Source organism: Kitasatospora sp. YST-16 (assembly GCF_026802215.1).
In the GTDB taxonomy this organism is placed as follows: Bacteria; Actinomycetota; Actinomycetes; order Streptomycetales; family Streptomycetaceae; genus Kitasatospora; species Kitasatospora cineracea.
In genome coordinates this window covers 3,460,447-3,691,132 of record NZ_CP113837.1, presented here as the reverse complement: position 1 = coordinate 3,691,132, position 230,686 = coordinate 3,460,447, and the positions used below count along the sequence as shown (strand labels likewise).

Genomic DNA, 230,686 nt, shown 5'->3' with positions numbered 1-230,686 from the left:
GGCATCCCCCCGCCGGTGGCGGGCATCCTCCCACCCTCCGTCAGCGGCGGACGCCCACCGTCAGCGGCGAGCGCCCCCGTCAGTGACGCGCGTCCCCGTCAGTGGTGCGCGCGCCGCCGGCGGTGCGTGCCCCGGCGGCGGTGGAGGGCCACCAGGGTCAGCAGGCCGCCGGACACCAGGGCGAGGCCGCCGCCCAGCGTCGGGGTCAGGTCGTCCGCGCCGGTGCTGGCCAGCGTGCCGTCGTCACCGCCACCGGGGCGGAGTGCGGCCGGGGCGGCCGTCGTCGCGGACGGGGAGCCGGCCGGGGCCGGGGTGGCAGTGACGGTCACGGTCGCGGCGGCGGTGGTCGGGGCCGGGGGCTCCGGGACGGTGGGCGTCGGGGTGGCCGTCGGGTCCGGGGTGGTCCCCGGGTCGGTGGGCGTCGCCGTCGGGGAGGCGGTCGGCGCGGGGGTCGTGCCCAGGAAGGCGAACGTCCCGTGCGCCTCCGGGTTGCCGGCGCCCCAGGTGAGGACCTGGTACTCGGCCCGGACGTCCACCTTCCAGCTCACCAGCTCCGGCTGGGCGGCCAGGGTGTAGGAGACGGTGCTGTCCCCGGCGGGGAGGTCGCACCAGATGATCGTGGTCGGCGAGTTGAGCTCGCTCGTCACGTGCCGGCAGGAGCCCGCGGGGGCCGCCGTCGCATCGGCCACCTTCACTCCGACCGACGTCGGGAAGGAGGGCCAACTCGGCTGCCCCGCGGCGCTTTCGAAGAAGAGCTGGAGCTTGCCCGGGTCCACCGCGTGGACCTGCACCTGCTGGGTGACGGTCCCGCCGGCCGGCAGGTCCGGGGTGGTCAGCCGGAGCGTGTTCCGGGCCACGTGGTCGGGCGTCTCCACGGTGATCCTCGCGGCCTGCACGCTCGCGGGCCCGTCGGCCGGCCTGCTGCCCGACGTCTTCACCCCGGCCACCGCGTCCGCGACGCTCCCGCCCCGCGGCACGAAGACCGCGCCGTAGTAGGCGACCGTCCCGTCCTTCGCCGCGTCGGACGCGCCGATCAGCGGCGAGGAGTAGACGTTCGGCGGAGTGGAGTCGCAGCTGTACACGCCGGCCGCACCCGCCACCGCCGCGCAGGCCGAACTCCCGGACCCGGCACCCACCTTGACGCTCAACCCCGCCGGGAGCTCCAGCGCGGCACCGGCATCGGTCAGCGGCTTCGCACTCACCGCGAACACCCACGTGCCGTCCGCGATCCCGTACACGCCCCCGCCGGGAGCCAGCGGCCGCTCCGACTCCCCCGGCTGGATCACCAGGTCCCTCAACTGGAACGTCACCGGCTGCACCTCCGCCCGGGCCCCCGCGGCGAAGGCGAACGCCCCGGCCCCGACGGCCGCGACCGCGACCCCGGCACTCAGAACGCGACGTGGAGCACCCGTGGCAGTGCGCATCTGTGTCTTCCTCGAAGTCGAATGGCCGCGGCTCGACCGCGACGACGGCGCGAGGTCCCCCCTACGCGCGGCTGTAGCGTAGTCCAAAGCCCGAACCAATCGTGAACGGAATTCCCTTCCGCCCCAAGGCCACTGACCTGCCCGCCCCTACCTGCCGCCCCCACCTGCCGCCAGCACCGGGTCGGCGGAGCTTCGGGGGAGCCGCGGTTCGTATCGGTGGCGGCGCGATGGGCCGCCACCGACGGCTTCGCGCCGGAGCTGCCGCCCACTTGTCAATCGCGGCCTCGCCACGACCTCCCCGTCCCGGGTGTGCCGGGGCGCTGCACGACCGGCTGCACGCTGCAGACGGCTCGGCCCTGGCATCCGGTCGATCTGTCCCGGTCCGCCGGCTCGGCCATCCGTTGAAGGTCCAGTCGGTCCTTCGGCCGGTCGAGCCGCTGCTTCCACACGACCGTGTCGGCGACGGTGAGGAACCGGAAACCACCGATCCTCTCCGCCCGGTCGAACAGGTCCTCCACCTCGCCGAACATGCCGACGAACCAACTGTCGGTGATCTCCAGGCGCCCGCCCATCAACCGGATGGAGACGGCGCCGTCGAACGGAGCCGGCTCGGGCCGGCCCAGCACGAGAGCCCGTCGCAGGGCCTCACCCCGCGCCACCACGTCAAGATCGCCGATCCGGTCCCGCAGCCCCCGCACGTACAGAGGAGCACTGCCGGCGATCAGCAGATCCTCGGCCGGGAGGCCCAACTCCCGCAACAGGCGGAACGGTTCGGCCCGCAGCCGCCCCGGGAGCAGGGGCGCCGCCACCGGGGTGCGGCAGACATCGTGGAAAAGCACCGGATGCTTCCGGTGCTCCCGCTCGCTGCCGGCCCTGGAGGGCGGACGCCCCTGCCCGGCCACCTTCAGGCCCGGAAGGAGGCGAATGCCGCGATGAGCCGCGGAATCACGGCGATGAAACCGGTCAGGGCGGTGATCACGACCGCCACCTTGAACGGAGCGCTCCTGCTCATCCGAGCGACGGCGAAGGCCGCCAGGCCGAGAGCGGTGAGCGCGACTGCCGCACCGATCGCTGCGATCCACATGTCGGTGTTCAAACTGCCTCCCGGGAGGGTTGGTTGCCGAGCCCTGTGCCGGCGGGTACCCAGCGCCTTGGTAGGAGGCGCCGCCTCGTACGGGCGGCCGGCGAAGACAACGCTACGAGTCGGAAGCACCCGGTTCCAGGCCTTCCGGCATTCCGGAACGGACAGCGGAAAGCCCGTCAAACCCTCTACTTTGAGCAGGTCTTGGCCCGACATTCGCATCTACCCTGATCAGGCTGCCGCCGGGCCCTCTTGCCGAGCCCACCGCAGTGAAGGTGTAGGTGGAGCCGCGGGGGTGGTAGCCCGTAGCTCCCACCTACCCATGTCCACGGGGCCGTCATCAATCCTGCGTATCGCGGGAAGTCCCTTGCGAAAGCCCGGTGGACGCGTCCTCCGCCAAGTGGGGCAGGACCGCCAGGTCACTGAGCGCGTCCAGGTCGAGTACGGTCAGACGCCGGTAACTGGTGTCGATGAGACCGTTCCTTCTGAGTTGCTGCAACGACCGCGTCACTCCGGCCATGGACGAGGAGATGATCGCGGCCAGGTCCTCCTGACTCAGCGGGACCGTGATGGCGACCCCGTTTCCCGCCGGTTCCCCGTACGTCTCCGCGAGTTCCACGAGCACTCTCGCCAGACGGACCTGGAGCGGGTAGCCGCCGGTGTCCACCCGTGCCCTCGTGGCCGCCCTCAACTTGCCTGCTACGGCCGCCACCAGGGCAAGTGCGATCTGCGGCTGCTCGCGGAAGAGCCGCACGAACTCGCTGTGCCGAACCGCTCGCGCCCGCACCGTTCCGACGGCGGTCACGGTGGCGGAACGGGGCGCACCGTCGATTGCGGCGAGTTCCCCGACCACGTCGCCTGCGGCCCGGATCGCAAGCAGGCTGACGTGCCCCTCCCGCGTCGTCGACGTCACTTTGACGAGCCCCTGCTCGATCAGGAAGAGGTGAGAAGTGCGCTCCCCCTCCCTGACGATGGTCTCGCCGGCAGCATGGACCGACACTCTTCCGGCCCGCATCAGGGCCTGTCGTGAAGGTTCGGACAGAAGCCCCAGATAGGAACCGGCCGGCCAATCGACACCGAGCGGCCGTCGCTCCTCGGACCCCGGCGGCCGGGCAGCACCGCCGGTGGGCGGTGGATCGGCGCTCATGCACACCTCCGCGGTCCGGGTCGGACTTCCCATGCTGCCAAAGGCGCGGCCCGCTGTGAACACGCTCACCCGAACCGTCGACCGTCCGACGGCAACCGGCCGCACCGTCGATCAGCCGGCGAGTTGGGCGAGGCCCTCGGTGGCGATCTCCTCGAACACGGCGAGGTCGGCGGCGAAGACCGAGTCCGGGACGGGCCAGTGGACGACCAACTCGGTGATGCCCAGTTCCTGGTACCGGCCGGCCCAGTCGACGAAGGCGTCCACCGACTCCAGCGGCTTCTCCGCCGTCGAACCCTGCAGCAGCACCTTCTCCAACTCGCCGGCGTCCCGGCCGACCGCCGCGCAGGCCGCCGTCAGCTTCTCGAGCTGCCGGGCAATCACCTCGGGCGCCTGCTCGACCGGCACGTCCGCCGGCCCGCGCGGGTCGCCGTACGTCACCCAGCCCTGCCCGTGCTCCGCCGCCAGCTTCAGCCCGCGCGGGCCGGTCGCCGCCACGTAGAACGGCACCCGGGGCACTTGCACGCACCCCGGCACGTTCCGCGCCTCCACCGCCGAGTAGTACTCCCCCTCCCGGGTCACCGCACCGTTGCGCAGCAACTCGTCCAACAGCCCCACGAACTCCCCGAACCGCGCCGCCCGCTCCCGCCCCGACCACGCCTCCTGCCCCAGCGCCGTCGCATCGAACCCGGCCCCGCCGGCCCCGATCCCCAACGTCAACCGCCCGCCCGACACGTCGTCCAGCGTGATCAGCTCCTTCGCCAACGTCACCGGATGCCGGAAGTTCGGCGAGGTCACCAGCGTCCCCAGCCTGATCCGCTCGGTCGCGCAGGCCGCCGCCGTCAGGGTCGGCACCGACCCGAACCACGGCTCGTCCCGGAAGCTCCGCCAGCTCAGGTGGTCGTACGTGTACGCGGCGTGGAAGCCGAGTTCCTCGGCCCGCCGCCACACCTTCTGCCCCTCGCTCCACCGGTGGATGGGGAGGATCACCGTGCTCAGTCGCATGGCCTGACACTATGCCGCCGAAGACCGGCCGGAGTGTGCATACCGGCAGTATGCTTGCTTCATGGCGGCTACCACGCGCATCACGGTCACCCTGCCCACGGAGCAGGTGGCCGAGCTGAAGAAGCTCACGGACAACGTCTCCGGCTACGTCGCTGAAGCGGTGGCCCGGCAGATCAGGCACCAACTGCTCGCGGAAGAACTCCGCCAGTACGAGGAGCAACACGGCGCGTTCACGGAAGAGGAGCTCGCCGCCGCGCACGCGAGGATTCTGGGGTCGTCCGAGCCTGGCAGTGGAGCGGCTGCCGCGTGAGTGTGCGGATCGAGACCGTCGTGCTGGACTCCCAGGGAATATCCGCCTGGATCTCGCAGGACCGGGGCGTGCTCGCGATGATCAAGGCTTTCCACTCGATGGGGGCCGGCCTGGTCATCGGCGCCAACACCATCGTGGAGATCTCGCACGCCAGGGCGAACACCGCCCGACTGAACTGGGTGCTCTCGCAGGTCAGGATCGAGCCCGTGACCGAGCACGCGGCCAGAGCCTCGGCAGCACTCCTCAAGCAGGCCGGTCTGCACGGCTACAAGTACGCCATCGACGCCACCGTCGCCGAGATGGCACTCCGTCAGCCAGGTCCGGTGGCCATGCTGACCTCGGACATCGACGACATGGCCAAGCTCTGCGGTGACCTGATCCGGCTCATCGCCATCTGATTCGAGGGTGGGTCAGAGCATTCATGATCCGCGTTTCCACAGGTCAGACCGTGATGGGTGAACGAGGCTTGACCGAGGTCACCAGCGTCCCCAGCCGGATCCGCTCGGTCGCCGTCGCCACTGCCGTGAGGGTCGGCACCGACCCGAACCAGGGCTCGTCCCGGAAGCTCCGCCAGCTCAGGTGGTCGTACGTGTACGCCGCGTGGAAGCCGAGTTCCTCGGCCCGCCGCCACACCTTCTGCCCCTCGCTCCACCGGTGGATGGGGAGGATCACCGTGCTCAGTCGCATACCGGCGACCCTACGCGTCCGCCGCATCGGCGATCCGATCTGCAGCGGGTCGCTGAGTCGGGTGAAATCGTGGCAGTCAGGCCGACCCTACGAGAGCATGAAGTACGGTTCGGTCGACTGCCGAACGGAGCCAGGGAGGTGCCGCAGTTGTCGTACGAGCCGAAGCTTGCTGCCGCGCTGTCTGGTGCCACCCTGCGCCAGTTGTCGCACTGGCGCAGGACCACAGCCGCACGCGGAGCCGTGCTGGTTCCGGAACTTTCAGCCTCTCGGCCGATCCTCTACTCCTTCCGGGACGTCGTGGCCCTCCGCGCGTGCGTCCATCTGCGCCAGGACACCTCGCTCCAGAAGATCCGGCGTGCGCTGGACACCTTGCGCGACGATCTCAACGAGCACGAACACCTTTCGCGCTACCGGCTGGTGGCCAGCACCGACACCATCTACCTGGCTGCGCCGGATCACGCCGTGGACCTGGTGCAGAAGCGCGGCAACCTGGTCATCCACGAGATGGTCGACGTACTCGCCCCGTTCTACCGCAATGGCCGCCAGATCCCGAGCCTTCTGCAGCCCAGAGAGCATCTGTCTGTGGATCCGCTGGTCCGTGGCGGCGAACCCGTGATCGAGGGAACGCGTGTCCCGGCTTCGGAAGTCGCTGCCCTGCTGAAGGACGGTGTCCCACCGGAGTCGGTCAGGGACTTCTATCCCGGTGTCACCGCGGCAGCTGCCCGCGACGCCGCAGACTTCACCGCCTACGTGGACAGTTACTCGGATGAAGGATTCCGGCAGGCTGCCTCTTGAAAATCCTGCTCGACGAGAACGTCCCCCTGCCTTTGGCGCGCATGGCCCAGCTGCTGCTGAAGCAACACGAACTTCAGCACGTGGCAGAGATCGTCGGCTGGGCGGGCACCAAGGACATCGAGCTCTACGCGCGGGCAGCCTCAGCAGGCTTCCAGGTCGTGATCACCAACGACACCAAGCAGATGGCTCGCCCGCTGGAGGTCGTGGCGATCGCCGAATCGGGGCTGCACAGGATCGAGTACCGCCACAATCACAAGCACGGGGGCCTCGTCGGCTTGGGCGCGGCTGTCGCCACCGTCTGCGCCGGCCTGCCACACGCGCTGGCCGAACTCGAGCGCTCAACAGGCCAACTTCTGCTGTCTCTTACTTCGATCGACCCGTCGCATCAGAGCCGCCTGCGAATCGTGAATCCCGCCGCAACCCCTCCGAAGCACTGGCCTGCTTCCGGGGGCGCGTGAGGAGCGGGTCGTTCGAACGAGCTCCGCGCCGAACGGGCGCAACCGCGGGTCTCCCCAGCTCAGGCCGTGATGGGTGAACGAGGCTTGACCGAGGTCACCAGCGTCCCGAGCCGGATCCGCTCGGTTGCCGTGGCCGCCGCGGTGAGGGTCGGCACCGACCCGAACCAGGGCTCGTCCCGGAAGCTCCGCCAGCTCAGGTGGTCGTACGTGTACGCCGCGTGGAAGCCGAGTTCCTCGGCCCGCCGCCACACCTACTGCCCTTCGCTCCACCGGTGGACAGGGAGGATCACCGTGCGCAGTTCGCCGGTATCCGCGGGGCGGGAGGGACCGGCGGGTCGAAGGGCGCGGCCAACCACTCGTGGATGTAAGCCTGTTGGCTCCTCCTGGCGCGGTGGCCTTCGGGTCTATGCCCAGTGTCGATATCGGCACGACCGACCGTGCACGCATCGATACCATACGCGCGTCCGAGCCGCTCATCCCGAAGGACGAGCGGCTGCTGTGTCGTCCGAGGGGGAAACATGAGCAGACGTCTGCTCAAGTCGTCGGTCTTCCTGATAGCGTCCGCGCTCTTCGCCGGTCTCGCTCAAGTACCGGCCTTCGCGGCCACTCCGTCCGTCTGGATCCAGAGCGCCTCCGACCACATCTTCTCGTCCTCCGGGCGGCCGTCGGCGCCGGTCACCGGCATCGCGTTGTACGCGGCCCGCAACGAGATCCAGGCCGCGCAGATCGCGGTCCGTTCGACCTCGGACGCGACCGGGGTCTCGGTGGTGGCCGGTGACCTCACAGGTCCCGGCGGAGCGAGCATTCCGGCCGCCGACATCACGGTGTCATCGGAGTACAACCACCCGAACGTCAACAAGCCGGGCGCGCAGACCCAGAACCCGCCCGACGGAAGCAGCAACTACTACGACGCCCTGATCGAGAACACCCCGAGCGCACTGGCCGCCAACTACACGCAGCCGTACTACTACAGCGTCGCCGTCCCGACCGGGCAGGCACCCGGCACCTACTCCGGCACAGCCACCGTGCAGAGTTCGCTCGGCAACGTGTCCGTCCCGGTGACCGTCACCGTGTACGACGTCACGGTGCCGCCGGCGAACCGGTCGACCTTCCGGATGAACAACTGGTTCACCTCGGCCGGTTGGGACTACGCGGGCACCGAGCTGGCCATCCCGCTCCAGTACGGCGTCACGATGTACGACGCCAACTGGTGGAAGGTCATCGGCAACATCGCGGCCGATCACGCCAAGCACCGCAACAACGTGATCTGGGCGGACTTCCAGGCGCTGCTGATCCCGAACTCCAGCGAGGACGCGAACGGCAACTACACCTTCGGATGGGCGACTTACGACCGGTTCATCCAGACCTTCATCGACGCGGGCGCGCTCCAGTACATCTACCAGACGCCCCTGATCGGCGGAACCTACGGCTCGCCCCAACTGCACGAACTGCAGAACGTCAACGGTGTGCTCAGCCATGTCCGGGCCCCTGCCAACACCGCCGCCGCCACGACCTACCTCAACACGGTGTTCTCCGCTCTCAAGGCCCACTTGGACAGCAAGTGCCTCGACAGCACTCCCGTCTGCGCACCGGGGCGACGCTGGAGCGACGTCCTCTACATGAGTTCCGTCGACGAGCCGACCAATATCGACACCGCACAGATGGCCGCGTCCAACTGGCTGTACGACCGCTACCACGCCTACTTCCCGGGCGGGATGACCAACGAGGCCCAGTACAACATCGCGCCGAGCGACCACCAGCGGCTCTCCACGTTGACGCCGGTCGGCAACGACACCGACTTCGACGCCAACTACGGCTACTACCAGAGCCAGCGCCTGGCCGGAAAGGACCTGTGGCTCTACGACGCCGATCACCCGCTCGACAACCACCTGAACCGCTTCATCAGCTACCCGCTGGCGGAGTCGCGGCTCATCCCGCTGATGGAGTCGAGCGTCGGCGCGATCGGCTACCTGCACTGGGGCTGGAACTACTGGGTGGACCCGCTCGACTGGAACGACTACAGCAAGGGCTTCGTCACCCTCGACACCTTCAACTACTCCAACCAGGTCACCGCGAGCGCCAGTAGTGGCAACTACATGCTGGTGCGCCCCAACAAGGCGACCTACGGCATCTACGACAGCGTGCGCAGCGAGGCCCAGCTCTACGGCCTGCAGGACTACGAGCTGCTGCACCAGCTCTCCGCGGTCAAGCCGGTGACCGCTCGGGCCCTGCTCAACACGCTGATCACCAACACCACGACCTACGACACCTCGGGCGCCGACATCGACCAGCGGCACAAGCAGATCCTCGACGCCCTGGTCGCGCCGGGCGGCGACGCGAGCTTCCCGTTCACGGACGACTTCAGCTCGGGCAACGACGCCAACTGGCGTCACCTCAACGGCTCCTGGTCGGTGACCCCCGGGCCCGCGTACGTCCAGAGCAGCACCGACACCGCCTCCTGGAACGTGGTCTCGGCCGTCGCCGGCCGCGCCTACCAGGACGCGGCGGCCTCAGTCGACCTGCAGATCACCGGGGTCAACACCGCGGACGGCGGCAACAGCAACTGGGCCGGTCTGACGGTGCACAGCCTGAACCCGACCGACACGGACTCGGGGTACCTGGTCGCCGTGCGCGACAACGGCGGACTGTTCGTCTACCGCAGCGGCACCCAGCTCGCCTCGACCACCGTCCCCGGTTACACGGCCGGCCAGTTGGTGCACCTGCGCGTGGTCACGCGCGGCAGCACCATCCAGGTGTACGCCAACGGGACCACCCCGCTGCTCACCGTCACGGACGGCAGCTTCCCGGTCGGCAGCATCGGGCTGGCCACCGGTGGGGCGAGCGCCAAGTTCGCGAACGTGCGGATCAATCCGCTGGTGAATCCGGTGGAGGCCGCCGCAGTCACCGTCTCCAGCTCGTACGAGGCCGACGGCTGGAGCGCGGGCGCGGCTGTGGACGGCGGCACGGGGTCGAGCTCGACCTCCGTGGGCTGGAGCAGCGCGCTCAACAGCACCGCCGCCCACACCGAATGGATCACCGCCGACCTGGGCGCCGCCAAGCCGCTCAGCCGGATCGACCTGTTCCCGCGCAGCGACGGCGCCAACACGGGCATGGGCTTCCCCGTGGACTTCACCGTCCAGGTCTCCGCGGACGGCACCAACTGGACCACCGTGGCCTCGGTGACGGGTGCTCCCCGGCCGGGGGCCGGGGCCCAGTCCTTCCCGTTCGCCACGGCCGACGTCCGCTACATCAAGGTGACCGGCACCAAGCTGAGTACCGACCAGCTCGGCCACTACTACATGCAGCTCGCCGAGATCCAGGCCGCAGGGGGCGACCTCGCGCTCGGCCGTCCGGTCAGCGCCTCCAGCTCCGTCGACGACTACGGCGCGGGCTGGGTCCGCCCGGCACTGACGGACGGCTCGGTCGCCTCGGACCTCGGGTACTCGATGGGGTGGAGCAGCAGGGCGAGCACCGCGACCGGACCGGAGTGGGCGACGGTCGACCTCGGCGGTGTCAGCCCGGTCAGCAGGGTCGACCTCACGGCCCGGACCGACGGCGCCAACACCGGACTGGGCTTCCCGGTCGACTTCACCGTCCAGGTGTCACCGGACAACGTGAACTGGACCACGGTGGTCACCCGGACCGGGTACCCGCGGCCGACCACAGCCGTCCAGAGCTTCACCTTCCCCCCGGTCACGGCCCGGTACGTGAAGGTCAGCGGGACGAAGCTCAGCGCCGACCAGTTCGGCACGTACTACCTGCAACTCGGTGAGATGTCCGTGAGGAGCTGAGCCGGGCCTTCCGGCCGGCCCGCGGGCCGGCCGGAAGCGTTCCCGCAGGTCAGGATGCGACGGGTGAACGAGGCTTGACCGAGGTCACCGGCGTCCCCGGCCTGATCCGCTCCGTGGCAGCAGCCGCCGCCGTCAACGTCGGCACCGACCCGAACCACGGCTCCTCCCGGAAACTCCCGCCAGCTCAGGGGACACTGGGGCGCGGCCCTGGCTTGCCAGCGCGCTGTCGGACAACCCTGGCGGGTGGGCCGTGCGGCTGCAAACCCGCTCGCGAATCTCAGCCTTCACGCATCCCGGTGACACAGCGAACGACCACCCGCGGGTCCCGCCGGGCAGCCACAACTCGAGACCTCGCGGCGGTCATTCTGGATCTCGCCCCGACGACGCCGGACGACGGTGCCCCCTCACGACCGACGGCATCCGCCACATCACCTGCCCCTGTGTTCTGTCCCCCTCTGAGCTTCCCTCGCTGCGTGAGGTTCGCCCGACGAAGTCCTCGGGAACAGGCCACTCCCCCGCTCGGGAGGGCGCAAGAGACCGGAGAGCCCCTGTCCCCGAGCCTCTGGCCCCTAGGATGGCTCGCATGGCTATGGACGGCACGCAGACGACTCCGGACGTGGTGGAGGACGTGTTCGACGGGCACGCCACGGGTATCGAGGTCGAGGACCTCGGCGATGACAGCACCCGAATCCAACGGCCGTGGAACCCGGACCAGATTCGGGTCAACACCAGCCAGTTCTCGCTGCGGAACATCCTCGATCAAATCGACGAGGGCTCCATCGAGATCGCCCCTGACTTCCAACGGCTGCAGGTCTGGCGAACCGATCAGAAGTCCCTGCTGGTCGAGTCCCTGCTGCTGCAGATTCCATTGCCCGCGTTCTACTTCGCCGAGGACGCCGACGGTTCGTTCAGGGTCGTCGACGGCCTTCAGCGGCTGTCCACCCTGCACTCGTTCGTCCGTGGGGGAGAGGGTGGTTTCGCCCTCGGGAAGCTGGAGCATCTGGACGATCTGAAGAACATGCGCTTCAGTGACCTTCCCGTGCCGTTCCAACGTCGGATCAACAACACCCAGTTGATCGTCAATGTGATCGACCCGGCCACCCCGCGTGGAGTGACGTACGAGATCTTCAAGCGGATCAACACTGGCGGGACTCCGCTCAACGCGCAGGAGATCCGGCACTGCATGAGCAGCCCGCGCAGTCGGGGCATCCTGCACCGGATGACCCACACGAACGCTTTCGCCACGGCCACCGGAGGCCGCCTCACCGACCACATCCGGATGAACGACCGAGAGATGGCCCTGCGTTTCGCCGCATTCTGGCTGAAAGGCGTCGAGGCCTACCAGGAGCGCCCCATGATGGAGCTGTTCCTGATGGACGCCACCGAAATGCTGGATGATCCGAAGCAGGTGTCGGACGAGCAGGTGGCCGCGCTGGAAGCAGCCTTCGAGCGGGCGATGATCCACGCGCACCTCGTCTTCGGTGACCACGCCTTCCGCAAGTGGCAGAAGCACGACGACCACTACCGCAGCCCGATCAACCGTGCCCTGTTCGAGAGTTGGTCCATGGCACTGGCCGATCCCGAGTACACGTCGGCGGACCTGACCGAGCGCCGCGCATCGATCGTGCAGGCCGCCCGCGAGCGGATGACCACGGACTTCACTTATCTCAACGCCATCACCTCCTCCACCGCCGACCGAGTCCGAGTTTCCTACCGCTTCGAGGCCGCCGAGATGGACGCGGCGGCCGGCCTGTGATCACTTCGCTGGAGATCCGAGGCTTCAAGCGCTTCGAGTCGGAGTCGTTCGCGCTCCGTCCGCTCACCGTCCTGACCGGAGTCAACGGTGGCGGCAAGAGCACAGTGATCCAGTCCTTGCTGCTGGCGAGGCTGGCCGCCACGTCGAGCACTGCAACAGGCGGCGCGGTGCGGCTGAACGGCCCCTTCGGCTTGGCGCTGGGCGAGGCCCGAGACGTACTCAACTGGACGACCGACACGCGGGAGATCACGGTACGGCTGGGCGGCCGGAACGGTGAGTCCTGGGTGTACGGATTCAGGCTGCCCGACGCCGAGCAGGCGCTACACCTCGACGTGCAGCGACTGCCGGTTGCACACGTACCTGGCATCGGGACACACGTCGCGGATCCCGGCTTCACCTACCTGTGCGCCGAGCGTCTTGGACCCCGCGACACACTGTCGGTGTCCGCGGAGGAACCCGATCGGATCGGAGTCGGGGAGCGGGGTGAGTACACCGCACAAGTGCTGGCGCTTCGGGAGTCGCGCGCGGTCAGTACCCGCAAAGTGGTCCGGCAGCAGTTGCACCATCCGGAGGCCGCCGGACCGCAGATGAGGGTCCAGGCCGAGGCATGGGCCTCGGAGATCATCCGTCCGCTGCGGATCACCGCGCGGGTGGCTGTGGGAATCATGGCAAGCACGATCCGGTTCGGGGAACCAGGACTGAGCGGCGAGGAAATCCGCCCCGTCAACACCGGGTTCGGTATCTCCTACGCCCTGCCAGTCATCGTTGCGGGCCTACTCACCGAACCCGCCGACCTGCTGATCGTGGAGAACCCCGAGGCACACCTGCACCCAGCGGGTCAGTCCCGGTTGGGTCAGTTTCTCGCGCGGGTCGCGGGCAGCGGGGTGCAGGTCCTGATGGAGACACACAGCGATCACGTTCTCAACGGAGTCCGGCTGGCCGTCGCGCGTGACCGCTCCCTCCGGGCGGGGGACATGATCACACACTACTTCGACCACGATCGAACTCTGCCCATCGACATCAATGACAAGGGCGAACTCAGTCACTGGCCCAGCGGCTTCTTCGATCAGATCGAGACCGACCTCGGGAGACTGGCTCGTGCCCGACACGGCAGATAAAGGCGAAAACGGAAACGGGGAGAACCTGTCGAGCGCTGCCGCCGCCGATGACGCCGAGGACTATCGCGTCGTAGTCGCGGAAGAGTGCTTCGACTGGCGGGAGATGACGGACTCGAGCTTGCGGGAAGCCCTCGACACGCTCGCGGCGGTACTTCAGCCGTTGGCCGACGGACGTAAGGCCGCGTTCATGGGACCTGCCTATGACGTCGAGTGTCGGCCATCGGTCTCGCTCATCGACGCCCTGTATTCCCCGGACGGCGGACTGCCCCGTGACAAGCGGGCCCTTCTGCAGCAACTGTTGGGCAAGTGCCGGCGCGTCGAACCGGACGAGGCGGATTTGCCCCAGCCGGTCCGTGTGGCCGACGCCCCCTGGAGAGAACCGTCCTGGGGCGCGGCCCACGCGTTGTCCCGGGCAGCTACGGGCCGGGGCATGTCGTGCCTCCTGGTGTCGTACGCCACGGAACCTGATTGGCCCTCCGGATGGCTCACCGTCACGCGGACTACCGAGACGGGCCAGGACGAGGTGAAGATGCATGTCCTACGACACCCCGATGACACGCCCGGTTTCTGGCGCGGCCTCCTCACCCACGAGAGCATCCCCGCCGAACGCTTCTTCAGCCTCGTCGATGAGGCATTCCCCCGCCTGCTCTTCGCCGATTCCCTTCGCCTGCATCACTTCAAGGGCGCGTACGCCGATGTCCTGCCCTGGCTGGTGAAACTGCTCGGCGCACTCGACGACCACTTCACCATGACACTGGCCGAATGCGGTGGTGACCAGACGCAGGTCGTCCGCAGATTCAGTGCGCTGGGTCTGGACATTTCACCGGAGAGCCCTAATACGAAGAAAAACGCGAAGGCGTGGGAACAGCGAAACGTTGACTACGGCGGCGGGACCTTCCGCTGCGAGTGGCACGGCAAGCGGCTGTGGGACCGTGACAGGGTGCACTTCTCCCTGCCGATCGCCGAGTACGGCGACCGGATCCTCATTGGGATCTTCGTGGAGCATCTGGCGACCTGAACCGACAGCGCCGGGTGGCCTCACTGTCGACGCCTCGCCGTATGGGAAAGACCTGGTCGGCGTGTGCTATCGGCCCGAAACGGTAAGGATTCGGGCTCGCTGGTCCGGGCGTGACGGATCCGGTGGGTGACGCGCGGCGGCTGTCGCCGGAGGCTCGGGAAGCTCTGCGGATGCGGGCGGTTACGGTGCTTCGGGCAGGCCGGGACCGGCGCGAGGTGGCCGAACCGCTCGGCGTCACCGTGGAGTCGGTGACCGGCTGGTGGGCCGTCTGGCAGGCCCTGATCGACCACCGCCTCGAAGACCTGGGCCTGGGCGGGCAGTTGTGGACCCGCGCGATCGCCGGCGACCTCATCGCCCTGCTGTACCGGGTGCGACTGACCGAGCAGGTCGTGGGCAAGTACCTCAAGCGCTGGGGGCTGCCGTTCCAGCGCCCGGACAAGCGCGCGATCGAGCAGGACCCGGAAGCCGTCCGCGCCCGGCGCGAAGAGAGGTGGCCCACGATCCGTGCGAAGGCCCGGGAAGAAGGCGCCGAAGTGCTGTTCGCCGACCAGAGCGGCGTCCGCTCCGACCAGGTCTCCGGCCGAACCCGGGCACCGCGCGGCCGGCCCGGACCGCCAGGCGGCGGGTGCGGTTTCGACGGCGAGCGGCCCTCGTCCTCGTCCGTCGCCCCGCGTCGTCCGCCGGGATCTTGGGCAGTTCACGGGCCGCGCCGGGTGTCACCCCGCGCAGCCGATCAACTGCCCGGTCCTTCTTCGGGGACGGGGGCGGAGCGCACCAGCCAGATGTCGTACTCCTCGGTCGTCACGCCGCAGGAGGTACGACCGTCGCGCGCCATGGTGACGAACTCGGGCTGTTGCGGGCCGTCGGTGAGGTGCGCTGCCAAGTGTGCGTCGCCCTCCCAGCGGACCAGGGCCCATCCGAGGCGGCCCATGCCGCGGCCGCCGACGTGGATGAGGAAGGTCCCGTCGGGGGCGAACAGTCCGGACTCCCGCGAGAGCCGGAGCCAGTGCTCGTCGACCCGTGCGGCCCAGTCGGGGGTGCTGAGCGCGACGGTGGCGTCGGGTTCGACGAGGAAACCGGAGACCGACAGCCAGACCTCGCCCGGGGACGGCAGGTCGGTGGCGTCCGGTGTGCCGAGGACGGTGAGGCCGGCGGCTTCAAGGAGCAGCCTTCTCGAATCCTCCGGAGAGGCTGACATCATTTCCTCCGGTAGAAGAAGTGGTGGTCTCCGCCAGGTTTGTTCATCTTACCGTAGCGCTCCATCTTCGTGTAACCCTCGGGTGAATTATCCCATCCGAAATTGACCAGTTCCCGGGTGTCGTCGTGCTTGGGTTTTCCGGCGTGGAAGTGCAGGCCAGCGGGGTCGTCGGTGTGTTCCACGACCACGCGGGAACCGTTTTCGGTCTCGAATTGACGGAAATTCCCCCAGTGGGTGGGATCGTTGGAGTAGACGTGTCCCGGCATGTTCTTGTACCGCTTGTCCCCGACCACCTTCCATTCCGCGATCGGTTCTTCCCCGTACGGGACGCCCGCCAGGTCGAAGGCGGCCCGCTCGGCCTCCTCACGGGAGTCGAAGGGGTTGCTGTGCTCTCCCCGAGGCGGGCCCTGGTGGTTTTGGTGGGGGGACAGGCCGAGCGGGTCGCACCAGGTGTGCGGGTTGGCGACGTAGGCGTCCGGGTTCGGGCCCGGGATCAGGCCCAGCGGGTCCGGCGTCAGGTACCGGGCGGTCTCCGGGTTGTAGTAGCGGTGGAGGTTGTAGTGGAGGCGGGTCTCGGGGTCGAAGTACTGGCCGGGGAAGCGCAGCGGTGTGTAGGTGGTGCTGTCGGAGGGCCAGGTGGTGTGTCCCCAGAGGCTGGAGGTGGCGCGCCAGGCGATCGATTCGGCGGCCGGGTCGATCAGTTCGGTAGGCGTGCCGATCAGGTCGGTGACGATGGCGAAGAAGCGGCGGTCCACCCGCTCCGCCGTGCTGATGGCCTCGGTCTGTGTGAGCGGACGGATCCCGTGGTGCTCCCAGCTCAGGGTGTGCGGGCCCGGGAGGTACGGCGCGGAGGTGGTCTGCTCGGCGAGCACCGGGCCGTCCCAGGTGAAGTCCGTGCGTTCCCCGGCACTGTCCGGGGCTGCGGTCCGCTCCTTGGCGATGCGGCGGCCGAACGGGTCGTAGCGGTACTGCCGGCGGCTACCGTCCGGGGTGGTGACCTCGGTCAGCCGGTCCTCGGCGTCCCAGGCGTAGTGCCAGACGTCGGGGTTGCGGGAGGACCGGGCGACCCGGCGCACCGTGGTGCGGCCTGCGGCGTCGTACTCGAAGGCCGTCCGGCCCGAGGTGGAGATCCGGGTGCCGGAGTAGGTGCGCTCGCCGGCCGCCGACCGGGTGGTGGCGGTCGCGGGCCACGAGGCGCGGGTGATGTTGCCGGCCGTGTCGTAGGCGTAGCTCTCCTCCCACTCCGCTCCCCGGACGGCGGTGACCCTCCCGACCGGGTCGAGGTCGAAGGTGCGGGGGCCGCCCAGCAGGTCGTCGACCGCCGCGAGGGAGCTGTCGGTGCGGTAGGCGTAGGTGCGTTGCTGCAGCGTACGGTCGGCCGTGCGGGCCGACTGTCCGGTCATCCGGTGCCGGGAGTCCCACTCGCTGGTCAGCACGAGCCGCCGGTAGAAGGTCCGGTGGGTCTCCCGGCCCGCCTGGTCGTAGTCGAACGCGATGCTCCCGTCCGGGGTGTTCAGCGCCGTCGCACGGCCCGCGCCGTCGTACGTCCAGATCCCGAAGTGGCCGGTGGGGGTGGTGCGACTCGTCCGGCGGCCGAGGACGTCACGGGTGATGCGCAGGGTGCGCCCGTTGACCGTCTCCTCCAGGAGGTTGCCGAGGGCGTCGACCGTGCGGGTGACCGTCGCGTCGGCGTTCTCCGCCCGCACCAGGTGGCCCGATCCGTCGTACGCGTACGTCGTCTCCCGGCCGCCGGCGTTCTTCCGGACCAGGTGGCCGATCAGGTCGTAAAAGTACTCGGTGACCGTACCGAGCGGATCGGTCACCGCCGTGACCTGCCCCGCCGCGTCCAGGCGGTACGTCAGGGTGCGTCCCTGGTAGTCGCGTTCGCCGATTACCCGCCCTGCGGCGTCGTAGTCGTAGTGCCAGGTCCGGCCGAGCCCGTCGGTGACCGTGGTCAGCCGCATGTCGGCGTCGTGGGTGAAGGTGACGCGGGCACCGTCGGGAGTGGTGCGGGCGGCGAGTGTCTCGAAGTGGGTGTACTCGAACGCGGTGGTCAGGCCGAGTTGGTCGGTGTGGGCCACCACGTTGCCCTCGCCGTCGTACGTCCACCGCTCGACGCTGCCGTCCGGGCGGGCCCGCTCGGCCAGGTTGCCCTCGACCGTCCAGTGCGACCGGACGGTGCCGCCGAGCGGGTCGGTGATCGCCACGACCCGGCCGAAGGCATCCCGGTCGTAGCGGATCGTCGCACCGGTGGGGTCGGTGACTTCGACGGGGAGTCCGGCGGGGTTGCAGCGCACTCGTGTGGTGTTGTCGAGGGCGTCGGTGGACGAGGCGAGGTGGCCGTGCTCGTCGTAGGTGTACGTGGTGGTGGCGCCGAGCGGGCCGGTCCGGGCGGTGCGCAGACCGTTCTCGTCGTACGTCTGGTGCCAGGTGGCGCCGCCGGGTTCGGTGATCGTGACGGGCAGGCCGGGTATGTCGGCGTACCGCGCGGTGGAACGCCCGCCGTCGGGGCGGGTGATGGCGATCAGGTCGCCGGCGCCGTCGTACGCGTAGCGGGTGGTGCGGCCGAGGGGGTCGGTCTCGGCGAGGAGGCGGTCGTGGTCGTCGCGTTCGTAGCGGGTGGTGTGGCCGAGGGGGTCGGTGACGGCGGTGATCTGGGCGTGGTCGTTGACGGTGTAGGTGGTGGTGTGGCCCAGCGCGTTGGTCTCGGTGTGGGTGCGCAGGCCGGTGTCGGAGTCGGGGTCGCCGTAGGTGAAGGTGAAGCGGAGGGCGCCGGTGGTGCCGCCTTCGTCGGTGACGCGGTCGTGGGCGTCGTAGGTGTAGCGGTACTGGGAGTCGTTGCGGTCGGTCCAGGAGGTGAGGCGGCCGGTGGCGTCGTTGGTGAAGCGCATCGGCTTGCCGCTGGAGTTGTAGGCGGCGGACAGGTGGCCGTCGGTGTAGGAGTAGCGCATCAGCAGCGCGTCGCCGCCGGGGTCGGCGACCATGCACCGGTGGGCGGGGCCCGGCCGGGGAATGCCGCAGATCCAGCCCGGGTCCGGATATGGCCGTTTCGCGGAATTAGGACTGTTTGCACACAATCCCGCTCATTGAACTGGACACATCACACCCTGTTTGCACACCATCCGAATGTAACGAATGGAAGAACCTTTCCCCCCTGTTTCACATTCATTGAATCTTCATGCAAGAATCACACCCGCTCCGAGCAGTGAGATCGGGAGTGCGCGAGACCGACCTTCGCAGGACGCGATCATCGTTCGGCAGCCCCCCCTGCACCTGGCCCCACGGCCGACCGCGCCCCGTCACGCTGCCCGCCCATTCCATCACCCAGGGAAGTTGAAGCGGCATGGCATCGACCGTGGCGAATACTGCCACTCCCGGGCACTCGCGCCACACCGAGAAGTTGGCGAAGCGCACCGCTGCATGGAAGCCCGGCATCCTGCCGTTCGTCATCCCGCTGGTCGGCCTGACCTGCTTCAGCCTCTGGTCCTACAGCCCGAGCCACTCGCCGCTCGCCTGGCTGATCACCATCACCTGGGCCCTGCCCGTGCCCGGGGTCCTCGTCTCGCTCCAGGGCTTCCTGCTGATCCGCCGCCGGCTCCGCAAGGCCCACCTGATGACGCCGCCCGCCCTGGTGGAGCAGGACTTCCTGATCACGCTCGTCCCCACCATCGGCCGTCACGACACCTACCCGGCCCTGGAACGCTCCGTCCTGTCGTATGTGGAGCACCTGCCCACCTGGTTCCCCTACATGCGGGTGGACGTCCTCACCGAGGAGGGCTGCGAGGCCGCCGAGCGGATCGACGAGCTGGCGGCGAGCCACCCGCTGATCCGCGTGGTCACCGTCCCGAAGGCGTACACGACCCCCAACGGCACCCGCTTCAAGGCCCGCGCCAACAACTACGCCCACGAGCTGCGCATCGCCGAGGGCGAGGCCCTCGAGGACGTCTGGGTGCTGCACATGGACGACGACACCGGCGTCGGCCCCGACACCTCGGCCTCCCTCGCCCAGTTCATCAACCGCCAGCGACGTGCCACGCCCGAAGAGGTCAAGCACATGGCGCAGGGCATCCTCACGTACCCGCGCGAGAACGCGGTCTCCCTGCTGACCTGGTTCGCCGACGCCATCCGGCCGGCCGACGACATCGCCCGCTTCCGTGCCTTCACCGGCCTGGGCACCCCCGCCGCGGGCGTGCACGGTGAGCTGCTGGTGATCCGCGCCTCCATCGAGGCCGAGATCGGCTGGGACTTCGGCCCCAAGGAGATCGTCGAGGACGCCCGCCTCGCGCTGACGTTCTGCCGGCTCTACCCGGGCCGCAGCGACTGGTTCAACGGCCGCTGCTACGGCGCGTCCCCCGCGAACGTCAAGGACTTCATCAAGCAGCGCGAACGCTGGGCCTGGGGCCTGGTCGCTCTGTGCGCCAACCGCCGGGTGCCGCTGCGCTACCGCTGGTTCATGTCCATCTGCGTGGTCAGCTGGATCCTCGGCCCGATCCAGCACGTCGGCACCATCCTCTTCGCCGCCTGGATCATCGGCGACATGAACACCTCACCCGTGACCCAGTCGGTCGTCCTGCTGTGGTCCACCAGCTTCGCGTACGTGATCTGGGCCTACTGGGAGGGCCTGCGGCTCAACGCGATCGCCTCGGCGAACGGCAAGCGCAAGTGGTGGGAGCCGTTGGCGGTTCTGGCCATGCTGCCCTTCTTCTCCTTCATCGAGGGCGTCGGCGGCATCAAGGGACTGCTGAAGTTCCTCCGCCGCGAGGAGAACCAGTTCGTCGTCATCGCCAAGCCCGCCTGACCCGGAAGTGAGTGGCACCACCTCATGAAGCGCGCCCGCCTGCCCCTGCTCGCCGTGCTACCCGTCGCCTTCATCTCCTTCGTGGTCGCGGTCCCCTTCGTCCTCGGCGACCACCCGCTGCGCTGGGAGTCGGGCTCCGCCGTCCCGAAGTTCGTGCGGCAGGGACAGGACGCCGAGACGCCGGCCGCCGACGAGAGCCCGGAACCGACCGCCGCCGCCCCCACCGGCCCGGCCACCGCGCAGGTGCCCAAGGTCGACGCGGAGTGGAAGCCGGGCATGCCGCAGTGGGGCGTCCAGATCTACTGGGAGGACAACGCGGCCTCCCCGGAGTACCTCGACAAGCAGGCCCGGAAGCAGGCGAACTACCTGGTCGGCCTGCACGCCAACTCCGTCAGCCTGAGCTTCCCCTTCGCCGTCGGCGGCAAGACCTCGGAGAAGGTCTCCCCGAGCAACAAGACACCCAGCCCGGAACGGTTGGCCCGGGTCCTCGGGATCTTCCACGACGCCGGCCTCCGCACCACCGTGCGGCCCCTGCTGGACGAGAAGGCCTCGCTCGACGTCAAGGCGGGCCAGTGGCGCGGGAACATCGAACCCGCCAACCGCGCGGCCTGGTTCAGTTCCTACCAAGCCTTCCTGGCGCCCTACTTCAAGACCGCCCAGGACACGAAGGTGACCACGTTCGTCGTCGCCACCGAGCTCAACTCCCTCGAGGGGGACACGCACTGGAAGGCCCTCGTGGACGCCGGTGCGAAGGACTTCAGCGGTGAGATCGCCTACGACGCGAACTGGGACAGCTACGTCGCCAAGCGGATCTCCATGCCGGTGGACCACCTCGGCATCGACGCCTACTTCCCGGTCAAGGTCGCCGACGACGCCTCGGTGAAGACCCTGGTCAACGGCTGGAACACCTGGCTGAACAAGAAGACCGCCGGCAGCCTGCCCGACATCACCATCTCCGAGGCCGGCATCGGCGCGATGGACGGCGCCTACCGCGCCCCCGGCGACTTCACCACCAAGCGCGCCGTCAACACCAAGGTCCAGGCGACCTGGTACACGGCCGTCTGCCAGGTCGTGCAGGAGCGGAAGATGAGCGGCGTGTACTGGTGGTCGATCTACTTCGACAGCGACCCGAACACCGCCCCGGACGACAACGTCGCCTCCCGGCTCGACTTCGCCGGCCGGCCCGAGACCGAGCAGGCCGTCAAGGACTGCTTCACCTCGGGCTACGCGGGCCCCGGCACCGCCGCCACCAGGTGACCGGACGGCGCCCCGGCCCGCCCCCTCCGCACCCCACGTCCCTGGCGCCCCCGTGCGCCCCCTCCAGCATCCAGCATCCGGTTCTCAGGCGGTCACCCCATGACTGAAGCAATCCTCCTCGTCGGCGGCCAGGGCACACGCCTGCGCCCGCTCACGAACCACACCCCCAAGCCCCTGCTCCAGGTGGCCGGTTCGTCCTTCATCCGGCACCAGATCGCCAAACTGATGGAGGCCGGCGTCGAGCACGTGGTGTTCGCCACCTCCTACCTCGCCCAGCTCTTCGAGGAGGAGTTCAAGGACTTCTCCCACGAGCTGGCGATCTCCTACGCCGTCGAGGAGGCCCCGCTCGGCACCGGCGGCGCGATCCGCAACGCCGGCCGCCACCTCCGGGGCTCGGCCGACGACGCGGTACTGGTCCTCAACGGCGACATCCTGTCCGGCCTCGACCTGCGCGCAGTCCTCGACCGGCACCGCGAGCGGCAGGCCGACGTCACCCTGCACCTCACCCGCGTCGACGACCCCAGCGCGTTCGGCCTGGTCCCCACCGACGGCGACGACCGGGTGCTGGCCTTCCTCGAGAAGCCCAGGACCGCGGAGGAGATCGTCACCGACCAGATCAACGCGGGCTGCTACGTCTTCCGCCGCTCCGTCCTCGACGAGATCCCGGCCGACCGCGAGGTCTCCGTGGAGCGCGAGACCTTCCCCGGGCTGGTCGCCGACGGCCGGCGCGTGTTCGGCCACACGACCGACGACTACTGGCGCGACCTCGGCACTCCGCTCGCCTTCGTGCACGGCTCCGCCGACCTCGTCACCGGCCTGGCCCGCTCCCCCCTCGCCCCCCGACCGGGCGAGGCCCTCGTCCACGCCACCGCCGTGGTCGACCCCACCGCCCGGATCACCGGCGGCTCCACCATCGGGCCGCACGCCGTCATCGGGGCCCGCGCCGAGATCCACCGGTCCATCGTCGGACGGGGCGTAGAGATCGCCGAGGCGGCCGTCGTCCACGAGTCGGTCGTGGACCACGACTCCTCGGTGGGAGCCGGGTCCGTGCTGCGGGAGGCCGTCGTCGGCTGCCACACGCACATCGGCGCCCACAACGAACTGCCCGCGCAGCTGCGCCTTTCCTGCGGCATGCGGGTGCCCGCGGGCGGTCTGCGCTTGAACGCCACCGCCGCCGCCTGTTCCGCGGTCCACTGACCGCGCCGTCAGGAGAACCATGACCGTCCATCCTGCCCCGGCCCCGACGTCCCACCGGGCCGAGGCCACGAAATCCCGCAGGTCCGCACCGACCGACGAGACGCCGAACCGCCTGCGCAAGTACAGGCCGGACATCCAGGGCCTGCGTGCCGTGGCGATCGCCATGGTGGTCGTCATGCACTGCGGCATCCTCGGCGTCCACGGCGGTGTCGACATCAGCTTCGTGCTCAGCGGCTTCCTGATCGGCGGTCAGGTCCTCGCCGAGATCGAGAAGACCGGCAAGGTCTCGCTGAGCAAGTTCTGGGCCCGCCGGTTCCGCCGCCTCGCACCCGGCATGTCCGTGGTCGTCATCGCCGCCGCGGTCCTGGCCTGGGTGTACGGCAGCCCGCTGCGGTTCCGCGAGATCGCCCAGGACGGCCTCGCCTCCACCCTCAGCTTCATGAACTGGCGGCTCGTCGAAACGGGCACCGACTACTTCGCCAACAACGGCACCCAGTCCCCGTACCAGCACTTCTGGTCGCTGGGCATCGAGGAGCAGTTCTACCTGGCGGCGCCGATCGTCCTGGTCGTCACCGCCTGGACCAGCCGGGCCCTGTTCCGCAACCGCTTCCTGGTCGGGCTGTTCCTGGTCGCCGTCATCGGCGGCTCGCTGTACCTGAGCATCACCCAGACCGGGTCGAACCAGCCGCTCGCCTACTTCGGCACCCAGGCCCGCATCTGGGAGCTCGCCTTCGGCATCCTGCTCGCCCTGAGCGCCAGGCAGCTCTCCCGGATGAACCAGGTCTTCGCGGCCCTCGTCTCCTGGGCCGGACTGGCACTCGCCCTCGGCACCGCAGTGATGATCACGGAGTCCACCCCGTTGCCCGGCTACGCGGTCGGCGGCCCGGTGCTGGGCGCGGGCATGATCATCGCCGGCGGCTGCGCCGCCCCCCGCCTCGGCGTGGAACGCCTGATCGCCAACCCGGTCTTCAACTCCGTCGCCAACGTCAGCTACGGCTGGTACCTGTGGCACTGGCCCCTGCTCATCCTGTGGCCCAACATCACCGGCCACGACATGACCTACTCGGACCGCTTCCGGGTGGCCTCGCTGTCCCTGGTGCTCGCGTACGGGTCCTTCTACGTGGTCGAGCGCCGCTTCCGCACCAACCCCGAACTGGTCGCCCGCCCCTGGAAGGGCATCCTCACGGGCATCACCGCGCTGGCCGCGACCGCCGCCGCCACGGCCGTGGCGATGACGGTCCTGCCGCTCAACATCGCGACGTCCACCGCCGTCGCCGGGTCGGGCAGCACCGGCTACAGCAACGCCGGGTCGGTGAGCAGCGCCGCCCTCCAGAAGCAGCTGTCCGCGGCCACGCTGGCCGCCCTGCCCAAGGCACCCGACGACCACACCCACTACGGCTGCATCGACGACACCGAGGTCAGCACCTTCGTCATGCGCGACAACTGCGTCATCGGCGACACCAAGGGGAAGCGCACGGTCGTCGTCATCGGCGACTCCCACTCCTGGCAGTGGGGCGACGCGTTCAACCAGATCGGCCAGAAGCTCGGTGCCCGGTTCGTGACCATGGCCAAGGGCGGCTGCTCCCCCGAGGCCTACGCCATCAAGAACCCCCAGCTGAACCGCGAGTACACCGAGTGCGACAAGTGGCGGGACTCCGCGTTCGAGCAGATCAAGGGGCTCAAGCCCGACCTCGTCATCGTCACCAGCCGCATCCGCCAGGAGACCACCGAGGCCGGGGCCGAGAAGACCTTCAAGACCCTCGAGGCGACCGGGAGCAAGCTGCTGTACCTCACGGACACCCCGCAGCCCGGCCAGAACATCCCGGACTGCCTGGCCACCCGCACGAAGGACGTCTCGAGCTGCAACCCCGGCCGCGACAAGGCCATCGAGTTCCGTGACTTCCGCGCGCTGGAACAGCGGGTCGCGGAACGGCACGGCGCCAAGGTCCTCGACGTGCTGCCCGCCTTCTGCACGGACAAGGTGTGCCCGACCGTGATCTCCGACCAGATCGTCTACTTCGACTCCAGCCACATCACCGCCGGCTACGCGATCTCGGTGGTGCCCTTCCTCGAACCCTCGATCAAGGGGATGCTCGGCAGCTGACAGCGCGAAGGGCCGCGGTACGACCGCGGCCCTTCCGCGTACCGGCGCCCGGACCGGCCGGGGGCGGGCGGATCGTCCGGGCGCGTTCTCCGGGAGTCCACGCCGCCGATCCCGGGTGTTGGCCGGCCGCTGGCACGCTCGCGGACCACAACAAGCCGTTCGCAGGGAGTGTCATGCGATTCCGAGTCCCGTCCGCCGCGCCGCTGCTGGCGGTCGGCGCGGCCCTGGCCACCGTTGCCGCCACCGCCCCGACCGCGTTCGCCGCGCCCGGTGCGCCGGGTGAGCGGCCGTCGTTCTGCGGCCACGACAACCGCAGGACGCCGTTCGCCCCGTACCTGTGCGCCCAGCCGGGCCAGCTGCTGGACGTCCGGATCGGCGACGTGCACCCGACCCAGCCGTCGCTCGGCTACGACGAGGTGTACTACAAGCTCGGCCGGTACACGCTGGGCAAGGACGCGGTCAACAAGAAGTTCAGCGACTGGTGCGAGGCCGACGGCCGGATCGAGGCGGTCGCGGTGCAGCCGAACGCCCGCCTGGACGACCCGTCCTCGTTCACCTGCACGCTGCCGGTGGGCGGCGAGACCGCGGACAGCACCGCCGCGATGAAGACCGTGGTGATCGGCCCCGGCGGCGAGCCGTTCCTGACGGACGGCCACCACACCCTGACCTCGTTCTACGAGACTCCGGACGGCGGCGCTGACCTGCACGTGCGGCTGCGGGTGCTGGCCAACCTGAGCACCCTGACCCAGAAGGACTTCTGGGCGCGGATGCAGGCCAACAAGTGGGTGTACCTGAGCGACCCCGAGGGCCGCCCGGTCAAGACCAACAAGCTGCCGACCTCGGTCGGACTGGCGAACTTCCAGGACGACAAGTACCGCAGCCTGCTCTACTTCGGCCGCGACATCGGCTACACCCAGAACTCGGTGCCGTTCCAGGAGTTCTACTGGGGCAGCTGGATCCGCGACGCCGCCCCGGTCGACCTGACCGCCTGGAACCGGAACGACCTGGCCGGTTACCTGGCCGCGGTCAAGGGCACCACCGAGGCGATGGTCGCGCTGCCGAAGACCGCCCCCGTGAACAACGGCTTCACCGCCGCGGACCTGGGCGCGCTGGACCAGTGGAACGCCGGGAAGGCCGCTACCAAGGGCGAGTTCGACAAGCTGAGCAAGCCGTACACGGACGCCAAGCCGGGCAAGCTGGCCTACGCGCTGGAGTACAAGAAGGTCAACGGCCTCGGCTGAGACGGCAGTTGACGGCCCGGCGGACCCCCGTCCCGAGCGGGGGCCACCGGGCCGTCGGCTTTCGGCCGGGGTGCCGACCGCCGCCCGTGGCCACGCCTGTTCGATACCGGGCGGGGGTATGCTGAGCGGGATGACGGAACGGACGGGACGGGCTACGGGCCCGGCAGCGGCCGGGCGGACGGCCGCCCGGTGGGCGGTGCTGTGCGCACTGCTGCTCGGGCTGTTCCTGATGCACGGCAGCCCGGCGAGCGCCACCGGCTGCCACCCGGCGTCCGCGTCCTCGTCGCCGCCCGCTCCCGTGTCCCCGTTGCCGTCGCCGTCCGCGCCTGCGTCACACGCGGCGACCGGGCACACCCGGCCCGGGGAGGACCGGCCGAGCGCCAACCCGGCGATGGGGCACGGGAGTTCGGTGGCCGCATGCGTCTCCACCCAGGCCCGTGACCGGGTGCCGGTGCCCGCGCCGGGCGCGGCCCTGCCGCCGCACCCGCCGCTGCTGCCGCTCACCGGACCCGGTCCGGCCGGGGTGGAGCGGGGCGGGCGGGCGCCGCCGGACGGCGGGCGGGAGTTGCTGATCCGGGTCTGCGTCGCCCGCAGGTGAGGGCGCCACCCGGCCGGTTCCGCGCAGGCGGACGGCCGGGCGCCGCGTCCTGTCCGCGACCGCGCATCCGCGCGCGCCCCCATGGAGCGAACCCCCGATGACCCGTACCACCCCCACCCGCCGCATCCTGCTCGCCGCCGCCGCGGCCACCGTCCTCGCGCTGGGCCTGACCGCCTGCGGCAGCGACGGCACGGGCGGCATGGGAGGCATGGACCACGCCGCCTCCCCGTCCGCCACCGCCCCCGCCACCGGCTCCGCGGCCGGGCACGACATGGCCGGGATGAACCACGGCCCGGACGGCGGCACGAGCGGCATGGACGGCATGAGCGGCATGCCCGGCACCGGCGGAGCGGCCGCCGACGGCCTGGCCGCCGAGCAGGGCGGCTACCGGCTGGATGGCGCGCTGTCCGGCGGCGAGTACCGGTTCACCGTGACCGGCCCGGACGGCAAGGCGCTGACCTCGTACCGGCCGGAGCAGACCAAGGAGATGCACTTCTACGCGATCCGCTCCGACCTGTCCGGCTTCCGGCACCTGCACCCGGTGATGTCCCCGGACGGCACCTGGACCGCCCCGCTGGCCGACCTGCAGCCCGGCGACTGGCGGATGTACGCCTCGTTCGTGCCGGGCGCGGGCAGCGGCGCCGGCACCGGCCTGGTGCTCAGCCGCACCGCGGCGGTGCCCGGGCAGGCCGCGCCGGTGCCGCTGCCGGCCGCCGCCGCGAGCACCACCGCGGACGGCTACACGGTGACCGTGGCGGGCGCCCCGAAGGCCGGGGCGGCCGGGGAGCTGACCGTGACCGTCAGCAAGGACGGGCAGCCGGTCACCGACCTGCAGCCGTACCTGGAGACGTACGCGCACCTGACCGCCTTCCACGCCGGCGACCAGGCGTTCGCGCACCTGCACCCGGAGGCGAAGGCCGCCGAGGGCACGGGCGGCGGGCCGACCCTGGCGTTCCACGCCGAGCTGCCGAAGGCCGGCGACTGGCGGCTGTTCCTGCAGTTCCAGACCGGCGGCACGCTGCACACCGCGGCGCTCACCCTGAACGTCGCGGCCTGACCCGCCCGCCGAACCGCACCCGCGTCCGGACCCGCCCACACCGGGCGGGTCCGGCTGCACCCCCGGCCTCCCCTCGGCCTCCCCCCCGGCCTCCCCCGGCCTCCCCGCGCGCTCGCCCGGCACTCGCCCCGCGCTCCGGTGCTTCCCCGCCGACGGGCGGGTCCGGTTGCCGGACGAGTGCGCGAAGATGGACGGATGACCGCCTCCCCGCGCCCCCGCCTGATCGCCACCGACCTCGACGGCACCCTGCTGTGCTCCGGCGGCACGGTGACCGCCCGGACGGCCGCCGCGCTGGCCGCCGCCGAGGCCGCCGGGGTGCAGGTGGTGTTCGTCACCGGGCGGCCGCCGCGCTGGATGCAGCACCTCGGCCCGCACATCGGCGGCCACGGCGTGGCGATCTGCTCCAACGGCGGCGCGGTGGTCGACGTCCGGCGCGGCGAGCTGCTGGAGACCCACCCGCTCGACCCGGCCGGGACGCTCACCGTGGTGGACCTGCTGCGGGCCGAACTGCCCGGCACCGCCTTCGCGTTCGAGTTCCCCGGCGGCTTCGCCCGGGAGCCGGAGTACAACGTGGCGATGTGGGAGTCCGACAAGGAGCACCCGGTCGGCACCGCCGCCGAGCTGTTCGCCGACGGGCGGGTCGACGGCCTGTTCAAGCTGCTCGGCAAGCACCCCGACCTCGGCCCGGACGCGTTCCTGGACCGGGCCCGGGCGGCGGTCGGCCCGCTCGCCGAGGTCACCCGCTCCAGCCCGATACCGCTGATCGAGATCAGCGCCCCCGGCGTCACCAAGGCCAGCAGCCTGGCCCGCTGGTGCGCCCAGCAGGGCATCGGCGCCGACGAGGTGGTCGCCTTCGGCGACATGCCCAACGACCTGGAGATGCTCGCCTGGGCCGGCCGCTCCTACGCCGTCGCCAACGCCCACCCGCTGGTGCTGGCCGCAGTCGCCCACCACACCGTCAGCAACGAGCAGGACGGCGTCGCCGCGGTCATCGAGACCCTGCTCTGACCAGCCCCGGGACGGGCTCCAGCAGGCCGGTCATCGTCTCGGCGGCCCGGACCGCGGCGTCGCCGCAGCAGTTGTTGAACAGGACGTGGACCTCCCGGGCCCGGTCGGCCATCGCCTGGATCCGCTCCACCCAGGGGGCGAGTTCCGCGGGGGTGTAGTCGTGGCGGAAGCGGTCCTCCTTCGAGCCGGTGCCCCAGGCGGGGTTGCGGCCGTGGAGGCGGACCACCGCGAGGCGCGGGGAGGTGACCGGGGCGACCGGCGGCATCGAGGTGGGCAGGCCCTGCGCGGTGTCCACGGCCACCGCGGCCGCGTCCAGCTCGGCCAACAGGGCGCGGGTGTCGGCGGCGAGGTCGTCCCGCCACCAGTCGGGGTGGCGGAACTCCACCGCCAGCGGCCAGCCCGCGGTGCGCTCCCGGCAGGCCCGCAGCACCGCCCGGGCGGGGGCGCCCGGGGCCAGTCGCGGCGGGAACTGGAAGAGCAGGGTGCCGAGGCGGCCGGCCGCGCGCAGGGGTTCGAGGGCGCCGCTGAACCGGGCCCACGCCTCGTCCAGCAGCCCGGGGTCGTCCCGGCGGGCCGTCCGCAGGTCGGCGGGGAGCGCGGCGGTCCGGGTGGGGTGGCCGGTGAGCAGCGAGAACGCCTTCACGTCGAAGCGGAACCCGGCGGGCGTGCGCTCGGCCCACCGGGTGCTGTTGCGGGTGCTGGGCAGCGCGTAGTACGTGGCGTCGACCTCGACGACCGGGAACCTCGACGCGTAGTGGCGCAGCCGGCCCTCGGCGTCCCGGTGGCCGGCCGGGTACCAGCCGCCGGCCAGCAGTTCCTTGTCCGTCCACGAGCACGCGCCGACCCTGATCTCTCCCATGCGAGCGCGCCTTCCCCGCCCGGGCCCGGCGTAACGGCCGGGCGCCGTCGTCAGAGCCGGGCGGTCCAGCGGACCCGGGTGCCCTTGCCGTGCGGGCCGGCCTCGTGCCAGGCGTCGCCGCCGAGGGCCTCGGCGCGCCGGGTGAGGTTGCGCAGGCCGGAGCGGCGGCCGCCGTCGGGGATGCCGACGCCGTCGTCGGTGACGGTGAGCAGGACGCCGGGCGGGCCGGTGCGGGTGGGGGACGGGGAGAGCGGGCGGCCGTCCTCGCCGAGGTGGACGGTGGCGTCGATTTCGACGGCGACCCGGGAGGCGCGGGCGTGCCGGGCCGTATTGGAGAGCATCTCGCGCAGCGCGGCCAGCAGTTGGCGGGAGGTCTTCTCGCCGACCAGGCTCTCCACCGGGCCGGTGAAGGTGACGGCGGGCTTGAAGCCGAGCGCCGCCGCGGCCTGGCTGCCCTCGCGCAGCACCCGGGTGCGCAGGGTGTCCGGCCGGTCGTCGGTGTCGCCGTGCTGGAGGGCGTAGATGGTGGTGCGGACCTCCTGGATGGTGGCGTCCAGTTCGTCGACGGCCTGGCCGATCCGCTCCTGCACCTCGGGGACGACGGCCCGGCGGGCGGCGGACTCCAGCATCATGCCGGTGGCGAACAGCCGCTGGATGACCAGGTCGTGCAGGTCGCGGGCGATCCGGTCGCGGTCCTGGAAGACCGCCAGCCGCTGCTGGTTGCGCTGGTACTCGGCCAGCCGCAGGGCGAGCGCGGCCTGCGAGGCGAAGGTCTGGGAGAGCTGGCGTTCGGTGTCGGTGAACGGCACCGTCCCGGCCTCGCGCCACACGCACAGCGCGCCCAGCACCCGGCCCGCGGAGACCATCGGCACCGCCATCGACGGCCCGAACTCCCGTGCCAGCCGGTCGAACTGGGCGTCGGAGGCGGTCTCGGGCGCGGTCGCCAGGTCGTCCAGGTAGACCGCCTCGCCGACCAACAGGCGGGGTGCGAAGCCGTGCTCGGGCAGCAGTTCGCCGGTCAGGTGGTCGGCCCGTTCGCCGGAGGCGTGCGCCACCCGCATCCGGTCCTCGCCGGCCGGCAGCAGGATCATCCCCAGCGCGCCCCCGGCGAGTTCGCGGACCTGCTCGGCGGCCACCGTCAGCGCGATCTGCGCCTCGTCGGTGGACAGCAGCGAGGTGGTGACCGCGGCGGCGCCGGTGATCCAGCGCTCGCGGCGGCGGCCCTGCTCGTACAGCCGGGAGTTCTCGATCGCCACGCCGGCCGCCGCGCCCAGCGCCAGCACCACCTGCTCGTCCTCGGGCGTGAACGAGCCGCCGCCCTTCTTCCCGGTCAGGTACAGGTTGCCGAACACCTCGCCGCGGACCCGGATCGGCACCCCCAGGAAGGACACCATCGGCGGGTGGTGCGGCGGGAAGCCGACCGAGCGCGGGTCGGTGGACAGGTCGGTCAGCCGCAGCGGCCGCGGGTCGTCGATCAGCGCGCCGAGGATGCCCCGGCCGGTCGGCAGGTGGCCGATCTCGGCGGCGGTCGCGTCGTCGATGCCGATGTGGATGAAGTCCGACAGGCCGCTGCCGTTCGGGTTCACCACGCCCATCGCCGCGTAGTCGGCGTCCACCAGTTCGGCGGCGCCGGCCGCGATCCGCTGCAGCGTGGCGTGCGGGTCCAGGCCTGCGCCGACCGACACCACCGCCTCCAGCAGTCGCTGCATCCGGTCGGTCACCGCGGCGGCCGACTGGAGTCGCTCGGAGACCTCGGTGACCAGGGTGTCCAGCCCGAGCGAGGAGATCTCGGGGATGCGCGGCCGGCCGCCCGTGGCGGTCGGCTCCTCCGGCGTCTGCATGCCACCAGTGTGCCTGTCTGTCACGGTTTGCCCGCTTTCTCCGGACGGCGACACTCGACGCGGGGCACCGCGTTCCGGCCCGGCCCCGGCTCGGAGCACCGCGTTCCGGCCCGGGGCAGCGCGCTCCGGCCCGGGGCACCGCGTTCCGGCCCGGCCCCGGCTCGGAGCACCGCGTTCCGGCCCGGGGCAGCGCGCTCCGGCCCGGGGCACCGCGCTCCGGTTCGGGCTCAGGCGCGGGCCGGGGCCCGCTCCCCCGCGCGCTCCCGTTCCAGCAGCGCGGCCAGCCGTCCGTCCGGCCGGTCGGCCAGCTCGGACCAGCGGCCGCGTTCGACCACCCGGCCGGCGTCCAGCACCAGCACCTCGTCCACGCTGTCGTCGTCCAGGCCCGCCAGCCGGTGGGTGATCAGCAGGGTGGCGCGGTCCGCGGTGGCGGCCAGCAGGTCGGCGGTCAGGGCGTCCGCGGTGGCCGTGTCCAGGTGTTCGGCGGGCTCGTCCAGGATCAGCACCGGGAAGTCCGCGAGCAGCGCCCGGGCCAGCGCCAGGCGCTGGCGCTGGCCGCCCGACAGCCGGGCGCCGTGCTCGCCGACCATGGTGTCCAGGCCCTCCGGCAGGCCGTCCGCCCACTCCAGCAGCCGGGCCCGGTCCAGCGCCGCCCGCAGTGCGGCCTCGTCGGCGTCCGGCCGGGCCAGCCGCAGGTTCTCCCGCACCGAGCTGTCGAAGACGTGCGCGTCCTGCGCGCACAGCCCGACCACCCGGCGGACGTCCTCGCCCGCCAGCTCCCGGGTGTCGGTGCGGCCCGCCAGCAGCACCGCCCCGGCCGAGGGCTCGACGAAGCGCAGCAGGGCCTGCGCCAGCGTGGTCTTGCCCGAACCGGACGCCCCGACCACCGCGATCCGCCGCCCGGCCGCCAGCTCCAGGCCGACGCCGTGCAGCGCGTCGCGCTCCGCGCCCGGCCAGCGCACCGTCAGGTCGCGCACCAGCACCGGCAGCCGGACCTCCGGCAGCGGCCGCGGCGCGTCCGGTTCGCGGACCGGGAGCGGCGCCGCCAGCACCTGGTCCAGCCGCTCCCGGGAGGCCCGGGCCCGCTCCCGGTGGCGCACCGCGGTCGGCATCCCCGCCACCGCCTCGAACGCGGCCAGCGGCGTCAGCACCACCACCGCCAGGCACACCCCGGGCAGCGACCCCGACGCCACCGCGCGCACCCCGACCGCCGCGGCGGCGACCACCGTCAGCCCCGAGACCAGCGCCACCAGCCCCGCCGAGAGGCCGCTCGCTGCGGCCGAACGGGCCGCCAGCCGGGTCAGCGCCCGGTCCGCGTCCCGGGCGGCGCCCAGGCGGCGCGGCAGCGCGCCCGCGACGGTCAGTTCGGCGGTGCCGGTCAGGGTGTCCAGCACGGCGCTCGCCAGGTCGCCGCGGGCGGGCGCGTGCCGGCGCTCGGTCCGGCCGGAGATCCACCGCTCCAGCGCCGGGACGGCGGCGCCCGCCAGCAGCAGCCCGAGCGCCAGCACCAGGCCGGCCAGTGGCAGGAACGCGGCCAGCGCCGCCGAGGCCCCCAGCGAGACCAGCACGGCGACGGCGGCGGGCAGCCGCCAGCGCAGGTGGAAGTCCTGCACCGCGTCCACGTCCGCGACCAGCCGGGACAGCAGGTCGCCGCGCCGGAACTGCGGCAGCCCGGCCGGGGCCAGCCGCTCCAGCCGCCGGTACACGGCCGTCCGCACCCCGCCCAGCGCCCTCAGCACCGCGTCGTGCGCCACCAGCCGCTCCGCGTACCGGAACACGCTCCGCCCGATCCCGAACGCCCGCACCGAGGTCACCGCGACCATCAGGTACAGCACCGGCGGCATCTGCGAGGCCCGCGAGATCAGCCACCCGGACGTCCCCATCAGCGCGACGGCGCAGCCCAGCGCGAGGGCGCCGAGCAGGACGGCGAGCCAGAACCGGGGGACCCGGGTGGCGGCGGTCAGGGGCGCGGGGAACTGCGCGGGGCGGGAGGCGGCGGCCGCCGGGTCGGGCTCCGACGCAGCCTCCGTCCCACGGTCCGCGCCCTGCCGGGCGGCCCCTTCGAGCGGCAGGTCACTCCCGTGCCGGGTCCGGAGGACTTCGCCTCCCGCTTCGCGCAGTTCCCCGCGCCCCTGGTTCTCCGCACCCGGCAGGTGGACGTGGTGGTCGGCGAGGGCGGTGAGGGCGGGGCGGTGGGTGATGAGCAGGACGGTGCGGTCGAGGGTGCGGAGGGTGTCGAGGAGGGCGGCCTCGGTGACGGGGTCGAGGTGGGCGGTGGGTTCGTCGAGGATCAGGACGGGGCGGTCGGCGAGCAGGGCGCGGGCCAGGGCGAGGCGCTGGCGCTGGCCGGCGGAGAGACCGTGGCCGTTCTCGGCGAGGAGGGTGTCGGGGGTGGTGAAGTCGACGTGGGCGGCGGCGAGGGCGGCGGCGAGCCGGTCCTCGCTCGCGTCGGGGCGGGCGAGCCGGACGTTCTCGGCGACGGTGCCAGCGAACAGTTGGGGGTGCTGCGGGACCCAGGCGACCTGGGCGTGCCAGCTCGCCGGGTCGGTGTCGGCGAGGTCCTGCCCGCCGAGCAGGACGCGTCCGCCGTCGGGGCGGGTGAAGCCGAGCAGGACGCTGACCAGGGTGGTCTTGCCGGCGCCGCTGGGACCGGTGAGGACGGTGGTGCGGCCGGCCGGGACGGTCATCGAGAACCCGGACAGCGTGTCGCCGGCCCGGCCGGGGTGGCGCACCGTCAGGTCCTCGACCCGCAGGTCGGTGCCGGTGGGGGCGGGCCGGGTGCCGCCGGCGGGCAGCGGGGTCTCCAGGACTTCGAAGATCTTCCCGGCGGCGGCCAGGCCCTCGGCGCTGGAGTGGTAGAGGGCGCCGACCTGGCGGATCGGCAGGTAGACCTCGGGGGCGAGGACGAGGACGAGGAGGCCGGTCTCCAGGTCGAGGGTGCCGTTCACCAGCCGGAAGCCGATCGAGACGGCGACCAGGGCGACCGAGAGGGTGGAGAGCAGTTCCAGGGCGAAGGAGGAGACGAAGGCGAGGCGCAGGGTGCGCAGGGTGGCGCGCCGGTAGTCCTCGGTGATCCGGCCGATCGCGGCGGCCTGGGCGCGGGCCCGGCCGAAGACCTTGAGGGTGGGCAGTCCGGCGACCACGTCGAGGAAGTGGTGGGAGAGCCGGGCGAGTCCGGCGAACTGGCGGTCGGTGCGGGCCTGGGTGGCGTAGCCGATCAGGACCATGAAGAGCGGGATCAGCGGCAGGGTGACGCAGACGATCGCGGCGGACTCCCAGTCGGCGCCGAGGATCCGGGCCAGCACGACCAGCGGGACGACCACGGCGAGGGCCAGTTGCGGGAGGTAGCGGGCGAAGTAGTCGTCGAGGGCGTCGACGCCGCGGGTGGCGAGGGTGGCGAGGTCGCCGGTGCGGCGGCCGGTGAGGTGGGCGGGGCCGAGGGCGGTGGCGTGGTCGAGCAGGCGGCGGCGCAGGGTGGACTTGACGGCGGCGACCGAGCGGTGGGCGGTGAGTTCGGTGAGCCAGGCGACCAGGGCCCGGCCGAGGGTGACGGCGGCCAGGCCGAGCAGTTGCCCCCACAGCCCGGACCGGCCGTCCTGGAAGGCGCCGACCACCAGCGAGGCGATCAGTCCGGCCTGGGCCACCAGCAGGGCCGCGCCCGCCCCGCCGAGGAGGACGGATCCGGCGAGGAAGGCGCGGGTGGTGCGGGCGTGCGCCAGCAGCCGGGGGTCGATCGGGCGCATCCGCTGCTGGCGGTCCATCAGGTGTGCTCCTGGGTCAGTGGTGCGCGGCGGGGATGTGCTGGACGCCGATCCGGCGGCGGAACACCCAGTACGTCCAGCCCTGGTAGAGCAGCACGAGCGGGGTGAAGACGAGGGCGACGACCGTCATCACCTTGAGCGTGTAGGGCGAGGACGAGGCGTTGGTGACGGTCAGCGACCAGTCCGGGTTCAGCGTGGAGGGCATCACGTCGGGGAACAGCGACAGGAAGAGCATCCCGACGGCGGCGACGATGGTCAGGCCGCTGAGCGCGAACGCCCAGCCCTCGCGGGCCAGCCGGTTGGCGCCGAGCGCGCCGAGCAGGGCGAGGACGGCGACGACCAGCGCGGCCAGGCTCCAGCCGTTGCCGGAGTGGGCCTGCGTCCAGACCAGGAAGACCAGGGCGAGCACCGCGGTGGCCAGGCCGAGCGCGGTGGCCTGGGCACGGGCCCGGACCCGGATCTCGCCGCTGGTCTTGAGTGAGGCGAACACCGCGCCGTGGAAGGTGAACAGCACCAGGGTGGTGAGTCCGCCGAGCAGCGCGTACGGGTTGAGCAGGTCCCAGAGGGTGCCGACGTAGTTCTTGTCCCGGTCGATGTCGACGCCGTGCACGATGTTGGCGAAGGCGACGCCCCACAGGAAGGCGGGCAGCAGCGAGGTCCAGAAGATCGCCAGTTCCCAGTTGCGCTGCCAGCGTTCGCCGCTGCGCTGGTGCCGGTACTCGAAGGAGACGCCGCGGACGATCAGGCAGACCAGGATCAGCAGCAGCGGGACGAAGAAGCCGCTGAACAGGGTGGCGTACCAGTCGGGGAAGGCCGCGAAGGTGGCGCCGCCCGCGGTCAGCAGCCAGACCTCGTTGCCGTCCCAGACCGGGCCGATGGTGTTGATCAGGACGCGGCGTTCGGCGGTGTTCCGGGCCAGCAGCCGGGTGAGGACGCCGATGCCGAAGTCGAAGCCCTCCAGGAAGAAGTAGCCGATCCACAGGACGGCGATCAGGACGAACCAGAGGTCGTGCAGGTGCATGTGATCCGTCCTCAGTACGCGAAGGCGAGGGGCTGGTCGGCGTCCTCGTCGTCGGAGGGTCCGCGCAGGGTCGGGTCCTTGGCGGGCGGCTTCTCGGAGGTGTCGGGCCCGGCGGCGGCGTACTTGGCGAGCAGCCTGACCTCGATGACGGCGAGGATCGCGTAGAGCACGGTCAGCGTGGTCAGGCCGACCACCTGGGTGCCGACGGTGACGTTGGGGGAGACCGCGTCGCGGGTGCGCATCAGGCCGAACACCACCCAGGGCTGGCGGCCCATCTCGGTGAAGATCCAGCCGAAGCTGTTGGCGAGCAGCGGGAAGCCCATGGTGAGGATGCCGATCCGCCAGCTCCACCGGGTGAAGAAGACGTTCATCTCGCGGTTCCTGGTGAGCATCAGCTTCGGCGGCTCGTCCTCGGCGGTGCGGTGCTCGGGAGCGAGCCAGAACCTGCGGCGGGTGGTCCACAGGCCGATCAGCGCGGCGACGAAGGACGTCATGCCGAAGCCGATCATCAGCCGGAATCCCCAGTAGGTGACGAAGATGTTGGGGATGTAGTCGTCCGGCTGCCCGCCGTACTTGGCGGCCTCGGCGGCGGCGGTGTCGTTGATGCCTGGCACCGAGGACGAGAAGTCGTTGTGGGCGAGGAAGGACAGTATCCCGGGGATCTCCAGCTCGACCGAGTTGTGGCCCTTGGACACGTCGCCGACCGCGAAGACCGAGAACGGGGCGGGCGCCTGGGTGTCCCACAGGGCCTCGGCGGCGGCCATCTTCATCGGCTGCTGCTCGAACATCACCTTGCCGAGGGTGTCGCCGCTGATCGCCACCCCGAGGCCGGCGACCACGGCGATGGTCAGGCCGACCCGCAGCGAGGTGCGCATCGCGGCGGTCTTCCGGCCGTCGGTCTGCTTGCCGCGCTTGGCCCGCCACAGGTGGTAGCTGGCGATGCCGACCACGAAGGCGGCGCCGGTGAGGAAGGCGGCGGTGAGGGTGTGGAAGACCTGCACCACGGTGGTGTTCTGGGTCAGCACCCGGACGATGTCGGTGAGCTGGGCCTTGCCGGTGGCCGGGTCGATCTTGTAGCCGACCGGGTGCTGCATCCAGGAGTTGGCGGCCAGGATGAAGTAGGCGGAGAGGGCGGTGCCGATCGCCACCAGCCAGATGCAGGCCAGGTGGATCTTCTTCGGGAGCCGGTCCCAGCCGAAGATCCACAGGCCGATGAAGGTGGACTCGAAGAAGAAGGCGATCAGCGCCTCCATCGCCAGCGGGGCGCCGAACACGTCGCCGACGAAGCGGGAGTAGTCGGACCAGTTCATGCCGAACTGGAACTCCTGGACGATGCCGGTGACCACGCCCATGGCGATGTTGATCAGGAAGAGCTTCCCCCAGAACTTGGTGGCGTGGAAGTACTTCTCCTTGCCCGTGCGCACCCAGGCGGTCTGCAGTCCGGCCACGATCGAGGCCAGGCTGATGGTGAGGGGCACGAAGAGGAAGTGGTAGACGGTGGTGATGCCGAACTGCCATCGCGAGATGGTCTCGTGAGCGACTGCTAGGTCCACTGCGCCCTCTCTCACAGGTTTCGCACATAACGGACGGAACGCATATGTAGCACTCAGGTGCGCCATACCCACCCAAGCTTGTCCGCTTGTGAACGTGAACACGTTCACAAGGGAAGTATCCATGATGCTTATCGGTGCGGATGCACGGGGGTGGGGTGTTCTCGGACACGCCGATGATCCGACGTCCGGCCGACCCCCCACAAGCGGCACCGGGGCAGCCCGGCTGTACCGAACGGCGCTTGACACCGCCCGCCCTGACCCGGCGTCAGACCGGTGCGGGCCTCAGCGCTGCAGCGGCAGCGAGAGCCGGAACACCGCGCCCTCGCCCGGCGCGGTGCGCAGCGACAGCTCCCCGTCGTGCGCCGAGACCAGGGCGCTGGCGATGGCCAGGCCCAGGCCCGACCCCCCGGCCTGGCCGGGCAGCCGGGTGCGCGCGGCGTCCGCCCGGTAGAAGCGCTCGAAGACCAGGGCGGCCTGCTCCTCCGTCAGCCCCGGCCCCTGGTCGGCGACCTCCAGCAGGCAGCCGCCGGACGCCCGGCCCACGCCGATCCGCACCGCGGTGCCGGACGGGGTGTGCTTGACCGCGTTGCCCACCAGGTTGGTCACCACCTGGCGCAGCCGGGCCTCGTCGCCCAGCACCGGCGCGGCCTGCGGGGAGCCCAGGCCGTTCGGGCCGGTCAGCGCGACCGGGCGGCCCGGGTCCAGCGCGGTCAGGTCGTGCAGGGCGTCGGCGGCCAGCGTGCGCAGGTCCATCGGGGCCAGGTTGAGCGGGCGCTCCTCGTCGAGCCGGGCCAGCATCAGCAGGTCCTCGACCAGCGCGCCCAGGCGCACCGCCTCCGACTCGATCCGGTCCATCGCCCGGTCCACGTCCTGCAGCGCGCCCATCCGGTGCAGCTCGGCGAAGCCCCGGATGCCCGCCAGCGGGGTGCGCAGCTCGTGCGAGGCGTCCGCGACGAAGCGGCGCATCCGCTGCTCGGAGGCGGCCCGGGCGGCGAACGCCGTCTCGATGTGGGTGAGCATCCCGTTCAGCGCGGCGGACAGCCGGCCCGCCTCGGTGCGCACCGGCAGCTCCGGCATCCGGTACGACAGGTCGCCGTCGGCGATCCGCTGGGCGCCCGCCTCCAGCTGGCGCAGCGGCCGCAGCCCGGCCCGCACCGCGAGCGCGCCGAGGCCCGCGATGCCGACCAGCACCGCGCCGCCGATGGTCAGGAAGGTGGTGCGCAGGTGCGAGATGGTGGACTCGACGTCCGCCAGCGGCACCGCGACCTGCACGTACCGGGGCACCGTGAGGTCGCCGCCCGCGGTGGCGCGCTGCAGCGGCAGCACCATCGAGCGCCACTCGCCGGCCTTCGGCCCCGAGGCGGTGAACGGGTCGTCCAGCCGCTCGGTCAGGCCCTTGCGGTCCAGCGCGGGCAGCTGCGGGGCCGGGTCGGAGTCGCTCAGCGGCTGCCGGATCACCGACAGCACCGAGCCGTCCTCGGCCAGGTAGCGCACCACGTACTCGCTGGGCAGGCTCTGCCCGGAGCGGCGGCCGACGTTCTGCGCGCTGAACACCGAGCTGGTGGTCTGCCGGGTCGGCGGGCGGCGGGAGAGCGGTTCGGCGAACCGGTCGAGCTGCTCGTCGGCCCGGTCCACCAGCTGGCCGCGGACGGTGCCCAGCACCAGGGTGTCGCTCACCACCAGCCCGGTGGTGACCAGCAGCAGCGCGAGCACCAGCAGGCGCACCCGCAGCGAGAAGCGGGCCATCTCAGCTGTTCGGCGGGCGGCGCAGCGCGTAGCCGATGCCGCGCACCGTGTGGATCAGCTTGGGGCCGTGCACGGGGCCGGAGTCGAGCTTGCGGCGCAGGTAGGAGATGTACGACTCGACGATGGAGAGGTCGCCGCCGAAGTCGTACGCCCACACGTGGTCGAGGATCTGCGCCTTGGAGACCACCCGGCCGACGTTGGCCATCAGGTAGTGCAGCAGCTTGAACTCGGTGGGGGAGAGCGAGACCGGGAGGCCGCCGCGGGTGACCTCGTGCGCGGTCGGGTCCAGGGTGAGGTCGGCCACCACCAGGCGGCCGTCGTCGGCCGGGCCGCCGGCCCGGCGCAGGATCGCCCGGATCCGGGCGATCAGCTCCTCCAGGCTGAACGGCTTGGTGACGTAGTCGTCGGCGCCGACCGCCAGGCCCTGCACCTTGTCGCCGGTGCCGTCCTTGGCGGTCAGGAACAGCACCGGGACGTGCTCGGGGCTCTGCGGCCACTGGGTCTGGTCGCGCAGCCGCTGCACCACGGTGAAGCCGTCCAGGTCGGGCAGCATGACGTCCAGCACGACCAGGTCGGGCCGCTCGGCGGCGACCGCGTCCAGCGCCTCCTGGCCGGTGGCGGCGGAGGCCACCCGGAAGCCGGAGAACCGCAGGCTGGCCGAGAGCAGCTCGCGGATGTTCGGTTCGTCGTCCACCACCAGCAGGAACGGCTCGCCGCCGACCTGGGTGGTCGCGGCCGGGTTCGACTGCACTGCGCCTGACACGATTGCTCCGCCTCCCGGCCGGACGAATGGGCCACCCCGGACACCACGGGGCCTGTCCGCGATGCCCGCCGGGCTGACCCGACCGGACACCGTCAGACAGACCCTAGCCCGACCAGACTACGCAAAGTGAATGAAGATTGGATTATTGACGTCCACCGGGCCCCGGAGGACCTGGATTCCTGCCACGGCCGTCCGGCCGTCTCGGTGGGTTCCTGCTTCACCGCACTGTGCGGGCACGGATGCCCGTCTTACCCGTGCTCCACAGGCGTTCGGCCTGTCCGCCCGTCCGGCGGCCAGGATGTTGCGGGCTGCGTTGATGTCGCGGTCGTGGACGCTCCCGCAGTTTCCGCAGGTCCACCCCCGGACCGACAGGGGCTTGGGACCGTCCTTGACGCCGCAGGCCGAGCAGACCTGGGAGGTGGGTTCGAAGCGTCCGATCCGGCCGAAGGTGCGGCCGTGCCTGCGGGCCTTGTACTCCAGCATCGAGACGAACTGCGACCACCCGGCGTCGTGCACGGACTTGGCGAGCCGGGTCCGTCCGAGGCCGGACACCGCGAGGTCCTCCACGTACACCGCTTGGTTCTCGCGGATAATCTTCGTGGATTCCTTGTGGTGCCAGTCCCGGCGGCGGTCCGCCACCCTGGCGTGCTGACGCGCCGCCTTCCTACGGGCCTTCGCCCGGTTCTTCGATCCCTCCTCGCAGCGGGCGAGGGACTTCTGCAGGCGCTTGAGCTTCTTCTCCGCCCGGCGCAGGAACCTCGGCGAGTCGACCTTGCGGCCGTCGGAGAGCACCGCGAAGTGGGCGAGTCCGAGGTCGATGCCGGTCTCGGTGTCCAGCTCGGACAGGATCTTCGGATCGGTGTCCACGACGAAGGAGGCCCAGTACCGGTCGGCGGCGTCCTTGGTGACGGTGACTGACGTCGGGACGGTCGGGAGCGGCCTGGACCAGCGCACATCCAGGTCACCGACCTTGGCCACGTACAGGCGTCCGGACTCGCGCAGGCAGAAGCCGTTGGCGGTGAGCCGAATCGACTGCCGGCTGTCCCGCTTGGACTTGAAGCACGGCGGCGCGACCTTCGGGCCCTTGCGCTTGCCGGTGACGGAGGAGAAGAAGTTCCGGTACGCGGTGTGCAGGTCCCGGAGGGACTGCACCAGCACCACCGAGGACACCTCGCCGAGCCAGGCGCGTTCGTCGGTGCGCTTGGCGGCGGTGATGACCCGCTTCTGAAGATCGGTGTCCTTGATGTACGGCAGATCCGCCTCGTGCGCCTCCCGGCGGGCGCGGAGGCCGTCGTTGAAGACCACGCGGGCACACCCGAACGCCCGGGCCAGCGCACGGCGCTGAGGGGCATCCGGGTGGACCCGGTAGTTGTAGCGGAGCCGCACGCGGGGCAACCTATCGCTCGGCTACGGCTCCTGACGGCGAACACCGGCCTGGCCGGCATGCGGTTTCGGCAATGCACGTTCGCTTGGACCTCATGACGGAATACCGGCGCGGTGTGTTCGACGACGAGATCGTGACTTCACCGACCGCGTGAACCGGCCACCGCGCCCGGCCGCTTCTGGCCCCCCGTCGTACGTCGCCGCATCCTGCGGGCCGGGCTCATCCGGTCATCCGCTCGTACCCGAACCGGTACCGGCGCCGCCCCCGGTGCCGCCGCCGTTGCCGCCGCGGCCGCCGAAGCCGCCTGCGGCGTTGCCCTCGGTGAGCTGGGTGGCGTTGTAGGAGCCGTCCTCGGCCTTGCTGCCCAGCACGGTGACGGTCTGGCCGGGCTGGAGGTCGCCGACCTTGCCCTCCTTGGTGGTGGTGACCTTGGTGGAGTCGCCGGTGGTGATCTTGACGGTGGTGCCGTTGGCCTCGGTCAGGTAGACGGTGCTGCCGTCCACCGACTTCACGGTGCCGCGGGTGAAGCCGCCCGCCGCGCCGCCGGGGGCCTGGCCGTTGCCGGTGCCGCCGTTCTGGCCGCCGCCGAAGCCGCCGTAGCCGCCGCGGCCGGTGCCGCCGGTGCCGCCGGGGAACCGCCCGTTCGTGGCGCTCGCCCGGTTGCCGGTGCCGGTGCTGGTGCCGTTGTCCTTCTGGTACCAGACGCCGCCCGCGAACGAGAGCACCGCGACGACGCAGCCGGCCAGTACCAGGGTCGGCCAGGGGAGCTTGCGGCGCGGTGGCGCGGCCAGCTCGGCGGTGATGTCGCGGGCGTCCGGCGCGGTGGCCAGCAGCTCCTGGTCGTCAGACACGGGGGTCTCCTTCTACTCGTGCCGGAGGGCGTCGATCGGGCGCAGCGAGGCGGCCCGGTTGGCGGGGTAGCTGCCGAAGAACAGGCCGATGGCGACGGCGATGGCGAACGCGCCGAGCACCGACTCGGGGATGACCACCGGCTTGATGCCGACCACCGAGAAGTGCGAGCCGACGATGCCGGCCAGCACGCCGAGCCCGGCGCCGACCACCGACAGCAGGGTGGACTCGGCGAGGAACTGGCCGAGGATGACGGCGCGGGGCGCGCCGAGCGCCTTGCGGATGCCGATCTCCCTGGTCCGCTCGGTGACGGTGACCAGCATGATGTTGGTGATGCCGATGCCGCCGACCAGCAGCGAGATCGCGGCGACCGCGCCGAGTAGGACGGTGAAGGTCTTGGTGGTGGACTCGCGGGCGGTCAGCAGCGAGGTCTGGTTGCTGATCCGGAAGTCGACCTTGGTGGCGTCCTTGAGGGCGTGGGTGCCCATCAGGATCCGGGTGATGTCGGCCTGCGCCTCGGTGGTGGCCTCGGCGGAGGACGCCTGCACCAGGATCTGGTTGACCGAGCCGAAGCCGGTGAACGCGTTCTGCACGGTCGGCAGCGGGGCGATCACCACGTCGTCGGGGTCGTTGAAGCCGGTGGAGCCCTTGGTCTTCAGCACGCCGGTCACGGTGAACGGGGTGCCGCCGATGGTGATCCTCTTGCCGACCGGGTCCTCGGCGGCGAACAGTTCCTTGGCGGTGGTCGCGCCGAGCACCGCGACCTTGCGGGAGTTCAGCACGTCGTCGGCGGAGAAGTAGTCGCCCTTGTCGACCTTCAGGTTGGCGGTCTCGAAGTAGGCGGGGTAGGTGCCGACGATCTGCCCGGGCTGGTACGAGATGTTCCCGTACAGCGCGGTGCCGCTGGTGGTGACCACCGGGGCGACCGACTTGACGGCCGGGGCGTCGGTGGCCGAGGCGAGCGCCTTGGCGTCCTCGACGGTGAGTTTCTTGGCGGCGGTGGCCGAGCCGCGCGAGGCGGAGGAGGAGACGGTCAGCGAGTTGGTGCCGAGCGAGGTGATCGACTCCTTGACCGCCACCGAGGAGCCGTTGCCGACCGCGAGCAGCAGGATCACCGAGGCCACGCCGATCAGCACGCCGAGCATGGTCAGCGCGGAGCGGACCTTGTTGGCGGCTAGGCCGCCGACCGCGAAGCGGAGCATCTGCCAGGCGATCACGCGACCACCCCCGCGGCGGCGGCCAGGGCGGGCGGCGGCCCGTCGGCCGGGGCCTGCCGGACGTCGGAGACGACCGCGCCGTCGACCAGCCGGACGACCCGCTTGGCGTGCAGCGCGACCTCGTCCTCGTGGGTGATCACCACCACGGTGCGGCCGCGCGCGTTGAGTCCGTCGATGATGCCCAGCACCTCCTCGGTGGAGCGGCTGTCGAGGTTGCCGGTGGGCTCGTCGGCGAGCAGCATCGCGGGCGCGGTGACCAGCGCCCGGGCCACCGCGACGCGCTGCTGCTGGCCGCCGGAGAGCTGGTTGGGCTTGTGCCCGGCCCGGTCGGCCAGGCCGACCAGGCTGAGCGCGGCCAGCGCCCGGCGGCGCCGCTCGGCGGCCCGCACGCCCGCGTAGGCGAGCGGCAGTTCGACCTGGGCCAGCGCGGTGGTGCGGGGCACCAGGTTGAAGGACTGGAACACGAAGCCGATCTTGCGGTTGCGGACCAGCGCGAGCTGGCCCTCGTCCAGGTGGCCGACGTCGGTGCCGTCCAGCAGGTAGCGGCCGGAGCTGGGCACGTCCAGGCAGCCCAGGATGTTCATCAGGGTCGACTTGCCGGAGCCGGAGGAGCCCATCACCGCGACGTAGTCGCCCTCCGCGATGTCCAGGTCGACGCCGAGCGGCTCGCCGCCGCCGGTCACCGGCCCGCGCAGGGCGTGCACGACGGCGTCGCCGTGGCCGTACGACTTGGTGACCTTGCGGATCTGGATCACCGGGGGCTTGGCGGTGCGCATCAGCGGGTGCCTCCGCCGCCGCCGCTGCGGGAGCCGCCGGTCCCGCCGCCGAAGCCGCCCGTGCCGCCGCCGAAGCCGCCGGCGCCGCCGTTCAGGCCGGGGAACTGGCCGGACGGGAAGCCGTTGCCGGTGCCCGCGGTGGTGGAGGTCAGCTCGACCTTCTCGCCCTCGGTCAGGCCGTCGGTGACCTGCACGGTGCTGTCGCCCTCGATGCCGACGGCGACCTGCACCCGTTCGGTGGAGCCGTCGTCGTGCACCACGGTGGCGGTGCGGGTGCTGCCGGTGCCCTGGAGGGCCGCGGTGGGCACCGACAGGGCGTTCTCGGCGGAGCCGGTGGTCACCGAGATGGTGGCGCTCAGGCCGGTGCGCAGGGCGGAGGTGTCGCCGCCGATCTGCAGCGTCGCGCCGTACTGCACGGCGCCGTTGGTGGAGCTGGAGGGCAGCGAGGAGACCGACAGCACGGTGGCGTCCAACTTGGTGTCGGACTGCGCGTTCAGCGTGACGGTGGCCGCCTGGCCCTTCTTCAGCTTGAGCGAGTCCAGCTCGGAGAAGTTCGCGGTGACCTCCATCCCGGCCGGGTTGGTCAGCACGATGAAGCCGGTCGGGGTGCTGCTCGAACTTCCGCTGCTGGTACCGGACTTGGCGCCGGACGAGCCGGAGGAGCCGCCGGCGGAGGAGGACGAGCCGGCGGAGCCGGTGCCGGAGACGCTCTCGCCGACCTTGCCGGTGATCGAGGCGACGGTGCCGTCGGTGGTGGCGGTGAGCGTGGTGCCGGCCAGCGCGTCCTTGGCGTTGGCGAGCGTCGCCTCGGCGTTGTCGACCTGCTGCTGGGCGGAGGCCACCTGCGCCTGGTCGATCTTGACGGTGGTCGTGGTGGTCGGCTGCGGGGTGCTCTGGGCGCCCGCGCCGCTGCCGCTGCCGCTGCCGCTGCGGCCGGAGTTCGAGGAGCCGGAGCCGGCCGTGCCGGGCACCGTGGTGGTGACCGTCTCGCCCGCCTCGGCCTTGGTCAGGTTGGCCTCGGCCGTGTTGAGCGCGGACTGCGCCTGGTCGACCTGCTGCTGGGCGGCGGCGGTGTCGACGGTGGCGAGCACCTGGCCCTTCTTCACCGCGTCGCCGACCGCGACCTTCACCGCGGTGAGCCGGCCGCCGGTGGTGAAGTCCTGCGCGGCGTCGGACGGCGAGAACAGCGTGCCCGATCCGGACACGGTGGCCTGGACCGTCCCCTTGGCGACCGTGGCGGTCCTGACCTTGGAACCGGTGGCGGCCTTGCTGGTGCCGCTGTCCAGGGTGGTGTACGCCAGCGCGGCCCCGCCGAGCAGGGCCACGCCGAGCGCGGAGTTGACGAGGACGGCCCCACGCCGTCGCGGAAGCACCTTCATGGCGCAGAAGCATCGCCGGGCGCTCTTGCTCCGCTCTGTGCGGATCCTGAACGCCCACTGGGACCAGCGATCCGGACAAATCCCCGCGCACCGACCGCCCCCGGACCGACCCCCTACCGGCCGACCACCAGCCCTTGACCCTGCTCCCAGAAACCTCCCAGCAAAGTCCCGTCACGGCTTCACGCGGGCCCGCGACCGGCACCGCGCGCCGTGGGCGACTTGCCCTCGTACTTGTATTGACCCCCACCCGGGGTGGTCGAACCTCCCCGGGTTCCCTGCCGCGGTCGGGCGACCGCCTCGGTGGGTTCCTGCTTCGCCGCACCATGCGGGCCGAACGCCCGTCTCGTCGGTGCTCCACAGGCCGACACGGCCAGCCCGGCCGCCGTCGCGATGTTCCGGGCCGCATTCACGTCCCGGTCGTGGTGGACCCCGCAGGCCGGGCACGTCCAGGCACGGACCCGGAGCGGTTTGCGGCCGTCCCGCACCCCGCACGCCGAACAGACCTGGGATGTCGGCGCGAAGCGGTCGATCCGCACCAGGGTCCGACCGAACTTGCGGGCCTTGTACTCCAGCATCCGCACGAACGCCGACCAGCCCGCGTCATACACCGACTTCGCGAGCCACGTCCGGGCCAGCGCTCCCACCGCGAGGTCCTCGACCGCGACCGTTTGGTTCTCACGGATCAGCGCGGTCGACACCTGATGGTGGAAGTCCCGTCGCCTGTCCGCGACGCGCACGTGCTCACGGGCCACGCGTCCGCGGGCCTTCTCCCGGTTCCTCGACCCGGGCTGCTTCCTGGCCAGCGCCCGCTGGGCCCGGCGCAGTCGTTTCTCCGCACGCCGAAGGAAGCGCGGAGCACTGATCGCGGTTCCGTCGGACAGCACCGCGAAGTGGTGCAGGCCGAGATCGACCCCCACCGCCGAGTCCGTCCGTTCCGACCGTCCCGGCTCCACCTCCACCACGAAGGAGGCGAAGCAGCGTCCGGCCGCGTCCTGGACGACCGTCACGGAGGAAGGAGCAGAGGGGAGCCGACGGGACCACTTCACCTTCAGATCGCCGACCTTCGGCAGCCGCAACCGCCCGCCGTCCGTGATCGCCCATCCCGCGTTGTTGGTGAACCGGATGGACTGCCGGCTGTCGCGGCGGCGCCTCAGGCGCGGGGCCCCGAAGCGCGGCCCGCCCGCGGCGAGCCCGGCGAAAAACGCCCGGTAGGCAGCGTCCAGGTCTCGTAGCGCCTGCTGGAGGACCACTGCGGAGACCTCCCGGAGCCAGGCGCGTTCGGGCGTCCGCTTGGCTTCCGTGAGCCGCCTGGACAACTCCGCCGCGCTCGGCACCGGCGCTCCGGCGGCACGTGCGTCCTCCCGGGCCCGGAGCCCGTCGTTGAACACCACCCGAGCACAACCGAAGGCCCTTGCCAGCGCGGCCCGTTGCGCCCCCGTCGGATACAGGCGGAACGCATACCTGAGCTGCACGTCCCGGAGGATAACCGGAGCCGAGCGGGTAAGGGACGAAACCGGGGGCGCACAACCGTGTTGCGCGCCCCCGGAGTTGGTACCCGGTACCGGCTCAGAGCTCCTTGCGGAACGCCTCGGCCGCCGCCAGGAACAGGTCGTTGCCCTTGACCTCGCCGATCGAGACCCGGACGCCCTCGCCGGCGAACGGGCGGACCACCACGCCGGCCTCGGCGCAGGCGGCGGCGAAGTCCAGGGTGCGCTCGCCCAGGCGCAGCCAGACGAAGTTGGCCTCGGAGTCGACGACCGTCCAGCCCTGGGCGCGCAGGGCGGCGGTGACCCGGGTGCGTTCGGCGACCAGGGCCTCGACCCGCTCCAGCAGGGCCGTCTCGGCGCGCAGCGAGGCGACCGCGGCGTCCTGGGCGAGCTGGCTGACGCCGAACGGGACGGCGGTCTTGCGCAGCGCGTCGGCGACCGGCTCGTGGGCGATCGCGAAGCCGACCCGCAGGCCGGCCAGGCCGTACGCCTTGGAGAAGGTGCGCAGCACGCAGACGTTGGGGCGGTCGCGGTAGAGCTCGATGCCGTCGGGGACGTCGGCGTCGCGGATGAACTCGCGGTAGGCCTCGTCCAGCACGACCAGGACGTGCGCGGGGACGGCGTCCAGGAAGCGGACCAGTTCCTCGCGGTGGAGGGCCGCGCCGGTCGGGTTGTTGGGGTTGCAGACGAAGATCAGCCGGGTGCGGTCGGTGATCGCGGCGAGCATCGCGTCGAGGTCGTGGGCCTCGTCGGCGGTCAGCGGGACGGGCACGGGGGTGGCGCCGGCGACCTGGGTGATGATCGGGTACGCCTCGAAGGAGCGCCAGGCGAAGATCACCTCCTCGCCGGGGCTGGCCGCGGAGAGCACCAGGGACTGGGCGACGCCGACCGAGCCGGTGCCGGTGGCGACGTGCTCGGCGGGGACGCCGAAGCGGGCGGCGAGTTCGGCGGTCAGGCCGCTGACCGCCATGTCGGGGTAGCGGTTGAAGGCGCCCGCGGCGGCGATCGCGGCTTCCAGCACGCCGGGCAGCGGCGGGTAGGGGTTCTCGTTGGAGGAGAGCTTGAAGGCGTCGGCTCCGGCGGGCTTGCCCGGCTTGTAGCTGGGGATGCCGTCCAGGCTGGGCCGCAGGCGGGGGCCGTGTTCGCGCTGAACCACGGGGTTCTCCGTTTCTCGTTACTCGGCGGTGGCGCCGTTCCGCCCCCGGTCGGGTGCCGTGAACGATACCGACCGCCCTCACCCGTGCGGGTGAGATGCTCGTCCGGGTTACGGGTGCAGTTCGGCCATTCTGCCGGGTTCCTTTGGCACATGTCAGAGGTATCGGGGCCGGAAAACCGCGGGGTTCGAAGGGGGGCCGCCGGAGCCGTTCATGGAGAAACGTATCTCCGACGTCCTGTAGCGAACCGGTCACGGACCGCCGCCGTGCGCCATACGATCGGTCCGCCATGACAGCAGCAGCCAACCAGAACGGTCGACGGGCCACCGCGTCCCGGCGCCTGGAGCGGGCCGGCATCCGGGACGTCGCGGCGGCCGCCGGCGTGTCCATCACCACCGTCTCGGACGCCCTGAACGGCAAGGGCCGACTCCCCGACGAGACCCGCAGCCGGGTCCGCGAGGTCGCCGAGCGCCTCGGCTACCGGCCGTCCGCGGCCGCCCGCACCCTGCGCACCGGGCGGTCCGGCCTGATCGGACTGACCGTCACCACGTACGGCGAAGAGCCGTTCACCTTCACCGAGTTCGCCTACTTCGCCGAGATGGCCCGGGCCGCCACCAGTGCCGCGCTGGGCCGCGGCTACGCCCTGGTGGTCCTGCCCGCCTCCTCCCGGCACGACGTGTGGAGCAACATCGCGCTCGACGGCACGGTGGTGATCGACCCGCCCGACCAGGACCCGCTGGTCACCGAGCTGTACCGGTCCGGGGTGCCGGTGGTCTCCGATGGGAAACCGGGCAACTGCCCGGTCACCGCCTGGGTCGACAACGACCACGAGGCCGCCGTGCTGGGCATCCTGGAGCACCTGAGCGAGGCCGGCGCCCGCCGGATCGGCCTGCTCACCGGCACCTCCACCGACACCTACACCCGGCTCTCCACCGAGGCGTACCTGGCCTGGTGCGACCGGGTCGGCCAGGAGCCGGTCTACGAGGCGTACCCGGCGCACGACCCGGCCGCCGGGGCGGTGGCCGCCGACCGGCTGCTGGCCCGCCCGGACCGCCCGGACGCGGTCTACGGCCTGTTCGACCCGAACGGCACCGACCTGCTGGCCGCCGCCCGCCGGTACGGGCTGCGGGTACCGGACGACCTGCTGCTGGTGTGCTGCAGCGAGTCCGACGTGTACGCCAACACCGAACCCCCCATCACCACGCTGTCGCTGAAGCCCCGTCGGATCGGCACCACCGTGGTCAACCTGCTGATCGACGCGATCGAGGGGGTCGACGCCGGCACCGGCACCGCCCCCGGCCGGCTCTTCCCGCCGCGCTACCGCACGGCCGGCACCGGCCCGCCGCCCGGCACCCTGATGCCCACCGAGCTGATCGTCCGGGCCTCCTCGCAGCGCCGCAGCCCGCGCACCACCGTCAGCCCGCCCCGGCCGCCCGGCGAGGTGTAGCCGCACCGCCCGGCCGGCCCGTCGCCGACCCGCCCCGCCCGCCACTGGTCGAGACCACCGCGAAACGGTGCAGACCGGGCGGTGCGGCGGCCCGCGCGGGGCGGGCCGGGCGGTGCGGCGGAAATCGGATACCGACCAGGTGAGGACGACGGGAGACTGCGCTTCCTATGATGGGCGAATGACACCCGAGGACCTCTTCCGCGAACCCGAGCACCCGCACTCGGGCCCCCGCCCCCGCCAGGACCTCGACGTGCTCCCGCAAGGCTCCTACTTCGAACCGGCCGCACCCGTCGGCTACCCGTACGAGGAGACCCACAGCACCTTCGGCGGCGCCCGCTACCTGGAGCAGCACTGGGCCCCCGCAGGCCAGTTCGGCACCGAGGCGGCCCCCGCCCCCGGGCACTACGCGCCCACCGGGCAGGCCCCGCACGAGGACCCGCCGACCATCGAGCTCGGCCCGCCGATCGAGACCCAGCCGGTCGAGGTGCACTTCCCGTACCCGCAGCCCGAGCCCGGCGAGGGCCCCGGCCCGCTGTTCGTCATCGGCGACGTGCACGGCTACCTCGACGAACTGCTCGCCGCCCTCCACCAGCAGGGCCTGATCGACACCGAAGGCCACTGGTCGGCCGGCCGCTCCCGGGTCTGGTTCCTCGGCGACTTCACCGACCGCGGCCCCGACGGCATCGGCGTGATCGACCTGGTCATGCAGCTCGCCGCCGAGGCCGCCGCGGCCGGCGGCTACTGCCGCGCCCTGATGGGCAACCACGAACTGCTCTTCCTCGGCGCCTCCCGCTACGGCGACGAGGCCGTCCAGTCCACCGCCGGCACCGCCTCCTTCCTCGCCGCCTGGCGCCTCAACGGCGGCCAGCAGCACGACCTGGAGCGCCTGCAGCCGCACCACATCAGCTGGCTGTCCCGGCTGCCCGCGATGGCCCTGGAGGACGGCCACCTGCTGCTGCACTCCGACACCACCGCGTACCTCGAGTACGGCGAGACCATCGCCGACGTCAACGACGCCGTGCACGCCCTGCTCGCCGACGAGGGCATCGACGAGTGGTGGGACGCCTTCCGCAAGTTCACCAAGCGCTTCGCCTTCCGCGGCCAGGCCGGCACCATGGCCGCCCAGGAACTGCTCGCCGTGTACGGCGGCTACCGGGTCGTCCACGGCCACAGCCCGATCCCGTACCTCACCGGCGACCAGCCCGAGGACGGCACCCCGCCGCACGTCCCCGGCCCGTACATCTACGCCGACGAGCTGGCCATCGCCATGGACGGCGGCGTGACCATGGACGGCCGCCTGCTGGTCGCCCGGCTGCCACTGAACTGACCCCCGCCGGAACACCCCCGCACTGAACGGCAACTGCACCGCAGCGCAAGGGAACTGAGCGTCCGGAAGTTCCGGAAAGAGACTGTCGGCCCGCTCCCGGCCGCCCCTACCATCGAGGCCACAGACCCTCCGTCGACCTCGCGGAACGGGGCACCCATGAGCAACCCCCCGCGCCTGCTCGCCGAGGACCGCGCCGACTTCGCACGCCTGCTCGACGAAGCACTGCGCGACACCGGCGTCCGACAGGCCCTCGCCGAACCCGGCGCCCACCTCACCGCCGAACAGCTCCACACCAAGGCGCTCGCCGACGCCGACACCGTGGCCGCACCGGCCGCCCCCGAGTACGCGCACTACCTGGCGCTGCGCACCGCGCTCGCCGAGCACCCGGGCAGCACCCCGCCCGCCGGGGCCGGGCTGTTCCCCGTCCTCACCGTGCTCACCCCCGTCCTGGCCGGCGCCGCCGGACTCGTCCTGCTGCTGCTCGGCTGGCTGCTGCGGGCCGCCGCGCCCGACCTCGCGCTCGGCCGCTCCACCGTCACCGCCGGCGTGCTGGCGCTGGCCGTCGCCGCCGGCGCCCTGCTGGTCGGCGGCGCCGGACTCGTCCTCACCGCGCTGCGCGACGCCGCCACCACCCCCGGCCACGCCGACCCGCAGCAGCACGCCGACCTCGCCGAGGCCCGCACCGCCTGGCGCACCGCGCTGCGCGAACGCGCCCTGCTGCCCTGGCTGCACGCCAACCTGGCCGCCGCCCCCGCGATCGCCCCGCTGCCGGCCGCCCGCACCGCCCCGCCCGACCTGCACAGCCCCGGCTACAGCCGCGCCGCGTACTCCTCCCCCGGCTTCAGCAGCCCCGGCGCCGAGGGCCTGACCGACAGCCAGGGCCACCCCCGCCCGGCCGAGTTCACCGGCCCCGGCTACTCCTCCCCCGACTTCACCAGCCCCGGCCCCGAGGGCCTCACCGACGACCACGGCCACCCCCGCCCCGAGGGCCCGGGCTTCACCGGCCCCAACGAGGTCTGACCCCCGGGGCCGACACACGTTCCGCCCCGGAGGCAGCGACGGCCGCCAGGGCGGAGCGGGCCGGCGCCGGAGCGGCCGGCCGCGGGCCCCGCCAGGGGGCGGCACGGGAACCACGCCGGGCGGACCTCCCGCACCCGCGCCCGGTCCGTCACCGCCGCGCCGCAGCCGACCGCACAGCGTCCACCCGTTACCGCCGGGGCAGTTGACGTACCGCCGAGGCCCGCCGGCAGCAGGACGGTCCGGGCCGCTCAGCGGCGCGGCCGCAGGGCCAGCGCCACCGGCACGCCCAGCGCGCACAGCACCGCGCAGCCCGTCCAGACCAGGGTGTACGCGGTGGCGGAGGGGACGTCGGGCCGCAGCAGCAGGTGGTCCAGCACGGCGGCCGCGACCACGCCCGCCGCCGCGCCCGCCAGCGACTTCAGGGTGTTGTAGACGCCCGTCCCGATGCCGGTCTGGTCGGCGGGCAGCCGCCGCATCAGCAGGGCCGGCAGCAGGCTCAGCCCCAGCCCGGCCCCGTACCCGGCCAGCGCGCCGCCCAGGGCGAACTGCCAGGCCGCCGCGTGCCCGAGCGCGATCGTCCCGTAGCCCGCCGCGCACAGCGCGAACCCGGCCCCGAGCACCGCCGGGACGTCGTGGCGCCGGGTCAGCCGGTGCGCCGTCACCGCGCCCAGCGTCGCCGCCGCTGTCTGCGGCAGCACCAGCAGCCCCAGCACCAGCGGCACCGCGCCCAGCCCGTAGCCGGTCTCCGCGGGCTTCGCCGCCTCGAACGCCAGCGTCGGCCCCTGCGCCCCGTACAGCGCGCAGCCCAGCAGGAAGCTCAGCCCGAACACCGGCGCGGTGGCCCGGCGGGCCAGCAGCCGGACGTCCACCATCGGCTCGGCCGCCCGCAGTTCCTGCCGGACGAACAGCGCCAGCAGCAGCGCCCCCGCCGCCAGCAGCGGCAGCGTCACCGCGCCCGGCAGCACCCCGCTCGCGCCCAGGCCGGACAGCAGCAGGGTCAGGCCCAGCGAGAGCAGGACCGCGCCCGCCCAGTCGGTCCGACCCGCCGCCCGGGTCTCCGACTCCGGGACCAGCCACCACACCACCGGCAGCGCCAGCACCGGCAGGACGGCCAGCGCCCACAGCAGCGGGCGGGTGGCCGCCGGGTCCGCGCCCAGGCCGCCGACCGCGAGCGCGCCCAGCGTGGAGCCCACCGTCAGCGCGCCGACCAGCAGCCCGACCGCCCGGCCGCCGCGCTCCTCGCCGAGGCGGTCGCGCAGCACGGCGAACTCCAGCGGCAGCCAGCACGCCAGGAACCCGGACAGCGCCCGCCCGGCCAGCAGCACCGGCAGGTCCGGGGCCAGCGCGGTGACCGCGAAGCCCAGCAGGGTCAGCAGCACGGTGGCCCGCAGCAGCCGGCGGTGCCCGTACAGGTCGCCCAGCCGGGAGGTCAGCGGCACCGCGACGCCCGACACCAGGAACTCGACGCCCAGCGCCAGGCTCAGGTCGGAGGCCCGCAGGTCCAGGTGCTCGCCGAGCCGGGGCAGCAGGATCGGGAACCCGCCCTGCAGCACCCCGCTGGCGAACTCCACCAGCGCCAGCAGCGGGACGGCGGACAGCGCGGGACGGGTGGGCGAGGGGACGGCGGCGACGGTCATCGGCGGTTCCGTGGGGGTGCGGAGGGCGGTGGGGGTGGCGGCAAGGATGGCTAACCTGGAGGCCACCGCACCGCCCACGCACGAATCCGTTCCTGCGGCCGACCCCGCGCAAGGATCAGCCATGATCGACGAACTCGACCTGGCGCTCGTCGACGCCCTCCGGGTCGACCCGCGCGCCCCCTGGTCCCGGCTGGCCGCCCCGCTGGGCGTCGACCCGGCCACCCTGTCCCGCCGCTGGGCCCGGCTCACCGCGAACGGCGACGCCTGGGTCACCTGCTACCCCTCCGCCGACCGGATCGGCCGCGGCCTCACCGCGCTGGTCCAGGTCGACTGCCCCGCCGACCGGGTCACCGGCGTCGCCGCGGCCTTGGCCCGGCACCCGCAGGCCGCCAGCATCGAACTCGTCACCGGCGACGCCGACCTGCTGCTCACCGTCGCCGCCTACGACCACGCCGCCCTCACCGCCTACCTGCTGGACCGGCTCGGCACCGTCCCCGGCGTGCTGCGCACCCGCACCACGCTGGTCGAGCGCACCGTGGCCGAGGGCAGCCGGTTCAGCAACGGGGCGCTGGACGCCGAGCAGCGCCGCGCGATCGCCGCGCCCCCGCCCGGCACGGCCCGCCCGGTCGCCGACCGCCGGGTCGAGGAGGACCTCGCGCTGATCCGGGCGCTCGGCGCGGACGGCCGGATGCCCTACGCCGCACTCGCCGCCCGCACCGGCCTGCCCGCCACCACCGTCCGCCGCCGCCTCGCCGAACTGCGCGACTCCGGCCGGGCGGTGCTGCGCTGCGACGCCTCCCCCCGGGTCACCGGGCACCCGGTCGGCGCGATGCTCTGGCTCGACGTCCCGCCCGCCGCGCTGCCCGACACCGCCCGCCGCCTCACCGCCCTCCCGCAGACCCGGATGTGCGCGGTCACCGTCGGCCCGGCGAACCTCGCCCTCTACCTGGTCGCCCCGCAACTGCCCGACCTGCGCCGGATCGAGCAGGACCTCGCCCAGCACCACCCGGCGATCCGGGTGCACGACCGCCACGTCACGCTGCGCACCCTCAAACTGGTCGGCCACCTGCTCACCCCGGACGGCCGCCGGACGGACTACGTCCCGATCGAGCCCTGACCGCGCCCCGCCCGGGGCCTCGGCCCAGCCGGCCGAGCGCCTCAGCCCAGCCTGCCGAGCGCCTCAGCCCAGCCTGCCGAGGGCCAGCGCCGCCAGCAGGGCCGCCGCGTCGCCGAGGACGCCGTCGTCGAAGCGGGCCCCGGCGGAGTGGTTGTACGGGGCGGTGAACGGGTCGGTGTCCGGCGGGCAGGCGCCGACCATGACGTACGCGGCGGGGACGTGCTCGGCCAGCACGCCGAAGTCCTCGGAGCCGGCCAGCGGGCGCGGCATCTCGATGTAGCGGTCCTCGCCCAGCAGTTGACGGACCGTCCGCTCCGCGTGGGCGGCCTCGGCGGGGTCGTTGACCGTCACCGGGTAGCCGTGCTCGACCACCGCGTCGACCCGGCAGCCGTGCGCCTCGCCGACGCCGCGGACCACCCGGACCGCCTCGGCGAGCACCCGTTCCCGGGCGGCGGGGGAGAAGGAGCGGACGGTCGCCTCGAAGACCGCCTCGTCGGGGATGACGTTCGCCGCGGTGCCCGCGTGGAAGGTGCCGACGGTCAGCACCACCGGGTCGAAGGCGTCGAAGCGGCGGGTGACCATGGTCTGCAGGGCGAGGACGGCCTCGCAGGCGGCGGGCACCGGATCGGTGGCCAGGTGCGGGCTGGAGCCGTGGCCGCCGCGGCCGCGGACCACCACCCGCAGGGTGTCGGAGGCCGCCATGATCGGCCCGGGCCGCCCGGCCACGTAGCCGGCCGGCAGCAGCGCGGCGCCGACGTGCAGGGCGTACGCGGCGGAGACCCGTTCGCCGGCCGCGTCCAGGACGCCGTCCTCGACCATCAGGGCCGCGCCGCCGCCGCCCTCCTCGCCGGGCTGGAACATGAACACCACGCTGCCCGCCAACTGCTCGCGGCGGGCGGCGAGCAGCCGGGCCGCGCCGACCAGCGCGGCGGTGTGCAGGTCGTGGCCGCAGGCGTGCATCGTGCCGGGGTTCTCGGAGGCGTACGGCAGGCCGGTGTCCTCCTGCACGGGCAGGCCGTCGAGGTCGGCGCGGAGCAGCACGGCCGGGCCGGGGAGGGCGCCGCGCAGCACGGCGGTGACCGAGGAGAGCCGCTCGCCGAGGGTGACCTCCAGCGGGAGGCCGTCCAGGGCGGCGAGGATCCGGGCCCGGGTGCGGGGGAGGTGGAGCCCGAGCTCGGGGTCGCGGTGCAGGGCGCGCCGCAGTTCGACGAGTCCGGGCTGCAGCGCGGCGGCGGCGCGGCGGAGTTCGTCGAGCGGGGGGTGAACGTCGGCCGACATGGGTGCGCCTCCTGGGTGGACGGGGAGCGGACGGTTCCCCGGCATCCTCACCCCGCGGCGGCCCGGCCCGGCCCCGGTGCACGGATCAGGCGGGACGGGCGGGTGCCGCGCACGGATCTTCCGGCGGCGGCCCGGGCGGCGCGGCGGCCAGCAGGGCGGCGGCGATCGCCCGGGCCTCGGCGGCGGGCGCGGGGGTGCCCTCGCGCAGCGCGGTGACGGTCGCACCGTCCATCAGCAGGTGCAGCTGAACTTCACCCCCGCCGGGACGACCGCCTTCGCCGACCTCACCGGCCGGATCGCCGTCCTCGACTCCCCCGCCAACCAACTCGCCGTCGTCCTGGACGGCGCGGTCCTCTCCCACCCCGCCGTCCAGCAGGCCATCACCGGCGGCGGGGCCGTCATCACCGGCTCCTTCGACGCCGACGAGGCCAAGCGGCTCGCCGCCCAACTCGCCACCCCCGCCCTGCCCGCCGACCTCCACCCCGTCACCCCGTCACCCTGACCCCGGCCGCCGCCCGCTCGTACGCGGTCCGGACCGGGAAGCCGGGGTGCCGCCGACCGTGACCGGGCCGCGCTCCCGCAGCACGGGGGCGGGCCCGCGACCGGAGGAGGTCGCGGGCCCGCCCCCGTGCTCGCTGCTCGGCCGGCAGCCCGGCGGTCAGTAGAGCTGGTTGATGTAGTCCTGCTTGCCCACGTAGGCGTTGGTCAGCCAGAACGTGGCGTTGCTGGGAACGTACACGCCGTGGGTCGCGCGGCCCGCGTTCATCCAGTCACCGACGATCGGGAGCAGGCCGTTCACGCCGTAGGAGGCGGTGGAGATGCTGCCGTCGTCGTGGCGCAGCGCGAAGACACCGAAGTTCTGGCGGAAGACGCCCATCTGGGTGTGGCCGACGCCGTCCCAGTCGCCGACCACCGGGATGTCGCCCGAGTCGCCGAGCGACACGGTCGACACACTGCCGTCGTCGTGGCGCACCGCGAACGTGTGGGTGCTCGGGCGGTAGATCGCCAGCTGCGCGTGCCCGTTGTGGTCCCAGTACCCCGGCACCGGAACGTCACCCGCAGCGCCGAACGACACCGCGGTCGCGTTCCCGCTCTCGTGCCGCAGCGCGAACACCCCCTGCCGGTAGATCCCCAGCTGGTCGTGCCCCACCCCGTCCCAGTCCGCGACCGCCGGCAGGTCACCGGCCTGGCCGAACCCGACCTTGCTGACGTCGGCCACCCCGCCCATGCCGGTGCTGCGGAGTGCCCAGGATCCCTTGTTGAACATGCCGTTGGCCGCGGCCCGCCCGCTCACCCACCTGCCCGCGATCGGCACGTCGCCGGGGACGGCGAAGTTGATCTGGACCCTGGAGTCCGCGGTCGCCGTGCGGCCGTGGTCGTCGGTCAGGGTCAGGGTGGCGGGGTACTGGCCGGGGGCCGCGTAGTCGTGCGGGACCGAGCCCGGGGCGTTCGGGCCAGAGCTCACGACGGCGGGGGTGCCGTCGCCGAAGTCGAAGCGGTAGGTCGCCGGCCACGGGCTCGACGAGTTGCCCGTCGTGGCGCTCACGTGGGCCGGAGAACCGGGGGTCTGGTAGACCCACAGGTCGGCCTTGAGCGGGCCGACCGGCTGGATGGTCACCGTCGTGGTGGCCTGCCTGGTGGTGCCACCGCTGTCGACCGCGGTCAGCGTGAGGGTGTAGGTGCCGGGCCCGCCGTAGGCGTGCGCGAGCGGGAACGAGGACGTGCTCACCGGAACGCTGCTGCCGTCGCCGAACTCCAGGGTCGCGGTGGCGGGAGCCCAGGGCGCCGAGATGCTACCGCTGATGCTCGCGTCCAGCGGGTGTCCCGCCTGGGTGCCGGGGCTCGCCGAGAGCGAGACCTTCAGGGGGCTCTGGTACTCGATCGCGCCGCGGTCGACGTATCCGGACCCGGTGCCGGTGTTGGGCTCGTTCGGGTTGTCGACGCGCGGGTTCCCGTAGAGGTCGGTGTCCAGCCGACCGGGCGCGTCCGCGTCCGCCGAGTCCATCGCGGTCGTGTCGGCGGTGGGGGTGAGGTTCTCCCCGGCCGATCCGAGCAGGTCGAACTTCGGGTCGACCGCCAGGTCGTGGGCCCCTTGGCCGGTGGCCGCGCGGAACGCCGTCGGGGAGGCGTACCCGGTGCCGCCCCACGAGTAGGCCGTGCCGCCCTCCGCGGGGCGGACCACGTTGTAGTCGGCCTTGGTGCCGGACGTCGACCCGGCCGAGACCGAGAGGTCCACCTCGTGGTCCGAGTCGGCGCAGTACGCCAGCGTGTTCGAGACGATGATGTTGTTCTCGACCGTTGAGCCGGAGGAGTTCCCGGCCAGCGTGATGCCGCCCCCGCAGTTCTCCGCGATCGAGTTGCCGGTCACCACCGTTCCCGGGGCGTCGGTGACGGTGACCGCTCCGGCCATGTTCGCGGTGAACACGTTGGTGGTGATGACGGTGCCCGCCACGCCGGCGTCCACGGCGACACCGGCGGTGCCGCTGCCCCCGAAGTCGTTGCGGCTGATCGTCGTACCGGTGGTCCGGCCGGTGAGGCGTACCGCCGGGGTGGCGGTCGAGGTGGGCGTCGGCTTCGCCCCCGCCCAGAGGAAGACGTTGCCGTCGAGCGCGATGCGGTCGGAGTCCGTGGCGAGCACGGCCTCCTGGGCTGTCATGAAGTGCAGGTCCTGGATGGCGATGTCGTGGACGCCGGACGCCACGAAAGCGTGCGGGGTGTCCTGGGAGCCGGTCGCGTCGCCGTTGACCCCCACGCTGGTGAGCCGGTTGGTGCCCCTCAGGGCGCCGACGAAGGTGATCGGCTGGCCCGGGGCACCCGAGTGCTTCAGGGTGACCTGCTCGGGGTAGTAGCCAGCCGTGATCCGGACGGTCTGGCCCGGCTGCGCCACGTCGGCTGCGGCCTGGACGGTGCAGAAGGGCTGGGCCTGGGTGCCCGGCCCGGAGTCCGAGCAGTGCGCGGACGAGTTCTGGTTGACGTAGAGCGTGCTCGGGTCGGCGTGCGCGGCCACTGCCGGAACGACGCCACCGACGACGACTGAGCTCACGACGGCGGCTGCGAGGCCCGCGTGACGACGGATGGGCAAGGTTCTGATCCCCCCACGGTGAAGTCCGAGCGCGGCGGCCACCCCAAGGGCGGAGGGCCTGGTGAATCGATCACCCGCTCGGTGCGTCGAACAGTATCCACGAGGCCCCACCCGCCCGCCTCGGGGTTTCCCGAACCGTGCGACGGGGCCTCCGGAGGGCGGGCACCGCCCGCCCTCCGGAGGTGTCAGTAGAGCTTCGTGACGGAGTCCGGCTGACCCGCGTAGGCGTTGCGGAGTGCGTACGTGGTCATGCCCCGGCGGAAGATGCCGTAGCTGCTCCGGCCCTTGCCGAGCCAGTCGCCGACGACCGGCTGGTCCCCGATCGCGCCGTAGGAGGAGGCGGAGAGGCTGCCGTTGTCGTGGCGCAGCGCGAAGGTGTTGTCGCCGGGCCGGTAGATGCCCATCTGGGTGTGGCCGACGCCGTCCCAGTCACCGACCAGCGGGACGTCCCAGGGGTTGCCGAGTGCTGCGGTCGACACGCTGCCGTCGTCGTGCCGGACGACGAAGGTGCTGATGCTCGGACGGTAGATCGCCAGCTGCGCGTGCCCGTTATGGTCCCAGTACCCCGGCACCGGAACGTCACCGGGGGCACCGAACGGCACCGAGGTCACGCTCCCGCTCTCGTGCCGCAGCGCGAACACCCCCTGCCGGTAGATCCCCAGCTGGTCGTGCCCCGCCCCGTCCCAGTCCGCGACTGTCGGCAGGTCACCGGCCTGCCCCAGCCAGACCGTCGTCATCGTGGCCGGGCCAGCGGTGTTGCTGTCCCGCAGCACCCACTGGCCGCTGTTGAACATGCCTACCGTCGACGGCCGGCCCTTGGCCCACTTGCCCGCGACCGGCAGGTCGCCCGGCAGGTCCCCGTTGAGCTGCACCTGCGTGGTGCCGGTCGCCGTGCGGCCCCGGCTGTCGGTGGCCTGCAACGAGACGGTGTACAGGCCGCGCCCCGGGTAGTCGTGCAGGAGCTGGCGCGGGTTCTGGGGTCCGACCGACACCGGCGTGCCGTCCCCCAGGTCCAGTCGGTACGAGGTGACCGGCCACAGGCTGGAGGCACTCCCGCCGACCATCATCTGGTACGGGTGGCCCGGAGCGACGTAGGGGATCGTCCCGACGCTCGCGGTCATCGGCGGGACCTTGACGTCGAGGCCGTAGGTGGACTTCTTGGTGAGGCCCAGGCTGTCGGTCGCGGTGAGGGTGACGATGTAGTTGCCGGGGGCGTCGTAGACGTGCCTGAGCGGGAACCTGAAGCCGTCCAGCGGTCCCGACATGCTCTTGCCGTCACCGAAGTCCAGGGTTCCGGTCGGCGAGGGCGCCCAGGGCGAGCTGGACGTCATGCCGATGCCGATCTCCAGCGGCTGGTTCGGATTGCCCGTCAGGTAGGCGTCGACCTGCACGGTGAACGGGTCCTGGACCTCCACCGCACCGATGTCGTCGTGGCCGTCGCCGGTGCCCTTGTCGGGGACGGTCGGGTCGTCGACCCGGGGCCGGCCGTAGACGTCGGTGGACAGCCGGCCGGGTGCCAGGGCGTCGGCCGCGTCGGCCACGGCCCAGTCACAGGTCGGGGCGAACGGGACGAAGACGGAGTCGAAGCACGGCTCGGTGCCGCCGTCGTGGGCCCCCTGCCCGGTCGCGGCGGTGAACGTGCTGCCGTAGGCCGTACCGCCCCACAGGTAGGGCGGGTACCCGGCCGTGACGACCACGTTGTAGTCGGCCTTGGTACCGGCGGTCGAACCCGCCGAGACCGCGATGGCCACCGGGTGGACGCCGGCCTCGCAGCTCATGGTGGCCGGGTCCGCCGTGACGAGGTTGTTCTCGACGGTCGCACCGGAGGAGGCGCCGTCGAGCTCGATGCCGTTGCGGCAGTGGTCCGCGACGGTGTTGCCGGTGACGACGGTGCCGGGCGCGTCGGTGACCGAGATCCCGCCCGCGTGGCTGCCGTTGACGATGTTCGTGGTGACGACGGTGCCGGCCACCCCGGCGTCGACCGCCACCCCGAAGGTGCCGGCCCCGTCGAAGCGGTTGCGGCTGACCGTCGCGGCGGTGGTGCCGGCGGCCAGTCGGACCGCCGGTGAGACGGGGAGGCCGGCCCCGCCGCCCACCCCGGTGAAGAGGTTCCCGTCGATGGTGACGCGGTCGGAACCGGAGACCAGGACCGCTTCCTGCGCCGTGTTGAAGTCGAGGTTCCTGATGGTGATGTCGTGCACGCCGTTGACCACGAACGCGTGCGGCCGGATCCGGCCGGACGCCCCGGACAGCGACGCCCCGACCCGGACGCTCCGGCCGGCGCTCGCGGGCGACCCCGCGAACACGATCGGGTTCCCGGGGGTCCCCGAGCGGGTCAGGACGACCTGCTCGTCGTAGGCCGTCCCGCCGAGCAGCACGGTCTGGCCGGGCTGCACGACATCGGCGGCGGCCTGCACGGTGCAGAACGGCAGGGCCTGCGTCCCCGCACCGGCGTCCGAACAGCGGACGCCGGACGCGTTGTCGACGTACAGCGCGCCGACCTCGGCGTGCGCGACCGAGACCGGCAGGGCGGCCCCGACGACGGCCGCGCCCGCGAGTGCGGCGGCCAGGACGGTACTGCGACGAACAGGCATCTCCACGGCCCCCAGGCTCGGAATGTGGCGCCGCTCCGTGAATCGGATGATCACCCCCGCGGCGCGGCGATCAGTATTCAGCACTCCTCCGACGCCCACGACAGGGGGATGCCCGCCACCCGCCGCCCGACCACCCGGCTCAGGGCGCGGGCGGGTCGGGGGTGAGCAGGCGGCGCAGCGCGGCCGGGGTGTGGCCCACGTGTTCGCGGACGGTGCGGCGGGTCAGGTGGGCCTGGTCCGCGAAGCCGAGTCGGGCGGCCAGGTCGGCGGGGCCGGGTGCACCCGTGGCGATCCGGTCCATGGCCCGGGTGACGCGCACCCGGTTGCGGTAGCGGGTCGGCGAGACGCCCGGCTGCCGGGAGAACACCCGGCTCAGCCGGTAGGACGACACCTCCAGCAGCGCGGCCGGCGCACAGGGCTGCCCGGCCGCCGGGTCCGTCGAGCACGGCCCGGCAGTGATCCGCCGCGCGCCGGAAGGCGCGTCCGCCGACAACCGGTAGGGCCTGCGGACCGGTCGGGGACCGACGGTCGCCTCAACGGAACACCCGGATCATGGAGAGCCGCTCTGCCCGGTCGATCACGTCCGCCAGGCTCGGGTCACCGCCGGCCGCAGCCTCGTGGGCGAGTCCGGGAACATCCACCGGAGCCGTCTGCCGGCCCATCGGGTGAACGAAGTCCGTGACGACCCAGCGGCCGCCCAAGGGTGACGATGCGTCGACCGTCCAGTCCCACCGGGCCCCGTGCACGCTGATCAGGAACTCGGCGGTGAACCCCATGATCACCTGGGAGTCGGACATTCGGTCCTGCTCGGTCCGCAGAGCGGGATCGGCCGCCCGCTCGTCGAGCTGTTCCCCGACGAGGCGCACCGCCCTGCCCGGATCGGTCTGCACGAGGTCCCGGGGCAGCTGCCGCCCGGGCCGGGAGCAGGACGGTGCTCCCGGCCCGGGCGGCGCTGCGGTCGCGTGCGTCAGTCGGCCATCGGCAGGTAGACCTTGTTGCCGCGGGCGGCGAACTCGGCGGACTTCTCGGCCATTCCGGCGATCGCGGCCTGTTCGGCCTCGCCGCCGTGCTCGTCGCGGATCTGGTGGGAGATCTTCATCGACGACCGCTTCAGCCTGAAAGCAGGACAACAAGTCTCTCTGGCATGGCACGTCCCCCACTTATCGCCCAAGGTCAGGTGCTGATCAACGGAACACCCGGATCATGGAGAGCCGTTCTGCCCGATTGATCACGTCCACAAGGCTCGGGTCCCCGCTGGCCGCAGCCTCGTGGGCGAGTCCGGGAACATCCACCGGAGCCGTCTCCTGGCCCATCGGGTGAACGAAGTCCGTGACGACCCAGCGGCCGCCCAAGGGTGACGATGCATCGATCATCCAGTCCCACCGGGCCCCGTGCACGCTGATCAGGAACTCGGCGGTGAACCCCATGATCACCTGGGAGTTGAAGATCCGGTCCTGCTCGGTCTGCAACTGGGGATCGGCCGCGCGCTCGGCGAGTTGTTCCCCGACGAGGCGCACCGCCCTGCCCGGTTCGGTCTGCACGAGGTCCTGGGGCAGGCCGAGGGCCGCCAGCACGTCGTGGGTGATGGTGCGGCTGGTGGTCGCCCATCCGGCGACGTCCGGGGCTGCCTGGTTCTGCTGGGTCATGACGGCATGCATATCAGTAAGCCCGTGCTTGCTCTGGGAACCCCCCTCCTGCTTCCCAGAGCAGCCCTGCACACGCCGACGGGGCCGGGAGCAGGACGGTGCTCCCGGCCCTAGTGCTCGGCGGGTGCGGTCAGTCCGCCATCGGCAGGTAGACCTTGTTGCCCTGGGCCTTGAACTCCTCGGACATGGCCTTCATGCCCTCGACAGCGGCCTCGTCGTACTCGGGCGAGGCGGCGCCGTTGCCGAACTTCTCATTGATGCTTTTGCTGATCTTCATCGAACAGAACTTGGGACCGCACATGGAGCAGAAGTGCGCGGTCTTGGCCGGTTCGGCGGGGAGGGTCTCGTCGTGGAAGGCGCGGGCGGTCTCCGGGTCGAGGGCCAGGTTGAACTGGTCCTCCCAGCGGAACTCGAAGCGGGCGTCGGAGAGGGCGTCGTCCCAGGCCTGGGCGCCGGGGTGGCCCTTGGCGAGGTCGGCGGCGTGGGCGGCGATCTTGTAGGTGATGACGCCGGTCTTGACGTCGTCGCGGTCGGGCAGGCCGAGGTGTTCCTTGGGGGTGACGTAGCAGAGCATCGCGGTGCCCCACCAGGCGATCATCGCGGCGCCGATGCCGGAGGTGATGTGGTCGTAGCCGGGTGCGACGTCGGTGGTCAACGGGCCGAGGGTGTAAAACGGGGCCTCGTCGCAGATCTCCTTCTGCAGGTCCATGTTCTCGCGGATCTTGTGCATCGGGACGTGCCCGGGGCCCTCGATCATGACCTGGACGTCCTTGGCGCGGGCGATCCGGCCGAGTTCGCCCAGCGTGGTGAGTTCGGCGAACTGGGCCTCGTCGTTGGCGTCGGCGATCGAGCCGGGGCGCAGGCCGTCGCCGAGCGAGAAGGTGACGTCGTAGGCGCGCAGCAGGTCGCAGAGTTCCTCGAAGTGCGTGTAGAGGAAGTTCTCCTGGTGGTGCGCCAGGCACCAGGCAGCCATGATCGAGCCGCCGCGCGAGACGATGCCGGTCTTGCGGCGGGCGGTCAGCGGGACGTACCGCAGCAGGACGCCGGCGTGCACGGTCATGTAGTCGACGCCCTGCTCGCACTGTTCGAGCACGGTGTCGCGGTAGACCTCCCAGCTGAGTTCCTCGGCCCGGCCGTCGACCTTCTCCAGCGCCTGGTAGAGCGGGACGGTGCCGATCGGGACGGGGGAGTTGCGCAGGATCCACTCGCGGGTGGTGTGGATGTTGCGGCCGGTGGAGAGGTCCATGACGGTGTCGGCGCCCCAGCGGGTGGCCCAGGTCATCTTCTCCACCTCCTCCTCGATCGAGGAGGTGACGGCGGAGTTGCCGATGTTGGCGTTGATCTTCACCAGGAAGTCGGTGCCGATGATGGACGGTTCGCTCTCGGGGTGGTTCACGTTGACCGGGATGACGGCCCGTCCGCGGGCCACCTGCTCGCGGACGAACTCCGGTTCCAGGCCCTCCCGGAGCGCGACGAACTCCATCTCGGGAGTGATCAACCCGCGCTTGGCGTAAGCGAGTTGGGTGACGGCGACGCCGTCGCGGGCGCGCAGCGGGCGGCGCGGGCGGCCGGGGAAGACGGCGTCCAGGGTGCGCAGGTCGCCGCCGCGCGGGGCGGTGTGCCGGATGCCGTCGTCCTCGGGCCGGGCCGCGCGGCCCTCGTACTCCTCGACGTCGCCGCGCTGGCGGATCCAGGGGTCGCGCAGCGGGGCCAGGCCGCGCCGGACGTCGGTGGGCTGGGCGGGATCGGTGTACGGGCCGGAGGTGTCGTACAGCGGGACGGTCTTCCCGTCGGTGAGGTGGACCTCGCGGTAGGGGACCCGCAGGTCGGGGCGGCTGCCCTGGCGGTGGGCCTTGCGCCAGGCCGGGGTCGGGTACCCGGTGGCGGTCGGCTGCTGGGCAGACGTGTCTTCGGCGAACGTGGTCATGCGACCTTCAACTCCCTACGCCGGCATTACCCGGTCAGGTTCCTGCGGTCGGCGCAGCAGGTGGTACGCGGGCCCGCGTACCGTCAGCGCCCTCTCAGCCCGGTGCTCCGAGCTCCCGTTCCGCGCAGGCGTTTGCGCCTGCGTCCGCTGCTCACCGTAGGGCACCGGGCGCGGACGGTCCAGGGCGCACCCCGGGTGCGGGGCGTGCGCCCGGCCTGTGCGGGCGGCGTGCGGGGTGGAAGAATCGCCGGGGTGATCGGACTGGTGGGGCGGGTGACGGGGCGGATCGGCGCGGGCCTGGTCGGCGAGGTGATGGTGAGCGTTCCCGAACGCCTGGGCAGCGAGGCGTTCCTGGCGTACCGGGCCGTCCCGGGTGATCCGCTGGAGCCGGGCAGCATGGTGGTGGTGGTCGATTACCAGCCACCGCGCACGGTGTACGTCGAGCCCTTCTGACTACACCTCAGCGGGGCTTTGCAAACCCTTTGCAATTGTTTCGAGACAGTGACAGTTCCCACGGGTGCGGGGCCTTCCACCCCGCCGCCGGGCGGCGGAGAATGCCGCTGCCACCGGATTCCGCGCCCACAACTGCACCACCCTGCGCAGCCACGGACCGGTGTGCCACGAAGGGGGAGTTCCCGATGCTCATCGGCATCGCCGGGGGAGTCGTCGCCGGCATCGTTCTGCTGATCCTGCTGTTCAAGTTGATGTGGCGGGTGGCGGAACCGAACGAGGCGCTGGTCATCTCGGGTTCCAAGCACGGCGAGGGCCTCGGCTTCCGCGTGGTCACCGGACGGGGGACCTTCGTGGTGCCCGGTGTCCAGGCGGTGCGCCGGCTGTCGCTGGACCTCAACGAGGCCGCGCTGGACGTCGAGTGCGTGACCTCGCAGGGCATTCCGGTCCACGTCAAGGGCGTGGTCATCTTCAAGGTCGGCGACGACCCGTCGTCCATCGCCAACGCCGCCCGCCGCTTCCTGGACCAGCAGAAGATGATGGGCCAGCGGGTGCACAACGTGTTCGCCGGCCACCTGCGCTCCATCGTCGGCGGGCTGACCGTCGAGGACATGATCCGCGACCGCGAGCGGCTCACCGGGGAGACCCGCTCCGCCTCGGGGATCGAGATGGAGAAGCTCGGCCTGATCATCGACTCGCTGCAGATCCAGGAGATCCTGGACCCGACCGGCTACATCACCAACCTGGCCGCCCCGCACGCCGCCGCCGTCCAGCGCGACGCCCGGATCGCGGCCGCCGAGGCCGACCGCCGGGCCACCGAGGCCGAGCAGGAGGCGTTCGCCCGCAAGGCCGAGGCGACCCGCAACTCCGGTATCCAGCAGGCCGGTTACCAGGCCGAGATGGACACCGCCGCGGCCCGCGCGCTGCAGGCCGGCCCGCTCGCCCAGGCCGCCGCCCGGCAGGAGGTCGTGGTCCAGGAGACCAAGGTCGCCGAACTGGAGGCGCACCGCAAGGAGCAGCAGCTCCAGGCCGACGTCCGCAAGCCCGCCGACGCCCGCGCGTACGAGACCCGCACCAAGGCCGAGGCCGACCGCGACGCCCGGATCTCCGCCGCCGAGGCGCTCTCCCGGGAGACCGAGCTGAAGACCGCCGCCGAGGCCAACCGGGTCAAGGTCGCCGCGGCCGCCGAGGCCGAGGCCACCAAGGCCCGCGGCCTGGCCGCCGCCGAGGCCACCCGCGCCACCGGTGAGGCCCAGGCCGCCGCCGAGGCCGCCAAGGGCCTGGCCGAGGCCGAGGCCGCCCGCGCCAAGGGCCTCGCCGAGGCCGAGGCCACCCGGGCCCAGGGCCTGGCCGAGGCCGAGGGCATCAAGGCCCGCGCCGCGGCCCTCGCCGAGAACCAGGAAGCCGTCGTCGCCCAGCAGTTGGCCGAGAACTGGCCCGCCATCGTCCGGGCCGGCGCGGACGCCTTCGGCAACGTCGAGCACATGGTGCTGCTGAACGGCGCCGAGGGCATGTCCGAGATGTTCGCCAAGGCGCTCACCATGGGCGGCACCGGCCTCGGCCTGGCCCGCCAGCTGCTCACCTCGATGAACACCAGTGCCCCCGCCGAGGCCCCGGCGGAGCCCGCCCCGGCCGCCCCGGCCACCCAGGTCATCCCGGTGCAGGCCGACAGCGGCAACTGACGCACCGCCGGGACACCGGCAGCACCCGGCCCGTACGGCAGCACCACCGCCGTACGGGCCGCGCCGTTCCCGCCCGGCGCCCCCGCCCGGTGCCCCTGCGTACCGACGCATCGTCTCCGCAATCCCGGGCAGCAGCTGAGTACCCGTACTCACGCCCCCTCCACCGCCCCCGCGCCAGCATCGGAGCATGGACCTGCTGCCCCGCGTCGGAATCACCGCCGTCGGCTCCCACCTCCCGCAACGGACCGTCACCTCACGGCAGTTGCAGGACGAGGTGGCGGCCGGCGCCCGCCTGCCGCTGCCCGACGGCATGTTCGAGAAGGCCACCGGCATCCGCACCCGCCGCTTCGCCGGACCCGACGAGCACCCCTCCACGCTCGCCCTCGGCGCCGCCCGCCGGGCCCTGGCCGCCCGCGGACTGGAACCCGCCGACCTCGACCTGCTGCTGTTCGCCTCCGCCTCCCGGGACGTCTGCGAACCCGCCACCGCCCACCTCGTCCAGGCCGAACTCGGCTCCCGCGCCCACGCGTTGGACGTGTCCAACGCCTGCAACAGCTTCCTCAACGGCATCGACACCGCCCGCGCGATGATCCTGGCCGGCCGCGCCACCCGCGCCCTGGTGGTCACCGGCGAGACCCCCAGCCGGGCCATGCGCCGCGACCCGTCCGGGCTCGCCGAGTTCCGCGCGGGCTTCGCCGGCTACACCTTCGGCGACGGCGCCGCCGCCGTCTTGGTCGAACGGGTCGACCGCGGCGGCATCCTCGACGTCGAGACCCAGACCGCCTCCGAGCACTGGGAGGTCGGCGGCATCCCCGGCGGCGGCTCCCGCCACCCGCGCGGCGACGAGTGGAGCTACTTCCGCGGCGGCGGCAAGGAGCTGCGCGGCGTCTTCGAGCAGATCGGCGCCGACATCCTCACCCGGGTCGCCGCCCGCACCGGCCTCGGCTGGGACGCCTACGCCCGGATCCTGGTCCACCAGGTCACGCTGCCGTACCTGGAGCGCTTCGTGGAGCTCACCGGCGTCCCCGCCGGCAAGCTGGTCGTCACCGTCCCCGAACTCGGCAACCTGGCCTCCGCCACCATCGGCGTCCAACTCGACCGCGTCATGCCGGAGCTGGAGACCGGCGACCGCGTCCTGATGGTCGGCCTCGGCGGCGGCGTCAGCCTGATGACGATGGTCTGGGAGAAGTCGTGACCGAGCTGTGGGTGATCGTCCCCGCCTACCAGGAGGCCGCCCGGATCGACGCCACCCTGCGCGCCCTCGCCGCCCAGCACGACCGCGACTTCACCCTGCTGGTCGTCGACAACGGCTCCACCGACACCACCCCCGACCAGGTGCTCGCCTTCGCCCGCACCGCCCCCTTCCCGGTCCACCTGCTGGTCGAACCCGAGAAGGGCGTCGGCTGCGCCGTCGACACCGGCTTCCGCTACGCCATCGACCACGGCGCCACCCTGCTCGCCCGCACCGACGCCGACTGCCTCCCCGAACCCGGCTGGGCCGGCGCCGCCCGCACCGCCCTGCGGGCCTCCGGCGGCCTGGTCTGCGGCCGCGTCACCGCCCGCCGCGACGAGCACGGCCCGCTCGGCCGCGCCGCCTTCCGCACCCTGGTCGCCCTCGGCGCCCTCTTCGGCCGGATCCGCCCCGCCCACCGCCGCCGCCACGGCTACCTCACCCCCTACCGCATGCACGCCGGCAACAACATGGCCATCACCGCCGACCTCTACCTCGCCACCGACGGCATGCCCCGCCGCCCCTCCCCCACCGACCGCGCCTTCATCAACCGGATCCGCCGCCACACCACCGCGATCGTCCACCGCCCCGACATGGTCGTCCAGAACTCCACCCGCCGCATCCGCGCCTACGGCCTGCGCGGCACCGCCCGCTGGTACCTCGAACGCGGCCCCGGCCACCGCAACGCCGACGTCAGATGACCAGCGGCCCCGCCGGACAGCCCCGCCGGACAGCGCCCCACCGGACAGCGCCCCACCGGGGGCCCGGGGAACGGCGGGTCGATGCTGCTGGAGGCCGGAGCCCACCGAAGAGCCCATGCTGCTGAGGGCCTGTCAGAACAGCACCCCGAAAGGACCCCGCCGTGCTCGACCAGCTCGCCCGCACCCTGCGCGAAGGCGCCTCGCGTCCGGCCCTGCTCGGCACCACCCGCGGCGGCAGCCCCCGCGTCCTCGCCCGCTGCGGCGAACTCGCCGCCCTCGCCGAGCAGTACGCCGCCGCCCTGCACCACGTCCACGGCCTGCGCCCGGGCGACACCCTGGGCGTCGCGGTGCGTCCCGGCCCGCGGGCCCTCGCGGTGCTGCTGGCCGCGCACCGGCTGGGCCTGCGCAGCGCGGTGCTCGACCCGGGCGCCGGCCCGGAGGTGCTGCGGGCCCGGCTCGCGCTGGCCCCGCCCGCGCTGGTCCTGGCCGACGCCGCCGCGCAGGCCGTCGCGGGGTGGGCCCGTCCGCTGGCCCGCCGGGCCCACCTGGAGCTGCCGCCGCTGGAGGCGCTGGCACCGGTGGCGACCGTCGGCCCCCGGCACCCGTGGTGCGCCCGGTCGCTGGCCGCGCACCCGGCGCCCGCCCCGGCCCCGTACGAGGGGGACGGCGACGCGGTGATCGTGTTCACCTCCGGCACCACCTCCGCGCCGCGCGCGGTGGTGCACTCGCGGGCCTCGCTGGCCGCCGGGATGCGGGCCGTCGACGCGCTGGTGCGCCCCCGCCCGGGGCGGACGGTGCTGGGCGGGACGACGTTCGTGCTGGTCCCGGCGCTGGCCGCGGGCGCGATCGCCGCCCTGCCGGCCCGCCGCGCCGCCGTCCTGCAGCGCCAGCTCGACCGGCTCGCCCCGGACGAGACCTACCTGACGCCTCCTCAGCTCCGACCGCTGCGCCGGCTCACCGGCCGGGTCTGGACCGGCTCCGCACCCGCCGACGCCGCGCTGCTGCGCCGGGCGAAGCAGGCGGGGGCGAGCGAGGCGTGGGGGGTGTACGCGCTGACCGAACTGTTCCCGGCCGCGGCCGTCGAGGAGCGCGACAAGAGCGCCCACGACGGCCCGGGCGACCTGCTCGGCCACCCGCTGCCGGGCGTCCGCACCCGGCTCGGCGCGGACGGCGAACTCCTGCTCGCCGCCCCGTCCGCCCGCGACCGCTACCTCGGCGAGGACCCGGACCCGTGGGTGCGCACCGGCGACCGGGCCCGCCTCGACCCGGACGGGCGGATCGTGCTGGCGGGCCGGCTCAAGGACATGGTGCTGCGCCGCGCCGAGAACATCTACCCGGGCCTGTACGAGCCGTCCCTGCACCTGCCGGACGTCGAACTCGCCGTCCTGGTCGGCGTCCCCGGCCCGGACGGCGACGAGCAGCTGGTCGCCCTGGTCCAGCCCCGCCCCGGCGCCGACCGCCACCGGCTGCGCGCCGCCCTGCGCGCCCCGCTCGACCGGATGGGCACCGCCCGCCCCGACGCCCTGCTGCTCGGCCCCGTCCCGCTGACCGGCCGCTCCCGCAAACCCGACCGCACCGCCGCCGCCCACTACTGCGCCACCCACCTCGCCAAGTCCCCCACCCGGAGCACCCGTTGACCCCGCCCCCGGAGCGCCCGTCGCCCCCTGCCCACCGCCACCTCGCCAAGCCCACCGCCCGGAGCGCCCGTTGACTCGCATCCCCACCAAGTCCCGCCCCCGGAGCGCCCGTTGACCCCCGCCCGCCGCGCCGACCGCGCGGTGTACCTGCGCAGCCACCCGCTGCTGTTCGCCCTGCTCGCCGCGACCCGGCACCGGCCGGTGCTCCGGCTCGGCCGCACCGTGCTGGTGCACCACCCGGACGCCTACCGCGAGGTGCTCACCCGGGTGCCGCTCGACCGGACGGCCGAGCACACCACCGGCGGCACCGCCGCCCGGCTCACCGGCGGCAGCCTGCTCTTCGACCAGCAGGGAGCCGAACACCGCGCCGCCCGACGGGAGTTGGCCGCCCTGCTGGGCCCGGCGGGGGCGGCCGCGCTGGAGCCGGACTGGCGGCGGATCCTGGACCGGCACCTGGCCGGCCTCACCGCGCCGGTCGACCTGGTCCCCGCCGTCCGCGAACTGGCCGGGGCGACGGCCGCCGCGCTCACCGGCAGCGACGCCGACCCGGTCCGTCTCGCCCGCGCCGCCGAACGCGCCGCGGCCGCCACCGCCCGCGCGCACCTGCCCGCCCTGCTGCCCCGTCCGGGCGGCGCCCGCCGGGCCCGGGCGGCCGCCGAGCGGCTCCGGCTGCTGCTGCCCGACCCGCGCGACGCGATGCTCGCCGTCGCCGCCGTCAACACCACCCTCGCCGCGCTGCCCCGGGCCGCCGCCTGGTGCGCCCGCGAGCAGCTCTGGGACCGCGCCCGCGAGGACGCCCCGGCGCTGGCCGCCGAGTTGCTCCGCCGCACCGCCGCCTCCCCGGTCCTGCCCCGGGCCGCGGCCGCCGACGCCACCGTCCTCGGCCACCGGATCCGCCGCGGCGACCGCCTCCTGCTGGTCGCCCGGCACGCCGCCGAGGCCCACCGCGACGCCCCCGCCCACCCGCACGCCGCCCGGGCCCCGTTCGGCTTCGGCCCGCACACCTGCCCGGGCGCCGGCCTGGCCCGCGCCCAACTCGCCCTGCTGCTCGGCACCCTGGCCCCGCACGCCCCCCGCGTCCTGCGCACCGCCCCGCACCCCGGCAGCGCCCTGCCCTCCTACCGCAGCTGTGTCCTCGCGGCGCCCGCAGCGAAACCCCCGGTACCCACCCGCCCGGCCCCCGTCCGCCCGGCCCTCGTCCGCCCGGCCACCACCCGCCCGGTACCCGCCCGCCCGGAGGAGCCCCCGTGCCCCCGCTGACCCTCGCCCTGACCGGCGCCACCGGCTTCTGCGGCGGACACCTCGCCGCCCTCGCCACCGCCCGCGGCCACCGGGTGCTCGCGCTCGGCCGCCGCCCCGCCCGGCACGGCGTGCACGTGCCGTGGGACGCCGCCGCCGACGCCCCCGCCCCGCCCGAACTGCGCGCGGCGGACCTCGTGGTGCACTGCGCCGCGGCCGTCGGCGACCACCCGCCGGGCTCCCCCGCCGAACGGCACCAGCACACCGTCAACGTGCGGGCCACCGAACGCCTGCTGGCGGCCGCCGCCGGCACGCCCTTCGTGTTCGTGAGCAGCGCCAGCGTCTACGACCCCCGCCCGGACCGGTCCCTGGTCGGCGAGCAGCACCCCACCGCCGCAGGGCACTTGAACGCCTACGGCCGGACGAAGTCCCGCGCGGACGCCCTCGCGCTCGCCGCCGGCGCCGTCGTGCTGCGCCCGCGCGCGGTGTACGGACCGGGGGACCCGCACCTGGTGCCGCGGCTGCTGGCGTCGGTGCGGTACGGGGTGCTGGCGCTGCCGGGCGGGGACGTCGAGTTGAGCCTGACCGCGGTGGAGAACCTGGCCGAGGCGTGCCTGGCGGCGGCGGGCTGGCCGCCGGGCGCGTACAACGTCGCCGACCGGGCCCCGTACCGGCGGGACGCGGCGCTGCGCCGGGTGCTGGCGGCGCACGGCCGCCGGGCCCGGCTGCTGCACGTGCCGCCCGGGCTGGCGGCGCTCGCGGTCGGCCGGCGCCCGCAGCCGACCCGGTACGCGCTGGACCAGCTCGCGCACCGGGTGGTGCTGGACACGCGGAAGTCCCGGTCCCGGGGCTTCACCCCGGGCCGGGACCTCGACGACTACCTCGCTGCCCTCGGCAGCCGGGCCGGCTACCGGGCCGGCTAGTTCTTGGCGGCCTTCTTGATCAGGATCACCACGGCGGCGGCGATGCCGACCAGGACCAGCACGTTGATGGCGAAGCCCACGATGCCGGCGACCACGCCGACGATGGTCCAGAAGATCTTCCAGGCGATCACCAGCAGCAGGATCGGGACCACGATGTTGCGCACCCACGAGGGCAGCGACTTCCAGAGCTCGGCCATGTCCGTACCTTCTCCCCTCGGGGTCGGTGCCGGTGGTTCCGGCTGCGTTCCCGCTCCCTCGATCTCGACACTTCGATCGTAGGCGGCGCCGGGAGCCGAAATCGAGGGGGACCGGCCCGGAGAGAACCCGGAGATCCTTCCCTGAGTCCCGGCCGGGCGCGGCCCCGGGAGAACCCTCAGACCGGCCAGGTCTCGCCGCGCCAGGCGGCGTCCCAGAACATCCACTCGTAGCGCGAGGTGGTGGTGAAGTGCTCGACCACGCGCCGCCGTTCGGCCGCGGACAGCTCCGCGCCGATCCGGTCGGTGAGGTCCAGGACGCGGCGCACCACGCTCTGGAAGCCCTCGTCGCCGTAGGCGGCGATCCACTTGGCGTAGAGCGGCTCGGGGGAGGAGCGGCGGGCCAGCTCCTCGCCGACCCGGGCGTAGATCCAGTAGCAGGGCAGGACGGCGCCGAGCGCCTCGGCGAAGGAGCCGCCGTACGCGGTGGCCAGCAGGTAGGAGGTGTAGGCCCGGGTGGTGGGCCGCACCACCTCGTCGCCCTCGGCGCCGCCGCCGAGCGCGGACATGAACTCGCCGTGCATCTCCTGCTCGGCGGCGATAGCGCCGACCGCGTCGTTGCAGAAGGCCAGCACCTCGTCCTCGCCGGGGGCCTTGGCGGCGCAGACGGCCAGCGCCCGGGCGTAGTCGCGCAGGTAGTGGGAGTCCTGGACGACGAAGTGCCGGAACGCAGCGCGCGGGAGGGTGCCGTCGGCGAGGCCGAGCAGGAAGGGGTGGTCGAGGATCCGGCGGTAGGTCGGCTCGGCGGCCGCCCACAGTTCGTCGGTGAGCTTCACGGGTTCGTCCTCCTGCGCGGGTGCGGCCTCGGCACGGGTCAGTCCTCCGGCGGGGAGAAGACCACCAGCACCCGCAGTTCCTCGGTGATGTGGTGGAAGCGGTGCTCCGTCCCGGCGGGGACGAACACCACGCTGCCGCGCCCGACCGTGGCGGTCTCCCGGCCGACGGTGAGCTCGGCCCGGCCGCTGACCACCAGGTAGATCTCGTCCTGGGCGTGCGGGGTCTGCGGGTCGGTGTCGCCGGGGGAGAGCGCGTACAGGCCGGCGGACATCGTCGGCTGCTTCAGGAAGCGCAGGTACGCGCCGTCGTTCCCGGCGCGCTCGGCGTCGAGTTCGTCCAGCCGGAACAGTTTCATCGGGGGCTCGGCTCCTCTCCCGGGTCGGGCCCCATTCAACAACACCGTCCCGGAGAGCTTCCGCGCGGCCGTCCGGGCCTGCCACCATCCGCAGCATGAAGAATTTCGTGATCAAAACGCTCGTCAACGCGGCGGCCATCTGGGTCGCCGCCTGGATCGTCACCGGGATCACGCTCTCGGGGGACGACTGGCAGCACAAGGCGCTCACCGTGATCGGGGTCGCCCTGGTCTTCGGGGTGATCAACTTCCTGATCAAGCCGCTGGTGAAGCTGTTCTCGCTGCCGCTGTTCTTCCTCACGCTGGGGCTGATCACCTTCGTGATCAACGCCCTGATGCTCTGGCTGACCTCCTGGGCCTCGGACAAGCTGAGCCTGGACTTCCACGTCGAGGGCTTCTGGTCGGCGCTGCTCGGCGCGCTGATCATCAGCCTGGTGTCCTGGGGCCTCAACCTGGCGCTCAAGGAGGACTGACCGCCCGCGGGCGGCCCGCCGACGCCGGGCCGCCCGCGGAACGCACCCGGGGTCAGCCCGCGTTCTCGTGTCCGGTGCCGGAGAGGATCGAGGCCAGTTCCTCGTCCAGCTCCCCGCCGGACAGCTCCTGGCCCATCGGCACCAGCCGGTCGGTGCGGGCCAGAAAGGCCAGCAGCGGCGCGGTGGCCGCCCGCAGCAGGGCGTCGCCGGCGGGGGAGCGCAGCACGACGCAGGTCGCGCCGAGGTCCTCGTCGGCCGGGTGGACGTGCACGTCGCCCTCGCCGGTGGGCCGGCCGGTCCCGTCCACCAGCAGCTCCCGGGCGAAGACCCAGGTGACCGGCTCGTCGCCGGGCAGGTGGAAGGTGAGGCGGACGGCGAACGGGTCGTCGCCGTCGTAGTCCAGGTCGACCGCGATGCGGAAGGAGAGCTCGCTCGACACCACGAGGTGCATCGCCATCCGGGCTCGGACCGTGTTGTGCATGCGCCAGTACCTCTCGTTCTGCCCGCACGGTGCGCCGAGGGCCGTGCGGGTCCCTGCGGACGGGTGGCTGCGTCTGTGGTTCTTTGTCCCCTGATTCCCTGTTCGACGCCCATCGTCCACGTTTGCGGCCGATGCGGACAAGGTCCGCTTTTTCAAATGGTGAACGAACCGCACACGGAATCACCCCACCGCACCGCCCCCGCCGCCCCGGACGAACGCCGGGAACATCGCGCCGACCAGGCAGCGCAGCCGGGCCGCGGCGGGGCCTAGCCGGTCGCCCTGCTCCAGCGGGAGCGAGATGGCCATGGTGGCGACCACCGAGCCGACGGTGATCGGCACGGCCGCGCAGACCGTGCCGAGCGCGTACTCCTGGCGCTCCAGCACCGGCATGGTCGGCCGGACCCGCTCCAGCCGGCGCAGCACGGTGCGGACGTCGCCGGAGGTCGAGGGGGTGAGGGCGGCGGGGCGGTACCGGGAGAGGTGGTCGAGCCGTTCCTCGGAGCCGAGTTGGGAGAGCAGGCAGAGCCCGATGGCGTGCGCGTGCGCGGTGGCGCGGAAGTCCGCCCACTCCTCGACCTGCGGCTGCCCGGCGCCGGAGACCACGTCGACCAGCCGCACCTCGCCGTCCTGGTAGACCGCGTAGTAGACGGCGGCGCCGAGTTCGTCGCGCAGCTCCTCCATCCGCCCGTGCAGGCGGACGCGTTCGGACTGCCGGGTGTCGGCGCGGCTGATCCCGCCGACCGAGTCGCCGTAGTAGAACCGGCCGTCCTCGCGCCGCAGGTAGCCCTCGTGGGTGAGGGTGCGCAGCAGGTGGTAGGTGGTGCCGAGGGGCAGTCCGGCGGAGCGGGCGAGCTGCTTGGCGGTGGCGCCGTGGACGTGCGAGCCGACCGCCTCCAGCAGGCGCAGGGCGCGCTGCACCGAGGTGATCAGGGTGGGCGCCCGCGGCGCGCGTATCGCGCCGTCGGCCGCGGGGGCCGTGGTCCGCCCTGCCGGTCGCCCGGTCCGGTGCATGCTCATCCCCATCCCCCGGGCGTCGAATGGCGCTCGGAGGAGGGTGCTCCGAGTCCGCCCGGCAGGCGGACATTTGAGCACAGGGCGGGCACCGCTGCAATGACAATGCCCCACACATCAGGCAATTCACCTTCCATTCGAAGGCATGCGACCGACCGAATCGACACCTTGCGAGGCGCTGGCCCGCCCGACCGGTCGAATCGAAGATCCACAGCGGCCGCACCCCTCGCCACCTCCTGACACTCCCGGACCCGCCGTTCCACCCGTCCGGCGGAACAGGTACCTCCGATTCGTCCCCCTGTGCGAGTTTCGCGCCCGCCGCCGCGCGGGAGACTCCCGCACAACGCTCGCGCCCCGGAGGTGGCAGCCATGTCGGGCCCGGTCCGTCCTGTCGTCAAACGCACCGCCCGCGCGATCCTGCTGGAGGTCGACCCGGACGACCCGCACGCGCCCGCCTCGCTGGTGCTGATCCGCCGGGTCCGCCCCGGCTCCCCGCACCCGTACTGGATCACCCCCGGCGGCGGCGTCGAGCCCACCGACCCGACGGTGGTCGCCGCCCTGCACCGCGAGGTGGACGAGGAGTTGGGCGGCAAGGTCACCGACGTGGTGCCCGCCTTCGTCGACACCGTCGCGCACTCCCACCACGAGGACGGCACCCCCGCGCACCCGCACGGCGTCAAGGTGCAGCACTTCTTCGTCTGCCGGCTCGCCGCGCTGGACGCGTCCCGCCGGCACGGCCCCGAGGTCGAGCAGCCCAACGGCGAGTACGCGATCGTCCGGGTCCCCTTCACCCGCGAGGGCGTCACCTCGGTCAACGTCGTCCCTCCCAGCCTGCGCGCCTACCTCGCCGCCAACATCGAGGGCGTCCGCGCCCTGCTCGCCCCCGACCTGGGCTGACCGCCCTCAGTCCGCCCGCGCCGCCAGGTCGTGCCGGACGCTCCCCTCCGGCACCCCGCAGCGCCGCAGCACCGCCGCCCCGGCCCGCACCATCGCCGCCGGGCCGCTCAGGTACGCCGCGAAGCCGTGCCAGGGCGCGTACCGGGCCACCACCTCCGGCAGGTCCCCGACCAGCGCCCCGGCCGGTGCGCCCGCCGGCTCCGACACCACCGGACGCACCGTCAGCCAGGAGTGCCGGGAGGCCAGTTCGCGCAGCTCCTCCAGCCGGTACAGCTCGGCGGCCCGCCGCGCCCCGTAGAACACCTCCACCCGCCGCCCGGCCGCCCCCCGCTCGGCGACCTCCTCGACCAGCGCCGCGACCGGCCCGATCCCGGTGCCGCCGCCCAGGCAGAGCAGGTCCTCCCCCGCCGCGTGGTCCACCGTCATCGCGCCCTCCGCCGCCCCCAGCCGCAGCACGTCGCCCGGCCGCGCCCGGTGCACCAGCGCGTTGCTCACCCAGCCCGCCTGCACCGCCTTCACGTGCAGCGTCAGCAGCCCGTCCGCCCGCGGCGCCGAACCGAACGAGTACGGCCGCCACACCCGCGGCCACCACGGCGTCTCCACCGCCGCCCACTGCCCGGCCCGGAACGGGTACGCCTGGTCCGGACGGAGCGTCAGCACCGCGACGTCCCGGGTGGCCCGGCGGTGCTCCACCACCTCGGCCTGCCACCACGGCGGGGCCGAACGGGCCTCCTCGTCCGCGCCCTCCGCCATCAGCCGGGCCACCAGCGCCAGCAGCCGCCGCCAGGCCGCCTCGGTCCGCCCGTCCCAGCCGCTGCCGCCGTACCGGGCCAGCGCCGCCACCAGGCAGTCCGCCGCCGAGGCGTAGTACCGGGGCAGCGCCCCGTACTTGCGGTGCCGCCGCCCCAGCGGGCCCAGGTACTCCCGCAGCGCCACCGGGTCGCCCGCCCGGGACGCGCACAGCCGCAGTGCCCGGAACAGCCGGGTGCGCTGCTCGTCCATCGCCGCCGGGAACATCGCCCGCAGCTCCGGGTGGCGGAGGAACACCAGCGCGTGGAAGTGCGCCATCGCCCGGTCCGCGTCCGCCGCCACCGCGGCCAGGGCGGCCCGCACCAGCACCAGGTCCTCGGCCCCCGGCGGCTCCGGCACCGGCCCGGCCGCCCCGGCCGGCTCCAGCGCGGGCGGCGGCTCGACGGCCGCCGGCACCCCCAGGCCCGGCTCCACCGGTCGTCCGGGCCGACCCGGTTCAGCGCCGGCGCCGGGGCCTGCCGCAACAGCGGCGCGGACGGTGCCGGAGCAGCCGTCGCGGGCACCGTCGGCGCCCAGGTCGGCTTCGCCGGGACGGCCGGCACCGGCACCAGCCCCGCCGCGCCCACCGGCACCACCGGTGCCACCGGCCCCACCGGGAACGGGAGCGCGGACGGCGAGACGGCCGGGAACACCGCCGCGGCCGGGGGCTGCTCCGCCGGGCCCGACGGCTCCCGCTGCTCCGGGGCCGTCGGGGCCGTCGGGTCCCCGTCCTTCGACGACCGGCTCCCCAGGACGAGCTGACGAGTGCTCAAGAGAATCGTTTCGCTTCCGATCGGCCTGTGTACTGACGCACCAGCACAGTGACACCGACCGGACAGATCGTCCGAAGAATCCGGCGAACCCCGGACACCCGGGCCGTCCACCCGCTACCCTCGCCCGCCGCGTCCTACCGCGCTCCCACAGCGCTCCTACAGCGCCCGCAGCAGCGTCCCCGGGCGCTCCACGCAGTCCGCGACGAACCGCAGGAAGCCGCCGGCCGTGCCGCCGTCGCAGACCCGGTGGTCGAAGGTGAAGGACAGCTGGGTGACCTGGCGGACCGCCAACTCCCCCTCGTGCACCCACGGTTTGGGGGTGATCCGGCCCACCCCGAGCATCGCCGCCTCCGGGTGGTTGAGCAGCGGCGTCGAGCCGTCCACCCCGAACACGCCGTAGTTGTTCAGCGTGAACGTCCCGCCGGTCAGCTCCGCCGGGCCCAGGCTGCCCGACCGGGCCCCCTCGGTCAGCCGGGCCAGCTCCGCCGAGAGCCGCTCGGTGCCGAACTGCCGGGCGTCCCGGACCACCGGCACCAGCAGGCCGCGCGGGCCCTGCGCCGCGAAGCCCAGGTGCACGGCGCGGTGCCGGCGCACCGCCTCGCCCTCGACGCTCGCGTTCAGCTCGGGGAAGCGCTCCAGCCCGGCCAGGCAGATCCGGGCCAGCAGCGCCAGCACGCTCACCTTCGGTCCCGGCACCTGGTTCAACTGGGCCCGCAGCGCCATCAGTTCGGTGGCGTCCGCGTCCACCCAGCAGGTCGCGGCGGGGATCTCCCGGTGACTGCGGGTGAGCTTCTCGGCCACCGCCCGGCGCAGCCCGCGCAGCGGCACCAGCTCCTCGTCCGGTCCGGTTCCACGTGGAACAACGACCGGCTCGGGGGCCGCAGTTGCCTCGATCGCCCGCTCCACGTCCCGCCGGGTGACCAGCCCGTCCGGGCCGCTGCCGGCCACCGCGGCCAGGTCCAGCCCGTGCTCCCGGGCGATCCGGCGCACCAGCGGCGAGATCACCGCCACCAAGGCCGGAGCCGCCGCCACCGGAGCCGCCGCCACCGGGGCGACCGGAGCCGGAGCCGCAGCCGCAGCGGGTACGGCCGGGGCGGCCGGAGCGCCCCGGGCAGCACCCGCCGCCGTCCGGCCCGCCGGGCCTCGGCGACGCCGTAGCCGACCAGCGGCCGCTCCACCGCGGGCTCGCCGCCGCCCCCGGAGTCCCCGGGCCCGGGCGCCACCGCGACGGTCACCAGCGGGGCGCCGACCGGCACCTCCTGCCCGACCTCGCCGTACCGCGCGGTCACCACCCCGCCGTACGGGCAGGGCACCTCGACCACCGCCTTGGCGGTCTCCACCTCCACCACCGGCTGGTCGACGGCGATCACCTCGCCGACCTCGACCATCCAGCGCACCACTTCCGCCCCGGTGAGTCCCTCACCGAGGTCGGGCAGCGTGAACTCGCGGACCACCGCCACCGCCATCACTCCTCCCACTGCAGCCGTGCGACCGCGTCCAGGATCCGGTCCACCCCGGGCAGGTGGTGGTGCTCCAGCATCGGCGGCGGGTACGGGATGTCGAAGCCGGTGACCCGCAGCACCGGCGCGGCCAGGTGGTGGAAGCACTTCTCGGTCAGCCGGGCGGCGATCTCCGCCCCGGCCCCGCCGAAGCCGGCCGCCTCGTGCACCACCACGGCCCGGCCCAGCGAGCGGACCACCTCGCAGGCGGTGGCCTCGTCGAACGGCACCAGCGAGCGCAGGTCGAGCACCGCCAGGTCCCAGCCCTCGGCCTTCGCGGCCTCGGCGGCCTCCAGGCAGACCGGCAGCGAGGGCCCGTAGGTGACCAGCACCGCCGAGGTCCCGGGGCGGCGCAGCACGGCCTTCCCGATCGGCGCGACGGCCGTGGCCGGGTCCCACTCGGCCTTGCCCCAGTAGAGCCGCTTGGGCTCCAGGAACACCACCGGGTCGTCCGAGGCGATCGCCTCCCGCAGCAGCCCGTACGCGTCGGCGACGGTGCCGGGGGTGACCACGTGCAGGCCGGGGGTGTGCGCGTAGTACGCCTCGGAGGCGTCGCTGTGGTGCTCGACGCCGCCGATGCCGCCGCCGTACGGGATCCGGACGGTGATCGGCAGCGGGAGCTTCCCGGCGGTGCGGTTGCGCATCTTGGCGACGTGCGAGAACAGCTGCTCCATGGCCGGGTAGGCGAAGGCGTCGAACTGCATCTCGACCACCGGTCGCAGCCCGTACATGGCCATGCCGACGGCGGTGCCGAGGATGCCGGCCTCGGCCAGCGGGGTGTCCAGGCAGCGGTCGGAGCCGAACTCGGCGGTCAGGCCGTCGGTGATCCGGAAGACGCCGCCGAGCGCGCCGACGTCCTCGCCGAGCACGTGCACGGTCTTGTCGGCGTGCATGGCGTCGCGCAGCGCGAGGTTCAGGGCCTGCGCCATGGTGCCGGTGCGCAGACCGTGCTGGTCGCGGCCGGACTGCTCGCGGGTGGCGGTGGTCATCGGCCCTGCACCTCGGCCTCCGCGGCGAGCTCGGCGGCCAGCTGCGCGGCCTGCTCGCGCAACTGCTGGGTGGGTTCGGCGTAGACGTGCGCGAACAGCGACATCGGGTCCAGTTCGGGGTCGGCGTGGAACTCGGCGCGCATCCGGGCGGCCAGCTGCTCGGCCTGCTCGGCGGCGTCGGCGACCAGCTGCTCGTCGAGCAGGCCGCGCCCGCGCAGGGCGTCCTCCAGCAGCCGGACCGGGTCGTGCTGCTGCCAGGCCTCGACCTCCTCGGCGTGCCGGTAGCGGGTGGCGTCGTCGGCGTTGGTGTGCGCCTCGATGCGGTAGGTGAGCGCCTCGACCAGGGTGGGGCCGCCGCCGGAGCGGGCCCGCTCGACGGCCTCGGTGAGCACCTGGTGCACGGCGAGCGCGTCGTTGCCGTCGACCAGTCGGCCGGGCATGCCGTAGCCGACCGCCTTGTGGGCCAGGGTCGGCGCGGCGGACTGCCGGGTCAGCGGGACGGAGATCGCGTAGCCGTTGTTCTGCACCAGGAACACCACGGGGACGTGCAGCACGGCGGCGAAGTTCAGGCCCTCGTGGAAGTCGCCCTCGCTGGTGCCGCCGTCGCCGAGCAGGGCCAGCGCGACCGTGTCGTCGCCGGCCAGCCGGGCGGCGTGCGCCAGGCCGACGGCGTGCGGGACCTGGGTGGCCAGCGGGGTGCACAGCGGGGCGGTGCGGGTGGCGCGCGGGTCGTAGCCGGTGTGCGCGTCGCCGCGCAGCAGGGTGAGCGCCTGCAGCGGGTCGACGCCGCGGGCGACCACGGCGAGGGTGTCCCGGTAGGACGGGAACAGCCAGTCCTGGGGGCGCAGCGCGAGCGCGGCGGCCACCTGGCAGCCCTCCTGGCCGGTGGACGCCGGGTAGACGGCGAGCCGGCCCTGCTTGGTGAGGGTGGTGGCCTGCTGGTTGTAGCGGCGGCCGGCGACCAGCCGCCGGTACAGCTCGCGCAGCAGCTCGGGGTCGGCCGCGTCGGCGGCGGGGGTGCCCAGGACCCGGTGCGGCTCGGTGTCGGGCAGCAGCGGGGCGGGGTCGGTGCGGGGCGCGGTGGCGCCGGGGCGCCAGCCGGGGACGGTGTCGGCCTCGGCGGGCTGGTTCCTGTGGTCCAGGACGGTCATCTCGGGCACCTCCGGGGTGGTGGGGGCTCCCTACCGATTGTTCGGTCGTCTGTTCATCTTGACCATATCCCCGTCAAGACGGTGGACAGTCGGCCGAAAGGGAGGTCTGCTGGGGCCAGCACGTCCAATCACGAGGGATGGGGGGCCATGTCGGCTGAACAGGTGTCCAGACTCGACCGCGTCGACCGGTCGATCCTGCGGCTGCTGCGGCAGGACGGCCGCGCCTCGATCCGCTCGGTGGCCGAGCGGGTGCACGTGTCCCGGGCGAACGCGTACGCCCGGATCTCCAGGATGGTCGAGGACGGGGTGATCCGCGGCTTCACCGCCCGGGTCGACCACGAGAAGGCCGGCCAGGCCGCCTCCGCGTACGTCACGCTGCGGATCGTGCAGAACTCCTGGCGCACCGTGCGCGAGCAGCTGCTGCGGCTGCCCGGGGTGGCGCACATCGCGCTGGTCGGCGGCGACTACGACGTGCTGATGCTGGTCCACACCGACGACAACCGGGCGCTGCGCGAGCTGGTGCTGGGCAGCATCCAGTCCATCCCGGAGGTGCTGGGCACCCGCACCATGCTGGTGTTCGAGGAGACCGACCAGATCCCGGCCGACGGGCTGTAGGACCGCCGTCCCGGATCCGGCCGCTCAGTCCTGGCCGGCCGCGTCGACCGCTCAGTCCTCGCCGGCCGCTCAGTCCTCGCCGACCGCGACCACCACCACGGCGTACCCGCCGCCGATGCCGACCAGCGCCGCGTCGAAGGTGCACTCGGTGACGGACCGCCAGCCGCGGTGGGCCCCGCCGGGCGCGGGGTGCGCGGCGTGGCCGTTGGCCCGCCAGTCGGCGTCCGGGCCGAGCAGCGCGACCAGCGCCCCGGCGTCCGCCACCGCCCTCGGGTCCGGTCCGGCGTCGGAGCGGAACACCAGGTCCTGCCAGAGCGTGGCGGCCATCCAGTCCGCCGCCCGCGCCGCCGGGACGCGCACCTCCAGCCGCTCGTGCAGCTCCCGGTCGGTGCGCGGGCCGCCGTGGTCGCGGCAGTGCCCGCAGTGCGGGTGCAGCAGCCCGGTCGGCTCCAGCGCGTCCCAGCACAGCCGTCCGTGGTCGAGCCCGCGGTCCGGGCCGAGCACGGCCACCCGGTCGTTCTCCCGGGCCCACCAGGCCAGCCGCCGGCGCAGCTCCTTCGCTTCCTTCGGCCCGCTCACCGGGCGCGCAGCCCCTCGAAGGCGAACCGGGCGACCGCGTCGGGCAGGTGCTCGGCGCCGCGCTGGCCGGGCCGGTACCACTCGACCAGCGAGTTGACCGTGCCGAACAGCAGCCGGGTGGCCAGCCGGGGTTCGACGTCGGCGCGCAACTGCCCGGCGGTGACAGCGTCCTGGACCAGTTCGGCGACCCGGTGGTCGAAGTCGCGCCGCCGCTCCAGCGCCCACTGCTCGGTGGCGGTGTTGCCGCGCACCCGCAGCAGCAGCGTCACGTACGGCAGTTCGGCCAGCAGCACCTCGGCGGTGCGGCGCACCACGTGCTCCAGCCGGTCCACCGGGCGGCCCGCGGTGGCTTCCGGCTCCTCCAGGATCGTGAACAGCGCGTCCAGGGCCCGGCCGACGGCGAGGCGCAGCAGTTCCTCCTTGCCGCGCACGTGGTGGTAGATCGAGGACTTGGAGATCCCGGCGGCCCTGGACAGGTCCTCCATCGAAGTGCCGTCGTAGCCGCGTTCGTTGAAGACCCGCACGGTGACGGCGAGCAGCGATTCGACGGTGTAGGCGGCGCGCGCGGGGTGATCGGCCATGCGTCGAGTATCCCCGGCGCCCGCCCGTCCCGCCCCGGCGGGTGCCCTCAGGCCCCGGGCCGCCCGGCGGGGTCGCGGTCGGCCGCGGCCCGGGCGGCGGGGGCCGCGGCGGGGGTGGCCCGGGCGGCGGGGGCGGCCGGTCCCGCGGTGTCCTCGGCGACGAAGTAGGCGGGCCGGCGCTGCACCGAGGTGTAGATCCGGGCCACGTACTCGCCGAGCAGGCCGACGCAGATCAGCTGCACCCCGCCGATGAACAGCAGGCCGACGAAGAGCGAGGTCCAGCCGGGCACGGTGGCGCCGAACAGGTAGACGGTCAGGCAGAAGGCCAGCAGCAGCAGGCAGGTGAAGAAGGCGACGGTGCCGAGCCAGGTGGCCAGCCGCAGCGGGGCGGCGGAGAAGCCGGTGACGCTGTCCAGGGCGAGCCGGACCATCTTGGTCAGCGGGTACTTGGTGCTCCCGGCGACCCGCTCCTCGCGCACGTAGCGCACCTCGCCGCTGGGGAAGCCCAGCCAGGGCACCAGCAGCCGGTAGACCCGCTGCTGCTGGTCCGGCAGTTCCTTGAGCGCCTCGACGGCCTCCCGGCTGAGCAGCCGGAAGTCCCCCGCGTTGGACGGCACCTGCTGCCCCACCAGGCGGCGGATCAGCCAGTAGTAGCCGCCGGCCGTCCAGCGCTTGAAGCCGGTGTCGGTGGAGCGGTCCTCGCGCACCCCGTAGACGATGTCCAGGCCCTCGGCGCGGGCCAGTTCCAGCATCTCGGGGATCTTCTCCGGCGGGTCCTGCAGGTCGGCGTCGATGCTGGCCACGTAGGCGCCGACGGCGTGGTCCAGCCCGGCGGTCAGCGCGGCCTGGTGGCCGCCGTTGCGGCGCAGCCGGACCATCCGCAGCTCGGGCCAGTCGGCGGCCAGGTCGCGCAGCAGGGCGGCGGTCTTGTCGGCGCTGCCGTCGTCGACGGCGAGCACCTCGTAGCGGGCGCCGAGGCCGTCCAGCACCGGGCGCATCCGGGCGGCGAAGGCGGGGAGGGCGTCCTCCTCGTTGTACATCGGGACGACCACCGACAGCAGGGTGCCCTCCGGTGCAGGTGCACTCATGTGTCTCTCCCGCCGCTGGGTGTCGTCCGTCCGATGGTGGGGAGTGTAGTCAGGTGGCCGTCCCGTCAGGTACAGACCAGCGGTACGTACCGTAGGCTCGCCCGAGCACCCGGGCGGCCCGGCGGGGCCCGAGACCCAGACAGGACCTGATGGAGATGGCAGCGAGCCCCGACACCGAAGTGGTCGAGCGACCCGATCCGCCCGTGGACGGCGACGCGCCCGCCGCCGGCCCCCGCGCCTGGCTGCGGCACGTCCTGGCCGAGTACGGGCCGGCCCTGGCGGCGTTCGCGGCGGTCCGGCTGATCGCCTTCACCTCTTTCATGTGGCTGCTGTCCTGGTCCGGGGAGTACCTGACGAAGGACCCGCGGTTCGGCGGCGGCAAGAACGTCTGGGACGTGCTCGGCGGCTGGGACGGCTGGTGGTACCAGCAGGTCGCGCAGAACGGCTACGACCCGAAGCTGCTGCCGTCCACCTCCGGCCCGTGGACGCTGGAGCAGAACTCGGTCGCGTTCTTCCCGCTCTACCCCGGCATGATCAAGATGGTCTCCGCGGTGACCGGCCTGAACTCGCTGGGCGCGGGCATCGTGGTCTCGGTGCTGTCCTCGTTCGTCGCGGCGGCCGGCATCTACGCGGTGGCCAAGCTGATCGCGGGCCACCGGGCCGCGGTGATCGCCGCCGCCGTCTGGGGCGTGTTCCCCGGCTCCGGCGTCGAGTGGGCGGTCTACTCGGACTCGCTGTTCGTCGCGCTGGCCGCCTGGGCCTGCTACTTCGTGATGACCCGCAACTGGCTGGCCGCGGGCGTCACCTCCTTCGTCGCCGGGCTGAACCGGCCGACCTCGGCCGCGCTCGCCGCGGGCGTCGGGGTGGCCGCGCTGATCGCGCTGTGGAAGCGCCGCGACGGCGTGCTCGGCCCGCTGGCCGCCCTGGTGATCGCCCCGCTCGGGTTCGCCGGCTACATCGCCTGGGCCAGCTGGCGGATGGGCAGCATGACCGCCTACTTCGACCTCCAGCGCGGTGCCTGGCTGCACTTCTTCGACTGGGGCAAGCACACCGGCAACGTGATCACGAACCTGCTGTTCGGGCACCACGACTACATCTTCGGCTACCCCACCGAGGACCTGATCGCGCTGTTCCTGGTGTTCTCGCTGCCGATCCTGATCTTCCTGCTGGTCCGGATGCGCCCGCCGGTCTTCCTGCTCGTCTACACCGGCATCACCCTGGTGCTGGTCCTCGGCAGCCAGCAGATCTTCGGCAACACCTCCCGCTACCTGCTGCCCTGCTTCCCGCTCTTCCTGCCGATCGCGGTCGCCCTCAAGCGGCTCTCCCGGGCCTCCCTCGCGTTCACCCTGGGCACCGTCGCGGTGGCCTCCGGCTGGTACGCCGGCTACGTCCTGTTCGAACTGGGCATCCCGTAAGGATCCCTAAAGGACGGTCAAGAACACCTGAAGGGGGCGGCTCCGGTGCGCGGAGCCGCCCCCTTCCTGCCACACTCGCGCGTTCCGGGCTCTTCGTCCTCCCCCACGCCCCCCGAGGAACCACGCGATGCGCACCCGCCGGCCGCTGGCCGCCACCGCCCTGTCCGCCCTCGCCCTGTGCGCGCTGACGGCCTGCGGGCCGGACCACGAGAAGGGCGCCGCCGCCCCGTCCGCCCCCGCCGCGCCCTCCGCCGCCGCCCCGGCCCCGACCGGCACCCCGCTGGCCGACCTGCCGGTGGCGGACGTCGTGGCCGGGTCGCGGGCCGCGGGCGCCGCGCTGACCGGCCTGACCCTGACCGTCAGCGTCCCCGGCCACCGGGACGGCCCGTTCAACGGCACCTTCGCCGAGGACGGCGCGGGCGCCTGCACCGGCCGGTTCACCGTGCGGGACAAGGGCTCGGCGGAACTGCTGCGCAGCGGCGGCCGGGCCTGGATCCGGCCGGACAAGGACTACCTGGCGGTCGCCCTGCCGGACGCCCCCGCGGCGGCCGCCGGCAAGTGGCTGCCGGTGGAGGGCGGCGTCCCGGACTACACCTCCTTCTGCGACCTGGGCGTCCGGATGGCCCGGCAGGTCGGCCTGGACACCGACGGCAGCCCGGGCAGGGACCTCGCCAAGGCGGGCACCGAGCAGATCAACGGGGCCGCGGCGGTGGTCGTCACGATGACCGACCGGGACGGCACCCCGGTCCGCTACGCCGTCGCCGCCCAGGGCGAGCCCCGGCTGCTGGCCGCCGAGAGCGGCTCCGGCGCGACGACCGTGCGGCTCGGCGACTTCGACCGGCCGGTGCAGGCCGCCCCGCCCGCCGAGGACCAGGTCTTCCGGCGCTGAACCGGCATCCCCGCGCACGGGACGGGGCCGGGGGCCTTGCACCGACCGATCGTTCGGTTACGCTGAGGAGCGTCCCGCCCCGCCCCCGTGAGGAGCGCACCATGGCCGCTGCGACCCCTGCCCTGCCGGTCGCCGAACTGCTCGCCCGCCACCAGGACACCCTCGACCGTGCCCTGGCCGCGATCGCCACCCGCGACTACTGGTCGCCGTACGCGGAGTTCCCCAAGGCCTACGGGGAGAGCGCCCCCGCCGACGGCAAGGCCGCCTTCGAGGCCCTGCTGGGGCGGGAGTTCGACCTCCCCGGCCACCCCGCCGGCAGCGCGCCGGTCGGCTCCGAGACCTCCCCGTACGGCCTCGAACTGGGCATCGGCTACCCGCACGCCGAGCCGGACGCGCTGCTCGGCGCGCTGGAGGCGGCCCGGCCCGGCTGGGCCCGGGCCACCCCCGCCGAGCGGGCCGCGGTCTGCCTGGAGGTGCTGGCCCGGATCAACGCCCGCTCGCACGAGTTCGCGCAGGCCGTGATGCACACCACCGGCCAGGCGTACGGCATGGCCTTCCAGGCCGGCGGCCCGCACGCCCAGGACCGCGGCCTGGAGGCGGTGGCGTACGCGTACGCCGAGCAGACCCGGCTGCCCCGTTCGGCGAGCTGGACCAAGCCCCAGGGCAAGCGCGAACCCCTGGTGATGACCAAGGAGTTCACCGCCGTGCCGCGCGGCACCGCGCTGCTGGTCGGCTGCAACACCTTCCCGACCTGGAACGGCTACCCGGGCCTGTTCGCCTCGCTGGCCACCGGCAACGGCGTGCTGGTCAAGCCGCACCCGCGCGCGGTGCTGCCGCTGGCGCTGACCGTGCGGATCGCCCGCGAGGTGCTCGCCGAGACCGGCTTCGACCCGAACCTGGTCTGCCTGGCCGCCGAGCCGGAGGGCGCCGCCACCGCCAAGGTGCTGGCGCTGCGCCCGGAGGTGAAGCTGATCGACTACACCGGCTCCACCGGCTTCGGCGACTGGCTGGAGGACAACGCCCGGCAGGCGCTGGTGTACACCGAGAAGGCCGGCGTGAACACCGTCGTCCTCGACTCCACCGACGACTACCGCGGCATGCTGAACAACCTGGCGTTCTCGCTCAGCCTGTACAGCGGCCAGATGTGCACCACCCCGCAGAACCTGCTGATCCCGCGCACCGGCATCCGCACCGAGGACGGCGAGCGCAGCTACGAGCAGGTGGTGGCCGACCTGGCCGCCGCCGTCGAGGGCCTGCTCGGCGACGACGCCCGGGCCGCCGCCGTCCTGGGCGCCGTGGTCAACCCGGGCGTGCTGGCCCGCAGCGCCGCCGCGGCCGGCGGCGAGTACGGCGAACTCGCGCTCGCCCCGCGGGTGGTGGCCTCCGCCGAGTTCCCGGGCGCGACCATCCGCACCCCGGCCCTGGTGAAGGCCGACGCCGACAAGCCGGACGACCGCGCCCGCTTCCTGGCCGAGTGCTTCGGCCCGGTGGCCTTCGCGGTCGCCGTGGAGTCCACCGCCGCCGCCGTCGAGCTGCTGCGCCGCACCACCGTCGAGCACGGCGCGATGACGGCCGGTGCCTACACCACCGACCCGGCCGTCGAGACCGCCCTGGTCGAGGCCTGCCTGGACGCCGGCGTCTCGCTCTCGCTCAACCTGACCGGCGGCGTCTACGTCAACCAGACCGCCGGCTTCTCCGACCTGCACGGCACCGGCGCCAACCCGGCCGCCAACTCGGCGTACTGCGACGCCGCGTTCGTGGCCAACCGCTTCCGCACCGTCGAGGTCCGCAAGTAACCCGGTCCCGCTCCGCTGGGCCTACCCGGTGAAGGTGGCGGGCAGGCCCAGCGGCAGGGCGGCCTTCGCCGCCCGCATCGCCTCCCGCACCCGGGCCATTCCCGCCCGGGTGGTCGCGTTGTTGCCCGCCGCGGGTGTTCGGGGTGCCAGGCCCGCGCAGGAGAGGCAGATCCCCGGGCGGGGGACGGGGTCGTGGCAGCTGCCGCACTCGCTGTACCGGGCCGCCGCGGCCCGGGGTGCGGGCACCGGCGGCATCTTGCGGCGCAGCCGGTCGCGGAGCACGGCCACCGGGGAGTGCAGCGGCACCGGCAGGCCGGGCAGCAGCGCGGTGGCGAGGTCGGCGGGGGTGGCGCCGCGCTCCTGCCACAGCACGACCAGCGGCGCCAGCCCCTCGGCCTCCGCCTGCCCGATCCGCAGGCGCGGCTCCGACCGGACCACCTGCAGCAGCAGGGCCGCCGCCGCCCGGGCCCGCTCGTCCAGCACCCTCGGTGCCACCGGCTGCACCGGTTCCGGTGCGGGGAGGGAGGGTTCTTTGCCCGGGTCCTTTGTCAAGGCTTCGGCGACGGGGGCGGCCGGTGCGCCGGGTCCCGCAATGGGGACACCCGGGAGCTGCGGGGTGTCGAAGACGTGGTTCTCGCTGATGATCGTGCCGTCGTCCAGCTTGATCTTCTCGACCCGGTAGTACCCGGCCCGCACCAGTTCCTTCAGTGCCTTGTAGATCGCCCGCCGGCCCTGCGGACTGCTGTCCGCCATCTTCCGGCCGTCCTCCCGCCGGCCGTCCGGCCGGGAGAGCAGATCCGCGAGCAGACCGCGGGCGGTGTAGGAAAGCTGCCGGTCCTGCAACATCACGTTGGGCAGCACGGTGAAATTGCGCGCGTGGGCGCTACGATGAACGTGCATGGGGAGCTGTCGACTCCTGGTGCCAGGCCCCGGGGTGTTAGAGCACCGCCGGGGTCCACTATTTTCCCTTGTGACGGGGAACGTAGCACACGCACCACCCGGGAACAGACCTGCTCAGCGGGCGATCGTTCCCGCCCATTTCCGATCCTGACCAGTCGTCAAACAGCAGTCACGACAAGCAGGTTGCGACATCAACCGGCTGGTGGCGGGGAAGCTGCCCCGGGCAACGGAAGCGGGCCCGGACGCCGTCCCACAACGGCGTCCGGGCCCGCGGCCCTGTCCCGGAGGGGGGAGGGGACAGGGAGCTTTCGTGAACTTCCCTACGCGCGCCGGGGGTTGAACACCCACACCCGCAGCAGCACGAACCGCACCACCGTGGCGGCCGCGTTCGCCGCCACCAGCACCGCCAGCTCCACCCCGTGCCCGGCGTCCGGCGAGGCCGCGTGCAGCACCGCGACGGCGCCGCTGGTGAGCACCAGGCCGACCAGGAAGGCCAGTCCGCCCTCCAGTTGGTGCTTGAGGGCGTCCCGACGGCCCGTCACCCCGAAGGTGAAGCGCCGGTTCGCGGCGGTGTTGAACACCGCGGTGACGGCCAGCGCCAGCGCGTTGGCCACCAGCGCGGGCAGCGGCTGCCGCAGCCCCAGGTAGAGCAGCAGGTACGCCAGCGTGCACAGGCCGCCGATCACCGCGAAGCTGACGGACTGCCAGCCCAGCCCGGGCGGCACCTGCGCCTGCCGCACCCGGTCCGGCAGGTCGACGCTGCCCTTGCCGGCCAGCGTGCGCCGGGCCACCCGGGCCATGCCCTTGAGGTCGTCGACGACCGTGCGGACGATGTCGACCCGGCTGTCCGGGTCGTCCACCCAGTCCACCGGCACCTCGTGGATCCGCAGCCCGGAGGCCTCGGCGAGCAGCAGCAGCTCGGTGTCGAAGAACCAGGCGTTGTCCTCGACCTGCTCCAGCAGCCGCTTGACCACCTCGGTGCGGCCCGCCTTGAACCCGCACTGGGCGTCGGAGAACTTGGCCGCCATGGTGGCCCGCAGCAGCAGGTTGTAGGTGCGCGAGATGAACTCCCGCTTGGGCCCGCGCACCACCGCCGAGCCCCGGTGCAGCCGGCTGCCGATGGCCAGGTCGCTGTGCCCGGACAGCAGCGGCGCGACCAGCGGCAGGAAGGCCTCCAGCCCGGTCGACAGGTCGACGTCCATGTACGCCACCACGTCGGCCGCGCTGTCGCCCCACACCTGCCGCAGCGCCCGCCCGCGCCCTTTCAGGTCGAGGTGCACGGCGCGCACCGGCCCGAGCTCGGCGGCGAGCGCGGTGGCCACCTCCCAGGTGCCGTCGATCGAGGCGTTGTCCGCCACCGTGATCAGGTAGTCGTACGGGAACGTCTCCGACAGGTAGGCGTGCAGCTCACGGACGCACCGCTCCAACGAGTGCTGCTCGTTGTACACGGGTACGACGATCTCCACGAGCCTGGTCCTCACCACGGTGTCGGCCCGGTCCCGGCCGCCGGCCACCGGGACGGGGCGCGTGGTCCGGCGCATCGCTGGCTGTGTCATGGGAAGGAGGTTCACAGCCCCTGATGGGCCCGCGATGATGGCAGTCTGAGAGCGCGCTGAGAACCCGGGCGACGTGGACTCCGGTCCGGTGACCACCGGCCTCTGCGGCATGACGAACGGGAGAGACGGATGTCCGAGACGGAGTTCACCGCGGACGTACTGGTGGTCGGCGCCGGCCCGACCGGCCTGCTGCTGGCGGGCGACCTGGCCGCGGCCGGCCTGCGGGTCACGGTGCTGGAGAAGCGGGCCGAGGAGTCCGGCCTGACCAGGGCCTTCGCCGTGCACGCCCGGACGCTGGAACTGCTGGACGCCCGCGGCCTGGCCGACGAGCTGATCGCCACCGGCCGGGCGATGCCCTCGCTGCAGGTGTTCGGCCGGCTCCGGGTCGACCTGGCGGGCCTGCCCACCCGTTTCCCGTTCGTACTGGTCACCCCGCAGTACAACACCGAGCGGGTGCTGCGCGAACGGGCCGTCAAGGCCGGTGCCGAGCTGCTCCGCGACGCCGAGGTGACGGGCCTCCGGCAGGACGGCCGGGGCGTGACGCTGACCGCCCGGACCGCCGGCGGCGAGCGCTCCTTCCGCTCCCGCTACGCGGTCGGCGCGGACGGCGTCCGCTCCTCGGTGCGCGACCTGCTGGGCATCCCGTTCCCCGGCGAGGCCGCGGTGCGCTCGGTGATGCTGGCCGACGTCCGCCTGGAGCGGGAGCCGGACGAGCCGCTGACGGCCGGCGCGGGCGAGGCCGGGTTCGCCTTCCTGGCCCCGTTCGGCGACGGCTGGTACCGGGTGATCGGCTGGAGCCGCGAGCACCAGGTGCCGGACACCGAACCGGTCGCGCTGCCCGAACTCGCCGACCTGCTGCGCGAGGTGACGGGCCGTGACCACGGCGTGCTGGAGGCCCGCTGGACCTCCCGCTTCCACAGCGACGAGCGCCAGGCCCCCAGCTACCGCTCCGGCCGGGTGTTCCTGGCGGGGGACGCCGCGCACTGCCACTCCCCGGCCGGCGGCCAGGGCATGAACACCGGCCTGCAGGACGCCGCCAACCTGAGCTGGAAGCTGGTCGCCACGGTCCGCGGCTGGGCCCCCGACGCCCTGCTGGACACCTACCAGACCGAGCGCCACCCGGTCGGCCGGGCCGTGCTGCGCTCCTCCGGCGCCCTGGTCCGGCTCGCCCAGGGCCGGCACGCCCCGACCCGGGCGCTGCGCTCGGCGCTCGGCGCGGCCGCCGGCCACCTGGGCCCGCTGGCCGAGCTGGGCGCCAAGCAGGTCTCCGGCATCGGGCACGCCTACCCGGCCGAGAAGGGCGCCCACCCGCTGGTCGGCCGCCGCGTCCCGGACCTGCGGCTCGCGGTGGACGTGCCCGGCGGCCCGGCCCGGCTGCACGAGGCGCTGCGCTCCGGCAGGGCGGTGCTGGTCAGCAACGACGAGCTGTCGGTGGCCGACTCCTGGGCGGACCGGGTGGTCACCGCGGCCCCCGCGGACCCGCACGGCAAGCTGCGCGACACCGTGCTGCTGGTCCGCCCGGACGGGTACGCGGCCTGGGCCTGCGCCGACCCGACCAGGGGCGAGCTGCGGGCGGCGCTGAGCCAGTGGCTGGGCCGCCCCTGATGTCCGGTTCTCTTCACTGATCCCCGGAAAGGGAATTCGGTTCATACACTGAATTCCCTTTCCGTTTCACAGTTGACTGTTTTTTAATAAGCAATTGCTCAGGCATGGGCCTTTTCCTGCGAGTTCTCTGAGAGATTCTGGCGAGCGTTTTCGAAACCCGGAACGCCCCCATATTTCCGGAGGAGCCCGTGCGACCCCGCTCGCTCGCCCTTGCCGCCGCCCTCGCGGTCCTTCCCCTCACCGCCGTCACCCTGGGCAGCTCCACCGCCCAGGCGGCACCGACCCCGAACGCCAGCGCCCGGGTGGCGCTGCCCCAGACCGTCACCCCGGCCGTCGCCCGCTCCCAGAAGCAGGGCGACGTCCCCGCCGACCGCCGGATATCCGTGGCGGTCTCGCTGAAGCTGCGCAACACGGCCGAACTGGACCGTTTCCTGGCCGCGGTCGCCACTCCGGGCACCGCCGAGTACGGCCACTACCTGACCCCCGCGCAATTCACCGAGCGGTTCGGTCCGACCGCCGCCGACGTCGAGCAGGTCCGGGCGTTCCTCACCGCCCAGGGCCTGAAGGTCGACTCGGTCAGCACCAACCGCCAGGTGGTGAACGCCACCGGCACCAGCGCGCAGGTCGCCGCCGCGTTCGGCACCCACGAGTCGACGTACACCGACCCGCAGCAGAGCGGCCGGGCGTTCTTCGCCAACGACGCCGCCGCCTCGGTGCCGGCCGCGCTGGCCGGCGTGGTCGAGGGCGTCAGCGGCCTGAACGACCACACCGTGCGCACCACCCGGATCGCCAAGCCGAACGCCGCGACCCCGCACGCCACCCCCTCCGGCTTCGGCCCGGCCACCTACGACGGCGCCTACCGGCTGAACCAGCTGGGCGCGGACGGCACCGGCTCCACCGTCGCGCTCTGGGAGTTCGACGGCTACAAGTCCTCCAACCTGACCACCTACGACAGCCAGTTCGGCCTGTCCGGCCCGGCGGTCAGCACCGTCTCGGTGGACGGCGCGAACTACGACTCGGCGCCCGGCCAGGGCCAGGGCGAGGTGGAGCTGGACTCCGAGATCGTCCGCGGCGTCGCCCCGAAGGCCACCCAGCTGGTGTACGAGGCGCCCAACAGCGACCAGGGCGAGATCGACATGGCCGCCAAGATCGTCGCGGACAACCGGGTCTCGGTCATCTCCATCTCCTGGGGCTCCTGCGAGCCGGACACCACCGCCTCCTCGATGACCGCGGTGAACAACTCCTTCAAGCAGGCCGCCGCCCAGGGCATCTCGATCTTCTCGGCCTCCGGCGACGACGGCTCCCGGGACTGCACCCGCTCCACCTCCGGCTCCACCGTGAAGGCCGTGGACTTCCCCGCCTCCAGCCCGTACAACACCGGCGTCGGCGGCACCAACCTGAAGGTCTCCGGCACCACCTACAGCTCGGAGAGCGCCTGGTCGACGGCCGGCGGCGGCGTCTCCACCCAGTTCGCCAAGCCGACCTGGCAGACCGGCACCAACGTCACCGGCACCATGCGGACCGTCCCGGACGTCTCCTCCAACGCCGACCCGAACAGCGGCTTCGCCATCTACACCCAGGGCTCCAGCAGCCCCGGCTGGCAGGTCTACGGCGGCACCTCGGCGGCCGCCCCGCTGTGGTCCGGCTTCGCCGCGCTGTACAACCAGAAGGCGCTGGGCGCCGCCAAGCCGGTGCTCGGCGAGGCCAACCCGAAGATCTACGCGGTCACCAACTCGTCCTCGTACGGCAGCGCCTTCCACGACGTCACCAGCGGCGCCAACCAGGACTTCTCCACCAAGACCGGCTACGACCAGGTCACCGGCTGGGGCACCCCGATCGCCGACGGCCTGGCGAACGCCCTGCTCGGCTCCGGCGGCACCACCCCGCCGCCCACCGGCTCCTGCACCGCCGCCCAGCTGCTCGGCAACCCCGGCTTCGAGACCGGCACCGCCAGCCCCTGGACCGGCACCTCCGGCACCATCGACAACTCCACCTCCGAGCCCGCCCACAGCGGCTCCTGGAAGGCCTGGCTGGACGGCTACGGCTCCAGCCACACCGACACCCTCTCCCAGTCGGTGGCGGTCCCGTCCGGCTGCAGCGCCAAGCTGAGCTTCTGGCTGCACGTCGACACCGCCGAGACCACGACCACCACGGCGTACGACAAGCTGACCGTCTCGGTCAACGGCACCACCGTCGCCACGTACTCGAACCTCGACAAGAACACCGGCTACGCGCAGAAGACGGTGGACCTGTCCTCCTACGCCGGGCAGACCGTCACGGTGAAGTTCAACGGCGTGGAGGACTCCTCGCTGCAGACCTCCTTCGTGATCGACGACACCGCGCTCAACGTGTCCTGACCCCGCGTCCGCCCCGGCGCCGGGAGACCCTCCGCGGGTCTCCCGGCGCCGGTGTGTCAGGAGTGTTTCCTGTTCGCTCCGCCCGCGAAATACTTGTCGTGACCACTGTCATATGTCCTGATTGATGACGTAGCCTCTCAACCCTCAATAGGGTTCCCACACGCTCGGCGGCGCACCTCCGATGCCCGTCGACACACCGTGGAGCCGGGGGCGAACCCGCCGAACCCGCCGGGTGGGGAAGGTGTCGCATGGGCTCACAACAACCGCAGCACTCCGGCCGGCTCCGACTGGTCGGCCAGCGCGAGCACAGCGGCGAACGGTCTTCCGGTCCGGGCGGCCAGGGCGGCGAGCAGTCGCCGCCCGGCATATCCGTCCCGCCGGCCTTGCCGAGCGGCTTCGCCGACGTGCTCAACGCCGCCATCGAGACCAGCGGGCTCAGCCTCGACCGGATCCGCGCCGCCCTGGCCAAACAGGGCGTCAGGATCAGCGTCACGACCCTCAGTTACTGGCGGCGCGGCCGCAGCCAGCCCGAGCGCGCCACCTCGCTGCGCGCCGTCCACCTGCTCGAGGAACTCCTCGGCCTGCGGCACACCGCCCTCACCTCGCTGCTCGGCCCGCCCCGCCCGCGCGGCCGCTGGGTCACCCAGGGCCCGGCCCCCGACGGCCTGCGGGTCGAGCAGGTCTGGCCCGGCGAGGCCGAGATCGCCGAGGTCTTCACCGAACTCGACGCCCCGCCGGCCGGCCAGCTGGAGCGCCAGTCCATCCACGACTCCTACTACGTCGACGCCTCCCGCCGCGGCCACCTGCTGCGGATGCGCCAGGTGGTCCGGGCCACCGTGGACGGCGTCACCCGGCACGTGGTGGTCCACAAGGCCGACGAGGGCGTCGACACCTGCCCCGAGATCACCTCCGTCCGGCACGCCCGCCTCGGCCGGGTCCGCCGCCGCCCGCTCAACGGCCTGCTGGTCGCCGAACTGCTGCTGGACCGGCCGCTGGCCCTCGGCGACTCCACCGTCCTGGAGTACGAGGTGCACATCCCCGACTCCGGACCGACCATCGACTACGGACGTTTCTTCCCCACCCCGGTCCGGGAGTACGTCCTCCAGGTCCACTTCGACCCCGCGTCCGTCCCCGTCCAGTGTGAACGCTTCGACCGCGCGCCCGGCACCGAGGTCGACCGCCACCGCGAGCCGCTGTGGATCGGCGCCTCGGCCAGCGCCCACGTCCTCACCGCCGACCAGCAGCCCGGCCAGGTGGGCATCCGCTGGCAGTGGGAGTAGCCCTCGCCTCCCCCCTCCCTCTCCCTCCGCTTCCTTCCCTATCCTTCCCTTTCCTTCCCGTTTGCTCCCTTTCGTTCCGCTTCCTTCCACTTCCTCCGCTTTCCTCCCTTTTGCCCCTTTCCTCCCGCTCTCGTCGGCCGCCCGCCACGCCCGACCCCGCGGTGCGGGCGTTCACCCGAACCGCCCTGCCGGACCGCCCATCGGGTGGTCCGCACCGCTCCCCCCGGGGAACGTGAGTCCCACTCAGCGCCCCATCGAGGAGAGGCAGGACCCCCGTGCTGATGGAGTTCAGCGACGTCGAACCGGACGCCGCCTGCGGCTGCCCGGCCTGCGCCGACCGCCGCCTGGCCCGCTCGCTCGCCGCCCGGTCCGGCCGGTGCTCCGCCCGCGGAGCCCGCCGCGCGGCGGTCCTGCTGGCCGCCGCCGGCAGCATGCTGGGCACCGCGACGGCCGCCGTCGCCGCCGCCCCCCGCACCGACAGCAGCCCGTCGATACCCGACGCCCCCCAGGGCGAAGTCGCCGGACCGTACGGCGCGGACACCGCCGCCCGCCGCTCGATAGCCGCCCAGCCCGCCACCACCCGGGCCGAGATCCTGCAGCGGGCCCGGACCTGGGTGGCCCAGAAGGTGCCGTACAGCATGAGCAGGTACTGGTCGGACGGCTACCGCCAGGACTGCTCCGGCTTCGTCTCGATGGCCTGGGGCCTGGGCACCAGTCAGACCACCTGGACCCTCCCCGACTTCGCGGACCGGATCTCCAAGGACGACCTGCAACCGGGCGACGCCCTGATCTACAACAACCCCGACAACCCCCAGGGCGGCTCGCACACCGTCCTGTTCGGCGGCTGGCTGGACACCGCGCACACCAGGTACACCGCCCTGGAGCAGACCCGCCCGGGCACCACCGAACGCAGCACCCCGTACGCGTACTGGAGCAACGCGAGCGGCTACCTCCCCTACCGCTACCGGGGGTTGAGCCAGCCGATGCCCGCCCCGGACGCCGACGCCTTCCCCGGTGCGGACAAGTTCGGGCCGGGGAAGGTCAACCCGTACGTGACCAGGCTCGGGAAGATGCTGGTGGACCGCGGCGGCGGCCGGTTCTACCACGAGGGGCCGAGCCCGGACTGGGGCGAGGCCGACCGGAAGGCCACCGAGGCGTTCCAGCTGGCCCAGGGCTGGCGCGGCGCCGAGGCCGACGGCTACCCCGGCAAGGACACCTGGGACCTCCTGGTGCACCACAAGGGCAAGGACGTCCCGCCCGCCGACCCCGCCACCCCCGCCCCGCCCCCGCCGACCGTCCCCACCGCCCCGGCCGCCCCGCCGCCCTTCCCCGGCGCCGACCGCTTCGGCCCCGGCCGGGTCAACGACGACGTCCTGCTGCTCGGGCGGCAACTCGTCCGCAAGGGCTTCGCCGCCGCCTACCGGGAGGGCCCCAGCCGGGACTGGGGCGAGGCCGACCGCCTCAACGTCCAGGCCTTCCAGCGCGCCCAGGGCTGGACCGGCTCCGAAGCCGACGGCTACCCGGGCCCCCACACCTGGCGCCTGCTCTTCACCTGACCCCCGCCCGGGAGCACGCCCCGGACCCTCCTCACCCCGCAGCGTGCTCCCGCACCCACGCGTGCATGGCGATCGCCGCCGCCGCCCCCGCGTTGATCGACCGGGTCGACCCGAACTGCGCGATCGAGCAGACCGCCGCCGCGTGCTCCCACGCCTCGGGCGTCAGCCCCGGCCCCTCCTGCCCGAACAGCAGCACGCAGCGCTCCGGCAGCCGGAAGGTCTCCAGCGGCACCGCGCCCGGCAGGTTGTCGATGCCGATCACCGGCAGCCCACGCTCGGCGGCGTACGCGGCCAGCGAGGCCACCGACCCGTGGTGGCGCACGTGCTGGTACCGGTCGGTGACCATCGCGCCGCGCCGGTTCCAGCGCCGCCGGCCGACGATGTGCACCTCGCCGGCCAGGAAGGCGTTCGCGGTGCGCACCACCGAGCCGATGTTGAAGTCGTGCTGCCAGTTCTCCACCGCGACGTGGAAGCCGTGCCGCCGGGTGTCCAGGTCGGCGACGATCGCCTCGTGCCGCCAGTAGCGGTAGGCGTCGACCACGTTGCGGCGGTCCCCCGCGGCCAGCAGTTCCGGGTCCAGCCGGGGGTCGTCCGGCCACGGCCCGGGGTGCGGGCCGACGCCGATCTCGCGGTCGTCGCCCAGGTCGTCGTACTGCTCGCCCAGCTGGGGCGCCGAGGTGTCGCTCACACCCCCAACGGTACGGGCTCCGGACGGGCCGGCTGCGGCCGCGTCCGCACCGCGCGCTCCAGCTCGGTGAGGGCCTGCATGACCAGCCGGGCACCGGCCCGGGTGACGTCGATCCGGTCGTCCCGGGGCAGCGCGGCGAGCTGGTGGTCCCAGGTCCGGTGGGCGTCGCGGAGCAGCGCGAAGTCGACGTCCTGGCCGAGCAGGACCGCGGCCGCGGCCAGCGCGGTGGCGTCCCGCAGCTCCTCGCCGAACGCGGCCGCGCCGGGCACCGGCGGGGCGTCCTCGGGCGGCAGGTGGGCCTCCAGCAGGACGGTGCAGCGGTCCAGCATGCCGACCGCCGAGCGGGCCTTGTCGAACTGCTTGCGGGTCAGCTCCCGCACCTGCTCGTCGTGCCGCACCGGCTCCACCTCGGCCCGGTCCAGCGCCGCCAGCATCTCGCTGCGCGCCTCCCGGACGTCCAGCAGCGCCGGCCGGACGTCCTTCTCGGCGTGCCCGCCCGCCGGGTCCCCGTACGCGCCGAACACCGCCGCCGCGTACCGCCCCGCCGAGGCCAGCCACTCGGCGAGGCGCTCCGGCAGCCGGGCGGTCTGCCAGGTCGGGAACAGCGCGTACGCGGCGAGCGCGACGAAGCCGCCCAGCAGCGTCATCGACACCCGGTCCACGGCCAGCCGCACCGGGTCGCCGGGCTGCAGGCCGAGCAGGAACACCACGTACGAGGAGATCGCCACCGTCATCACCGCGTACCCGGTGCGCATGGTCAGGTAGGCCAGGCCCATGCAGCTCACCGCCAGGACGGCCAGCACCCAGTCCCCGGGGTCGAACAGCTGCACCACCGCGGTGGACACCAGCACCCCGGCCGCGGTGCCCGCCACCCGGGCCACGCCCCGGCTGAAGGTCTGCGCGAAGTCGGGGCGCATCACCATCGCCGAGGTCATCGGCGCCCAGTAGCCGTGCTCGATCCGCAGCAGCCGGGACGCCAGGTAGGCGGAGGTGACCACCAGGGCCATCCGCGCCGCGTGGTGGAAGATCGCCGAGTGCCGGTGCAGCTGCCGCCCGACGGTGGCCAGCGCGGCGGGCACCAGCTTGACCAGCGGCGGGCGGCGCAGGCCGGTGGTGGGCGCGGTGCGGGACTGCACGGTGGTGCGGTCCTGCCGGTCGAGGCGGTCGGCGGCCCGGCCCAGCAGGCCGGAGAGCCGGCGGGCGGAGCGGCGGGCCGCGCCGCGCAGCCGGTCCTCGCCGCTGCCGCTGCCCGGGCGGGCCAGCGCCAGGCCGGGGTGTCCTTGGGCAGCCGGACGGGGTCGCCGCTGCGGATCGCCCGGGCCAGCGCGTCCAGCACCTCGGCGGCGGCGGACAGCACCTCGCGGGCCCGGTCCCGTTCGGCGCCCTCCTCGGCGGCGCCCACCCGCGGGTCGGCCAGCGCGGCCAGCGCGGGGCGGATCCGCTCGGCGATGGTGCGCAGGCCGCGCAGCTCGGGCGGGCGGCGCTTGGCCTGCCAGGCGGTCAGCGCGGCGGCCTGCCGGCCGACGATGAACGGCTCCGGGTCGACCTGCGCCACCGGGTCGTGCCGCAGCCGGCGGGCGTAGTCGCCGAGCCCGGCGTAGATGTCGGCCAGCGCGTCGCGCTGGGCCCGCCAGCTGTCGATCGGCCAGACGGTGACCACCAGGGCCTGGACGGCGCCGCCGACCGAGCAGAGCAGCCCGTGCTCGACCGCGGTGGGCACCGACACCGGCAGCTGCACCACCACCATCATCACGGCCAGGGTGTTGGCGGCGACCACGCCCGCGGTCGGCCCGATCGCCCAGGCCAGCCCGGCGCCGAACGCCCACAGCGCGAGCAGCACCGGGAACGCGCCGGGAATGCCGACCGCGACGTAGCCCAGGAAGGTCGACAGGCCGAGCCCGGCCGCGGCCACCAGGGCCAGCGAGGCGCGCGGGCGGAACGAGCGCTGGAAGGTCGCGGTGCCCGCGATGAACGCGCCCATCGCGGCCGAGGTGGCCTGCGCGGGCCCGTACAGGAACAGCGCGGGGAAGACCACCAGCGCCGCGGCGACCGCCCCGCGCAGCGCGCGCCGGGGGTTGGTCAGCGAGCGGTCCACGGTCAGCCCGGCCCGCGCGGTGTCGCGCAGGGCCGTGAACCAGGACATACCGCGAGCTTATCGACTTTTCGCCCGGCGGCCCGGTCAGTCGTCCGGACCGCCCGCCGACCCGCCCACCGGCTCGCCGACCGGCTCCCGCTCCCGCCGCTCCCGCCGGCCGGCCGTGCTCCGCGCCCACCGCTCGGCCAGCCGCTCCTGCGCCCCCACCAGGAACGCGGTCGGCAGGAACACCGCGTCCGCGGAGACCATCGCCAGCGAGAAGAACGGCAGCCCGAGCAGCACCGCGATCGCCAGGTGCTCGCACACCATCACCGCCAGCAGCACGTTCTTCAGCCGCCGCGCGGCCAGCGAGAACGGGAAGCCGACCTGCATGACCACGGTGCCGTAGGTCAGCACGAAGGTGACCAGCAGGCTGCCGCCGAGCAGCCCGGACAGCTCCGGCCAGGGCGTGAAGTACTCCAGCTTCAGCGGGTAGAAGACGGCGGTGCCGTCCTGCCAGCGGGCGCCCTGCACCTTGTACCAGCCGGCCGTGGCGTACACCAGCACCACCTGGACCGCGATCACCAGCATCGCGCAGTTGTGCAGCATCGCGGCCAGCGCGTCGGCCAGCGCCCGCGGCTCGCCCCACTCCGACGGGTGCCGGCCCGGCCGGCGGGCCCGGCGGCGGGCGTCCAGCGACCAGACCGTCCCGCAGCGGGTGAACACCAGGTAGATCGCCATCAGGTGGACCAGGTTGTCGCCGCCGTCGCCGAGGAACACGTTGCGGTTCTGCAGCGACAGCACGGTCAGCGCGAACAGCACCGCGGACGCCCGGGTCCGCCAGCCCAGCGCCATGGCGCCCGCCGACAGCAGCGCCAGCAGGTACACCGCCTCGAACCACCAGCGGCCGTCGCTCCAGGACAGCGCGGTGAAGGCGTGGGTCTCGGACAGCAGCCGGCCGTTCAGCTCCGCCGACCAGGCCGACCGGTCCCCGTACAGCACCCGCCGGTTCGGCCACTCGCGCAGCAGGTAGGCGCCCCAGGTGCCGGCGGTGCCGATCCGCACCACGGCGGCCTGGTAGGGGACGAGGGTGGTCAGCAGGCGCGGCAGCGCGGCCCGGACGGCGGAGGCGGCGGACCTCACGACAGGCCCCGCCGGTCCTCGGGCTGCACCGGCCACCAGGGCAGCTCCCGGACGTGCGGCGCGGTGTCGACCTGCTCGCCGCTCCAGCGCGGCGGGGCCACCGCGGTGACGGTGGCCCGCAGCTGGACCTGGATCACCCGGTCGCCGCCGGGGCCGATCCGCTGCAGGGCGATCCGCTCCAGGTACTGCTCGGCCAGCTGCCCGCGGCTGCCGGCCGCCGCCCGCCCGTCGCCGTCGCCGTGGGTGGACTCGTAGAAGTCCCAGGCCCGGCGCAGCAGGTTCTGGTCCAGGTGGCTGGGCGCCGGGTCGTGCCGGATCGCCGCCCAGTCCTCGGCGGTCAGAGCGCGCCACTCGCCGGTGGCCACCCGTCCGTCGGCGCCGATGGTCTGCACCCGGGCGTCCACCGCGACGTTGCGCTGCAGCGGGTCCGGCGCGAACAGCTTCCAGTTCTGCTCGAACTCCGGGTAGACCACCGCGTCCACCTGGGAGCGGTACTCCTTGGACACCGAGTTCGCGGGCGCCACCGCCAGGAAGAGCGCGCCGAGGAACGCCAGGACGCAGGCTCCCAGCCCCACCCCGGCGACCACCAGCACCACCCGGGCGGGCTTGGACCAGACGCGCACGGCCGACATCCTGCCGCACCGCCCACGCGTTCGAACAGGGGCCGGGGCCCTTGCGCCCGCCCTACAGGACGAACGGCTCCTGCCCGCCGCCGCTCACCATCGGGCGGCCCGCGGCCTCCCAGGCGAACATCCCGCCGTCCACGTTGACCGCGTCCCGGCCGCCCGCGACCAGGTACTGCACCACCTGCGCGGAGCGCCCGCCGACCCGGCACAGCACGTACAGCCGGCCCTCGGGCAGCTCGTCGAGCCGGGCCACCACCTGGCCGATCGGGATGTGCAGCGCGCCCTCCACGTGCCCGGCGTCCCATTCGTCCTGCTCGCGGACGTCGAGCAGGGCGGCGTCGGCGGGCACCGAGGCGGCGTCGGCGGTGGGCAGCTGAGCGAACATCGGGGGAGTCTCCTGGGGTGCGTGGGACGGTTCGTTCCCGCCATTGTCCGGCAGCAGCGCGGCCAGCCGCGCCTGCCGGTCCGCGGCGGTGGCCAGCAGCTGCTCGGCGAGGTCCTCCAGCAGCCGCTCCGGCTCCTCGGGGCGCAGCAGCAGCAGCTCGCCCATCGGGGTGCGCTCCAGCCGGACCCGCTCCACGGCCAGCGCGGTGATCCGGCCGGTCAGCCACTCCAGGCGCTGGCGCAGCCAGCCCAGCCGGTCGGGGGAGTCGGCGGCGGGCGCCGAGTCCGGCGAGGAGGACCACTCCTCGGCCAGCCGCTCCAGGCCCTCGGTGTCGGCCAGCGCGTACGCCTCGTTGACCCGGGCGATGAACGCCGAGCGGCGCTCCTGCTCGGCCGGGTCGGTGGTCAGGTCGGGGTGGGCGCGGCGGGCCAGCTCGCGGTAGACCCGCTGGGCGTCCCGGTCCGGCCGCACCCGGCGGGCCTCCGGCTCGCCCTCGCGCGGGCCGCGCTCCTGCGGCGGCTCGACCCGCTCGCGGGCCTCCCGGGCCCGCCGCAGGTCCTCCGGGTCGCCGCTGAGCGCCGCCACCGACTCGGCGATCAGCGCGTCCAGCTCGTCCAGTTCGGCGTACAGCGGGCCGAGCAGCTGGTGGTGGGCCAGCGCGAAGTTGTCGATCTCCACCCGCAGGGTGGCCACGTCGACGTCCAGGGTCAGCCAGGCCAGCTCGGCCGCCGCGACCCGCTCCTCCAGGTCCTGCCGCTCCGGGTCCGCCCACACCTCGACGCTCGGTACGCTCACCCTGGCCACCCTACCGGGGCCCGGCACACCGCCGTCCGGGTGACGGCGGGGCACGCCGGGGGCGCCCGGCGGGCGACACGCAACTGATACGGACGAATCTGCCCGATTGGCTACCTGCCCCCGGTGTCCCCGTGCTTCATTGGAGGGCGCACGCAAGGACGCGCGCACCGGCCAGGAGGAGCAGCAAGCACAACAAAGGGGCAGACCGATACCCATGGTGGACCAGCCCGATCCCACACCCCCGGCCGGAGTGGCCGCCCTGCTCCGGGTCGCCGCCGTGCTGGTCGACCCCGACGGCCGGATCGCGCTGTGGAACCGCACCGCGGAAGAGCTGTTCGGCCACCGCGCCGAGGCCGTCCTCGGCCGCACCGCGCACGGCCTGCTGCCCGCCGTCGAGCCCCGCCCGGACGGCTCCGGCCCGGCCCACCGCTGCGACGCCTTCGACACCCTCGACGACCTCACCCTGGACGGCCCGTGGGCCGGCCCGATGGCCGCGCACGACCGCGAGGAGCGGCTGCGCGACGTCCTGTGGTGGGCCTACCCGCTGGTCGAGCCGGTCGGCCGCTCGCTGCTGGTGCTGGCCGCCGACGCCCGCCCGCTGCGCGCCGCCGGCCCGCGGATCGCCCTCGGCGCACGCCTGCTCCCGTACGCCGCCGCCCCCGCCGCGGCCCGCCCGCAGCAGGTCGACGCCGTCCTCGCCCCGCCCGGGCCGGGCAGCGCCGAGGCGCTCGCCGGGCTGCTCCCGCCCGGCTCCGCGGAGCGCCGCCGCCGGCTGCTGGACGCCCTCGCCCTGGCCGGCCCGCCCGCGCTCCGGGTGGACGGCGCGGCCGGACTGCCGGTGGTGCCCCACCAGCCCTCCCCCGAGGGCGCCGGCACCGCCCGGGCCGCCGCCGGGATCGGCCGCCGCTACCCCACCGCGCAGCAGCGCGCCGCCCGCCGCGCCGCCGAGCGGCCCCGGGCACGGGTGCGGCGGACGCCACCGGGGTACGGATACCGGCTGCCGGGCCCGCGACGCCGCGGCCCGGCCGCCCCGTCCCTGGACCCCGCGACGCCGCCGCCCACGGCCCGACCCCGGGAGGCCCCGCCATCGACCCCGCCGCCCCCGACCCGATCACCGCCCCCTCTCCCCCGTCTCCCCCGTCCTGCCCGCCGCCGTCCCGCCCAGCCGGACGGCCTCCTCCGGCACCGGCGTGGAGGTGGTCCGCGGGCTGCCCGACGACGGCGACCTCGCCCTGCTCGCCTCGGTCGGCAGCCAGGTCGGCACCACCCTCGACCTGGACACCACCGCCCGCGAGCTGTGCGAGGTGCTGGTCCCCCGGGTCGCCGACTTCGCCTGCGTCGACCTGCTCGACGGCCTGATCTCCGACTCCGAACTGCCCGTCGCCCTGCCCGACGACGCCACCATGCTGCGCCGGGTCGCCCGCACCTTCAACGCCTCCTCGCAGCGCTGGAACCACGTCCTGGACGAGGGCGCGCTGATGGCCATGCCCCGCTCCACCCCGCCCGGCCTGGCCCTGCAGGAGAACCAGCCGGTGCTGGTCCCGCTGATCTCGGCGGACGTCGCGGTCGACTACGCGGCCGCGCTCGGCGGCCCCGAGCTGGAGCCCGCCGTGGTCGGCCGCTCGATGCTGGTGCTGCCGCTGTCCGCCCGCGGCACCGTGCTGGGCATCCTCAAGCTGCTGCGGCTGACCGACCGGGCGCCGTTCACCCGCTCCGACGCCGACACCCTCAAGGAGATCGCCGCCCGCGCCGCGCTCTCCCTGGACAACGCCCGGCTGCACCGCGCCGAGTCCAAGGTCGCCACCACCCTGCAGCGCTCGATGATCCCGACCCGCCCGCCGCGGATCCCCGGCGTGCAGATCGCCCACCGCTACATGCCGGGCGACCGCAAGGCCGAGGTCGGCGGCGACTGGTTCGACGCCATCCAGCTCCCCGGCAGCCGGGTCGCCCTGGTGGTCGGCGACGTGATGGGCCACGGCCTGCACTCGGCCGCCGCGATGGGCCGCTTCCGCACCGCCATGCAGACCCTGGCCGCCCTCGACCTGCCGCCCGCCCAGCTGCTGCGCCACCTCGACAACCTGGCCCACAAGCTCGGCGACGACCACCTGGCGACCTGCCTGTACGCCGTCTACGACCCGATCAACCGCACCTGCGAACTCGCCTCGGCCGGCCACGTCCCGCCCGTCCTGGTCCACCCCGACGGCCGCGGCGAACTGCTGGAACTGCCCTCCGGCGCACCGATCGGCGTCGGCGGGGTGCCGTTCCAGACCAAGAAGATCGACGTCTCGGACGGCTCGATGCTGGTGCTCTGCACCGACGGCCTGGTCGAGGTCCGCGGCGGCGACATAGGAGCCGGCCTGGCGGCGCTCTGCGGCAACCTGATCGACCCCAAGCAGACCCCGGACGAGGCCTGCGACACCGTGCTGAACACCCTGCACTCCGACGACCGGCAGGACGACATCGCCCTACTGGTGGCCCGCTTCGACGGCGTCCCGCCGACCGAGGTCGCCACCTGGCAGCTCGGCGTCACCGAACTGGAAGTCGGCCGGGCCCGCCGGCTGGTGCGCGACCAGCTCGCCGCCTGGCAGCTGACCGCGCTCGCCGAGACCGTCGAACTGCTGGTCTCCGAACTGGTCACCAACGCCGTCCGGGTGGCCCGCTCCGAGGTGCAGCTGCAGCTGATCCGGGTCGACAAGCTGCTGGTCGAGGTCAGCGACGACAACCACAACCTGCCGTCGCTGGAACCCGCCGACTCCTTCTCCGAACACGGCCGCGGCCTGAACCTGGTCAGCAAACTGGCCGAGAAGTGGGGCACCGCCCGCAAGGCGGTCGGCAAGGTCGTCTACTTCGAGATGCCGCTGCCCCGCGGCTGACCGCCCGCCCGCCGGGTCAGGGCGTGACCGCCCTGGTCCGGCCCTGGGCGGCCACCGACGCGGCCGCGCCGACCCCGGTCAGCACCCGCGGCCAGTAGTCGCCGAACACCTCGACCCAGATGGCGATCAGGACGGCGGTGCTGATCGCCACCAGGTGCTCCAGCCCCGCCAGGTTCGGCAGCAGCAGCGCCTCCACCAGCATCGACAGCGCCACCGCCCCGCCCGTCCACCACGCCCGGCAGCGCAGCGCCACCACCACGGCCAGCGCCACCACCGCCGCCGAAGGACCGGTGTCCCGCACGTGCGCCACCCAGCGCGGGAAGCCCAGCGCGTGGTGCGGGCCCAGCGCCACCCCGACCCGGGCGAACAGCGTGCCCGCCAGGGTGCAGACGTACGCCACCACCAGGGTCAGCCGCCGCCCCAGCACGATCTCCGCCACCCCGAACACCAGGAACACCTGGGCCAGCGCCCCCCACACCGGCAGGTCCAGGGCCGGCACGTACAGCGACAGCGGGGTGCGCAGCAGCGACACGTCCAGCGGCAGCGCCGCCTTCACCACCCCGATGTCGGCCACGAACCGGTCCCCGCCCGGCAGGTGCTGGACCACCGAGAACAGCATCACCAGCGCGGTCGCCGCGGTCGCCAGCGGCACGGCGGCGAATTTCCGCCGCACCACCTGCTCCTTCACGGAAGCGAAAAGCTCCCCCCACTCCGCGACCGCGGCCCGGCGGAATACCGCCCACCACTCCGGTCGCACGCCCCCCGCGTGGGTGATCTTCTCCACGACCCGGTTCTCCCGTCCGATTCCGTCCCGACTCGCGCCGTCGATTCTTCTACGCCTCGCCACCGACGATACGCATCGGATTAACCCGCGGCATCAGCTTCGAAGACCATTCGCGGCGTCATCCTGGGGTCTGACATCCGGCCCGCTCCGCCCCCCGGCGGAGGGGCCCCGCCCCCGTCCCGCGCCGTACCCGGCCGGGAAGACTTCCTCACTTGTGCCGGCGGCGGAACAGGGCCGGCATGGTGGGCGCCGTGATGAAACCCTCCGCGCGGGCCGAGGCGATGCCGATCCGGGGAATCTCGCCGCTCTTCTCGAAGAGCAGATAACGCGGTTCCCAGATCGGCCGGTATTTCGCGTTCGCCCGGTAGAGCGACTCGATCTGCCACCAGCGGGAGAAGAAACCGAGCACCGAACGCCACAGTCGCAACACCGGGCCTGCACCCAGCTTCGAGCCGCGCTCGAAAACCGAGCGGAACATGGCGAAGTTCAGCGAGACCCGTTCCAGTTCGACCTCCTTCGCCCGCTGCAGGAGTTCGATCACCATGAACTCCATCAGGCCGTTCTCGCTGTCCCGGTCGCGCCGCATCAGGTCCAGCGACAGACCGTGCGCGCCCCACGGCACGAAGCTCAGCAGCGCCCGCAGCTCGCCGTCCCCGTCGAAGCACTCCAGCATCACGCAGCGCCCGTCGCCCGCGTCGCCGAGCCGGCCCAGCGCCATCGAGAAACCGCGCTCGGTCGCCCCGTCCCGCCAGTGGTCGGCCTTGGCCACCAGCTCGGCCATCTCGCACTCGGGGATGTCCCCGTGCCGGCGGATCCGCACCGTGTACCCGGCCCGCTTGACCCGGTTGTACGCCTGCCGGACCACCCGCATCGCCCGGCCGTCCAACGAGAACTCGTCCAGCTCGACGATCGCCTCGTCGCCCAGCTCCAGCGCGTCCAGGCCGTGCCGGGCGTAGATCACCCCGGCCTCCTCGGAGGCGCCCATCACGGCCGGCACCCAGGCGTGCTCGCGGGCCTCCGACAGCCAGGCGTCGATCGCCCCCGGCCAGGCCTCCGGGTCGCCGATCGGGTCGCCGGAGGCCAGCGTGACGCCGCCGACCACCCGGTAGGCGATCGCCGCCTTCCCGGACGGCGAGAACACCACCGCCTTGTCCCGGCGCAGCGCGAAGTACCCCAGCGAGTCCCGCTCGCCCTGCTTCTCCAGCAGCTCGCGCAGCCGGCTCTGGTCCTCGTCGCTCTGCAGCTCCTCGCCGCGCGGCGAGCGGAACGCCACGTACAGCACGAACAGGAACAGCACCGCGCTCATCGCGTTGATCGCCGCGTTCACCCAGGTCGGGACCGAGACCACGTCGAGGACCCGCTCCGAGGGGTTCAGCGTGATCATCCGGTGCACCGCGTAGCTGAACCGGGTGCCGAAGCCCGCGCCGGCGACCTCGTTGGTCAGCTGCACCAGCACCGAGCCGATCAGCCCGCCCAGCAGCAGCCCGCCGACCGCGGCGGCGGCCGCGGTCTTCGGGTTGGAGCGGTCGCCCTTGGAGGTGAACTCCTTGCGGGAGACCAGCAGCGCCACCAGGAACAGCCCGGTCAGCACGATCGAGAAGTAGTTCCAGGGGTGGTCCCGGTAGCGGTCGCCCCAGGCCATCCAGGCCAGGTAGCCGAGGAACGTCAGCCCGGCCAGGCCGGTGTTGAAGATCCACGCCGCCCGTTTGCGGCGGCGCATCGCCACCGCCAGGAACAGCGCCAGCACCACCGTGGTCAGGCCCGCGGTCATCAGGTAGGGGGTGAAGAACTCCCCCTCGTTGTGCCGTTGGACCTGGTCCCGGAACGGCACCGACAGCACCGCCGCCAGGTTGAGCAGGGCCATCAGCCGCAGGTACCAGACGGTCGACGCGGCGGCTCGCGGGCGCCACCGTGCCAGCGGACCCGGGCCCTCGCCGCTCGTGGGGGACACGGCTGAGGAAGCCGTCTTCACAGTGGACACAGCAACCATTCCAGACGATCGATCACGGGGGCGCATCCGCTCGCGGTTCGGCGCACTCCACCCCGATTTCCATGGTTGCCCAGCCAGGATGAGAATTGCGTGAATCCGGTAGCGGATTCCCACCCCCGCCGATCGGCGGGGGTCGTGGACCGCCCGGCACCGAACCGCCACCAGCGGGAGAGACAGGGAGAGACATGCCGCCGACCCGGGTCCTGATCGTGGACGACGAGGTGCTGGTCCGCTCCGGGCTCGGCCTGATCGTCGGCACCGCACCCGACCTGGAAGTGGTCGGCGGCTGCTCCGGCGGCCAGGCCGAACAGCTCGCCCGCGAACTCGCCCCCCGGGTCGTCCTGCTCGACGTCCGGATGCCCGACCTGGACGGCATCAGCGTGCTGCGCCGGCTGCGCGCGCTGCCCGACCCGCCCGCCGTCGCCATGCTCACCACCTTCGACACCGACGAGCACATCGGCACCGCGCTGCGGGCCGGCGCCGCCGGGTTCCTGCTCAAGGACACCGCCCCCGAGCAGCTGGTGCACGCCGTCCGGGTGCTCGCGGCCGGCGGCAGCGTGCTCTCCCCGACCGTCGCCCGCACCGTGATCAGCGGCTACGTCGAGGGCGGCGGCCCCGACACCGCCGCCGCCGGCCTCACCGGCCGGCTCACCGGCCGCGAGCTCGACGTCCTGGCGCTGCTCGGCGAGGGCCTGTCCAACGCCGAGATAGCCGACCGGCTGTTCCTCGGCACCGGCACCGTCAAGGACCACATCAGCGCGATCCTGGCCAAGCTCGGCGCCGCCAACCGCGTCCAGGCCGCCGTCATCGCCCACCGCGCCGGGCTGGTCCGCGACCGGCAGGACGGCGAGTGACCCCCGAGGCCGCCGAGGCCCCCGCGCGTACCGGAGCCCCCGCCGCGCCCCCGGGCCGCCCGCCGCCCCGGGCTCCCGGCTCCGGGCCCTGCTGCGCTCCCCGCGCACCACCCTGCTGGTCCCGGTGCTGCTGGCCGCGATGGACTCCGCCCTGGTCGCCAAGGGCTCCGCGCCCTGGCAGCTGGCCCTCTCCGCGCTGTCCGTCGCCGCCCTGCTGCTCCGCCGCCGCCTCCCGCTCACGGTGGCCCTGCTCACCCTGCCCGGCGCGTTCTTCAACGAGATCTGGCTGGCCCCCGTCACCGCCGTCTACTCGGTCGCCGCCGCCCGCCCCCGGCCCCCCGTCCCGGTCGCCTGCGCCACCGCCTTCGCCCTGGTCGAGTTCTTCCACTGGCCGTTCGACCCCGGCCTGTTCGAACTCAGCCGGGACAACGCGCTGTACGCCATCCAGTCGGTGATGCTCGGCGCCGGACCGGCCGCCCTCGGCATGCTGGTCCGCACCCGCGGCGAACTCGCCGAACGGGTCACCGAACTCACCGCCGGCCGCCAGCGCGAGAGCCGGCTGCTGGCCGAGAAGGTGCTGGCCGCCGAACGCGCCCGGCTCGCCCGCGAGATGCACGACGTGGTCTCCCACCAGGTCAGCCTGATCTCGATCCAGGCCGGGGCGCTGCAGGTCGCCAGCACCGACCCGGCCGCCCGGGACGGCGCCCGCACCATCCGCGAGCTCTCCGTCCGCACCCTCGACGAGCTCCGCCAGATGGTCGGCGTGCTGCGCGCCGCGGGCGTCCCCGGCACCCCGCTCGCCCCGCAGCCCACCCTCGCCGACCTGCCCCGGCTGATCGACGGCAGCGGCCTGGCCGTCACCCGTCGCCTCGACCCGGGCCGCCGGAACTGGCCCGAGGCCGTCGAACGGGCCGCCTACCGCACCGTCCAGGAGGGCCTCACCAACATCAGCAAGCACGCCCCCGGCGCCCCGGTCACCGTCCGGGTCACCGCCCGCGGCGGCCGGCTGCACGTCGAGGTCCGCAACGGCCCGCCGCCGCTCCGCCCGACCGGCGCCGGCCAGGACACCGCCCCGCTGCCCGGCGGCGGCCACGGCCTGATCGGCCTGCGCGAACGCGCCGCCCTGCTCGGCGGCACCTTCACCGCCGACCCCACCCCCGACGGCGGCTTCGCCCTGCACGCCGTGCTGCCCGCCCCCTGAGCCGCCCCGGACCGTTCCGGGGCACCGGCACCTGCACCTGCAACCTGATCCGGAGAACGAGAAAGCCCCGCAGATCCTGAGGATCTGCGGGGCTTCGCTGTGCGCGAGGGGGGAGTTGAACCCCCACGCCCTTTCGGGCACTGGAACCTGAATCCAGCGCGTCTGCCTATTCCGCCACCCGCGCATGGGTGTTGTCTTCAGTTGCTTACCGCTTCTTCCGACCTGTCGAGAAGCTTACCGCATCTCTCGGGGTCTTCCGTTCGGCTCCCTCTCGGGCGCCCCTTCCGACATGGAAAACATTAGCACGCCCCACGCCGTACCTGCGAATCCATTCCGACCGGCCCCCCGGCACGGGTCCGCCCGGCCCGCAACCGGAGGCCGGGCGAACGAGTGAGCGGGCCGCCCGGCGGGTACCCCTCCGGGCGCGACCTAGGCGGGGAACCGTACGGAAGGGCCGGGCGTGGATACGATCAGTACGGAAGTACCGCTTTCCAGCCGACGAGCCGGCCCGTCCGACGCCCTGAGAGGGGGTGCCCCGTGGGAGTCCTGAAGAAGTTCGAGCAGCGACTCGAAGGTCTCGTGAACGGCACCTTCGCCAAGGTGTTCAAGTCCGAGGTCCAACCGGTGGAGATCGCCGGCGCCCTGCAGCGCGAGTGCGACAACAACGCCACCATCTGGAACCGGGACCGCACGGTCGTCCCGAACGACTTCATCGTCGAGCTCAGCCCGCACGACCACGAGCGGCTCAGCCCCTACGCCACCCAGCTCGGCACCGAGCTCGCCGGGATGGTCCGCGAGTACGCGGAGGCCCAGCGGTACAGCTTCATGGGGCCGCTCCAGGTCGCCCTGGAGAAGGCCGACGACCTGGACACCGGCCTGTACCGGGTGCGCAGCCGCACGCTGGCCGCCGAGGAGCCCCAGCGGGCCCCGGCCGCGCCGCCCGCCGCCCAGCCCGGGTACGGCCGCCCGCCGACCCCGCCCGCGCCCGGCGCCCCCTGGCACCAGGGCGCGGCCCCCGCCGCCCCCTACGGCGCACCGCCGCCGCCCGCCGCCCCGCCCGCGATGCCGTCCGCCCCCCCGGCGGCCGGGAACGTGCGGCCCTTCCCCGGCGCGGGCCACGGCGGCGCCGGCACCCGGCGCTGGATCGAGGTGAACGGCGCCCGGCACCAGATCAGCCAGAATGCGGTGGTACTGGGCCGCTCCACCGAGGCGGACATCCGGATCGACGACCCCGGGGTGTCCCGCAAGCACGCGGAGATCCGTCCCGGTACGCCCGCGATGGTCCTGGACCTGGGGTCCACCAACGGCATCGTGGTGGACGGGCAGCACACCCAGCGCGCTACGCTCCGCGACGGCTCCCGGATCGTCCTGGGGTCGACCACCATCGTCTACCGACAGGTCGAAGGGTAGAAGCGGGCCGGTATGTCTGATCTGACCCTGACGGTCATGCGGCTGGGCTTCCTCGCCGTCCTCTGGCTGTTCGTCATCGTCGCGGTGCAGGTGATCCGCAGCGACCTGTTCAACACCAAGGGCGCGGCGCGCACCGCCCAGCGCTCCAGTGCCCCCGCGCCCGCCCAGGCCGGCCCGGGCCGCGCCCCCCAGGGGCAGCCCACCGCCGCCGCGCAGCAGGCGCAGGCCCGGCAGCGCCGCGGCCAGCCCACCCACCTGGTGGTGACCCAGGGATCGCTGGCCGGGACGACCGTCGCGCTGCAGGGCCAGACCATCACGCTGGGCCGGGCGCACGACTCCACGATCGTGCTGGACGACGACTACGCGTCCTCCCGCCATGCCAGGATCTACCCGGATCAGGCTGGGCAGTGGACGGTGGAGGATCTAGGCTCCACCAACGGCACCTATCTGGACCGGCAGCGGCTCACCACGCCGACGCCGCTCCAGATCGGCGTGCCGATCCGAATCGGCAGGACCGTCATCGAGCTGCGGAAGTAGTCAGCGCATGAGGACCAGCTCCACCCGAAGGAGGGCCCGGACAGCATGAGTCTCGTGCTGCGCTTCGCCGCCGGCTCGCACAAGGGCCTGATCCGTGAAGGGAACGAGGACTCCGGCTACGCCGGGCCCCGGCTGCTCGCGGTGGCCGACGGCATGGGCGGGGCGGCGGCCGGCGAGGTCGCCTCCTCGGAGGTCCTCGGCTCGATCGTCCGGCTCGACGAGCCGCACCCCGGCGCCGACCTGCTGACCCTGCTCAACGAGGCGGTGCAGACCGCCAACGACCGGCTGCGGCAGATGGTCGAGCAGGACCCGCAGCTCGAGGGCATGGGCTGCACGCTCACCGCGCTGCTCTGGGACGGCCAGCGGATGGGCCAGGTGCACATCGGCGACTCCCGGGCCTACCTGCTGCGCGACGGCCGGCTCGACCAGATCACCCAGGACCACACCTGGGTGCAGCGGCTGGTCGACGAGGGCCGGATCACCGCCGAGGAGGCCGAGACCCACCCGCAGCGCTCGCTGCTGATGCGCGCCCTGGACGGCCGCGGCCAGGTCGAGCCCGACCTGTCGATCCGCGAGGTCCGGGCCGGCGACCGCTACCTGATCTGCTCCGACGGCCTGTCCGGCCCGGTCAGCCACCAGACCCTGGAGGAGACGCTCGGCAGCTACTACGCGCCCGAGCAGACCGTCCAGGAGCTGATCCAGCTGGCGCTGCGCGGCGGCGGCCCGGACAACATCACCTGCATCGTCGCCGACGTGATCGACGTCGGTGCCACCGACCCGCTCAGCGGCCAGGCCGCCGAGGCCCCGATGGTGGTCGGCGCGGTCGCCGACACCCAGCCGCACCACTTCAACGACCCGCAGCTGCTGGACACCCCGGCCGGCCGCGCCGCCGGCCTCGGCCGCGGCCAGGCCCCGCAGGGCGCCTTCGGGCCCGCCCAGGGCTACGAGGGCGGCTACGAGCAGCAGCCCGGCTACGGCGCCCCCGCGGGCGACTTCGGCCCGCCGGAGGGCTACGGCGCCCCGGCGGACGACTTCACCCAGGCCGGCTTCCCGGCCGGCGAGGGCGGCTACGGCGCGCCCGGCGAGGAGTTCGACCAGGACGCCCCGGTCGAGCGCCGGAAGAAGAAGCGCGGCCTGAAGCTCACCCTGATCGGGGTGCTGGTGCTCGCGGTGCTCGGCGCCGGCGGGTTCTTCGCCTGGCAGTGGAGCCAGGACCAGTACTACGTCGGCGTCCAGGACGGCCACGTCGCGGTCTACCGCGGCCTCGACCAGAACCTGGCCGGCCTCGAACTCAGCTCGGTCTACCAGCCGTACGCCGACGTCGAACTCAAGTACCTGCCCGCCTACCAGGCGGACCAGGTCGCCAAGAAGATCCAGGCCGACGGCCTGGCCGACGCCCGGAAGCAGGTCGAGGTGCTGCGCACGCAGGCCGCCGTCTGCAAGAAGGTCGCCGAGTCCAAGACCGCCCCGGCCGCCGGGGAGGGCACCGCGCCGTCCGCACCCCCGCTGACCGAGCAGGAGCAGCAGCTCGCCGCGTCCTGCCCGGCCCAGTAGGGCCGCGGGCGAACCCGGGGGGTTTCACACAGGCATGAGCACCTTCGACGTGAGCGGCGGCCGCACGCCCGCCGCCGGGCGGCGGCGGGCCACCGCCCGGACCGCCCCGGACGCCGTGCCGAACCGGCGCAACACCGAGCTGCTGATGCTGGCCTTCGCGGTGGCCATCCCGATGTTCGGGTACGCCAACGTGGGGCTGGCGATGGACGGCACGCTGCCCGCCAACATCCTGGCCTACGGCCTGGGCCTGGGCGTGCTGGCCGGCGCCGCGCACCTGGCGGTGCGCCGGTTCGCCCCGTACGCCGACCCGCTGCTGCTGCCGCTGGCGACGCTGCTGAACGGGCTCGGCCTGGTGATGCTCTGGCGGCTCGACAAGGCCGGCAAGCTGCTGCGCAACAACTTCCCGGCGACCACCAACCAGCTGATGTGGTCGGGCCTGGGCATCGGGCTGTTCGTCGGCGTGATGCTGCTGCTCAAGGACCACCGGATCCTGCAGCGCTACACCTACATCTCGATGGTGCTGGCGCTGGTGCTGCTGGCCGCGCCGGCCTTCTTCCCGTCCCGGGCCGAGGACTTCGGCGCGAAGATCTGGATCCGCTTCGGCTCCTTCTCGATCCAGCCCGGCGAGTTCGCCAAGATCATCCTGACCATCTTCTTCGCCGGCTTCCTGATGGTGAAGAAGGACGCCCTGGCGCTGGCCAGCCGCAAGTTCATGGGCCTGTACCTGCCGCGCGGCCGCGACCTCGGGCCGATCGTGGTGGTCTGGCTGCTGTCGATCCTGATCCTGGTGTTCGAGACCGACCTCGGCACCTCCTTCCTGTTCTTCGGCCTGTTCGTGGTGATGCTGTACGTGGCCACCGAGCGGACCAGCTGGATCGTCTTCGGCCTGCTGATGTCCTTCGGCGGCGCCGCGGTGGTCGCCACCAGCGAGCGGCACGTGAAGACCCGCATCAACGCCTGGCTGGACCCGATGGCGGCGTTCGGGCCGCACCCGCCCAAGGAGTCCTCGGAGCAGATCGGTCAGACCCTGATGTCGCTGGGCTCCGGCGGCACCGTCGGCACCGGCCTGGGGCAGGGCCGCAGCTGGCTGATCCAGTTCGCGGCGAAGAGCGACTTCATCCTCGGCTCGTTCGGCGAGGAACTGGGCCTGACCGGCCTGATGGCGGTCTTCCTGGTCTACGGCCTGGTGGTGCAGCGCGGCCTGCGCACCGCGCTGGCCGCCCGCGACCCGTTCGGCAAGCTGCTCGCGGTCGGCCTGAGCTCGGCGTTCGCGCTCCAGGTGTTCGTGGTCGCGGGCGGGGTCACCGGCCTGATCCCGCTGACCGGCATGACCATGCCGTTCCTGGCCCAGGGCGGTTCCTCGGTGGTGGCGAACTGGGCGCTGATCGCCGTCCTGATGAAGATCAGCGACACCGCCCGCCGCCCGGCCGTCGAACCGACCCCCGAGCCGGTCCCGGCCATCCCGGAGCCGGCCGGTCCCGACCGGTACGGGCCGCCCGGGTACGGAACGCCGGACCAGAGCAGGGGAGCGTCCTCGTGAACAAGCCGATCCGCCGGGTGTCGATCTTCTGCCTGGTCCTGGTGCTGGCGCTGATGGTCCGGGTGAACTGGGTGCAGGGCGTGCAGGCCTCGGCCTGGGCGGGCAACCCGCACAACGACCGGGTGAAGTACGACCGGTACGCCTACCCGCGCGGCAACATCATCGTCGGCGGGCAGCCCGTCACCAAGTCCGACTTCGTCAACGGCCTGCGCTACAAGTACAAGCGCTCCTGGGTGGACGGGCCGATGTACGCGCCGGTCACCGGCTACTCCTCGCAGATCTACGACGCCAGCCAGCTGGAGAAGCTGGAGGACCCGGTGCTGTCCGGCACCGACTCCCGGCTGTTCTTCCGCAACACCCTGGACATGCTGACCGGCAAGCCCAAGCAGGGCGGCGACGTGGTCACCACCATCGACCCGAAGGTGCAGAAGGCCGGCTTCGAGGGCCTGGGCAACCGGAAGGGCGCCGCGGTGGCGATCGACCCGCGCACCGGGGCGATCCTGGCGCTGGTCTCCACCCCGTCCTACGACCCGAGCACCTTCGCGGGCGGCGGCGACAGCGACTCCGCGGCCTGGACGGCGCTGCAGAACGACCCGAACCAGCCGATGCTGAACCGGGCGCTGCGCCAGACCTACCCGCCCGGTTCGACGTTCAAGCTGGTCACCGCGGCGACCGCGTTCGAGACCGGCAAGTTCAAGAACCCCACGGACACCACCGACACCCCGGAGACGTACATCCTGCCGGGCACCAGCACCCCGCTGGTCAACGACAGCCCCGACGAGCCCTGCACGAACGCCACCCTGGCGGCGGCGATGGCCATCTCGTGCAACACGGTGTTCGGCAAGATCGGCGCCGAGCTCGGCAAGGACGCGCTGCGCTCGCAGGCCGAGAAGTTCGGCTTCAACAACGACAAGGTGGACGTCCCGATCCGGGCCGCCGCCAGCTACTACCCCAGCGGCTCCTCCCCCGACGGCACCGCGATGGACGCCATCGGCCAGCACGACACCCGGGCCACCCCGCTGCAGATGGCCATGGTGGCGGCGGCGATCGCCAACAACGGCTCGCTGATGCAGCCGTACCTGGTCTCCCAGGAGGGCTCGGCGGGCAACGCCATCTCCACCCACTCCGAGCACCAGCTGAGCCAGGCCGTCTCGCCGGACACCGCGCAGAAGCTCCAGCAGCTGATGGAGGCCGTGGTGAAGGACGGCACCGGCAAGCGGGCGGCCATCCCGGGCGTGACGGTCGGCGGCAAGACCGGCACCGCGCAGCACGGCCAGGACAACGCGGGCAAGCCGTTCGCCTGGTTCGTCTCCTACGCGAAGGACTCCGGCGGCAAGCAGGTCGCGGTCGCGGTGGTGGTCGAGGACGGCGCGGCGCAGAGCTCGGAGATCTCCGGCGGCTCGATCGCGGCGCCGATCGCCAAGTCGATGATGCAGGCGGCGCTGGGCAAGTAGGTCCGGTCAGCTCCGTCACATTCCGGCCGCCGATCCTCGATCGGTGGCCGGAATTGTCACAATGGGACGGTCCTGATCGGTACCGGTCTGGTCTCAGCTGACGATCCGCACCGGTCCGCTCAGGTTCGCCCGGTAGCGTATCCGCCAGCAGCGGGTGTACCCGCAGCCGGAAGACCGGGGCCGGGGCCGTGGAACCGCGGCGGCGGCCGGCGCGTCCGAAGAGAGCGTGCGGGGACACCTACGTCACATCCTCACCGACCGGTGGGGGAGAGGGTCGGAGATATGGAAGAGCCTCGTCGCCTAGGCGGCAGGTACGAGCTCGGCGGCGTCCTCGGGCGCGGTGGCATGGCCGAGGTGTACCTCGGCCACGACACCAGGCTCGGCCGTACCGTGGCCGTGAAGACCCTCCGCACCGACATGGCCCGCGACCCCTCCTTCCAGGCCCGCTTCCGCCGCGAGGCGCAGTCCGCGGCCTCGCTCAACCACCCGGCCATCGTCGCGGTCTACGACACCGGCGAGGACTACATCGACGGGATCTCCATCCCGTACATCGTCATGGAGTACGTCGAGGGCTCCACCCTGCGCGAACTGCTGCACACCGGGCGGCGGCTGCTGCCCGAGCGGGCGCTGGAGATGACCATCGGCATCCTGCAGGCCCTGGAGTACTCGCACCGGGCCGGCATCGTGCACCGCGACATCAAGCCCGCCAACGTGATGCTGACCCGGCAGGGCAACGTCAAGGTGATGGACTTCGGCATCGCCCGTGCGATGGGTGACGCCGGCATGACGATGACCCAGACCTCCGCGGTCATCGGCACCGCCCAGTACCTCTCCCCCGAGCAGGCCAAGGGCGAGACCGTCGACGCCCGCTCCGACCTGTACTCCACCGGCTGCCTGCTGTACGAACTGCTGACCGTACGGCCGCCGTTCGTCGGCGACTCGCCGGTCGCGGTGGCCTACCAGCACGTCCGCGAGGAGGCCGCCCCGCCGTCCTCGTACGACCCCGAGGTCCGCCCCGAGATCGACGCGATCGTGCTCAAGGCGCTGGCCAAGGAGCGCGACTACCGCTACCAGTCCGCCGACGAGATGCGCGACGACATCGAGCGCTTCCTCGACGGCCTGCCGGTCGCCGCCGCCCAGCAGGCGGCCTACGGCATGGGCGCGGCCGGCTACGGCTACGACCAGGGCGGCGGGCAGTACGACCCGTACGGCCAGACCAACGTGCTGCCCCAGCAGGGCGGCGGCCCGACCACCGTGCTGCCGCCGGTCGGCAACCAGCAGCCCGCCCCCTACGGCGGCGGCTACCAGAACAACGGCTACGGCGGCGGGGACGACGGCGGCTACGAGGGCCGCGGCAGCCGGCGGCGCGAGGACCCGCCGAAGAAGAACAACACCTCCTGGATCGTGCTCGCCGTCGCGGCGGTGCTGGTCCTGGTCGGTGCGTTCTTCGTGGTGCAGTCCATGGTGAAGACCGGCGGCTCGAACGCCGGGAAGACCAGCGTCCCGACCCTGACCGGCATGAGCCTGGACGACGCGACGGCCGCCGCCAAGGCGCAGAGCGCCAAGCTCAAGGTGACCGCCGGAGACCCGGCCGCCAGCTGCCCGGACCCGAAGGTCCAGAAGGACCAGGTCTGCACCCAGAGCCCGGCCGCGGGCGGCCAGATGGCCGCCGACGGCACGATCACGGTGCACCTGGCCGCCGCCGCGGCCCAGGTCGACGTCCCGGACGTCACCGGCCAGGCCAAGGACGCCGCGAGCAAGTCGCTCAAGGACAAGGGCTTCGACGTCAAGTACACCTACGCCACCGACGACAAGGTCGATCAGGACAAGGTCATCTCGCAGGACGTCAAGGGCAAGGCCGCCCCGGGCGCCACGGTCACCCTGACGGTCTCCTCCGGCCAGCAGAAGGTCCCCGTGCCGAACGTGATCGGCAAGGCTGTGGACGACGCCACCCAGATCCTCGCCACCGCCGGCTTCACCGTCACGCCGACCAACAAGATCGTCACCGACCCCACCCAGGCCGGCCAGGTCCTCGACCAGAGCGTGAAGAACACCCAGGCCAAGCAGGGCACCGCGATCACCATCACGGTCGGCCAGCTCGCCGACAAGGTCCCGATGCCGATCACCGAGGGCCACACCTACAAGCAGGTCATCGCCGACCTGCAGAAGAGCCACCTCCAGTCGGTGGTGGTGAACGGCGGCCCGCAGGACGACAACGCGATCGTGATCAGGAGCGACCCGCCGGCCAACACCCTCATCCCGCCGAACAGCACGGTCCAGCTGTGGACCAAGGCCGGCGACAGGACGCCGTCCGACCCCACCACGAAGCCGTAGCGCCACGGCCGCAGCGACGCCGAGGGGCCGCCCCGTTCTTCCCGAACGGTGCGGCCCCTCGGCCGTCCTGGTGCCCCGTCAGCGCAGCTCGGGCGGCGGGGTGCGCTGCGCGTCCACCGGGTCGACCCGGACCAGCTGGGCCCAGACCGCCATCCGGTAGCGGGAGGTGTACACCGGCGTGCAGGTGGTCAGCGTCAGGTAGCGGCCCGGGCCGGTGAACGGCGAGCCCTCGGGGACGGGCGCCACCACGCCCACGTCGTACTTGGAGGTCTGCGGCAGCGTCCCGGCGACCCGGTAGACGTACCAGGCGTCCCTGGTCTCCACCACCACCGGGTCGCCCGCGGCCAGCTTGTCCAGGTCGTGGAACCTGGCGCCGTGCCCGTCCCGGTGCGCCGCCAACGTGAAGTTGCCCTCGGCGTCCCACGGCATCGCCGAGCGGTACGGCTCCTCGTAGACCCCGGCCACGCCCTCGTCGAGCACCTCCGCGGTGGTGCCCATCCGGATCAGCGTCTGGTTGCCCCGGCCGAAGGCCGGCACGTGCAGGAAGCCGACGCCGTCCCCCGCCCCGTACTGCGGCACCGGCGCGGCGGCGGCACCGGCGGCCGGGGGCGCCGCCGGGACGCTCCAGGTCTGCCGCAGGCGGCCCGCCGCCTGCCCGGCGGCCCGGTCGGCCACCACGTCCGTCCACCACAGCGAGTACCCGACGAACAGCGCCAGCACCAGCCCCAGGGTGACCAGCAGCTCCCCCAGCAGCCCCAGGACCCCCGCCGTCCGTCCGCGCCGCCCGCGCCCGCCCCGCATGGCTGTGCCCATGGTGCCGTGCCTCGCTGCTCAGTGTTGCCCGGTCAGCGCCTCCGGCTGGCCCTGGCTCCTCGGCCGTTCCTCGACCATCTTGCCAAACACGATCAGCCTTCCCCGGGCACTGAACTCCGGCGTGCATGTCGTCATGGTGAGGTAGCGCCCCGGCGCGGTGAACGGCGAGCCCTTCGGGACGGGTTGGAGCACCGTCACGTTGCTCGGCGGGGTCTCCGGGATGCCGCCGGCCACCTCGTACGTGTAGTACGCCGTCGCGGTCTCCACCACGATCCTGTCGCCCGGCACCAGCTGGCCGATCTTCCGGAACGGCTGTCCGTGCGTGGTGCGGTGCGCGGCGACGGCGAAGTTGCCCGCCTGGTCGGCCGGCATCGCGGTGCCCGCGTAGTGGCCCACCAGGCCGTGGTCGAGCACCTTCTGCTTGTCGGTGCCCTCGGCGATCGGGTAGTCCAGCCCGAGCTTCGGGATGTGGATGATGGCGAAGCCCTGCCCGGGCTCGAACGCGGTGGGCTGCGGGGCGGGCGCGGTGCCCCCGCCGGCCGGCGGGGCCGGCTGCTGGGCCCACTGCTGCTCCAGCTTGCTGCTGGCGGCCCCGGCGTCCCGGTCGGCCAGCACGTTGGTCCACCACAGCTGGTACGAGACGAACAGCAGCATCACCGCGCCCAGCGTGATGAACAGCTCCCCCACCAGCCGGGCCAGCACCACCCGCCGGCGCTCCTTCGGGCGCGGCGGCCGCGGCCCGGCGGGCCGCCCGGTGGCCCGGCGGCGCCCGGTGCCCGGGGCGCGCAGACCGGACGGCCCTCCCCGGCCCGGCCGCGGGCCGTCCGGCCGCCGTCCGGCCGGGCCACCGGCTCGGCCGGGCGGGCGGCCGGGAGCCGCAGCTTCAGGGTCTGCTCGGCCGGGGCCTCGTAGACGCTCCAGTCCTCCGGATCCCCGAGCTCCTCGGGGACGCCCCCCTCCGGGCGCACCGCGGCCACCGGCGTCAGCTCCGGCCGATGACCGGGGCGAGGCCGGCCGAGCGGCCCACCGCCTCCGGGAAGCCGCACTCGGCGAGCCAGTTGGCGAGCATCCGGTGGCCGCCCTCGGTGAGCACCGACTCCGGGTGGAACTGGACGCCCTCGATCGGGAGTTCGCGGTGCCGCAGGCCCATGATCACGCCGCTGTCGGTGCGCGAGGTGACCACCAGCTCGGCGGGCACGGTGGCCGGGTCGACCGCCAGCGAGTGGTAGCGGGTGGCGATCAGCGGCGAGGGCAGGCCCTCGAACACGCCGCCGTCCTCGTGCAGCACCGGCGAGGTCTTGCCGTGCAGCAGCTCGGGCGCCCGCCCGACCACCGCGCCGTGCGCCACCGCGATCGACTGCAGGCCCAGGCACACCCCGAACAGCGGCAGCCCGGCCGCCGCGCAGTGGTGCACCATCTCCACGCACACCCCGGCCTCCTCGGGCGTGCCGGGCCCGGGGGAGAGCAGCACCCCGTCGTAGCCCTCCTCCCCCGCCCGCGGCCGGGCGTCGGCCACGGTCAGCTCGTCGTTGCGGACCACCTCGCAGACCGCGCCCAGCTGGTACAGGTACTGGACGATGTTGAAGACGAAGCTGTCGTAGTTGTCGACCACGAGGATCCGGGGCGCTCGGCCGGCGGAGGTCATCGCTACTCCTGGGGTACGGGTGCGTCGGGGGACGGACGGAGGCGGAACGGCGCCGTTCTCAGCCGCCGGCGCCCTGGTCCACCGTCACGTTCCCGAAGGGGAGCAGCGGCTCGGCCCACGGGAAGACGTACTGGAACAGGACGTAGACCACCCCGAGGACGAGCAGCAGGGCGATCAGCGCACGAACCGGCGCGGGGCCCGGGAGATGCCGCCAGATCCAGCCGTACATGGTGCTCCTCGGTGATTCGGGTCTGCACAAGCGTAGACGCCCGTCCGCCCGGCCCAGGAGGGTATCGGCGCAACAGGCCGGTCCCGGTCCGGTCCTGGGCGGGTTCCGGCCGGTTCCTGTCCGGGTCGCGGACCGCTCCTGGCCGGCAGCGGTCCGGAACCGGCCGGGATCAGGGGGTGGTCGCGGAGCGCAGGTCGGCGGAGCCGGTGTACCCCGGCAGGGTCAGCTCGCCGCTCTCCTGGACCTTCCAGCCCAGCCCGTAGGCGGTCACGTAGCCCAGGTAGTTGCGGATGGTCGGGTCGGCGTCCACCGCGGAGCGCAGCGCGTCGGTCTTCCCCACCGCGCGGATCACGTACGGCGGCGAGTAGACCCGGCCCTGCAGCAGCAGGGTGTTGCCGACGCAGCGCACCGCGCTGGTGGAGATCAGCCGCTGGTCCATCACCTGGATGCCCTCGGCGCCGCCCCGCCACAGGGCGTTCACCACGGCCTGGATGTCCTGCTGGTGGATCACCAGGTCGTTGACGCCGGGCTCGGGGACGCCAGGGATCCGCGCGGTGGCGTTCGGCGGGGCGTCGTCCAGGGTGACGGTCAGTCCGGGGCCGCGCAGCGGGTCCAGCCCGGCGGCCCGCTGCAGTTCGGCCAGCCTGGCCGCGTCGTCCGGGCTCTGCCCCTGCTGCCGGGCCAGCCGGTCGGCCCGGTCCCGGTCCGCCGAGACCTGCTCCGACAGCTGCTGGTTCTGGGTGGAGCGCTGCTGTATGACGTCGCTGAGCTTCAGCAGCGAGTTGTCGGTGCGCAGGTCGGTGCCGTGCGCGGTCTGCGCGCTGACGTAGAACAGCAGCCCGGCGAGCGCGAAGACGGTGCAGGTCAGGGCACGTCCGACAATTCGCCCACGAGGGGGCCGCGAGGACCGGGACGGCGAAGAAATCGTGGAATCAGGCACCGTACCCTTATCTCCTTACGACCCGGCGAGCCACTACGCTAACGGACGCCGGTGGCATGTGCGGAGGACCAGCCGTACGGACCGGCCCGACCATTCGCCGCCCGCCCACGCTGACCCACCCGCGCGGTCACAGCGCATCGACAGGAGAGCCCCTCGTGCCGAAGTCTCGACTCCGCAAGAAGGCCGACTACACGCCGCCTCCGAGCACCGCGACGGCCGTGAAGATCAGTTCCGGCAGCCGGAGCTGGGTGGCACCGCTGATGCTGGCGTTCTTCCTGATCGGCCTGATCTGGATCGTCACCTACTACGTGACCAACAGCTCGTGGCCGGTCCACAGCTGGGGCAACTGGAACATCCTGGCCGGCTTCACCTTCATCGCGGCGGGTTTCGCGGTCTCCACGCAGTGGAAGTGACGCCGGCGCCGCCCGCCCGCCGGGCCCCGGCCTGATCCACCCGCACCGCCCAGCACCGCTCCGGCCCACCCGCCGGGGCGGTGTCCGTGCTGCCCGGGCCCGGCCCGTGACGGAGCGTCCGAACGTTTATCCACAGGGTTGTCCACACTGGGGAAAACTCCGCCCAGCCTGTGGATAACTCGCAACGCAGCAGCATAACGCGCGTAGAGCCGGGAAATCCAATCGGCGGGCGCGCCCCGGCGCCCGCCGACTGTGCACAACCTCACCCGGGCAGCCGGGCCGTCCCGATCAGCAGCATCAGCAGGATCGCCGCCACCGCCCCGCCCAGCGCCAGCCCCTGCACCAGGCTCCGGCGCCCCGGCGGGGCGTACATCATCCCGGCCCCGATGGCGACGCCGGCCACCAGCCCGCCGAGGTGCGCGCGCCAGTCGATGTTGTTCAGCGTGAAGGTGAGCACCAGGTTGACCACCAGCAGCGCGATCACCGGCTGCATCGGCACCCGGTTGACCCGGAACAGCACCGCGGTGGCGCCCAGCAGGCCGAAGATCGCCCCGGAGGCGCCGACCGAGAACATGTCCGCCCCGTCCAGCAGGTAGCCGAACGCGTTGCCCGCCACCCCCGACAGCAGGTAGAGGGCCAGGAAGCGCCACCGACCCAGCACCCGCTCCAGCTGGGGGCCGAGCACCCAGAGCGAGAACATGTTCATCAGGATGTGCATCACCCCGGCGTGCACGAACATCCCGCTGACCAGCCGGTACCACTCGGCCGGGCCGGCCGCCACACCGATCCGGGTGCCGAAGGCGTCCGCCCCGCTGCCCATCCCCAGCCGGATCTGCCAGACCTGGTCGACGTACTCGGTGAGCAGGAACACCAGCAGGTTGATCCCGATCAGCACCTTGGTGACCAGCGCCCCGTCGCCGAGCGCCACCAGCGCGCCGGCCGTGGTCCGGGGCCGCTGCCGGGCCTGCTGCGCGGCCTCACCGCGCACGCAGTCCGGGCACTGGAAGCCCACCGAGGCGGGCACCATGCACTCCGGGCAGATCGGGCGACCGCACCGGGTGCAGCCCACCCCGGTCTCCCGCTCGGGGTGCCGGTGGCACCCGGGCAACCCGCTCCCCTGGCCGTCCGCCGGCGTCGGCCGCACGGGCTCCTCCGGATGCATCGACGCTGTCCCTCCTCGACGAAAACGGTCCCGGCGCCGCCTCCGTCGAGAGAACGGGGCACCGCCGGGACCGCCCAGGCTACTGCGCGCGGGATCGCGCGGGCACCGCCCCGCGGGGCGGCGGGGTGCGGATCAGCCGCGCGAGATGACGACCTGCTGGATCACCACGTCCTGGACCGGCCGGTCGTACGGCTTGGTGGTGGCGGTGGTGGCGATCGCGTCCACGACCTTCTGGCCGGCCGGGTCGACGACCTCGCCGAAGATGCTGTGCTTGCGGTTCAGCCAGCTGGTCGGGGCGACCGTGATGAAGAACTGCGAGCCGTTGGTGCCCGGGCCGGCGTTGGCCATGGCCAGCAGGTACGGGCGGTCGAACGAGAGGTCCGGGTGGAACTCGTCGGCGAACTTGTAGCCCGGGCCGCCGGTGCCGTTGCCCAGCGGGTCGCCGCCCTGGATCATGAAGCCCTCGATGACCCGGTGGAAGACCGTGCCGTCGTACAGGGGCTTGGCGGCCAGCTCGCCGGTCTCCGGGTTCTTCCACTCGCGGGTGCCCTCGGCCAGCTCGACGAAGTTGGCGACGGTCTTCGGCGCGTGGTTCGGGAAGAGCTTGACCACGATGTCACCGTGGTTGGTCTTCAGAGTGGCGGTGAGTTCCTCGGCCACGGCAGTACCTTCCTAACTTTTACCTGACTATCCGAGGAATCATCCCACGCGGCCCGCAGACGGCTCAGCCGAAGGTGCCCGGCGGCCGAGCGCGATGCATGATCTCCTATCAGGTGGAAAGGTGCATACCGGACAACGCCGGACACCCGCCGAGAAGGAGAAGCCCGTGAGCCGTACGGACACCGCGCGCGAGACCGCCGGACGGGCGAAGGACGCCGTCGCGCCCTACGCCGTCTCCGCCAAGGAGACCGCCCTGCACTACGCGGAGGGGGCCAGGCAGGCCCTCGGCCCGAAGCTGGAGGCACTCGGCCCGAAGGCCGCGACCGCCGGTGCACAGGCCAGGGCCGGAGCGGGCCAGGCCGCGCAGGCCGCCCGGGTGCAGTACGCCAAGCACGTCGCCCCGCACCTGGAGCACGCCTTCTCCAGCCTCCCGCCGGAGACCCAGAAGGCCGCCCTCCGGGCCGCCCACCGGGCCCAGGAGGCCGCGCTGGCCGCCAAGCTGTCGGCCGGCCAGGCCGCCGGGCAGGCCAGGGCCACCGTGCTCCCCAAGGTGGCCGAGACCTTCCAGGCCGCCAAGGACAGCGTCACCCCGATCGCCCAGGAGGCGCAGACCCGCGGCGCCGCGGCGGTCACCGCCCTGCACGGCAACGTCAGCGCCGCCGAGATCGGCGCGCTGGCCGCGAAGAACGCCAAGAAGCAGCACCGCAACGGCTGGGCCACCGGCCTCGCGGTGGCCGGCACCCTGGCCGTCGGCACCGGCGTGCTGGCCTGGCAGTGGTACCGCAAGCAGAACAACCCGGAGTGGCTCACCGAACCCCCGGCCCCGGCCGCCCCGGAACCCGTCACCCCCGCAGCCCCCTCCAGCACCCCGCCCACCCCCGGCAGCGCCATCGGCGGCCCGGTCGGCGGGGCCACGGTCAACGGCTCCGTCCCGCGCGAGGAGCCCACCACCGCCCCGCGGCCGGAGGCCAAGCCCGCCGACGACGACCGCCCGAAGCCGCACGACCCGCGCAAGCCGCACTGAGCCTGCCGCCCGGCACACGGACCGTGGTGGAATCCGTGGTGGAAGCTCCAGACATGCGAACGGCCCCCGACCTGGTTTCCCCAGGTCGGGGGCCGTTCGGCGACTGTGGAGCCTAGGGGAGTCGAACCCCTGACATCTGCCATGCAAAGACAGCGCTCTACCAACTGAGCTAAGGCCCCGAGCAACGGGGGATAGCCTACCCGCTCCCGGGCAGCCGCCCACGCGGGTTTCGGACCGGCCGCGGCCCGTGCTCCGCGGGCCGGTCCGAGAAGACTCGACAGTCGGCGCTCAGCGGCCGGCGGGGACCGGGTCGGTCGCCTCGGTCCACAGGTCCTGCTCGGCACGGTCCGCCTGGACCTGACGGTAGACAAAGAAGCCGCCGAGGGCGACCAGGGCGACCAGGAGAAGCTTCTTCACCGCGGGACCTCGTCCTTCTTGCTTGCTTGGATGTAGGAGCACGAACCAGCGGTCAGGGTGCAGACCGCCCTGGGGCCGATGATACACACCGGTAACCCGTTCAAGAGCGGCCCCCGCCACCGCCAACCGACCGATCCGCCACCGGCTTTGACGCCCCGGCATCCGTAGGATCGTCCGACCGCGGATCCCCGGTGCGGATCACCGCCACCCCGCCCTCCAGGTCCACCGTCGAGCGCGGCGGAGCGCCCTCGCCCTCCTCGTCCCGGAGCATCAGCGTGGTCCTCCGCTGCTCCAGCTCGGCCTGCTTCCCGGCCGCGAACTGGGCGTGCAACTGCTCGAACCCGGTCGCCGAGACCTGCCCCTCCCGCCCCGTCCCCCGCCAGGGCACCCAGCGGCTCCGGCGCGCCCGCAGCGCGAGCTGGTCCACGAACGCCAGCACCACCAGCGCGCAGACCAGGCCCGGCAGGCTCATCGCCCAGAACAACCCCATGCCCCGCCAACGCGCCCGGACGCGCCGCCGTTCCCTCCGGCGACGCGCCCGGGCCCTCCCGCTACCGGCTACTTCCGGCGCCGCCGCAACTGCCGGACCACCCGCACCTCCTCGCCCAGGACTTCCATCCGGGCGTCCAGACCGTCCAGCCGCGGCTCCTGCCGGGAGACCCGCTCACCGAGCGCGGTGATCAACACCCCCTGGGCGGCCAGGCGCCGCTCGATCGACCCAACCGACACCACCAACCCGGACACCACCGCCGGCAGGTCCTCCACCGTGAACGAGAACTCCGGCTCCTCCGCGTACGGAGGCACCACCGGCTCGTACTCCCCCACCCGGTACGGCCCGAACGGCTCCAGCCCGTCGATCCGCCGCCGCCAGGCCTCCACCGCCGGATCCCGCCGGCCCGCCTCGTACTCGTCCCACCGCAGCTCGCTCCACCGCCGCCACGGCCGGGCCCGGAACGTGTGCACCACCACCGGCGGCTCCACCACCGGCCGCGCCGCCGCCTCCACCGCGTCCAGCAGCCGGCCCCGCACCTGCCGGGCCACCTCGCTGTCCCGCAGCAACATCGCGACGTTCAGCACGGCCCGCCGGGAGTAGAGAGCGACGCCGTTGCCGCCGCCCTGGGGGCGGCCGTAGGGGTTGTCCACAGGCGGGGCGGGGACGTACGGGGCTCCGTCACCTCCTTCGGTGCCGCTGACCTGCCAGACCTTCATTTTGAAGGTCTGGTTCTCGGGGTTATCCACAGGGTGCGCCGACCGTACGGCCCCCTCGGACCACTGGTCACCCCCCTGCGGGCCGCTGACCTGCCAGCCGTTCGTTTTGACCGGCTGGTTCCCGGGGTTATCCACAGGCTTGAGGACGGTGAACCCGTTGCCCTCCAACTCCTGCCGGTGGCGGCGGAGCACGCTGTAGATCGCGTCCTCGTGGACCTCGAAGTAGTCCGCCACCATCCGCGTGGTGACGTACAGCCCGTCGGGCAGCAGGACGAGGGCCTTGACCTCGTCGAGGACTTCGGTGCGCTCGCACAGGCCGCTTCGGAGCGTCCTGGATTCGAGCAGCGCGGCTTCCATGGACATGGGAGTGCCTCACAGGGTGAATGAAGACATGACGTGGGAACCGCCCGGGAGCCCGGGGCGGGCGGGGCCGGATCATCCGCCGACCGGAGCAGAGGTCGCGCTACGTCCCACGTCACCCAATGGCCGGTTCTGTCGCCCGGCTATCCCCGACTTCACATCAGTTTCGAGTCAGCTCACCCTGTGTTGCCTCTGCGCACGGGGCCCAACGAGCGGGCGGGCCGGGAGGTTACGGGGCGGAACACGTCGAAGGCCCCGATCACCAGGTGATCGGGGCCTTCGCGCCGGTGGGCCTAACAGGACTTGAACCTGTGGCCTCTTCCTTATCAGGGAAGCGCTCTAACCGTCTGAGCTATAGGCCCTTGCCGCACTGAAAGATTAGCGGACCGACGGCCGATCTCCCAAATCCGTATCCCGGGCGTCCTCCGGACGGTGCTGCTCAGCGACCTCGGCGGCCCCGGCGAGCCACTGCGGACGGGTCGGGGGGAGGCCGGAGGCGCCCGCGGGGGTGGGGCGGACGGCGAGGACCTGGTTGATGCCGATGTGGTTCTGCTCGAAGGAGACGGCGGAGGCGGCCATGTAGAGGCGCCAGACCCGGGCCCGGCCGCGGCCGACCAGGGCGACGGCCTCCGGCCAGTTCGCCTCCAGGTTGGCGACCCACTCGCGCAGGGTGCGGCCGTAGTGCTCGCGCAGGGCCTCGACGTCGCGGACCTCGAAGCCGGCCTGCTCCAGCCGGGAGACCGTGGTGCCGACGGGGGAGAGCTCGCCGTCGGGGAAGACGTAGCGGTCGATGAAGGGGGAGAGCCGGTAGACCTCGCCGGGGGGCAGCGGGCGGCGGGCGATCTGGTGGTTGAGCAGGCGGCCGCCGGGGGCCAGCAGGTCGTACAGGTGGCGGGCGTAGACCAGGTACTGGGCCGAGCCGACGTGCTCGGCCATGCCGACGCTGGAGATGGCGTCGAAGGGGCCGTCGGGGATCTCCCGGTAGTCCTGGAGCCGGATGTCGATCCGGTCGGCGAGACCGGCCTCCGCGACCCGCTGCCGGGCCAGTGCGACCTGCTCGGTGGAGATGGAGACGCCGACCGCCTCGACGCCGTAGTGGCGGGCGGCGTGCAGGACCAGGGAGCCCCAGCCGCAGCCGACGTCCAGCAGGCGCATGCCGGGGCGCAGGCCGAGCTTGCGGCAGATCAGGTCGAGCTTGGCGGCCTGGGCGTCCTCCAGGCTCTTGGCGGCGGGCTCCCAGTAGGCGCACGAGTAGACCAGGCTGGAGCCGAGGACGAGCCGGTAGAAGTCGTTGCCGACGTCGTAGTGGTGGCTGATCGCGGCGCGGTCCCGGCGGCGGCTGTGCAGCCGGCCGCGGCGGTTCCCGACCTCCTCGGGCGGGGGCACCGGGTTCGGGCCGACGGCGCCCTGCCGCAGGGCGGTGGCGAGCAGCCGGCGGCCGGGGGCGCCGAGGTACTGGCGGGGGCCGAGCCGCGGGCGGGGGGCGTCCGGGTCCTCGGCGAAGGAGGCGACGGCGGCCAGCACCTCGTACAGGTCGGTGTCGGGGGCGAGTTCGAGGTCCCCGGCAACGTAGGCGCGGACCAGGCCGAGCTCGCCGGGGGCCCAGAGCAGGCGGCGCAGGGCGCGGCGGTTGCGCAGGACGACGGTGGGGGCGCCGGCGGGACCGGCCTCGGAGCCGTCCCGGGCGCGGATCCGCAGGGGGATCGGGCGCCCGATCAACCCTTCGACCGCGCCGACCAGTTGCTGTGCGTGCTGCGCCATGACGGACCTTCCGACCAGTCGTTCCCGTCCGGGACGCCCGGTGACCGCCGGAAGCGGCCGGGCGGCCCGCTGACCGTTCCCGTTCTTCCATCTGTGCACTGCGGGCCGGAACGCCAATCCCGGCGCGCCGGGCGGTCACCCGATTGCACCGGGGACGGCGAAGGGCCCCGGAAGCTTCAACAGCCTCCGGGGCCCCGGGAATTCCGCCTTGCTGACGCCGGGTCAGTCCTCTTCGGCGAGGGTCAGCTCGATGCCGCCGGTGAAGCCCGCCGCGGAGTTGTAGATGAACGCGGCGAGGGTGGCCAGGGCGGTCATCAGGACGATGTCGACCAGTGCGATCAGGACGGTGAAGAGCATCACCTTGCCGAACCCGATGTAGTCCATCAGGTTGAAGGCGCTGGAGCTGTCGCCGCCGCTGCCGGTGACGTCCTTCAGGGTGCCGCTCAGCGAGGAGAAGACGCCGAGGCCGTCGAGGGTCATCCAGAGCACTGCGGCGGCCACGATGATGATCACGCCGATGGCCAGCGAGAGCAGGAAGCTGACCTTCATCACCGACCACGGGTCGGCCTTGGTGATCCGCAGCCGGGCCTTGCGGGTCCGGCCGGTGCCGCCACCGCCGGCGGACGGGCCGGGGCGGCGGGACTGGCCGCCGGACTGCCCGGGGGCGCGGGTGCCGCGCGGCGGGGTGGGCTGGCCCTTGGCGTAGGTGGTGGGCTGGGAGAAGCCGCCGCCCGCGGTGGGCGGGGCGCTCGGCGGGGGCGGGGTCTGGCCCCCGTAGGACTGCTGGGCGGTTCCGCCCGGCCCGCCCGCCAGGCCGCCCGTGGCACCTCCAGCACCCGTGGCTCCGCTCACCGTGGTCCTCCCGAACCGTCCGCCAGGGCGATCGCACCGTCCTGGTCCGTGTTGTGCTCCTGCACCGCGGGCCCCGGTGGCCCGCGGTCAGCCGTGGTGCCCGCCCCGCCGGTGCGGCGGGGCGGGCACCACGGTGCGCGTCCGCGCGTCAGCCCTGGTCGGGCGCGCCGTTCGCGTCCTGCTCGGTGGCGGCCGCGGACACCGCCTCGTCGACGGTCTCGTCCGCGCCCTCCTCCTCGTCGGCCTCCGCGTTGCGGGCCATGCCCACCACCGCGTCGCGCTTCCCGAGGTTGATCAGTTGGACGCCCATGGTGTCACGTCCGGTTTCACGCACCTCGGAAACCCTGGTCCGGATCACGCCGCCGGACAGCGTGATGGCCATGATCTCGTCGGTCTCCTCGACGACCAGGGCGCCGACCAGCGAGCCCCGGCCCTCGACGATCTTCGCCGCCTTGATACCGAAACCACCACGTCCCTGGACACGGTACTCGTCAACCGAGGTCCGCTTCGCGTACCCGCCGTCGGTGGCGGTGAAGACGTAGGTGCCGGGCCGCACCACGTTCATCGAGAGCAGTTCGTCGTCCTCCCGGAAGGACATGCCCTTCACTCCGGAGGTGGCCCGGCTCATCGGGCGCAGCGCCTCGTCGGTGGCCTTGAAGCGGATCGACTGGGCCTTCCGGGAGATCAGCAGCAGGTCGTCGTCGGCGGAGACCAGCTCGGCGCCGATCAGCTCGTCGTCCCGGCCCTCCTCGTCCTGGCGGAGGTTGATGGCGATCAGGCCACCGGAGCGCGGGGAGTCGTAGTCCTTGAGCGGGGACTTCTTGACCAGGCCGCCGCGGGTGGCGAGGACCAGGTACGGCTTGTCCTCGTAGGTGCGGACGGCCATCACCTGGGTGATGTGCTCCTCCGGCTGGAAGGCCAGCAGGTTGGCGACGTGCTGGCCGCGGGCGTCGCGGCCGGCGTCGGGGAGCTCGTAGCCCTTGGCGCGGTAGACCCGGCCCTTGTTGGTGAAGAACAGGATCCAGTTGTGGGTGGTGGTCACGAAGAAGTGGTCGACGATGTCGTCCTGCTTCAGCTGCGCGCCGCGCACGCCCTTGCCGCCGCGCTTCTGCGAGCGGTAGAGGTCGGAGCGGGTGCGCTTGACGTAGCCGCCGCGGGTGATGGTGACCACGATGTCCTCCTCGGCGATGAGGTCCTCGATCGAGAGGTCGCCGTCGGAGGGGATCAGGGTGGAGCGCCGCTCGTCGCCGTACTTCTCGACGATCGCGGTGAGCTCCTCGGAGACGATCTCGCGCTGCCGGGCGGGCGAGGCGAGGATCGCGTTGTACTCGTTGATCTTGGCCTGGAGCTCGTCGTGCTCGCTGAGGATGCGGGCGCTCTCCAGGGCGGCCAGGCGGCGCAGCTGCATCTCGAGGATGGCGTTGGCCTGCAGCTCGTCGATGGCGAGCAGTTGCATCAGGCCGGTGCGGGCGGCGTCGGCGCTCTCCGAGGCGCGGATCAGGGCGATCACGGCGTCGATCTGGTCGAGCGCCTTGAGCAGGGCGCGCAGGATGTGCGCGCGCTCCTCGGCCTTGCGCAGCCGGAAGGTGGTCCGGCGGACGATGACCTCGATCTGGTGGGCGACCCAGTGCCGGATGAAGGCGTCCAGCGAGAGGGTGCGCGGCACGCCGTCGACCAGGGCCAGCATGTTGGCGCCGAAGTTGGTCTGCAGGTCGGTGTGCTTGTACAGGTTGTTGAGCACGACCTTGGCGACCGCGTCCCGCTTGAGCACGATGACCAGGCGCTGGCCGGTGCGCGAGGAGGACTCGTCGCGGACGTCGGCGATGCCGGCGATCCGGCCGTCCTTGACCAGGTCGGCGATCTTCAGGGCGAGGTTGTCCGGGTTGACCTGGAACGGCAGCTCGGTGATCACCAGGCACTGGCGGCCCTGGATCTCCTCGACCTCGACCACCGCGCGCATGGTGATCGAGCCGCGGCCGGTGCGGTAGGCCTCCTCGATGCCGCGGCGGCCGACGATCAGCGCGCCGGTCGGGAAGTCGGGGGCCTTGATCCGCTCGATCAGGGCTTCCAGCAGCTCCTCGTTGGACGCCTCGGGGTGCTCCAGCGCCCAGAGCGCGCCGGAGGCGACCTCGCGCAGGTTGTGCGGCGGGATGTTGGTGGCCATGCCGACCGCGATGCCGGTGGCGCCGTTGACCAGCAGGTTGGGGATCCGCGAGGGCAGGACGGTCGGCTCCTGCTGCCGGCCGTCGTAGTTGGCGGCGAAGTCGACGGTCTCCTCGTCGATGTCGCGCATCATCTCCATCGCCAGCGGCATCATCTTGCACTCGGTGTAGCGCATCGCCGCGGCCGGGTCGTTGCCCGGGGAGCCGAAGTTGCCGTTGCCGTCCACCAGCGGCATCCGCATCGACCAGGGCTGGGCGAGGCGGACCAGGGTGTCGTAGATCGAGGTGTCGCCGTGCGGGTGGTAGTTGCCCATCACGTCGCCGACCACGCGGGCGCACTTGTAGTAGCCCTTCTCGGGCCGGTAGCCGCCGTCGTACATCGCGTAGAGCACCCGGCGGTGCACCGGCTTGAGGCCGTCGCGGACCTCGGGCAGGGCACGCGAGACGATGACGCTCATCGCGTAGTCGAGGTAGGAGCGCTGCATCTCGGTCTCGAGCTCGATGAGCTCGACCCGGTGGCCGCTCTGGGCGGGGATGGTGCTGTCCTCGGGCTGTTCGCCGCCGTCGGGACGGTTGTCGTCGACCACTGGTGGTCAGTTTCCTTTCAACGATCCTTGGCGGGACGTCAGACGTCCAGGAAGCGGACGTCCTTCGCGTTGCGCTGGATGAAGGAGCGGCGGGCCTCGACGTCCTCGCCCATCAGGACGGAGAACAGGTCGTCGGCGCGGGCGGCGTCCTCCAGGGTGACCTGGAGCAGCAGGCGGTGCGCGGCGTCCATGGTGGTGACGCGCAGCTCCTCGGCGTTCATCTCGCCGAGGCCCTTGAAGCGCTGGATCGCGTCGTCCTTCGGGAGCCGGCGGCCGCCCTCGACCCCGGCGGCGATCAGCGCGTCGCGCTCGCGGTCGGAGTAGGCGTACTCGAACTCGTCCCGGCCCCACTTGATCTTGTACAGCGGGGGCATCGCCAGGTAGACGTACCCGGCCTCGACCAGCGGGCGCATGAAGCGGAACAGCAGGGTCAGCAGCAGGGTGCGGATGTGCTGTCCGTCGACGTCGGCGTCGGCCATCAGCACGATCTTGTGGTACCGCAGCTTCTCGGCGTCGTAGTCCTCCTGGATGCCGCAGCCGAAGGCCGAGATCAGCGCCTGGACCTCGGTGTTCTGCAGCACCTTGTCGATCCGGGCCTTCTCGACGTTCAGGATCTTGCCGCGGATCGGGAGGATCGCCTGGGTGCGCGGGTCGCGGCCCTGCTTGGCGGAGCCGCCGGCCGAGTCGCCCTCGACGATGAAGATCTCGCACTCGGCCGGGTCCTTGGACTGGCAGTCCGAGAGCTTGCCGGGCAGCGAGGCGGACTCCAGCAGGCCCTTGCGCCGGGTCAGGTCGCGGGCCTTGCGGGCGGCGACCCGGGCGCTGGCGGCCTGGACGGACTTGCGGATGATGTCCGCGGCCTCGTTGGGGTTGCGGTCCAGCCAGTCGGCCAGGTGCTCGTTGACCACCTTCTGGACGAAGGTCTTGGCCTCGGTGTTGCCGAGCTTGTCCTTGGTCTGGCCCTCGAACTGCGGCTCGCCGAGCTTGATCGAGATGATCGCGGTCAGGCCCTCGCGGATGTCCTCGCCGGAGAGGTTGTCGTCCTTCTCGCGGAGCAGCTTCTTGTCGCGCGCGTACCGGTTCACCAGACCGGTGAGCGCGGCCCGGAAGCCCTCCTCGTGGGTGCCGCCGCCGTGGGTGTGGATGGTGTTGGCGAACGAGTACACGCCCTCGGTGTAGGACGAGTTCCACTGCATGGCGATCTCGACGGAGATCGTCTTGTCCTTGTCCTCGGCCTCGAAGTCGATCACCGAGGGGTGGACCACCTCGCCCTTGCGGGAGTTGAGGTGGGCCACGAAGTCGGCGATGCCGCCGTCGTACCGGTAGGTGACGGAGAGCGGCTTGCCCTCCTCGTCCAGGTGCTCGGCGCGCTCGTCGGTCAGCGCGATGGTGAGGCCCTTGTTGAGGAAGGCCATCTCCTGGAAGCGCCGGGAGAGCGTCTCGAACGAGTAGACGGTGGTCTCGAAGATGTCCGGATCGGCCCAGAAGGTGATCACCGTTCCGGTGTCGTCCGTCTCCTCGTGCCGGGCCAGCGGGGCGGTCGGAGCACCGGCCTTGTACTCCTGCGTCCAGCGGGCGCCGTCGGCGCGGATGTCCACGGTGAGCCGGGTGGAGAGCGCGTTCACCACGGAGAGGCCCACGCCGTGCAGGCCGCCGGAGACCGCGTAGCCGCCGCCGCCGAACTTGCCGCCCGCGTGCAGTACGGTCAGCACGACCTCGACGGCGGGCCGGTCCTGGCCCGGCATGATGCCGACCGGGATGCCACGGCCGTTGTCCACCACCCGGACGCCGCCGTCGGCCAGGATCGTGACGCCGATGGTGTCGGCGTGGCCCGCGAGCGCCTCGTCGACCGAGTTGTCGACGATCTCGTACACGAGGTGGTGCAGGCCGCGCTCACCGGTCGAGCCGATGTACATGCCCGGGCGCTTGCGGACTGCGTCGAGCCCCTCCAGCACCTGGATCGCGCTGGCGTCGTAGGCCTTCCGGTCGGACGGGTCTGGGGTCTGGCTGGGGTTGCCGGAATCGGCCACGAAGCGCCCTCTCTGGCACAGCGCGGGCCGCGCCCCTCCCCGCTTGCCCGGGCAGGTGTGCGACCACGGCGTTTCGACTCTGTTGCTCAGTAGCAACGGTGTTTGCGCTTCAGTCTACCGGTACGACCGACAGAGAGGGGCGTTTGGCAGCCCCTGAGGGCAGATGTGCCGCCCTGAATCCCCTCGGGACATGTCCCGATACTCGCAAGGGGGGCTCAGAGCGCCTGGTAGGGCTGCCAGCGATTCCGGAAGATCGCGGTCCGCTCCACCGGGCTCAGCCCCAGGTGTCGCCCGGCCCCTTGCTCCCGGGGGCCCGCAGCCGCCCGTAGCCGCGCACCGGGGCGTCCGGGCCCAGCACCTTGATCACCCGGACCGTCCCGTGCCCCAGCTCGTGGTTCAGCCGGGCCACCAACTGCCGTGCCAGCAGCCGGAGTTGAGTCGCCCACGCGGTGGAGTCGCACTGCACGGTGAGCACCGCGTCGGCCTCCGTGTACGACTTGGGCTCGCAGTGCGCGGAGATGTCCGGACCGACGATCTGCGACCAGCGGCCCATCACCCCGCCGACCGCTGCCGGCGCCTCCCAGCCCCGCTCGGTGATCAGCCGGTTCAGCGCGGCCCCCAGCGGCACCGGGTCCCGGCCGTCCGCCCGGGCGCCGCTGCGCAGCCCGGTCCGCTTGGCCTCCCGCCGCTCGCGGACCTGCTCGCCGCGCTGCCTGGCCTGCTCCTTGGCCGCGCGCAGCGCGACCCGGGCCAGGTCCACGCCCGAAAGCCCCGGCTCCTCGGACACGGCGCGCTCCCCTCCCTACCGGTGGACGACGGTGAGTCGTCCAGGGTACGGGTACGCCCCTCCGGAGGACCGGAGGGGCGCGGGACTCACCGGTCCAGGAGCGGGCCCTCCTCGCGCCGGAACAGACCGCCCAGGAGGAACGGGGGGCCGTAGTAGGGGGAGTCGGCCGGCTGCTCGCGCAACGCGCGCACCTCGACCTCGGTGAGGCCCCCGAAGATCCAGCGCAGGTCCTGGGGCGTGTAGGCCAGGCCGCCGTACAGCTTGCCCTCCCGGTACAGCTTGGCGTCCGGGACGGGCGAACCGGAGCCCGGCGCCCAGGCCGCGAAGGCGGCGAGCACCAGGTGGCCGCCGACCGCGAGCACCCGGTCCAGCATCTGGAGGTAGCTGATCCGGCGGTGCGGCGGCAGGTGGTGGAAGAAACCGGAGTCGACCACCAGGTCGTAGGGGCCGGCCAGGTCGTCCCGGGTCAGCCGGAACGCGTCGCCGCAGTGCAGGCCGACCTCGGCCGCCGCCTCGCGGGCCCGGTCCCCGGTCCAGGCGATCGCGTCGGGGGAGAGGTCGACGGCGTCCACCCGGAACCCCCGGGACGCCAGGAAGACCGCGTTCCGGCCGGGCCCGCAGCCGAGGTCGAGGACGCGCCCGGGCGCGAGCAGACCGGATTCCACGTACTGCGCCAGGTGCTCGTCCGGCTTGTTGACGAAGAACGGCACCGGGCGGTCCCGGTCGGCGTAGTACTGGTCCCAGAAATCGGCCCCGCCCGCCGGGGTCCACCGGTCGGCCGTGACGGGGAACAGTCCGTCCAGGAGGTCCAGCACGTCGTCCACGGTGCGGACGTATCGGGAAACAGGGCGCATGTCAGAACCAATCTCGGGTGGCACCGCGGAACGTTTCGGGGGTCAGGGGGTTTCCACCAGGCTCGGTTCGAGGAAGACCGAGCCCCGCGGCCGCAGGCCGGTGCGGGCGATCATCCCGGAGGCGTAGTCGCGCTTCACCACGAAGCGGTCGCGCCCGTAGATCAGGTAGCGGTCGCGCTGCTCGTCCGGGGTGAAGTTGACGGTGATGACGTTGGCCCCCGCCATCAGCCCGCGGTACTGGCCCTCGCCGGCGATCTTCGACAGCGCGCTCACCGCGGGGACCAGCCAGTCGGGTGCCAGCAGGCGGGAGACGGCGATGGCGTTCAGCGCCAGTTCCACGTCCCCGGCCGGGTGGTCCGCCAGCGGGGTGTCCGGGGCCGGGATGAACGGCGCCACGCTGCACATGTGCACGCCGAGGTCGCGGGCGAAGACCAAGTCCCGCGCCACGTCGGCGACCTGCTGCCCGGGCAGGCCGATGATCGACCCGGTACCGACCCGGTACCCGAGGTCGAGCAGGTCCTGGAGGCACTTCAGCCGCGAGTCCAGGCTCTCCTGCCGGACCTCCTCGGCCAGCCGCGGATCGCTGGTCTCGAACTTCAGGATGTAGCTCATCGCCCCCTGCTCGCGCAGGTACTCGTACTCGCTGCGGCGCTTGTTCCCCAGGTTCAGCAGGATCTCCACCTCGCCGTCGTAGAGGTCGAGGATCCCGGGGAGCGCCTCCCCCACCACCCGCGTGGTCTGCGGTATCTCGCCGCCCTGGAAGAACATCACGTTGATCCCGCTGGCCTTCACGGAGGCCGCGACGTCGACCAACTGGGAGGACTCCGTGCGGAAATCGCTGTTCTTCCTGGTGTTGTCCCGCCGCATCGGGCAGAAGACGCAGTTCACCCGGCACTGGTTGGTGATCTCCGTGACGCCCCGGACCACCACCTCGTCGCCGAAGACCGCCGACCGGGCCGCCCTGGCCTGACGGAACAGTTCTTCCCGCTCCGCCCCGCGGAGCAGCAGGAGTTCGGTGACATCCCGCTCGTCAAGCATTTCCCCACGACCTTTCACCGATTCGGTTCTGTATCCACCGCACGGGCAACGCGCCCAGCACGAAGAGCACGGCCAGCACGTACCAGCCCAGCGCCCCACCGCCGTTCACGAACCACCCGAAGAGCGCCGGGGCCGACAGGCCCGCGATGTCGACGCCCATTCCGAGAATCCCCATGGACTTCCCGTACGACCGCTCCGGGACGAGTTCGTACGACAGGCTCGTCGAACCGACGGAGTAGAGGACGTCCCCGCCGGCCCGGACCAGCGCGAAGAGCACCAGGGCGCAGAGCGCCGCGGCCGCGCCGAGGTGCCGCGAGAGCTGGGCCGAGAGCGGGAACGCCAACGCGGCCACCGCGAACAGCAGGGCCGCGGCCCGCACCGCCCTGGCCGCCTGCGAGGTGTCCGTGACCCGGCGCGCCGCCGGGACCTGCAGCAGCACCATCACCACGGTGTTCACCACCAGCACCACCGACACGCCCCACATCGGCACCCGCAGCCGGGCCCCGACCCAGAGCGGGACGGCGATCGCCAGCATCGGTTCGGCCAGGCAGAACAGGCAGTTGAGCAGCAGCAGCACCGTCACCCGGCCGTCCCGCAGCGTGCCGGGCGGCTGCGCGGCGTCGGCCGGGGCCGGGGCGGGGGCCGCGGGAACGGCCGGGGCCGGGGCCTCGGGAACGGCCGCCACCGCCCCGTTGCGGGCCCGCCACACCAGGAGACCGGTCACGGACAGGGCCAGTGCCTCGGCCGTGAACGACGCCCGGAAGGCCGTCCGGGTGCCGACGGCCAGCACGGCGGCACCGAGCGCCAGACCGACCACCATGGCGACGTTGCTCATGGCGCGCACGGTGGCCCGGAAGCGCACCCGGCGGTCCCGGGCCACCGCCCGGCCGATCAGCGCGCCCAGCACCGCGGAACTGCCGCGCGCGCACATCACCAGGACGCTGAGCAGCCCGAGGGCGGCCAACGGCCCCGCCACGGTGAGGCAGAAGGTCGCCCCGGCCATCACGCCCATCAGGACCGCGTAGAGGACGAACCCGTCGACGCGGTCGCTCAGGGCCCCGATCGCCGGCCCGACCAGCAGCCCGAGCACCCCCGCCACGCTGGCGCCGACACCGTAGACGGCCGGGCTCAGGTGCTCCTGCCGGAGCATGTAGACGGCCAGCGCGGAGTACGAGAGGCCGGTGGCCGCGTACAGGGTGGTGAGGGCCACCGCCAGCCGTCGCTCGACCGGGCTGCGCATCTCCTCGCGCCAGGTCGCCGCGTGCAGGATCCGGACCAGCCGCCGCGGCGGGTCCCCGGTGTCGGTCGCCACTACTCGGAGGCCCCCTTCAGCGCACCGACGAGTTCCCGGAACCGGGCCCGGGCGTCCGCGCCCGCCTCGTCCGGGCGCTTCATGGCGAAGCCGGTGAGGCTGCACCGCACCAGCGCCGCGGTGGGGTCCACCCGGTTGATCCGGTGCGGGGTCCCGGCCCTGAGCAGCACCAGCCGGTTGGGCCGGGGCACGATCGCCACCGGGCTGGACGCCGACTCCCGCACCTGGAGCTCCGCCGTGCCGGTGTCGACCTCCTCCTCGTCCAGGACCATCAGTTCGCCGCCCCAGGAGGCACGCCACTCCTCGTTCAGGAACAGCACGTAGGAGCCCCGGCGGCCGCCGCCCGCGTCGCCGTGCCAGGCGAGACCCGATCCGACCGGGTAGTTCCAGAAGGTGAAGCCGACCCGGTCCCAGTCCTCGCCCGGGCGGCCGAACAGCTCCGGCTCGGCGGCGACGGCGGACCGGACCAGGCCGTAGGCCGCCGGGTCCCCCGCGGCGCCCCGGCCGGCCGCGGCGCCGCGGACCACGGTGCCGCGCGAACGCAGGGCACCGTCCTGCCCCGTGAGCAGGGGGCTCTCGGCGGCCGAGAAAGCGCTGGCGGCCATCGTGCGGCGGGCCTCCTCCAGCGCCGCGCCGTCGAGGAAGTCGTCGAGGACGGCGAACCGCCGTCCCCGCAGGGTGGCCCGCCCGGTCACTGCCCCTCCCCCGCGGAGCGGTCCACCAGCCGCAGCAGCGCGTCGCGGGCCTGCGCGCCCGACTCCGCGGTCTGCTTGGAGATGAAGCCGGTGAGGGTGCGGCGGGGGGCGGCCGCGGTGGGGTCCACCCGGTTGATCTGGTGCACGGTCCCGGCCTTCACCAGCACCAGCCGGTTGGGCCGGGGCACGATCGCCACCGGGCTGGACGCCGACTCCCGCACCTGGAGCTCCATCTGGGCGAGGAAGTCCCCGTCCCGGACGGAGGTCACGGGCTCCTCGTCCAGGATCATCAACTCGCCGCCCCAGGAGGCGCGCCACTCCTCGTGCAGGAAGACGATGAACTCCCCGGTGCGGCCGCCGCCGGCGTCGTTGTGCCAGCTCAGCCTGCTCCCCGCCGGGTAGCGCCAGAAGGTGAACCCGGCCCGGTCCCAGTCCTGTCCGGCGGTGCCGAAGATGCCCGGCTCCGCCACCACCTGCTGGAGTATCCGCTCGAACGCCTTGGACCGGCCCGCCGCGCCGTCCTCGCCCTGTCCACCGCCCCTGACGTACGTCCCCCGGGATCTGAACGCCTTCCCGTCCGTTTCGGGGTAGAGGACGCTGTCCACCTCCGAGAAGGTCGAGCGCTCCATGAGCCGGTGTAGTTCCGCCAGGGTCGCGGCGTCCAGGAAGTCGTCGACGACGACGAACCGTCCGCCTCGCTGCGTGACCTGCATGGGGGTGGGTCCTCCTCCGTAGTCGTTCCACCGGAATGCGCGCGGCCGGGGCCGCGCGCGGGGGCTGTTCGGTCGGCCTAGCGGGCCGGCGCCCCGGGTTCCGCGACGGCGGCGAGGGCCCGGGCCCATCCCGCCACCGTGCGGGAGCCCTGGTCGACCAGGGCGGACTGCGGCAGTTCGAGCCCGGTCTCGTTCCCGATCCGGACGGCCAGCCGCATCCAGTCCAGGGAGCCCAGACCGAGTTCCGTCAGGTCCCGGTCGCGGGTGCGTCCGTCGCCCAGGATCTCCGCGGGGGAGAGGGCGGGGCCGCCGAGCTCGTCCAGCATCGCGGCGAGCTGCTCGGCGACCAGCGCGCCGAAGTCGTCACTTCCCACGGTGTTCCTCCTGTCGGACCAGGGCGATCAGCGCGTCCCGGTCGAGCTTTCCGACGACGTTGCGCGGGACGGACGGGCACAGCAGGACCCGCGGGCGCGGCACGCCCGCGGGCAGGGCGGACAGCCGCTCCTCCACCGCGGCGGCGGGCACCGCGGCCGAGGTCTCGACGACCGCGTGGAGGTCCTCGATCCCGGGGGACCGCTCGCGGCCCAGCACCAGCAGGTGCACCCCGGTGGCCCCGGGGAGCGCGCCCAGCCCCCGGGTGACCTCGTCCGGGTCCACCCAGCGGCCGTTCACCCGCAGTGCCGAACCGAGCCGGCGGACGTGGTGGAAGATTCCGTCCGCGTCGCGCTCGACCAGGTCCCCGGTGCGCCACAGGCGGGTCGGCTCGCTGCCCAGCAGCCCCTCGACCGGGACCCGGGTGGCGAGGACCAGCTCGCCGCGGTCCCCGGCCGGCGGCGAGCTGACCGTGATGCCGTCGATCGGCCGCCCGATGCCCCGCGGCCCCAGGAACACGCCGCCCGTCTCGGTGGAGCCGTAGCCGCGTTCCAGCGGGCGGCCGAAGCGCCCGCGGAAGGCGGCGTCCAGTGCGTCGGGCACCGGGCCGGCTCCCGCCAGTGCGGCGCGCACCCGCCCCTCGCCGGTGCGCCGGGTGTCCACCAGGAGCCGGGCGATGCCCGCCGTGAGCGCCACCACGGCGACCGTTCCGGTGTCCAGCAGGCCGGCCAGGGCCATCGGCCGGGTGGGCGGCGTGGTGTCGAGGTCGCAGCCGGCCAGCAGGGCGCTCATGGCCACGCCCCAGCCGTAGGAGTGGGTGAGCGGGACCGGCACCGCGACCAGGTCGGCAGCGGTCAGCCCCAGGTACTCCTGGTAGCCGGCGGCCTCGACTAGGACGCCGGCCACCCCCCGGCGGGCCGGCTTGGGGGTGCCGGTGCTGCCCGAGGTCGGCATCAGCACGGCCGTCCGCTCCAGGCCCGGAGCACTCCGGGCCCCGGTGGCCGGGACGGCTTCCAGCCCCTGCCGCAGTCGGCAGGTGCCCCGCAGCCCGCCGGGCAGGTTCCGGTCGTTCGGCGCCACCAGCGGGACGGCGTCGAGCTGCCAGGCCGCCACGGTGGCGGCCACCAGGGCGCCGGGCTCCAGGTCGGTCAGCAGCACCACGTCGCCGGGCCGGACCCCGGCGCCCCCGAGGGCCGCGCGGGCCCGGTCGACGAGGCCGTCCGCCCCGCCGACCGGACGGCCGTCGACCCGCGAGCCGGCGGAGAGCACGAGTGCGGCCAGTGCGCCGCGGTCGTCCGTCACGATTCCTCCCGGTCGTCGGGCACCGGCAGCACGACGACCTGTTCGTCGAGCAGGGCGGGGTCGGCCGTCTCCCGGTAGGAGTGCAGCAACCGGTCCGGGTCGGGGCGGAACGCGACCGCGTGCCGGACGCCGTTGACCGCCACGTCGAGCCGGCCGGGTGCAAAGAGGTCGCCGCGCAGGTGCAGCCGCACCTCGCGGGCACCGGTGACCGCAACGTCGATCGCGGTCGCGGACCGGCGCTCGGCCCGGACCTCCGCCACGGCCTGCGGGGCGATCCGGTCGACCGCGATCCAGTGGGCCCGGCCGTGGGCGCCGTCCAGCGCCCGGTGGCGGACGGCGGCCGGGACGCGGCCGCGCCGCCGGGCGGAGAGCCAGTCGCCCAGCTCGCTGCGGAGCGGGGCGTTCCGGCCGGTCAGGTCGAGCGACTCCAGGGTGTGGCCGCCGCCCCGGATCTCGGCGTGCCGCAGTTCCCGGTGCCCGAGGCCGCGCAGGGCGGTGACGGACTCGCGGTCGAACCGGGGCGCGATCTGCCGGTCGGCGTCGCCGTGCAGGACGAACACCGGCAGCGGCAGCAGGTTCGGGAGCAGCGCCCGCTTCCTGCGGTCGGTGCCGAACAGCTCCCACATCGACAGCGCCCCGTTGACCGGCACGGCGGCGCAGAAGCGGTCCCCGAAGCGCATGGCGAGGTTCCAGGTGGCCAGCGCGCCCATCGAGTGCCCCGCGATCAGGCACCGGTCGGGGTCGGCGTCCAGTGCGGTCCGCGCCCAGCGCAGCGCGGCGAGCGGGAAGTCGGCGCCGCTCAGGTTCCAGCAGGGCGCGTCGAACGCGTTGCCGAACAGCCCGGCCAGGTCGAGGCGGTTGGACCGCTCCGCCACGGGCTGGGCCGTGGGGCAGAGCACGGAGACGTCCAGCCGTTCGGCGAGGTCGCGGAACCGGCTCAGCATCCGCGGTCCGCTGCCGCCGACCCCGTGCAGGAGGACCAGCGCGCCGGTCCGGCCGCCGACCGCCCCCGCCGGGGTGTGGACGGCCATCTCGGTGGTCCGGCCGTTCTCGTCGCGCAGCAGCACCTCGCGGGTCCCGGGCACCGGGCCCGGACCAGGTGCCCGCCCGGTCAGCAGGCAGCGCAGGGCCGCCGCGTCGAACCCGGTGCGCTCCAGCAGGTCCAGCGCCCCGGCCGGGTCGTCCGCACGGCAGAGCCGGCGGACTTCGTACGGGTCCGGGTCGGTCAGCACGGCGGGCTCCCGGGCTGCCGCTGCGCGAAGGACAGCGCCCCGAGGCAGACCGGCACCCGGTTGCGGCGCTCCGCCTTGCCGTGCATGAGCTGCAGGACACCGATGATGTCGGACGCCCGCACCGGGAACTCCAGCGTGTCGGCGCCGTGGGCCGCGGCGAGCGGTCCGAAGGCGGCGAGCAGCGCGGCGAGCCCGTCCCGGTCCGCCCCGAAGCCGGCGCTCGCCACCAGTCGGCGCCCGTCCAACACCCAGTGGACGCGCAGCGGTCCGTCCGCGGGCGCTCCGAAGAGGTCGACGGCCGCCGACCGGTCGGCGGCGCACTCCCGGGGCAGCTCGAGTTCACCGCGGAGCGGCGTCGGCGCGGCGCCCGCGGTCGGCGCGGGGCCGCCGGACGGGGTCAGCGGGAGGACGAAGCGGTGCACCATCAACGCCTGCCGGCGCAGCCCCAGGAGTTCGGCGATCGTCGATTCGGGCATCCCGGGTTCGAACCAGGCGGCGACGCCGGGCAGGCCCTCCGCCCGGGCGGCGTCCCGCAGCGCGAACGCCAACTGCACCGCGGCTCCCGAACCGCGCACGTCCTCGCGGACGTAGACGCCCTTCAGAAAGAGGTACGGCCCCCACCTCAGGCTCCGGTGGACGGCGCACAGCCGCCCGGCGGGATCGTCCAGCCCGGCCCAGCGGAAGTCCCCGTCGGCGGCCAGTTCCCGGCGCAGCAGTTCCGGGGTGAGCCCGAACCCGCCGGTGAGCGCGTGCACGGCCGGGGCGTCCGCGGCCACCAGCCGTCGCGGCCGGACGTCACTCGCCCGCACAGCGCCCCGCCCCTCCGCCGCGGACCTCGGCGACCGGCAGCAGGCGCCGCCGCAGCGCGACGTACTCCCGGCCCTCGCCGGAGGGCGCACCGGCGGGGGCGCCGACCGCGACCTTCTGCATCTTCCGGCTGGAGTTGCGGCCGGCGATCAGGTTGAGCATCGGACGGGTCGCCAGGAAGCGGCTGTCGAGGTCGCTGATGATCCACGAGAACAGGTCCGGGTCCAGCGGGTGGAACGTCGGGTCGAGGATCTCGGACTTCTCCAGGCCGAGCTGCCGGGCCAGCGCGGTCTCCGGCAGGACCCGGTACCCGACGTTCAGGATCAGCTCCCCGGCGGCCAGGTTCTCGTTGATGTACCGGGCCGTGGTGCGGACGCTCTCCCGGTCCTCCCCCGGTCCGCCGAACACCACGCTGACCGTGAACCTGAGGTCGTGGCGCCGGCAGCGGTCGATGAACCTGGTCACGTGCCGGGTGTCGAAGCTCTTGCCCAGCAGCCGCATCACGGGGTCGTCCAGGCTGTCCGGCGAGATCATCACCGGCCCGACGTTGCTGGCGGCCAGGAGTTCGGCGAACTCGTCGTCGAAGGGCTTCGGGGTGAAGTACGCCGTCCAGGTCAGCCCCGGCAGGTCGGCGGCGGTCACGGCGCGTACCACCCGCTTGGCGTAGGACAGCTCGCTGTTGAAGATGCCGTCGGTGAAGAACACGTCGCGGATCCCGCTCGCGTAGGCGGTGCGCAGTTCCTCGACGATGGCCTCGGTCGGCTTCAGGTCCCCCGCGTTCTCGCCGCTGATGTAGGCGTACGGGCAGTAGACGCAGCCCTGGTAGCAGGTCTTCCGCTTGGTCTCCACGCCGATGGACCCGCCCCGGGAGGCGTAGGCCGCCAGCAGGGACGCCGGGTGGTCCAGGACGTTGGTGGTGAATCCCGGGTAGCGGTCGCCCGGGAGGTTCTGCCCCAGCCCCCGGTACCGCTCCGGATCAGCCACGACGTCGATCATCGGCTGCTCGCCCGGACCGACCACGCCCACGTCGAAGCCGAGCCGCTCGATGAGTTCCTGGCCGAACAGGCTGTAGCCCGGCCCGCCCCCCACCAGGAGCGGGCGACGGTCCCCCAGGGCCGCGCGGACGCGGTCCATGAAGGCCTCGTAGTGCGGCACGTGGCTGTCGCAGTTCAGGTCGACCGGGTCGATGTTCCTGATCGTGAACCCGATCACGTCCCACGGCTCGGCGATCCAGGACAGGTCGGTGAAGGCACCCGGGTCCTCGACGAAGTCGATCAGACGGGTCCGGTGGTCCTCCCGGTCCAGCGCGTCCTGGATGCACCGGAGGCCGATCGGGAAAATCGGATCGTTTCCGGGCATGGGAATACTGGCGAGATTCACGAGCAGAACGGCGGTCATGGCATTCCTTCACGGGAACACTGGTCATGGCCCGGCAACATTCGTCGCCGGGCCACGACGTCGGCGACCCCTTTTCAGGGAATCACCCGGACATACGGCTGGTGCCGACCGGTGGCCGGTGGCACCGGATTGATCGCCCTATCCGCTTACAGCGGGTCGCAGGACGGGCCCGCGACCTTGTAGAGGAACTCGGAGTCGACGAGGTTGAACAGCGCCTCGGCCGCGTTGTCGAACCGCTTGGGGTCCATGGTCATCAGGCTGTCCATGCCTTCCTTGTCGAAGGACAGGCCGGCCTTCTCCATGGTCCCGCGCGGGTCCGAAGAGAGGTTCTTGGCGAACTCCTCGTCGTAGGTGAGACGCCCGACGATCGCGTCCATGGTCATGGCCGCACGCATCGCGGACTCGACCTGGCCCCGCGTGAGCTGAAGGGTCTCAGCCACCTGGAACACCTCCTTTGGTTTGGGTAAGGAGATTGGAAGCCTAGGAGGACTCGAGGGAAAGTCAATGTTCATTTCTGCGGCAGGTGAACCTCGTGTGGTGAAAATTTCCGCCCACCCCGGAAGTCTTTGCAAAGATTTTCCTTCCGGCCCCCGGCCGCGCCGTCCGCCGCACCGCACGTCCGTTGCAAATCGGTACGAACTTGACGAGTGCTTGACAGCCGAGGTCGGCATCATGTTGATATGCGTGACAGCAGCATGGCATCGGGGGGAGCTGTGAAAAGCATGGTGAGGGAACACGGGCGGTCGTTCGGGGACGCCGGACAGTCGGTCCGAATGGTGCCGGTCGGAGCATTGCTCCCCGCGGACTCGCCCCGGCTGGCCGGAGTGGACGAGACCCACGCGCGGGCCATGGCGGAGAGCGACACGGACTTCCCGCCGATCCTGGTGCACCGGGACGAGCAGCGGGTGGTCGACGGAATGCACCGGCTCCGCGCCACCGTCCTGCGCGGGGAGCAGCACATCGCGGTGCAGTACGTCGAGGGGTCGCCCGCCGACCTCTTCGTCCGCTCCGTCCAGGTCAACGCCCGCCACGGGCTGCCGCTGACGCCCGCGGACCGCAGGGCGGCGGTCAACCGCATCCTGGCCACCCACCCGCACTGGTCCGACCGGGCCGTCGCGGCGGTCGCGGGCGTCTCGCCGAAGACCGTCGGCGCGGCCCGGCGGAGGCTTTCGACCGAGGAGAATCCTCAGTCGAATCCGCTCGCCGCCCGGCTGGGCAAGGACGGCCGGCTCCGGCCGGTGGACATCCGGGCCCGGCGGGAGCGGGCGCGCTGCCTGCTGATGGAACGCCCCGGGGTGACCCTGCGGGCGGTGGCCGAGGAGACCGGCATCTCGATCAGCACCGTCCACCGCCTGCGGCAGGAACTGCGGTCCGACGCCGCCCACCGCGCCAGCGCGGAACGGTCCGGGCGGTACCCGGGCATCCCCCCGCAGTCGGGACCCCGGACCGTCCGCCGGATGGTCCTCGCCGCCCGGCCCGCCGCGGACGAGCCGGAGAGGAGCGCGGCCGAGCCCTTCCCCAAGGACGACGACCCGTGCCTGAAGGCCCTGGAGGTCCTCGCCCACGACCCCTCGATCCGCTTCACGGACAGCGGACGCGCACTGCTGCGCTGGCTCAGCAGCCAGGCCCGCGGACTGGACGCCGCCGAGCAGCTGTTCGGAGCCGTGCCGCCGCACTGCGCCAAGGCGCTGGCCGAGGTGGCGAGCCACTACTCCAGGGCCTGGAACCGGCTCTCGAACGAACTGGGGGACGCGGTCCGGGCCCACGACTCCTGGCCCGTCGCCCGCTGACCCGCCCGGCGCCCGTCAGGCCCCCGTACGCGGCCGCCGGGGCTCACGGGGTCAGCCGGTCCACCGTGCCGCCCGAGACGCCGTACCGGGCGCCGTGCAGCGCCTTCGGCACGTCCTCGGCGACGGCGGCGGTGACCAGCACCTGTTCGCCGCCGGCCACCAGCTCGGCCAGCCGGTCCCGGCGCCGGGCGTCCAGCTCGGCGAACACGTCGTCCAGCACCAGCACCGGTTCGCCGCCCTCGGAGCGCAGCAGCTCGTACGAGGCCAGCCGCAGCGCCAGCGCGTAGGACCAGGACTCGCCGTGGCTGGCGTAGCCCTTGGCGGGCAGCGGGCCGAGCCGCAGCAGCAGTTCGTCGCGGTGCGGGCCGACCAGGGTCAGGCCGCGCTCGACCTCCTGCCTGCGCGTCGCCCGCAGGGCCTCCAGCAGTTGCTGCTCGGCCTGCTCGCGGCTGGTGGGGAGCTCGCCCTCGAAGGAGGAGCGGTACTCCAGCACGGTGTCGCCGGCGCCGGGGGCGAGCTGCCGGTAGGCCTCGGCGACCAGCGGCTGCAGCGCGGCCACCAGCTGGATCCGGAAGGCCGTCAGCTCTGCTCCGGCGCGGGCCAGGTGGCCGTCCCAGACCTCCAGGGTGGCCAGGTCGGCGGACTTGCCGCCGCCGGCCCGGCGGGCCATCGCGGCGGTCCTCAGCAGGGCGTTGCGCTGCTTGAGCACCCGCTCGTAGTCGGAGCGCACCCCGGCCAGCCGGGGGGCCCGGGCGGTCAGCAGCTCGTCCAGGAAGCGCCGGCGCTCGGCCGGGTCGCCCTTGACCAGGGCGAGGTCCTCGGGGGCGAACAGCACGGTGCGCAGCACGCCCAGCACGTCGCGCGGGCGGACGTTGTCGGAGCGGTTCAGCCGGGCCCGGTTGGCCTTGCCGGCGGTCAGCTCCAGCTCGACCAGGGTGGAGCGGCCGCCCTGGGCGACCACGCTGGCCCGGATCACCGCCCGCTCGGCGCCGAGCCGGATCAGCGGGGCGTCGGTGGCCACCCGGTGGCTGCCCAGGGTGGCGACGTAGCCGATCGCCTCGACCAGGTTGGTCTTGCCCTGCCCGTTGGGCCCGACGAACGCGGTGACGCCCGGGTCGAGCGGGACCTCGACCCGGGCGTAGGAACGGAAGTCGGCGAGCGACAGGTGCGCGACGTGCATGACGGTGGACTGCGCTCGCCTTCTGTCCGGGGCTGCTTACTTGGACTCGACCGCGTGGCCGCCGAACTGGTTGCGCAGCGCGGCGATCATCTTCATCTGCGGGGAGTCGTCCTGGCGGGAGGCGAACCGGGCGAACAGCGAGGCGGTGATCGCGGGCAGCGGCACCGCGTGGTCGATCGCGGCCTCGACCGTCCAGCGGCCCTCGCCGGAGTCGGCGGCCCAGCCCTTGAGCTTGGCCAGGTGCTCGTCGTCGTCCAGCGCCCGGACGGCCAGGTCGAGCAGCCAGGAGCGGATCACGGTGCCCTCCTGCCAGCTGCGGAAGACCTCGCGCACGTCGGTGACCTCGGGGGCGGCCTCCAGCAGCTCCCAGCCCTCGGCGAAGGCCTGCATCATCGCGTACTCGATGCCGTTGTGGACCATCTTGGCGAAGTGGCCGGCGCCGACCTTGCCGGCGTGCACCGAGCCGAAGTCGCCCTCGGGCTTGAGTGCGTCGAAGACCGGCTGCACCTTGGCCACGTGCGCGGCGTCGCCGCCGTACATCAGCGCGTAGCCGTTCTCCAGGCCCCAGACGCCGCCGGAGACGCCGCAGTCGACGAAGCCGATGCCCTTCTCGGCGAGCAGCTCGGCGTGCTTGACGTCGTCGGTCCAGCGGGAGTTGCCGCCGTCGACCACCACGTCGCCCGGGGCCAGCAGCTCGGCCAGGTGCTCGACGGTCTCCTGGGTCGGGCCGCCGGCCGGGACCATCACCCACACCACGCGGGGGGCCTCCAGCTTGGCGACCAGCTGCTCGACGCTGTCGACGTCGGCGAGGTCCGGGTTGCGGTCGTAGCCGATGACGGTGTGGCCGGCGCGGCGGATGCGCTCGCGCATGTTGCCGCCCATCTTGCCGAGACCGATGAGGCCGAGCTCCATGACAAGTCCTTCACTGTGGTGTCGTGCCTGATGGCGGCGCCGTTGCCGCACCCACTGAGCCTACGCCGACGCCGAGGGCGCGCCGGGCAGCCACAGGGGCGCGGAGGCTGTTCGCCCCTCGCGCCCCTGGTGGTCGGTGCCCGGTCAGCCGGAGAGGCGGACCGGCATGATCAGGTACTGGTAGGCCTCGTCCGGCTCCGCGTCGACCGCGGGCTTGCCGGTGAGCAGGGCCGGCTTGGTCGGGGTGGTGAAGCTCAGCTGCGCGTAGCCGGCGTCGATCGCCTTGAGCCCCTCCTCCAGGTAGCCGGGGTTGAAGGCGATCGAGATGTCGTCGCCCTCCAGGTCGGCGTCGATCCGCTCGGTGGCCTGGGCGTCGTCGCCGGAGCCGGCCTCCAGGGTGAGCACGCCCTGCTCGAAGTTCAGCCGGACCGGGGTGTTGCGCTCGGCCACCAGCGAGACGCGCTTGAGCGCCTCCAGGAAGGGCTGGGTCTGCACCGCGGCGACCGCCGAGAACTCGGTCGGGAAGATCGACCGGAACTTGGGGAACTCGCCCTCCAGCAGGCGGGTGGTGGTCCGCCGGCCGGCGCCCTCGAAGCCGATCAGGCCCTCGCCGGCGCCGCCGGTGGAGAGCGCGATGGTGACCTGGTCGCCGCTGCCCAGCGACTTGGCGATGTCCTGCAGGGTCTTGGCGGGGACCAGCGCGACCGCGTTGATGTCGTCCTGCTCGGGCTTCCAGAGCAGCTCGCGGACGGCGAAGCGGTACCGGTCGGTGGCGGCCAGGGTGATCCCGCTGCCGTTGATCTCGACCCGGACGCCGGTGAGCACCGGCAGGGTGTCGTCGCGGCCGGCGGCGACCGCGGCCTGGCTGACCGCCGAGGCGAACACGTCGCCCGGGACGGTGCCGGTGGCGGTCGGCATCTGCGGCAGCGCCGGGTACTCGTCGACCGGGAGGGTCGGCAGCGTGAAGCGGGAGGTGCCGCAGACCACGCTGACCCGGGCGCCGTCGGTGGAGATCTCCACCGGGCGGTTCGGCAGGTTGCGCGAGATGTCGTTCAGCAGGCGGCCGGAGACCAGGACGGTGCCGGCCTCCTCGACGTCCGCCTCCAGCTCGACCCGGGCCGACACCTCGTAGTCGAACCCGGACAGCGCCAGGGTGCCCTCCTGCGCGGTCAGCAGCAGGCCGGCCAGCACCGGCACCGGCGGCCGCGCGGGGAGGCTGCGGGCAGCCCAGGCCACCGCCTCCGCGAGGACATCACGCTCCACCCGGAACTTCACCGGTAACCGCCTCCTGGCTGCTGTCGCCGCACGGTCGGCCGGTACCGCCGATCCGTGCTGTTGATCGTCTGATCCTCGTCGGGCGACCGGCCGGGCGGATCAGCTCCGCCCCGTCCTGCTTCCGGTTGCCGAAGGACAGTCTGACGTACTCGGCTGACAGCCGGGGCAGATGGGCACAAGCGGACCGAACAAATGTCGGGGCCCGGTTGTCCACAGATTCGGGCCACCCCCACTGTTGATCATGCTCCGAGCTCTCTATGTGTAGCAGTAGTAGTAGGGCCTGTGGATACCGTGGATAACCCCGTTTCCGCAGGTCAGCGGCCATATTTTGTCCACAGGACCTGTGGATGGCGGTTGTGGACAACCAGGCCCTTCTGTGGACAGCGGAGAGTAATCCACAGGGCACGCTGAGTATCCACAGGTTATCCACAGCTGTTTCCACAGAAAACGGGGAAGTTATCCACCGGCCCGGATCAACTTCGCGTGACGCCTTTCACACGCAGGGGTGACGGGGAAGTTGATGTTGCCGAACTGTGGACGCAGCTGTGGAAAACCTGGGGATAACCCACCCATTCCTGTGGACAGCCGGTGGATAACTCTGTGGACGTGCTGACGGGCCCTCAGTTCTCCACAGGCTGTGGATAACTGTTGTGCACAAGTCCACAGGGGGTTGACCTGCGCGGAAGAGCGTAGCCCCGATCGGGCTGTGGAGGAACCTCTGGATAACCGGGGCCCGTGCACCCTGTGGACGGGGAAAACCCACCCGTTCCTGTGGACAACCGGAGTGCGGACCCGAACCGTTCGATTGTCTGCGCAGACGTTCGGTGCGGCGGCCGGGCCGGAGAAGGCGTCGTTCCGCGGATTCCTGCCCCGTCGGAGGCCGGTCCACACCCCCGCGGGCCGCCCGGCCGGCCCGGACCGAACGGATCCGGCCACCCGTCGGCCCGTTCCGCGTTCGACCGGCCGCCCTCTACTACAGGCCCCCCGCGGCAGTCCGCCGAAGCCCGTCCCGGGCACCCGGACGAGTGCTCCGCGTCGCAGCCGCACCACTCGTCCGGGTAACGCCCGGAGCATGCCGAAGGGGAGTCGGACCGCCTCGGTCCGACTCCCCTTCGATGCGTCAACTGCCGTGCTGCTCAAGGCTTTTGAGCTACCGCACCGACCCTGGTGCGGCCGCTCCCGGCGGCGTCCGGCTTTTGTTAGCTAGCTCTTGATGCGGTTGGTCAACTCGGTGACCTGGTTGTAGATGGACCGGCGCTCGGCCATCAGCGAGCGGATCTTGCGGTCCGCGTGCATCACCGTGGTGTGGTCCCGGCCGCCGAACTGGGCGCCGATCTTCGGCAGCGACAGGTCGGTCAGCTCCCGGCACAGGTACATGGCGATCTGACGGGCCGTCACCAGCACCCGGCTGCGGGAGGATCCGCACAGGTCCTCCACGCCCAGCCCGAAGTACGCGGCGGTCTGCTGCATGATCACCTGCGCGGTGATCTCCGGCCCGGCGTCCTCGTCCCCGCCCGGGATCAGGTCCTTCAGGACGATGCCGGCCAGCTCCAGGTCGACCGGGGCCCGGTTCAGGTTGGCGAAGGCGGTGACCCGGATCAGCGCGCCCTCCAGCTCCCGGATGTTCCGGGTGATCCGGGAGGCGATGAACTCCAGTACGTCGGCCGGGGCGTTCAGCTGCTCCTGGATCGCCTTCTTGCGCAGGATGGCGATCCGGGTCTCCAGCTCTGGCGGGGTGACGTCGGTGATCAGGCCCCACTCGAAGCGGTTGCGGAGCCGGTCCTCCAGGGTGATCAGCTGCTTGGGCGGCCGGTCCGACGAGAGGACGATCTGCTTGTTCGCGTTGTGCAGGGTGTTGAAGGTGTGGAAGAACTCCTCCTGCGTCGACTCCTTGCTGGCCAGGAACTGGATGTCGTCGACCAGCAGGATGTCGATGTCCCGGTAGCGCTTGCGGAACGCGTCCGCCTTGCCGTCCCGGATCGAGTTGATGAACTCGTTGGTGAACTCCTCCGAGCTCACGTACCGCACCCGGGTGCCCGGGAACAGGCTGCGCGAGTAGTGCCCGATGGCGTGCAGCAGGTGGGTCTTGCCGAGCCCGGACTCGCCGTAGACGAAGAGCGGGTTGTACGCCTTGGCCGGTGCCTCGGCCACCGCCACCGCCGCGGCGTGCGCGAAGCGGTTGGAGGCGCCGATCACGAAGGTGTCGAACAGGTACTTGGGGTTCAGCCGGGCGTTCGGCTCGTCCTTGCGCGGGCCGCCGGCCGGGGGAGCGCCGGGCGGGGCCGGGACGCCGGGGGCGCGCTCGACCGGGGCGTGGGACGGGGCGGCGGGCCGGGCGCTGCGGCGGGAGCCGCCCTGGCGCGGCCGGTCCTCGTCCGGGGAACCGAGCGCCCCGCCGAACAGGTCGCCCTGCGCGGAGTCCGGCCCGGGCCGGTGCGAGCGCCGCGGGGCCGGGTCCGGCCGCCGCTCGGGCATCGGCGCGGGCTCCCCCAGCCGCCGGCCTCCGCACCGGGCTGGTGGTCGCGGTACGGGGCCTGGGCGGGCGCCCGGTAGGGCTCGGCCGCCGGGTAGCCCGACGGGTACGGCGAGCGCTGGTAGTCGTCCCCGCCCCGGCCCGGCCAGCTCCCGGGCGGCGGCCCGGGCTGCGGGTAGCCGGGCCCGCCCGGGTACGGCTGCTCGTTCCGGACGGGGTAGGGCTGCTCGGCGTGCGCCGGGTAGGACGGCTCGGGGCGCGGGTGCGGCCACTCCGGGACGGGCTCGGGGTCGAGCTCCGGTTCCGGGTCCGGCTCGCCGGCCGGGGCGGCGTTGGCGTCCACCATCACCGCGATCCGGACCTGCCGGCCGAACTCCTGCGAGATGGCGTCGGTCAGCTGCGGCAGCAGCCGGCCCTCCAGCACCTGCTTGGCGAACTCGTTGGGCGCCGCGAGCAGGGCGGTGTCGTGCATCATCCACATCGGCTGGGTGCGGCGGACCCAGTTCTTGTCCTTCTCCACGACATCGCTGTCGCTGACCAGTCGCTCGACGACCCTCGACCACATCAGGACGAGATCGCTGTTGACATCAGCCACTGGTACACGCTTTCTCGTTCCCCGAGCAGGGGGAGCCAGGCAAGGTCAAGGAGGGGTTCGGGTGGCGCGGCGGCGGAGCGGCCGCGGGCACAGAACAAAAGAGACAAGTCCTGCAACGGTAGTCAGCGCGCAGAGCTGATTCAAGTTTCTGTCCACAGGCTGTGGGCAACGGCGTGGCGGCCACCTGGTTTGACCCTCGGACCCGCTCCCGCGTACCGTAACCAGGTCGAGTTGTCGATGGCCGCTGCCGCATGTCCGCGGGTCCGCCCGCTTCCATGACGCGCGCAGCACGGGCGCCGTGGTGTTCCTCAGCCCAGCAGATCTGGGTCCGGGACCGGATTTCCCAAGTGCAAGGGGAGATCGCGCGGACGCACGGTGACGGCCAAGCGACCGCCCGTCATCCTACGATTCACCCCAGGAGCCCCCGAGTGAGCAAGCGCACCTTCCAGCCGAACAACCGTCGTCGCGCCAAGACCCACGGCTTCCGGCTGCGCATGCGTACCCGTGCCGGCCGCGCCATCCTGGCGAACCGCCGCGCCAAGGGCCGCAGCGCCCTGTCCGCCTGATCCGCGCAGAGGGTCTGCAGTGCTGCCCACCGAGAATCGGCTGCGGCGGCGCCAGGACTTCACGACCGCGGTGAAACGCGGTCGGCGTGCCGGTCGGCCCCTGCTGGTGGTCCACCTCCACAGAGAGGCGGCGCCCGACGGAGGAGCCGACCGGAACAGCGACTTCCACCCGCACGTCGCCGAGGGGCTTCCTTCGGCGCGTGCGGGTTTCGTCGTGAGCAAGGCCGTGGGGCCGGCCGTGGTCCGCAACGCGGTCAAGCGTCGTCTGCGTCACCTGGTCCGCGAACGCCTGTCCCGGTTGCCCGCAGGTAGCCTGATAGTGGTACGGGCGCTGCCGGCTGCGGCGACGGCCCCGTACTCGGACCTCGAGCACGACCTGGACGCGGCCCTGCGCCGCCTGCTCAGGTCGGAACCGACCGGCAGTGCCCCGACGGGAACAGGGCGATGAAGTACCTGCTGATGGGCCTGATCAGGCTCTACCAGTGGACGATCAGTCCGCTGCTCGGTCCGGTGTGCCGCTATTACCCCTCGTGCTCCCGCTACGGGTACGAGGCGGTGCGCGTCCACGGCGCGATCAAGGGCGGTTGGCTGACCGTCTGGCGCATCCTGCGCTGCAATCCTTGGTCTCCCGGTGGGGTCGACCATGTTCCGCCGCGAAAGCACCCGGTGTGGCACCGCCGGCTGCGCAATCTGCTGAACCCCACGAGCGGGACCGCCGAGCCGGAGCCGGTGGCGAAGCCCGATGCCCAAGGAGTCTGACCGGTGACCTTCGGTTTTCTGAGTCCCCTCTACACAGCGGTGTCCTGGATCATCGTCCAGTTCCACTCGCTGTTCAGCCACGTCTTCGACCCGGACGGCGGCCTGGCGTGGGGTCTGTCCATCGTGATGATGGTGGTCGTCATCCGGATCTGCCTGATCCCGCTCTTCGTGAAGCAGATCAAGTCGACCCGGGCCATGCAGGCGATCCAGCCGAAGATGAAGGCCATCCAGGAGCGCTACAAGAACGACAAGCAGCGCCAGTCCGAAGAGATGATGAAGCTGTACAAGGAGGCGGGCACCAACCCGTTCTCCTCGTGCCTTCCGATCCTCGTGCAGGCGCCGTTCTTCACCGCCCTCTACGGCGTGCTCGCCTCGATCGCCAACGACAAGACGATCGGCGTCATCGACAAGCCGCTGCTGGACAGCGCCAAGCAGGCGCACATCTTCGGCGCCCCGCTGTCGGCCAAGTTCGTCGGTGCGGACAGCATCCAGATCCAGATCGTCTGCGCGGTCATGATCGTGCTGATGTCGCTGTCGCAGTTCATCACCCAGCGCCAGCTGATGACCAAGAACGTCGACCTGTCGGTCAAGACGCCGTTCATGCAGCAGCAGAAGATGCTGATGTACGTCTTCCCGGTGATGTTCGCCGTGATGGGCATCAACTTCCCGGTCGGTGTGCTGGTCTACTGGCTGACCACCAACGTCTGGTCGATGGGCCAGCAGCTGATCGTCATCCGCAACAACCCGACGCCGGGCAGCAAGGCGTGGGACGAGCGCCAGGTCCGGCTGAAGAAGCAGGGCCGGATCAACCCGGACGGCTCGATCCAGAAGGTCGGCCTGGCGGCCATGCTCAAGGGCGGCTCCAAGGGCGCGGCGGCCGACGCCCAGGCGGCGGTCGAGGAGAGCGTGCAGGTGCGCCGGCAGCAGCCGCGCAAGCAGAGCAAGGCGCAGCGGCAGGCGGCCGGGGCCCACCAGGCGCACTCCGCGGAGCACGCGGGCGCGTCGGACGCCACGACGGACGAGGCGGAGGCCACGCCGGCCGGGGCCGCGTCGGCCGGGAAGTCCGGTCCGAAGGCGGGCGGGGCGAAGCCGGGGGCCCAGCCGGGCCAGGGCCAGCGTCAGCAGCCGCGGCGCGGTGGCCAGGGCGGCCAGCGGCCGAAGAAGAAGTAGTCCCCACCCTCGTTCTCGGCCCCACCCGAGGGCCTCGTTTCCGAAGGAGTCCACCTGTGACGGATGGCACCACCTCCGCCGTCGACACCGCGCCGGCCGGTGAGAGCGTCCTCTCGCGTCTGGAGCACGAGGGTGACATCGCCGCCGACTACCTGGAGGGTCTGCTGGACATCGCGGACCTGGACGGCGACATCGACATGGACGTCGAGGGGGACCGGGCGCTGGTCTCCATCGTCGGCGAGGGCGACGACCGGGCGCTGCAGCGGCTGGTGGGCCAGGACGGCGAGGTGCTGGAGGCGCTCCAGGAGCTGACCCGGCTGGCCGTGCACCGGGAGACCGGGGAGCGCAGCCGCCTGATGCTGGACGTCGCGGGCTTCCGGGCGCGCAAGCGGGCCGAGCTCGCGGAGCTGGGCGCGGAGGCCTCCGAGCGGGTCAGGAGCACCGGCGAGCAGGTCAAGCTGCGGCCGATGACCCCGTTCGAGCGCAAGGTGGTGCACGACGCGGTGGCCGCCGCGGGGCTGCGCAGCGAGTCGGAGGGCGAGGAGCCCCAGCGCTGCGTGGTCGTGCTGCCGGCTTGACGCCGGTGGTGCTGCCGTTCCGGCGTCCGACCCCGCCCGCCTCGCGCGGGCGGGGTCGTCGGCTCTGCGGCGGAGTGGTGTTTCACGTGGAACAGTGCTGGTACGGCGGGTGGATTCGACGGTGAGCGGAGAGGCAGAGATGGACAGGGACGGCACGGAGCCCGAGGCGCCGCTGGAGGGGCCGGGGCAGGCGCCGGAGGCGGCGGGGCGGATCTTCGGCGATCGGCTGCCGCTGGCCGTGCGCTACACCGAGCTGCTGGCGACCGCGGGGGTGCAGCGCGGGCTGATCGGCCCGCGCGAGGTGCCCCGGCTGTGGGACCGGCACGTGCTCAACTGCGCGGTGCTGGCCGAGCTGCTGCCCGCCGAGGTCTCGCTGTGCGACGTCGGTTCGGGCGCCGGGCTGCCGGGCATCCCGGTGGCGCTGGCCCGGCCGGACGTGTCGGTGACCCTGCTGGAGCCGCTGCTGCGGCGTACCACCTTCCTGGAGGAGGTGGTGCGCGAACTCGGCCTGGAGAACGTCACGGTGCTGCGCGGCCGGGCCGAGGAGATGGTCGGCAAGCTGGGGGTGGACGTGGTGACCGCCCGGGCGGTCGCGCCGCTGGACCGGCTGGCCGGCTGGGGCATGCCGCTGCTGCGCCCGTACGGGCAGATGCTGGCGCTCAAGGGCGACACCGCCGAGCAGGAGCTGGCGGAGTCGCGGGCGGCGCTGACCCGGCTCGGCGCGGTGAAGTGGTCGGTGATCGGCGTCGGCGAGGGCGTGCTGGTGACCCCGACCCGGGTGGTCCGGGTGGAGGCGGGGGAGAGCCCCGGCGGCGTCAAGGCGGCCACCCGCCGGGCCAAGGCGGCCCGGGCGGGCCGTGGCGGCAAGGGCGGCGAGGGCGCGGGCCGGCGGGGCGGGAGCCGCGGGCGGCGCTGAGCCCGGAGCGGACGTGAGTCCGGTTCCGGAACTGGTGTTCGGGGCGGGTGGCCGGGAGGCCGCCCGCCCCGTTTCGTTCGGCGCGGGCCCGGAGTGTCGAACCGGCGGATTCCGGCATTCCGGGCATCGTGTTTCACGTGAAACGTCGCTTCCTGCTCTCCGGCGTACTTGACCAAGGACTCAATCGGACGCCAGACCGTCACCCCGAGGTGACTGTCGCGGCTCCGGTTTCACGTGAAACACTGACCCCCATGCAGGAGTCGGAGATCGTCGATCAGGTGGATGACACCCCCGCCGCAGGGGCCGCGCACACCGCCGTCCCGGTCGTCGGGCAGGCCGGGGAGGCGCTGCCCCGGCCCGCCGCGACCCGGGTGATGGTGGTCGCCAACCAGAAGGGCGGGGTGGGCAAGACCACCACCACCGTCAACCTGGCCGCCGGGCTGGCCATGCACGGGCTGCGGGTGCTGGTCATCGACCTCGACCCGCAGGGCAACGCCTCGACCGCGCTCGGCATCGACCACCACGCCGAGGTGCCGTCGATCTACGACGTGCTGGTCGAGGGCAAGCCGCTGGCCGACGTGGTGCAGCCGGTGGTCGACGTGGAGGGGCTGTTCTGCTGCCCGGCCACCATCGACCTGGCGGGCGCCGAGATCGAGCTGGTCTCGCTGGTCGCCCGGGAGAGCCGGCTGCAGCGCGCCATCGCGGCGTACGAGCAGCCGCTGGACTACGTGCTGATCGACTGCCCGCCCTCGCTGGGGCTGCTGACCGTCAACGCGATGGTGGCCGGCCAGGAGGTGCTGATCCCGATCCAGTGCGAGTACTACGCGCTGGAGGGCCTCGGCCAGCTGCTGCGCAACGTGGAGCTGGTGCGGGCGCACCTGAACCCGTCGCTGCACGTGTCGACCATCCTGCTCACCATGTACGACGCCCGGACCAGGCTGGCCGCGCAGGTCGCCGAGGAGGTGCGGACGCACTTCGAGAAGGAGGTGCTGGCCACCGCCATCCCGCGGTCGGTGCGCATCTCCGAGGCTCCCAGCTACGGGCAGACCGTCCTGTCCTACGACCCCGGCTCCACCGGCGCGCTCTCCTACCTGGAGGCGGCCCGCGAGCTGGCGCTGCGGGCCGAGGTCGCCAAGACGACGGTCGGGCGGCACCGGGCGGGTGCGGCGGTCGTTCCGTCGCAGAGCGGCGGGGAGACGTCCGCGCCGACGGCACAGCACAGTTCGATGGAGGGCAATCGGTGAGTGGCACGCGCAGGGGTCTGGGCAGGGGACTGGGAGCGCTGATCCCGGCGACCCAGCCGGCCGCCGGGGGAGCCCCGGCCGAGGCGGTGCCGGTCGCGGCAGTGCCGGTGGTGCCGACCGACCGCGGCACGGTGGCCGCCAAGGCCGCCGCGGAGAGCCTGCGGGAGCTGGCCGGGGACCAGCGCCGCAGCGTCCTGGAGGCGGCGCTCGCCCCGGTGGACGGCGCCCGGTTCGCCGAGCTGCCGCTGGAGTCGATCAGCCCCAACCCGCGCCAGCCGCGGGAGGTGTTCGACGAGGAGAAGCTCGCCGAACTGGTCTCCTCGATCAAGGAGGTCGGCCTGCTCCAGCCCGTGGTGGTGCGTCAGACCGGGCCGGAGCGCTACGAGCTGATCATGGGTGAGCGCCGCTGGCGGGCCTCCCGGCTCGCCGGGCTGGACGCCATTCCGGCGATCGTCCGGGCCACCGATGACGACAAGCTGCTGCTGGACGCGCTGCTGGAGAACCTGCACCGCGCCGAGCTGAACGCGCTGGAGGAGGCGGCCGCCTACGACCAGCTGCTGCGCGACTTCGGCTGCACGCACGACGAGTTGGCCGACCGGGTGGGCAAGTCCCGCCCGCACGTCTCCAACACGCTGCGGCTGATGAAGCTGCCGGTGTCGGTGCAGCTGAAGGTGGCGGCCGGGGAGGTCACCGCCGGGCACGCCAAGGCGATCCTGATGGTGCCGGACGCCGAGCGGCAGGAGAAGCTGGCCACCCGGGTGGTGGCCGAGCACCTGACGGTGCGGGCCACCGAGGAGATCGCCAAGCTGCTGGCGGGCATCGAGCCGAAGAAGCGCGCCCCGCGTGCCGAGCCGCTGCCCACCCCGGCCTTCGACGAGCTGGCCGGGCGGCTCTCGGACCGCTTCGAGACCCGGGTCAAGGTCGAGGTCGCCCAGAACGGCGGCAAGTTCGGCCGGGGCAAGGTGGTACTGGAGTTCGGTTCGGTCGAGGACCTGAACCGGATCCTGGACAGCCTGGCCCCGGGCGAGCGGGGCCTGCCGCTGGCCTGACCGGGCGGCTCCGAACAGCGAACCACGGGTGCATGTTTCACGTGAAACGTGCACCCGTCGTGCTGTCCGGAGCAGACTGGGGGTCTGGACCGTTTCGGCCTGGAGGAGGAGGTGCGGGCGTGGGACGAAGGGTCGTTCCGCTGACGCTGGACAACCTCTCGGATCTGCCGGACCCCTGCCGCTCCTGCGTCTTCTGGGAGCTCGACCCGGTCAGCGGGCGGGACGCGCAGGACGCCGGCAAGGGGGAGTTGGAGAAGGAGGGCTGGATCTCCGCCGTGCTGCTGGAGTGGGGCTCCTGCGGGCGGGTCGCCTACGTGGACGACCGCCCGGCCGGGTTCGTGCTCTACGCCCCGCCCGCCTACGTGCCGCGCGGGCAGTCCTTCCCGACCAGCCCGATCTCGCCGGACGCGGTGCAGCTGATGGTCTCCCGGGTGCTGCCGGAGTTCCAGGGGCAGGGCCTGGGGCGGGTGTTGGTGCAGTCGGTGGCCAAGGACCTGATCCGGCGCGGCTTCCGGGCGATCGAGGCGTTCGGCGCGCAGGGGCGGGAGGTGCCGAGCTGCGTACTGCCGGCCGACCACCTGCTGGCGGTGGGTTTCAAGACCGTCCGGCCGCACCACCGGTATCCGCGGCTGCGGTTGGAGGCGCGCACCACGCTGTCCTGGAAGGGGGACGTGGAGGGCGCGCTGGAGCGGCTGCTGGGCGGGCGGCGGAAGGAACCGGCGCTGCGGCCGTTCTGAGGGAGCCGTTCTCCGCTCCGGGGCGGCCGTCCGCGGGCGGCCGCCGTCGCGCTCAGGGCTTCTGGGAAAAGCCTCCGGGAGGCCGGGGGTGAGGACGGGCGGCGGGCGGCCCGGCTCTCGGGGCTTCCTGACGAAGCCTCGGCCGGCCCGGAAAACGCCGAGGCGGCCCGGACGGAGGTCTCCGCCAGGGCCGCCTCGGCGACGGTGGGGCCTACAGGTACTCGGCCAGCTCGCGCAGCAGCGCGGCCTTCGGACGGGCACCGGTGATGGTCTTCACCAGCTCGCCGCCCTTGTAGACGTTGAGCGTCGGGATGGAGATCACGTTGTACGCCGCGGCGGTCTCCTGGTTCGCGTCCACGTCGAGCTTGACGACCGTCAGCTTGTCGCCGTGCTCGGCCGCGATGTCCTCCAGGACCGGGGCGACCTGGCGGCACGGGCCGCACCAGGTGGCCCAGAAGTCGACGAGGACGGGCTTGTCGCTCTTGAGGACCTCGGCGTCGAAGGTGGCGTCGGTTACTTCCTTGGTGGCGCCGGCCACGGGAACTCCTTGGGGTCGGAGGAGAGGTGCGTCGGTGATAACAACGGCGGGGGCGGATCTGTTTCTGCTCCCGCCCGGGTGGGCCTGACGCGGTGTCAGGCCCACCCGTTCCGCCGGGTCCTGCGGGGGCCGCGGGTGTGTGGTGAGCGCGGCCGGGTGGTGCTGCGGAGGGGGTCAGACCGCGAGGACGGCGGCCGGGGCCTCGTCCGCGTCGGCCAGCGCGGCCAGGTAGCGCTCGGCGTCCAGCGCGGCGGAGCAGCCGGTGCCGGCCGCGGTGATGGCCTGGCGGTAGGTGTGGTCCACCACGTCGCCGGCGGCGAAGACGCCGGGGAGGTTGGTGCGGGTGGAGGGGGCGTCGACCTTGAGGTAGCCCTCGGCGTCCAGCTCCAGCTGGCCCTTGAACAGCTCGGTGCGCGGGTCGTGGCCGATGGCGATGAACAGGCCGGTGACGGGCAGCTCGCGCAGGTCTCCGGTGTTGGTGTCACGCAGGGTCAGACCGGAGAGCTTCGGGTCTCCGTGGATCTCCTCGACCGCGCTGTCCCAGGCGAAGGTGATCTTCGGGTCGGCGAAGGCGCGCTCCTGCATCGCCTTGGAGGCGCGCAGCGAGTTCCGCCGGTGGATCACCGTGACGCTGCGGGCGAAGCGGGACAGGAAGGTGGCCTCCTCGAGGGCGGTGTCGCCGCCGCCGACCACCGCGATGTCCTGGTCGCGGAAGAAGAAGCCGTCGCAGGTCGCGCACCAGGAGACGCCGCGGCCGGAGAGCTTGTCCTCGTTCGGGAGGCCGAGCTTGCGGTGCTGCGAGCCGGTGGCGACGATCACGGCGCGGGCGCGGTGCACGGTGCCCTCGGAGTCGGTGACGGTCTTGATCTCGCCCGTCAGGTCGACCGCGACCACGTCGTCCGGCACCAGCTCGGCGCCGAAGCGCTCGGCCTGGGCGCGCATGTTGTCCATCAGCTCGGGGCCCATGATGCCGTCCCGGTAGCCCGGGAAGTTCTCCACCTCGGTGGTGTTCATCAGCGCGCCGCCGGCCGTGACCGCGCCCTCGAACACCAGCGGCTGGAGGGAGGCACGTGCGGTGTACAGCCCGGCGGTGTATCCGGACGGGCCGGAACCGATGACGATCACGTTTCGGACGACGTCGCTCACTGCATCTCCTGGTTCGCCTGGCGTCCCGCTCGCGCGGGGGAGGGCGGTCTGCTCCGCCGCCCCGGACAACGACTCACCAGTCTCCCGCATTCCCAGGCCCGGCCGCACCCACCGCCCGCACTCCGGGCGCGGTGGGGCCGGGCCGACGAGGAATCAGGGGGCGGGGACGGTGCTGTGCAGCAGGATCGTCGATCCGGGGCAGTCCGGGGTGGCCAGGTAGACGTCCAGCGGTCCGCTGCCGCCGGGCGGGCGGAACACCAGGGCCAGCACCGGACGCCCCTGGTAGCGGCCGGGGCCGGTGACGGTCGGCTGCTCGTCCGGGTGTCCGGCGGCGGCCAGCGCGCAGGCCGGGGCCGCCGCCGGGCCGTCCGGGCTGGCGGCGCCGAGCTGGTGCGGGGACTTGCCCTCCAGCAACTGCCGGACCTGGGCGGGCAGTCGGTCGGCGGTGAAGTCCGGGCCGCCCTCCCCGGTGCCGCCGCCCGGGGCGACCTGGTGGGGGGCGGTGGCGGGGGCCGGGGAGCCGCCGACGGAGGGCCGGCCGGTCGCGTCGGCGGGCGCCGCGGCGCTGGTGGAGCTGTCCTTCCCGGTGCTGCCCCGGTCCAGCAGCGAGCCGCCCAGGCCCACCGCGAGTGCCACCACCGCGACCGCGGCGGTGGTGAGCAGCAGCCGGGCGCCGCGCCGGCGGCGGGCCGGGCGGCCGGGGCCGGTGGCGCCGGACGGGGAGCCGGCGGGGGCGGACGGCGGTGCGCCGGAGCAGCGGGGTGCGGTGGGCGCGGCCGGGGCCGGCGGGGCCGGGTCGGCGGGGCCGGGCCGGGGGTGGCGCTCGGTGCGGGCGGCGGATTCGGCGGCCAGGGCGGCCGACAGCCGGTCCGCGACGTCCTGCGGGAGCGCGGGGGCGGGGAGGTCCGCCAGCAGCTCGGGGAGGCCGCTCAGGGCGGCGAAGTCCTCGGCGCAGGAGGGGCAGTCGGCCAGGTGCGCGTGCAGGGCGGCGGCCCGCTCGGGCGGCAGCAGCTCCTCGGCGAGGTCGGCGAGGGCGTCCAGGTCGGGGTGCTCGGAAGGCGGGTGCGGCGTCATCGCGGGGTCGCATCTCCTTCCAGCGCGGGCGAGGGATCCGTGGATGGGACGGGGGAGGGCGGGTTCGGGTTCCCGCCCCGGGGGACGGGCGGGGCGGTGCCGCCGCCCGCCGGTCCGGTCGGTGTTTCACGTGGAACACCGGCGGTTCGGGCGTCCGCCGCTCGGGCGGGGCCGGTCGGCCCGGTTTCACGTGGAACGGTCGCGGGGGCGGTTCCACGTGGAACGGCGGTGGGCGCGGGGGCGGTTCCACGTGGAACGGCGGTGGGCGCGGGGGCGGTTCCACGTGGAACGGTGGCGGGGCGGTCGTCCGGTCCGGCTCCCCGGGCGGCGGCGGCCGGGCCGAGGTGGCGCAGCAGCGGCAGCAGGCGGGCCCGGCCGCGGGCGCAGCGGCTCTTCACGGTGCCGACCGGGACGCCGAGCACCTCGGCGGCCTCGGCCACCGGGTAGCCCTGCATGTCGACCAGCACCAGGGCGGCCCGCTGGTCGGCGGGCAGCGCGGCCAGCGCGTCGGCCACCTCGCGCCGGGTCTCGGCCCGCACCGCGTGGCTCTCCGCGCCCTCGGCGGGGCCCAGCGCGCGCTCCGCGGTGCCCTCCGGCCGCTGGTCGAGCGACTCGGCCCGGCGGACCGCGCCGCGGCGGGCCCGGTCCAGGCAGGCGTTGACCACGATCCGGTGCAGCCAGGTGGTGACCGCCGAGCGCCCCTGGAACCCGGCGGCGGCCCGGAACGCGGAGACCAGGGCGTCCTGGAGCGCGTCGGCGGCCTCCTCGCGGTCGCCGAGGGTGCGCACCGCGACCGCCCACAGGCGGTCCCGGTGGCGGTGCACCAGCAGCCCGAAGGCGTCCGGGTCGCCCGCGGTGTGCCGGGCGAGCAGTTCGGCGTCGGTGGGCTCCTCGGCCATCCGCCCCCTCCTTGCGGTTCGGCCGTCCGCTCCGGCGGCCGTGGGTCACATCGTTGGGGATGCGCCGGAGCGGATCAAGGGGTGATCGGTGCCCGGCGGGATCCGGAGACCGGCCCTAGCCGTTGACCTGGACCTCGGCGACCTTGCCGCGGAAGCCGCCGCCGTCCTCGTTGACCGGGACGTTGGTCAGCCAGAGCAGCAGGTACCGGGTGGTGACCGGGCTGCCGGGCTTCAGGGTGAACTTGCTGCCGGAGCCGGACGCGACCGAGGCGCCGAAGCTGCGGAAGCCGACGTCGTCGGGGGACGGGGCGGTGGCGGTGCCGGCGGGCGCGGCCTTCAGTTCGGCCTTGGTGTCGCCGATGAACTGGACGTCCACCGAGCCGACCTGGCGGGCCGAGCCGAGGTCGATCAGCAGGCCGGTGCCGGGGCGGTAGGAGCCGCCGAACTGGTCGTTGTACCGCTGGGTGGTCCAGGCGGTCGCGGGGTTGTTGTCGGTGGCGTTCGCCAGCTCGTTGCTGTGCTCGTCCTTGTTGTCGCCGAACGCGTTGAACGGGACGAGCGAGGAGATGGTGAGCTTCTCGCCGACCGGGGCGGGCGCGCTGCCGGTCGGGACGGGCGCGGGGGTGCTGTGGCTGCCGGTGGCGCTGTCCCGGTTGTTCACGTACTGCGCCAGCTGCCAGGAGCCGACCGCCACCGCGGAGAGCGCGACCAGCGAGGCGGTCCACTTGAGCAGGCGGCGCAGCCCGCGGCGGCGCGGGGCGGGGGCCGGGGCGGGCGCCGGCCCGGGGACGGGGGCGGCCTCGGCGCGGGGGAGGGCCTGGGTCGGCGCGTTGCCGGCGTAGCGCGGCCGGGCGGCGGGCAGGGCGCGCAGCGCGGGCGGGGCGGGCTGCTCGGGCTGCCGGATCTTCGGCATCCGGGCGATCTCCGCGGCCAGCCCGGCGGGGCTGGTGATCGGCTCCTTGTGGTGCGGGGGCTGGTCGCACAGGATCCGGGCGGCGAGCTCGGCGAGGCCCTTGTGGACGCCCGCCCGGACCTGGTCCGGCGGGACGCAGCCGAGGTCCTTGGGCAGGCCCTGGAGGTCGTAGCGGTCCTCGGGGTAGGGCCAGCGGTGGGTGAGCGCCGCGTACAGCAGTGCGCCGATCGCCCGGACGTCGGTCAGTTCGGCGTCCTCGGCGGGCAGGCCGCGCAGGGCCGCGTCCACCGCGATGCCGTTGATCCGGTACTGGCCGCCGTCGGTGCGCAGTACGCACTTGGGGGTGAGCCGCAGGTGCGCCTGGCCGCGCTCGTGGGCGGCGGCGATCGCGTCGGTGACCTGGCGGACCATCTGGTACGCGTCGTACGGCTCCATCGGGCCGCCCGCCAGCAACTCGCCGAGGTCCCGGGCGCCGGGCAGCCACTCGCGGATGACGTAGACCAGCTCGCCCTCCTGGACCGCGTCGAGCACCTGGACGAAGCGCGGGTCGCCGAGCAGGGCGGCGCTGCGGGCCGCGGTGAGGACCGACTTGGCGCGGCGGTGGCCGGCCGCGAGCAGGTGGACGCCGACGGCGCGGCGGAGCTTCTCGTCGACGGCGCGCCAGCTGGTGAAGGTCTCCGACTCGGAGATGCACTCCTCCAGCCGGTAGCGGGCGCCGATCTTGTCGCCGCTGCGCCGCTGCGGGGCGGGCAGCACGGTGGGCAGGGTGGCGGTGTCGGCGTCCAGGGTCTCGGTGCTGGTGGGCGGGGCGGGCTCGGACGGCTCGACCGGCGGTAGCGGGCGGCGCACCCCGCGGCTGCGGGAGGGGCGTTCCGGGCGGGCGCCCTGGGCGGTGAGCTCGGCGTCGATCTCCTGGGCGGAGAGCGGGGCGGTGGCCTCGGCAGCGGGGGGCGCCGGGGCGGCCGGGGCGGCGTCCGGGGTCTCGGTGCCGGTGGGCGGGGCGGGCTTCGCGTTGGCCGCGCGCAGCGGGGTGGTCTTCGGGTCCGCCTTCGCGCTGCCCTTGCCGTTGCTCCGGTTGCCGTTCTTCGGTCCGCCCTTGCCGTCGGCCTTCGCCGAGCCGTTGGCGGCGGCCTTGACCGCGCCGTTCGGGGAGCCCTTCGCCGGGCTCTTGGCGGCCCCGCCGCGGGCGGACCCGCGGTCGGACCCGGGCGCGGACCCGCGCTCGGAGTCGGCGTCGCGCTCCGGGTCCGTCGGTGCGGCCTCGGTCGCCGCCCCGTCCGCCTCGGACGTGTCGACGATCGCCTTGGTGCCGTCAGCCACCGTGGTCCTGCCTCCCCTTGTGTCGCCCCGGTCAATCCCAGGACGGTCGACGGCTCCGTACCGGAGCGGTCGGCCGTGCAGGGTCAATTGTGCCCACTACCGGACGTCAGGTACGACCTCTGAGAGTGGCGGGAGGTTGCCCGATTGCCCACTTCCGGTGGAACAGCAGACGAATGGGCCGGAATCGGGGGTGTGCCCCGACTCCGGCCCAGGGAAAGCGTACTGAGGATCCGGCGGTTCGTTCTCGTCCGGGTTGACGGCACGTCAACCCGGGGCCCGCGGGCGGTTCAGCGGCCGAGCCGCCTGCGGACCATTCCGGTGAGCGCGCTCAGCTCCTCGATCCGCATCTTCCGGGCCAGCACCAGGAAGACCGCGAGCTGCGCGCCGGCCGCGACCAGCAGGGTCAGCACGCTGCCGATCCAGCCGTCCAGCACCTGCAGGGCCAGCAGCTCCAGGACCAGGCCGACGGCTGCGGCGGGCAGCGAGGCGATCGCCAGCCGGACGTAGGTCTTGGTGATCCGGGCGGTGTCCAGGCCGCCGATCTTCGCCTTCAGCTTCGGCACCGCGACGGACACGCCGACCGCGTAGGCCAGGCCGTAGCCCAGCGCCATGCCGGTGACCGCCCACTGTGCGGGCAGCACCAGCCAGCACAGCACCGCGGTGGCGGCCTGGGTGAGCGCCACCCAGACGGTGTTGGAGAACGGCGTGCGGGTGTCCTCGTAGGCGTAGAAGCCGCGCAGCAGCACGTACTGCACCGAGTACGGGATCAGGCCGAGGGCGAACGCGGAGAGCATGTAGCCGACCGCGGTGGTGCCGTGGGCGACCGCGCCGCCGTTGCCCAGGCCGTAGATCGAGGAGCCGATCACCGGGCCCAGCGACAGGAACAGGAACGCGGCCGGGACGATCGCCACCGCCGAGGTGCGCAGGCCGTACGAGAGGTCGTCGCGGACGGCGCCGGAGTCCTGGTCGGCGGCGGCCCGGGAGAGCCGGGGGAGCACCGCGCTCATCACCGAGACGGTGACCACGGCCATCGGCAGCTGCCAGATCAGCAGCGCGTTGGAGTACGCGGCCAGGCCGACGCCGAGGTGGCCGTCCTGCTCGGCGGCCTTGCCGGAGGCGGTGGCGAGCTGGGTGACCACCAGGAAGCCCGCCTGGTTGGCCAGCACGAACAGGAAGGTCCACTTGGCGAGCCGGGCGGCCTTGCCCAGACCGTGGCCGCGCCAGTCGAACCGGGGCCGGAACGAGAAGCCCGCCGCCCGCAGGTACGGGATCATCGACAGCGCCTGCACCGCCAGGCCCAGCATGGTGCCGATGCCGAGCAGCCGGACGCCCTCGGGGGAGATCGACTGCGGGGTGACCTCGCTGTGCTGGAAGGTGCCGTACACCGCGATGTACATCACGAAGGTGAAGATCACCACGACGTTGTTCAGGACCGGCGTCCACATCATCGCGCCGAACCGGCCGCGCGCGTTGAGGATCTGGCCCATCACCACGTGCACGCCCATGAAGAAGATGGTCGGCAGGCAGTACCGGGCCAGCGCCACCGTGGTGTCGGCGCTCGCCGCGTCGCGCATCAGCGCGTGCGAGATCAGCTGCACCAGCACCGGCGCGGCCAGCACCGCCACGAACACCACGCCCGCCAGGCCGGTCACCACCAGGGTGAGCAGCCGGTTCGCGTAGGCGGTGCCGCCGTCCTCGTCGTTCTTCATGCTGCGCACCAGCTGCGGCACGAACACCGCGTTCAGCGCGCCGCCGCCGATCAGGATGTACAGCAGGGTGGGCAGGGTGTTGGCGGCGTTGTACGAGTCGCCCATCGAGGCCACGCCGATCGCGGCGGCGATCACCATGGTGCGCAGGAAGCCGGTGCCCCGGGAGACCAGGGTGCCGGCGGCCATCACGGCGCTGGAGTTCAGCAGCCCGGCGACCCGGCCCGCCCCGCCGTCCGAACCGCCGCGGTCGGGCCCGGTCCCGGACTCGGTTCCGGACTCGGTCTCGGTGTCCACCGCGGCGGCGGTCGCGGCCGGGGCGGCGGCGGCCGCGTTCGCCTCCAGCACGGCCGCGTCGGCCCGCATCACCGCCTCCTCCTCGGAGAGCGGCGGGTCGAACTCGATCGGCGGCACGTACGGGTGCGGGCCCGCCGCCTCGGGGCGCTCGTCCCCGTCCTCGCCCGTGTCCGCCTCGGCCTCCGCGTCCGCGGGCTTCGACAGCAGCGAGTCCACCCCGACGTAGGCGTCGGCCGGTTCGGCGGCGGGCGTGACCTTCCAACGTTCGCCGGAGGGCTTCCCGCCGGTGTCCGCCGGCGCGCTCCGCACCGCCGTGTCCTGCGCCGTGTCCTGCGCGGGCGCCTCGGCGGCGGGGGCCTCCACGGCAGGGGCCTCGGCGGCCGCCTCCGCCGCGACCTCGGCGGCGATCGACGCCCAGCGCGGGGCGGGGGCGGTCAGCTGCAGGGCGGCCTCGGGTCCGTGGTCGTTCTGGCCGGGGACCGCGGCCGAGCCCTCCGGGGTGTCGGTCTCGTCGGGCCCGGCGCCCGGCAGGTCGATCGCGCCGTACGGGTCCGCGCTCCCGAACGCCTCGGGCGCGTACGGGTCGTGGGCGTAGGTGTTGGCGACGTACCAGTCGGCGGCCGGCTCCGCGGGGGCGGCGGATCGGGGACCGCCCGCGCGGTCCTGGGGTCGGCCTCCGCCCTGGTCCTGGGTTGCTCGCTCGCTCCGCTCGTTCATGCCACCAATCCACGTCAGAGAGGGGGATGGGCGCCCGGGGGGTGGGGCGGCCTAGTGGTTCACCTTCTCATCACCGGCCATCCGATCGGTGTCACCCGGGGCGGAGGAGGGGTCCGCGTCGGACGGCGGCTCGGTGCCCTCCGGCGCGCCCGCGGGGCCGTCGGAGGGGCCGTCGGCGGGGCGGTCCGGGTCCTCGTCGACCTCGCCGGCCGCCCGGCGCTTCTTGCGCTGGAGGTAGAACCGCACGCCGGCGAGGACCATCAGCACGGTGCCGCCGGCGATCACGTACGTCACGCCGCTGGCCACCGAGGTGACGTCGACGGTGAACACGACCGCCTCGCCGTAGGGCCGGGCGTCCGGGCCGGTGGTCCACAGCTGCGCGGTGACCTGGACCGGGCCGTTGACCTGCGCCTCGGCCGGGAAGCGGAAGGTGCGGCTGGTGCCGGCGTCCATCACCACGGGCTGGATCGGGTAGTCGACCCGCAGCCGGTTCGGCTGGGCCGAGGTGATCTTCAGCTCCAGGTTGCCGACCGACTGGGTCAGCCCGTTGCGCACGCTGACCAGCAGCGTCGCGTTGTCGCCGGGCAGGGTCACCACGGTCTTCTTCGGCACCCGGACCGCGGACTTGAGGTTGTCCAGGTAGGTGCGCACCCCGCGCCGGTACTCGGTGCCGGTCTTCGGCTGCTCGCGCCACTCGGTGGACATCGCGCGCACCATCGCGGCGCTGAACGGGCCGCGCACCCGCTCCGGCTCGGTGAGGACCATCATCAGCTGGTCCACGCCGTCCTGGAGCTGCATGGTGGCCGCCAGCTCCTCGGCGGACAGCTCGTCGGCGGTCGCCTCGCGCGGGTACCCCTCCGGGACGGACGCGTTCGCGGCCGGGTCGGGCTTCTGCTCGGCGACCTTCCGCAGCACCGTCGGCGCCACCCAGCCGCTGCCGGCCGCGCCCTTCACCGCGTCGTGCAGCGCCTGCGCGCTGCCGACGCTCAGCGTGCGGGGCGGCAGCACCAGCAGGCCGCGCGGGTGCTCCGGCTCCTGGTGGGCGATGGTCAGGGTCTCGCCGAGGAAGTGCTGCACCGCCAGGGTGCGGGCGCCCGCCGAGTTCAGGTCGGGCCGGAACAGCGAGGCCAGCACGGAGTCGGAGACCACCGCGGTCTGCCCGTTGCCGATCGAGCGGGCCGCGTTCGGGGTGTAGTACAGCTTGTCGGACTCCGGCATCGACCGGCCGTCGACCAGCAGGATCCGCCCGCCCGCCGCACCCGCCACCGCCGCGGTGCGCTGGTCCAGCAGCCCCTGGTACGGCCAGGCGACGTCCGACTCGGCGTCCACCGACAGCCGGGCCTCGGTGGTGATCTGACCGGCCGTCACCGCCTTGCGCAGCGCGGTGTCCATGCCGGTCAGCCCCGCGCCGTTGTGCGCGATCGACGCCAGGTCCGGGTCCGCGTACGGCAGCGACAGCACCTCGGTGCCCGGCTTGGCCAGCGCCGTGCGCAGCTTCGCCAGCCAGGCCGTCGCCACGTCCCGGCCGGTGCCGGGGACGGTGTTCTCCTCGCCGGCGGACTCACCGGAGGTGCCCGGCTTCTGCACCCGGTACGGCTTGGTCATCGCGTACACGGTGTCCAGCAGGTTCGGGTCGATCGCCCAGGTCAGTCCGGGCAGGTCGGCGCCGAGCTCGACCATCCGGTTCAGCCGGCCGTCGCCGGTCAGTTCGGCGGTCAGGCTGTCGTCGCGCAGCACCGGCGTCTGGTCGGCGTCCGCCATGGTCTGGGCGACCAGCACCGGCGCGTGGGTGAGCGGCCAGACCACGGCCAGCTGCGAGGGCTGGGCGGTCTCCCGGCCCTGGTACGGCAGGAAGGTCCGGGCGATGCCCAGCGGGTGGGCCTTCTCGTCGCCGGTGCTGCTCCAGACGTCCACCGCGAGCTCGTAGGTGCCGGTCTCGTCGACCTTCAGCGCGGAGACCGGGACCGCCAGGGAGAAGGGCTCGCTCTGCCCCGGGTCCAGGTCCTGGAGCCGCTGGGCCGGGCTGTCCAGCGAGAGGCCGTCCAGGGAACTCGGGGTGGTCCGGGACTCCGCCATCTCGATCTCGCTGCGGGTCTTCATCGGCCGGGCCTGCGGCTGGCGGACCTTCATGGTCGGCGACTTGAACCTCGCCGAGCCGGAGTTGGTGATCGTGCCGGTGACGGTGACGGTGCTGTTCTCGGAGGCCACCTGCTGGGACAGGGCGTCGATCCGCACCGTCGCCGGGTACTCGGCCGCCGCGGCCGGCAGCAGGCCCGGGACCGCCGCCGCCGGGGCGGCGCCGAGCGCACCGGCCAGCCCGCCCGCCAGCAGCGCGGCGGTGCCCCTGGCCAGCCGGCCCGTCCACCGTCCGCGACGCGCCGCCACTGCCGCGTTCCGCCCGGTCCGCTCGTCCACGCGCGTCCTCGCCGTTCCCGATCGTCTCGATCACTCCACGCACCGCCGCGGCCGACCCGGCCGGGCGGTCCCCCACCGGGAGCGTCCACCCGGCATGGTAACGACGCCGTCCGGTCCGCAGTGCTGCGGCCCGGGAGCTGCCGGACGGACCGGGGGAGCGAAACGGGAGGGCGGCGGAGCAGGCCGGGCACGTACCCTTGTGAGCCGTGTCCACTGCCAATGCGTCCAGCGCCAATCATTCCAGCTCCGCCGACCGGGTCGCCCTGCCGGGGCTGACCGAGGCGCAGACCCTCGGCCTGCAGGAGCTGCTGCGGGTATCCCCGGTCGCCGACGAGATCGCCCGCCGCTTCCAGGAGGCCGGCCACCGGCTGTCGCTGGTCGGCGGGTCGGTCCGGGACGCCCTGCTCGGCCGGCTCGGCAACGACCTCGACTTCACCACCGATGCCCGCCCGCAGCAGATCCTCAAGCTGGTCAAGGGCTGGGCCGACGCGGTCTGGGACGTGGGCATCGCGTTCGGCACCGTCGGCGCCCGCAAGGACACGGCCGAGGGCTCGTTCCTGATCGAGATCACCACCTACCGCAGCGAGGCGTACGACCGCAGCTCGCGCAAGCCCGAGGTCAGCTACGGCGACTCGATCGAGCAGGACCTGGTGCGCCGCGACTTCACCGTCAACGCGATGGCCGTCGACCTGCCCGGCCGGCAGTTCGTCGACCCGCACCGCGGCCTGGACGACCTGGAGGCCCGGGTGCTGCGCACCCCCGCCACCCCCGAGGAGTCCTTCTCCGACGACCCGCTGCGGATGATGCGCGCCGCCCGGTTCGCCGCCCAGCTGGACTTCGAACCGGCGCCCGAGGTGGTCGCCGCGATGACCGCGATGGCCGAGCGGATCACCATCGTCTCCGCCGAGCGCGTCCAGGCCGAGCTGAACAAGCTGCTGCTCGCCGAGCACCCGGTCAAGGGCCTGCGCCTGCTGGTCGACACCGGCCTGGCCGACCACGTGCTGCCCGAACTCCCGGCGCTGCGCCTGGAGAGCGACGAGCACCACCGGCACAAGGACGTCTACGAGCACTCGCTGACCGTCCTGGAGCAGGCGATCGCGCTGGAGACCGAGGGCCCCGACCTGGTGCTGCGGCTGGCCGCGCTGCTGCACGACATCGGCAAGCCGCGCACCCGCCGCTTCGAGTCCGACGGCCGGGTCTCGTTCCACCACCACGAGGTGGTCGGCGCCAAGATGACCCGCAAGCGGATGCGCGAGCTCAAGTACTCCAACGAGCTGGTCAACGAGGTCGCCAAGCTGGTCGAGCTGCACCTGCGCTTCCACGGCTACGGCGGCGGCGAGTGGACCGACTCCGCGGTGCGCCGCTACGTCACCGACGCCGGCCCGCTGCTGTCCCGGCTGCACAAGCTGACCCGCTCCGACTGCACCACCCGCAACAAGCGCAAGGCCGCCGCGCTGGCCCGCACCTACGACTCGCTGGAGGAGCGGATCACCGCGCTCCAGGCGCAGGAGGAGCTGGACGCGATCCGCCCCGCGCTGGACGGCAACGAGATCATGGAGCTGCTCGGCCTGCGCCCCGGCCCCGCGGTCGGCCGGGCCTACAAGCACCTGCTCGAACTGCGGCTGGAGCACGGCCCGATGGCGCACGAGGAGGCGGTGGCCGCGCTGCGTGCCTGGTGGGCGGAGCAGCCGGAGGCGTAGCCGGGCTCAGTGCTTGGTGGTGTCGACCGTGCCGGGGGCGGCGTTCAGCGGGCTCAGGCAGAGCCGGTACCGGGTGGTCTTCTTCTTCGACCGGTACTGGCTGTCGTAGGAGGTCGTCCCCGGGTGGTCCCGGCCGCAGTTGAGCGAGGAGAGGATGCCGCCGGTCTTGCGGTACTGCACCCGCCAGTGGGCGTCCGCGGCGGTGCAGGACACCTTCTTGTGCCCGGTGGTCAGGCAGTCCCCGGCGACCGGCCCCTTGTCGCCGGCGCCGAACGCCGCGGCGAGCACCAGGAGGCCGCCGACCACCATGCCGAGCAGCACCACGCCGAGCGCCACCCGGCGGACCTTGGTGCCGGTGGTGACCGGCCCGGCGGGCTTGGCCGGGGCCCGCTGCGGCTCCTGCCCCCAGGCGGGCAACTGCCCGTCCCCGGCGGGCGGTTGGCCGTAGGCCGGAGGCTGCTGGCCCCAACCGGGCTGCTGGCCGTACGACGGCTGGGGCTGGGGCTGGCCGTACGCGGGCTGCGGCTGGGCGTACCCGGAAGCGGGCGGCTGTCCGTATGCGGGGGCGGGCGGCTGCCCGTGGGTCGGGGGCTGGCCGTACGCGGGCTGCGGTTGGCCGTAGCCGGACGGGCCGCCGTACGGCGGTGGCGGCTGCTGGCCCGGCTGGGCGTACGGGGCCGGTTGCCCGTAGGGCCCTGGCGGCTGCGGTGTGCTCATATGATCCCCCCGTGGCGGCTGTGGCGGTTGCCGTGCGCCCACGTACCCTAGCGGCCGATCCCCCCGTCAGGGGCGGCGGGAGGCGCGGAAGTAGAGCAGCGCCCCGAGCGCGTACAGCACCGCCAGGCCCAGCATCACCGCCGCCGAACGGCCGTCCAGCGGCAGGACCAGCGCGGTGGCGCCGGCCGCGGCGACGAACGCCACGTTCACCAGGACGTCGTAGATGGCGAACACCCGGCCGCGGTACTCGTCCTCCACCGACTTCTGCACCAGGGTGTCGGCGCAGATCTTGGTGCTCTGGGTGGTCAGGCCGAGCAGCAGCGCCGCGGCCATCGCCGGGGCCTCCCGGAAGGTCAGGCCGAGCGCCGGGACGAGCACCGCGGAACCGGCCAGACAGGTCGTCACCCAGCCGTTCAGGCCGAGCTTCCGGGTGCACCACGGGCTGATCACCGCGGCCAGGAACATGCCCGCCGCCGACATCGCCACCGCCCAGCCCAGGCTGGCCAGGCCGCCGGTCTCGTCCGAGGCGCTGTTGAAGGTGTACCGGGAGAGCATCAGCACCACGACGGTCAGCACGCCGAAGCAGAACTTGGTCAGCGTCGCCGCGGCCAGCGCGCGCACCGCCGGGCGGCAGTCCCGCACCAGGTGCCGCAGGCCGGCCAGCAGGTCGTACCAGGTGGCGGTCAGCGCCTCGCGCAGCGGGGGGAGCCCGTCCAACTGGTCCGGGCCCAGGCGGTCGACCGGGATCCGCTGGGCGGCCAGGGCGGCGGACAGGTACAGCAGCGCGGACAGCGTGACCATCAGCGCGTCCGCGCGCGGGCCGGCCGGCACCACCAGGTGCACCAGGAAACCGGCGCCCGCGCCGCCGGCCGCCGCGACCGCGCCCAGGGTCGGCGACACCGCGTTGGCGGTGACCAGTTCGGCGGGGGCCACCACCCGGGGCAGCGAGGCCGAGAGGCCCGCCAGGATGAAGCGGTTGACCGCCGTCACCACCAGCGCCGCCGAGATGAACACCCACTTCGGCGCCTCACCCAGCAGCAGCGCGGCCGTCGCCAGACCGAGCCCGGCCCGGAGCAGATTGCCCATCAGTAGCACCTGCCGGCGCCGCCAGCGGTCCAGCAGCACCCCGGCGAACGGGCCGACCACCGAGAACGGCAGCAGCGTCGCCGCCGCGATCGCGGCGATGTCGGCGGGGGAGGACTGCTTCTCCGGGGAGAAGACCACCGAGGCGGCCAGCGAGGCCTGGAACGCCCCGTCCGACAGTTGGGAGAGCAGTCGGACCGTCAGCAGCTGCCGAAAACCTCGGCCGCGCAACAGCCCGAGCAGGGGGGCCTCCCGCGGGGGCCGTTCGGTGATCACCCGCCAAGGGTGCCACGAGGCCGGTCGGTTCCACGTGAAACATCCGGCAACATCCGGCGACCGGACGCCCCCCGCGTGCTCCCGCACCACCGATGACCTCCCGGCCGCAGGCTCGTTGAGCACCCAGGGAGGGAAGAACCACCTCGGACAACGGGAGGCTCCCATGCGGGACGAGTTCACCGCCCTACTGCTCGGCCAGGTCGGCCAGCACGAAGGCCGAGACCCCGACGGCACCTGGAACAACCGACAGCGCTACAGCACCGAGACCCCCGGCCTGGAGTGGTCCGACGGCCAGCCCTGGTGCGCCACCTTCGAAGCCTGGGCCGCCCACCGGGCCGGCATGGACGCGCTCTGGCCGATGACGGCGTCCTGCCTCACGGCCGTCGCCTGGTGGCGCAACCACAACCGCTGGACCGACTACCCGGTCCTCGGCGGCCCCTTCTACCTCGGCCCCGACGGCGGCAGCCACACCGGCGTCGTCTACGCCTACGACGCCGACACCATCCAGACCGTGGAGGGCAACACCAACGACACCGGCTCCACCGAGGGCGACGGCGTCTACCTCAAGTCCCGTCCGCGGCGCGGCCCCGGCTCGCCGTACGGCTACGGGGTCCCGGCCTTCCCGGAGGGGACGGTCTCCGCCGACCCCGCGCTCGGCGGCATCCCGGCGGCCCGCACCTCGGCGCAGGCCACCACCCCGTCCTCCGGGGCGCCCCGCTGGCCCGGCCGGTACCTGAAGGTGCAGTCGCCGATGCTGCACGGGGACGACGTCCTGATGTGGCAGCGGCGGATGGCCGCCCGCGGCTGGTCGATCAGCGCGGACGGCTGGTACGGCCCGGCCTCCGCCCAGGTCTGCCGCGCCTTCCAGCAGCGCCACGGCCTCGGCGTGGACGGCATCGTCGGCCCGGTCACCTGGAACGCGGCCTGGTCCTGACCGGACGCGAACGCCGGAGGGCCGCCCTGCACGAAACGGGACGGCCCTCCGACGTCGAAACTCAGCTCGGCGCTTCAGCACCGACAGCGAGCAGGCTTCGCTGCGCTCAGCGCTCAGCACCCACAGCGAGCAGGCTTCGCTGCGCTCAGCGCTCAGCACCCACAGCGAGCAGGCTTCGCTGCGCTCAGCGCTCAGCACCCACAGCGAGCAGGCTTCGCTGCGCTCAGCGCTCAGCACCCACAGCGAGCAGGCTTCGCTGCGCTCAGCGCTCAGCACCCACAGCGAGCAGGCTTCGCTGCGCTCAGCGCTCGACCTCGCCGCGGATGAACTTCTCGACGTTCTCCTTGGCCTCGTCGTCGAAGTACTGCACCGGCGGGGACTTCATGAAGTACGAGGACGCGGAGAGGATCGGGCCGCCGATGCCGCGGTCCTTGGCGATCTTCGCGGCGCGCACGGCGTCGATGATGACACCGGCCGAGTTCGGGGAGTCCCAGACCTCGAGCTTGTACTCGAGGTTCAGCGGGACGTCGCCGAACGCGCGGCCCTCGAGGCGGACGTACGCCCACTTGCGGTCGTCGAGCCACGCGACGTAGTCGGACGGGCCGATGTGGACGTTCTTGGCGCCCAGCTCGCGGTCGCGGATCTGCGAGGTGACGGCCTGGGTCTTGGAGATCTTCTTGGACTCCAGGCGCTCGCGCTCGAGCATGTTCTTGAAGTCCATGTTGCCGCCGACGTTCAGCTGCATGGTGCGCTCGAGGATGACACCGCGGTCCTCGAAGAGCTTCGCCATCACGCGGTGCGTGATGGTGGCGCCGACCTGCGACTTGATGTCGTCGCCGACGATCGGGACACCGGCCTCGGTGAACTTGTCGGCCCACTCCTTGGTGCCGGCGATGAACACCGGGAGGGCGTTCACGAAGGCGACCTTGGCGTCGATGGCGCACTGGGCGTAGAACTTGGCGGCGGCCTCGGAGCCGACCGGCAGGTAGCAGACCAGGACATCGACCTGGCGGTCCTTCAGGACCTGGACGACGTCGGCCGGGGCCTCGTCGGACTCCTCGATGGTCTCGCGGTAGTACTTGCCGAGGCCGTCGAGGGTGTGGCCGCGCTGCACGGTGACGCCGGTCGGCGGCACGTCGCAGATCTTGATGGTGTTGTTCTCGCTGTTGCCGATGGCGTCGGCCAGGTCGAAGCCGACCTTCTTGGCGTCCACGTCGAAGGCGGCGACGAACTCGACGTCCTTCACGTGGTAGTCGCCGAACTGGACGTGCATCAGGCCGGGGACCTTACCGGCCGGGTCGGCGTCCTTGTAGTACTCGACACCCTGCACCAGCGAGGCGGCGCAGTTGCCCACGCCGACGATGGCTACGCGAACCGAACCCATTCCGGTTGCTCCCTGAATCTCATGAGGCCCGCCGTGCTGTGGCGGGAGCCTCGTTCCACATCTGTTCTGACTGTCTGTTCGGGCGCACGGGGCGCCCACGCCTCGCCGCGGGCGGCGGGGCCGGCGCGGTGGTGCAGCGCTCCGGTCAGGAGCGCCCCGGGCGGTCGTACGGTGGCCCGGGCGGGTCGGAGGACCCGTCGGCCGGGCCACGGCCGTCCGAAGTGTGCGGGGACGCGGCGCTGCGTCCGGTTCTGGTGGCGCGCTCGGTCTCGATCAGCTCGTTGAGCCAGCGGACCTCGCGCTCCACCGACTCCAGGCCGTGGCGCTGGAGTTCGAGGGTGTAGTCGTCGAAGCGCTCGCGGGTGCGGGCGATGGAGCTGCGCATCCGCTCCAGCCGCTCCTCCAGCCGGCTGCGGCGGCCTTCCAGCACGCGCATCCGGACCGCCCGGTCGGTCTGGCCGAAGAACGCGAAGCGGACACCGAAGTGCTCGTCCTCCCAGGCCTCCGGCCCGGAGTCGGCGAGCAGCTCCTCGAAGCGCTGCTTGCCCTCGGGGGAGAGCCGGTAGGTGATTTTCGACCGCTTGCCGTTCAGAGCGGTGGCCGGCACGTACTCGACGTCCGGGTTGTCCTCCACCAGGAAACCCTGGGCGACCAGGCTCTTCAGGCAGGGGTAGAGCGTTCCGTACGAGAAGGCCCGGAACGAGCCCAGCAGGACGTTGAGCCGCTTGCGCAGCTCGTACCCGTGCATGGGCGCGTCGTGGAGCAGGCCGAGGACGGCGAATTCGAGGACGCCGGAGCGTCGGCTCATACCGCCTTCCTCCTTCCGTGAGGGTTCCTGCTCGCCGGATGCGGGCCCCAGTCCGGCAGTGTATGCCGAACCGATGTGTCGCGCCGATGTATCGGCTCGATATATCGGCAACAGTAACCCTGGGTCACGGCAGGAGCAAGGGGGGCACGCGTAACTGGAATCACAAGGCCCCTGGGCAACGGGCGTGTAATGAATCCCGGTCGGTTCGTCCTGGTTGGCTTCCAATGCCCGATTAGGCGGCTTTCGAGGAGCCGTACTCTTTCGCCTGTGCACCCTGACCGAGGAGCTGCGGAGAGATGAGCGAACACCGGCGCAGGTCGGCCAACCCCGGAGGCGAGCAGCAGCCACCGCGGAGGCCCGACCCGGAACGGCCGTACGCGTACGGGAACCCGGTCGAGGGCGCACCCGAGTACGGTTCCGGTGCTCCGGGTCGGGCTTCCGGGCCCGGCCGGGCCGCGACCCCGAGCCGCGCCGCCACGCCCAGCCGCTCCGGCGGTCCCGGGCGCGCCGGTGCTCCGGGAGGTCCCGGTCAGGTGCCCGGCCAGGGCGGCCGGCGGGCCGCCCGGGAGACCGCCGAGCAGCCCCGGCTGACCCGGGCGGAGATGCGCAAGCAGTCCCGCAAGGGCGGCGGCGGCAGCGCGGGCGGGCCGCCGAGCGGCCGCGGCACCGGGCAGGGCGGCCGCCCGGGCAAGAAGCGGATGATCGACTATCCGCGGTTCGGCAAGTCCGGCTTCCGGCGCTGGATGCCGTCCTGGAAGCAGGTGCTGAGCCTGTTCCTGATCTTCTTCGGCGGCAGCGTGGCCGCCGTCGGCGCCGCGTACGCGATGGTCCAGGTGCCGGACGAGAAGACCCCGCTGCAGATCCAGAGCAACGTCTTCTACTGGGCCGACGGCACCGAGATGGCCCGCACCGGCAACGAGAACCAGCAGCTGGTGGAGCTCTCGCAGATCAGCCGCCCGGCGCAGGACGCGGTCATCGCGGCGGAGAACGACACCTTCCGCACCGACTCCGGCATCGACCCGAAGGGCATCGCCCGCGCCGTCTACAAGATGGCCACCGGCGGCGAGACCCAGGGCGGTTCCACCATCACCCAGCAGTACGTCAAGAACGTCTACCTGTCGCAGGACCAGACGCTTTCCCGCAAGGCCAAGGAATTCTTCATCACCCTGAAGGTCAACGGTGAGAAGACCAAGGACCAGATCCTCACCGGCTACCTGAACACCAGCTGGTTCGGCCGCGGCGCCACCGGCATCCAGGCCGCCGCGCAGGCCTACTACGGCGTGGACGCCAGCAAGATCGACGTCTGCCAGGGCGCCATGCTGGCCGGTCTGCTCAAGGGCGCGGGCCTCTTCGACCCGAGCCTGGGCCCGGCCAACCACGAGCGCATGGTGGGCCGTTGGAACTGGATCCTGGACCGGATGGTCACCACCAAGGTGCTGTCCGCCGACGAGCGGGCCAAGTGCAAGGACTTCCCCGAGCCGATCGACGCGAAGACCGCCACCAAGACCACCGGTGAGATCTCGTACCTGGTCGAGACCGCCAAGCAGTACGTGACGAACAAGGAACCGAGCATCACCACGGCGGCCCTGGACCGCGGCGGCTACCAGATCCACACCACCTTCCAGAAGGACAAGGTCGACGCGCTGAAGAAAGCCGTCGACGACTTCGAGGCGGCGACGCTGAAACCGGACAGCCGTGAGGAGGACAAGTTCGTCCAGGTCGGCGCGGCTTCGGTGGTGCCCAACGACGGGGCGATCGTGGCCATCTACGGTGGTCCGGGTTTCGAGAACAACCACTACACCAACAACGCCGACGCCAAGGGCGTCCCGGTCGGCTCGACCTTCAAGCCCTTCGTACTGGCCACCGCGATGCAGGAGGGCGTCCTCACCAAGAACGGCCCGGACGGCAAGCCGGCCCAGATCAACCCGGACTCCCGTTACCTGGCCGACGACATGGCGCAGATCTACCGTGCCGACGGCAGCAAGGCGATCGGCGACGACGGCCAGCCCTACCACCAGCGCAACAGCGACCCCGGGAAGAAGGGGTACGTGACGCTGCGGACGGCCATGCAGTGGTCTTACAACGTGCCGTTCGTGCAGCTCGGCCAGGACGCCGGCGGTGACAAGGTCCGGGCGATGGCGGAGAAGTTCGGCCTGCACGACGACACCCTGGCGGCGGCCAACACGCTGACCCTTCCACTGGGCACCTCGACACCGAGCGCGATCCGGATGGCCGCGGCCTACTCGGTGTTCGCGGCGCACGGCCAGCAGACCGATCCGTACTCGGTGACCGCGGTGCAGTTCCGCGGCAAGGCCCTGCCGAACTTCGACAAGCCGACGCCGAAGACGGTGATCGAGCCGGCGGTCGCGGACAACATCACCGACGTACTGCAGAACGTGGCGAAGAACGGAACCGGCAGCAAAACGGCGGCGCTGGGTTTCCCGGTGGCAGGCAAGACCGGTACCACCGACGACAGCACGTCGGCTTGGTGGATCGGCTACACGCCAAGCTTGGCCACCTCGGTCAGCATGTGGCGGGAGGAACCGGGCAAGGCCAAGCTGCTCGACCTCAAAGGCACCGGTGGCAAGAACGAGGTCCACGGTGGTGACTATCCGACCGACATCTTCACCCGCTACATGAAGATCATCGGCCCGGGCAACCCGAAGAACTTCACCGCACCGACCCCTTGGGGCCAGGAGGTCGACTCCTCCGGCGCCCCGTCCACCGCCTCGGCCTCGCCCTCGACCTCGGCCTCCGCCACCGTGGAAGCCTCCCCGACGGCCGAGACGCCGACCCAGACGCCGGACCCGTCGCCCACCGAGTCCCAGCGTCCGACCGGCCGTCCGACCGGCCGCCCGTCCTCCAGCCCGTCCTCCAGCCCGTCCTGCCTGCTCGGCCTGTGCCCCAGTTCCAGCCCGAGCGGCGGGGCGGCCGGCGGCACCGGAACGGGCGGCAACGGCACCGGCGGCAACGGCGGCACCGGCACCACCACCGGGACCACCACCGGCAAGACCGGCGGCACCACCACCGGCTAGCGGCCGCCGGATCCCGGGGCAAACACCGCAGAGGGGCACGGATCGCGAGGGCGATCCCGTGCCCCTCTTCGATTGCGCACAGCGGTGCGGCAGTATGTCGGCCATGACCTCCAGCCTTCGTGACGAGACCTCGCCGCCCGGCCCCGCGCCGGCCGACGGTCCGCTGCCCAACACCGTGGTGGTGCCCGCGGACGAGGACCCGGTCGCGGAGGCCGGCAGCGAGTTGTTCGGCGGTCCGCCGGGGCGGCGGGCGCTGCTGGGGGTGTCCTGGTGGACGCCGGCCAAGTTCCTCGCGCTGGCCGTGATCGCGGTCTACGTGCTGGGCCTGTTCCAGAAGGCGCCGTGCTACAACGACGGCTGGTTCCACGGCGCCACCACCCAGTACACGAAGGCCTGTTACAGCGACATCCCGCACCTGTTCTCCGGGCGCGGCTTCGCCGACGGGCTGCACCCGTACCTGGACCGGATCCCGCAGGGCTCGCCGGACATGCAGTACCTGGAGTACCCGGTGCTGACCGGTCTGTTCATGCAGATCGCGGCCTGGTTGACCACCCACAGCGGCGACCTGATGAGCCGTGAGCAGTGGTTCTGGATGGTCAACGCGGGCATGCTGATGATCTGCGCCGTGGTCGCGGTGGTCGCCACCTCCCGCGCCCAGCGCCGCCGCCCGTGGGACGCGCTGCTGTTCGCGCTGGCCCCGGCCCTGGCGCTGAACGCCACCATCAACTGGGACCTGCTGGCGGTGGCCCTGGCCGCCGTGGCGATGGCCTACTGGTCGGGCTCCCGGCCGGTCTGGGCGGGCGTCTTCATCGGTCTGGCGACCGCCGCCAAGCTCTACCCGGTGCTGCTGCTCGGCCCGCTGCTGGTGCTCTGCCTGCGGGCCGGCAAGTGGAAGGAGTTCGGCCAGGCGTTCGGCGGCGCGGTCGGTGCCTGGCTGGTGGTCAACCTGCCTATCATGCTGGCCAACTGGAAGGGCTGGCTGACCTTCTACAGCTTCAGCCAGACCCGCAAGGAGGACTACGGCTCGTTCTGGCTGATCCTCATGCAGGGCCTGCGCAACGGCAAGAACCTGGAGACCCTGAACACCTGGATCGCGGTCCTGCTGGTGCTCAGCTGCCTGGCGGTCGGCTGGCTGGCGATCAGCGCCCCGCGCCGCCCGCGCTTCGCCCAGCTGGCCTTCCTGGTGGTGGCGGCGTTCATCCTGACCAACAAGGTCTACTCGCCGCAGTACGTGCTCTGGCTGATCCCGCTGGCCGTGCTGGCCCGGCCGCGCTGGCGCGACTTCCTGATCTGGCAGGCCTGCGAGGTGCTGTACTTCCTCGGCGTCTGGTCGTTCCTGGCCTACAACGGGGACGGCAAGCACCACGGCATCGACCAGGAGTGGTACCACTTCGCCATCGCCCTGCACCTGGTCGGCACCCTGTACCTCTGCTACATGGTGGTCCGCGACATCCTCTACCCGGACCGCGACCCGGTCCGCTGGGACGGCAGCGACGACCCGTCGGGCGGCGTGCTGGACGGCGCCCCGGACCGCTTCGTGCTCGGCTCGGCCCGCGGCCTGCGCGAGGCGGAGACGTACGCCGAGTACGCGCCGCAGGGGGACTGGCTGAGCAAGGAGCCGGAGCCCGTGGTCGAGCTCGGCGCCGAGCCGCAGCCCGGCAGGTAGCCGGGGGCGCTCCGGCCCCGGACGCACCGAAGCCCTGTCCGCCGTCACGGCGGGCAGGGCTTCTCCGTTCGCCGGGCCCCGGGCGGGGCCTCAGCGCTCGACCACCCGGTCGAAGTGGGTGGTGGTGTGCCGGACGGTCAGGGCCAGTTCGTCGCCGATCGCGGGCGGCTTGAGCTCGCCGGGCAGGAACAGGATCGACACCTGCATGTGCGGCGGCTCGGCGAACCACAGCTGCTTGCTCTGCCAGGAGTACGGCGACAGCGTCCGGTTGACGGTGGCCAGGCCGGCCCGGGCCAGGCCCTTGGCCCGGGGCAGCACCCCGTGCACGTACTTGGGCGCCTCCAGGCCGACGCCGTGCGCGGTGCCGCCGGTGGCCACCAGCAGGTGGCCGTCGGAGGGGGCCTTGTGCTGCCGGTAGCCGTAGCGCTCGCCGCGGGAGACCGGGGTGACGTCCAGGACGGTGGCGCGGGAGGAGAGCGCCTCCACCTCGCCGAGCCACAGCCGGGTGCCGATCCGGGAGCGGAACCCGGTGTCCGGGTGTCGTTCGGCCAGCCGCAGCCCGTCCTTGGCGGACAGGTGGCTGAGGTAGACGGTGTCGGTGGGGAGCCCGGCCTCGTCGATCGCCCGGACCAGGCCGGACACCTCGTCCACCGGGTCGGAGCCGTCCGGCCGGTCCAGCGGCAGGTGCAGCGCGAAGCCCTCCACCGCCAGGTGCCGCACCGGCAGCCGGGACAGCTCGCCGACCGCGACGCCGTGCCGCCGCATCGAGGTCATGCACTCGACGACCACCCTGGTCCCCTCGGGCAGCGCGGCCAGCGCCTCGGTGTGCGCGACGGTGCGCACCACCCGCCCGGCGGGCAGCTCGACCGCGGGCTCGCCGGAGCGGTGGGGGGTGAGCACCAGCAGGTCGCCGGGGAAGTCGCCGGCCACCGCCGCCGCCTCGTCCGCGGTGCCCACCGCCAGCATCGGGACGCCCAGCCGGGCGGCCTCGGCGGCCAGCCGGGCGTTGCCGAAGCCGTACCCGTTGCCCTTGGCGACCGGGACCAGCCCGCCGAACTCGGCCAGCAGGCCGCGCTGGTGCGCCCGCCAGCGGTCGGTGTCCACGTACATCGTCAAGGTCATCGCGTTCTCCCCGTGGTGTTCTTCAGGTGGCGCCGTGGCGGGCGGCGGCGCGGTGCCGGGCGGCGCACCGGCGGGTGGCGCACCGGCGGGTGGTTCACCGGCGCGACATGTAGAGGTCGAGCGCCTTGTGCAGGAGCTTGTTGAGCGGGTAGTCCCACTCGCCGAGGTACTCCGCGGCCTGGCCGCCGGTGCCGACCTTGAACTGGATCAGCCCGAACAGGTGGTCCTCCTCGTCCAGGGTGTCGCTGATCCCGCGCAGGTCGTAGACGCTCGCGCCGAGCGCGTAGGAGTCTCGGATCATCCGCCACTGGATCGCGTTGGACGGCTTGACCTCGCGCTTGTGGTTGGCCGAGGCGCCGTAGGAGTACCAGACGTGCTCGCCGACCACCAGCATCGTGGTGGCGGCCAGCGGCTCGCCCTCGTGGTAGGCGAGGTAGAGCCGCATCCGGTTCGGGTCCTCGGCGGTGAGGGACGTCCACATCCGCTGGAAGTAGGAGAGCGGCCGGGGGGTGAAGTGGTCGCGCTCGGCGGTGACCACGTACAGCTTGTGGAAGACCGCGAGGTCCTCGTAGCCGCCCTGGACCACCTCGACGCCGCTCTTCTCGGCCTTCTTGATGTTGCGCCGCCACAGCTGGTTGAAGCCGCGCTGCACGTCGTCCAGCGAGCGGCCGCCCAGCGGCACCTGGAACACGTACCGGGGCTGGACGTCGCCGAAGCCGGCGCCGCCGTCCTCGCCCTGCAGCCAGCCGGACCGGCGCAGCCGCTCGGCGGTCTCCAGGGCGCGGGGCTCGGTGAAGTCGGGTTCGAGGTCGCGCAGCCGCTTGGCCTGCCGGCCGGCGATCGCCTCCTTGATGGTGGGCGCCTCCCAGCGGCGCACCACCACCGGCGGGCCCATCTTCACCGAGAACGCGCCCTGCGACTTCAGGTGCGCCAGCATCGGCTTGAGCCAGCGGTCGAGGTCCTGGTCGAACCAGTCGATCACCGGGCCCTCCGGCAGGTACGCCAGGTACCGCTTCACCTTGGGCAGCTGGCGGTAGAGCACCAGCCCGGCGCCGACCAGCTCGCCGGCCTGGTCGAACCAGCCCAGGCTCTCCGCGCGCCACTCCGCCTTCACGTCGGCCCAGGAGGGCACCTGCATGTGGCTGGCCGAGGTCCGGCTCTGCACGAAAGCCAGGTGTTCCTCACGCGTGATCGTCCGCAGCCGCAGGCTCATGCTCGGTGCTCCTCCTCGTCGGATCCATCCATGGTGACCCTATCGCCCGAATGGTCCGATTCGACCGGGAACCGATCCGACATGGTGATGCCCCCCCGTTCGCACCCGCTGGTACAGGTACTACGCCGGGAGGGCACCTGGGGTTGCGCACCGGGCGGCGGGTTCATCCCGCCCCGCGCCCGGGTGCCGTCACCACACGCCCCCGAACAGGCCGCCGTGCGCCACTCCGAGGAAGAGGCCGAACGCGGCCGCGCCGGTGCCGATGACGACGGCGAAGCGCTCGGCGGTGGTCACCGAGAAGAACAGGCCCACCAGCCCCGTGAGCACGCCGAACAGGCCGGTCCACGAGGTCAGGAGGTGCAGGTTGTGGAAGAACGAGGTGACGAAGGCGATCGCGCCGAGCAGGACGGTCACGCCGACCAGGGCGTTCTCCCGCGGGTGCGGGTGTCCGTCGGTGTTGAGGGTGAACTGCGGCCGGCGGTGCTGCGGCCTGGGTGCGGCCTGTGCCATGGGGACCCACCTCCTGGGGGGAGGGAACGTTCGTTCTGTCCAGGTTGCGACCGTTGTGACCGAAGTGACAACCCCGGGAGCCAACTGTTTTGTCCGCCGGTCGGCTGACCCGGTAGGCTGGCACCTCTGCACTGGTGTAGAGGCGTGCTCGCATGCCCGGAAGACCAGTGCTGACGCGCACAACCCTCCTGCCACGGAAACGCCGTGGCCGTTGAGTCCAAAGGAGGTGGGTTACACATGCGTCACTACGAGGTGATGGTCATCCTCGACCCCTCGGTCGAGGAGCGCGCTGTCTCCCCCCTGATCGAGAGCTTCCTCAACGTCGTCCGCACCAGCGGCGGCAAGGTTGAGAAGGTCGACACCTGGGGCCGTCGTCGCCTGGCGTACGAGATCAACAAGCAGTCCGAGGGCATCTACTCGGTCATCGACCTCAAGGCCACGCCCGAGGTCGTCAAGGAGCTCGACCGCCAGTTCAGCCTGAGCGAGTCGGTTCTGCGGACCAAGGTCCTGCGCCCGGACACCCACTGAGCCCACTTCCGGCGTCCGCGCCGGAGGGCTCGCGTCCGGTGTTCCACGTGGAACACCGCTGACGAGCACCGCAGAACTTCTTTCCGAGAGGTCATCACCACATGGCAGGCGAGACCGTCATCACCCTCGTCGGCAACCTCGTCGACGACCCCGAGCTGCGCTTCACCCCGTCGGGTGCCGCGGTGGCCAAGTTCCGTATCGCGTCCACCCCGCGCACCTTCGACCGCCAGACCAACGAGTGGAAGGACGGCGAGAGCCTCTTCCTCACGTGCAACGTCTGGCGTCAGCCGGCGGAGAACGTGGCCGAGTCGCTGCAGCGCGGCATGCGCGTGATCGTGCAGGGCCGACTGCGCCAGCGGTCTTACGAGACCAAGGAAGGCGAGAAGCGGACGGTCTTCGAGGTCGAGGTCGATGAGGTCGGCCCGAGCCTGCGCTCGGCGACCGCCAAGGTCACCCGCGCCAACCGCTCCGGCGGTCCCGGCGGCGGCGGTGGCTTCGGTGGCGGCCAGCAGGGTGGCGGCGGCTACGGCGGCGGCAACCAGGGTGGCGGCAACTGGGGTGGAAACTCCGGCGGCGGCAACCAGGGCCCGTCCGACGACCCGTGGGCGTCCAGCGCCCCCTCGTCCGGCAACCAGGGTGGCGGCAGCTGGGGTGGGAACTCCGGCGGCGGCTACTCGGAAGAGCCCCCGTTCTAAGCGGTGCTTGGCCGGGCCCCCCGCGAGCCCGGAAACGCTGACAGATCTCGTACTCAACGGAGCACACAATGGCGAAGCCGCCTGCTCGCAAGCCGAAGAAGAAGGTTTGCGTCTTCTGCAAGGACAAGGCCACTTACGTGGACTACAAGGACACGAACCTGCTGCGGAAGTTCATTTCCGACCGCGGCAAGATCCGTGCCCGCCGGGTCACCGGCAACTGCACCCAGCACCAGCGTGACGTCGCCACGGCCGTGAAGAACAGCCGTGAGATGGCGCTGCTGCCCTACACCTCCACCACGCGCTAAGAGAGGGTGACCGAACAATGAAGATCATCCTCACTCACGAGGTCCCCGGCCTCGGCAGCGCCGGCGAGGTCGTCGAGGTCAAGGACGGCTACGCCCGCAACTTCCTGGTCCCGCGCGGCTTCGCCATCCGCTGGACCAAGGGCGGTCAGAAGGACGTCGACGCCATCCGTCGCGCCCGGAAGATCCACGCCATCCAGACCCTCGAGGCCGCCAACGAGGTCAAGGCCAAGCTCGAGGGCCTGCAGGTCAAGCTGGCCGTCCGCTCCGGCGACGCCGGCCGCCTGTTCGGCTCGGTGACCCAGGCCGACGTCGTGGAGGCCATCAAGGCCGCCAGCGGCCCGGCCGTGGACAAGCGCGCCGTCGCGATCGCCTCGCCGATCAAGACCGTGGGCACCCACAAGGTCTCGGTGAAGCTGCACTCCGACGTCCAGGCCAACCTCGACGTCAACGTCGTCGCCGCCTGAGCGCAGCAGTAACGCAGTCCGGAGGGCCGGACCCCGTCACGGGGTCCGGCCCTCCGGCCGTTCTCCCGGCCGCTCAGGCGCGGACGGCGCCGGTGACCATCCAGTGGCCGGTGCGCACCCGGCCGACCAGGAACGCGGCCCGGCTCAGCATGAACAGGTTCATCGCCCACCACAGCCCGGCCAGCCCCAGGCCCAGCGCGGGCACCGCCAGCGCGGCCGGGACGAACAGCAGCAGGGTGGCCAGCATCGCCCACGCCAGGTAGCGGCCGTCGCCCGCGCCCATCAGCACGCCGTCCAGCACGAACACCAGCCCGCCCACCGGCTGGGTCAGCGCGGCGAGCAGCAGCGCGGTGGACAACTGGTGCTGGACGGCCGGGTCGGAGCTGAACAGCGGGACGTACAGCGGCCGGCCGAGCACCATCAGCAGCCCGAACAGCACGCCCGCGCCCAGGCCCCACTCGACCATCCGCCGGGTCGCCGCCCGGGTGCCCGGCAGGTCGCCGGCGCCCAGGTAGCGGCCGATGATGGCCTGCCCGGCGATCGCCACCGCGTCCAGCGCGAAGGCCACGAAGGACCAGACGGTCATGGTGATCTGATGGGCCGCCACCTCGGCGTCGCCCAGGTGCGCGGCCACCGCGGTGGCCAGCAGCAGCACCGCGCGCAGGCTCAGGGTGCGCACCAGCAGCGGGCCGCCGGCCCGGGCCGAGGCGCGGATCCCGGCGGCGTCCGGCCGCAGCGTCGCGCCCTCCCGGCGGGCGCCGCGGACCACCACCGCGACGTACACCGCGGCCATCGCGTTCTGCGCGATCACGGTGCCCCAGGCGGAGCCGGCCACGCCGAGGCCGGCGCCGTAGACCAGGCCGAGGTTGAGCAGCAGGTTGGCGGCGAACCCGCCGATCGCCACCAGCAGCGGGGTGCGGGTGTCCTGGAAGCCGCGCAGCACGCCGGTGGCGGCCAGCACCAGCAGCATCGCGGGCACCCCGAACGCGCTGATCCGCAGGTAGGTGACCGCGTACGGCTCGGCGGTGGCGGAGGCGCCGAGCAGCCGGGCGGCCTGCGGGGCGAGCAGCAGGGTGAGCGCCACCAGGCCGGCCGAGAGCAGCAGCGCCAGCCAGATCCCGTCGATGCCCTGCTGGACGGCGGCCCGCCGGTCGCCGGCCCCGATCCGGCGGGCCACCGCGGCGGTGGTGGCGTACGCGAGGAAGGCGAACACGCCGACCACGGTGGTGAGCGCGGCGGAGGCGACGCCCAGGCCGGCGAGCTGGGCGGTGCCGAGGTGGCCGACGATCGCCGAGTCGGCCATCAGGAACAGCGGTTCGGCGACCAGGGCGCCGAAGGCCGGGAGGGCCAGGGCGAGGATCTCCCGGTCGTGGCGGCGGCGTTCGGCGGCGGGCGGTCTGGCGGCGGGTGGTCCGGGGGCGGGCATGGGCTCAGCCTACTCATCCACAGGTAATGGCTATAGGTGTCCTGTGCCACTTACTGGTGCTGTGGACGGAGAGTGTGTCGAACACCTCTTCGGTGGCGGTCCTGGTCGTGTGAAGAATTTCTCATGCACAGGCTAAACGGGGAGTAGTCCCAGGTCAGCGAGTTGACATTGGGGCGATTGGATGGTTATCCACAGGGTTGTGCACAGCTTTGGCGGAGTTCTCCACAGGCTGGGGACGGTTATCCACATGCCCTGTGGATAACCTTCCCGGCCCGTCGGCCCCGCCCACCGCCCCGCCGGCCCGGTCCGGCGGCCGCTCAGCACCGACCCGCGCGGGGCGGGCCCTGTCGGATCGGTACCGTAAGAAGGACAGGCGCCGAAGTCGGTACGTCACCGGACAGGCCCGCTCCCACTCGCACCGCTCGCTGAACGGGGAACACGCGTGACCGGCCCCCAGTACGACGACCAGGACGCCCCGCCGCCGGAGGACGACTGGCAGCCGTCCGACGACGCCTTCCCGCTGGACTCCTTCCCCGACGTGCCGGGCGACCGCCTGCCGGTCTCCCGCCGGGCGAACACCCCGGCGGGCCGCGAGGGTTCGGGCTCCGGCAGCGGCGGCGGCGGTGGCTTCCAGCGGCGGGACGGCGGCAAGGGCGGCGACCGCTTCCCCGGCAAGGGCGAGCGCCGCGACCGGGACGGCGAGCGCGAGCCGGGCTTCGGCGGCGGCGAGGGCTTCGAGCGCGTCCCCCCGCAGGACCTGGCGGCCGAACAGTCCGTGCTCGGCGGCATGCTGCTCTCCAAGGACGCCATCGCGGACGTCGTCGAGGTGCTCAAGCCCGCCGACTACTACCGCCCCGCCCACGAGCTGATCCACGGCGCGATCCTCGACCTCTACGCCCGCGGCGAGCCCGCCGACCCGATCACCGTGGCGGGCGAGCTCACCAAGCGCGGCGAGCTCGCCCGCGTCGGCGGCCCCTCCTACCTGCACACCCTGGTCAACTCCGTCCCCACCGCGGCCAACGCCGAGTACTACGCCGAGATCGTCCACGAGCGCGCCGTGCTGCGCCGCCTGGTCGAGGCCGGCACCCGGATCGCCGGCATGGGCTACGCCGCCGAGGGCGACGTCGACGACATCGTCAACGCCGCCCAGGCCGAGATCTACGCCGTCACCGAGCAGCGCACCAACGAGGACTACGCCCCGCTCGCCGACATCATGGAGGGCGCCCTCGACGAGATCGAGGCGATCGGCTCCCGCTCCGGCCAGATGTCCGGCGTCCCCACCGGCTTCGCCGACTTCGACCAGCTCACCAACGGCCTGCACCCCGGCCAGATGATCGTCATCGCGGCCCGCCCGGCGATGGGAAAGTCCACGCTCGCGCTGGACTTCGCGCGGGCCTGCTCGATCCACAACAACCTGCCGAGCGTGATCTTCTCGCTCGAAATGGGCCGCAACGAGATCGCCATGCGCCTGCTGTCCGCGGAGGCCCGGGTGGCCCTGCACCACATGCGGTCGGGGAACATGACGGACGACGACTGGACCCGGGTGGCCCGGCGGATGCCCGAGGTGAGCGCGGCGCCGCTGTACATCGACGACTCGCCGAACCTGTCGATGATGGAGATCCGGGCCAAGTGCCGGCGGCTCAAGCAGCGCAACGACCTGCGGCTGGTGGTCATCGACTACCTGCAGCTGATGCAGTCCGGCGGCTCGCGGCGGGCCGAGAGCCGCCAGCAGGAGGTCTCCGACATGTCCCGCAACCTCAAGCTGCTGGCGAAGGAGCTGGAGGTCCCGGTGATCGCGCTCTCCCAGCTGAACCGAGGCCCCGAGCAGCGCACCGACAAGAAGCCGATGGTCTCCGACCTGCGCGAGTCCGGCTCGATCGAGCAGGACGCCGACATGGTGATCCTGCTGCACCGCGAGGACGCCTACGAGAAGGAGTCCCCGCGGGCCGGCGAGGCCGACCTGATCGTCGCCAAGCACCGCAACGGCCCCACCGCGACCATCACCGTCGCCTTCCAGGGCCACTACTCGCGCTTCGTCGACATGACCAGGGACGTGACCTGACCCGTAGGTGCGCGCATCTCGCTGCACAGTCCCAGGGCCGACTGCACATCGGTACCCGACCGACGGCCCGCAGGTCGGGGACGGAAAACGCATTCGTACCCCGACCGGGGACGGGTGCTTCGTATGGGTTAGTCTCCGGCGAATGACGACCAAGGGATTGCTGACTCGCTGGGGGCCCGGCGGGCGGGGCGGGCAGAGCGCGCCGCCGCACCGGGGAGCTGGCTGGGCTGGCTGGACGCGCTGCGGGGGATAGCCGCGCTGGCCGTGGCGGCCCACCACTTCGAGATCATGCGACTGGTCCCCTTCGGCGGCACCATAGCCGCCCACTTCGACCTCGGCTTCTACGGGGTCATCGCCTTCTTCATCGTCAGCGGGTACATCATCCCGGCCTCGCTGGAGCGCCGCGGTGACGTCCGGGCCTTCTGGATCGGCCGGATCTACCCGGCGCTGATCGTGAGCATGCTGCTCGCCGAGTTCGTCCTGCCACGTGCCTACCAGGTGCTCACCTTCGACGGCTACGGGCACGACAAGCTCTGGCTGGCGGGCAACGGCCTGATGCTGTCGGACATGCTCGGCGTGGTGAACGCGCTCGGCATCTCCTGGACGCTCACCTACGAGATGCTCTTCTACTTCTTCGTCAGCAGCCTCTTCACGGTCGCCTGGCACCGGCGCAGCTCGATGGTCTCCGTCCTGGCGGGCGGCATCGCGCTCGTCCTGGGCGTCACGATCCCGTCGTACAGCTTCACCTACAGCCTGCCCCAGCTCCAGCACATGGTGGCTGCCGCCGTGTTCATCGTGATCGCGGGTCTGTTCTGCATGCTCAGCGGCAACGCGGCGCTGGCCCGGATCGGCGGCCTGCTGCTGGGCGGGTTCGGTCTGCTGCTGGTGTTCAGCAACGGCCGGACGCCCGCGTACGAAACCTTCACCATCCTGGCGACGATGTTCGCGGGAACGGTGATCTACCGCGCGCAGCACGGGCAGATCGAGCGGATCGAGGCCTGGCTGACCATCGGGTTCGTGGCGGTGGCAGGCGCCATGGTCGGCTGGATGTACAACCGGGGGAAGATGGCCGGGGCGACCTCGACCTTCACCTGGCAGGCCTGGTCCTACGCCTATCTGGCGGCGTGGGCGTCGTTCGGGCTGTTCTTCCTGCTGCGCAACCGGCGGCTGCCACGGGTGATGACCTGGCTGGGCGCGGTGAGCTTCTCGGTGTACCTGCTGCACTGGCCGGTGAAGCGGTTCCTGCTGTGGCAGCTCGGCTGGGACAGCAATTACTACTACTACAAGCTGGCCGCGATGCCGTTCGCCGAGCGCTGGACGTGGGTGGCCGGGTACGTGGCGGCACTGCTGCTGGCCTCCTGGGCGATGTACCGGCTGGTGGAGATGCCGTTCCAGAACCTGGGTCGGAAGTTGACCAAGGCGATGAACCGCCGCTGGCCCCCGCAGTCGCTGGAGCGGCCCGCGCCGGTCCTGCCGACTCCCGCGGTCACGGTGGCCCCGGCCGCTGCCGCGGCGGCCGAGCCGGCGCTGACCGGCTCGGCCCCGGGCGGCCGGGGGACGCGGACGGATTGAGCGCCGCCCCTTCCCGGGGCGGGGTGCTCAGAACCAGTGCAGGCAGTGCGGGGCGCGCTCGGCGCGGAACAGGGCGTCGGCGCGGGCGGCCGCGTCGGGGTGGTGGAGGCGGAGGTGGCCGGCCCGGGCCAGGGTGCTGGGGGCGGTGCCGCCGAGCAGGATCGAGCCGAGGTCGCTGACGTCGAGCGAGAGGTCGGGTTCGCGGTCGGTGGGCACGCACGCGGCCTCGCCGCCGCGGACGGTCAGCAGGTGGCGGTGGTGCTCGCCGAGGAACGGGTCGTCGACGTCCAGGACGAGTTCCCCGTCGGCGCTCCAGCCGCGGGAGGTGAGCGCGCCGGGGACGTCCAGCACCCGGGCCCAGAGCCAGTCGGTGTACTTCTCGGGCTGGCCGGCGCTGTGGTCGGCGAGCAGCCAGGGCAGCGGGTGGTCCGGCGGGACGTGCCGGAACACCACCCGCTGGACCAGGTCGTGGCCGAGCAGGTAGCGGGCGAGCGCGGTGTACGCGGCGTCGGTGACGGCGACGGTCTCGTCGACCCGCAGCGTGCGGTCGTCGTCGACGTGGTAGCTGGCGTAGCCGTCGGGCCGGCCGGCGGCGTCCCGGTGCAGGGCGACGTAGCGGGGCTTGGGGGCGATCGGGGGCTGGCCGGCGCCGCGCTCCCACCAGCGGTGCGGGCGGGAGACCGAGCCGGGGCGCAGCCGCCGGTACTCGTCGTAGACCCGCTCCAGCAGCTCCACCGCCCTGTCGCGGTGCAGCAGTTCGACCGTCCCCGGGTCGGCGTCCCCGGCCCGGAGCGGGGCGAGCGCGGCGCGATGCCGGGGCACGGCGTAGTTCTGGGTGGAGGTGGCGGGCCCGTAGCCGAAGCGGCGGTAGATCACCGACTCGGAGGCGAGCAGCACCGCCAGCACCTCGCCGCGCCCGCGCAGTTCGGCGAGCTGGCGGCGCATCAGCGCGGTGAGCACGCCCCGCCGCCGGTGCGAGGGCAGCACGCCGACGGCCGTCACCCCGGAGACCGGGACGATCCGCCCGCCGGGCAGGGTGAGTTCGAAGGTGTACGCCCCGGCGGTGCCGACCGGCCGGCCGTCCGCGTCGTGGGCGAGCAGGCCGCGCTCCGGCTCGAAGGCCGACCACCAGACGCCGGTGCCGCCCTCGCCGGGCGGGTCGACGAACATCCCGAACGCGGCGTGCATGGTCTCGACGAACAGGTCGAGGTCCTGCTCGGTGGTGGGCCGGATGTCGATCAATGCCGCCGCCTTCCGCGGTCGCGGTCGCCTGTCCGGTTCAGTGCAGCCGTCTCGCCGGTGCACGGTCAAGCGATTAACCGGGTCGGGTAGGGTCGCCCGCCATGGACGAGGACCTGGAACTGCTCCCGCTGCCGGACGAGGCGGTCGCGCTGCTGACCGGGGCGGGGGCGCCGCCCCGGCTGGTGGCGTACCTGCGGCTGGTGCACGACGTGGCGGCGCGGCTGGCGGACTGGACGGCGGAGCGCTGCCCGGAGCTGGCGGTGGACCGGCCGGCGGTGCTGTTCGGGGCGGCCACCCACGACATCGGCAAGGCGGTGCACCGCTCCGAGCTGTCCGGCCCGGGCTCGGCGCACGAGCCGGCCGGCCGGGAGCTGCTGCTGGCGGCGGGGGTGGCCCCGGAGCTGGCCCGGTTCGCGGCCGGGCACGCCGACTGGGGTCCGTCCTCCACCGCCGAGGACCTGCTGGTCGCGCTGGCCGACAAGGTGTGGAAGGACAAGCGCGTCCCGGAGCTGGAGGACCTGCTGGTCGAGGCCCTGGCCCGGGCGGGCGGCGGCGAGCGCTGGGCCTGGTTCCTGGCCCTGGACGAACTGCTCACCGCCCTCGGCGCGGACGCCGGCCCGCGCCTGGCCTACCAGGCGCGCCACCCGCTCTAGCTGCGCCGGCCGCTCCGACCGAGCGTGACGGTGCTGCGGAAGACGGTCGCGCCGGGGCCGGTGAGCAGGGTCGGGGTGCCGTCGGCCGGCAGGAAGGCGGACTCGCCGTGCCGCAGCGTCAACTCCTGGCCGCCCGAGGCGAGGTGGGCCGTTCCGGCGGTGCAGAGCAGGATCTGCGGGGCGTCGCCGGGCAGGGTGGCGGGGCGGTCGGTGAGCTCGTAGCGGGAGAGCCGGAACTCGTCGATCGGCACCGGGTAGTGCCGCTCGCCGTCCGGGCCGGGTTCGGGGCGCAGCACCTCCGGGCGGCCGGCCCGGAAGTCGACCACCTTCAGCAGCTCGGGGACGTCCACGTGCTTGGGGGTGAAGCCGCAGCGCAGCACGTTGTCGGAGTTGGACATGATCTCGACGCCGGTGCCGCGCAGGTAGGCGTGCGGGAGCCCGGCGCCGAGGTAGAGCGCCTCGCCGGGCTGCAGCCGGACGTGGTTGAGCAGCAGCGCGGCGACCAGCCCGGGGTCGCCGGGGTGCTCGGCGGCGGCGAAGGCGTACCCGGCGAGCTCGCCGGTCGGGTCGGCCGGGGCGGCGGCGGTGACCGCGCGGGCGACGGCGGCCACCGTCTCGCGGCCCGCGTCGTCGGTCAGCCCCAGGGCCGCGGCGAGCGCTCCGCCGAGCGCCTCCGGTTCGGGCTTGGTGTGCAGCAGGTCGATCAGCGGCTCCAGCCCGGGGACGTCGAGCGAGGCCATCAGGGCGGCCGCTCCGGCGGGGGTGCGGAAGCCGCACAGGCCCTCGAACTCGCTGAGCGCGCAGATCAGTTCGGGCTTGTGGTTGTCGTCCTTGTAGTTGCGCTGCGGGGCGTCCAGCGGGATGCCCCGGGCCTCCTCGTCGGCGTACCCGGCCCGGGCCTGCGCCCTGGTCGGGTGGGCCTGGATGGAGAGCGGCAGGGCGGCGGCGAGCACCTTGGCCAGGAACGGCAGCGTCGGCCCGAACCGTTCGACGGACGCGGCGCCCAGCTCGCCGACCGGGTCGGCGGCGATCAGCCGGTCCAGCGGGACCGGGCCGCCACCGCGGTCGGCCCGGGACGGCGCCCCGGGGTGGGCGCCCATCCACAGCTCGGCCTGGGGGGTACCGGTGGCGGGCCGTCCGAGCAGCTCGGGGATGGCGGTGGTCGAACCCCAGGCGTAGTCGCGGACGGTGTTGTCGAGCCGGTCCATCAGGTACTCCCGGGGTGGTGTGTGCACGAGGTGCCCGGCGGTGCGGGGACCCACGACAATAGTCGACGCCCGTGGCGGGCCGGGGGGTTGCGGTGATCACCCTCCTGGGCGCTCCCACCCGGCGGCGCTGGGGCCTTCCGGCCAGGCTGGACGGGACGGGCCGGCCCGTGCCCGCCGCCGCACCGACCAGGGGAGCAGCCGTGACCGCGTCACTGCCCGAGGAGAGCGCCCACGGCCACCGGGCGGGCGCCGCGCCGGCCTTCCGCCCGCTGGAGGTCGAGGTCTTCACCGGACCGGAGAGCGCGTTCTTCGCCACCTCCAGCCTGATCATGGGCGAGCGCACGGCGATCCTGGTCGACGCCCAGCTGACCCGCAGCGCCGGGCGCGAGCTCGCCGAGTGGATCGCCGGCAAGGGCCGCGAGCTGCTGGCGATCGTGGTCAGCCACCAGCACCCCGACCACTACTTCGGCGCGGAGGAGGTGCTGCGGCTGTTCCCGGCCGCGCAACTGCTGGCCGCGCCCTCGGTGGTGGAGGGCATCGGGCAGACCGCGGCGGCGAAGGTCGCGCAGTGGAAGCCGGTGTACGGCGACGACATCCCGGACCAGCCGCTGCTGCCCGGGCTGCTGATGCCGCAGCCGCTGATGATCGACGGCCAGCTGATCCGGATCCTGCAGCTCGGCCAGGGCGACAGCGCGGGCTCCACCGTCGCCCACCTGCCGAGCATCCGCACCGTGGTCGCGGGCGACTTCGTCTACAACGGCACCCACGTCTGGACCGCCGACACCGATCCGGACGCCCGCGGCCAGTGGTCGTACAACCTGGGCCGGATCGCCGACCTCGGCGTCGACCGGGTGATCGCCGGTCACCGCGCCCCCGGCACGGACGACGCTGCGCACCGGGTGCTCGCCTTCACCGCCGGCTACCTGCGCGACTTCGACGAGGCGCTGCACGACCACCCCGACGACGCGGAGGCGCTGGCCGCCGCGATGAACGAGCGCTACGGCGGCCTGACCCTGCCGGCCATCCTGGAGCACGGCGCGGCCGCGAACGTCGCCCGCCGCCGGGCGGCGGACCGGGACGCCCGGGGCGTTCGGGGCGTTCGGGGCGACGGCGCCGACGACGACGAGGTGGTCGACGCGGAGATCGTCGACGGCGAGCAGTGATACTGCCGGGGTGACGGACGACGGGTACGACGCGGTGGTGGTGGCCGGCGGGGCGGGCAGGCGGCTCGGCGGGGCTGACAAGCCCGCCCTGACGGTCGGCGGGCGCACCCTGCTGGACCGGGTGCTGGCGGCCTGCGCGGACGCCCGGCGGACCCTGGTGGTCGGCCCCGAGCGGCCCACCGAACGGGCCGGGGTCCGCTGGCTGCGCGAGGACCCGCCGGGCGGCGGCCCGCTGGCGGCGGTGGCCGCCGCACTGCCCGCGGTGACCGCGCCCCGGGTCCTGCTGCTCGCCGCCGACCTGCCGTTCCTGGACGCCGCGACGGTGCGGCGGCTGCTGGCCGCGCTCGACGGGGACGGGGGCGACCGCTGGGACGGGGCCCTGCTGGTCGACGCCGACGGCCGCGACCAGCCGCTGGCCGCCGCCTACCGCACCGCGCCCCTGCGGGCGGCCCGCACCGCGCTCGGCGACCCGGCCGGCCGCCCGCTGCGCGGCCTGCTCGCCCCGCTGCGGCTGACCCGGCTGCCCGACCCGGCGGGCGCCGCCTTCGACTGCGACACCTGGGACGAACTCGCCGCGGCCCGCGACCGGGCGGGGCGCGGCTGACGGGGCGCGGCGGGCCGTTCACCGGGGCCGGGGGCGGGCGGTGAGGGAAACGACGCGTGGCGCTCACGGGGGAAGCGGCTTGCGGGCGGGCGGATCGGGCAGCATGGGCGTCATGGAGCGCACATTGGACGAGTGGATGACCGCGGCCGGTGCCGAACTGGGCCTGGACCTGGCGGTGGACGTTCGCGGGCTGCTGGACATGACCCGGGTGGTCGCGCACGGCGTCGAGCGCCCCGCCGCTCCGCTCACCGCGTTCCTGGTCGGCTACGCGGCGGCCGCGAACGGCGGCGGGGCGGCGGCGGTGGCCGAGGCGAACGCCAAGGTGACGGCGCTGGCCGAGCGCTGGGCCGCCGCGGCGGCCGGTGCCGAGGCCGGGCCCGATGCCGCGGACGGGCGATGAACCGGGCGCCGGTCGGTCCGGCCGACGAGGTCCGGGTGACCTCCGCGGGGGCCACCCTGCGCGGCTGCCCGTGGCCGGCGGCCCGGCGGGCGGCACGCACGGCGGTGCCGGGGCCGCTGCCGGTGGAGCGGGTGGAGCTGGCGGCGGCGGCGGGGCGGACGCTGGCCGAGCCGCTGGCGGCGCTCACCGACCTGCCGGCCTTCGACACCTCGGCGATGGACGGCTGGGCGGTGGCCGGTCCGGGGCCGTGGCGGCTGTCCGGCCGGGTGCTGGCGGGACAGGCGGGCCTGCCGCTGGCGGACGGCGCGGCGGTGGAGATCGCCACCGGCGCCCAGCTGCCGCCCGGTGCCACCGGAGTGCTCCGGCGCGAGCACGGGGCGCTCACCGAACTGCCGGACGGCGCGGCCCAGTTGCGCGGCGAGGTGGTGCCCGGGCAGGACGTCCGGCCGCGCGGGCAGGAGTGCGGCAGGGGTGAGGAACTGCTGCCCGCGGGGCTGCCGGTGACGCCGGCCGTGCTCGGGCTGGCCGCCGCCGCCGGGCACGACCGGCTGGCGGTGCACCGCCGCCCGACCGTGGAACTGCTGGTGCTCGGCGACGAGTTGCTGGTGGCGGGCCTGCCCGGCCCGGGGCGGGTGCGGGACGCGCTGGGCCCGCTGCTGCCGCCCTGGCTGGCCGGGGCGGGGGCCGAACTGCTGGGCAGCCGCTACGTCCGGGACGACTTCGGGCTGCTGCGGGACGCGATCCGGCACTCGCCCGCGGACCTGGTGCTCACCACCGGCGGCACCGCCGCCGGACCGGTGGACTTCCTGCACGCCGCGCTGGAGGCCACCGGTGGGCACCCGCTGGTGGACGGGGTGGCGGTGCGGCCCGGGCACCCGATGCTGCTGGCGGCGCTGCCCGGCGGTCGCCACCTGGTGGGCCTGCCCGGCAATCCGCTGGCCGCGGTGGCCGGCACCGTCACGCTGGCGCTGCCGCTGCTGCACGCGCTGTCCGGCCGGACCGCACCGGCCGCCGGTCCGGCCGAGCCGCTGGCCGCCGCGCTGCCCGGCCACCCGGTCGACACCCGGCTGCACCCGGTGCGCCGGAGCGCCGCCGGGCTGGTCCCGCTGCCGCACGACGGCCCGGCGATGCTGCGCGGCCTGGCCCGGGCCGAGGCGCTGGTGGTCGTCCCGCCCGGCGGCCTGGCGGCGGGGAGTGCGCGGAGGTGCTGGCGCTGCCGCTGTCCTGAGCGGGATGTTCCACGTGGAACGGCGGGAGGCGGAACCAGTGGCCCCGGTTCCGCCTCCCGCCGTCCTTCGCTCGCTGTCCTTCCCGGTCAGTGGGTGACCGGGGTGCCCGGCTTGATGACGATCAGGCGGTCGGTGAGCTGCAGCACGGCGGCCTCCGGCTCGGTGTAGTTGAGCACCCGGCGGCCGCGGACCACCGCCACCACCAGGTCGTCCAGCTCGCGCGGGCTGAGCCCGGCCTCGGCCTTGGTGACCGGGCGCTCGGCGACGTCCAGGCCGTTGCCGTAGGTCAGCAGGTCCTCCATCACCGCGCCCGCGTTCGGGCTGAGCATCGACATGCCCAGCAGCCGGCCCGCGGAGCTGGAGGAGGTGACCACCACGTCCGCGCCGCTCTGCCGCAGCAGCGGGGCGTTCTCGTCCTCGCGGACGGCGGCGACCACGGTGGCGCCCTTGTTCAGCTGACGGGCGGTCAGGGTGATCAGGGCGGCGGTGTCGTCGCGCTCGGGGGCGACCACCACCTGGGCGGCGCGCGGCAGTTCGGCCCGGATCAGGGTGGCGGCCCGGGTGGCGTCGCCGAGCACGCCGACCAGCCCGTCGTGGGTGGCCTGGTCGACGGCCTTGGCCTGTGGGTCGACCACCACGATGGACTCCTTCGGGACACCCTGCCCGAGCAGGGTGTCCACGGCGCTGCGGCCCTTGGTGCCGTAGCCGATGACGACGGTGTGGTCCCGCACGGTGTGCCTCCAGCGTTCGATCCGCCACTGCAGGCGGGTGCGTTCGGTGAGCACTTCGAGAGTCGTGCCGACCAGGATGATGAGGAAGAGCACGCGCAGCGGGGTGATCACGAAGATGTTCACCAGTCGCGCGCTGTCGCTCACCGGGGTGATGTCGCCGTACCCGGTGGTGGAGAGGGTGACGGTGGCGTAGTACGCCGAGTCGAGGAGGCTGACCGAGGGGTCCGCGCTGTCGTGGTAGCCCGCGCGGTCCGCGTACACGATCAGCGTGGTGACCACCAGCACGCCCAGCGCGAGCAGCAGCCGGCGGGCCACCTGGCGGGTCGGCGGCCGGGTCGGCCGGGACGGCAGGGCGATCCGGCGGGTGGGGTCGGTGGTGTCGGTGCCCGCGTCCCGGAAGCGACTGAGCGTCAGACGGGACGGTCGGGCACCGGTGTCCTGGGGCGGGATGGATGTCGGCACAGGGACAAGGATGGGGGGTCGGCCCGCCCTGGGGTGACGCCGGGGCCGGAGTGTCGCCACCCTGTCGGGCCGCCCGCGCGAGCCCTGACGGAGTGTCCGTTGACACCGCGGCGGACGGGCCCCGCCGACCGCGCGGAAACCGGCCGTCCGCGCGGTCGGCCGCAGTAGCGTCGGGGGCATGCATGCAATGACTCTTCCTGAGTTCGGCGGGCCGGAAGCGCTGCGCTGGGCCGACGTGCCGGATCCCGTGCCCGGTGAGGGCGAAGTCCTGGTCGAGGTGGCGGCCACCGCCGTCAACCGGGCCGACCTCCTGCAGCGCCAGGGCCTCTACAGCCCGAAGCCCGGGGTCTCCCCCTACCCGGGGCTGGAGTGCTCGGGGCGGATCGCCGCCCTCGGCCCCGGGGTGTCCGGCTGGGCGGTCGGCGACGAGGTCTGCGCGCTGCTGGCCGGCGGCGGGTACGCGGAGAAGGTCGCGGTCCCGTTCGGGCAGCTGCTGCCGGTTCCCGAGGGCGTCGACCTGGTGACGGCGGCGGGCCTTCCGGAGGTGGCCGCCACGGTGTGGTCGAACGTGTTCCTGGTCGCCCACCTCCGGCCCGGCGAGACCCTGCTGGTGCACGGCGGGGCCAGCGGCATCGGGACGATGGCGATCCAGCTGGGCAAGGCGGTCGGCGCGCGGGTCGCGGTGACGGCGGGCAGCCCGCAGAAGCTGGCCCGCTGCGCCGAGCTGGGCGCGGACGTCCTGGTCGACTACCGCGAGCAGGACTTCGTCGAGGTGGTCCGGGAGGCCACCGGCGGCGCCGGGGCCGACGTGATCCTGGACATCATGGGCGCCAAGTACCTGCAGCGGAACGTGGACGCCCTGGCGGTCAACGGCCGCCTGGTGGTGATCGGCCTGCAGGGCGGCACCAAGGCCGAGGTCGACCTCTCCGCCATGCTGGCCAAGCGGGCCGCGCTGGTCGCCACCAACCTGCGCGGCCGCCCGCTCGGGGAGAAGGCCGCCATCGTCGCCGCCGTCCGGGAGCACGTCTGGCCGCTGATCGAGGCGGGCGCCGTCCGTCCGGTGGTCGACCGGGTCCTGCCGGTCACCGAGGCCGCTGAGGCGCACCGGGTGATCGAGTCCGGCGCCCAGGTCGGCAAGGTGCTCCTGGAGATCTAGGGCGAACGGGGCGGCACGGGCCCGAACTATCCGGTTCCGGCCCGTGCCGCGGCATTGATCGCCTAGGGTTTTCGCGCACGGGTGCGGACCGCAGCCGGGGTTCAGGACTTCTGCGTCATCGGGGGTGTCTGCTGTGCCGACGGATTTCGTCGACCGGGTCGAGTACATGGATGCGTTCAGGGACCTCCTGGCGGACCTGTCCGATCACCGCGGCCGGGCGTTGGTGGTGGAGGGCAGCACCGGCATGGGTCGGACCGCGCTGCTGGCCGAACTGGCCCGTCGGATCAACGAGGTACCGGCCAACGCGGGTGCCTTCCGGGTGGTGGAGGCCCGTTGTCACCCCGGGACCGGGCCGGGTGATCCCTACGCGGTGGTTGCGGATCTGGTGGCCCAGTTGGAGGGACGGGCCGAGCAGGGCAGGTGGCGGCTGCTGAGGACAGCGGGGCGGGCGGCGGCGCGCAGCGCTCCGGAGGTGCTGGCCTCGTTCGTGCCCGGCCTGAACGCGCTGTGGGCGGTGGGCCGGGAGATTGCCGAGGCCGCTCTCGGCTCCGGCTCCACCCCGCTGGACAGCGTGCTGCCCACGCAGTTCGGTGCGGTCGCCCAGATCGCCGACGCGCTCCAGCAGAACGCCCGTTCGGGCAAGCCGGTGGTGCTGCTGGTGGACGACGTGCAGTACATCGACCCGAGCAGTCTGATGGTGCTGAACCGACTGGTCGAACGGCGTGACGAGGCGCCGTTGGCCCTGGTGGTCAGTTACGGCCCGGACGCCGACGGGGACCGCAAGGTCGGTGAGCTGCTGGACCGCTGGGCGGGGATGGCGTGGGCCGACCGGCACGTGCTGGGCGGGCTGCCGCCCGAGGCGGTCGAGGAACTGGTACGGATCCGGAAGCCCGCCGCACCGGACGGTCTGGCCGCCCAGCTGGTCGAACTCACCCGCGGGCACTCGGTCTTCGTCTCGCTCTGCCTGGACGCCTGGCAGGCCGAACAGGGCACCGAACTGGTCGTTCCGCGGAGCCTCGACAGGTTGTTGGAGCAGCGGATGGCCCGGCTGTCCGGGGCGGACCGCCAGCTGTTGGAGATCGCCGCCGTGCAGGGCCCGCAGTTCTTCTCCCGGGTGCTGGCGGAGGCGGCCGGTGAGCCGCACGAGAACGTGCTGCAGCGGTTGGTCCGGATCGCCCGGGACACCCGGTTGATCGAGGAGCGGCCGCTGCCTCCGTGGGCCCGGTACGAGGAGTCGGACTGCTACGTCTTCGAGCACGGTGCCCTCTGGCAGCTGATCTACCACCCGCAGAGCACCGAACTCAAGCGCTCCCGGCACGCCGCCGTCGCCAGGGCGCTGAGCGCCGACCCGGCCCGTGACGACCAGCTGGAGTGGCGGTTGGAGATCGCCCGCCACTTGGAACACGGCGGGGTCCGCTGCCTGGACGACTCGGCCCGCGCGCACTACGAACTGGCGCGCGGGGCAGCCCTGGACGGGCTGTCGTTCCTGGAGGCCGAACAGCACTGCAACGTGGCGATCCGGGCCACCCGCATGCTTCCGGACACTGTCCCGGACCGGAACCGTCGACTGGTCGCCGCGATCGAGCTGCAGCTCTCCCTCACCGAGGTCCGCTGGCGCGGTCTGCACGAATCCGGTGGCGGTCCGGCGATCGACGCGCTGGCCGTCGAGGCCGAGGCCGCAGCGACGGCTTGCGGGGACCCGGTGCTGATCGCCCGCACCACGCTGCTACGCGGCAAGACCTTGCTGGTCACCCAGGGGCTGGAGCCCTCGCTGGCCAAGCTGGAGGAGGCCGTTCGGCGGGCGGAGCAGGCCGACGAACCGGTTGCGGTGTTCGTCGCCAAGGTCGAGTACGGCCGCCAGGTGTCCAAGCGCAGGCTGTCGGAGGGGCTGACGCAGCTGGCCGAGGCCGAGCGGATGTACGCGGAGAACCCGGCGCTCGGCGCCACCGACGATCCGGTCCTGCACCACTCCCGCAACCTCGGCGAGATGCAGCTGGCGATCAACCTGTTCGACCTGGGCAGGCTCGGCGAGGCGCTGACCAGGTTGGAGCGCTGCGTGCACCGGCTCAGGGCCGACCAGTTCAACTCCGAACTGCCGATGGCGCTCAACTACCTGGCACAGGTGCACAGCGCGACGGGTTCCTGGACGGAGGCGGAACAGGTGCTGCGCGAGGCGCTCCGGTTCCAGGAGATCCAGTCCGGGGAGAGCGGCTGGCACGCCTACAACCTCGCGCTGCTCGCGGGACTGGTCGCCCGCGACCGGGCCCGGCGGCAGGAGGCCCTGGACCTGATGACTGCCGCCTGGGAGGAGACCGAGCGGACCTGGCTCGCCAACCTGGTGCCGATCGTCCGCAACCTGTACGCGGGGCTCCTGCTGGAACTGTCCGACCAGGACCCGCTGCTGCGCGGCTTCGCAGCGCACAAGGCCGAGGAGACCTACCGCGAGACCGAGCACACCGGAATGGTGCGAAGCCGGATCGCGGCGCTGGTCCTGCGCAGCCGGGCGGAGCTCGCGGACGGGCACCGGGAAGCAGCCCTGGCCCTCGCGGACGAGGCGCTCACGATCCTGGACGAGGTCGGTGCCATGCCCGCCCTGCGCACCGAAGAGGTCCTGTTCCATGCTGCGCGGGCGTTCGCTGCCGCCGGCCGCCGGGAACGGGCCGCGGAGCTGTCGGGCCGGGCGGCGGACGAAGTCGAGCGAAAGTCCGCGAGCATCGAGGACCCGGCGCTGCGAGAGCGGTTCCTGACCGAGGTGCCGCTCAACCAGGAGATCCGGGCGGCGGCCCCGGGCGTCGGACGCGGCTGATCCGGGAAGGCGAGCGCACAGTGCTGATCATCTCGAAGGAGTTCCACTTCTCGGCCAGCCACGTCCTGGACGTGCTGCCGGGATGGCACCCCTGTGCCCGGATGCACGGCCACAACTACATCGTGGTGGTCGAGATGTCCGCGCCGCGGGAACGGCTCACCGAAGCCGGGTTCGTCCGTGACTACCGGGACCTCGGAGAGTTCAAGAAGTGGCTGGACGACACGCTGGACCACCGGCACCTGAACGAGGTGCTGGGGCCGGACGTCCCGCCCTCGGCCGAGAACCTGGCGATCTGGCTGTTCGAATGCTGGAACGACCGGCTGCCGGAACTGACCGGGATGCAGGTGTCCGAGACGCCGAAGACCTGGGCCGTGTACCGCCCCGGAGCCGCCCGCTGAGGGTCGAAATGCCCGGAGTGCCCGAGTATGTGAGTCTGGTCACAAGCTGTTCCGCCTCCGCCCGCGTCCCACCGCGGGCGGCCGTCGGGAGGACCTGCTTTCCATGCTCGCTCGCCGCCGCCCCGCGCCCGCCGTCCCGGCCCGTGCCACCGCCCGCCCGCCCGCGCTGCGCCGCTGGGCGGCGCTGACCGGGGTGGCGGTCCCGCTGCTGCTGGCCGCCCCGGCCCTGGCCGCCGACCCGGCGGCCGGGGCCCGGCAGCAGGCGCAGGCACAGCCGGACGCGGCCCGGGAGCAGGCCCGGGCGCAGTTGGACGCCGCGCGGCAGCAGGTGGCCGGGGCCACGGCGGTACCCGTGGTCCCGGCACCGGGCGGCGCGATATCCGGGCCGCCCGCGCCGCCCGTCCCCTCGGCGCCGACCGCGAGCACGCCCCCGTCCGCCACCGCCACCCGCACCGCCCCGGCCGCGTCGAGCGCCCCGGCGGTCCCGGCCGCCCCGGTGGAGCCGGCGGACCCGGTCGAGTCGGCCGAGCCGTCCCCGCTCCCGTCCGCGTTTCCTTCCCCTTCTTCTTCTCCCTCGGCGTCCCCGTCCCCGTCCTCGTCTCCGTCTGGCTCCGCCCCGCCGTCCCCGGATCCCTCGCCCTCGGCGTCCCCCGAGGCGTCGGTGGAGCCCGTGCCGTCCTCGGTGCCCGCCTCCGTCGCGGTCGGGCACGGGCGGCACCAGCAGGCGGTGGTGCCGCAGCTCCCGTCGTCGCCGGAGCCCTCGGACGGCGGGACGGGCGGCGGGGCGGGGGCCGGAGGAGGGGACGGCACGGTGAACGGGCTGCCGGTGCCGGACGCGGCGCTGCCCGGTGCGGACCCGGGTGCGGTGACGGACGGGGACGCGGTGGCGGCGGACCCGGAGGCGCCCGCGGCGGCGGGGGCCGACGGCGTGCTGGCGGCCGGGCCGGTGGTGCCGGTGGTGCCCTCGCTGCACTGGAGCGACCCGTCCGTGCGGCTGCTCCCGCTGGGGGCCGGGCTGGGGCTGATCGGCCTGGGCCTGGGCCTGGTCGGGCTGCGTCTGCGCCGGCGGTGACGGGGTAGGAGCGGAACACGGGCGGGGACGGCACCGAAACGGAGCGGGGCCGGTCGGGGCGGGACGATCGGCGGACCGGCTTCGTTGACCTCCGTGGCGGACGGAGCATATGAAGGAGCTATGACCAACCCGATGAACGAGCGGTCGAACCAGGATCCCTTCCAGGCGTCACAGGCGGCGGGCGGGAGATCAGAGGACAGCCCGAAGGTGCTGATCGTCGGACCGGACGGGATGGCGGTGGGCACCGCGCCGGCCGGCGGGCTCGGGCGGGGCGACGGGGACGACGAGCCGCGCGAGCTGCCGGTGACCGAGATGGTCGAGCAGCCGGCCAAGGTGATGCGGATCGGCAGCATGATCAAGCAACTGCTGGAGGAGGTGCGGGCGGCGCCCCTCGACGAGGCGAGCCGGGCCCGGTTGAAGGACATCCACGCCAGCTCGATCAAGGAGCTGGAGCTGGGCCTGGCCCCGGAGCTGGTCGAGGAGTTGGAGCGGCTGTCGCTGCCGTTCGCCGACGACACGATCCCGACCGAGGCCGAACTGCGGATCGCCCAGGCGCAGTTGGTGGGCTGGCTGGAGGGCCTGTTCCACGGCATCCAGACCGCGCTGTTCGCCCAGCAGATGGCGGCGCGGGCCCAGCTGGAGCAGATGCGGCGGGCGCTCCCGCCGGGCCTGCACGGGGCGGAGGGCGAGCCGGAGGAGGGCGGCCCGGGCCGCGGCATCCGTTCCGGTCCGTACCTGTAGCCCTACCCACGGTGGCCTTGCGGGGGCCGCGCTTCGGCGCGGCCCCGAACCGCTACCCTGACCGGTGTCCGGAAGTACCGCGCGCCGAGGGGGAGCTGGGACCATGACTGAGGGCACCACCGAGGGGTACGCGCTCGGGCACGGCCGGTACGTGCTGCAGCGGATGCTCGGGCAGGGCGGCATGGCCTCGGTCCACCTGGCCCACGACACGGTGCTCGACCGGCAGGTCGCGGTGAAGACGCTGCACACCGAACTGGGGCGGGAGTCCTCGTTCAAGGAGCGGTTCCGGCGCGAGGCGCAGGCGGTGGCCCGGCTCCAGCACACCAACATCGTCTCGGTGTTCGACTCCGGCGAGGACGTCGCGCCGGACGGGACGACCACGCCGTACATCGTGATGGAGTTCGTCGAGGGCCGTTCGCTCAAGGACGTGCTGGACGAGCAGGTGACCACGCTCGGGGCGATGCCCAACGAGCAGGCGCTGAAGATCACCGCGGCGGTGCTGGCGGCACTGGAGGCCTCGCACGACCAGGGGCTGGTGCACCGCGACATCAAGCCGGCCAACGTGATGGTGTCCACCAAGGGCGTCGTCAAGGTGATGGACTTCGGCATCGCCCGGGCCCTGCAGTCCGGCGTCACCTCGATGACGCAGACCGGCATGGTGGTCGGCACCCCGCAGTACCTGTCGCCGGAGCAGGCGCTCGGCAAGAGCGTGGACGCCCGGTCCGACCTGTACTCGGTCGGCTGCATGCTGTTCGAACTGCTCAGCGGGCAGCTGCCGTTCGACGGCGACTCGGCCTTCTCGATCGCGTACAAGCACGTGCAGGAGACCCCGCCGGCGCCGTCCACGCTGAACCGGGCGGTCACCCCGGGGATCGACGCGCTGGTGGAGCGGGCGCTGCGCAAGGACCCGGCGCAGCGGTTCCCGACCGCGGAGGCGATGCGCGAGGAGGTGGAGCGGGTCCTGGCCGGGGGGCAGGGCGGCGGCAACACCCCGCTGCAGGCGTCCACCCCGCTGGTGATCGGCGAGGGGCCGCGCTCGGTGCACGCCGCGCCGTCGCTGACCAACTTCCCGCCGGTGCCCGGCCCGCAGGCCGGTCCGCCGTCGGTGCAGCAGCCGTACCAGCCGATGCCCGGCCCGCAGACCCCGCCGCCGTACGCGACCCCGCAGCCGTTCCCGCCGGCCGCGCCGACGCCGCAGCCGTTCCCGCAGCTCGGGCAGACCCCGCCGCCGTTCCCGCAGGCGCCGGTCTTCCCGCAGACCACCCCGCCGCCGATGGCGGTGCCCTACCCGGCCCCGCGGGCCAACGAGCGCAACGGCTGCTCGACCGCGGCGATCGTGATCTGCGTGATCGCCGGCGTGCTGATGCTGGCGTTCGTCATCCTGATGGTCGTGGTGGCCAGCGCCGGCAACTCCTGAGGCACAGGGCGCAGTCGCTCGACACGGTACTCGAACCGGAGTGCCGGCGGGCTCGCGCGACCCGAACCGACCCCCGCGTGCGCCGTCTCGTTCCACGTCGGAGGGCCCGAGACGGTAGCGTGCTGAGGAAGAACCGACAGGGCGAGCGCGCGCCGAGCGGGTGCCCGGGGCGAGGAGCGATGGGTCAGAGCGAACGACCGGACGACGGTGGGGACCAGCAGCCGGAGGTGCCCGGCGCGGACGCCCGGGACGAGGACGCGGGCCACCCGGAAGAGTCCACCGGACCCACCGAGGTCTTCCCGGGCGGGGCCCGAACTCCCGGACGCGGCAGCGCCGTTCCGTTCCCCACGATCGGCGACGGCCGCTACCGGCTGACCCGGCGGCTGGGCCGCGGCGGGATGGCCGAGGTGTTCGCCGCCCAGGACATCCGGCTGGGCCGCACCGTCGCCGTCAAGCTGCTGCGCTCGGAACTCGCCGAGGACGACACCGCCCGGCTCCGCTTCACCCGCGAGGCGCACGCCGTTGCCGCGCTCAACCACCACTCGATCGTCGCGGTCTACGACACCGGCGAGGAGCAGCACGGCGGGGAGTCCACCCCGTACATCGTGATGGAGCTGGTCGAGGGCCGCACCGTGCGCGAGCTGCTGGTGGACGAGGAGGCGCCGCCGGTCGACCAGGCGCTGATCATCACCGCCGGGGTGCTGGAGGCGCTGGCCTACAGCCACCGGCACGGCATCGTGCACCGGGACATCAAGCCCGCCAACGTCATCATCACCACCAGCGGCGCGGTCAAGGTGATGGACTTCGGCATCGCCCGCGCGCTGGCCGGCGGCGCCACCACCATGACGCAGACCGGCATGGTGATGGGCACCCCGCAGTACCTGTCGCCCGAGCAGGCCCTCGGCAAGCCCGTCGACCACCGCTCCGACCTGTACGCGGCCGGCTGCATGCTGTACGAACTCCTCACCCTGCGGCCGCCGTTCGTCGGCGAGACCCCGCTCTCGGTGGTCTACCAGCACGTCCAGGACGCGCCGGTGCCGCCGTCCCGGGCCAACGACCGGGTGCCGGTGCCGCTGGACGCGCTGGTGCTGCGGGCGCTGGAGAAGAACCCGGACGACCGGTTCCAGAGCGCCGACGAGTTCCGCGCCCACGTGCAGCACGCGCTGCGGCAGATGCACGGCGCGGCCGGCGCGGGCTACCCGGCGGGCGCCGCCGGGCTGGCGGCCGCCGCCGCGGCCGGGGCCTGGGAGGGCACCCCGCCCGCCGGGTCCGCCTCGCTCACCGAGCCGATGAACCCGGTCGCCGGGACGGCCGCCACCGAGGCGCTGCCCTACCAGGCCACCTCGGCCTACCGGACGCCCGCGCAGCCCTACCCGGCGGCGGTCGGGGCCGGCGGCGGGGGCGACGGTGAGGAGCCGGAGCCGCCGCGGCGGCGCAACCCGTGGGGCTGGGTGCTGGGCGCGGTCGCGCTGGTGCTGGCCGCCACCGTCGGGGTCGCGCTGGCGATCACCGCCAACAAGGACCACACCGAGGACCCGAAGAAGCAGCAGCAGACCACCGCCCCGGTGCAGAGCCCCAGCGCCCACGCCACCGACGAGCCGTCCGAGCGGCCCAGCAGCGCGGCGCCCACCCGCAGTTCGAGCGGCGGCACCCACCAGCAGGAGACGCCGAGCAGCACGCCGTCGCCGACCGCCTCGCCCTCGGCCAGCCCGTCCGCGTCCGCCTCGGCCAGCCCGTCGCACTCGGCGACGGCGAGCACGTCGGCGAGCCCGACCGGGACCAAGCCCAGCGGGTCGACGACCTCGTCCGCGCCCGCGTCCCCCAGCCCGAACCCGTCCGGCACCTCGGTGGGGATCGGGGAACTGCCGGTCCATCCGTAGCCGGTGCGGGCGGGTCAGTTGGCGAACGCGTCGATGACCTGCTCGTACTCCTCGCACCACCAGGCCAGTTGCCCGGCCGCGGCCGGGAAGAGCGGGTCGGCGCGGTGGTCGCGGCGCTGGTAGCGCCACTGCAGCATCCACAGGTCGTTCAGCCGTTCCCACCAGACCCGGTGGACGGCGCGGGCGACCTGTTCTGCGTCCGCGGCGCCGGTGGCCCGGTAGGCGCGGGCCCAGTGGCGGACCCGGGGCAGGTCGAGGACGCCGGTGGTGCGGTCGTTGAAGAGCAGGGTGGCGGCCCGGACGGCCTCCTCGGCGACCGGGTGCGGGGCGAGCTTGTCCCAGTCCAGGACGGCGCTGACGGTGTCGCCCCGGTAGAGCACGTTCAGGCCGTGGAAGTCGCCGTGGGTCCAGCCGGTGGGCGGGGCGTCGGCGGGGCCGGGGCGGCGGTGGCGGTGGGCGGCGAGCAGGTCCAGACGCTGGGTCAGGTGCTGTTCGGCCTGCCGGTCGAAGGCGCCGTAGGGGCGGTGGGCGCGGGCCAGGTCGCGGAGTTCGGCGACGATCCGCTCGGTCTCCTCGGCCTCGGCGCTGAGCACCCCGGCGGGCTGCCGCAGCGGGGCGCACACGTCGGCCAGCGCGCCGTGCAACGCCCCCAGCAAGGCGCCGAGTTCGCCGCACCGGACGGGGGGCAGCTCGGTGCCGTGCCGGTGGTTTCCGGCCACCCACGGGTAGAGCGCGAACAGCCGGCCGCCGTGCGCGGTGACGGTCCGTCCGTCGGTGTTGGCGAGCGGGGCGGGCACCGGCAGGCCGCGGGCGGCCAGCGCGGTGGTGGCGCGGTGCTGGGCGGTGATCGCGGGCCGGTTGGCGGTGGCCCGGTCGACGTAGCACTTGAGGAAGTACGCGCCCGCCGCCGTGGTGACCCGGTAGCCCCGGTTGAGCAGGCCCTCCGCGACCGGTACGACCGCCGTGGGCGGCGGGGTGCGGTAGGCGCGCAGGACCCCGGCCACGGCGGCGTGCGCGACCGGGGGGCTGAGGGTTCCGACGGGGGGAGCGGTGGCGTCCGGGCGGGCCGGCGCGAGGGAGAGGGTCTGACCGTCCGTCACGCACCGAGCCTATTACTCGGCGTGATGGTGACTTGACACAGCGTGTGCGAATCTGCTCTCAGTGCTGCTGGTCGGCCTGCCGGCGGGCGACGTAGGCGGCGGCCTGGGTGCGGCGCTCCATGCCCATCTTGGCGAGCAGGCTGCTGACGTAGTTCTTCACCGTCTTCTCGGCCAGGTGCAGCTCGTTGCCGATCTGCCGGTTGGTCATTCCCTCGCCGATCAGGTCGAGGATCCGGCGCTCCTGCTTCGTCAACTGCGCGATCCGCTCGTCCTCCTTCTCGCCCCCGTCGCGGAGCCGGGCCAGCACGCGGCTGGTGGCCACCGGGTCGAGCAGGGATTTGCCGGCCGCGACATCGCGCACCGCGGAGAGCAGATCGGTTCCGCGGATCGCTTTCAGGACATATCCGGAGGCCCCCGCCATGATCGAGTCGAACAGCGCCTCGTCGTCGGAGAAGGAAGTGAGCATCAGGCATTTCACCGAGGGGTCCTGGGAGCGGATCTCCCGGCACACCTCGACGCCGTTGCCGTCCGGGAGCCGGACGTCGAGCACCGCCACGTCCGGGTGGACCGCCGGAATGCGGTTGAGCGCCTCGGCCGCCGTTCCCGCCTCGCCGACCACCTCGATGTCGCCCTCCATGGAGAGCAGGTCGTGCACGCCGCGTCGGACCACTTCGTGATCATCGAGGAGAAACACCCTGATATGTCCGTTATCAGTCATTTGCAAAGCGTCGCACAAATCGATGCCCGTTACCCCCTTTCGCAGCGGGCCGTGCCCGGATACCGTGCGCTGGTGTCCTGACCGGAACGGGTAAGCCGCGTCACACCGTCGGTTTCCCTACCGGAGAACAACTAGGACGTCCTAGCGCAAGCGCGCCAAAGGGCGTCGCTGGGTAACGTTCTCGTGAGGACGCCGTCGGAAAGGGAACACCGCCTGTCCGCACCGGTGCGCACACCCACGCGCGCGGGTCGGAGGGGCGACCGGACCGGTCGCCGGCGACCCCGGGTGGCCGGACAGACCGAGGAGTGAACGTGACCGTCAAAAGCACGTCGAGGGCGCGCAAGAAGGCCGCCCCCGGCGTCCCTGACCCGGCCCGGGCCGGCTCCACCGCCGAACCGGAGCTCGTCCAGCTGCTCACCCCGGAGGGCGACCGGGTCGAGCACCCGGAATTCCCGCTCACCGTGACGCCCGAGGAGCTGCGCTCGCTCTACCGGGACCTGGTCCTGGTGCGGCGTTTCGACGCGGAGGCGACCTCGCTCCAGCGTCAGGGCGAACTGGGCCTGTGGGCCTCGCTGTTGGGCCAGGAGGCGGCCCAGGTCGGATCCGGCCGCGCGATGCGCACCGGCGACTACGCCTTCCCCACCTACCGCGAGCACGGCGTGGCCTGGTGCCGCGACGTCGACCCGCTGAACCTGCTCGGCATGTTCCGCGGCGTGAACAACGGCGGCTGGGACCCGAACGAGAAGAACTTCCACCTCTACACCATCGTGATCGGCGCGCAGACCCTGCACGCCACCGGTTACGCGATGGGCATCACCAAGGACGGCGCGGACGACGCGGTGATCGCCTACTTCGGCGACGGCGCCTCCAGCCAGGGCGACGTCAACGAGGCCTTCACCTTCGCCTCGGTCTACAACTCGCCGGTGGTGTTCTTCTGCCAGAACAACCAGTGGGCGATCTCCGAGCCCACCACGGTGCAGACCCGCATCCCGCTGTACCGCCGCGCCTCCGGCTTCGGCTTCCCCGGCGTCCGGGTCGACGGCAACGACGTGCTCGCCGTGCTCGCGGTCACCCGCTGGGCGCTCGACCACGCCCGCACCGGCCAGGGCCCGGTCCTGGTCGAGGCGTTCACCTACCGGATGGGCGCGCACACCACCTCCGACGACCCGACCCGCTACCGGCAGTCCGAGGAGACCGAGTCCTGGAAGGCCAAGGACCCGATCCTGCGGCTGAAGGCGCACCTGGAGAAGGAGGGCCTCGCCGACGAGGCGTTCTTCGCCGGGATCGAGGCCGAGAGCGAGCAGCTGGGCCTGCGGGTCCGCGAGGGCGTCCGCTCGATGCCGGACCCGGACCCGACCCTGATCTTCGACCACGCCTACAGCGAGCCGCACCCGCTGGTCGACGAGGAACGCGCCGAGTACGAGGCGTACGCCGCCTCCTTCGAGGGTGGGGAGCACCACTGATGGCCGGCCAGCTCAGCATCGCCAAGGCGCTCAACGAGGCGCTGCGCAAGTCGCTGGAGAGCGACCCGAAGACCGTCCTGATGGGCGAGGACATCGGGAAGCTCGGCGGCGTCTTCCGGATCACCGACGGCCTGCAGAAGGACTTCGGCGACGACCGGGTCATCGACACCCCGCTCGCCGAGTCCGGCATCGTCGGCACCGCGATCGGCCTCGCGCTGCGCGGCTACCGCCCGGTGGTGGAGATCCAGTTCGACGGCTTCGTCTACCCGGCCTTCGACCAGATCGTCTCCCAGCTCGCCAAGATGCACGCCCGCGCGCTCGGCCACGTCAAGATGCCGATCACCGTGCGCATCCCGTTCGGCGGCGGCATCGGCGCGGTCGAGCACCACAGCGAGTCGCACGAGGCGTACTTCGCGCACACCGCCGGCCTGCGGGTGGTCAGCCCGTCCAACGCGCACGACGCGCACTGGATGCTGCGCCAGGCCATCGAGTCGGACGACCCGGTGATCTTCCTGGAGCCCAAGCGCCGCTACTGGGACAAGGGCGAGGTCGGCGAGGACCCGATGCTGCCCCTGCACTCGGCGCGGATCGTGCGGCCCGGCACCGACGCCACGCTGATCGCGTACGGGCCGATGGTCAAGGTCTGCCAGGAGGCCGCGCAGGCCGCCGAGGAGGACGGCCGCCGGCTGGAGGTGGTCGACCTGCGCTCGCTGTCGCCGATCGACTTCGCCACCGTGGAGGAGTCCGTCAAGCGCACCGGCCGCGGCATCGTCGTGCACGAGGCCCCGGTCTTCCTGGGCCTGGGCGCCGAGCTCGCCGCCCGGCTCACCGAGCGCTGCTTCTACCACCTGGAGGCGCCGATCCTGCGGGTCGGCGGCTACCACGCCCCGTACCCGCCGTCGCGCGTCGAGGAGACCTACCTCCCCGACCTGGACCGCGTGCTCGACGCCGTCGACCGCGCGCTCGCGTTCTGAACAGGGGGCGGAGATGACCACTGACGTTCACTCGCTCCGCGAGTTCAAGATGCCCGACGTGGGCGAGGGCCTCACCGAGGCCGAGATCCTCACCTGGTACGTGAAGCCGGGCGACACCGTCACCGACGGGCAGGTGGTCTGCGAGGTGGAGACCGCCAAGGCCGCCGTCGAGCTGCCGATCCCGTTCACCGGCGTGGTCGAGGCGCTGCACTTCCCGGCGGGTGCCACCGTCGACGTCGGCACCTCGATCATCGCGGTGGCCGTCGCCGGCGCCGCGCCCGCACCGGCCGCCGCGCCCGCTGCCGCCCCGGCCCCCGCCCCGGCCGCCGAGCCGGAGCCGGAGCGCCGCGAGGTGCTGGTCGGCTACGGCCCGCGCACCGGCTCGGCGCAGCGCCGGGCCCGCCGCACCAACGGGGCGGGCGCCGCTGTCGCCGCGCCCGCACCCGCACCCGTCGCGGCTCCGGTCGCGACGCCCGCTCCGGTCGCCGCGCCCGCCCCGGCCGTCGCCGAGGGGGAGCGCCCGCTGGCCAAGCCGCCGGTGCGCAAGCTCGCCAAGGACCTCGGGATCGACCTGCGCACCGTGGTGCCGACCGGCCCGAACGGCGTGATCACCCGCGAGGACGTGCACGCCGCGGCGAACACCGCCGCCGAGGCGGTCGTCGAGCCGGTGGCGGCCCCCGCGACTCCCGCGGCCCCCGTGGCCGAGCCGGTCGCGGTGGCGCTGCCGGTGCCGACCGCGGCCGGGGACGTCCGGGTGCCGGTCAAGGGCGTCCGGAAGGCCACCGCGCAGGCGATGGTGGCCTCGGCGTTCACCGCGCCGCACGTCACCGAGTTCGTCCAGGTCGACGTGACCCGGACGATGAAGCTGGTGCGCAAGCTCAAGGAGAGCGGTGAGCTCGGCGCCGGGGTGCGGGTCAGCCCGCTGCTGCTGGTCGCCAAGGCGCTGCTGACCGCGGTCAAGCGGCACCCGGAGATCAACGCCAGCTGGGACGAGGCGGCCCAGGAGATCGTCATCCGCGGCGCGGTCAACCTCGGCATCGCCGCGGCCACCCCGCGCGGCCTGATCGTCCCGAACATCAAGGACGCGGGCTCCCGCACGCTGCCCCAACTGGCCGTCGCGCTGGGCGACCTGGTGGAGACCGCGCGCCAGGGCAAGACCTCCCCGGCGGACATGTCCGGCGGCAGCATCACGATCACCAACGTCGGCGTGTTCGGCGTCGACACCGGCACCCCGATCCTCAACCCCGGCGAGGCCGCCATCCTGGCCTTCGGCGCGGTCCGGGAGCTGCCCTGGGTGCACAAGGGCAAGGTGGTGCCCCGGCAGGTCACCACGCTGGCGCTCTCCTTCGACCACCGGCTGGTCGACGGCGAGCTCGGCTCCAAGGTGCTGGCGGACACCGCCGCGGTCCTGGAGCACCCGAAGCGCCTGATCACCTGGGGCTGATCCGCCCCCGCCCCACGGGCCCCGCTCCGCGTGCCGGAGCGGGGCCCGTGGTCGTTGCCCGGGCCGTTTCCGGAGCCGTTTCCGGGGCCGGTCAGCGGCGGGCGGCGTGCCGGCTGGCCAGCGCCAGTGCGTGGAAGCCCTCCGCGTCCGGGGCGCCGAGGCCGAGGGCGGCGCAGAGCAGGGCGGCGGTGGCGGGGCGCGGGCCGGCCGCGCCGCGTTCCAGGTCGGACAGGGTGCGGACGCCGAGCCCGGCCTTGGCGGCGAGCTCCTGCTGGGTGAGCCGGGCCTCCTGCCGGTGGCCGCGCAGTGCGCGTCCGAACGTCTCGCGCGGGTCGGTGCGCTGCCGGGTCTCCATGCGGTGTTCCCCCCTGTCGTTCCCCCGTCCGGCAGCGTATCCCGCGCGGCGGGCGGCCGGTCGGATTTCCAACTCCGGCGTGCTGTTCGGCACTTGGGGGCCGCAGCGGCGGGCGGGTGGAGCGCGGCCGGGCGGGTCGTGCATTGGGCCGCCCGAGGGAGTTTCGCGCCAGCCCCGCCGGGCCCCCGGCCCGGATGGGTACGTGTGTGCGATCAATCCACCCGCGCAGCCAGGCCGGGTGACCGTCGCAGCGAGGACCCCCGCGTATGCCGACTGGTGCCCCCGGCCCCGTGATGCGTTCTGCCGCCGCCCTGCTGCTGGTGGCCGCCGCCGTGCTGCCCGCCGCGGTGGAGCTGGCCTCGCCCGCGCCCTCGACGGCGATAGGCCCGCCGCCCGGCCCGGACCGGCCCGCGCCGCCCGCCGCCCGTCCCGACCTGCGGGCCCCCGGCGCGCCCTCGGTGGACCTGCGGCTGACCGGCGACGCGTCCAACCGGATCACCCTGGTGCTGCTCGGCGACGGCTACACCGCGGCCCAGCAGCAGCTGTTCCACGAGCAGGCGGACCGGGCCTGGCGGGCGCTGCTGGAGATCGAGCCGTTCCGCACCTACCAGGGGTTCTTCAACATACGGCGGGTGGACGTGACCTCCCCGGTGCCCGGCATCGCGGAGACCGAGAGCGCCGGGAAGTCCCCCGCCACCCCGCTCGGGATGCGCTTCTGGTGCGAGGGCACCGCCCGCCTGCTGTGCGCGGACGAGGAGGCCACCGCCCGCTGGGCCGGGCAGGGCGACGGCCCGCAGTACCTGATCGCGCTGGCCAACTCCACCGAGTACGGCGGGGCCGGCGGCACCGGGGTGACCACGCTGTCCGGCGGCAGCCCGGACGCCGGGCGGATCATCCAGCACGAGATCGGCCACACCATCGGCACCCTCGGCGACGAGTACGACTCGGCGCCGAACGACCCGGACTACCCGAACCTGTCCGCGGTGGACGCCGAGGACATGCTCCGCGAGAAGACCAAGTGGTGGCACTGGCTGGGCACCCAGTCGCCGGACGGCGGCGGCGTGATCGGCGCCTACCGCAGTGCCAACGGCCTGTACCGGCCGACCGCGGACTCGGTGATGCGGACCCTCGGCGGCAGCTACAACCTGCCCTCCCGGGAGGCGATCGTCGAGCAGCTGTACCGCCGGGTGAAGCCGGCCGACCCGCCCGAGCCGGCCCCCGGCCCGGTGTCCGGGCGGCCCCGGCTGCACGTGCGGCCGCTGGCGCTGACCGGCCCCCGGCAGCTGCAGATCGGCTGGACGCTGGACGGCCGGCCGGTGGACGCCGGCAGCGCGGACGGCACCTGGCTGGACACCGGGGCGCTGGGGCTGGAACCGGGCGGCCGGCACACCGTCACCGCGACGGTGCGGGACACCACCGACTGGGTCCGCGACGAGGGCTTCCGCAACCAGTACATGACCCGGACCGAGAGCTGGACGCTCACCGGCTGAAACCGGACGCCCGGGGGCACCCCGGGACAAAGGTCAGGTCATGGGATGACTAGCCTGGTGCCACTATGAGCGTGGACCCCGCCCGCACCGCACCGTCCCTGTCCGTACCCGCTCCCCGCCGGCCCGCCGACGCCCCCGGCGCCGCCCCGGCCACCGCCGCCCCGCCCGCCGTCCTGCACCCGCCGGGCGGCCGCGCCGCCTGGTTCGCCTGGACGGTCGGCGTCACCGTCTACGTCCTCGCCGTGGTGCACCGCACCAGCCTCGGCGTGGCCGGGCTGGACGCCGCCGCCCGGTTCGGCATCGGCGCCTCCGCCCTGTCCACCTTCTCCATCCTGCAGGTCCTGGTGTACGCCGGGATGCAGGTCCCGGTCGGGCTGCTGGTCGACCGGATCGGCCCGCGCCGGGTGCTGCTGCTGGGCGTGGCGCTGATGAGCGCCGGGCAGCTGGCGTTCGCCTTCTCCACCGCGTTCGCGCCCGCGCTGGCCTCCCGCGCGGTGCTCGGCTGCGGCGACGCGATGACCTTCATCAGCGTGCTGCGGGTCGCCGCCCGCTGGTTCCCGGCCGCCCGCAACCCGTTCGTCGCCCAGCTCACCGGCCTGGTCGGCACCGGCGGCAACCTGGTCACCACCGTGGTGCTCGCGCAGGCGCTGCACAGCGCCGGGTGGAGCACCACCTTCGGCGCGATCGCGCTGACCGGCGTGCCGGTCTTCGTCGCCGTGCTGGCGCTGCTCAAGGAGGCCCCGCCCGGGCGGCCGGAGCCGGTGCCGGTGCCGCGGGAGAGCCTGCGGCTGCCGGTCGGGCAGCAGATCCGGGCCGCCTGGTCCGAGCCCGGCACCCGGCTCGGCATGTGGGTGCACTTCACCACGGCGTTCCCGGCGTCCGCGTTCGGCCTGCTGTGGGGGCTGCCCTACCTGGTCGAGGGCCAGGGCATGTCCCGGGCCGGGGCGGGCGGCATGCTCAGCCTGCTGGTGCTCAGCGGGATGGCCTTCGGCCTGCTGTTCGGCCGGATGGTCTCCCGGACGGCCGCCTCCCGGCTGCCGATCACCTTCGCCGTGCTCGGCGCCACCGCGCTCTGCTGGACCGCCACCCTGGCCTGGCCGCACGGGCACCCGCCGCTGTGGCTGCTGGTGGTGCTGATGCTGGTCATGGGCAGCAACGGCCCGGCCTCGCTGATCGGCCTGGACTACGCCCGCGCGTACAACCCGGCCGAGCGGATGGGCACCGCCTCCGGCATCGCCAACATGGGCGGCTTCATCGGCTCGATGATCACCCTGCTCGGCATCGGCGTCCTGCTGGACGCGCTCGCCGAGCCGGGCAGCGACAGCTACAGCGCGCACGCCTACCAGCTGGCGTTCTGCTTCCAGCTGCTGCCGCTGCTGCTCGGGACGGCGATGATCCTGCGGCTGCGCCGCAAGCTGGACCGGTAGCGGCTCAGGGGGTGCTCGTCAGGTGGGCGAGCACCCGGTTGCCGAGCTCCTGGTCGCCGATCACGTTCACGATCGCGGTCTCCGGGCGGACCCGGCCGCAGCACAGCCGCACGAAGGTCTGCCAGTCCATCGACAGCCGCACCTCGGGGGCCAGCACCACCGAGTCGTCCACCGTGCCCAGGCCGTCCGGGCCGATCCGCACGGTGCGGTGGAACGGCAGCGCGCCCGCGACGTCGAAGGCCACCGTGGTGCCGATCGGCGCACCGGCCCGCTTGGCGACCTGCTTGGGCAGCGAGGAGATCAGCAGGTCCCTGGTCACCACGGCGGCCGGGGAGTCCAGGTTGCCCGGCGTCTGCAGCGCGCGGCGCAGGTCCTGCTCGTGCACCCACACGTCGAAGGCCCGCAGCCGCAGCAGCGTCGCGTACGGGACGTCCCGGGCCAGCGGGCCGGCCGGCCAGCGCACCGGGTCGGTCGGCTCGTGCTTGGCGTTGCGCAGCGCCCGGGAGCGGCGGATCACCGTGTACTCCAGCTCGCTGGTCATCTCCACCGGCGTCCAGCAGCGGCGCTTGTCGACCGGCAGTTCCATGTACCGGGTGAACTCGTCGGTGACGTGCCGCAGGTCGCGCGGCAGCGCGTGGATCGGGCGGGGGTCGCCGAGCAGCTCGGACTCGACGCCGATGATGTGCGAGACCACGTCCCGCACGGACCAGCCCGGGCACTCGGTGGCCCGGTTCCAGGCGTCGGTCGGCAGCGGGGCGAGCAGCTCGGATATGGACTCGATCGACTGCGTCCACGCATCGGTGTACGCCTGCACGGTCTGCTTGTCCGTCACGGGTATCTCCGGCCCCTCCGTCGGCTTGCGTCGTCCCACGTCGCCCGGGCTGCCGAGACCTCCGCACGGACGCGCATACGGCACGTTACGCTGCCGGGTGAGAGCAGGGCAGCGCTTTCGGGTGACGATCGTAGGACTCTTGTCGTGGACGGTGGTACTGTGCGCGCTTCATTGATCCAACTCGCCGTGTCGGACGCCGAGCCGGCGGCCGAGCGGAGGGCCAGGGCGGCGGCGATGGTCCGCGCCCAGGACGGCGCCGACCTGGTGGTGCTGCCCGAACTGTGGCCGGTCGGGGGCTTCGCGTACGACGCCTGGCCGACCGGCGCCGAACCGCTGGACGGCCCCACCGCGGAGGCGATGTCCGCCGCCGCGAAGGCGGTCGGCTGCTGGCTGCACGCCGGGTCGATCGTCGAACGGGACCCGGACGGGCCGATCTACAACACCTCGCTGCTGTTCGCCCCCGACGGCGAACTCGTCCGCACCTACCGCAAGATCCACCGCTTCGGCTTCGACAGCGGCGAGGCGGTGGCGATGGGCGCCGGCCAGGAGATCGTCACCGCGGACGCCGGCCCCGCCGTGCTGGGCCTGGCCACCTGCTACGACCTGCGCTTCCCCGAGCTGTTCCGGGCCCTGCTGGACGCCGGCGCCGAACTGCTGGTGGTCCCCGCCGCCTGGCCCGCCCGGCGGGCCGAGCACTGGAACCTGCTGGCCCGGGCCCGCGCCGTCGAGGAGCAGGCCTTCGTGCTCGCCTGCAACACCGCCGGCACCCACGGCGGGGTCGAGCAGGCCGGCCGCAGCATCGTGGTCGACCCCTGGGGCCGGGTGCTGGCCGAGGCCGGGCCGGACGAGCAGGTGCTCACCGTCGAGTTCGACCCGGCCGAGGTCGCCGCGTGCCGGGCCGACTTCCCGGTCCACCGGGACCGGCTGCTCGGCATCCCCGCCCCCGTGCAGCGCTGACCCCGCCGGAACGGGGGCGCGGATTTTCCGTGCCCTTGGTCCGGATTGACCATTCCGGGGTACTCTGTGCGCGTTTCGCGCGCCGGTTCCCGGCCGCAGGAGGGCGCGCGCGGCACGGAGAGGGGGCGGCCATGACCGCTGCGGGAACCGGGGGCGGGCGCGCCCTGATCCGGCGCCACAGCCTCCGCGAGCAGATCGCCGACGCCCTGCGCGACGAGATGATGGCCGGCCGGCTCCCGGCCGGACGGAACTTCACCGTCAAGGAGATCGCCGACATCTACGGCGTCTCCGCCACCCCCGCCCGGGAGGCCCTGGTCGACCTGGCCGCCCAGGGCCTGCTGGTCAGCGAACCGCACCGGGGCTTCACCGTCCCCGAGTTCAGCTGGCACGACTTCCTGGAGATCTTCGAGGCCCGCACCCTGCTCACCGACAACGCGCTGCGCCACCTGTCGGGCCGGCCGCACGGCTACGACTGGTCCCGGCTGGCCTCGCTGCGCCGCCGGGCCGACGCCGCGGCCCGGGCCGCCCGGGCCGGGCAGCTCGACGTCCTGGTCGGCTGCGACCTGCGGTTCTGGCAGGAGGCCGCCGGGGTGCTGTGCAACGGCCGGATCGCCGACTACCTGGGCTGGCTGCGGATCCAGTCCTGGATGTTCGCCGCCCCGCACCTGCGGGCCGGCGGCGACCTGGCCGGGGTCTGCTGGGACCGGCACGGCGAGCTGGTCGACCGGATCGAGGCCCGGGACCGGGCCGGGGCGCACCGGATCGTCAACGACTACAACCTGGCCACCGTCGAGCTGCTGGCCCGGCGGCTCGGCCAGCCGCTCGACGGCGTCGCGGTGCTCCGGCTGCTGCGCGAACCGCTGATCCCGCCGCCGGCCGCGCCGGCCGAGCGGCCGCCCGCCGCCGCACCCCGGCCGGCCTCCGCCGCGGTCGGCCTCGGCCGGGTGCCGATGCCCCGCTTCGTGCCGCCCGGGCGCTTCGCCCGGCCGTTCCGCCCGGGCAGCGGGGAGCCCGCCGCGGGCCGGTAGGGTTGGGGCCCGTTGCCCCGCCACCCGAGAGGATGAGCCGGCCCATGGCCTGCGACCTCTGGCTCGTCCCGCTCGTGGACGTGCTCTCCCACAGCCCCGAGAACCCGTTCCGCGAGGACCTCGACCGCTACAACGCGGTGCTCGCCCAGCACGGGCTGCCGCCGGTTCCGGTGCACCCGTACGTGCCGGGCTTCTCCGGGGAGGTCGAGACGATAGCCGCGTTCGACTACGACTCGCTCCACTTCCTGCGCCGCGCCTACCTGTTGGGGCTCACCGGGTTCGAGGTGACCCCGGTGGACGCGCTCGGCAGCGACTACGAGCAGCTGCTGGAGATGTTCGAGACCACGGCCGAACAGTCGCACCTGGTCTGGCACTTCGACCACGCGGGCGCGTACCTGCCGGTGGACTTCCAGCTCCCGCTGGTCGCCGACGAACTCCTCGCCGCGGGCGGCCCGTTGGGCTCCTCCTACGGGCTGCTGCGCGAACTCCAGGCGGTGGCACCGCTGTTGGGCATCGATCCGCTCGACCCGCCGCTGCCCACCCGCCCGCTCGGCCCCACCCGGCTGGAGCAGCCCTTCGGGCCGCCGATCGACGACTTCCACCCCTACGCCCGCGAGCGCCACGCCTGGTCCGGCCTCTACACGGCGGCCACCCGCAGCGTCACCCAGGGCTCGATGGTCGTCTTCGCGTAGCGGACGGACGGTCGGGCGGCCCGTCAGCGCAGCGGGCCCTCCGGGGGGCGCTGGCGGGGCATGGTGGGGCGGGTGCCCGGCGGGGGGAGGACCCGGACCTGGGCGCCGGAGCCGCCCTCGTTGCGGCCGCCCCAGGAACCGGGGGCCTGGGTGGGCAACTGGCTCATGCCGGCCCGGAACTCCAGCATCCACTCGGAGGTCTCGGTGCGGACCATGTCGGAGACGTCCTCGCAGAACCGGCGCAGCACGCCCAGGCAGCGCTCGGCGGCCTCGCCCGCGGTGCCCTCGGTGGGGCCCAGGACCTCCCGGACGCACTCGGAGGCCCAGTCGAACTGGAAGGCCTCCAGGCGGCGTTGCAGCGCCTGCGAGGTGGAGACGTCGCGCATCCAGCCGGAGGTGAGGCCGAAGGCGCGGTCGGCGACCAGCGAGGCGGCGGCCAGCGCGAGGCCGGTGTAGCCCCACTCCATGGCGTGCGGGAGCTCGCCGGTGAGGGAGACCAGCGGGGCGGTGACGCCGCCGACGCCGAACACCGTGGCGGAGAACCGCAGCAGGCGGGCCCAGCGGCGCTTCCAGACCCGGTCCCGGCGGTACCAGTCGATCGCCTCGACCGCGCGCTCCTCCGACCAGCGGTAGAGCTCCTCCAGGCGCTCGGCGGGCTCGCCCCAGTCGCCGAGCGGGAACTGACGGGCGCTCAGGTCGGCGCGGCGCCGGGTCGGGGTCCGTCCGGCGGCACCCGGGACGGACTGGTCGTCGTCGGCGACCTCCTTGCCCCAGGGGCTCTCCTCGGGCTGCATTTCCGGCTGGCTCACCTGTGGCGCTCCCTGTGGCGGGGTGACTGCGGAGGCCCGGCGGGCACCGGGACTGACGGTACGGAACCCGAACGGCCCGGCGGGTCGGGCCGTCGGCGCGCGGAACCCGCGGTTCGTTGCGTGGCGGTGCGGACCCGTGGCGCCGCGCGCGGGTCTGGAGCCGCCCATGGTGCCGTGCCCGGCGGTGGGGCCGGGTCCTGGTCCAACAGCACTTCTTACCGCCAAATGGCTGACCGTGGGGGCGCTTCCGCAGTGATCGTTATGTGATTTCACCTCCGGAAGCCGAGGTGGGAGGGTTGCGCCGGGTGGCCGGATTTCACCCGTCCGAGCGAGCCGGGCCGGGGACGTCGACGTGACGCGGCCGCCGTTCGGGGGGACGCTTGTGGTTTCCTACGAATCACCGGGTGTCGACCGCCCCGGCACTTGGAGCTTCCGACCGGAGCCGCCGACGGGGCGGAACCGGCCACCGACTAGGCTTGGCAGGCGTGAAGGTCCTCGTCATCGGAACCGGCGCCCGCGAACACGCCCTGTGCCGCTCACTGTCCCAAGACCCCGCCGTCAGCGAGCTGCACTGCGCCCCGGGCAACGCCGGGATCGCGCGGGTCGCCGCCCTGCACCCGGTCGACCAGCTGGACGGCGCCGCCGTCACCGCGCTGGCCCGGGAACTGGGCGCCGACCTGGTGGTGGTCGGCCCGGAGGCCCCGCTGGTGGCCGGCGTCGCCGAGCCGCTGCGGGCGGCCGGCATCCCGGTCTTCGGCCCCGGCAAGGAGGCCGCCCAGCTGGAGGGCTCCAAGGCGTTCGCCAAGGACGTGATGGCCGCGGCCGGCGTCCCCACCGCGCGCTCCTACGTCTGCACCACCCCGGAGGAGGCCGCCGCCGCGCTCGACGCGTTCGGCGCCCCGTACGTGGTGAAGGACGACGGCCTGGCGGCCGGCAAGGGCGTCGTGGTCACCGAGGACCGGGCCGCCGCGCTGGAGCACGCCGCGGCCTGCATGGGGGCACCTCCCGGCCCCCCTGGGGGCCGGGGGAGGGTGGTCATCGAGGAGTACCTGGACGGGCCCGAGGTCTCGCTGTTCGCGATCACCGACGGCACCACGGTGCTCCCGCTCGTCCCGGCGCAGGACTTCAAGCGCGCCCTGGACGGCGACCGGGGCCCCAACACCGGCGGCATGGGCGCCTACTCGCCGCTGCCCTGGGCCCCCGAGGGCCTGGTCGCGGAGGTGCTGGAGAGCGTCCTGCAGCCCACCGTCGACGAGCTGCGCCACCGCGGCACCCCGTTCTCCGGCCTGCTGTACGCGGGCCTGGCGCTGACCTCGCGCGGCACCCGGGTGATCGAGTTCAACGCCCGCTTCGGCGACCCGGAGACCCAGGTCGTGCTGGCCCGGCTGCGCACCCCGCTGGCCGGCGTGCTGCTCGCCGCCGCCGACGGCACGCTCGGCGAGCTGGAGCCGCTGCGCTGGTCCGAGGAGGCCGCGGTCACCGTGGTGATGGCCTCCGAGGGCTACCCGGCGAGCCCGCGCACCGGCGACCCGATCGAGGGCCTGGACGCGGCGGAGGCCGACGGCGCGTCCGTGCTGCACGCCGGCACCAGGTCCGGCCCGGCCGGCGAGGTGCTGACCGCGGGCGGCCGGGTGCTGTCGGTGACCGCCGTCGGCGCGGACCTCGCCGAGGCCCGGGCGAAGGCGTACGCGGGCGTCGCGGAGATCTCCTTCAAGGGGGCCCAGCACCGCACCGACATCGCGGCGGCGGCGGCCGCCGCCGGGCAGCAACTCCCGTAGCAGAACGCGCCCGCGGGGCGCTGCGCCCGGACCGACCCGTCCGGACGCAGCGCCCCGCGGCGTTTCCCGAGGTCGCCGCGGTCAGCGCCGCGGTCGGAAAACCAGCCCTTCGGGTGATGCCCCGGGCATCCCGCTGACGGGGCGGGAGTGCGGGCCTTAGGGTGCGCTGCATCGCGCCGGGGCGGGGGCACCGGCGCGGACGCGGCTCGTCGCGCCGACGCGCCGGGGGGATGCTGGGAGCGTGGCGCGTCCCGCCGCGGTGTCACCAGGACGGGTGGAATCGCCGGACTTCCGGAACACCCGGCCGCACCGGGGCGTCGAGACTGGCGGGAGAGCGCCACGCGAGTCGTACCACCGGGTTCGGCACCCGCCGCTTCCCGTACCGGAATTGATCGAGTCGAGTCGGCTGCGAAGGGGGTGCCGCGGCGATGGCTGCAGTGGACACCGCACGCGCACGAGCCCAGGCCGTCCTGCGTCTGCGCGGACGGGCCGTGGCCGCCGCCGCGCTGCCCGCCGCCTGCGCGGTGGTGCTGCTGGCCGGGCGGTTCACCGGACACATAGGCGCCCCCGGGGCGCCGGACGCCCCGCTCTGGGACGGCATCCGCTGGGCGGTCTGCGCGGTCGCCGCGCTGACCCTGGCCCTGGCCGCGCTGGTCGCCCGGGGCCACCGCCGGGCCGTCCCGCCGGTCACCCCCGCGGTGCCGCTGGCCCGGGCCGACGCCCCCGAGCTGTACCGGCTGATCGAGGAGCTCGCCGAGCGCCTGGACGTGCCGGCGCCCGCCGCGATCGCGCTCACCCCCGACTGCGACAGCTGGCTGGAGGAACCGCACCCCGCCGGGCGCCGGACCGGCCCCGCCGCCCCGGTGCTGGTGATCGGCTCCCCCTTCCTGTGGTGGATGCGGGCCGGCGAACTGCGCGCCCTGCTGGCCCCCGTGGTGGCCGGCACCGCCGCGGCCGCCGACCCCGACATCGCCGCCGCCCGCCGCTGGGTGCGCACCCTGGACGCCGCCCTGGGCGAGCGCCGCCGCGGCCCCGCCGCGCTGGCCGGCGCGGTCGACCGCCGCCTGCTCGGCGCCTGCCGCGAGCACTCCGCCGAACTCGAGCACGCCGTCGCCGCCTGGGCCTCCGAACAGGCCCGGGCCGTCGACTACGGGCCGCGGATCGCCGCCCAGGCCCAGGTCGGCCTGGCCTACGCGGGCTGGGACCGGCTGCTCACCCGGGTCGCGCTGCCCGCCTGGCGGCTCGGCCTGCACCCCGCGCACCTGAACGCCGGCGTGGTCTCCGCGCTCACCGAGCTCTCCCGCCGCGACCGGCTCGCCGACGGCTACGAGAACCGGCTCGGCGACCGCCCCGCCTGCGACCTGCTGGAGGAGCCCGGCCTGGTCGACACCCGGGTGTCCCGGCTGGCCGCCGAACTGCTGCACGAGGAGCCGGCCGGCGGCTGGCAGCCGCTCGACTGGGCGGACTACCCGCACCGGGTCGTCGACCGCGGCTGGCGCGCCCAGGCCGCCGCGCTGCAGGCCGCGCTCGGCGACGACCGCCCGCACACCGGCCCGGCGCTGGACAAGCTGCTGGCCCGGCTGGCGGCCGGCGAGGCCGAGGAGCTGTCCGCCGCGCTGGCCGGCCAGGTGGCGCGCGCCGCCCGGGTCGCGCCCCCGCTGCCCCCCGTGCGCAGCGGCCGCGACCTGCTGGTCGAGCACCTGACCGCCACCGTCTGCTGCGCCGCCGTGGACGCCGGCACCGCCACCCCCGGCCTGGACTGGCTGGACGGGCCGGTGCTGGTCTGCCCGGCCGCCCCCCGGGCCGAGTTGGCCCCCGCGGTGGCCCGCGCGGTCGAGGACGGGCAGGACGGACCGCTGCGCGCCTGGCTGGAACGGGCCGGGGTCGGGCTGGAGCGTCCGGTCCGCCTTTCGGGCTGAACCGGGACGGTTCCGGACCGCCCGGGGAAACCCGGTTTCATCCGTACCAATTGCTACGGTGGGGTGACGCTTCGCCGTCCAACTGTGGTGTGCTGGACCGCACGCACATCCGCATGGCAATTGCCAAAACCCTCGGTGGATGGGCGAAGGGTGGGGAGGGCGTGTGGGGACGGAATCCAACCGCCGGTGGGAGTCCGGCACGCTGGCGCACGGGGTCTCCGACCCGTTCGGGCAGGGCCCGCTGCCCTGGCTCCGCAGCCCCGACCACTACCTGGCCGACGGCGAGGGCGTGGTCCCCTGGTACGTGAGCGTGGACG

At 73.2% G+C, this 230,686-nt stretch carries 192 protein-coding genes, 3 tRNA genes and 11 pseudogenes (1 of these 206 cut by a window edge); 94 read left to right on the top strand and 112 right to left on the bottom strand.

Annotated elements, in window-relative coordinates:
* Positions 1–98 precede the first annotated feature (98 nt).
* The 5 genes from OU787_RS16855 to OU787_RS16835 form a co-directional block, all read right to left on the bottom strand.
* A complete protein-coding gene (locus tag OU787_RS16855) occupies positions 99–1,424 on the bottom strand; it encodes a hypothetical protein (protein ID WP_268659835.1) in 1,326 nt (441 codons plus the stop codon).
* 272 nt (positions 1,425–1,696) lie between these two features.
* Positions 1,697–2,263 (bottom strand): hypothetical protein, encoded by a 567-nt coding sequence (locus tag OU787_RS16850; protein WP_268659834.1) that lies wholly within the window; start codon positions 2,261–2,263, stop codon positions 1,697–1,699.
* 65 nt (positions 2,264–2,328) lie between these two features.
* Entirely contained in the window at positions 2,329–2,520 is a 192-nt protein-coding gene (locus tag OU787_RS16845) for a hypothetical protein (RefSeq protein ID WP_268659833.1), read from the bottom strand.
* A gap of 325 nt (positions 2,521–2,845) precedes the next feature.
* The gene (locus OU787_RS16840; protein WP_268659832.1) at positions 2,846–3,652 is read right to left on the bottom strand and encodes a Crp/Fnr family transcriptional regulator; all 807 of its coding nucleotides are present in this window, start codon (positions 3,650–3,652) and stop codon (positions 2,846–2,848) included.
* Positions 3,653–3,763: 111 nt separating this feature from the next.
* A complete protein-coding gene (locus OU787_RS16835; RefSeq protein WP_268659831.1) occupies positions 3,764–4,654 on the bottom strand; it encodes an LLM class flavin-dependent oxidoreductase in 891 nt (296 codons plus the stop codon).
* A gap of 61 nt (positions 4,655–4,715) precedes the next feature.
* Between OU787_RS16835 and OU787_RS16830 the strand changes: the two genes are divergently transcribed.
* Together OU787_RS16830 and OU787_RS16825 are read left to right on the top strand one after the other, a co-directional pair.
* On the top strand, positions 4,716–4,964 hold the full coding sequence (locus OU787_RS16830) for a type II toxin-antitoxin system CcdA family antitoxin (RefSeq protein ID WP_030459534.1): 249 nt from the start codon (positions 4,716–4,718) through the stop codon (positions 4,962–4,964).
* Positions 4,961–5,362 carry a DNA-binding protein gene (locus OU787_RS16825; RefSeq protein WP_268659830.1) on the top strand — a complete coding sequence of 134 codons (402 nt, stop codon included), beginning with the start codon at positions 4,961–4,963 and terminating at the stop codon, positions 5,360–5,362. The genes OU787_RS16830 and OU787_RS16825 overlap by 4 nt, the downstream gene beginning before the upstream one ends.
* A 46-nt stretch (positions 5,363–5,408) precedes the next feature.
* Here OU787_RS16825 and OU787_RS16820 read toward each other — a convergent pair.
* A pseudogene (locus tag OU787_RS16820) lies at positions 5,409–5,651 on the bottom strand (LLM class flavin-dependent oxidoreductase); the annotation flags it as partial.
* Between the two features lie 147 nt (positions 5,652–5,798).
* Between OU787_RS16820 and OU787_RS16815 the strand changes: the two are divergent.
* Positions 5,799–6,446, top strand: a complete 648-nt coding sequence (locus tag OU787_RS16815) for a DUF433 domain-containing protein (RefSeq protein WP_030459531.1) — start codon at positions 5,799–5,801, stop codon at positions 6,444–6,446.
* Positions 6,443–6,904 (top strand): DUF5615 family PIN-like protein, encoded by a 462-nt coding sequence (locus OU787_RS16810; protein ID WP_268659829.1) that lies wholly within the window; start codon positions 6,443–6,445, stop codon positions 6,902–6,904. The genes OU787_RS16815 and OU787_RS16810 overlap by 4 nt, the downstream gene beginning before the upstream one ends.
* Before the next feature lie 65 nt (positions 6,905–6,969).
* Here the strand turns inward: OU787_RS16810 and OU787_RS16805 are convergent.
* Positions 6,970–7,155, bottom strand: a pseudogene (locus tag OU787_RS16805) (LLM class flavin-dependent oxidoreductase); the annotation flags it as partial.
* 267 nt (positions 7,156–7,422) lie between these two features.
* On the opposite strand from OU787_RS16805, the gene OU787_RS16800 reads away from it, so the two are divergent.
* Positions 7,423–10,695, top strand: a complete 3,273-nt coding sequence (locus OU787_RS16800) for a discoidin domain-containing protein (RefSeq protein WP_268659827.1) — start codon at positions 7,423–7,425, stop codon at positions 10,693–10,695.
* A 58-nt stretch (positions 10,696–10,753) separates the two neighbouring features.
* Here OU787_RS16800 and OU787_RS16795 read toward each other — a convergent pair.
* Positions 10,754–10,883: pseudogene (locus OU787_RS16795) on the bottom strand (LLM class flavin-dependent oxidoreductase); the annotation flags it as partial.
* 395 nt (positions 10,884–11,278) lie between these two features.
* Between OU787_RS16795 and OU787_RS16790 the strand changes: the two are divergent.
* The 4 genes and pseudogenes from OU787_RS16790 to OU787_RS16775 form a co-directional block, all read left to right on the top strand.
* On the top strand, positions 11,279–12,451 hold the full coding sequence (locus tag OU787_RS16790; protein WP_268659826.1) for a DUF262 domain-containing protein: 1,173 nt from the start codon (positions 11,279–11,281) through the stop codon (positions 12,449–12,451).
* Positions 12,448–13,569 carry an AAA family ATPase gene (locus tag OU787_RS16785; RefSeq protein ID WP_268659825.1) on the top strand — a complete coding sequence of 374 codons (1,122 nt, stop codon included), beginning with the start codon at positions 12,448–12,450 and terminating at the stop codon, positions 13,567–13,569. Before OU787_RS16790 ends, OU787_RS16785 begins: the two co-directional genes overlap by 4 nt.
* Entirely contained in the window at positions 13,550–14,587 is a 1,038-nt protein-coding gene (locus tag OU787_RS16780) for a hypothetical protein (RefSeq protein ID WP_268659824.1), read from the top strand. Before OU787_RS16785 ends, OU787_RS16780 begins: the two co-directional genes overlap by 20 nt.
* A 170-nt stretch (positions 14,588–14,757) precedes the next feature.
* Positions 14,758–15,063 (top strand): annotated as a pseudogene (locus OU787_RS16775) (helix-turn-helix domain-containing protein); the annotation flags it as partial.
* 257 nt (positions 15,064–15,320) lie between these two features.
* Here the strand turns inward: OU787_RS16775 and OU787_RS16770 are convergent.
* Entirely contained in the window at positions 15,321–15,785 is a 465-nt protein-coding gene (locus OU787_RS16770; protein WP_268661982.1) for a hypothetical protein, read from the bottom strand.
* Entirely contained in the window at positions 15,785–18,769 is a 2,985-nt protein-coding gene (locus OU787_RS16765) for an RHS repeat-associated core domain-containing protein (RefSeq protein ID WP_268659823.1), read from the bottom strand. Before OU787_RS16765 ends, OU787_RS16770 begins: the two co-directional genes overlap by 1 nt.
* 359 nt (positions 18,770–19,128) lie before the next feature.
* Here OU787_RS16765 and OU787_RS16760 point away from each other — a divergent pair, with 359 nt between their 5' ends.
* From OU787_RS16760 to OU787_RS16725, 8 genes are all read left to right on the top strand, one after another.
* Positions 19,129–20,583 (top strand): glycosyltransferase family 2 protein, encoded by a 1,455-nt coding sequence (locus OU787_RS16760; protein WP_268659822.1) that lies wholly within the window; start codon positions 19,129–19,131, stop codon positions 20,581–20,583.
* A 24-nt stretch (positions 20,584–20,607) separates the two neighbouring features.
* Positions 20,608–21,840, top strand: coding sequence for a glycoside hydrolase family 113 (locus OU787_RS16755; protein WP_268659821.1), 1,233 nt, complete (start codon positions 20,608–20,610; stop codon positions 21,838–21,840).
* A gap of 99 nt (positions 21,841–21,939) precedes the next feature.
* Positions 21,940–23,037 carry a nucleotidyltransferase family protein gene (locus tag OU787_RS16750; RefSeq protein ID WP_268659820.1) on the top strand — a complete coding sequence of 366 codons (1,098 nt, stop codon included), beginning with the start codon at positions 21,940–21,942 and terminating at the stop codon, positions 23,035–23,037.
* Between the two features lie 19 nt (positions 23,038–23,056).
* The gene (locus tag OU787_RS16745; protein WP_268659819.1) at positions 23,057–25,141 is read left to right on the top strand and encodes an acyltransferase family protein; all 2,085 of its coding nucleotides are present in this window, start codon (positions 23,057–23,059) and stop codon (positions 25,139–25,141) included.
* Between the two features lie 173 nt (positions 25,142–25,314).
* The gene (locus OU787_RS16740; protein WP_030459536.1) at positions 25,315–26,382 is read left to right on the top strand and encodes a ParB/Srx family N-terminal domain-containing protein; all 1,068 of its coding nucleotides are present in this window, start codon (positions 25,315–25,317) and stop codon (positions 26,380–26,382) included.
* A 130-nt stretch (positions 26,383–26,512) separates the two neighbouring features.
* On the top strand, positions 26,513–26,980 hold the full coding sequence (locus OU787_RS16735; protein ID WP_063759594.1) for a hypothetical protein: 468 nt from the start codon (positions 26,513–26,515) through the stop codon (positions 26,978–26,980).
* Between the two features lie 97 nt (positions 26,981–27,077).
* Positions 27,078–28,037, top strand: coding sequence for a hypothetical protein (locus tag OU787_RS16730; protein ID WP_030459538.1), 960 nt, complete (start codon positions 27,078–27,080; stop codon positions 28,035–28,037).
* Positions 28,038–28,232: 195 nt separating this feature from the next.
* Positions 28,233–29,045 (top strand): HAD family hydrolase, encoded by an 813-nt coding sequence (locus OU787_RS16725; protein WP_030459539.1) that lies wholly within the window; start codon positions 28,233–28,235, stop codon positions 29,043–29,045.
* Here the strand turns inward: OU787_RS16725 and OU787_RS16720 are convergent.
* From OU787_RS16720 to hisC, 14 genes and pseudogenes are all read right to left on the bottom strand, one after another.
* Entirely contained in the window at positions 29,026–29,904 is an 879-nt protein-coding gene (locus OU787_RS16720) for a DUF72 domain-containing protein (RefSeq protein WP_268659818.1), read from the bottom strand. The genes OU787_RS16725 and OU787_RS16720 overlap by 20 nt on opposite strands.
* A gap of 50 nt (positions 29,905–29,954) precedes the next feature.
* On the bottom strand, positions 29,955–31,745 hold the full coding sequence (locus OU787_RS16715) for a sensor histidine kinase (RefSeq protein ID WP_081966857.1): 1,791 nt from the start codon (positions 31,743–31,745) through the stop codon (positions 29,955–29,957).
* 227 nt (positions 31,746–31,972) lie between these two features.
* Complete coding sequence (gene cydD, locus OU787_RS16710) at positions 31,973–35,488, bottom strand: thiol reductant ABC exporter subunit CydD (RefSeq protein ID WP_030459543.1); 3,516 nt, start codon at positions 35,486–35,488, stop codon at positions 31,973–31,975.
* Positions 35,489–35,522: 34 nt separating this feature from the next.
* Positions 35,523–36,527, bottom strand: coding sequence for a cytochrome d ubiquinol oxidase subunit II (gene cydB, locus OU787_RS16705; protein WP_030459544.1), 1,005 nt, complete (start codon positions 36,525–36,527; stop codon positions 35,523–35,525).
* A gap of 11 nt (positions 36,528–36,538) precedes the next feature.
* Positions 36,539–38,080, bottom strand: coding sequence for a cytochrome ubiquinol oxidase subunit I (locus OU787_RS16700; protein ID WP_030459545.1), 1,542 nt, complete (start codon positions 38,078–38,080; stop codon positions 36,539–36,541).
* A gap of 282 nt (positions 38,081–38,362) precedes the next feature.
* On the bottom strand, positions 38,363–39,826 hold the full coding sequence (locus tag OU787_RS16695; RefSeq protein WP_030459546.1) for a sensor histidine kinase: 1,464 nt from the start codon (positions 39,824–39,826) through the stop codon (positions 38,363–38,365).
* 1 nt (position 39,827) lies between these two features.
* Positions 39,828–40,589: a response regulator transcription factor gene (locus OU787_RS16690; RefSeq protein ID WP_304414207.1), complete on the bottom strand. Its 762-nt coding sequence runs from the start codon at positions 40,587–40,589 to the stop codon at positions 39,828–39,830.
* 117 nt (positions 40,590–40,706) lie between these two features.
* Entirely contained in the window at positions 40,707–41,975 is a 1,269-nt protein-coding gene (locus OU787_RS16685) for an RNA-guided endonuclease InsQ/TnpB family protein (protein ID WP_268659817.1), read from the bottom strand.
* Between the two features lie 225 nt (positions 41,976–42,200).
* The gene (locus OU787_RS16680; RefSeq protein WP_268659816.1) at positions 42,201–42,824 is read right to left on the bottom strand and encodes a DUF5666 domain-containing protein; all 624 of its coding nucleotides are present in this window, start codon (positions 42,822–42,824) and stop codon (positions 42,201–42,203) included.
* A 12-nt stretch (positions 42,825–42,836) separates the two neighbouring features.
* A complete protein-coding gene (locus OU787_RS16675; protein ID WP_107066519.1) occupies positions 42,837–44,039 on the bottom strand; it encodes an ABC transporter permease in 1,203 nt (400 codons plus the stop codon).
* Positions 44,036–44,815 (bottom strand): ABC transporter ATP-binding protein, encoded by a 780-nt coding sequence (locus OU787_RS16670; protein ID WP_268659815.1) that lies wholly within the window; start codon positions 44,813–44,815, stop codon positions 44,036–44,038. The genes OU787_RS16675 and OU787_RS16670 overlap by 4 nt, the downstream gene beginning before the upstream one ends.
* Positions 44,815–46,194 (bottom strand): efflux RND transporter periplasmic adaptor subunit, encoded by a 1,380-nt coding sequence (locus OU787_RS16665; protein ID WP_268659814.1) that lies wholly within the window; start codon positions 46,192–46,194, stop codon positions 44,815–44,817. The genes OU787_RS16670 and OU787_RS16665 overlap by 1 nt, the downstream gene beginning before the upstream one ends.
* Before the next feature lie 171 nt (positions 46,195–46,365).
* Positions 46,366–47,666: pseudogene (locus tag OU787_RS16660) on the bottom strand (RNA-guided endonuclease InsQ/TnpB family protein).
* Between the two features lie 94 nt (positions 47,667–47,760).
* Positions 47,761–48,837 carry a histidinol-phosphate transaminase gene (gene hisC / locus OU787_RS16655; RefSeq protein WP_268659813.1) on the bottom strand — a complete coding sequence of 359 codons (1,077 nt, stop codon included), beginning with the start codon at positions 48,835–48,837 and terminating at the stop codon, positions 47,761–47,763.
* A gap of 287 nt (positions 48,838–49,124) precedes the next feature.
* Between hisC and OU787_RS16650 the strand changes: the two genes are divergently transcribed.
* The 3 genes from OU787_RS16650 to OU787_RS16640 all read left to right on the top strand — a co-directional run bounded on the left by OU787_RS16650 (position 49,125) and on the right by OU787_RS16640 (position 52,629).
* A complete protein-coding gene (locus tag OU787_RS16650) occupies positions 49,125–50,282 on the top strand; it encodes a LacI family DNA-binding transcriptional regulator (RefSeq protein ID WP_030459554.1) in 1,158 nt (385 codons plus the stop codon).
* Between the two features lie 178 nt (positions 50,283–50,460).
* A complete protein-coding gene (locus tag OU787_RS16645) occupies positions 50,461–51,609 on the top strand; it encodes a metallophosphoesterase (protein WP_268659812.1) in 1,149 nt (382 codons plus the stop codon).
* 156 nt (positions 51,610–51,765) lie between these two features.
* Positions 51,766–52,629: a hypothetical protein gene (locus OU787_RS16640; RefSeq protein WP_268659811.1), complete on the top strand. Its 864-nt coding sequence runs from the start codon at positions 51,766–51,768 to the stop codon at positions 52,627–52,629.
* Positions 52,630–52,877: 248 nt separating this feature from the next.
* Here the strand turns inward: OU787_RS16640 and OU787_RS16635 are convergent, their stop codons facing one another.
* A complete protein-coding gene (locus OU787_RS16635) occupies positions 52,878–54,266 on the bottom strand; it encodes an MFS transporter (protein ID WP_268659810.1) in 1,389 nt (462 codons plus the stop codon).
* A 121-nt stretch (positions 54,267–54,387) separates the two neighbouring features.
* Here OU787_RS16635 and OU787_RS16630 point away from each other — a divergent pair, with 121 nt between their 5' ends.
* The gene (locus tag OU787_RS16630) at positions 54,388–55,383 is read left to right on the top strand and encodes an Lrp/AsnC family transcriptional regulator (protein WP_030459558.1); all 996 of its coding nucleotides are present in this window, start codon (positions 54,388–54,390) and stop codon (positions 55,381–55,383) included.
* Positions 55,384–55,446: 63 nt separating this feature from the next.
* Here OU787_RS16630 and OU787_RS16625 read toward each other — a convergent pair whose 3' ends face one another.
* Both OU787_RS16625 and OU787_RS16620 read right to left on the bottom strand, forming a co-directional pair.
* A complete protein-coding gene (locus OU787_RS16625) occupies positions 55,447–56,661 on the bottom strand; it encodes a M20 metallopeptidase family protein (RefSeq protein WP_268659809.1) in 1,215 nt (404 codons plus the stop codon).
* A gap of 85 nt (positions 56,662–56,746) precedes the next feature.
* Complete coding sequence (locus OU787_RS16620) at positions 56,747–56,893, bottom strand: hypothetical protein (protein WP_268659808.1); 147 nt, start codon at positions 56,891–56,893, stop codon at positions 56,747–56,749.
* Positions 56,894–56,899: 6 nt separating this feature from the next.
* Here OU787_RS16620 and OU787_RS16615 point away from each other — a divergent pair, with 6 nt between their 5' ends.
* Complete coding sequence (locus OU787_RS16615; RefSeq protein WP_268659807.1) at positions 56,900–57,163, top strand: SecDF P1 head subdomain-containing protein; 264 nt, start codon at positions 56,900–56,902, stop codon at positions 57,161–57,163.
* Positions 57,164–57,319: 156 nt separating this feature from the next.
* Here the strand turns inward: OU787_RS16615 and OU787_RS16610 are convergent, their stop codons facing one another.
* The 7 genes from OU787_RS16610 to thiC all read right to left on the bottom strand — a co-directional run bounded on the left by OU787_RS16610 (position 57,320) and on the right by thiC (position 65,910).
* The gene (locus OU787_RS16610) at positions 57,320–59,668 is read right to left on the bottom strand and encodes a PKD domain-containing protein (protein ID WP_268659806.1); all 2,349 of its coding nucleotides are present in this window, start codon (positions 59,666–59,668) and stop codon (positions 57,320–57,322) included.
* A gap of 260 nt (positions 59,669–59,928) precedes the next feature.
* Positions 59,929–62,337, bottom strand: coding sequence for a PKD domain-containing protein (locus OU787_RS16605; RefSeq protein WP_268659805.1), 2,409 nt, complete (start codon positions 62,335–62,337; stop codon positions 59,929–59,931).
* A 139-nt stretch (positions 62,338–62,476) separates the two neighbouring features.
* Positions 62,477–62,830: a helix-turn-helix domain-containing protein gene (locus tag OU787_RS16600; RefSeq protein WP_268659804.1), complete on the bottom strand. Its 354-nt coding sequence runs from the start codon at positions 62,828–62,830 to the stop codon at positions 62,477–62,479.
* Positions 62,831–62,870: 40 nt separating this feature from the next.
* The gene (locus tag OU787_RS16595) at positions 62,871–63,227 is read right to left on the bottom strand and encodes a hypothetical protein (protein WP_268659803.1); all 357 of its coding nucleotides are present in this window, start codon (positions 63,225–63,227) and stop codon (positions 62,871–62,873) included.
* Positions 63,228–63,304: 77 nt separating this feature from the next.
* The gene (locus OU787_RS16590) at positions 63,305–63,436 is read right to left on the bottom strand and encodes a hypothetical protein (RefSeq protein WP_268661981.1); all 132 of its coding nucleotides are present in this window, start codon (positions 63,434–63,436) and stop codon (positions 63,305–63,307) included.
* An 85-nt stretch (positions 63,437–63,521) separates the two neighbouring features.
* Positions 63,522–63,983, bottom strand: a complete 462-nt coding sequence (locus OU787_RS16585; protein ID WP_268659802.1) for a hypothetical protein — start codon at positions 63,981–63,983, stop codon at positions 63,522–63,524.
* 130 nt (positions 63,984–64,113) lie between these two features.
* The gene (gene thiC / locus OU787_RS16580) at positions 64,114–65,910 is read right to left on the bottom strand and encodes a phosphomethylpyrimidine synthase ThiC (RefSeq protein WP_268659801.1); all 1,797 of its coding nucleotides are present in this window, start codon (positions 65,908–65,910) and stop codon (positions 64,114–64,116) included.
* A 252-nt stretch (positions 65,911–66,162) separates the two neighbouring features.
* On the opposite strand from thiC, the gene OU787_RS16575 reads away from it, so the two are divergent.
* The 7 genes from OU787_RS16575 (at position 66,163) to OU787_RS16545 (ending at position 73,773) form a co-directional block, all read left to right on the top strand.
* On the top strand, positions 66,163–66,363 hold the full coding sequence (locus OU787_RS16575; RefSeq protein WP_030459568.1) for a hypothetical protein: 201 nt from the start codon (positions 66,163–66,165) through the stop codon (positions 66,361–66,363).
* A gap of 185 nt (positions 66,364–66,548) precedes the next feature.
* Positions 66,549–68,042 (top strand): flotillin family protein, encoded by a 1,494-nt coding sequence (locus tag OU787_RS16570; RefSeq protein WP_268659800.1) that lies wholly within the window; start codon positions 66,549–66,551, stop codon positions 68,040–68,042.
* Positions 68,043–68,229: 187 nt separating this feature from the next.
* Positions 68,230–69,237, top strand: coding sequence for a 3-oxoacyl-ACP synthase III family protein (locus tag OU787_RS16565; protein ID WP_268659799.1), 1,008 nt, complete (start codon positions 68,230–68,232; stop codon positions 69,235–69,237).
* Entirely contained in the window at positions 69,234–69,974 is a 741-nt protein-coding gene (locus OU787_RS16560) for a glycosyltransferase family A protein (protein WP_268659798.1), read from the top strand. Before OU787_RS16565 ends, OU787_RS16560 begins: the two co-directional genes overlap by 4 nt.
* 161 nt (positions 69,975–70,135) lie before the next feature.
* Complete coding sequence (locus OU787_RS16555) at positions 70,136–71,611, top strand: AMP-binding protein (RefSeq protein ID WP_035954836.1); 1,476 nt, start codon at positions 70,136–70,138, stop codon at positions 71,609–71,611.
* A gap of 111 nt (positions 71,612–71,722) precedes the next feature.
* A complete protein-coding gene (locus tag OU787_RS16550; RefSeq protein WP_268659797.1) occupies positions 71,723–72,871 on the top strand; it encodes a cytochrome P450 in 1,149 nt (382 codons plus the stop codon).
* The gene (locus tag OU787_RS16545) at positions 72,859–73,773 is read left to right on the top strand and encodes an NAD-dependent epimerase/dehydratase family protein (protein ID WP_268659796.1); all 915 of its coding nucleotides are present in this window, start codon (positions 72,859–72,861) and stop codon (positions 73,771–73,773) included. Before OU787_RS16550 ends, OU787_RS16545 begins: the two co-directional genes overlap by 13 nt.
* Here OU787_RS16545 and OU787_RS16540 read toward each other — a convergent pair.
* The 3 genes from OU787_RS16540 to OU787_RS16530 all read right to left on the bottom strand — a co-directional run bounded on the left by OU787_RS16540 (position 73,770) and on the right by OU787_RS16530 (position 75,159).
* Positions 73,770–73,970, bottom strand: coding sequence for a DUF5326 family protein (locus tag OU787_RS16540; RefSeq protein ID WP_030463003.1), 201 nt, complete (start codon positions 73,968–73,970; stop codon positions 73,770–73,772). The genes OU787_RS16545 and OU787_RS16540 overlap by 4 nt on opposite strands.
* A 176-nt stretch (positions 73,971–74,146) precedes the next feature.
* Positions 74,147–74,803, bottom strand: a complete 657-nt coding sequence (tenA, locus tag OU787_RS16535; RefSeq protein WP_268659795.1) for a thiaminase II — start codon at positions 74,801–74,803, stop codon at positions 74,147–74,149.
* 38 nt (positions 74,804–74,841) lie between these two features.
* Entirely contained in the window at positions 74,842–75,159 is a 318-nt protein-coding gene (locus tag OU787_RS16530) for a cupin domain-containing protein (protein ID WP_268659794.1), read from the bottom strand.
* A gap of 95 nt (positions 75,160–75,254) precedes the next feature.
* Between OU787_RS16530 and OU787_RS16525 the strand changes: the two genes are divergently transcribed.
* On the top strand, positions 75,255–75,629 hold the full coding sequence (locus OU787_RS16525; RefSeq protein ID WP_030463000.1) for a phage holin family protein: 375 nt from the start codon (positions 75,255–75,257) through the stop codon (positions 75,627–75,629).
* Positions 75,630–75,681: 52 nt separating this feature from the next.
* Here the strand turns inward: OU787_RS16525 and OU787_RS16520 are convergent, their stop codons facing one another.
* Together OU787_RS16520 and OU787_RS16515 are read right to left on the bottom strand one after the other, a co-directional pair.
* Positions 75,682–76,110, bottom strand: a complete 429-nt coding sequence (locus OU787_RS16520; RefSeq protein ID WP_268659793.1) for an SsgA family sporulation/cell division regulator — start codon at positions 76,108–76,110, stop codon at positions 75,682–75,684.
* Between the two features lie 180 nt (positions 76,111–76,290).
* Positions 76,291–77,127: an IclR family transcriptional regulator gene (locus OU787_RS16515; RefSeq protein ID WP_268659792.1), complete on the bottom strand. Its 837-nt coding sequence runs from the start codon at positions 77,125–77,127 to the stop codon at positions 76,291–76,293.
* Positions 77,128–77,490: 363 nt separating this feature from the next.
* Here OU787_RS16515 and OU787_RS16510 point away from each other — a divergent pair, with 363 nt between their 5' ends.
* Positions 77,491–78,018, top strand: coding sequence for an NUDIX domain-containing protein (locus OU787_RS16510; RefSeq protein ID WP_268659791.1), 528 nt, complete (start codon positions 77,491–77,493; stop codon positions 78,016–78,018).
* A 6-nt stretch (positions 78,019–78,024) separates the two neighbouring features.
* Here OU787_RS16510 and OU787_RS16505 read toward each other — a convergent pair whose 3' ends face one another.
* Positions 78,025–79,086 (bottom strand): globin domain-containing protein, encoded by a 1,062-nt coding sequence (locus OU787_RS16505; protein ID WP_268659790.1) that lies wholly within the window; start codon positions 79,084–79,086, stop codon positions 78,025–78,027.
* Here OU787_RS16505 and OU787_RS16500 point away from each other — a divergent pair.
* The gene (locus OU787_RS16500; protein ID WP_268659789.1) at positions 79,072–79,569 is read left to right on the top strand and encodes a hypothetical protein; all 498 of its coding nucleotides are present in this window, start codon (positions 79,072–79,074) and stop codon (positions 79,567–79,569) included. The genes OU787_RS16505 and OU787_RS16500 overlap by 15 nt on opposite strands.
* A gap of 167 nt (positions 79,570–79,736) precedes the next feature.
* Here the strand turns inward: OU787_RS16500 and OU787_RS16495 are convergent.
* The 3 genes and pseudogenes from OU787_RS16495 to pdhA (OU787_RS16485) all read right to left on the bottom strand — a co-directional run bounded on the left by OU787_RS16495 (position 79,737) and on the right by pdhA (OU787_RS16485) (position 83,219).
* Positions 79,737–81,046, bottom strand: a pseudogene (locus OU787_RS16495) (dihydrolipoamide acetyltransferase family protein).
* Entirely contained in the window at positions 81,046–82,068 is a 1,023-nt protein-coding gene (locus OU787_RS16490) for an alpha-ketoacid dehydrogenase subunit beta (RefSeq protein ID WP_268659788.1), read from the bottom strand. Before OU787_RS16490 ends, OU787_RS16495 begins: the two are co-directional and overlap by 1 nt.
* Positions 82,065–83,219 (bottom strand): pyruvate dehydrogenase (acetyl-transferring) E1 component subunit alpha, encoded by a 1,155-nt coding sequence (gene pdhA / locus OU787_RS16485; protein ID WP_442788481.1) that lies wholly within the window; start codon positions 83,217–83,219, stop codon positions 82,065–82,067. The genes OU787_RS16490 and pdhA (OU787_RS16485) overlap by 4 nt, the downstream gene beginning before the upstream one ends.
* Before the next feature lie 147 nt (positions 83,220–83,366).
* Between pdhA (OU787_RS16485) and OU787_RS16480 the strand changes: the two genes are divergently transcribed.
* The gene (locus tag OU787_RS16480) at positions 83,367–83,834 is read left to right on the top strand and encodes an Lrp/AsnC family transcriptional regulator (protein WP_030462992.1); all 468 of its coding nucleotides are present in this window, start codon (positions 83,367–83,369) and stop codon (positions 83,832–83,834) included.
* A 69-nt stretch (positions 83,835–83,903) separates the two neighbouring features.
* Here the strand turns inward: OU787_RS16480 and OU787_RS16475 are convergent, their stop codons facing one another.
* From OU787_RS16475 to OU787_RS16465, 3 genes are read right to left on the bottom strand one after another with little or no spacing between them, the layout of a single operon-like run.
* Positions 83,904–84,413 (bottom strand): hypothetical protein, encoded by a 510-nt coding sequence (locus OU787_RS16475; protein ID WP_268659786.1) that lies wholly within the window; start codon positions 84,411–84,413, stop codon positions 83,904–83,906.
* On the bottom strand, positions 84,410–84,994 hold the full coding sequence (locus tag OU787_RS16470; protein WP_030462990.1) for a TetR/AcrR family transcriptional regulator: 585 nt from the start codon (positions 84,992–84,994) through the stop codon (positions 84,410–84,412). Before OU787_RS16470 ends, OU787_RS16475 begins: the two co-directional genes overlap by 4 nt.
* A 47-nt stretch (positions 84,995–85,041) precedes the next feature.
* Positions 85,042–86,082, bottom strand: coding sequence for a glycosyltransferase family 2 protein (locus tag OU787_RS16465; protein ID WP_268659785.1), 1,041 nt, complete (start codon positions 86,080–86,082; stop codon positions 85,042–85,044).
* A gap of 149 nt (positions 86,083–86,231) precedes the next feature.
* Between OU787_RS16465 and OU787_RS16460 the strand changes: the two genes are divergently transcribed.
* From OU787_RS16460 to paaN, 3 genes are all read left to right on the top strand, one after another.
* Positions 86,232–87,497 carry a glycosyltransferase family 39 protein gene (locus OU787_RS16460; RefSeq protein WP_030462988.1) on the top strand — a complete coding sequence of 422 codons (1,266 nt, stop codon included), beginning with the start codon at positions 86,232–86,234 and terminating at the stop codon, positions 87,495–87,497.
* A gap of 127 nt (positions 87,498–87,624) precedes the next feature.
* Positions 87,625–88,386, top strand: a complete 762-nt coding sequence (locus tag OU787_RS16455) for a hypothetical protein (RefSeq protein WP_268659784.1) — start codon at positions 87,625–87,627, stop codon at positions 88,384–88,386.
* 101 nt (positions 88,387–88,487) lie between these two features.
* Complete coding sequence (paaN, locus tag OU787_RS16450; RefSeq protein WP_268659783.1) at positions 88,488–90,182, top strand: phenylacetic acid degradation protein PaaN; 1,695 nt, start codon at positions 88,488–88,490, stop codon at positions 90,180–90,182.
* A 21-nt stretch (positions 90,183–90,203) separates the two neighbouring features.
* Here the strand turns inward: paaN and OU787_RS16445 are convergent, their stop codons facing one another.
* Complete coding sequence (locus OU787_RS16445) at positions 90,204–91,082, bottom strand: hypothetical protein (protein WP_268659782.1); 879 nt, start codon at positions 91,080–91,082, stop codon at positions 90,204–90,206.
* Positions 91,083–91,402: 320 nt separating this feature from the next.
* Positions 91,403–92,638 carry a dolichyl-phosphate beta-glucosyltransferase gene (locus OU787_RS16440; RefSeq protein ID WP_327059390.1) on the bottom strand — a complete coding sequence of 412 codons (1,236 nt, stop codon included), beginning with the start codon at positions 92,636–92,638 and terminating at the stop codon, positions 91,403–91,405.
* A 129-nt stretch (positions 92,639–92,767) separates the two neighbouring features.
* Here OU787_RS16440 and OU787_RS16435 point away from each other — a divergent pair, with 129 nt between their 5' ends.
* From OU787_RS16435 to OU787_RS16420, 4 genes are all read left to right on the top strand, one after another.
* Positions 92,768–94,243 carry an FAD-dependent monooxygenase gene (locus OU787_RS16435; RefSeq protein WP_268659781.1) on the top strand — a complete coding sequence of 492 codons (1,476 nt, stop codon included), beginning with the start codon at positions 92,768–92,770 and terminating at the stop codon, positions 94,241–94,243.
* A gap of 188 nt (positions 94,244–94,431) precedes the next feature.
* Complete coding sequence (locus tag OU787_RS16430; RefSeq protein WP_051817567.1) at positions 94,432–96,600, top strand: protease pro-enzyme activation domain-containing protein; 2,169 nt, start codon at positions 94,432–94,434, stop codon at positions 96,598–96,600.
* Positions 96,601–96,848: 248 nt separating this feature from the next.
* Entirely contained in the window at positions 96,849–97,880 is a 1,032-nt protein-coding gene (locus OU787_RS16425; RefSeq protein WP_081967222.1) for a hypothetical protein, read from the top strand.
* 281 nt (positions 97,881–98,161) lie between these two features.
* Positions 98,162–99,436: a peptidoglycan-binding protein gene (locus tag OU787_RS16420; RefSeq protein WP_268659780.1), complete on the top strand. Its 1,275-nt coding sequence runs from the start codon at positions 98,162–98,164 to the stop codon at positions 99,434–99,436.
* A gap of 31 nt (positions 99,437–99,467) precedes the next feature.
* On the opposite strand, the gene OU787_RS16415 is transcribed toward OU787_RS16420, so the two are convergent.
* From OU787_RS16415 to OU787_RS16390, 6 genes are all read right to left on the bottom strand, one after another.
* Positions 99,468–100,124, bottom strand: a complete 657-nt coding sequence (locus OU787_RS16415; protein ID WP_030464477.1) for a TrmH family RNA methyltransferase — start codon at positions 100,122–100,124, stop codon at positions 99,468–99,470.
* Positions 100,121–101,131, bottom strand: coding sequence for an FUSC family protein (locus OU787_RS16410; RefSeq protein ID WP_268659779.1), 1,011 nt, complete (start codon positions 101,129–101,131; stop codon positions 100,121–100,123). The genes OU787_RS16415 and OU787_RS16410 overlap by 4 nt, the downstream gene beginning before the upstream one ends.
* The gene (locus OU787_RS16405) at positions 101,056–102,267 is read right to left on the bottom strand and encodes an FUSC family membrane protein (protein ID WP_268659778.1); all 1,212 of its coding nucleotides are present in this window, start codon (positions 102,265–102,267) and stop codon (positions 101,056–101,058) included. Before OU787_RS16405 ends, OU787_RS16410 begins: the two co-directional genes overlap by 76 nt.
* A 36-nt stretch (positions 102,268–102,303) precedes the next feature.
* Positions 102,304–103,341: an HTTM domain-containing protein gene (locus tag OU787_RS16400; protein WP_268659777.1), complete on the bottom strand. Its 1,038-nt coding sequence runs from the start codon at positions 103,339–103,341 to the stop codon at positions 102,304–102,306.
* Positions 103,338–103,964 carry a DUF5819 family protein gene (locus tag OU787_RS16395; RefSeq protein ID WP_268659776.1) on the bottom strand — a complete coding sequence of 209 codons (627 nt, stop codon included), beginning with the start codon at positions 103,962–103,964 and terminating at the stop codon, positions 103,338–103,340. Before OU787_RS16395 ends, OU787_RS16400 begins: the two co-directional genes overlap by 4 nt.
* A gap of 61 nt (positions 103,965–104,025) precedes the next feature.
* Positions 104,026–105,147 (bottom strand): rhodanese-like domain-containing protein, encoded by a 1,122-nt coding sequence (locus tag OU787_RS16390; protein ID WP_268659775.1) that lies wholly within the window; start codon positions 105,145–105,147, stop codon positions 104,026–104,028.
* A 214-nt stretch (positions 105,148–105,361) separates the two neighbouring features.
* Between OU787_RS16390 and OU787_RS16385 the strand changes: the two are divergent.
* Positions 105,362–105,502 (top strand): annotated as a pseudogene (locus tag OU787_RS16385) (PAS domain-containing protein); the annotation flags it as partial.
* A gap of 835 nt (positions 105,503–106,337) precedes the next feature.
* A complete protein-coding gene (locus OU787_RS16380) occupies positions 106,338–108,020 on the top strand; it encodes an ATP-binding SpoIIE family protein phosphatase (RefSeq protein WP_268659774.1) in 1,683 nt (560 codons plus the stop codon).
* Between the two features lie 16 nt (positions 108,021–108,036).
* Here OU787_RS16380 and OU787_RS16375 read toward each other — a convergent pair whose 3' ends face one another.
* Together OU787_RS16375 and OU787_RS16370 are read right to left on the bottom strand one after the other, a co-directional pair.
* A complete protein-coding gene (locus OU787_RS16375) occupies positions 108,037–108,693 on the bottom strand; it encodes a hypothetical protein (RefSeq protein ID WP_157852065.1) in 657 nt (218 codons plus the stop codon).
* A gap of 319 nt (positions 108,694–109,012) precedes the next feature.
* Positions 109,013–110,755, bottom strand: coding sequence for a phosphatidylglycerol lysyltransferase domain-containing protein (locus tag OU787_RS16370; RefSeq protein ID WP_051816457.1), 1,743 nt, complete (start codon positions 110,753–110,755; stop codon positions 109,013–109,015).
* A gap of 224 nt (positions 110,756–110,979) precedes the next feature.
* Here OU787_RS16370 and OU787_RS16365 point away from each other — a divergent pair, with 224 nt between their 5' ends.
* Together OU787_RS16365 and OU787_RS16360 are read left to right on the top strand one after the other, a co-directional pair.
* The gene (locus OU787_RS16365; protein WP_123553941.1) at positions 110,980–111,648 is read left to right on the top strand and encodes a response regulator; all 669 of its coding nucleotides are present in this window, start codon (positions 110,980–110,982) and stop codon (positions 111,646–111,648) included.
* Positions 111,649–111,772: 124 nt separating this feature from the next.
* The gene (locus OU787_RS16360; RefSeq protein WP_268659773.1) at positions 111,773–112,849 is read left to right on the top strand and encodes a sensor histidine kinase; all 1,077 of its coding nucleotides are present in this window, start codon (positions 111,773–111,775) and stop codon (positions 112,847–112,849) included.
* Positions 112,850–112,949: 100 nt separating this feature from the next.
* Here the strand turns inward: OU787_RS16360 and OU787_RS16355 are convergent.
* Positions 112,950–113,033, bottom strand: a tRNA-Leu gene (locus OU787_RS16355).
* 353 nt (positions 113,034–113,386) lie between these two features.
* Between OU787_RS16355 and OU787_RS16350 the strand changes: the two genes are divergently transcribed.
* From OU787_RS16350 to pknB, 6 genes are all read left to right on the top strand, one after another.
* On the top strand, positions 113,387–114,259 hold the full coding sequence (locus OU787_RS16350) for an FhaA domain-containing protein (RefSeq protein WP_030457665.1): 873 nt from the start codon (positions 113,387–113,389) through the stop codon (positions 114,257–114,259).
* A 12-nt stretch (positions 114,260–114,271) separates the two neighbouring features.
* A complete protein-coding gene (locus tag OU787_RS16345) occupies positions 114,272–114,796 on the top strand; it encodes an FHA domain-containing protein FhaB/FipA (protein WP_268659772.1) in 525 nt (174 codons plus the stop codon).
* 45 nt (positions 114,797–114,841) lie between these two features.
* The gene (locus OU787_RS16340; RefSeq protein ID WP_268659771.1) at positions 114,842–116,350 is read left to right on the top strand and encodes a PP2C family protein-serine/threonine phosphatase; all 1,509 of its coding nucleotides are present in this window, start codon (positions 114,842–114,844) and stop codon (positions 116,348–116,350) included.
* Positions 116,351–116,384: 34 nt separating this feature from the next.
* The gene (locus tag OU787_RS16335; protein ID WP_268659770.1) at positions 116,385–117,890 is read left to right on the top strand and encodes an FtsW/RodA/SpoVE family cell cycle protein; all 1,506 of its coding nucleotides are present in this window, start codon (positions 116,385–116,387) and stop codon (positions 117,888–117,890) included.
* Positions 117,887–119,344 carry a peptidoglycan D,D-transpeptidase FtsI family protein gene (locus OU787_RS16330; RefSeq protein ID WP_268659769.1) on the top strand — a complete coding sequence of 486 codons (1,458 nt, stop codon included), beginning with the start codon at positions 117,887–117,889 and terminating at the stop codon, positions 119,342–119,344. Before OU787_RS16335 ends, OU787_RS16330 begins: the two co-directional genes overlap by 4 nt.
* A 282-nt stretch (positions 119,345–119,626) precedes the next feature.
* Positions 119,627–121,678, top strand: coding sequence for a Stk1 family PASTA domain-containing Ser/Thr kinase (gene pknB / locus OU787_RS16325; RefSeq protein WP_268659768.1), 2,052 nt, complete (start codon positions 119,627–119,629; stop codon positions 121,676–121,678).
* A 78-nt stretch (positions 121,679–121,756) separates the two neighbouring features.
* Here pknB and OU787_RS16320 read toward each other — a convergent pair whose 3' ends face one another.
* The 5 genes from OU787_RS16320 to OU787_RS16300 all read right to left on the bottom strand — a co-directional run bounded on the left by OU787_RS16320 (position 121,757) and on the right by OU787_RS16300 (position 125,305).
* Complete coding sequence (locus OU787_RS16320; protein ID WP_268659767.1) at positions 121,757–122,491, bottom strand: class E sortase; 735 nt, start codon at positions 122,489–122,491, stop codon at positions 121,757–121,759.
* 18 nt (positions 122,492–122,509) lie between these two features.
* The gene (locus tag OU787_RS16315) at positions 122,510–123,196 is read right to left on the bottom strand and encodes a class E sortase (protein ID WP_268659766.1); all 687 of its coding nucleotides are present in this window, start codon (positions 123,194–123,196) and stop codon (positions 122,510–122,512) included.
* A gap of 277 nt (positions 123,197–123,473) precedes the next feature.
* On the bottom strand, positions 123,474–124,136 hold the full coding sequence (locus OU787_RS16310) for an aminodeoxychorismate/anthranilate synthase component II (protein ID WP_030457657.1): 663 nt from the start codon (positions 124,134–124,136) through the stop codon (positions 123,474–123,476).
* 58 nt (positions 124,137–124,194) lie between these two features.
* Complete coding sequence (locus tag OU787_RS16305; RefSeq protein ID WP_014137037.1) at positions 124,195–124,365, bottom strand: hypothetical protein; 171 nt, start codon at positions 124,363–124,365, stop codon at positions 124,195–124,197.
* A 169-nt stretch (positions 124,366–124,534) separates the two neighbouring features.
* Positions 124,535–125,305 (bottom strand): DUF881 domain-containing protein, encoded by a 771-nt coding sequence (locus tag OU787_RS16300; RefSeq protein WP_030457656.1) that lies wholly within the window; start codon positions 125,303–125,305, stop codon positions 124,535–124,537.
* Positions 125,306–125,460: 155 nt separating this feature from the next.
* On the opposite strand from OU787_RS16300, the gene crgA reads away from it, so the two are divergent.
* A complete protein-coding gene (gene crgA, locus OU787_RS16295; protein ID WP_030457655.1) occupies positions 125,461–125,718 on the top strand; it encodes a cell division protein CrgA in 258 nt (85 codons plus the stop codon).
* A 262-nt stretch (positions 125,719–125,980) separates the two neighbouring features.
* On the opposite strand, the gene OU787_RS16290 is transcribed toward crgA, so the two are convergent.
* Both OU787_RS16290 and OU787_RS16285 read right to left on the bottom strand, forming a co-directional pair.
* Positions 125,981–126,880, bottom strand: a complete 900-nt coding sequence (locus OU787_RS16290; RefSeq protein WP_051816455.1) for a rhomboid family intramembrane serine protease — start codon at positions 126,878–126,880, stop codon at positions 125,981–125,983.
* 132 nt (positions 126,881–127,012) lie between these two features.
* A complete protein-coding gene (locus OU787_RS16285; protein WP_123553959.1) occupies positions 127,013–127,540 on the bottom strand; it encodes a peptidylprolyl isomerase in 528 nt (175 codons plus the stop codon).
* Positions 127,541–127,706: 166 nt separating this feature from the next.
* Here OU787_RS16285 and OU787_RS16280 point away from each other — a divergent pair, with 166 nt between their 5' ends.
* Complete coding sequence (locus OU787_RS16280) at positions 127,707–128,564, top strand: DUF5324 family protein (RefSeq protein WP_268659765.1); 858 nt, start codon at positions 127,707–127,709, stop codon at positions 128,562–128,564.
* 106 nt (positions 128,565–128,670) lie between these two features.
* Here OU787_RS16280 and OU787_RS16275 read toward each other — a convergent pair.
* From OU787_RS16275 to OU787_RS16175, 21 genes are all read right to left on the bottom strand, one after another.
* Positions 128,671–128,743 (bottom strand) — tRNA-Ala (locus tag OU787_RS16275).
* Between the two features lie 109 nt (positions 128,744–128,852).
* On the bottom strand, positions 128,853–128,981 hold the full coding sequence (locus tag OU787_RS16270; RefSeq protein ID WP_014137031.1) for a DLW-39 family protein: 129 nt from the start codon (positions 128,979–128,981) through the stop codon (positions 128,853–128,855).
* A 100-nt stretch (positions 128,982–129,081) separates the two neighbouring features.
* Positions 129,082–129,471 (bottom strand): DUF6191 domain-containing protein, encoded by a 390-nt coding sequence (locus OU787_RS16265; protein WP_030457652.1) that lies wholly within the window; start codon positions 129,469–129,471, stop codon positions 129,082–129,084.
* Between the two features lie 68 nt (positions 129,472–129,539).
* Entirely contained in the window at positions 129,540–130,553 is a 1,014-nt protein-coding gene (locus tag OU787_RS16260; protein WP_268659764.1) for a hypothetical protein, read from the bottom strand.
* A 285-nt stretch (positions 130,554–130,838) separates the two neighbouring features.
* A tRNA-Ile gene (locus tag OU787_RS16255) sits at positions 130,839–130,912 on the bottom strand.
* A 16-nt stretch (positions 130,913–130,928) separates the two neighbouring features.
* A complete protein-coding gene (locus OU787_RS16250) occupies positions 130,929–132,311 on the bottom strand; it encodes an SAM-dependent methyltransferase (protein WP_268659763.1) in 1,383 nt (460 codons plus the stop codon).
* A gap of 222 nt (positions 132,312–132,533) precedes the next feature.
* Positions 132,534–133,163 (bottom strand): DUF3566 domain-containing protein, encoded by a 630-nt coding sequence (locus tag OU787_RS16245; protein ID WP_268659762.1) that lies wholly within the window; start codon positions 133,161–133,163, stop codon positions 132,534–132,536.
* A gap of 148 nt (positions 133,164–133,311) precedes the next feature.
* The gene (gene gyrA / locus OU787_RS16240) at positions 133,312–135,912 is read right to left on the bottom strand and encodes a DNA gyrase subunit A (RefSeq protein ID WP_442788480.1); all 2,601 of its coding nucleotides are present in this window, start codon (positions 135,910–135,912) and stop codon (positions 133,312–133,314) included.
* A 38-nt stretch (positions 135,913–135,950) separates the two neighbouring features.
* Positions 135,951–137,942: a DNA topoisomerase (ATP-hydrolyzing) subunit B gene (gene gyrB, locus OU787_RS16235; RefSeq protein WP_268659761.1), complete on the bottom strand. Its 1,992-nt coding sequence runs from the start codon at positions 137,940–137,942 to the stop codon at positions 135,951–135,953.
* A gap of 274 nt (positions 137,943–138,216) precedes the next feature.
* Positions 138,217–138,729, bottom strand: a complete 513-nt coding sequence (locus tag OU787_RS16230) for a DUF721 domain-containing protein (RefSeq protein WP_030457643.1) — start codon at positions 138,727–138,729, stop codon at positions 138,217–138,219.
* 86 nt (positions 138,730–138,815) lie between these two features.
* Positions 138,816–139,583, bottom strand: coding sequence for a class I SAM-dependent methyltransferase (locus OU787_RS16225; RefSeq protein WP_268659760.1), 768 nt, complete (start codon positions 139,581–139,583; stop codon positions 138,816–138,818).
* Positions 139,584–139,625: 42 nt separating this feature from the next.
* Positions 139,626–140,621, bottom strand: a complete 996-nt coding sequence (locus OU787_RS16220) for a biotin synthase BioB (protein WP_268659759.1) — start codon at positions 140,619–140,621, stop codon at positions 139,626–139,628.
* Complete coding sequence (locus OU787_RS16215; RefSeq protein ID WP_268659758.1) at positions 140,614–141,933, bottom strand: MFS transporter; 1,320 nt, start codon at positions 141,931–141,933, stop codon at positions 140,614–140,616. The genes OU787_RS16220 and OU787_RS16215 overlap by 8 nt, the downstream gene beginning before the upstream one ends.
* Positions 141,933–142,628 carry a 2OG-Fe(II) oxygenase gene (locus OU787_RS16210; protein ID WP_268659757.1) on the bottom strand — a complete coding sequence of 232 codons (696 nt, stop codon included), beginning with the start codon at positions 142,626–142,628 and terminating at the stop codon, positions 141,933–141,935. The genes OU787_RS16215 and OU787_RS16210 overlap by 1 nt, the downstream gene beginning before the upstream one ends.
* A complete protein-coding gene (locus OU787_RS16205) occupies positions 142,625–143,341 on the bottom strand; it encodes a 2OG-Fe(II) oxygenase (RefSeq protein ID WP_268659756.1) in 717 nt (238 codons plus the stop codon). Before OU787_RS16205 ends, OU787_RS16210 begins: the two co-directional genes overlap by 4 nt.
* A 77-nt stretch (positions 143,342–143,418) precedes the next feature.
* Entirely contained in the window at positions 143,419–143,715 is a 297-nt protein-coding gene (locus OU787_RS16200; RefSeq protein ID WP_268659755.1) for an acyl carrier protein, read from the bottom strand.
* Positions 143,705–145,015: an AMP-binding protein gene (locus tag OU787_RS16195; RefSeq protein ID WP_268659754.1), complete on the bottom strand. Its 1,311-nt coding sequence runs from the start codon at positions 145,013–145,015 to the stop codon at positions 143,705–143,707. The genes OU787_RS16200 and OU787_RS16195 overlap by 11 nt, the downstream gene beginning before the upstream one ends.
* Positions 145,012–146,247, bottom strand: a complete 1,236-nt coding sequence (locus OU787_RS16190) for a hypothetical protein (protein WP_268659753.1) — start codon at positions 146,245–146,247, stop codon at positions 145,012–145,014. The genes OU787_RS16195 and OU787_RS16190 overlap by 4 nt, the downstream gene beginning before the upstream one ends.
* Complete coding sequence (locus OU787_RS16185; protein ID WP_268659752.1) at positions 146,241–147,056, bottom strand: hypothetical protein; 816 nt, start codon at positions 147,054–147,056, stop codon at positions 146,241–146,243. The genes OU787_RS16190 and OU787_RS16185 overlap by 7 nt, the downstream gene beginning before the upstream one ends.
* The gene (locus OU787_RS16180; RefSeq protein ID WP_268659751.1) at positions 147,043–148,413 is read right to left on the bottom strand and encodes a B12-binding domain-containing radical SAM protein; all 1,371 of its coding nucleotides are present in this window, start codon (positions 148,411–148,413) and stop codon (positions 147,043–147,045) included. The genes OU787_RS16185 and OU787_RS16180 overlap by 14 nt, the downstream gene beginning before the upstream one ends.
* Positions 148,414–148,598: 185 nt before the next feature.
* Entirely contained in the window at positions 148,599–148,892 is a 294-nt protein-coding gene (locus OU787_RS16175) for an Os1348 family NHLP clan protein (protein WP_268659750.1), read from the bottom strand.
* Positions 148,893–149,300: 408 nt separating this feature from the next.
* On the opposite strand from OU787_RS16175, the gene OU787_RS16170 reads away from it, so the two are divergent.
* On the top strand, positions 149,301–150,242 hold the full coding sequence (locus OU787_RS16170; RefSeq protein ID WP_268659749.1) for a winged helix-turn-helix transcriptional regulator: 942 nt from the start codon (positions 149,301–149,303) through the stop codon (positions 150,240–150,242).
* A gap of 43 nt (positions 150,243–150,285) precedes the next feature.
* Here OU787_RS16170 and recF read toward each other — a convergent pair whose 3' ends face one another.
* The 4 genes from recF to dnaA form a co-directional block, all read right to left on the bottom strand.
* Positions 150,286–151,422, bottom strand: coding sequence for a DNA replication/repair protein RecF (gene recF, locus OU787_RS16165; protein WP_030457642.1), 1,137 nt, complete (start codon positions 151,420–151,422; stop codon positions 150,286–150,288).
* Between the two features lie 36 nt (positions 151,423–151,458).
* Positions 151,459–152,334, bottom strand: coding sequence for a phosphogluconate dehydrogenase (NAD(+)-dependent, decarboxylating) (gene gnd / locus OU787_RS16160; protein WP_030457641.1), 876 nt, complete (start codon positions 152,332–152,334; stop codon positions 151,459–151,461).
* Between the two features lie 144 nt (positions 152,335–152,478).
* Entirely contained in the window at positions 152,479–153,609 is a 1,131-nt protein-coding gene (gene dnaN, locus OU787_RS16155; RefSeq protein WP_030457640.1) for a DNA polymerase III subunit beta, read from the bottom strand.
* A gap of 1,203 nt (positions 153,610–154,812) precedes the next feature.
* Positions 154,813–156,561, bottom strand: a complete 1,749-nt coding sequence (dnaA, locus tag OU787_RS16150; RefSeq protein ID WP_268659748.1) for a chromosomal replication initiator protein DnaA — start codon at positions 156,559–156,561, stop codon at positions 154,813–154,815.
* A 544-nt stretch (positions 156,562–157,105) separates the two neighbouring features.
* Here dnaA and rpmH point away from each other — a divergent pair.
* The 9 genes and pseudogenes from rpmH (at position 157,106) to OU787_RS16105 (ending at position 163,696) form a co-directional block, all read left to right on the top strand.
* Complete coding sequence (gene rpmH, locus OU787_RS16145; RefSeq protein WP_030457638.1) at positions 157,106–157,243, top strand: 50S ribosomal protein L34; 138 nt, start codon at positions 157,106–157,108, stop codon at positions 157,241–157,243.
* A 19-nt stretch (positions 157,244–157,262) separates the two neighbouring features.
* Positions 157,263–157,691, top strand: a complete 429-nt coding sequence (gene rnpA / locus OU787_RS16140) for a ribonuclease P protein component (protein ID WP_081966685.1) — start codon at positions 157,263–157,265, stop codon at positions 157,689–157,691.
* A complete protein-coding gene (yidD, locus tag OU787_RS16135; RefSeq protein ID WP_030457637.1) occupies positions 157,688–158,002 on the top strand; it encodes a membrane protein insertion efficiency factor YidD in 315 nt (104 codons plus the stop codon). The genes rnpA and yidD overlap by 4 nt, the downstream gene beginning before the upstream one ends.
* Positions 158,003–158,005: 3 nt before the next feature.
* Complete coding sequence (yidC, locus tag OU787_RS16130; protein WP_268659747.1) at positions 158,006–159,172, top strand: membrane protein insertase YidC; 1,167 nt, start codon at positions 158,006–158,008, stop codon at positions 159,170–159,172.
* 56 nt (positions 159,173–159,228) lie between these two features.
* Positions 159,229–159,750 (top strand): Jag family protein, encoded by a 522-nt coding sequence (locus OU787_RS16125; RefSeq protein WP_030457635.1) that lies wholly within the window; start codon positions 159,229–159,231, stop codon positions 159,748–159,750.
* Between the two features lie 139 nt (positions 159,751–159,889).
* On the top strand, positions 159,890–160,666 hold the full coding sequence (gene rsmG / locus OU787_RS16120) for a 16S rRNA (guanine(527)-N(7))-methyltransferase RsmG (RefSeq protein WP_030457634.1): 777 nt from the start codon (positions 159,890–159,892) through the stop codon (positions 160,664–160,666).
* A 184-nt stretch (positions 160,667–160,850) separates the two neighbouring features.
* A pseudogene (locus OU787_RS16115) lies at positions 160,851–161,910 on the top strand (ParA family protein); the annotation flags it as partial.
* Complete coding sequence (locus OU787_RS16110; protein ID WP_268659746.1) at positions 161,907–162,959, top strand: ParB/RepB/Spo0J family partition protein; 1,053 nt, start codon at positions 161,907–161,909, stop codon at positions 162,957–162,959. The pseudogene OU787_RS16115 and the gene OU787_RS16110, both read left to right, overlap by 4 nt.
* Before the next feature lie 119 nt (positions 162,960–163,078).
* The gene (locus OU787_RS16105; protein ID WP_030457631.1) at positions 163,079–163,696 is read left to right on the top strand and encodes a GNAT family N-acetyltransferase; all 618 of its coding nucleotides are present in this window, start codon (positions 163,079–163,081) and stop codon (positions 163,694–163,696) included.
* 211 nt (positions 163,697–163,907) lie between these two features.
* Here the strand turns inward: OU787_RS16105 and trxA are convergent, their stop codons facing one another.
* From trxA to OU787_RS16070, 7 genes and pseudogenes are all read right to left on the bottom strand, one after another.
* Positions 163,908–164,234 (bottom strand): thioredoxin, encoded by a 327-nt coding sequence (trxA, locus tag OU787_RS16100; RefSeq protein ID WP_014137010.1) that lies wholly within the window; start codon positions 164,232–164,234, stop codon positions 163,908–163,910.
* A 174-nt stretch (positions 164,235–164,408) separates the two neighbouring features.
* The gene (trxB, locus tag OU787_RS16095; RefSeq protein ID WP_030457630.1) at positions 164,409–165,380 is read right to left on the bottom strand and encodes a thioredoxin-disulfide reductase; all 972 of its coding nucleotides are present in this window, start codon (positions 165,378–165,380) and stop codon (positions 164,409–164,411) included.
* A 153-nt stretch (positions 165,381–165,533) separates the two neighbouring features.
* Positions 165,534–166,454 (bottom strand): hypothetical protein, encoded by a 921-nt coding sequence (locus OU787_RS16090; protein WP_268659745.1) that lies wholly within the window; start codon positions 166,452–166,454, stop codon positions 165,534–165,536.
* 212 nt (positions 166,455–166,666) lie between these two features.
* Positions 166,667–167,353 (bottom strand): annotated as a pseudogene (sigM, locus tag OU787_RS16085) (RNA polymerase sigma factor SigM); the annotation flags it as partial.
* A 115-nt stretch (positions 167,354–167,468) separates the two neighbouring features.
* Positions 167,469–169,586: a serine/threonine protein kinase gene (locus OU787_RS16080; RefSeq protein ID WP_268659744.1), complete on the bottom strand. Its 2,118-nt coding sequence runs from the start codon at positions 169,584–169,586 to the stop codon at positions 167,469–167,471.
* A gap of 287 nt (positions 169,587–169,873) precedes the next feature.
* The gene (gene murJ, locus OU787_RS16075) at positions 169,874–172,306 is read right to left on the bottom strand and encodes a murein biosynthesis integral membrane protein MurJ (protein ID WP_268659743.1); all 2,433 of its coding nucleotides are present in this window, start codon (positions 172,304–172,306) and stop codon (positions 169,874–169,876) included.
* Positions 172,307–172,357: 51 nt separating this feature from the next.
* On the bottom strand, positions 172,358–174,721 hold the full coding sequence (locus OU787_RS16070; protein WP_268659742.1) for a DUF6049 family protein: 2,364 nt from the start codon (positions 174,719–174,721) through the stop codon (positions 172,358–172,360).
* Between the two features lie 263 nt (positions 174,722–174,984).
* On the opposite strand from OU787_RS16070, the gene OU787_RS16065 reads away from it, so the two are divergent.
* Positions 174,985–176,421 (top strand): CCA tRNA nucleotidyltransferase, encoded by a 1,437-nt coding sequence (locus tag OU787_RS16065; RefSeq protein ID WP_380370961.1) that lies wholly within the window; start codon positions 174,985–174,987, stop codon positions 176,419–176,421.
* A gap of 6 nt (positions 176,422–176,427) precedes the next feature.
* On the opposite strand, the gene OU787_RS16060 is transcribed toward OU787_RS16065, so the two are convergent.
* Together OU787_RS16060 and OU787_RS16055 are read right to left on the bottom strand one after the other, a co-directional pair.
* The gene (locus OU787_RS16060) at positions 176,428–177,138 is read right to left on the bottom strand and encodes an LppU/SCO3897 family protein (protein ID WP_268659741.1); all 711 of its coding nucleotides are present in this window, start codon (positions 177,136–177,138) and stop codon (positions 176,428–176,430) included.
* 66 nt (positions 177,139–177,204) lie between these two features.
* Entirely contained in the window at positions 177,205–178,497 is a 1,293-nt protein-coding gene (locus tag OU787_RS16055) for an MFS transporter (RefSeq protein ID WP_232794784.1), read from the bottom strand.
* Positions 178,498–178,660: 163 nt separating this feature from the next.
* On the opposite strand from OU787_RS16055, the gene OU787_RS16050 reads away from it, so the two are divergent.
* Positions 178,661–179,431 carry a peptidoglycan-binding domain-containing protein gene (locus OU787_RS16050; protein ID WP_051816447.1) on the top strand — a complete coding sequence of 257 codons (771 nt, stop codon included), beginning with the start codon at positions 178,661–178,663 and terminating at the stop codon, positions 179,429–179,431.
* Positions 179,432–179,732: 301 nt separating this feature from the next.
* Here OU787_RS16050 and OU787_RS16045 read toward each other — a convergent pair whose 3' ends face one another.
* Entirely contained in the window at positions 179,733–180,815 is a 1,083-nt protein-coding gene (locus OU787_RS16045) for an inositol-3-phosphate synthase (RefSeq protein ID WP_014136999.1), read from the bottom strand.
* Between the two features lie 145 nt (positions 180,816–180,960).
* Entirely contained in the window at positions 180,961–181,623 is a 663-nt protein-coding gene (locus tag OU787_RS16040) for a PadR family transcriptional regulator (protein WP_268659740.1), read from the bottom strand.
* A gap of 533 nt (positions 181,624–182,156) precedes the next feature.
* Between OU787_RS16040 and OU787_RS16035 the strand changes: the two genes are divergently transcribed.
* Positions 182,157–184,658: a transglycosylase domain-containing protein gene (locus OU787_RS16035; protein ID WP_268659739.1), complete on the top strand. Its 2,502-nt coding sequence runs from the start codon at positions 182,157–182,159 to the stop codon at positions 184,656–184,658.
* 94 nt (positions 184,659–184,752) lie between these two features.
* The gene (locus tag OU787_RS16030) at positions 184,753–186,324 is read left to right on the top strand and encodes a glycosyltransferase family 87 protein (protein ID WP_369794877.1); all 1,572 of its coding nucleotides are present in this window, start codon (positions 184,753–184,755) and stop codon (positions 186,322–186,324) included.
* A gap of 90 nt (positions 186,325–186,414) precedes the next feature.
* Here the strand turns inward: OU787_RS16030 and OU787_RS16025 are convergent, their stop codons facing one another.
* The 3 genes from OU787_RS16025 to OU787_RS16015 all read right to left on the bottom strand — a co-directional run bounded on the left by OU787_RS16025 (position 186,415) and on the right by OU787_RS16015 (position 189,169).
* Entirely contained in the window at positions 186,415–187,446 is a 1,032-nt protein-coding gene (locus OU787_RS16025; protein WP_268659738.1) for an alanine racemase, read from the bottom strand.
* Positions 187,447–187,540: 94 nt separating this feature from the next.
* Positions 187,541–188,659, bottom strand: coding sequence for a lipid II:glycine glycyltransferase FemX (locus OU787_RS16020; RefSeq protein WP_030457609.1), 1,119 nt, complete (start codon positions 188,657–188,659; stop codon positions 187,541–187,543).
* Between the two features lie 189 nt (positions 188,660–188,848).
* On the bottom strand, positions 188,849–189,169 hold the full coding sequence (locus OU787_RS16015; protein WP_030457608.1) for a hypothetical protein: 321 nt from the start codon (positions 189,167–189,169) through the stop codon (positions 188,849–188,851).
* A 237-nt stretch (positions 189,170–189,406) separates the two neighbouring features.
* Between OU787_RS16015 and rpsF the strand changes: the two genes are divergently transcribed.
* From rpsF to rplI, 4 genes are all read left to right on the top strand, one after another.
* Positions 189,407–189,697: a 30S ribosomal protein S6 gene (rpsF, locus tag OU787_RS16010; RefSeq protein ID WP_030457607.1), complete on the top strand. Its 291-nt coding sequence runs from the start codon at positions 189,407–189,409 to the stop codon at positions 189,695–189,697.
* 101 nt (positions 189,698–189,798) lie between these two features.
* A complete protein-coding gene (locus OU787_RS16005) occupies positions 189,799–190,392 on the top strand; it encodes a single-stranded DNA-binding protein (RefSeq protein ID WP_268659737.1) in 594 nt (197 codons plus the stop codon).
* Positions 190,393–190,460: 68 nt separating this feature from the next.
* Positions 190,461–190,697, top strand: a complete 237-nt coding sequence (gene rpsR, locus OU787_RS16000) for a 30S ribosomal protein S18 (protein WP_030457605.1) — start codon at positions 190,461–190,463, stop codon at positions 190,695–190,697.
* 17 nt (positions 190,698–190,714) lie between these two features.
* Complete coding sequence (gene rplI, locus OU787_RS15995; protein ID WP_030457604.1) at positions 190,715–191,161, top strand: 50S ribosomal protein L9; 447 nt, start codon at positions 190,715–190,717, stop codon at positions 191,159–191,161.
* Between the two features lie 73 nt (positions 191,162–191,234).
* On the opposite strand, the gene OU787_RS15990 is transcribed toward rplI, so the two are convergent.
* Positions 191,235–192,587, bottom strand: coding sequence for an MATE family efflux transporter (locus OU787_RS15990; RefSeq protein WP_268659736.1), 1,353 nt, complete (start codon positions 192,585–192,587; stop codon positions 191,235–191,237).
* 520 nt (positions 192,588–193,107) lie between these two features.
* On the opposite strand from OU787_RS15990, the gene dnaB reads away from it, so the two are divergent.
* The gene (gene dnaB, locus OU787_RS15985) at positions 193,108–194,649 is read left to right on the top strand and encodes a replicative DNA helicase (protein ID WP_030457602.1); all 1,542 of its coding nucleotides are present in this window, start codon (positions 193,108–193,110) and stop codon (positions 194,647–194,649) included.
* Between the two features lie 156 nt (positions 194,650–194,805).
* Entirely contained in the window at positions 194,806–196,221 is a 1,416-nt protein-coding gene (locus OU787_RS15980; protein WP_327059454.1) for an acyltransferase family protein, read from the top strand.
* A gap of 27 nt (positions 196,222–196,248) precedes the next feature.
* On the opposite strand, the gene OU787_RS15975 is transcribed toward OU787_RS15980, so the two are convergent.
* The gene (locus tag OU787_RS15975; protein ID WP_268661874.1) at positions 196,249–197,460 is read right to left on the bottom strand and encodes a GNAT family N-acetyltransferase; all 1,212 of its coding nucleotides are present in this window, start codon (positions 197,458–197,460) and stop codon (positions 196,249–196,251) included.
* Between the two features lie 104 nt (positions 197,461–197,564).
* Between OU787_RS15975 and OU787_RS15970 the strand changes: the two genes are divergently transcribed.
* Positions 197,565–198,116 carry an HD domain-containing protein gene (locus tag OU787_RS15970; RefSeq protein WP_268659735.1) on the top strand — a complete coding sequence of 184 codons (552 nt, stop codon included), beginning with the start codon at positions 197,565–197,567 and terminating at the stop codon, positions 198,114–198,116.
* Here OU787_RS15970 and manA read toward each other — a convergent pair.
* Entirely contained in the window at positions 198,113–199,324 is a 1,212-nt protein-coding gene (manA, locus tag OU787_RS15965) for a mannose-6-phosphate isomerase, class I (protein WP_268661873.1), read from the bottom strand. The genes OU787_RS15970 and manA overlap by 4 nt on opposite strands.
* 200 nt (positions 199,325–199,524) lie before the next feature.
* Between manA and OU787_RS15960 the strand changes: the two genes are divergently transcribed.
* The 3 genes and pseudogenes from OU787_RS15960 to OU787_RS15950 form a co-directional block, all read left to right on the top strand.
* Positions 199,525–200,487: an MBL fold metallo-hydrolase gene (locus tag OU787_RS15960; RefSeq protein WP_268659734.1), complete on the top strand. Its 963-nt coding sequence runs from the start codon at positions 199,525–199,527 to the stop codon at positions 200,485–200,487.
* A gap of 34 nt (positions 200,488–200,521) precedes the next feature.
* Positions 200,522–201,491 (top strand): annotated as a pseudogene (locus tag OU787_RS15955) (NTP transferase domain-containing protein).
* Positions 201,488–202,716, top strand: a pseudogene (locus OU787_RS15950) (molybdopterin molybdotransferase MoeA); the annotation flags it as partial. The pseudogenes OU787_RS15955 and OU787_RS15950, both read left to right, overlap by 4 nt.
* Positions 202,717–202,806: 90 nt before the next feature.
* On the opposite strand, the gene OU787_RS15945 reads toward OU787_RS15950, so the two are convergent.
* Positions 202,807–203,865: a potassium channel family protein gene (locus OU787_RS15945; RefSeq protein WP_051816469.1), complete on the bottom strand. Its 1,059-nt coding sequence runs from the start codon at positions 203,863–203,865 to the stop codon at positions 202,807–202,809.
* A 226-nt stretch (positions 203,866–204,091) separates the two neighbouring features.
* Between OU787_RS15945 and OU787_RS15940 the strand changes: the two genes are divergently transcribed.
* The 7 genes from OU787_RS15940 to OU787_RS15910 all read left to right on the top strand — a co-directional run bounded on the left by OU787_RS15940 (position 204,092) and on the right by OU787_RS15910 (position 213,383).
* The gene (locus OU787_RS15940) at positions 204,092–205,069 is read left to right on the top strand and encodes an NAD(P)H-quinone oxidoreductase (RefSeq protein WP_268659732.1); all 978 of its coding nucleotides are present in this window, start codon (positions 204,092–204,094) and stop codon (positions 205,067–205,069) included.
* A gap of 133 nt (positions 205,070–205,202) precedes the next feature.
* Positions 205,203–207,875: an AAA family ATPase gene (locus OU787_RS15935; RefSeq protein WP_268659731.1), complete on the top strand. Its 2,673-nt coding sequence runs from the start codon at positions 205,203–205,205 to the stop codon at positions 207,873–207,875.
* A 20-nt stretch (positions 207,876–207,895) separates the two neighbouring features.
* A complete protein-coding gene (locus OU787_RS15930) occupies positions 207,896–208,273 on the top strand; it encodes a 6-pyruvoyl trahydropterin synthase family protein (protein WP_268659730.1) in 378 nt (125 codons plus the stop codon).
* Positions 208,274–208,376: 103 nt separating this feature from the next.
* Positions 208,377–209,345 carry a hypothetical protein gene (locus OU787_RS15925; protein ID WP_268659729.1) on the top strand — a complete coding sequence of 323 codons (969 nt, stop codon included), beginning with the start codon at positions 208,377–208,379 and terminating at the stop codon, positions 209,343–209,345.
* A 120-nt stretch (positions 209,346–209,465) separates the two neighbouring features.
* Complete coding sequence (locus OU787_RS15920) at positions 209,466–210,086, top strand: bacterial proteasome activator family protein (RefSeq protein WP_030457590.1); 621 nt, start codon at positions 209,466–209,468, stop codon at positions 210,084–210,086.
* Positions 210,087–210,189: 103 nt separating this feature from the next.
* Positions 210,190–211,503 (top strand): protein kinase domain-containing protein, encoded by a 1,314-nt coding sequence (locus tag OU787_RS15915; protein ID WP_030457589.1) that lies wholly within the window; start codon positions 210,190–210,192, stop codon positions 211,501–211,503.
* 179 nt (positions 211,504–211,682) lie between these two features.
* Positions 211,683–213,383 (top strand): protein kinase domain-containing protein, encoded by a 1,701-nt coding sequence (locus OU787_RS15910; protein WP_268659728.1) that lies wholly within the window; start codon positions 211,683–211,685, stop codon positions 213,381–213,383.
* 14 nt (positions 213,384–213,397) lie between these two features.
* Here the strand turns inward: OU787_RS15910 and OU787_RS15905 are convergent, their stop codons facing one another.
* On the bottom strand, positions 213,398–214,483 hold the full coding sequence (locus OU787_RS15905; protein WP_030457587.1) for a phosphotransferase enzyme family protein: 1,086 nt from the start codon (positions 214,481–214,483) through the stop codon (positions 213,398–213,400).
* 58 nt (positions 214,484–214,541) lie between these two features.
* Positions 214,542–215,201 carry a response regulator gene (locus OU787_RS15900; protein ID WP_030457586.1) on the bottom strand — a complete coding sequence of 220 codons (660 nt, stop codon included), beginning with the start codon at positions 215,199–215,201 and terminating at the stop codon, positions 214,542–214,544.
* Between the two features lie 311 nt (positions 215,202–215,512).
* Between OU787_RS15900 and pdhA (OU787_RS15895) the strand changes: the two genes are divergently transcribed.
* Genes pdhA (OU787_RS15895) through OU787_RS15885 form a run of 3 tightly spaced genes read left to right on the top strand, consistent with a single transcriptional unit; the run spans position 215,513 to position 219,082 of the window.
* Positions 215,513–216,664 carry a pyruvate dehydrogenase (acetyl-transferring) E1 component subunit alpha gene (pdhA, locus tag OU787_RS15895; protein ID WP_030457585.1) on the top strand — a complete coding sequence of 384 codons (1,152 nt, stop codon included), beginning with the start codon at positions 215,513–215,515 and terminating at the stop codon, positions 216,662–216,664.
* Entirely contained in the window at positions 216,664–217,638 is a 975-nt protein-coding gene (locus tag OU787_RS15890; protein ID WP_380370771.1) for an alpha-ketoacid dehydrogenase subunit beta, read from the top strand. The genes pdhA (OU787_RS15895) and OU787_RS15890 overlap by 1 nt, the downstream gene beginning before the upstream one ends.
* 13 nt (positions 217,639–217,651) lie before the next feature.
* Entirely contained in the window at positions 217,652–219,082 is a 1,431-nt protein-coding gene (locus OU787_RS15885) for a dihydrolipoamide acetyltransferase family protein (protein WP_268659727.1), read from the top strand.
* A gap of 91 nt (positions 219,083–219,173) precedes the next feature.
* On the opposite strand, the gene OU787_RS15880 is transcribed toward OU787_RS15885, so the two are convergent.
* Positions 219,174–219,437 (bottom strand): helix-turn-helix domain-containing protein, encoded by a 264-nt coding sequence (locus OU787_RS15880; protein WP_268659726.1) that lies wholly within the window; start codon positions 219,435–219,437, stop codon positions 219,174–219,176.
* 266 nt (positions 219,438–219,703) lie between these two features.
* On the opposite strand from OU787_RS15880, the gene OU787_RS15875 reads away from it, so the two are divergent.
* Positions 219,704–220,927: a M64 family metallopeptidase gene (locus OU787_RS15875; RefSeq protein WP_268659725.1), complete on the top strand. Its 1,224-nt coding sequence runs from the start codon at positions 219,704–219,706 to the stop codon at positions 220,925–220,927.
* Positions 220,928–220,992: 65 nt separating this feature from the next.
* Positions 220,993–222,354: an MFS transporter gene (locus tag OU787_RS15870; protein ID WP_268659724.1), complete on the top strand. Its 1,362-nt coding sequence runs from the start codon at positions 220,993–220,995 to the stop codon at positions 222,352–222,354.
* A 4-nt stretch (positions 222,355–222,358) separates the two neighbouring features.
* Here OU787_RS15870 and OU787_RS15865 read toward each other — a convergent pair whose 3' ends face one another.
* The gene (locus tag OU787_RS15865; protein ID WP_268659723.1) at positions 222,359–223,186 is read right to left on the bottom strand and encodes a maleylpyruvate isomerase family mycothiol-dependent enzyme; all 828 of its coding nucleotides are present in this window, start codon (positions 223,184–223,186) and stop codon (positions 222,359–222,361) included.
* A 159-nt stretch (positions 223,187–223,345) separates the two neighbouring features.
* Here OU787_RS15865 and OU787_RS15860 point away from each other — a divergent pair, with 159 nt between their 5' ends.
* The 3 genes from OU787_RS15860 (at position 223,346) to OU787_RS15850 (ending at position 225,863) form a co-directional block, all read left to right on the top strand.
* A complete protein-coding gene (locus tag OU787_RS15860; RefSeq protein WP_030457578.1) occupies positions 223,346–224,143 on the top strand; it encodes a carbon-nitrogen family hydrolase in 798 nt (265 codons plus the stop codon).
* Positions 224,144–224,274: 131 nt separating this feature from the next.
* Positions 224,275–225,171: a GntR family transcriptional regulator gene (locus OU787_RS15855; protein ID WP_327059388.1), complete on the top strand. Its 897-nt coding sequence runs from the start codon at positions 224,275–224,277 to the stop codon at positions 225,169–225,171.
* Positions 225,172–225,215: 44 nt separating this feature from the next.
* The gene (locus OU787_RS15850; protein ID WP_030457576.1) at positions 225,216–225,863 is read left to right on the top strand and encodes a hypothetical protein; all 648 of its coding nucleotides are present in this window, start codon (positions 225,216–225,218) and stop codon (positions 225,861–225,863) included.
* 23 nt (positions 225,864–225,886) lie between these two features.
* Here OU787_RS15850 and OU787_RS15845 read toward each other — a convergent pair whose 3' ends face one another.
* On the bottom strand, positions 225,887–226,672 hold the full coding sequence (locus OU787_RS15845) for an SLATT domain-containing protein (protein ID WP_030457575.1): 786 nt from the start codon (positions 226,670–226,672) through the stop codon (positions 225,887–225,889).
* A 485-nt stretch (positions 226,673–227,157) separates the two neighbouring features.
* Here OU787_RS15845 and purD point away from each other — a divergent pair, with 485 nt between their 5' ends.
* The 3 genes from purD to OU787_RS15830 form a co-directional block, all read left to right on the top strand.
* Positions 227,158–228,450 (top strand): phosphoribosylamine--glycine ligase, encoded by a 1,293-nt coding sequence (gene purD / locus OU787_RS15840; protein WP_268659722.1) that lies wholly within the window; start codon positions 227,158–227,160, stop codon positions 228,448–228,450.
* Positions 228,451–228,878: 428 nt separating this feature from the next.
* The gene (locus OU787_RS15835; RefSeq protein ID WP_268659721.1) at positions 228,879–230,369 is read left to right on the top strand and encodes a hypothetical protein; all 1,491 of its coding nucleotides are present in this window, start codon (positions 228,879–228,881) and stop codon (positions 230,367–230,369) included.
* A 163-nt stretch (positions 230,370–230,532) separates the two neighbouring features.
* Positions 230,533–230,686: the 5' end (the start) of a N,N-dimethylformamidase beta subunit family domain-containing protein gene (locus tag OU787_RS15830; RefSeq protein WP_030457572.1), read on the top strand. The gene runs 1,388 nt beyond the window's last position; 154 of the gene's 1,542 nt are visible here — the first part of the coding sequence; its start codon is at positions 230,533–230,535; its stop codon lies beyond the right edge, outside the window.

Excerpts from the sequence above, each read along its gene's own strand:
- OU787_RS16585 (WP_268659802.1), bottom strand. The coding sequence starts at position 63,983 with ATGACCCAGCAGAACCAGGCAGCCCCGGACGTCGCCGGATGGGCGACC.
- OU787_RS16570 (WP_268659800.1), top strand. The coding sequence starts at position 66,549 with ATGCTCATCGGCATCGCCGGGGGAGTCGTCGCCGGCATCGTTCTGCTG.
- OU787_RS16755 (WP_268659821.1), top strand. The coding sequence starts at position 20,608 with ATGAAGCGCGCCCGCCTGCCCCTGCTCGCCGTGCTACCCGTCGCCTTC.
- OU787_RS16630 (WP_030459558.1), top strand. The coding sequence starts at position 54,388 with ATGATCGACGAACTCGACCTGGCGCTCGTCGACGCCCTCCGGGTCGAC.
- OU787_RS15880 (WP_268659726.1), bottom strand. The coding sequence starts at position 219,437 with ATGGAGACCCGGCAGCGCACCGACCCGCGCGAGACGTTCGGACGCGCA.
- OU787_RS16030 (WP_369794877.1), top strand. The coding sequence starts at position 184,753 with ATGTCGGCCATGACCTCCAGCCTTCGTGACGAGACCTCGCCGCCCGGC.
- OU787_RS16750 (WP_268659820.1), top strand. The coding sequence starts at position 21,940 with ATGACTGAAGCAATCCTCCTCGTCGGCGGCCAGGGCACACGCCTGCGC.
- OU787_RS16770 (WP_268661982.1), bottom strand. The coding sequence starts at position 15,785 with ATGTCAGCCTCTCCGGAGGATTCGAGAAGGCTGCTCCTTGAAGCCGCC.
- OU787_RS16745 (WP_268659819.1), top strand. The coding sequence starts at position 23,057 with ATGACCGTCCATCCTGCCCCGGCCCCGACGTCCCACCGGGCCGAGGCC.
- OU787_RS16020 (WP_030457609.1), bottom strand. The coding sequence starts at position 188,659 with ATGAGCCTGCGGCTGCGGACGATCACGCGTGAGGAACACCTGGCTTTC.
- OU787_RS16695 (WP_030459546.1), bottom strand. The coding sequence starts at position 39,826 with ATGGCCCGCTTCTCGCTGCGGGTGCGCCTGCTGGTGCTCGCGCTGCTG.
- OU787_RS16425 (WP_081967222.1), top strand. The coding sequence starts at position 96,849 with ATGGGCTCACAACAACCGCAGCACTCCGGCCGGCTCCGACTGGTCGGC.
- OU787_RS16050 (WP_051816447.1), top strand. The coding sequence starts at position 178,661 with ATGCGGGACGAGTTCACCGCCCTACTGCTCGGCCAGGTCGGCCAGCAC.
- recF (WP_030457642.1), bottom strand. The coding sequence starts at position 151,422 with ATGCACGTCGCGCACCTGTCGCTCGCCGACTTCCGTTCCTACGCCCGG.
- gnd (WP_030457641.1), bottom strand. The coding sequence starts at position 152,334 with ATGGAGCTCGGCCTCATCGGTCTCGGCAAGATGGGCGGCAACATGCGC.
- thiC (WP_268659801.1), bottom strand. The coding sequence starts at position 65,910 with ATGACCACGTTCGCCGAAGACACGTCTGCCCAGCAGCCGACCGCCACC.
- OU787_RS16410 (WP_268659779.1), bottom strand. The coding sequence starts at position 101,131 with ATGGCCCTGGTGGTCACCTCCGCCTACCTGGCGTCCCGGCTGCTGCGG.
- OU787_RS16170 (WP_268659749.1), top strand. The coding sequence starts at position 149,301 with ATGGCGGAGAGCGACACGGACTTCCCGCCGATCCTGGTGCACCGGGAC.
- OU787_RS15970 (WP_268659735.1), top strand. The coding sequence starts at position 197,565 with ATGGACGAGGACCTGGAACTGCTCCCGCTGCCGGACGAGGCGGTCGCG.
- OU787_RS15940 (WP_268659732.1), top strand. The coding sequence starts at position 204,092 with ATGCATGCAATGACTCTTCCTGAGTTCGGCGGGCCGGAAGCGCTGCGC.
- OU787_RS15915 (WP_030457589.1), top strand. The coding sequence starts at position 210,190 with ATGACTGAGGGCACCACCGAGGGGTACGCGCTCGGGCACGGCCGGTAC.
- OU787_RS16645 (WP_268659812.1), top strand. The coding sequence starts at position 50,461 with ATGACACCCGAGGACCTCTTCCGCGAACCCGAGCACCCGCACTCGGGC.
- yidD (WP_030457637.1), top strand. The coding sequence starts at position 157,688 with ATGAAGTACCTGCTGATGGGCCTGATCAGGCTCTACCAGTGGACGATC.
- OU787_RS16765 (WP_268659823.1), bottom strand. The coding sequence starts at position 18,769 with ATGGTCGCCGACCCCGGCGGCGACGCGCTGCTGATGCGCTACTCCTAC.
- OU787_RS16005 (WP_268659737.1), top strand. The coding sequence starts at position 189,799 with ATGGCAGGCGAGACCGTCATCACCCTCGTCGGCAACCTCGTCGACGAC.
- OU787_RS16540 (WP_030463003.1), bottom strand. The coding sequence starts at position 73,970 with ATGGCCGAGCTCTGGAAGTCGCTGCCCTCGTGGGTGCGCAACATCGTG.
- OU787_RS16265 (WP_030457652.1), bottom strand. The coding sequence starts at position 129,471 with ATGGGGTTGTTCTGGGCGATGAGCCTGCCGGGCCTGGTCTGCGCGCTG.
- OU787_RS16840 (WP_268659832.1), bottom strand. The coding sequence starts at position 3,652 with ATGAGCGCCGATCCACCGCCCACCGGCGGTGCTGCCCGGCCGCCGGGG.
- OU787_RS16365 (WP_123553941.1), top strand. The coding sequence starts at position 110,980 with ATGCCGCCGACCCGGGTCCTGATCGTGGACGACGAGGTGCTGGTCCGC.
- OU787_RS16525 (WP_030463000.1), top strand. The coding sequence starts at position 75,255 with ATGAAGAATTTCGTGATCAAAACGCTCGTCAACGCGGCGGCCATCTGG.
- OU787_RS16565 (WP_268659799.1), top strand. The coding sequence starts at position 68,230 with ATGGACCTGCTGCCCCGCGTCGGAATCACCGCCGTCGGCTCCCACCTC.
- OU787_RS16515 (WP_268659792.1), bottom strand. The coding sequence starts at position 77,127 with ATGAGCATGCACCGGACCGGGCGACCGGCAGGGCGGACCACGGCCCCC.
- OU787_RS16490 (WP_268659788.1), bottom strand. The coding sequence starts at position 82,068 with ATGACCACCGCCACCCGCGAGCAGTCCGGCCGCGACCAGCACGGTCTG.
- OU787_RS16335 (WP_268659770.1), top strand. The coding sequence starts at position 116,385 with ATGAGCACCTTCGACGTGAGCGGCGGCCGCACGCCCGCCGCCGGGCGG.
- OU787_RS16715 (WP_081966857.1), bottom strand. The coding sequence starts at position 31,745 with ATGCAGACGCCGGAGGAGCCGACCGCCACGGGCGGCCGGCCGCGCATC.
- OU787_RS16180 (WP_268659751.1), bottom strand. The coding sequence starts at position 148,413 with ATGCCCGGAAACGATCCGATTTTCCCGATCGGCCTCCGGTGCATCCAG.
- paaN (WP_268659783.1), top strand. The coding sequence starts at position 88,488 with ATGGCCGCTGCGACCCCTGCCCTGCCGGTCGCCGAACTGCTCGCCCGC.
- OU787_RS16060 (WP_268659741.1), bottom strand. The coding sequence starts at position 177,138 with ATGAGCACACCGCAGCCGCCAGGGCCCTACGGGCAACCGGCCCCGTAC.
- OU787_RS16835 (WP_268659831.1), bottom strand. The coding sequence starts at position 4,654 with ATGCGACTGAGCACGGTGATCCTCCCCATCCACCGGTGGAGCGAGGGG.
- OU787_RS16405 (WP_268659778.1), bottom strand. The coding sequence starts at position 102,267 with ATGTCCTGGTTCACGGCCCTGCGCGACACCGCGCGGGCCGGGCTGACC.
- cydD (WP_030459543.1), bottom strand. The coding sequence starts at position 35,488 with ATGCGCCCGATCGACCCCCGGCTGCTGGCGCACGCCCGCACCACCCGC.
- OU787_RS15855 (WP_327059388.1), top strand. The coding sequence starts at position 224,275 with ATGACCGCTGCGGGAACCGGGGGCGGGCGCGCCCTGATCCGGCGCCAC.
- OU787_RS16345 (WP_268659772.1), top strand. The coding sequence starts at position 114,272 with ATGTCTGATCTGACCCTGACGGTCATGCGGCTGGGCTTCCTCGCCGTC.
- OU787_RS16670 (WP_268659815.1), bottom strand. The coding sequence starts at position 44,815 with ATGCGCACCGCCAAGCCCCCGGTGATCCAGATCCGCAAGGTCACCAAG.
- OU787_RS16505 (WP_268659790.1), bottom strand. The coding sequence starts at position 79,086 with ATGGCGCACTTCCACGCGCTGGTGTTCCTCCGCCACCCGGAGCTGCGG.
- OU787_RS16790 (WP_268659826.1), top strand. The coding sequence starts at position 11,279 with ATGGCTATGGACGGCACGCAGACGACTCCGGACGTGGTGGAGGACGTG.
- OU787_RS16465 (WP_268659785.1), bottom strand. The coding sequence starts at position 86,082 with ATGAGTGCACCTGCACCGGAGGGCACCCTGCTGTCGGTGGTCGTCCCG.
- rpsR (WP_030457605.1), top strand. The coding sequence starts at position 190,461 with ATGGCGAAGCCGCCTGCTCGCAAGCCGAAGAAGAAGGTTTGCGTCTTC.
- OU787_RS16480 (WP_030462992.1), top strand. The coding sequence starts at position 83,367 with ATGTCGGCTGAACAGGTGTCCAGACTCGACCGCGTCGACCGGTCGATC.
- OU787_RS16800 (WP_268659827.1), top strand. The coding sequence starts at position 7,423 with ATGAGCAGACGTCTGCTCAAGTCGTCGGTCTTCCTGATAGCGTCCGCG.
- OU787_RS15850 (WP_030457576.1), top strand. The coding sequence starts at position 225,216 with ATGGCCTGCGACCTCTGGCTCGTCCCGCTCGTGGACGTGCTCTCCCAC.
- OU787_RS16090 (WP_268659745.1), bottom strand. The coding sequence starts at position 166,454 with ATGACGCCGCACCCGCCTTCCGAGCACCCCGACCTGGACGCCCTCGCC.
- OU787_RS16665 (WP_268659814.1), bottom strand. The coding sequence starts at position 46,194 with ATGAAGGTGCTTCCGCGACGGCGTGGGGCCGTCCTCGTCAACTCCGCG.
- OU787_RS16725 (WP_030459539.1), top strand. The coding sequence starts at position 28,233 with ATGACCGCCTCCCCGCGCCCCCGCCTGATCGCCACCGACCTCGACGGC.
- OU787_RS15900 (WP_030457586.1), bottom strand. The coding sequence starts at position 215,201 with ATGACTGATAACGGACATATCAGGGTGTTTCTCCTCGATGATCACGAA.
- OU787_RS16305 (WP_014137037.1), bottom strand. The coding sequence starts at position 124,365 with ATGTACGGCTGGATCTGGCGGCATCTCCCGGGCCCCGCGCCGGTTCGT.
- rpsF (WP_030457607.1), top strand. The coding sequence starts at position 189,407 with ATGCGTCACTACGAGGTGATGGTCATCCTCGACCCCTCGGTCGAGGAG.
- OU787_RS15885 (WP_268659727.1), top strand. The coding sequence starts at position 217,652 with ATGACCACTGACGTTCACTCGCTCCGCGAGTTCAAGATGCCCGACGTG.
- OU787_RS15890 (WP_380370771.1), top strand. The coding sequence starts at position 216,664 with ATGGCCGGCCAGCTCAGCATCGCCAAGGCGCTCAACGAGGCGCTGCGC.
- murJ (WP_268659743.1), bottom strand. The coding sequence starts at position 172,306 with ATGAACGAGCGGAGCGAGCGAGCAACCCAGGACCAGGGCGGAGGCCGA.
- OU787_RS16720 (WP_268659818.1), bottom strand. The coding sequence starts at position 29,904 with ATGGGAGAGATCAGGGTCGGCGCGTGCTCGTGGACGGACAAGGAACTG.
- OU787_RS16205 (WP_268659756.1), bottom strand. The coding sequence starts at position 143,341 with ATGCAGGTCACGCAGCGAGGCGGACGGTTCGTCGTCGTCGACGACTTC.
- OU787_RS16310 (WP_030457657.1), bottom strand. The coding sequence starts at position 124,136 with ATGACCTCCGCCGGCCGAGCGCCCCGGATCCTCGTGGTCGACAACTAC.
- OU787_RS16025 (WP_268659738.1), bottom strand. The coding sequence starts at position 187,446 with ATGACCTTGACGATGTACGTGGACACCGACCGCTGGCGGGCGCACCAG.
- pknB (WP_268659768.1), top strand. The coding sequence starts at position 119,627 with ATGGAAGAGCCTCGTCGCCTAGGCGGCAGGTACGAGCTCGGCGGCGTC.
- OU787_RS16640 (WP_268659811.1), top strand. The coding sequence starts at position 51,766 with ATGAGCAACCCCCCGCGCCTGCTCGCCGAGGACCGCGCCGACTTCGCA.
- OU787_RS16740 (WP_030459536.1), top strand. The coding sequence starts at position 25,315 with ATGCGATTCCGAGTCCCGTCCGCCGCGCCGCTGCTGGCGGTCGGCGCG.
- OU787_RS16220 (WP_268659759.1), bottom strand. The coding sequence starts at position 140,621 with ATGCTTGACGAGCGGGATGTCACCGAACTCCTGCTGCTCCGCGGGGCG.
- OU787_RS16440 (WP_327059390.1), bottom strand. The coding sequence starts at position 92,638 with ATGACACAGCCAGCGATGCGCCGGACCACGCGCCCCGTCCCGGTGGCC.
- OU787_RS16830 (WP_030459534.1), top strand. The coding sequence starts at position 4,716 with ATGGCGGCTACCACGCGCATCACGGTCACCCTGCCCACGGAGCAGGTG.
- OU787_RS15870 (WP_268659724.1), top strand. The coding sequence starts at position 220,993 with ATGAGCGTGGACCCCGCCCGCACCGCACCGTCCCTGTCCGTACCCGCT.
- OU787_RS16320 (WP_268659767.1), bottom strand. The coding sequence starts at position 122,491 with ATGGGCACAGCCATGCGGGGCGGGCGCGGGCGGCGCGGACGGACGGCG.
- OU787_RS15925 (WP_268659729.1), top strand. The coding sequence starts at position 208,377 with ATGCTCGCTCGCCGCCGCCCCGCGCCCGCCGTCCCGGCCCGTGCCACC.
- OU787_RS16590 (WP_268661981.1), bottom strand. The coding sequence starts at position 63,436 with ATGAAGATCTCCCACCAGATCCGCGACGAGCACGGCGGCGAGGCCGAA.
- OU787_RS16250 (WP_268659763.1), bottom strand. The coding sequence starts at position 132,311 with ATGGCGCAGCACGCACAGCAACTGGTCGGCGCGGTCGAAGGGTTGATC.
- OU787_RS16530 (WP_268659794.1), bottom strand. The coding sequence starts at position 75,159 with ATGAAACTGTTCCGGCTGGACGAACTCGACGCCGAGCGCGCCGGGAAC.
- OU787_RS16460 (WP_030462988.1), top strand. The coding sequence starts at position 86,232 with ATGGAGATGGCAGCGAGCCCCGACACCGAAGTGGTCGAGCGACCCGAT.
- OU787_RS16605 (WP_268659805.1), bottom strand. The coding sequence starts at position 62,337 with ATGCCTGTTCGTCGCAGTACCGTCCTGGCCGCCGCACTCGCGGGCGCG.
- OU787_RS16435 (WP_268659781.1), top strand. The coding sequence starts at position 92,768 with ATGTCCGAGACGGAGTTCACCGCGGACGTACTGGTGGTCGGCGCCGGC.
- OU787_RS16650 (WP_030459554.1), top strand. The coding sequence starts at position 49,125 with ATGACAGCAGCAGCCAACCAGAACGGTCGACGGGCCACCGCGTCCCGG.
- OU787_RS16260 (WP_268659764.1), bottom strand. The coding sequence starts at position 130,553 with ATGTCCATGGAAGCCGCGCTGCTCGAATCCAGGACGCTCCGAAGCGGC.
- OU787_RS16290 (WP_051816455.1), bottom strand. The coding sequence starts at position 126,880 with ATGCATCCGGAGGAGCCCGTGCGGCCGACGCCGGCGGACGGCCAGGGG.
- OU787_RS15920 (WP_030457590.1), top strand. The coding sequence starts at position 209,466 with ATGACCAACCCGATGAACGAGCGGTCGAACCAGGATCCCTTCCAGGCG.
- OU787_RS16340 (WP_268659771.1), top strand. The coding sequence starts at position 114,842 with ATGAGTCTCGTGCTGCGCTTCGCCGCCGGCTCGCACAAGGGCCTGATC.
- OU787_RS16015 (WP_030457608.1), bottom strand. The coding sequence starts at position 189,169 with ATGGCACAGGCCGCACCCAGGCCGCAGCACCGCCGGCCGCAGTTCACC.
- OU787_RS16760 (WP_268659822.1), top strand. The coding sequence starts at position 19,129 with ATGGCATCGACCGTGGCGAATACTGCCACTCCCGGGCACTCGCGCCAC.
- OU787_RS16510 (WP_268659791.1), top strand. The coding sequence starts at position 77,491 with ATGTCGGGCCCGGTCCGTCCTGTCGTCAAACGCACCGCCCGCGCGATC.
- OU787_RS16730 (WP_030459538.1), top strand. The coding sequence starts at position 27,078 with ATGACCCGTACCACCCCCACCCGCCGCATCCTGCTCGCCGCCGCCGCG.
- OU787_RS16045 (WP_014136999.1), bottom strand. The coding sequence starts at position 180,815 with ATGGGTTCGGTTCGCGTAGCCATCGTCGGCGTGGGCAACTGCGCCGCC.
- OU787_RS15990 (WP_268659736.1), bottom strand. The coding sequence starts at position 192,587 with ATGCCCGCCCCCGGACCACCCGCCGCCAGACCGCCCGCCGCCGAACGC.
- OU787_RS16620 (WP_268659808.1), bottom strand. The coding sequence starts at position 56,893 with ATGGACGGTGCGACCGTCACCGCGCTGCGCGAGGGCACCCCCGCGCCC.
- OU787_RS16420 (WP_268659780.1), top strand. The coding sequence starts at position 98,162 with ATGGAGTTCAGCGACGTCGAACCGGACGCCGCCTGCGGCTGCCCGGCC.
- manA (WP_268661873.1), bottom strand. The coding sequence starts at position 199,324 with ATGGACCGGCTCGACAACACCGTCCGCGACTACGCCTGGGGTTCGACC.
- OU787_RS15875 (WP_268659725.1), top strand. The coding sequence starts at position 219,704 with ATGCCGACTGGTGCCCCCGGCCCCGTGATGCGTTCTGCCGCCGCCCTG.
- OU787_RS16470 (WP_030462990.1), bottom strand. The coding sequence starts at position 84,994 with ATGGCCGATCACCCCGCGCGCGCCGCCTACACCGTCGAATCGCTGCTC.
- OU787_RS15835 (WP_268659721.1), top strand. The coding sequence starts at position 228,879 with ATGGCTGCAGTGGACACCGCACGCGCACGAGCCCAGGCCGTCCTGCGT.
- OU787_RS16625 (WP_268659809.1), bottom strand. The coding sequence starts at position 56,661 with ATGTCGGCCGACGTTCACCCCCCGCTCGACGAACTCCGCCGCGCCGCC.
- pdhA (WP_442788481.1), bottom strand. The coding sequence starts at position 83,219 with ATGACCGTCCTGGACCACAGGAACCAGCCCGCCGAGGCCGACACCGTC.
- OU787_RS16455 (WP_268659784.1), top strand. The coding sequence starts at position 87,625 with ATGCGCACCCGCCGGCCGCTGGCCGCCACCGCCCTGTCCGCCCTCGCC.
- OU787_RS16225 (WP_268659760.1), bottom strand. The coding sequence starts at position 139,583 with ATGCGCCCTGTTTCCCGATACGTCCGCACCGTGGACGACGTGCTGGAC.
- OU787_RS16445 (WP_268659782.1), bottom strand. The coding sequence starts at position 91,082 with ATGCACGTTCATCGTAGCGCCCACGCGCGCAATTTCACCGTGCTGCCC.
- OU787_RS16855 (WP_268659835.1), bottom strand. The coding sequence starts at position 1,424 with ATGCGCACTGCCACGGGTGCTCCACGTCGCGTTCTGAGTGCCGGGGTC.
- OU787_RS15910 (WP_268659728.1), top strand. The coding sequence starts at position 211,683 with ATGGGTCAGAGCGAACGACCGGACGACGGTGGGGACCAGCAGCCGGAG.
- rplI (WP_030457604.1), top strand. The coding sequence starts at position 190,715 with ATGAAGATCATCCTCACTCACGAGGTCCCCGGCCTCGGCAGCGCCGGC.
- cydB (WP_030459544.1), bottom strand. The coding sequence starts at position 36,527 with ATGCACCTGCACGACCTCTGGTTCGTCCTGATCGCCGTCCTGTGGATC.
- OU787_RS16520 (WP_268659793.1), bottom strand. The coding sequence starts at position 76,110 with ATGCACAACACGGTCCGAGCCCGGATGGCGATGCACCTCGTGGTGTCG.
- rsmG (WP_030457634.1), top strand. The coding sequence starts at position 159,890 with ATGGACAGGGACGGCACGGAGCCCGAGGCGCCGCTGGAGGGGCCGGGG.
- OU787_RS16040 (WP_268659740.1), bottom strand. The coding sequence starts at position 181,623 with ATGAGCCGACGCTCCGGCGTCCTCGAATTCGCCGTCCTCGGCCTGCTC.
- OU787_RS16735 (WP_063759594.1), top strand. The coding sequence starts at position 26,513 with ATGACGGAACGGACGGGACGGGCTACGGGCCCGGCAGCGGCCGGGCGG.
- OU787_RS16635 (WP_268659810.1), bottom strand. The coding sequence starts at position 54,266 with ATGACCGTCGCCGCCGTCCCCTCGCCCACCCGTCCCGCGCTGTCCGCC.